General features: G+C 58.3%; 152 protein-coding genes, 2 tRNA genes, 4 pseudogenes and 1 riboswitch (1 of these 159 only partly in view). Of the genes and pseudogenes, 67 read left to right on the forward strand and 91 right to left on the reverse strand.

Annotated features, from left to right (window positions below; all coding sequences use genetic code 11):
- The 10 genes from BMZ91_RS02205 to BMZ91_RS02250 all read left to right on the forward strand — a co-directional run.
- Positions 1–981, forward strand: the 3' portion of a protein-coding gene (locus BMZ91_RS02205) for a site-specific DNA-methyltransferase (RefSeq protein WP_092833848.1). 135 nt of this gene lie to the left of the window's left edge; only the last 981 of its 1116 coding nucleotides appear in the window; its start codon lies off the left edge, out of view; its stop codon occupies positions 979–981.
- A 167-nt stretch (positions 982–1148) separates the two neighbouring features.
- Positions 1149–1251, forward strand: a riboswitch (TPP riboswitch).
- A 60-nt stretch (positions 1252–1311) separates the two neighbouring features.
- A complete protein-coding gene (gene thiD, locus BMZ91_RS02210) occupies positions 1312–2109 on the forward strand; it encodes a bifunctional hydroxymethylpyrimidine kinase/phosphomethylpyrimidine kinase (RefSeq protein WP_092834125.1) in 798 nt (265 codons plus the stop codon).
- The gene (locus tag BMZ91_RS02215) at positions 2106–3092 is read left to right on the forward strand and encodes an FAD-dependent oxidoreductase (RefSeq protein ID WP_092833850.1); all 987 of its coding nucleotides are present in this window, start codon (positions 2106–2108) and stop codon (positions 3090–3092) included. The genes thiD and BMZ91_RS02215 overlap by 4 nt, the downstream gene beginning before the upstream one ends.
- Positions 3076–3273: a sulfur carrier protein ThiS gene (gene thiS / locus BMZ91_RS02220; RefSeq protein WP_092833852.1), complete on the forward strand. Its 198-nt coding sequence runs from the start codon at positions 3076–3078 to the stop codon at positions 3271–3273. The genes BMZ91_RS02215 and thiS overlap by 17 nt, the downstream gene beginning before the upstream one ends.
- Before the next feature lies 1 nt (position 3274).
- Positions 3275–4048, forward strand: coding sequence for a thiazole synthase (locus tag BMZ91_RS02225; RefSeq protein WP_092833854.1), 774 nt, complete (start codon positions 3275–3277; stop codon positions 4046–4048).
- Positions 4045–4641 (forward strand): thiamine phosphate synthase, encoded by a 597-nt coding sequence (locus BMZ91_RS02230; RefSeq protein WP_092833856.1) that lies wholly within the window; start codon positions 4045–4047, stop codon positions 4639–4641. Before BMZ91_RS02225 ends, BMZ91_RS02230 begins: the two co-directional genes overlap by 4 nt.
- On the forward strand, positions 4638–5627 hold the full coding sequence (locus BMZ91_RS02235; protein WP_092833858.1) for a HesA/MoeB/ThiF family protein: 990 nt from the start codon (positions 4638–4640) through the stop codon (positions 5625–5627). The genes BMZ91_RS02230 and BMZ91_RS02235 overlap by 4 nt, the downstream gene beginning before the upstream one ends.
- Positions 5628–6563: an ABC transporter substrate-binding protein gene (locus BMZ91_RS02240; protein ID WP_092833860.1), complete on the forward strand. Its 936-nt coding sequence runs from the start codon at positions 5628–5630 to the stop codon at positions 6561–6563.
- Positions 6560–7246, forward strand: coding sequence for a thiaminase II (gene tenA, locus BMZ91_RS02245; RefSeq protein ID WP_092833862.1), 687 nt, complete (start codon positions 6560–6562; stop codon positions 7244–7246). Before BMZ91_RS02240 ends, tenA begins: the two co-directional genes overlap by 4 nt.
- A gap of 247 nt (positions 7247–7493) precedes the next feature.
- A complete protein-coding gene (locus BMZ91_RS02250) occupies positions 7494–8009 on the forward strand; it encodes a winged helix DNA-binding protein (RefSeq protein ID WP_092833864.1) in 516 nt (171 codons plus the stop codon).
- On the opposite strand, the gene BMZ91_RS02255 is transcribed toward BMZ91_RS02250, so the two are convergent.
- From BMZ91_RS02255 to BMZ91_RS02265, 3 genes and pseudogenes are all read right to left on the reverse strand, one after another.
- On the reverse strand, positions 8006–9307 hold the full coding sequence (locus BMZ91_RS02255; protein ID WP_092833866.1) for a TRAP transporter large permease: 1302 nt from the start codon (positions 9305–9307) through the stop codon (positions 8006–8008). The genes BMZ91_RS02250 and BMZ91_RS02255 overlap by 4 nt on opposite strands.
- A 3-nt stretch (positions 9308–9310) precedes the next feature.
- Positions 9311–9835 (reverse strand): TRAP transporter small permease, encoded by a 525-nt coding sequence (locus BMZ91_RS02260; RefSeq protein WP_092833868.1) that lies wholly within the window; start codon positions 9833–9835, stop codon positions 9311–9313.
- Positions 9836–9914: 79 nt separating this feature from the next.
- Positions 9915–10880, reverse strand: a pseudogene (locus BMZ91_RS02265) (TRAP transporter substrate-binding protein).
- Positions 10881–10995: 115 nt separating this feature from the next.
- Here BMZ91_RS02265 and BMZ91_RS02270 point away from each other — a divergent pair.
- The 3 genes from BMZ91_RS02270 to BMZ91_RS02280 are packed head-to-tail and all read left to right on the forward strand — an operon-like array spanning position 10996 to position 13545.
- On the forward strand, positions 10996–11754 hold the full coding sequence (locus tag BMZ91_RS02270; protein WP_092834127.1) for a 5-oxoprolinase subunit B family protein: 759 nt from the start codon (positions 10996–10998) through the stop codon (positions 11752–11754).
- Positions 11751–12773: a 5-oxoprolinase subunit C family protein gene (locus BMZ91_RS02275; protein WP_092833870.1), complete on the forward strand. Its 1023-nt coding sequence runs from the start codon at positions 11751–11753 to the stop codon at positions 12771–12773. The genes BMZ91_RS02270 and BMZ91_RS02275 overlap by 4 nt, the downstream gene beginning before the upstream one ends.
- Positions 12774–12777: 4 nt before the next feature.
- Positions 12778–13545: a LamB/YcsF family protein gene (locus tag BMZ91_RS02280; protein WP_092833872.1), complete on the forward strand. Its 768-nt coding sequence runs from the start codon at positions 12778–12780 to the stop codon at positions 13543–13545.
- A 69-nt stretch (positions 13546–13614) separates the two neighbouring features.
- Here the strand turns inward: BMZ91_RS02280 and BMZ91_RS02285 are convergent, their stop codons facing one another.
- Both BMZ91_RS02285 and BMZ91_RS02290 read right to left on the reverse strand, forming a co-directional pair.
- A complete protein-coding gene (locus tag BMZ91_RS02285; RefSeq protein WP_092833874.1) occupies positions 13615–14967 on the reverse strand; it encodes an ATP-binding protein in 1353 nt (450 codons plus the stop codon).
- On the reverse strand, positions 14964–15629 hold the full coding sequence (locus BMZ91_RS02290; protein ID WP_092833876.1) for a response regulator: 666 nt from the start codon (positions 15627–15629) through the stop codon (positions 14964–14966). Before BMZ91_RS02290 ends, BMZ91_RS02285 begins: the two co-directional genes overlap by 4 nt.
- Positions 15630–15934: 305 nt before the next feature.
- Here BMZ91_RS02290 and BMZ91_RS02295 point away from each other — a divergent pair, with 305 nt between their 5' ends.
- The 4 genes from BMZ91_RS02295 (at position 15935) to BMZ91_RS02310 (ending at position 24950) form a co-directional block, all read left to right on the forward strand.
- Positions 15935–16501 carry a L,D-transpeptidase gene (locus BMZ91_RS02295; protein WP_092834129.1) on the forward strand — a complete coding sequence of 189 codons (567 nt, stop codon included), beginning with the start codon at positions 15935–15937 and terminating at the stop codon, positions 16499–16501.
- Positions 16502–16748: 247 nt separating this feature from the next.
- Positions 16749–22175: an alpha-2-macroglobulin family protein gene (locus BMZ91_RS02300; RefSeq protein WP_092833878.1), complete on the forward strand. Its 5427-nt coding sequence runs from the start codon at positions 16749–16751 to the stop codon at positions 22173–22175.
- Entirely contained in the window at positions 22172–24220 is a 2049-nt protein-coding gene (gene pbpC / locus BMZ91_RS02305; RefSeq protein WP_092833880.1) for a penicillin-binding protein 1C, read from the forward strand. The genes BMZ91_RS02300 and pbpC overlap by 4 nt, the downstream gene beginning before the upstream one ends.
- A 136-nt stretch (positions 24221–24356) precedes the next feature.
- Positions 24357–24950: an HD domain-containing protein gene (locus tag BMZ91_RS02310; RefSeq protein ID WP_245736186.1), complete on the forward strand. Its 594-nt coding sequence runs from the start codon at positions 24357–24359 to the stop codon at positions 24948–24950.
- A 4-nt stretch (positions 24951–24954) separates the two neighbouring features.
- On the opposite strand, the gene BMZ91_RS02315 is transcribed toward BMZ91_RS02310, so the two are convergent.
- The 5 genes from BMZ91_RS02315 to cysQ all read right to left on the reverse strand — a co-directional run bounded on the left by BMZ91_RS02315 (position 24955) and on the right by cysQ (position 29672).
- Entirely contained in the window at positions 24955–25986 is a 1032-nt protein-coding gene (locus BMZ91_RS02315; RefSeq protein ID WP_092833884.1) for a glycosyltransferase family 2 protein, read from the reverse strand.
- 36 nt (positions 25987–26022) lie between these two features.
- Entirely contained in the window at positions 26023–27006 is a 984-nt protein-coding gene (gene galE, locus BMZ91_RS02320; protein ID WP_092833885.1) for a UDP-glucose 4-epimerase GalE, read from the reverse strand.
- A 20-nt stretch (positions 27007–27026) separates the two neighbouring features.
- Complete coding sequence (locus BMZ91_RS02325) at positions 27027–27920, reverse strand: UTP--glucose-1-phosphate uridylyltransferase (protein ID WP_092834131.1); 894 nt, start codon at positions 27918–27920, stop codon at positions 27027–27029.
- Between the two features lie 152 nt (positions 27921–28072).
- On the reverse strand, positions 28073–28873 hold the full coding sequence (locus tag BMZ91_RS02330) for a 3-deoxy-manno-octulosonate cytidylyltransferase (protein WP_092833887.1): 801 nt from the start codon (positions 28871–28873) through the stop codon (positions 28073–28075).
- A 1-nt stretch (position 28874) separates the two neighbouring features.
- Positions 28875–29672: a 3'(2'),5'-bisphosphate nucleotidase CysQ gene (cysQ, locus tag BMZ91_RS02335; RefSeq protein WP_092833889.1), complete on the reverse strand. Its 798-nt coding sequence runs from the start codon at positions 29670–29672 to the stop codon at positions 28875–28877.
- A gap of 136 nt (positions 29673–29808) precedes the next feature.
- On the opposite strand from cysQ, the gene BMZ91_RS02340 reads away from it, so the two are divergent.
- Positions 29809–30630 carry an ABC transporter permease gene (locus BMZ91_RS02340; protein WP_092833891.1) on the forward strand — a complete coding sequence of 274 codons (822 nt, stop codon included), beginning with the start codon at positions 29809–29811 and terminating at the stop codon, positions 30628–30630.
- Here BMZ91_RS02340 and BMZ91_RS02345 read toward each other — a convergent pair.
- Positions 30627–31235, reverse strand: a complete 609-nt coding sequence (locus BMZ91_RS02345) for an alpha-ketoglutarate-dependent dioxygenase AlkB family protein (RefSeq protein ID WP_092833893.1) — start codon at positions 31233–31235, stop codon at positions 30627–30629. The genes BMZ91_RS02340 and BMZ91_RS02345 overlap by 4 nt on opposite strands.
- Positions 31236–31447: 212 nt before the next feature.
- On the opposite strand from BMZ91_RS02345, the gene dnaK reads away from it, so the two are divergent.
- The 3 genes from dnaK to radC all read left to right on the forward strand — a co-directional run bounded on the left by dnaK (position 31448) and on the right by radC (position 35458).
- Positions 31448–33358, forward strand: coding sequence for a molecular chaperone DnaK (gene dnaK / locus BMZ91_RS02350; RefSeq protein WP_092834133.1), 1911 nt, complete (start codon positions 31448–31450; stop codon positions 33356–33358).
- A 78-nt stretch (positions 33359–33436) separates the two neighbouring features.
- Positions 33437–34591 carry a molecular chaperone DnaJ gene (dnaJ, locus tag BMZ91_RS02355; RefSeq protein WP_092833895.1) on the forward strand — a complete coding sequence of 385 codons (1155 nt, stop codon included), beginning with the start codon at positions 33437–33439 and terminating at the stop codon, positions 34589–34591.
- A 102-nt stretch (positions 34592–34693) separates the two neighbouring features.
- Positions 34694–35458, forward strand: coding sequence for a RadC family protein (gene radC, locus BMZ91_RS02360; RefSeq protein WP_092834135.1), 765 nt, complete (start codon positions 34694–34696; stop codon positions 35456–35458).
- 34 nt (positions 35459–35492) lie between these two features.
- On the opposite strand, the gene BMZ91_RS02365 is transcribed toward radC, so the two are convergent.
- From BMZ91_RS02365 to secA, 3 genes are all read right to left on the reverse strand, one after another.
- The gene (locus tag BMZ91_RS02365; protein ID WP_177193765.1) at positions 35493–37052 is read right to left on the reverse strand and encodes a substrate-binding domain-containing protein; all 1560 of its coding nucleotides are present in this window, start codon (positions 37050–37052) and stop codon (positions 35493–35495) included.
- A 25-nt stretch (positions 37053–37077) separates the two neighbouring features.
- Positions 37078–38055 (reverse strand): hypothetical protein, encoded by a 978-nt coding sequence (locus tag BMZ91_RS02370; RefSeq protein ID WP_092833899.1) that lies wholly within the window; start codon positions 38053–38055, stop codon positions 37078–37080.
- Positions 38056–38152: 97 nt separating this feature from the next.
- Positions 38153–40849, reverse strand: a complete 2697-nt coding sequence (gene secA / locus BMZ91_RS02375) for a preprotein translocase subunit SecA (RefSeq protein WP_092833901.1) — start codon at positions 40847–40849, stop codon at positions 38153–38155.
- Between the two features lie 190 nt (positions 40850–41039).
- Here secA and BMZ91_RS02380 point away from each other — a divergent pair, with 190 nt between their 5' ends.
- Genes BMZ91_RS02380 through mutT form a run of 3 tightly spaced genes read left to right on the forward strand, consistent with a single transcriptional unit; the run spans position 41040 to position 43525 of the window.
- Entirely contained in the window at positions 41040–41897 is an 858-nt protein-coding gene (locus BMZ91_RS02380) for a peptidylprolyl isomerase (protein ID WP_092833903.1), read from the forward strand.
- A 3-nt stretch (positions 41898–41900) separates the two neighbouring features.
- Positions 41901–43130, forward strand: coding sequence for a bifunctional glutamate N-acetyltransferase/amino-acid acetyltransferase ArgJ (gene argJ / locus BMZ91_RS02385; RefSeq protein ID WP_092833906.1), 1230 nt, complete (start codon positions 41901–41903; stop codon positions 43128–43130).
- The gene (gene mutT / locus BMZ91_RS02390) at positions 43127–43525 is read left to right on the forward strand and encodes an 8-oxo-dGTP diphosphatase MutT (protein ID WP_092833908.1); all 399 of its coding nucleotides are present in this window, start codon (positions 43127–43129) and stop codon (positions 43523–43525) included. The genes argJ and mutT overlap by 4 nt, the downstream gene beginning before the upstream one ends.
- Positions 43526–43555: 30 nt before the next feature.
- On the opposite strand, the gene BMZ91_RS02395 is transcribed toward mutT, so the two are convergent.
- Positions 43556–44875 (reverse strand): MFS transporter, encoded by a 1320-nt coding sequence (locus tag BMZ91_RS02395; RefSeq protein ID WP_092833910.1) that lies wholly within the window; start codon positions 44873–44875, stop codon positions 43556–43558.
- Positions 44876–44883: 8 nt separating this feature from the next.
- Positions 44884–45144, reverse strand: a complete 261-nt coding sequence (locus tag BMZ91_RS02400) for a metal-sensing transcriptional repressor (RefSeq protein WP_092833912.1) — start codon at positions 45142–45144, stop codon at positions 44884–44886.
- Between the two features lie 84 nt (positions 45145–45228).
- Between BMZ91_RS02400 and BMZ91_RS21345 the strand changes: the two genes are divergently transcribed.
- Genes BMZ91_RS21345 through BMZ91_RS02410 form a run of 3 tightly spaced genes read left to right on the forward strand, consistent with a single transcriptional unit; the run spans position 45229 to position 47004 of the window.
- Positions 45229–45582: a hypothetical protein gene (locus BMZ91_RS21345; protein WP_177193766.1), complete on the forward strand. Its 354-nt coding sequence runs from the start codon at positions 45229–45231 to the stop codon at positions 45580–45582.
- A gap of 58 nt (positions 45583–45640) precedes the next feature.
- On the forward strand, positions 45641–46369 hold the full coding sequence (locus BMZ91_RS02405) for a HupE/UreJ family protein (protein ID WP_092833914.1): 729 nt from the start codon (positions 45641–45643) through the stop codon (positions 46367–46369).
- A 14-nt stretch (positions 46370–46383) separates the two neighbouring features.
- A complete protein-coding gene (locus BMZ91_RS02410) occupies positions 46384–47004 on the forward strand; it encodes a transmembrane anchor protein (protein WP_092833916.1) in 621 nt (206 codons plus the stop codon).
- Positions 47005–47248: 244 nt separating this feature from the next.
- Here the strand turns inward: BMZ91_RS02410 and gyrB are convergent, their stop codons facing one another.
- From gyrB to BMZ91_RS02450, 7 genes are all read right to left on the reverse strand, one after another.
- Positions 47249–49666: a DNA topoisomerase (ATP-hydrolyzing) subunit B gene (gyrB, locus tag BMZ91_RS02415; protein ID WP_092833918.1), complete on the reverse strand. Its 2418-nt coding sequence runs from the start codon at positions 49664–49666 to the stop codon at positions 47249–47251.
- 240 nt (positions 49667–49906) lie between these two features.
- Entirely contained in the window at positions 49907–50338 is a 432-nt protein-coding gene (locus BMZ91_RS02425) for a VOC family protein (RefSeq protein ID WP_092833922.1), read from the reverse strand.
- Complete coding sequence (gene recF / locus BMZ91_RS02430; RefSeq protein WP_092833924.1) at positions 50335–51447, reverse strand: DNA replication/repair protein RecF; 1113 nt, start codon at positions 51445–51447, stop codon at positions 50335–50337. The genes BMZ91_RS02425 and recF overlap by 4 nt, the downstream gene beginning before the upstream one ends.
- A 52-nt stretch (positions 51448–51499) precedes the next feature.
- Complete coding sequence (gene dnaN / locus BMZ91_RS02435) at positions 51500–52618, reverse strand: DNA polymerase III subunit beta (protein ID WP_092833926.1); 1119 nt, start codon at positions 52616–52618, stop codon at positions 51500–51502.
- Between the two features lie 169 nt (positions 52619–52787).
- A complete protein-coding gene (gene dnaA, locus BMZ91_RS02440) occupies positions 52788–54155 on the reverse strand; it encodes a chromosomal replication initiator protein DnaA (protein ID WP_218145633.1) in 1368 nt (455 codons plus the stop codon).
- A gap of 500 nt (positions 54156–54655) precedes the next feature.
- Positions 54656–54919: a 30S ribosomal protein S20 gene (gene rpsT, locus BMZ91_RS02445; RefSeq protein WP_092833928.1), complete on the reverse strand. Its 264-nt coding sequence runs from the start codon at positions 54917–54919 to the stop codon at positions 54656–54658.
- A 181-nt stretch (positions 54920–55100) separates the two neighbouring features.
- The gene (locus BMZ91_RS02450; RefSeq protein ID WP_092833931.1) at positions 55101–55919 is read right to left on the reverse strand and encodes a sulfotransferase family protein; all 819 of its coding nucleotides are present in this window, start codon (positions 55917–55919) and stop codon (positions 55101–55103) included.
- A 150-nt stretch (positions 55920–56069) separates the two neighbouring features.
- Between BMZ91_RS02450 and BMZ91_RS02455 the strand changes: the two genes are divergently transcribed.
- The 3 genes from BMZ91_RS02455 to BMZ91_RS02465 all read left to right on the forward strand — a co-directional run bounded on the left by BMZ91_RS02455 (position 56070) and on the right by BMZ91_RS02465 (position 58914).
- Positions 56070–57647: a DUF5928 domain-containing protein gene (locus BMZ91_RS02455; protein ID WP_092833933.1), complete on the forward strand. Its 1578-nt coding sequence runs from the start codon at positions 56070–56072 to the stop codon at positions 57645–57647.
- A gap of 8 nt (positions 57648–57655) precedes the next feature.
- A complete protein-coding gene (locus BMZ91_RS02460) occupies positions 57656–58042 on the forward strand; it encodes an HIT domain-containing protein (protein ID WP_092833936.1) in 387 nt (128 codons plus the stop codon).
- A 77-nt stretch (positions 58043–58119) separates the two neighbouring features.
- Complete coding sequence (locus BMZ91_RS02465; RefSeq protein ID WP_092833939.1) at positions 58120–58914, forward strand: ion transporter; 795 nt, start codon at positions 58120–58122, stop codon at positions 58912–58914.
- A gap of 16 nt (positions 58915–58930) precedes the next feature.
- On the opposite strand, the gene BMZ91_RS21920 is transcribed toward BMZ91_RS02465, so the two are convergent.
- The gene (locus tag BMZ91_RS21920) at positions 58931–59896 is read right to left on the reverse strand and encodes a GlxA family transcriptional regulator (protein ID WP_092833941.1); all 966 of its coding nucleotides are present in this window, start codon (positions 59894–59896) and stop codon (positions 58931–58933) included.
- A gap of 90 nt (positions 59897–59986) precedes the next feature.
- Between BMZ91_RS21920 and BMZ91_RS02475 the strand changes: the two genes are divergently transcribed.
- The 12 genes from BMZ91_RS02475 to infB all read left to right on the forward strand — a co-directional run bounded on the left by BMZ91_RS02475 (position 59987) and on the right by infB (position 75469).
- The gene (locus tag BMZ91_RS02475; protein WP_092833943.1) at positions 59987–61237 is read left to right on the forward strand and encodes a sarcosine oxidase subunit beta family protein; all 1251 of its coding nucleotides are present in this window, start codon (positions 59987–59989) and stop codon (positions 61235–61237) included.
- Between the two features lie 70 nt (positions 61238–61307).
- Positions 61308–61595 (forward strand): sarcosine oxidase subunit delta, encoded by a 288-nt coding sequence (locus tag BMZ91_RS02480; protein ID WP_092833945.1) that lies wholly within the window; start codon positions 61308–61310, stop codon positions 61593–61595.
- A complete protein-coding gene (locus BMZ91_RS02485) occupies positions 61592–64540 on the forward strand; it encodes a sarcosine oxidase subunit alpha family protein (RefSeq protein WP_092833947.1) in 2949 nt (982 codons plus the stop codon). Before BMZ91_RS02480 ends, BMZ91_RS02485 begins: the two co-directional genes overlap by 4 nt.
- Positions 64533–65099: a sarcosine oxidase subunit gamma gene (locus tag BMZ91_RS02490; RefSeq protein ID WP_092833949.1), complete on the forward strand. Its 567-nt coding sequence runs from the start codon at positions 64533–64535 to the stop codon at positions 65097–65099. Before BMZ91_RS02485 ends, BMZ91_RS02490 begins: the two co-directional genes overlap by 8 nt.
- Before the next feature lie 46 nt (positions 65100–65145).
- A complete protein-coding gene (locus BMZ91_RS02495) occupies positions 65146–66138 on the forward strand; it encodes a helix-turn-helix domain-containing protein (protein ID WP_092833951.1) in 993 nt (330 codons plus the stop codon).
- 171 nt (positions 66139–66309) lie between these two features.
- Positions 66310–67197, forward strand: a complete 888-nt coding sequence (locus BMZ91_RS02500) for a fatty acid desaturase (protein ID WP_092833953.1) — start codon at positions 66310–66312, stop codon at positions 67195–67197.
- Positions 67198–67248: 51 nt separating this feature from the next.
- Positions 67249–68322, forward strand: coding sequence for a phenylalanine--tRNA ligase subunit alpha (gene pheS / locus BMZ91_RS02505; protein ID WP_092833955.1), 1074 nt, complete (start codon positions 67249–67251; stop codon positions 68320–68322).
- A 658-nt stretch (positions 68323–68980) separates the two neighbouring features.
- Entirely contained in the window at positions 68981–69970 is a 990-nt protein-coding gene (locus BMZ91_RS02515; protein ID WP_092834139.1) for a P1 family peptidase, read from the forward strand.
- 144 nt (positions 69971–70114) lie between these two features.
- Positions 70115–70690, forward strand: a complete 576-nt coding sequence (rimP, locus tag BMZ91_RS02520; protein WP_092834141.1) for a ribosome maturation factor RimP — start codon at positions 70115–70117, stop codon at positions 70688–70690.
- 4 nt (positions 70691–70694) lie between these two features.
- Positions 70695–72308, forward strand: coding sequence for a transcription termination factor NusA (gene nusA, locus BMZ91_RS02525; protein ID WP_092833959.1), 1614 nt, complete (start codon positions 70695–70697; stop codon positions 72306–72308).
- 23 nt (positions 72309–72331) lie between these two features.
- A complete protein-coding gene (locus tag BMZ91_RS02530) occupies positions 72332–72955 on the forward strand; it encodes an RNA-binding protein (RefSeq protein ID WP_092833961.1) in 624 nt (207 codons plus the stop codon).
- Between the two features lie 6 nt (positions 72956–72961).
- Positions 72962–75469 (forward strand): translation initiation factor IF-2, encoded by a 2508-nt coding sequence (gene infB, locus BMZ91_RS02535; RefSeq protein WP_092833963.1) that lies wholly within the window; start codon positions 72962–72964, stop codon positions 75467–75469.
- Between the two features lie 101 nt (positions 75470–75570).
- Here the strand turns inward: infB and ureG are convergent, their stop codons facing one another.
- The 7 genes from ureG to BMZ91_RS02570 are packed head-to-tail and all read right to left on the reverse strand — an operon-like array spanning position 75571 to position 80358.
- Positions 75571–76203 (reverse strand): urease accessory protein UreG, encoded by a 633-nt coding sequence (gene ureG / locus BMZ91_RS02540; protein ID WP_092833965.1) that lies wholly within the window; start codon positions 76201–76203, stop codon positions 75571–75573.
- Positions 76200–76835, reverse strand: coding sequence for an urease accessory protein UreF (locus tag BMZ91_RS02545; protein ID WP_092833967.1), 636 nt, complete (start codon positions 76833–76835; stop codon positions 76200–76202). The genes ureG and BMZ91_RS02545 overlap by 4 nt, the downstream gene beginning before the upstream one ends.
- Complete coding sequence (gene ureE, locus BMZ91_RS02550; RefSeq protein ID WP_092833969.1) at positions 76825–77310, reverse strand: urease accessory protein UreE; 486 nt, start codon at positions 77308–77310, stop codon at positions 76825–76827. The genes BMZ91_RS02545 and ureE overlap by 11 nt, the downstream gene beginning before the upstream one ends.
- 9 nt (positions 77311–77319) lie before the next feature.
- On the reverse strand, positions 77320–79080 hold the full coding sequence (gene ureC / locus BMZ91_RS02555; RefSeq protein ID WP_092833971.1) for an urease subunit alpha: 1761 nt from the start codon (positions 79078–79080) through the stop codon (positions 77320–77322).
- A complete protein-coding gene (locus BMZ91_RS02560; protein ID WP_092833973.1) occupies positions 79080–79385 on the reverse strand; it encodes an urease subunit beta in 306 nt (101 codons plus the stop codon). The genes ureC and BMZ91_RS02560 overlap by 1 nt, the downstream gene beginning before the upstream one ends.
- 9 nt (positions 79386–79394) lie before the next feature.
- Positions 79395–79697, reverse strand: coding sequence for an urease subunit gamma (locus BMZ91_RS02565; RefSeq protein ID WP_092833975.1), 303 nt, complete (start codon positions 79695–79697; stop codon positions 79395–79397).
- 1 nt (position 79698) lies between these two features.
- The gene (locus BMZ91_RS02570) at positions 79699–80358 is read right to left on the reverse strand and encodes an urease accessory protein UreD (protein ID WP_342741930.1); all 660 of its coding nucleotides are present in this window, start codon (positions 80356–80358) and stop codon (positions 79699–79701) included.
- 562 nt (positions 80359–80920) lie between these two features.
- Between BMZ91_RS02570 and urtA the strand changes: the two genes are divergently transcribed.
- From urtA to urtE, 5 genes are all read left to right on the forward strand, one after another.
- Positions 80921–82201, forward strand: coding sequence for an urea ABC transporter substrate-binding protein (gene urtA, locus BMZ91_RS02575; protein ID WP_092833977.1), 1281 nt, complete (start codon positions 80921–80923; stop codon positions 82199–82201).
- Positions 82202–82265: 64 nt separating this feature from the next.
- Entirely contained in the window at positions 82266–84218 is a 1953-nt protein-coding gene (gene urtB, locus BMZ91_RS02580; protein ID WP_092833979.1) for an urea ABC transporter permease subunit UrtB, read from the forward strand.
- Between the two features lie 4 nt (positions 84219–84222).
- Positions 84223–85455: an urea ABC transporter permease subunit UrtC gene (gene urtC / locus BMZ91_RS02585; protein WP_092833981.1), complete on the forward strand. Its 1233-nt coding sequence runs from the start codon at positions 84223–84225 to the stop codon at positions 85453–85455.
- The gene (urtD, locus tag BMZ91_RS02590) at positions 85452–86192 is read left to right on the forward strand and encodes an urea ABC transporter ATP-binding protein UrtD (RefSeq protein WP_092833983.1); all 741 of its coding nucleotides are present in this window, start codon (positions 85452–85454) and stop codon (positions 86190–86192) included. The genes urtC and urtD overlap by 4 nt, the downstream gene beginning before the upstream one ends.
- Positions 86193–86195: 3 nt before the next feature.
- Complete coding sequence (gene urtE / locus BMZ91_RS02595; protein ID WP_092833985.1) at positions 86196–86891, forward strand: urea ABC transporter ATP-binding subunit UrtE; 696 nt, start codon at positions 86196–86198, stop codon at positions 86889–86891.
- Positions 86892–87019: 128 nt separating this feature from the next.
- Here the strand turns inward: urtE and BMZ91_RS02600 are convergent, their stop codons facing one another.
- The 15 genes and pseudogenes from BMZ91_RS02600 to BMZ91_RS02665 all read right to left on the reverse strand — a co-directional run bounded on the left by BMZ91_RS02600 (position 87020) and on the right by BMZ91_RS02665 (position 104302).
- On the reverse strand, positions 87020–88495 hold the full coding sequence (locus BMZ91_RS02600; RefSeq protein ID WP_092833987.1) for a mannitol dehydrogenase family protein: 1476 nt from the start codon (positions 88493–88495) through the stop codon (positions 87020–87022).
- A pseudogene (locus BMZ91_RS21725) lies at positions 88483–88584 on the reverse strand (L-iditol 2-dehydrogenase); the annotation flags it as partial. The pseudogene BMZ91_RS21725 and the gene BMZ91_RS02600, both read right to left, overlap by 13 nt.
- An 8-nt stretch (positions 88585–88592) precedes the next feature.
- Positions 88593–89605 (reverse strand): annotated as a pseudogene (locus BMZ91_RS02605) (ABC transporter ATP-binding protein).
- Between the two features lie 15 nt (positions 89606–89620).
- On the reverse strand, positions 89621–90451 hold the full coding sequence (locus BMZ91_RS02610) for a carbohydrate ABC transporter permease (protein WP_092833989.1): 831 nt from the start codon (positions 90449–90451) through the stop codon (positions 89621–89623).
- A gap of 10 nt (positions 90452–90461) precedes the next feature.
- Complete coding sequence (locus BMZ91_RS02615) at positions 90462–91328, reverse strand: carbohydrate ABC transporter permease (protein ID WP_092833991.1); 867 nt, start codon at positions 91326–91328, stop codon at positions 90462–90464.
- Between the two features lie 125 nt (positions 91329–91453).
- Complete coding sequence (locus BMZ91_RS02620) at positions 91454–92719, reverse strand: ABC transporter substrate-binding protein (RefSeq protein ID WP_425441531.1); 1266 nt, start codon at positions 92717–92719, stop codon at positions 91454–91456.
- A gap of 159 nt (positions 92720–92878) precedes the next feature.
- Positions 92879–93910, reverse strand: coding sequence for a LacI family DNA-binding transcriptional regulator (locus tag BMZ91_RS02625; RefSeq protein WP_092833995.1), 1032 nt, complete (start codon positions 93908–93910; stop codon positions 92879–92881).
- Positions 93911–94252: 342 nt separating this feature from the next.
- On the reverse strand, positions 94253–95860 hold the full coding sequence (gene pgi, locus BMZ91_RS02630; RefSeq protein WP_092833997.1) for a glucose-6-phosphate isomerase: 1608 nt from the start codon (positions 95858–95860) through the stop codon (positions 94253–94255).
- Entirely contained in the window at positions 95857–96510 is a 654-nt protein-coding gene (eda, locus tag BMZ91_RS02635) for a bifunctional 4-hydroxy-2-oxoglutarate aldolase/2-dehydro-3-deoxy-phosphogluconate aldolase (RefSeq protein WP_092833999.1), read from the reverse strand. Before eda ends, pgi begins: the two co-directional genes overlap by 4 nt.
- A gap of 3 nt (positions 96511–96513) precedes the next feature.
- Positions 96514–98322 (reverse strand): phosphogluconate dehydratase, encoded by a 1809-nt coding sequence (edd, locus tag BMZ91_RS02640; RefSeq protein ID WP_092834001.1) that lies wholly within the window; start codon positions 98320–98322, stop codon positions 96514–96516.
- A gap of 15 nt (positions 98323–98337) precedes the next feature.
- Entirely contained in the window at positions 98338–99810 is a 1473-nt protein-coding gene (gene zwf / locus BMZ91_RS02645) for a glucose-6-phosphate dehydrogenase (RefSeq protein ID WP_092834003.1), read from the reverse strand.
- Between the two features lie 3 nt (positions 99811–99813).
- Positions 99814–100845 (reverse strand): type I glyceraldehyde-3-phosphate dehydrogenase, encoded by a 1032-nt coding sequence (gene gap / locus BMZ91_RS02650; RefSeq protein ID WP_092834005.1) that lies wholly within the window; start codon positions 100843–100845, stop codon positions 99814–99816.
- Between the two features lie 109 nt (positions 100846–100954).
- Positions 100955–101881: a carbohydrate kinase family protein gene (locus BMZ91_RS02655; RefSeq protein ID WP_092834007.1), complete on the reverse strand. Its 927-nt coding sequence runs from the start codon at positions 101879–101881 to the stop codon at positions 100955–100957.
- A gap of 3 nt (positions 101882–101884) precedes the next feature.
- Positions 101885–103135, reverse strand: coding sequence for an ROK family transcriptional regulator (locus tag BMZ91_RS02660; RefSeq protein ID WP_425441532.1), 1251 nt, complete (start codon positions 103133–103135; stop codon positions 101885–101887).
- A gap of 255 nt (positions 103136–103390) precedes the next feature.
- The gene (locus BMZ91_RS02665; RefSeq protein WP_092834009.1) at positions 103391–104302 is read right to left on the reverse strand and encodes an FkbM family methyltransferase; all 912 of its coding nucleotides are present in this window, start codon (positions 104300–104302) and stop codon (positions 103391–103393) included.
- Between the two features lie 157 nt (positions 104303–104459).
- Here BMZ91_RS02665 and BMZ91_RS02670 point away from each other — a divergent pair, with 157 nt between their 5' ends.
- The 3 genes from BMZ91_RS02670 to BMZ91_RS02680 all read left to right on the forward strand — a co-directional run bounded on the left by BMZ91_RS02670 (position 104460) and on the right by BMZ91_RS02680 (position 106775).
- Complete coding sequence (locus BMZ91_RS02670; protein WP_092834011.1) at positions 104460–104774, forward strand: hypothetical protein; 315 nt, start codon at positions 104460–104462, stop codon at positions 104772–104774.
- 72 nt (positions 104775–104846) lie between these two features.
- Positions 104847–106235 (forward strand): adenosylhomocysteinase, encoded by a 1389-nt coding sequence (gene ahcY, locus BMZ91_RS02675; protein WP_092834013.1) that lies wholly within the window; start codon positions 104847–104849, stop codon positions 106233–106235.
- Positions 106236–106433: 198 nt separating this feature from the next.
- Positions 106434–106775, forward strand: coding sequence for a DUF2853 family protein (locus BMZ91_RS02680; RefSeq protein ID WP_092834015.1), 342 nt, complete (start codon positions 106434–106436; stop codon positions 106773–106775).
- 272 nt (positions 106776–107047) lie between these two features.
- Here the strand turns inward: BMZ91_RS02680 and BMZ91_RS02685 are convergent, their stop codons facing one another.
- From BMZ91_RS02685 to tsaD, 4 genes are read right to left on the reverse strand one after another with little or no spacing between them, the layout of a single operon-like run.
- Positions 107048–107467, reverse strand: a complete 420-nt coding sequence (locus BMZ91_RS02685) for an EVE domain-containing protein (protein WP_092834017.1) — start codon at positions 107465–107467, stop codon at positions 107048–107050.
- Positions 107468–107470: 3 nt separating this feature from the next.
- Positions 107471–107740, reverse strand: coding sequence for a YciI family protein (locus tag BMZ91_RS02690; RefSeq protein WP_092834147.1), 270 nt, complete (start codon positions 107738–107740; stop codon positions 107471–107473).
- Positions 107740–108696 (reverse strand): NAD(P)H-dependent glycerol-3-phosphate dehydrogenase, encoded by a 957-nt coding sequence (locus BMZ91_RS02695; protein WP_092834019.1) that lies wholly within the window; start codon positions 108694–108696, stop codon positions 107740–107742. The genes BMZ91_RS02690 and BMZ91_RS02695 overlap by 1 nt, the downstream gene beginning before the upstream one ends.
- A complete protein-coding gene (tsaD, locus tag BMZ91_RS02700) occupies positions 108693–109790 on the reverse strand; it encodes a tRNA (adenosine(37)-N6)-threonylcarbamoyltransferase complex transferase subunit TsaD (protein WP_092834021.1) in 1098 nt (365 codons plus the stop codon). The genes BMZ91_RS02695 and tsaD overlap by 4 nt, the downstream gene beginning before the upstream one ends.
- Before the next feature lie 72 nt (positions 109791–109862).
- On the opposite strand from tsaD, the gene BMZ91_RS02705 reads away from it, so the two are divergent.
- The 3 genes from BMZ91_RS02705 to BMZ91_RS02715 are packed head-to-tail and all read left to right on the forward strand — an operon-like array spanning position 109863 to position 113376.
- Positions 109863–110588 (forward strand): uroporphyrinogen-III synthase, encoded by a 726-nt coding sequence (locus BMZ91_RS02705; protein WP_092834023.1) that lies wholly within the window; start codon positions 109863–109865, stop codon positions 110586–110588.
- Positions 110589–110636: 48 nt separating this feature from the next.
- Positions 110637–111884 (forward strand): COG4223 family protein, encoded by a 1248-nt coding sequence (locus BMZ91_RS02710; RefSeq protein WP_092834025.1) that lies wholly within the window; start codon positions 110637–110639, stop codon positions 111882–111884.
- 19 nt (positions 111885–111903) lie between these two features.
- Positions 111904–113376: a heme biosynthesis protein HemY gene (locus tag BMZ91_RS02715; protein ID WP_092834027.1), complete on the forward strand. Its 1473-nt coding sequence runs from the start codon at positions 111904–111906 to the stop codon at positions 113374–113376.
- An 831-nt stretch (positions 113377–114207) separates the two neighbouring features.
- Here the strand turns inward: BMZ91_RS02715 and BMZ91_RS02720 are convergent.
- From BMZ91_RS02720 to BMZ91_RS02730, 3 genes are all read right to left on the reverse strand, one after another.
- Positions 114208–115077, reverse strand: a complete 870-nt coding sequence (locus BMZ91_RS02720; protein WP_143076283.1) for a hypothetical protein — start codon at positions 115075–115077, stop codon at positions 114208–114210.
- A gap of 132 nt (positions 115078–115209) precedes the next feature.
- Positions 115210–115695: a ribonuclease H family protein gene (locus tag BMZ91_RS02725; RefSeq protein ID WP_177193767.1), complete on the reverse strand. Its 486-nt coding sequence runs from the start codon at positions 115693–115695 to the stop codon at positions 115210–115212.
- Between the two features lie 342 nt (positions 115696–116037).
- Positions 116038–116673 (reverse strand): recombinase family protein, encoded by a 636-nt coding sequence (locus BMZ91_RS02730; protein ID WP_092834032.1) that lies wholly within the window; start codon positions 116671–116673, stop codon positions 116038–116040.
- Positions 116674–117168: 495 nt separating this feature from the next.
- Between BMZ91_RS02730 and BMZ91_RS02735 the strand changes: the two genes are divergently transcribed.
- The 3 genes from BMZ91_RS02735 to BMZ91_RS02740 all read left to right on the forward strand — a co-directional run bounded on the left by BMZ91_RS02735 (position 117169) and on the right by BMZ91_RS02740 (position 121353).
- Complete coding sequence (locus tag BMZ91_RS02735; protein ID WP_092834034.1) at positions 117169–117684, forward strand: hypothetical protein; 516 nt, start codon at positions 117169–117171, stop codon at positions 117682–117684.
- Positions 117685–117829: 145 nt separating this feature from the next.
- Positions 117830–118114 carry a hypothetical protein gene (locus BMZ91_RS21020; RefSeq protein WP_143076284.1) on the forward strand — a complete coding sequence of 95 codons (285 nt, stop codon included), beginning with the start codon at positions 117830–117832 and terminating at the stop codon, positions 118112–118114.
- The gene (locus BMZ91_RS02740; protein ID WP_177193768.1) at positions 118072–121353 is read left to right on the forward strand and encodes an SIR2 family NAD-dependent protein deacylase; all 3282 of its coding nucleotides are present in this window, start codon (positions 118072–118074) and stop codon (positions 121351–121353) included. Before BMZ91_RS21020 ends, BMZ91_RS02740 begins: the two co-directional genes overlap by 43 nt.
- A gap of 294 nt (positions 121354–121647) precedes the next feature.
- Here the strand turns inward: BMZ91_RS02740 and BMZ91_RS02745 are convergent, their stop codons facing one another.
- The 6 genes from BMZ91_RS02745 to dgcN form a co-directional block, all read right to left on the reverse strand.
- The gene (locus BMZ91_RS02745) at positions 121648–123012 is read right to left on the reverse strand and encodes a site-specific integrase (protein ID WP_245736187.1); all 1365 of its coding nucleotides are present in this window, start codon (positions 123010–123012) and stop codon (positions 121648–121650) included.
- Positions 123013–123121: 109 nt separating this feature from the next.
- Positions 123122–123197 (reverse strand) — tRNA-Thr (locus BMZ91_RS02750).
- Between the two features lie 112 nt (positions 123198–123309).
- The gene (locus BMZ91_RS02755; RefSeq protein ID WP_092834038.1) at positions 123310–123801 is read right to left on the reverse strand and encodes a VOC family protein; all 492 of its coding nucleotides are present in this window, start codon (positions 123799–123801) and stop codon (positions 123310–123312) included.
- 100 nt (positions 123802–123901) lie between these two features.
- Complete coding sequence (locus BMZ91_RS02760) at positions 123902–124762, reverse strand: D-amino-acid transaminase (RefSeq protein ID WP_092834151.1); 861 nt, start codon at positions 124760–124762, stop codon at positions 123902–123904.
- Between the two features lie 4 nt (positions 124763–124766).
- Positions 124767–125732 carry an N-acetyl-D-Glu racemase DgcA gene (gene dgcA / locus BMZ91_RS02765; RefSeq protein WP_092834040.1) on the reverse strand — a complete coding sequence of 322 codons (966 nt, stop codon included), beginning with the start codon at positions 125730–125732 and terminating at the stop codon, positions 124767–124769.
- A gap of 65 nt (positions 125733–125797) precedes the next feature.
- Complete coding sequence (gene dgcN, locus BMZ91_RS02770) at positions 125798–126799, reverse strand: N-acetyltransferase DgcN (RefSeq protein WP_092834042.1); 1002 nt, start codon at positions 126797–126799, stop codon at positions 125798–125800.
- A 254-nt stretch (positions 126800–127053) separates the two neighbouring features.
- Here dgcN and BMZ91_RS02775 point away from each other — a divergent pair, with 254 nt between their 5' ends.
- Positions 127054–128013: an L-malyl-CoA/beta-methylmalyl-CoA lyase gene (locus BMZ91_RS02775; RefSeq protein ID WP_092834153.1), complete on the forward strand. Its 960-nt coding sequence runs from the start codon at positions 127054–127056 to the stop codon at positions 128011–128013.
- Between the two features lie 18 nt (positions 128014–128031).
- On the opposite strand, the gene BMZ91_RS02780 is transcribed toward BMZ91_RS02775, so the two are convergent.
- The 4 genes from BMZ91_RS02780 to ald form a co-directional block, all read right to left on the reverse strand.
- Positions 128032–130119, reverse strand: a complete 2088-nt coding sequence (locus BMZ91_RS02780) for a dipeptide ABC transporter ATP-binding protein (protein ID WP_092834155.1) — start codon at positions 130117–130119, stop codon at positions 128032–128034.
- Between the two features lie 99 nt (positions 130120–130218).
- Positions 130219–131403: an ABC transporter permease gene (locus BMZ91_RS02785; protein ID WP_092834044.1), complete on the reverse strand. Its 1185-nt coding sequence runs from the start codon at positions 131401–131403 to the stop codon at positions 130219–130221.
- Positions 131404–131417: 14 nt separating this feature from the next.
- Positions 131418–132464, reverse strand: a complete 1047-nt coding sequence (locus BMZ91_RS02790; RefSeq protein ID WP_092834046.1) for an ABC transporter permease — start codon at positions 132462–132464, stop codon at positions 131418–131420.
- A gap of 130 nt (positions 132465–132594) precedes the next feature.
- Positions 132595–133707: an alanine dehydrogenase gene (gene ald, locus BMZ91_RS02795; RefSeq protein ID WP_092834048.1), complete on the reverse strand. Its 1113-nt coding sequence runs from the start codon at positions 133705–133707 to the stop codon at positions 132595–132597.
- 138 nt (positions 133708–133845) lie between these two features.
- Between ald and BMZ91_RS02800 the strand changes: the two genes are divergently transcribed.
- The 3 genes from BMZ91_RS02800 to BMZ91_RS02810 all read left to right on the forward strand — a co-directional run bounded on the left by BMZ91_RS02800 (position 133846) and on the right by BMZ91_RS02810 (position 137028).
- Positions 133846–134304, forward strand: coding sequence for an Lrp/AsnC family transcriptional regulator (locus BMZ91_RS02800; RefSeq protein ID WP_092834157.1), 459 nt, complete (start codon positions 133846–133848; stop codon positions 134302–134304).
- Between the two features lie 86 nt (positions 134305–134390).
- The gene (locus BMZ91_RS02805) at positions 134391–135380 is read left to right on the forward strand and encodes a Hint domain-containing protein (RefSeq protein WP_092834051.1); all 990 of its coding nucleotides are present in this window, start codon (positions 134391–134393) and stop codon (positions 135378–135380) included.
- 58 nt (positions 135381–135438) lie between these two features.
- Positions 135439–137028, forward strand: coding sequence for a GMC family oxidoreductase (locus tag BMZ91_RS02810; RefSeq protein ID WP_092834053.1), 1590 nt, complete (start codon positions 135439–135441; stop codon positions 137026–137028).
- Positions 137029–137305: 277 nt separating this feature from the next.
- Here the strand turns inward: BMZ91_RS02810 and pnp are convergent, their stop codons facing one another.
- From pnp to BMZ91_RS02835, 5 genes are all read right to left on the reverse strand, one after another.
- The gene (pnp, locus tag BMZ91_RS02815; protein ID WP_092834055.1) at positions 137306–139447 is read right to left on the reverse strand and encodes a polyribonucleotide nucleotidyltransferase; all 2142 of its coding nucleotides are present in this window, start codon (positions 139445–139447) and stop codon (positions 137306–137308) included.
- Positions 139448–139613: 166 nt separating this feature from the next.
- Positions 139614–139883: a 30S ribosomal protein S15 gene (rpsO, locus tag BMZ91_RS02820; protein WP_073197640.1), complete on the reverse strand. Its 270-nt coding sequence runs from the start codon at positions 139881–139883 to the stop codon at positions 139614–139616.
- A 148-nt stretch (positions 139884–140031) separates the two neighbouring features.
- Positions 140032–141120 carry a calcium-binding protein gene (locus BMZ91_RS02825; protein WP_092834057.1) on the reverse strand — a complete coding sequence of 363 codons (1089 nt, stop codon included), beginning with the start codon at positions 141118–141120 and terminating at the stop codon, positions 140032–140034.
- Between the two features lie 97 nt (positions 141121–141217).
- Positions 141218–142186, reverse strand: coding sequence for an NAD(P)-dependent oxidoreductase (locus tag BMZ91_RS02830; protein WP_092834059.1), 969 nt, complete (start codon positions 142184–142186; stop codon positions 141218–141220).
- Positions 142187–142297: 111 nt separating this feature from the next.
- A complete protein-coding gene (locus tag BMZ91_RS02835; RefSeq protein WP_092834062.1) occupies positions 142298–143323 on the reverse strand; it encodes a LacI family DNA-binding transcriptional regulator in 1026 nt (341 codons plus the stop codon).
- A 138-nt stretch (positions 143324–143461) separates the two neighbouring features.
- Between BMZ91_RS02835 and BMZ91_RS02840 the strand changes: the two genes are divergently transcribed.
- A tRNA-Arg gene (locus BMZ91_RS02840) sits at positions 143462–143538 on the forward strand.
- A gap of 209 nt (positions 143539–143747) precedes the next feature.
- On the opposite strand, the gene BMZ91_RS02845 is transcribed toward BMZ91_RS02840, so the two are convergent.
- The 3 genes from BMZ91_RS02845 to BMZ91_RS02855 form a co-directional block, all read right to left on the reverse strand.
- A complete protein-coding gene (locus BMZ91_RS02845; RefSeq protein WP_092834064.1) occupies positions 143748–144458 on the reverse strand; it encodes a class I SAM-dependent methyltransferase in 711 nt (236 codons plus the stop codon).
- Between the two features lie 295 nt (positions 144459–144753).
- Complete coding sequence (locus tag BMZ91_RS02850) at positions 144754–145782, reverse strand: class I SAM-dependent methyltransferase (protein WP_143076285.1); 1029 nt, start codon at positions 145780–145782, stop codon at positions 144754–144756.
- 94 nt (positions 145783–145876) lie between these two features.
- Complete coding sequence (locus BMZ91_RS02855) at positions 145877–150868, reverse strand: peroxidase family protein (RefSeq protein WP_092834068.1); 4992 nt, start codon at positions 150866–150868, stop codon at positions 145877–145879.
- A 565-nt stretch (positions 150869–151433) separates the two neighbouring features.
- On the opposite strand from BMZ91_RS02855, the gene BMZ91_RS02860 reads away from it, so the two are divergent.
- Complete coding sequence (locus BMZ91_RS02860) at positions 151434–152174, forward strand: response regulator transcription factor (RefSeq protein ID WP_092834070.1); 741 nt, start codon at positions 151434–151436, stop codon at positions 152172–152174.
- Positions 152175–152296: 122 nt separating this feature from the next.
- Here the strand turns inward: BMZ91_RS02860 and BMZ91_RS02865 are convergent, their stop codons facing one another.
- The 15 genes from BMZ91_RS02865 to BMZ91_RS02925 form a co-directional block, all read right to left on the reverse strand.
- Positions 152297–153238, reverse strand: coding sequence for an FkbM family methyltransferase (locus BMZ91_RS02865; protein ID WP_177193769.1), 942 nt, complete (start codon positions 153236–153238; stop codon positions 152297–152299).
- A gap of 93 nt (positions 153239–153331) precedes the next feature.
- Positions 153332–155896, reverse strand: a complete 2565-nt coding sequence (locus tag BMZ91_RS02870) for a glycosyltransferase (protein ID WP_177193770.1) — start codon at positions 155894–155896, stop codon at positions 153332–153334.
- Between the two features lie 13 nt (positions 155897–155909).
- Positions 155910–156251, reverse strand: a complete 342-nt coding sequence (locus tag BMZ91_RS21350) for a hypothetical protein (protein ID WP_177193771.1) — start codon at positions 156249–156251, stop codon at positions 155910–155912.
- 403 nt (positions 156252–156654) lie between these two features.
- Positions 156655–157560 carry a hypothetical protein gene (locus BMZ91_RS02875; RefSeq protein ID WP_143076286.1) on the reverse strand — a complete coding sequence of 302 codons (906 nt, stop codon included), beginning with the start codon at positions 157558–157560 and terminating at the stop codon, positions 156655–156657.
- 58 nt (positions 157561–157618) lie between these two features.
- Positions 157619–158692: a hypothetical protein gene (locus tag BMZ91_RS02880; protein ID WP_092834078.1), complete on the reverse strand. Its 1074-nt coding sequence runs from the start codon at positions 158690–158692 to the stop codon at positions 157619–157621.
- The gene (locus BMZ91_RS02885) at positions 158689–160902 is read right to left on the reverse strand and encodes a glycosyltransferase family protein (RefSeq protein ID WP_092834079.1); all 2214 of its coding nucleotides are present in this window, start codon (positions 160900–160902) and stop codon (positions 158689–158691) included. The genes BMZ91_RS02880 and BMZ91_RS02885 overlap by 4 nt, the downstream gene beginning before the upstream one ends.
- A gap of 205 nt (positions 160903–161107) precedes the next feature.
- A complete protein-coding gene (locus BMZ91_RS02890) occupies positions 161108–161860 on the reverse strand; it encodes a sulfotransferase family 2 domain-containing protein (RefSeq protein ID WP_092834081.1) in 753 nt (250 codons plus the stop codon).
- Complete coding sequence (locus tag BMZ91_RS02895) at positions 161857–162639, reverse strand: CatB-related O-acetyltransferase (protein WP_281243329.1); 783 nt, start codon at positions 162637–162639, stop codon at positions 161857–161859. The genes BMZ91_RS02890 and BMZ91_RS02895 overlap by 4 nt, the downstream gene beginning before the upstream one ends.
- Positions 162640–162850: 211 nt before the next feature.
- A complete protein-coding gene (locus BMZ91_RS21925) occupies positions 162851–162979 on the reverse strand; it encodes a hypothetical protein (RefSeq protein WP_281243330.1) in 129 nt (42 codons plus the stop codon).
- A 244-nt stretch (positions 162980–163223) separates the two neighbouring features.
- Entirely contained in the window at positions 163224–164399 is a 1176-nt protein-coding gene (locus BMZ91_RS02900; protein WP_092834083.1) for a class I SAM-dependent methyltransferase, read from the reverse strand.
- Between the two features lie 454 nt (positions 164400–164853).
- Entirely contained in the window at positions 164854–165765 is a 912-nt protein-coding gene (ubiV, locus tag BMZ91_RS02905; protein ID WP_245736188.1) for a ubiquinone anaerobic biosynthesis protein UbiV, read from the reverse strand.
- 5 nt (positions 165766–165770) lie between these two features.
- Positions 165771–166769 (reverse strand): ubiquinone anaerobic biosynthesis protein UbiU, encoded by a 999-nt coding sequence (ubiU, locus tag BMZ91_RS02910; protein WP_092834087.1) that lies wholly within the window; start codon positions 166767–166769, stop codon positions 165771–165773.
- Positions 166766–167251, reverse strand: coding sequence for a ubiquinone anaerobic biosynthesis accessory factor UbiT (gene ubiT / locus BMZ91_RS02915; RefSeq protein ID WP_092834089.1), 486 nt, complete (start codon positions 167249–167251; stop codon positions 166766–166768). The genes ubiU and ubiT overlap by 4 nt, the downstream gene beginning before the upstream one ends.
- Positions 167248–167736, reverse strand: a complete 489-nt coding sequence (locus BMZ91_RS02920) for a hemerythrin domain-containing protein (protein WP_092834091.1) — start codon at positions 167734–167736, stop codon at positions 167248–167250. The genes ubiT and BMZ91_RS02920 overlap by 4 nt, the downstream gene beginning before the upstream one ends.
- 61 nt (positions 167737–167797) lie before the next feature.
- A complete protein-coding gene (locus BMZ91_RS02925) occupies positions 167798–168331 on the reverse strand; it encodes a DUF2478 domain-containing protein (protein ID WP_092834093.1) in 534 nt (177 codons plus the stop codon).
- A gap of 150 nt (positions 168332–168481) precedes the next feature.
- Between BMZ91_RS02925 and BMZ91_RS02930 the strand changes: the two genes are divergently transcribed.
- Positions 168482–168895: an RrF2 family transcriptional regulator gene (locus tag BMZ91_RS02930; RefSeq protein WP_092834161.1), complete on the forward strand. Its 414-nt coding sequence runs from the start codon at positions 168482–168484 to the stop codon at positions 168893–168895.
- A 134-nt stretch (positions 168896–169029) separates the two neighbouring features.
- Positions 169030–169254, forward strand: a complete 225-nt coding sequence (locus tag BMZ91_RS21025; protein WP_143076287.1) for a hypothetical protein — start codon at positions 169030–169032, stop codon at positions 169252–169254.
- Here the strand turns inward: BMZ91_RS21025 and BMZ91_RS02935 are convergent.
- From BMZ91_RS02935 to BMZ91_RS02950, 4 genes are all read right to left on the reverse strand, one after another.
- A complete protein-coding gene (locus BMZ91_RS02935; protein ID WP_092834095.1) occupies positions 169251–170849 on the reverse strand; it encodes a phosphoenolpyruvate carboxykinase in 1599 nt (532 codons plus the stop codon). The two genes, BMZ91_RS21025 and BMZ91_RS02935, sit on opposite strands and share 4 nt — an antisense overlap.
- Before the next feature lie 267 nt (positions 170850–171116).
- On the reverse strand, positions 171117–172112 hold the full coding sequence (locus BMZ91_RS02940; RefSeq protein ID WP_092834097.1) for an NAD(P)H-quinone oxidoreductase: 996 nt from the start codon (positions 172110–172112) through the stop codon (positions 171117–171119).
- Between the two features lie 15 nt (positions 172113–172127).
- Entirely contained in the window at positions 172128–173006 is an 879-nt protein-coding gene (gene sucD, locus BMZ91_RS02945) for a succinate--CoA ligase subunit alpha (RefSeq protein WP_092834099.1), read from the reverse strand.
- Positions 173006–174172: a succinate--CoA ligase subunit beta gene (locus tag BMZ91_RS02950; protein ID WP_092834101.1), complete on the reverse strand. Its 1167-nt coding sequence runs from the start codon at positions 174170–174172 to the stop codon at positions 173006–173008. Before BMZ91_RS02950 ends, sucD begins: the two co-directional genes overlap by 1 nt.
- 121 nt (positions 174173–174293) lie before the next feature.
- Here BMZ91_RS02950 and BMZ91_RS02955 point away from each other — a divergent pair, with 121 nt between their 5' ends.
- The 3 genes from BMZ91_RS02955 to fdhF all read left to right on the forward strand — a co-directional run bounded on the left by BMZ91_RS02955 (position 174294) and on the right by fdhF (position 179750).
- Positions 174294–175175 carry a LysR family transcriptional regulator gene (locus BMZ91_RS02955; protein WP_092834103.1) on the forward strand — a complete coding sequence of 294 codons (882 nt, stop codon included), beginning with the start codon at positions 174294–174296 and terminating at the stop codon, positions 175173–175175.
- A 94-nt stretch (positions 175176–175269) separates the two neighbouring features.
- Positions 175270–176967 carry an NAD(P)H-dependent oxidoreductase subunit E gene (locus tag BMZ91_RS02960; RefSeq protein ID WP_092834163.1) on the forward strand — a complete coding sequence of 566 codons (1698 nt, stop codon included), beginning with the start codon at positions 175270–175272 and terminating at the stop codon, positions 176965–176967.
- Between the two features lie 14 nt (positions 176968–176981).
- Positions 176982–179750: a formate dehydrogenase subunit alpha gene (gene fdhF / locus BMZ91_RS02965; protein ID WP_092834105.1), complete on the forward strand. Its 2769-nt coding sequence runs from the start codon at positions 176982–176984 to the stop codon at positions 179748–179750.
- Between the two features lie 94 nt (positions 179751–179844).
- Here fdhF and BMZ91_RS02970 read toward each other — a convergent pair.
- A pseudogene (locus BMZ91_RS02970) lies at positions 179845–180214 on the reverse strand (succinate--CoA ligase subunit alpha); the annotation flags it as partial.

Genomic DNA, 180214 nt, shown 5'->3' on the forward strand with positions numbered 1-180214 from the left:
CTTCAGCTCAAGGGCGACCTGCATCGCCCTGACAATAGCCAGGTGGACGCGGTTGACGACGCCTGGGATCAGTTTTCCTCATTCGCCGCCTACGACAGATTCACCCAAGACTGGCTCAAGGCGGCGCGCCGATTACTCAAACCCACGGGGGCAATTTGGGTAATCGGCTCTTATCACAACATCTTTCGGGTCGGGGCCGCCTTGCAAGACCAGGGGTTCTGGATCCTGAATGATGTGGTCTGGCGCAAATCCAACCCGATGCCGAACTTTCGTGGCAAGCGTCTGACCAATGCCCATGAAACGATGATCTGGGCCAGCAAAGAGGAAGGTGGCAAATACACCTTCAACTATGAAGCCCTTAAATCGCTGAATGACGGCATCCAGATGCGCAGCGACTGGGTTCTGCCGATCTGTACCGGGCATGAGCGTCTCAAGGACGAGCATGGCGACAAGGCCCATCCCACCCAGAAACCCGAAAGCCTCTTGCACCGCATTCTGGTTGGATCGACCAACCCTGGCGATGTCGTGCTTGACCCGTTCTTTGGCACCGGCACCACCGGTGCCGTGGCCAAGATGCTTGGCCGCGATTACATCGGCATCGAGCGCGAAGAGGCCTATCGCAAGGTCGCCGAAAAGCGGCTTGGCGACACCCGAAAGTTCGACCGAGAGGCGCTTCGGGTTTCGACCTCGAAACGTGCAGAGCCGCGCGTGCCCTTTGGTCAGCTGGTCGAACGCGGCATGCTGCGCCCCGGTGAAGAACTGCTAAGCATGAATGGCCGTCACAAGGCCAAGGTGCGTGCCGATGGTACGCTGATCGGGGATGATGTCAAAGGAAGCATCCATCAGGTTGGCGCCCATCTTGAAGGCGCGCCGTCCTGCAACGGCTGGACCTATTGGTGCTTTAAACGCGATGGCAAGACCGTGCCGATCGACCTTTTGCGCCAGCAAATCCGCGCCGAAATGACAGAGCGCCCGAACTAGGTTTTACAGAACACCGCCGGTGCCTGAGACCTGACTTATCAGGCACTTTCCACCTGCCCCGCCGCAATGGCGGGGCCTTTTTCGTTCCGTATTTCCGTCATGCGGTCGGCCCCGTCCTGCGGCGCAATCCTCGCTTGCCCGTGGGGTTTTCTGCTGCTAAACCTATCGCAAATCCGTTGGGGTGCCTGTGTGTCAGGCTGAGAGGCGATAAGCCAACCCATCGAACCTGATCCGGTTGATACCGGCGTAGGAAACGGAAATGCCATGGTTCGTCAAAGCCAGATCAGGCCGCTTTCCGTTTCTGACAAGACTGGAAAGAAAGGCCGCGCGATGACCACACCCACAGCTTTGACAATCGCCGGCTCCGATAGCGGCGGCGGCGCGGGTATTCAGGCCGACCTCAAGACTTTTTCCGCGCTTGGCGTCTTTGGAACCAGCGCGATCACCGCCGTCACGGCGCAAAATACCTGTGACGTCACCGATGTTTTTGCCATTCCCAATGCCATGGTCGCCGCCCAGATCGCGGCGGTTTTGGGCGATATCAGGGTCGATGCGATCAAGATCGGAATGCTGGGCGATGCCAGCCTGATCGAGACGGTCGCCAAGGCGCTGCGCGGGTTCGCCGGGCCGGTGGTGCTTGACCCGGTGATGGTCGCAAAATCCGGCGCGCGTCTGTTGCCTGATGCCGCCCGCAGCGCCCTGATCACGCATCTTTTGCCGCGCGCCGACCTTCTGACCCCGAACCTGCCCGAGGCGGCAAGCCTTTTGGGTCTGCCCGAGGCCGCCACGGACCAGGAGATGCAGGAGCAGGGCAACCGCTTGCGTGACATGGGGGCCAAGGCCATTTTGATGAAGGGCGGGCACGGCAAGGGCGATATCTGCACAGATTGGTTGTTGGCCACTGAGGTGGTGCAGCTTGACGCGCCCCGCATCGCGACGCGCAACACCCACGGCACTGGCTGTACGATGTCATCTGCCATCGCCGCCGGTCTGGCCAAAGGGATGCCTCTGGTGCAGGCGGTCGAGAGCGCGCACCATTGGCTTCACCGTGCGATTGTCGCCGCCGATAGGCTCGAGGTCGGGCATGGTCATGGGCCGGTGCATCATTTCCACGAGGTCTGGACATGACCACACCGGTGATCATTCGCGGCGCCGGGGTCGTCGGGCTTTGCGTTGCATCGGAACTGCGCGCACGCGGGGCGTTAGTGACCCTGCTTGACCCGGCCCCCGGTCCCGGCCCGCAGGCCTGTTCATGGTGGGCGGGTGGCATGCTGGCGCCATTTTGCGAAGGCTATACCGCCGAGGAACCGGTCGTGCGTTTGGGTCAGGAGGCCGCCACCTGGTGGCAGACCCACGGCGCAGAGGTGCATCGCAATGGATCGCTCGTTGTCACCCTTGCGCGGGATCGGGCCGAGCTCTCGCAATTCGCCCGTCGGACCAGCGGTCATGAAACGGTATCTGGCGCGAATTTGGGCGGGTTAGAGCCGCTTTTGGCCGATCAGTTTGATCGCGCGCTGTTTTTCAAGGACGAGGCGCATATCAATCCGCGCCAGTCGCTGACCACCCTACGCGCGCGCCTGATCAAGGATGGCGTGACCTTTGAACAGACCAATGCGGCGCCGACCGCCCCGAATGTGATCGACTGTCGCGGGCTTGCGGCGCGCGATGCGCTCAAGGACCTGCGCGGTGTCAAGGGCGAGATGGTGATCCTACGTGCGCCGGATCTTACTTTGTCGCGCCCGGTCCGGTTATTGCATCCGCGCTTTCCTCTTTACATCGTGCCGCGCGGCGATGGGGTGTTCATGCTGGGTGCGACCCAGATCGAAAGCGGCGAACGCGGGCGCGCCTCGGTGCGCTCGGTGATGGAACTGCTGTCGGCGGCCTATGCGCTTCACCCCGCCTTTGGCGAAGCCGAGCTTTTGGAAATTGGCACCGACGCGCGCCCGGCCTTTGCCGACAACCTGCCGCGCATTCGCAGGCGGGGCGGCACGATCTATGTGAACGGCTTGTTCCGGCACGGGTTTCTTCTGTCGCCTGCTTTGGCGCGAATGCTGGCGGATTTGGTGCTCGACGGTCAGATACCGGAGGTGATGGATGAAGATCATAGTTAACGGCGCGGCGCATGACACGGCGGCGACCACATTGGCCGGCCTGTTGGATGAATTGGGTCACGGGCAGGCCAAGATCGCCACGGCGGTGAACGAGGCCTTTGTGCCCGCTGCAATGCGTGAAAAACAGACCCTAACCATGGGCGATCGAATCGAAATCGTTGCCCCGCGGCAAGGAGGCTAGCATGCCTATCTTTTACGAGACAGAGGTCAATTCACGGCTCATGCTTGGCACGGCGCAATATCCCTCGCCTGCCATTCTGGCGCAGGCGTTCAAACGCTCGGGCGCGGGAATTGCCACGGTCTCCGTGCGCCGCGAGGCGGGCGGCGAGCGCGCCGGTCAGGATTTCTGGGATCTGATTGCCGATCTGGGAGTCAAGCTGCTGCCCAATACCGCCGGGTGTCATTCTGTCCGCGAGGCGGTGACCACCGCACAGATGGCGCGCGAGTTGTTTGACACACCATGGATCAAGCTTGAGGTGATCGGCCATGCCGACACCCTGCAACCCGATCCCTTCGGCCTTGTCGAGGCGGCGCGCATTCTTACCGATGACGGGTTTCAAGTGTTTCCCTATTGCACCGAGGATCTTGTGCTTTGCGATCGCCTGATCAAGGCAGGTTGTCGTGTGTTGATGCCTTGGGGCGCGCCGATTGGCACGGGTTTGGGTCTGAATAACGTCTACGGGCTGCGCTCGTTGCGGGCGCATTTCCCCGATGTGCCGCTGGTGGTGGATGCCGGTCTTGGCCTGCCCAGTCAGGCGGCGCAGGCGATGGAACTTGGCTATGACGCGGTTCTGCTCAATACAGCCGTCGCCAAGGCCGGTGATCCGGCAACAATGGCCGAAGGGTTTGCCCGCGCGCTTGACGCCGGGCGACTTGCGTTCGAGGCCGACCCGATGGAGCCGCGCGATATGGCGGCCCCGTCAACGCCGATCCTTGGCAAGGCGTTTTTGGCATGACCCTTCCCCGATTTTACCCGATTTTCGATGATTTTCGTTGGCTTGAGCGGCTGTTGCCGCTTGGTGTGAAACTGGTCCAGCTGCGCATCAAAGACACCCCCGAGGACATCGTGCGCGCCGCCGTGATCAAGGCACAGGCGCTGTGCCGTGCGCAGGGTGCTATTTTGGTGGTCAACGACTATTGGCAGATCGCGATTGACGCGGGCTGTGACTGGATTCACCTCGGGCAGGAAGATCTTGATGATTCCGATATCGCCGCGATCCGGCGGGCGGGGCTCAAGCTTGGCCTAAGCACCCATGACCGCGCCGAGCTTGATCGCGCCTTGTCGTTCGATCCCGGTTATGTTGCCCTCGGGCCGGTCTATCCGACGATCCTGAAAAAGATGAAATGGCAAGAACAGGGTCTGGAAAAGCTGACCGAATGGAAGGCGGTGATTGGCGATATCCCTCTTGTCGCGATTGGCGGCATGTCGGTGGAACGCGCCGCTGGAGCGTTTGAGGCAGGCGCGGATATTGTCGCGGCGGTTACCGATATCACGCTGAACGATGATCCCGAGGGGCGGGTGCGCCAATGGCTTGGGGCCACGGCATGACCCGATACGCGCGCCAGATCGCGGTGCCTGAATTTGGCCCAAAGGCACAGGCAAGGCTGCGGGCGGCGCGGGTTCTCGTGGTCGGTGCAGGTGGGCTTGCCGCGCCAGTGCTGCAATATCTTGTCGGGGCTGGTGTGGGGCACATCACGCTGGTGGATCACGACACCGTCGCGCTCAGCAATCTGCATCGCCAGACGCTGTTTCGCGAGGCCGATATCGGTCGGCCCAAGGCCGAGGTCGCCGCCGTGCATATGGCTGCGCTCAATCCCGAGTGTCGGGTCAGGCCGTTGGTTGAACGGCTTGACCCCCAAAACGCCAAAGCGCTTTGCATGGGGCAAAACGTGATCCTTGATTGCGCTGACAGTTTCGCGGCAAGCTATGTTCTGTCCGATATTTGCACCGCGCTAAACCTGCCACTGATCAGTGCCACTGTTGTGGGCACCTCGGGTTATTGCGGTGGATTCTGTGGTGGCGCACCCTCTTTGCGTGCGGTGTTTCCCGACCTGCCGGACCGCTTGGGAAGCTGCGACGCCGATGGCGTTCTGGGGCCAGCCGTGGGCGTGATGGGCGCAGTGCAGGCGCAGATGACATTGGCCGTTCTGGCCGGAATAGAGCCGGATCCACTTGGGCAATTGGTGAGTTTTGAGGCCCTCGGCCTCCGCTTTGGCGGATTCCGGTTTGAGGGCGCGCCAGAGCCGGACGGCGGGTTTGCCTTTATCGCCGCCAGCGAGATTTGCACCAATGACGCCCTGACCGATTTGCGCGCGGCTGATGAACCCGGCCCCGCCCTTGCGGGTGCCGCGCGGCGCATTGTTGCCGATTTCGATATCCCGCCGCTGCCCGACAAAGGGCAACGCGTCGTTCTGGCCTGTCGCTCGGGCCTGCGCGCGTGGCAGGCCGCCACCCGTCTGCGCCAACATTGGCCCGGAGAGATTGCACTGATCGCGCTTGGCGACAGCCCCAATGACACCCAAGGAGACGACTGAATGAAATATCTCGCGCTTATGGTTGCCCTGTTGGCGACCGCCCCCGCCATGGCACAGGATCGGATGACGCTGTTGCTTGACTGGTTCGTGAACCCCGATCATGGCCCCATCATTGTGGCGCAGGAACTTGGTTACTTCAAAGACGCCGGTCTTGAGGTTGAGATCGTCGCCCCCGCCGACCCAAGCGACCCGCCCAAGATGGTCGCCGCCGGCCAGGCCGATCTTGCCATTTCCTATCAGCCTCAGCTTCATATGCAGATCGAGGGCGGCCTGCCGCTGCGCCGGGTTGGCACGCTGGTGGCGACGCCGCTGAACTGTCTTTTGGTGCTCAAAGACGGGCCGATCAAATCAAGTGCAGACCTCAAGGGGCGCAAGGTTGGCTTTTCGGTCGCAGGTGTTGAAGAGGCCCTGTTGTCCGCCATTCTGGGGCAGCATGGCATGTCGCTTGACGATATCGAACTGGTCAGCGTGAACTGGTCGCTGTCGCCCTCGCTTATGTCGGGTCAGGTCGATGCGGTGATCGGCGCCTATCGCAATTTCGAGCTGAACCAGATGGAGATCGAAGGCGTGCCGGGGCACTGTTTCTTCATCGAAGAAGAGGGTATTCCCGCCTATGATGAGCTTATCTATGTGGCCAATCCCGCGACCATGAATGCCGATGTGATCCGCCGCTTTCTTTTCGCCACCGAGCGCGCGACGCAATATATCGTCAACCACCCCGAGGAAAGCTGGGAAATATTTGCCGGCACCTCGACCGAACTGCGTGACGAGCTGAACGCGAAAGCCTGGGTCGATACCGTGCCGCGGTTTGCGTTGCGCCCCTCGGCGCTTGATCATGCGCGCTATACCCGGTTTGAAGCCTTCCTAAAGGGCTCCGGCATGATCGAAGAGGTCACACCCGTTTCGGGTCTTGCTCTGGACCTGAGCGCAGAATGACCGGCGAGTATGGCACCACCTTTCCCCGCCTGCGCGATGCGGCGGGGCAGGTCTGGCAGGATTATACCCATCATGCCTTTGTCGAAGGCCTTGGCGATGGGTCGCTGCCGCGCAAGGCGTTTCTTGGCTATCTGGTTCAGGATTACATCTTTCTGATCCATTTCTCTCGGGCCTGGGCGCTTGCCGTTACCAAGGCCGACACGCTTGAGGAAATGCGCGCCTGTGCGTCATCGGTCGATGTTTTGGTCAATGGCGAAATCAGCCTGCATGTGAAAACCTGTGCCGCCGAGGGGTTAAGCGAGGAAGAGCTTTTCACCGCCGCCGAACACCCGGCCAACCTTGCCTATACGCGCTATGTGATGGATGCGGGGCATTCAGGTAGTTTCATTGACCTGATCGCGGCGCTTGTGCCCTGTGTGATGGGATACGGCGAGATTGGCGCACGGCTTGCGGCGGATAGCCATGCTGATCATCCCTATGCCGACTGGATCAACACCTATGCCGGTGACGAGTATCAACAGGCCTGTCGCAACGCGGGTGCGCTGTTTGACGGGGCGGTCCTGCGCCGTCTTGGCGAGAGCCCGGAAGTCACCCCCGGTTGGGAGCGGATGTCACAGCGCTTTACGACTGCGACCCGGCTTGAAGTTGCGTTCTGGGATATGGGCGTGTCGTTTGGCAAGTAACCCCTGCACAGTGGTGCAGGGTCTGGGGTGAGGGGCGCTGCCCCTCACACTCCCCGGGATATTTTCGGCCAGAAGATGCAGGGAAGGATCAATCAAGGTGGCCGGACATTGTGATGCTCAAAGGCAGGGTTGCTTTGAGGCGCGGAGCGGGGAGGATGTGAAATGCTTGGGAAGCGTTCAAGTCTCGACATTTTTGATATATACTGAATTTACAGACACTTTATAAACGATTTACAGGAAAACCTTGATGAGCGAACCCGACCGCCGACGTATTGTCTCCTCTCGTCATCTGGCCGAAGGCGAGGGTTGGGAAACCTCGGAATTCGAATATGGCCTGATCATTGCCTATAATGCGTTCAGCCGCTGGATGCAGAAATGCATGAATGCCGCAGGCATGCCCGAGCTGAGCTCGCTGGAGATTCTGGCGTTGCACAATGTCAATCACCGGGACCGAGAAAAGCGGCTGGCCGATATCGGGTTTATGCTGAATATCGAAGACAGCCACACCATCAATTATGCCCTGCGCAAATTGCTGAAACTTGGGCTTGTGACCTCGGAAAAGCGCGGCAAGGAAGTGTTTTACCGCACTTCAGAGACCGGGGCGGAGCTTTGCGATGTCTACCGCAAGGTGCGCAAGGAATGCTTTCTAAGCGGCATGCCCCGGACCGGGGTTTCCGGTGCCGAGCTTGCCGAGATTGCATCGACCCTGCGCACGATGTCGGGCCAGTATGATCAGGCAAGTCGGGCCGCCTCGTCGCTTTAATTTCCCATGGCGTTTGGCAAGACCGTTACGATTGACGGAAACACCGTGATCAAAAGCGCGCCCAGAAGCAGCAGAAAAAAGAACGGCATCGCGGCACTTGCGACCCGCAGGATATTGATCCCGGTCAGGCCCTGAATGACAAAGAGGTTAAAGCCGACGGGCGGTGTGATCTGACTCATTTCAACGACCAGCACAAGGTAGATGCCAAACCAGAGCGGGTCGATTCCGGCGGCCTCGACCATGGGCAGGATGATCGAAGTGGTCAGCACCACAACCGAAATCCCGTCCAGAAAGCAGCCCAGGATGACGAAGAACACCGTAAGCGCGGCCAGAAGCGCATAGGGTGACAGGTCAAACCCGCCGATCCAGGTGGCCAGGTTGCGCGGGATGCCGGTAAAGCCCATCGAGATCGACAAAAACGCCGCGCCCATCAGGATGAAGGCGATCATGCAGGAGGTCTTGGTCGCCGACAAAAGCGCATCCATGAAGTCGGCAAAGCCAAACCCACCGGTCGACATCGCCAGCACGATGGACAAGACAACGCCCAGGGCGGCGGCATCCGTGGGCGAGGCCACCCCGGAATAGATCGAACCGATAACGCCGCCGATCAACAACAGAACCAGGATAAGCCTGCGCGACGCACGCAGCTTTTCACCGAAGGAATAGGTGCCATCAAGCGCGGGAATGCTCGCCGGGTTCATAACCGCCCTGAGCGCCACATAGCCGATGAACAACCCGACCAGCATCAAACCGGGCAGAACCCCGGCCACGAACAACCGCGCGATGGATTGCTCTGTTGCCACGCCATAAACGATCAGGATGATCGAGGGCGGGATCAGCAGACCCAGTGTGGCAGAGCCGGCCAGCGTGCCAAGGATAAGTTTTTCCGGATAGCCGCGTTCGGTCAGTTCCGGCACCGACATGCGCCCGATCGTGGCGGCGGTGGCGGCGGACGAACCCGAAACAGCCGCGAAAATCGCGCAGCCGAGGATGTTGACATGCAACAATCGCCCCGGAATACGGCCAAGCCAGGGGGCGAGGCCTGAAAACATGTCCTGGCTCAGGCGGGATCGCAGCAATATCTCGCCCATCAGGATGAAAAGCGGCAAGGCGGCCAGCGGCCAGCTATGGCTATGCCCCCAGAGCGTGGTAGCCAGAACCTGACCGGCGGGCGGATTTGCAAAGAACACCAGCGCGACAAAGGCCATGATCGTCAGCGAGAGCGCCACCCACATCCCCATCGCCAACAGCACCAGCAGGATAGAGAGCAAAACGGTGAAAACCATCGGGTCTGACATGGGTTATTCCGATCCTGAATCGAGAAGCACAGGCGCGCGGGCGATCAGGGCTTCGATCAATGTGTCGATCAACGCGACGGTCAAAAGGCCAAGCCCCGCAACCATCGCCGTCTGTGGTATCCAGAGCGGGATGGCGATGATGCCGGTCGAGATATCGCCATATTCGATGCTTTCGGCCATCAGGGCCCCGGCACACCACGTGGCATAGCCGGTGATCGCGATGGTAAGCGCCAGAACGACAATTTCAAATGCCCATTTCGGGCCGTCGCTCAGTTTCTGAACGAAAAGATTAACGCGAATATGGTTTCCGCTGCGCAGGGTATAGGCAAGCGCCATGAACGACGCGGTCGAGAGCATATACCCGGCGAAATCGGCGTAAGAGGGAATGGTAAAGGACAACTCCGGTCCGCCAAGTCGCGCCAGAATATTCAGGACAACCTGCGCCGAGACCACAAGACAAATGCCAAGGATAGACAGTGCCGCAATAGCGCCCGCGATCTGATAGAGCCGATCAAGTAGTTGCCGCATTATGTGGGCTCCTCTTGGCGTTGGTCGGGGGGTAAGTGGGGCACAGCATCGCGCATTGGCCATGCTGTGCCGGGTGCGTCTATTTCTGGTAAGCGTCCAGAATGGCCATCGCGCTTTCGCTCGCGTTCGCCTTCCAGCTTTCAAGCATGGTTGCACCAATCGCCTGAAGGCCAGTTGTCAACTCATCGGATGGGGGCACGATGGCCACGCCGTTATCCGCCATCACCTTGGTTTTCTCGGCCGCCTCGGCGCGTGACATATCCCAGCCGCGGGTTTCTGCCGCCGCTGCGGCCTCGATGACGGCCGATTGCGTCTCTGGCGACAGCTTGTCAAAGACGCGCTTGTTCACAACCACGATGTTTTTCGGCAACCATGCGTCGATCGGGGAATAATGGCTCAGGAAATCCCAGGCCTTGGAATTGGCACCGGTCGAGGGCGAGGTGATCATCGCCTGAACCTGACCCGTGGCAAAGGCCTGCGGGATGTCAGGGGCTTCGACCTGAACCGGGGCCGCGTTGACGGCAGCGGCGAATTCTTCCAGCGTTGCATTGTAGGCGCGGAACCGCAGACCGGCCAGATCATCGACGGTCTTGATTTCACCATTGGTATAAAGCCCCTGCGCGGGCCAGGGCACCGAGAACAACGGCATCAGCCCCTCGGCGGCCATCAACTCGGCGATCACAGGTTTCTGAGCGGCCTAAAGCTTGGCGGCATCGTCATAATTGGTGGCCAGAAACGGCTGACTGTCGAGACCATAGGCGAGATCCTCGTTCGAGAGCCGCGACAGGAAAAATTCGCCGATCGGCACTTGACGCGAGCGCACAGCGTTCTTGATTTCCGGATGCGGATACAGCGACCCGGCGGAATGCACGGTGATGGTCAGATCGCCGTTGGTGGCCGCCTCTACATCCTTGGCAAACTGCTGAATGTTGACGGTGTGAAAGGTGCTGTCGCCATAGGGTGTGGGCATGTCCCAGCTTTCGGCGAGGACCGGTGCGGCCATGGCCATGCCTGCCGCAAAAAATGCTGCGTTAAGTACTTTCATTCTTTTGGTCTCCCGTTGGTTTGATACCTAAACGATATCTTTTTACACGTATTATGTTGACAATTTATCATCGTTTTGAGATTGTGACAAGTGATATCATCAAGGTTAGGTGACGGTGACAGATCAAGCCAAACAGTCAAAGACTTTTCCAAGGCTTCAAAACGTCGGCCTTGACGGGTTGTTGATCACCTTTGCCGAGCGCTTGTCAGACGGGGCCAATCGCGCGGCGCTCGCCTTTCGCGGACGGGTCGAAGCCGCCGATATTGAGGGCATCACCGAAACGACAACATCGCTCGCCTCGACCTTTGTCCTGTTCGACCCTTTGAAATCCGACCTGGATCATATCCGCGCGCAGCTTTTGGCGCTTTTGGATGGCACGGATTGGGCCGATGTGCCGCTGCCGCAGGGGCGGCGCCTGTGGCGTGTGCCCGCTGCCTTTGGCGGCACACGCGGGCCGCAACTTGATGAGGCCGCCAAGCTGGCAGGGATCGACCGGGATCGGGCGATCGAGGAAATGACAAGCACCCGCGTGCGTGTTCTCACCATCGGCTTTGCCCCCGGACAGCCCTATCTTGGCACCTTGCCACCGCATTGGAATATCCCACGCCAATCGGGGCTGACCAAACAGGTGCCGACGGGGGCCATCGCGGTGGCGATCCGGCAGTTGGTTCTATTTACGGCCTCAACGCCGACCGGTTGGCGGATGATCGGGCAGACCGCCTTTCGTGGTTTTCGCCCGGATCAGGACGCGCCGTTTACCCTTGGTGTCGGGGATGAAATCCTGTTCGCGCCAATCTCTGAGCAAGAGCTGACCGAGATCGAAAACACCGACCAGACCGGGCTTGGCGGCGCCACGTCCGAGGTGATCACATGACGGCCGCCTTGATCGTGCGGCGGGCCGGCCCCGCCATGACGGTTCAGGACCTGGGCCGCAAAGGACAGCTTGTTTACGGGCTGGCGGCGGGCGGTGCCGCAGATCGGGTTGCGCTTGCCGAAGGGGCCGCACTGCTTGGTCAGAGCCTTGGGCTTGCGGCGATTGAAATGGCCGGCATGGGCGGCGAGTTCGAGGCGACACAGGATATCCGCATCGCCCTTACCGGGGCCCCGATGAAGGCCGATCTTGATGGCGCGACAGTGGTCTGGAATGCCAGTTACCTCATGGCTGCGGGCCAGCACCTTACACTTGGCGCGGCCAGTTCAGGCAATTACGGGTATCTGCATGTGGGCGGTGGAATCGACACCAAACCGTTTCTCGCAAGCCGCGCCGCGCATCTGACCGCGGGCATCGGCAAGCTCATTCAAAGCGGCGATCACCTGCCTGTCGGCACCGATCCGCTGCTCGATCAAACCGGCAATGTCCTGATACCGCAGGACCGGTTTTCCGGTGGAACCGTCACCGTTTTACCAAGTGTTCACACCGCTCACTTCCCCGAGGATGTGCGCGCGCGATTCGAGGCCACCGCGTTTGAGCGTACCCCACGCGGCAATCGTCAGGGCGCCGAGCTTGCGTTTGAGGGCGCGCCGTTTTCGACCGGTGAACAGCTTACGATCCTGTCGGAATGCATGACCGTCGGCGATATTCAGATGACCGGCGATGGTCAGCCTTTCGTCTTGCTGCCCGAATGTCAGACCGTTGGCGGATATCCCCGTATCGGTACGGTCACGCCCGGCGACCTTGCCAAAGTGGCACAGGCGACGCCCGGTACGCCCTTGAGGTTCGAATTCGTGACCCATGAACAGGCGCTCGCAGCACATCGCCCCCTTGAAACCCTGCGCGCCGACATGGCACGTTCGGTGCAACCGCTGATCCGCGACCCGCACCGCATGCACGATTTGCTGAGCTATCAGTTGATCAGCGGGGCGATCACCGGATGGGACCACATAGAGGACTAGCGCAATGGCACGAACCGTCGATCTCAATGCCGATATGGGCGAATCCTTTGGTGACTGGACCATGGGCAACGACGCCGCCCTTTTGGATGTCGTCACCTCGGCCAATATCGCCTGTGGTTTTCATGCCGGTGATCCCGACGTGATGGCGCGCACCATGCGATTGGCCCAGGACAAGGGCGTCGGCATCGGCGCGCATCCGGGATTTGGCGACCTTCAGGGGTTTGGCCGCCGCCGGATGACCCTCTCACCCGACAGCCTGCGCAATATGATTCAGTATCAATTGGGCGCGTCGCTGGCGATGGCCCGTGCCGCGGGGTCGCAGGTCAGGCATTTCAAATTGCACGGTGCGCTCTCGAACATGGCCAGCGAGGACGGCGAGCTTGCCCGCACCTGTTACCGCGCCGCGCTGGAGATCGCGCCGGATATCACCATTCTCGTTCTGGCCGCCACCCCGATGCAGCAGGTTGCAGAGGAACTTGGGTGTAACTGGGCCGGTGAGATTTTCGCCGACCGCGCCTATAATGACGATGCCACCCTGGTTGACCGCAAGCGTCCCGGTGCGGTTATCCATGATGCTGGCATGGCGGCGGATCGCATCCTTGGGATGGTCACGGAAAACGCGATTATTGCGGAAAGCGGGAAACGGATCGCAACGCGGGTCGATACGATCTGTGTGCATGGCGACACCACAGAGGCGCTGGACATCGCCCGCGCCGTTCGTGAAAAGCTTGAAAGCAAGGGCGTCCGCCTGGCGCGGTTTGGCACAGCCTGAAGCGGCAGCGTTGATGGCACAGGCCTGTTTGCGCTTGATGTTCTTTGGATCAGACGGTGCGAAACCCACTCAACCTTGCGGAAACACCAGGGTGACAATTTCTCCGCCATCTGCACGCGAGTCGAAATCGACGGTGCCACCAAGACGTTGCAAAGCGGTGGCAACGATCGACAGTCCAAGTCCGCTGCCACCCTCTTTCGCACCGTTTCCGCGATAGAACCGATCCGTTATCCGCGCCCGATCCGGCCCCGAAATTCCTGGTCCGCGATCGAGCACGGCCACCAGACAGTGCTCGCCGTCCCTGGAGACGACGATTTCTACCGTGGCGCCGGGTGGCGAGGCGATGATTGCATTCTCAAGGACATTTCGCACGGCAACCGTCAGAAGGACTGCATTTGCCTGCGTCTTGCCATCGGTGCGGTCATCCATTTGGACCGACACGTGATTGTCGGTGGCGACACGTGTCAGATCCGATACGACCGCCTTGACCACTGAGATCACGTTGCAAGTGCCGTCGCTTGTGCCATCGCCCGTGTCCAGCGAAGCGAGAGCCAGCAGTTGCTTGACCATTCTGTCGGCGCGTTCGACGCCCAGTTGGATGCGATGCAATGCCTGCCCGCGCGTTTCGGAATCGGGCGCAATCGCCGCGACCTGCGCCTGAGTCTTTATTCCTGCCAGAGGTGTCTTGAGCTCATGAGCCGCAAACGAGGTAAAGCTTTTCTCGCGGTCGCGCATCGCATCTACTCGGGAAAAAAGACCGTTCAGCGCAACGCCCATAGGTTTGATTTCACGCGGCAGCGATGCCACCGCCATTGGGCTGAGATTGTCGGCGGGGCGTCGCGACAAAGCGGCGGCCATCTGTTCAAGCGGCACCAACCCACGCCGTACACTGAACAGTATCAGACCAGCGAGGATCGGGAACATCAGCAGCGCCGGAAGGACGAGCCCCTTGGTAACATCCCGGACGAGACGATCCCGGACAGTATAGCTGTCACCCACCATTATCCGCAGTCCCAGCGTCTCGTTGACCACGGAATAGACACGCCATCTCTCTCCATCAATGACATTGATGCTGAACCCGGTGTCGTCACTGGTCAACTGTGCGGTAGGCGCGCTTTTCGAGCTTCCAACCAATATCCCGTCGAGGGACCAGATCTGACAGGACAGTTTGTGTGAATAGCCGACCGGCGAAAACTCGCCATCGGTAGGGATCTCTGTCACTGTCGCTGGAGCACGAGCCACGTCGATACGCTGGTCCGAAATCAGTGAAGACACCATCTGACCGGCCTCGGCAAGACGGGCATCGAGCACGCGCTCGACCTTGGCGCGGGTGGATTGCTGAACCCATATAAAAGCTGAGAGCCACACGATACCCGTCGCGGCAAGCAAGATGGCGAACAACCTGATTCGGATTGAATTCATGATCTGTCCTTAGCCAAACGATAACCGGCGCCGCGCACCGTCTGGATGAAATCGGCACCAAGTTTGGCACGCAGCTTGTGGACGTGAACCTCAACGGCATTGCTTTCGACACCATCCTGCCATCCATACAAGCGGTCTTCGAGTAAGGATTTGGAAAGAATTGCGCCAGGTCGTTCCAGAAGTGCGCGCAGTATCGCGAACTCCCTGGGGGAGAATTCGATTGACTGACCTTGCATCCGCGCGCTCATCCGGGCCGGATCGACATCGAGACCGTTCCATTTGAGAGCGGCGTCGGCACGGCCCTCTGCGCGCCGCACGATTGCTCGCAAGCGGGCGAGCACTTCGTCAAGGTCGAACGGCTTGCCAAGATAGTCATCCGCCCCGGCATCCAGCCCCATGACCCGGTCCTGCACCTGATCCAACGCAGTGAGCAGCAGGACCGGCGTGGTATCGGCGCGTGACCGCAAATCCGACAGAAAATCTAACCCTGTGCCATCCGGCAGCATGATATCGAGCAAGATCGCGGCAAACCCACCCTGCGTCACGGCCTCGCGCGCGTCTGCGATTGTCGTCACCAATTCGGGCGTGAGGCCGGACAGTCGCAGGCCGACAGACAGACCGTCGGCCAGAGATTCATCATCCTCGACGATCAGAACGCGCATGAAGGGACCTCCTTTTCAACTATCCTGCGATGATCCGTAGACCTTAAGCCTCGCTTAAGGCCGCACGGCGACTTACGCAGCATGAAACACGTGGATATCTTCTTGGGGAGCGTACTGTCACCTGTTCAGATGCCTGCCGGATTGCGGGTTTTGCCGTGTTACCGGCGTCCCCACGTCTTGGGCGCCCCGCCGGATGTCCGCAAGGACGGGCCTACATTTGGTCCCGTCAAAACCTATCACGATACGGCGCAGATCGAAAGGATGGCGCCGTTCTTGACGCTGAGAGCATGAAAGAGGAGACCATAATGAAAAGCCAAATAACACGGCGCCATGCCCTGATGTCTGGCGTTGCCCTGGCAGGTAGTCTGGCGGCGCCCACCTTGTTGCGCGCGCAGCCTGCGGTGGAAACAAACAGGCGAAACCAGTCAAGTTTCATTACCCAGGACTGGCGCGATCATTTCGACGATCTGGGTGTCGCCACCATCGTCGCGGATACCGGATCACGCGCGCTGCATTATTGGAGCGGCGACGGCCAGGATTATCGCGTCTACCCCACGTCCGTTCCCGCCTCTGAGGAGCTGACCAAGCGCGGTTACACCAAAATCGTCCGCAAGAAAGTTGGTCCCGACTGGACACCGACCGCGTCGATGATGGAACGGTTTCCGGAATGGCATTACATGCCGCCCGGCCCTGACAACCCGCTTGGCACGCATGCAATGTATCTGAGCTGGCCTGCGTATATCATTCACGGCACGCACGATACCCGCAAGATCGGAAGACCCTCTTCGGACGGATGTATCGGTCTCTACAATGAGATGATTGCAGAGCTGTTTGATATCTCTCCGGTCGGCACCCAGGTGCGGATCATCTGACCTTGCCGCAGGTGGCTGGCAAAACCGTCACCGCAATCCTGATCCGGTAACGATCCTGGCGGGCCGCCTGGCCCGTCAGCATGGCAGGAATTGTGCCTATTCGTCTGGAAGCAGGGCCAATTCACGGTGTTGAACTTTGTATGAGCCATTCCATCAAAAAGGACTCAGACCCTGAATTGCGTGGGTGAATCGTTGTCAGATGGCAGACCACGTGACACGATTGCCGCACAGGCCAAGGAGGGTTCCCATGTTCCGCTTTTTCCTAATGTACGCTTTCGCTGCAAGTTTGGCTGTTCAGGCCGCCGCCCAATCGAGCGTTCCGGACCGGCATCAGGTTGTCACGCAAGACGTCGATTTTTACGGGGCCGATCTTGAACCGCTGTTTGATACCACGCGGCAAGCCTGTGCAAACGCCTGCTTGCGCAATTCATCATGCAAGGCTTACACCTTCAATTCCCGGTCAAACGCCTGTTTCCTTAAACGCGAGGTTTCAGAGAAGGTCCCTTATGAGGGGGCGATTTCGGCCGAGATTTTGCCTGCCGATCCACGTGTTCTGGCCATCGACGATCAGCGCCGCAGCGATCTGGGCTTTCTGTCGGATGCCGATTTGCGCAACGCGATGAAACAGGCGATTAACATCGGGCCGTCACATCCGGCAGGTCAATGGGATGTGGCGACCATGCTGGACGCCGCTCGGGTACGGATCGCCAACAGTGATTTTCTGAACGCTATGCGCTGGACGGGCGCGGCACTCTCGAAATCGGATACCAGCGATCTATGGGCCGAATATGCGCGCCTGTTGTTACGCCTCAAAACTGAAAAACCGTCTGACAAACGCAGCTATCGCGCGCGGGCGCTGAGCGCGTCAACCAATGCCTACCTGCGCGCCCTGACAGATCCGGCACGGGTCTCGGCCCTGTCGGTCATGGCCGAGGCGCTAGAGAAAACCGGGCGTGGGCGCGACATGGTCAGTGCCTTGCGGTTGGCCGAAAGCATTCAGCCGCGGCAGGATATCGTTGCAGCCCTGGAAAAGGCCGTCGCGAAGTATGGCTTTCGTATCACCGAGCATCGCGTTGATAATCAAAGTGCCGCCCCGCGCATCTGTGCCGAATTTTCCGAGAGGCTGATCAAGGCGGGCACGGATTACACGCCTTATGTTCGCCTGCCCGATCAGGGGCTGGTGGTGCAGGCCGACGACCGGCAGATCTGCATTGATGGCGTGCAGCACGGGCAACGCTACAGCGTGACGTTTCGCAAGGGCCTGCCCGCTGCCAGTGGTGAAAGCCTGATCAAAGATGTGGAGCTGTCGTTATATGTTCGCGATCGCGAGCCGAAGGTCAGCTTTCCGGGCCGGGCCTATATCCTGCCCAAGGCCGCCGATGCCGCGCTGCCGATTGAAACCGTTAATCTGGACAGGGTCGAGCTGCTTCTGCGCCGGGTCAGTGACCGCAACCTGTTGCGCGCTATACAGGATGATTATTTTGGTCGCCCGCTCAGTCAGTATCAGGCACAGAGCTTTTCCAACGATGTTGCCGAAGATGTCTGGACTGGTGTCGGCGAGGTGCAAAACCAGCTGAACCAGACTATGACAACCCGCCTGCCCATGGGCGAGGTTCTGGCTGATCAGGCGCCGGGGATTTATGCCCTGACTGCGCGCGTCAAAGGCGTTGACACCCATGAAGATCCGGGCGCGACCCAATGGTTTGTGCTGACGGATATGGGGCTGACCACGCTGAAAGGCACCGATGGGCTACATGTTTTTGTGCGTGGCTTGTCGGATGCGGCCGCGATGGACGGGGTTGAGCTGACCCTGCTGTCGCGCGCCAACCGGGAGTTGGCCCGCCTGCGCACCGATGCCCAGGGGCATGCATTGTTTGCACCGGGGTTGATCCGTGGCACTGGTGGCGCCTCTCCTGCCTTGGTCATGGCAACGATGGGGCAGGACGACATGGCGTTCCTGTCCTTGACCGACCCGGCCTTTGACCTCTCGGATCGCGGAGTTGAAGGTCGGGCCCCGGCGCCGCCGGTCGATGTATTCCTGACCACGGACCGTGGGGCTTACCGCGCAGGCGAAGTCATCCATGCCACAGCCCTTGCCCGTGATGGCGTGGCCTCGGCAATCACCGGCCTACCCCTGACCGCGATCCTGACCCGGCCTGATGGTGTGGAATACGCCCGCCAGGTATCGGCGGATGATGTCGCAGGCGGGCATGTTTTCAATATGCCCATCGGCAACTCCGCCCCGCGTGGCACATGGACGCTCGATATCAGGGCCGATGTGGATGCCCCGGCGCTGGCCCACCAATTGCTGCTGGTCGAAGATTTTCTACCCGAACGCATCGACTTTGACCTGACGCTGCCCAAGGGGCAAATCCGCCCCGGCGATACCCCGCCTCTGACGATTGAGGCGCGATATCTGTTTGGCGCCCCCGGTGCCGGGCTCAAAGCCAGCGGTATTGCAAGCCTGAAGGCAAAGCGAAGCTTTTCCGCGTTCCCTGGCTACAGTTTTGGCAGGCATGATGAACAGGTCTCTACCAACACCACCTATCTGGATGGCGGTGTAACAGATGCTGCCGGGCGGCTGGTGCTGCCGGTGGAATTGCCCAAGGCCGCTGAGGTTGACCGGCCTTATGAGGTGACGGTCAACATTCAGGTCAACGAAGGATCAGGCCGCCCGGTTGAGCGTCGCCTGACACGGATGCTGGCCCCTAGCGGCCCGATGATTGGGCTGAAGGCTGAATTTGACGGCGTTGTGCCCGAGGGCACCGAGGCCGGTTTCAGGATTATCGCTGTTGGCTCAGACCTCACCCCCGTTCCGATGCAGGTTCGCTGGACCATCAACCGGATCGAGACCCGTTATCAGTGGTATCGTGAATACGGCAACTGGAACTGGGAGCCGATCACCCGTCGCGAACGTGTAGCCACCAGTGATGCAATGCTGGGTGATACGCCTGTGGGCGTCGCGGCCCCGGTCGAATGGGGCAGTTATGAGCTGGTGGTCGAGCGTCTGGACGGCCCATATGTGGCCTCGTCGATGGAATTTTACGCGGGCTGGTATGCCCCCGCCGATGCCTCGCAAACGCCCGATACGCTAGAGCTATCACTGGACAAGCCGGACTACCGCAGTGGCGACACCGCGCAGTTGCGGATTGTGCCGCGTTACGCGGGCACAGCGCTGATCACGGTGATGTCCAACCGGGTGATCGACCGGCTGGCGGTTGAGGTGGCTGAAGGCGCGACCGTGATTCCGCTGACTGTGACCGATGACTGGGGGGCCGGCGCGTATGTGACCGCTCAGGTGATCCGGCCGATGAATGTGATCGCGGGGCAAAACCCGGCGCGGTCCCTTGGGCTGAGCTATGCCAAGATTGACCCCGGCAGCCGTCAGCTAAGCGTCAACATCGAGGCGCCCGACAGATTGGCCCCGCGCGGACCGCTGGAGGTGGCGGTCAATGTTGAGGGTCTGGCCGAGGGCGATACCGGTTATGTCACCCTTGCGGCGGTTGATCTGGGTATTCTGAACCTCACCGGGTTCGATAGCCCCGACCCGTCGGCGCATTACTTTGGCCAGCGTCGGCTTGGTGTCGAAATCCGTGATATCTATGGCCGCCTGATTGATGGCATGAACGGGGCCGCCGGACGGGTGCGCTCCGGCGGCGATGCGGGTAATAATATGCAACGCCAGTCACCGCCCCCGACCGAAGACCTGGTGGCCTATTTCTCTGGCCCCGTCACGATTGGCCCTGACGGTAAAGCCCGCGCAAGTTTCGACATGCCCGATTTCAACGGCACCGTGCGGCTGATGGCTGTGGCGTGGTCCGGTAAGGCTGTGGGGCAAGCGGAGCGTGATGTGCTGGTGCGTGACCCGGTTGTTGTTACGGCCTCTCTGCCGCAGTTTCTGGCGCCGGGTGATAGCAGCCGTATCCTGCTTGAAATTGTGCACACTGAGGGGCCAACAGGCCGGATGGGGCTGGATGTCAGCGCAGAGGGGGTGACGCTTGTCGGCTCCATTCCTTCGGGCTTTGATCTGGGCACAGATGAAAAGACAGTGCTGCGACTACCGGTTACGGCAAATGAAGAGGGCGACCACAAACTGCGTGTGGCCCTGACCACGCCGGATGGCAAGCAACTGACCAAAGAGCTGACACTGCCGGTGCGCTCCAACGATCCGGCGATTTCCACCACCCGGCGATTTTCGCTTGGGGCAGGGGATACCTTTACGCTGGACGATCAGGTGTTCGCCGCCTATCGCGCCGGATCGGGCCGCGCCATTGTTTCGGCTGGTCCCTTGGCGCGCATGAACGCACCCGCACTGCTATCTGCTCTTGACCGCTATCCTTATGGCTGCACCGAGCAGGTCACCTCGCAAGCCATGCCGCTCTTGTATTACAACCAGGTAGCGCAGGCGGTGGGGCTTGGTGATGCCGCCAAGGTGCAGATGCGGATTGAGCAGGCGATTGCCCGTGTCCTGACGCGCCAGTCAAGCAACGGGGCCTTTGGCCTTTGGCGTGCAGGGTCCGGGGATTTCTGGCTTGACGCCTATGTTGCCGACTTCCTGTCGCGTGCGCGTGCCGAGGGGCATGACGTGCCGGATCAAGCCTTTGCCATGGCGATGGATAATCTGCGCAACCGGGTGAATTATGCCCCCGACTTTGACAAAGGTGGCGAAGATATTGCCTATGCCCTGATGGTTCTGGCCCGTGAAGGGGCCGCCCGGATGGGTGACTTGCGCTACTATTCGGACGTCAAGGCCGATGCTTTTGCCACGCCACTGGCGGCGGCGCAATTGGGGGCGGCACTGGCGTCTTACGGCGATCAGACCCGCGCCGACCGGATGTTTGCCCAAGCAGTTCGTGTGTCGGCCGCGCCCAAAGGTGAGGAGGGTCAGCACTGGCGCGCCGACTATGGGACGCGCCTGCGTGACAAGGCCGGATTGTTGACGCTGGCAATCGAGGCCGGAAGCAAGGTTGTCGACCGGGGTACGCTGGCCAACGCGCTAAGCCAGGCCGGGCCAGAAATGTCGACGCAGGAACAGGTCTGGAGCCTGATGGCCGCCCGTGCGCTGATTGATGATCCAACCACCGCCGGGCTGACCCTGAATGGTGCATCTGTTTCCGGCCCGTTTGTGCGGATGATCGAGGCGGATACCCTGACGCCGCAAGCCATTCGCAATACCTCGGACAAAGAGACGGACATTACCCTGACGACGATTGGCATCCCCCAGGTGCCGGCAGACGCGGGCGGCTATGGCTATGCGATCGAACGACAGTATTTCGACATGGACGGCAATCCGGTCTCGCTTGACCGGGTGACCACGGGCATGCGGCTGGTTACAGTGCTGCGGATCGCTCCGTTTGAAAAAGGCGAGGCCCGGCTTATGGTCGATGATCCGTTGCCCGCAGGGCTGGAGATCGACAACCCCAACCTGCTTCGTTCGGGCGATATTGGTGCGTTGGACTGGCTTGAACCTGCGGAAGCCCAGCATTCCGAATTCCGCTCGGATCGGTTTTTGGCGGCTGTTGACTGGCGCAGCGACAAGCCTTTTCAACTGGCCTATATCGTGCGCGCTATATCGCCGGGAAGCTACCATCACCCCGCCGCCACGGTTGAGGATATGTATCGCCCCCGCTATCGCGCGCGCACTGCCACGGGCGATATGACGGTTGTTGAATGATGCGCTACGCGCTCTTTGTTTTGGCCGCCGTCCTATTACTTGCTGCCGTGGCGCGCGACGGTGTTGATCAATGGGTGGCGTCTACCGACCTGCCGCCTTTGGTCAGCGAAACTTCGGTTGAGGTGCGAGATCGTAATGGCACGATGCTGCGGATCTATACCGTGGCCGATGGCCGTTGGCGGCTGGCGGTGACCCCTGACCGCGTTGATCCGGGTTTTCTGAAAATGTTGATCGCCTATGAAGACAAACGGTTTTATAGCCACGCGGGTGTCGATCTGCGCGCCATGTTGCGCGCTGTCGGGCAGGCGGTGGTCAATGGCAGGGTTATCTCGGGCGGATCAACCCTGACAATGCAGGTCGCACGCCTGCTGGAGGAAAGCGGCACCGGGCGATGGCGTGGAAAGCTGCGGCAAATCAGGCTTGCGTTGGCGTTGGAGCGCAAGCTGAGCAAGGCGCAGATTCTGACGCTTTACCTGACACGCGCGCCTTATGGTGGCAATCTGGAAGGCATCCGCGCGGCAACTCTGGCGTGGTTCGGCAAAGAGCCCAAACGCTTGACCCCGGCTGAAGCCGCCTTGCTGGTTGCCCTTCCGCAATCACCCGAAGCCCGGCGGCCCGACCGGAACCATGCAGTGGCTGAGGTGGCGCGAGACCGCGTTCTGGCGCGCATGCAGAAGTCCGGCCAGTTAACTATCGGGGCAGCTCGCTCTGCATTGAGCGAGCCTGTTCCCTCCCGCCGTCGTGCGTTTCCTGCCTTGGCACCGCATCTGAGCGACAGGGCTTTGGGTGCCGCTCCCATGACAAACCGTCACCATTTGACATTGGATGCATCGCTTCAGCAAAGCCTTGAGAGTCTGGCGAACAAGGCTCTTTTCGGGTTGTCCGATGACGTGTCGGTTGCTTTGGTTGTTGCGGATCACCGCAGCGGCGAAATTCTCGCCTCGGTTGGGTCTGCCGGTTATGATGCAGGCCCTGCGCGACAGGGGTACGTCGATATGACCCGCGCCGTACGATCCCCCGGCTCCACGTTGAAACCGCTGGTCTATGCCATGGCCTTTGATCGTGGTTTGGCGCATCCGCAAACGTTGATAAATGACCGGCCTGTGGCTTTTGGCAGCTACGCACCGCAAAATTTTGACGGTCAGTTTCGAGGTGAGCTGCCGGTTGCCGAAGCCCTGCGCCAATCGCTCAATATTCCGGTTGTTTTGCTGATGGATCAAATCGGCCCGGCACATCTGATGGATGTGATACGCCGCTCTGGCGTTGACGCAAGACTACCCGGTGATCAGGCCGGATTGGCCGTTGCCTTGGGCGGTATTGGTGTGACGCTGAACGATCTGGTGCAACTTTACGCGATGCTGGCGCAAGGTGGAAAGGCGCGGCCGCTATATTGGAATGCCGATCGGCCGGCGGGTAATGCGCAACACCAGATCGTCAGCCGATCCGCCGCTTGGCAAGTGGCGGATATCCTTGCGGGAATAACCCCGGCAAACGGCGCACCTTCGGGCAGGATGGCCTATAAGACCGGCACCTCTTACGGCCATCGCGATGCATGGGCCGTTGGATTTGACGGGGCGCATGTGGCCGGGGTGTGGATTGGTCGCGCCGATGGTACACCGGTGCCCGGCGCCTTTGGCGGCGATCTGGCAGCGCCGGTCCTTTTTGCGGCCTTTCAACGGCTGAAGCCAAAGATTGATCCGCTGCCCGCCCCTCCGCCCGAGGCGCTGATCGTGTCCACAGCGGAACTGCCTCAACCCCTGCGTCGGTTTGCCGGACGCGACGCGGTTTTTCAGGCTGCTTCTGATGCGCCCAAGCTGATCTTTCCCCCGGATGGCGCGCGTCTTTCGGCCCGTGACGGCCTCCCGGTCAAGCTGCGTGACGGCAAACCGCCCTTTACGTGGCTGGCCAATGGGTCACCAATTCTGACTGGAGTGTATCGACGTGAAACGGCGCTCACTGGAATTTCCGAAGGCTTTTCAAAAATTTCCGTGATTGATGCCGCAGGTCTATCCGCCCGCGTTACCGTCTATGTCGACCGGGATTAAAGTCGCCGGTTCTGAGCTAAAGTTTTTACTTTTGTGGAGTTAAGCCCCCGCAATCGCAGGTCTTGATAAGCTGGTGGTTGATTATAGCAGTGATTGCTGCTTCATAAGACTCCAAACTTGATTGAGGACACCCCCCTTGGCCACACCCCGTGCATGGCAAAAAATGCTGTCTGGCCGCAGGCTTGATCTGCTCGACCCCACCCCAGTCGATATCGAGATTGAAGATATCGCCCACGGGCTTAGCTTTGTTGCCCGCTGGAACGGGCAGACGGTGGGCGATTTTGCCTATTCCGTGGCCGAGCATTCGCTTTTGGTCGAGCGCCTGTTTGCCCGCATGACCCCGCGCGCGCCCGCGAAATGGCGCCTTGCCGCGCTTTTGCATGACGCGCCGGAATATGTGATCGGCGACATGATTTCGCCGGTCAAGAATGCCGTCGGGCCGGGCTATGACGAGTTGGACAAGCGGCTTGTCGCTGCGATCCATATCCGCTTTGGCCTGCCCGCCACTCTGCCGCCTGCGATCAAGAAAAAGATCAAGAAGGCCGACAAGATAAGCGCCTGGATGGAAGCCACAGAAATCGCCGGTTTCAGCATCGCCGAGGCGGATCGTTTCTTTGGCAAACCCGACCCCGAGGTGATCGGTGATCTTGCGATTGACCTGCGCCCGCCCACCCTTGTGCGCGCCGATTACACCGCGCGCCATCACGCCCTCATTGCCGAAATTGGCTAGCAGGTCACACCCATCCGCCGCGCGACATCAGGCCCATTGATTCGAGTTGTCGCCAACCGGTGAGACGGGTCGACTGATCGCACCAAAGATCGGGATCCTGCGTAAGATCATCGTAATAGGCATCATAAAGCGCGCTATTGGCGAAATGTTCCCGGCGCTGTTTTTCCTCGGCAGAGCGCTCAACAACGGTGCTCAGAAATTTAGTGTGCAGCAGCACGCCAGAGGCCGACTCGCCGCCCAAGCCATCATAAACCCGGTTCAAACGGCGCGGCAAAAGCGAATGCGCCGAGCTTACATAGGCAAAGCGGCGGTTCCACTTGACCAGCGGCACCTTGCCCATCGTCGGCGCGCGCCTTGGCTCTGTTGCGAAAAAACGCCGGGCCCGCACGCCGCCCTGAATCCACAGGTTTTGCAGGTCAGGCTTGCGGCGGATCATGTAATTGCCGCCATCAAACCAACACAGGGTTTCAAACGGATCATCGCCTTCGCAATAGTCCTGCGCCGAAAGCTGACCCTTGGGGTACATATCCAGCATCAGCGCGCCAAACGACTGTCGTCCCTGTCGTTCAAGCCAATCCACCAGTGCGGGCAGGGGGCGGGTGTCGTGATAGGGGTAAATCAGGATTTCGTCCGCATCGAGCGTCAGACACCAATGACCATGGGCATGCTTGAGCTGTAGCCAGGTCAGCCAATCCACCCCAAAGCGCGACAGCTTGTAACTATGTGTGGTGGCCCAGAGCGACACGTCGGGTTGCTGCGCAAGATAGGCGGCGGTGCCATCATCGCTGCCGTTATCGACAAACAGGAAATGGCGCACCCCAAGCTTGCGATGGTGTTCAAGGAAGAACGGTAGGCGCATGCGTTCGTTGCGCACGGTGCTGGCGGCGAGAATATCATCCGCTGCGATGCTTGCGGTGCGGTCGATCACTGGGCTTAACTGTCGACGCTTGCGAAGGGCGCGCAACAACAGGCGGCGGCGCTTCCATCGCAACCGATAGGCCATTGCCACATCGTTCAGCCTGTCCATCCTGCCCATGTCCGTCCTTATCGCACACCTGCGGCAGCGTCGGCGCTATTTTTCGTAATGTCCAGTTTGATGCCAGCGCCAGGCATCGGCAATCATCTTGTCGAGGTTGGAACGCACCGGCCGCCAGCCAAGTTCGGTCTCGGCGCGGGTCGAGCCGGACACAAGCTTGGTGCAATCCCCGGGGCGGCGCGGCCCCTCGACAACCGGCACCGGACGATTGGTAATTGCGGCGGATTGATCAATCACCTCGCGCACCGAAAACCCGGCTCCGGTGCCAAGGTTGAAGACCCGGCTGCCTTTGGCATCCTCAAGCCATTTCAGACCAAGAATATGCGCATCCACGAGGTCGCAGACATGCACATAATCGCGAATGCAAGTGCCGTCGGGCGTGTCATAATCGGTGCCGAAAATTGTCAGCGCGTCACGCTTGCCCTCAATCGCGTCAAGCATGAGAGGGATCAGATGGGTTTCGGGTTGGTGAAATTCGCCCACCTCGGCGGCAGGGTCGCAACCGGCAACGTTGAAATAGCGGAAAATGACGTGGCGCAGGTCATAGGCCACCTCAAAATCACGCAACATATCTTCGATCGCGCGTTTGCTGGCGCCATAGGCGTTGATCGGATGCTGGGCGCTGGTCTCGTCAAGAATGACGTTATCCTGATCGCCATAGGTCGCGCAGGTCGAGGAAAAGACGAAATTCTTGCATCCGGCCTGTACCGCGGCCTGCAACAGGTTAAGCGATCCGGCCACGTTGTTATGCCAGTAAAGCCCCGGCTCGCGTATGCTTTCGCCGACCTGGCTCAGCGCGGCGAAATGCATGACGGCAACCGGTTGATAGGCGGCGAAAATCTGATCAAGCCGGGCGCGGTCGGTCAGATCGCCCTGCTCGAAGGGGCCGAATTTCACGGCGTCCTGCCAGCCGGTGCTAAGGTTATCGTAGGTCACCGGCGTATAGCCCGCCGCCTTCAATGCCTTACAAGCATGCGACCCGATATAGCCCGCACCACCTGTCACGAGAATATTTGTCACAACCGGCCCCTTTAACCGCGCTACTGGGCGGCTTTTTCGGAATGCACAACATCCGAAATATAATTCCAGAGATCATCACGTAGATCGGCACGCGCCAGGGCAAAGGCGACCGTTGCCTGCAAGAATCCGGCCTTTGATCCGCAATCAAACCGCTGTCCCTGAAAGCGATAGCCGTAAACCTCTTCGCCACTTTCGCGCGCGGCATCAATCGCATCGGTCAGTTGGATTTCACCACCTGCACCGGCCTCTTTGCGGTTCAGCTTTTGCAGAACCGTGGGCGTAAGAATGTAACGGCCGATCACCGCAAGGTTGGACGGTGCCAAGCCTGGCCCCGGCTTTTCGATCATGCCTTTGGTCGAAACGATCGTCCCCATATCGTCTTTCACATCAAGGATACCGTAAGCGCCTGTCATGTGGTCGGGCACTTCCATGGCGGCCACGATATTGCTTTGGGTTTCCTCAAAAGCTTCGACCATCTGCGCAAGGCAGGGTTTTTCAGCGGCGATCACGTCATCGGGCAGGATCACGGCAAAGGGCTCGTTCGCGATAAGGCGACGTGCGCACCAGACCGCGTGACCAAGGCCAAGTGGCTTGTGCTGGCGCATATAGGCGATTTCGCCGCTGTCCATATTGGTGGATTTCAGAATTTCCAGTAGCTCGGTCTTGCCCTTCTTGCGCAACTCGGCCTCAAGTTGTGGGGCATTGTCGAAGTAATCCTCAAGCGCGCCCTTGCCGCGCGAGGTGACGAAAATGAATTCCTTGATCCCCGCCGCGCGGGCCTCGTCAATCGCGTATTGAACCAGCGGCCGATCTACCAGTGTCATGATCTCTTTGGGGACCGATTTGGTCGCCGGAAGAAACCGTGTGCCCAGTCCTGCCACCGGAAAAATCGCCTTGGTTACTTTCGTACGCATGAGCCGTTCCTCATAAAACTTTTTTACTGCTGTCACAGTCATACACAAAAATCTCGAACGCTGCATAGGGTATAGCTGGGAAAATTGAGGTCGGTCGCGCAGACAGGTCAAACATTCTGCGCGCAGCGTTCATATTTTTGGGGTCGTGCCGCTCAGGCCATGCCCATTTCGGCCATCATTGCCTGAATGCGGGGCACATCTTCGGGGTTGTTCAACTCCCAGAATTGGCGGCCTCTTGCCTCGACCTCGACACAAAGCACCGGGCGACCGCGCTCAAGAAAGCGAAGCTGTTCAAGACCTTCAAGCGCCTCAAGCGGGCCCATGTCCCACCCGGTATAATCGGCAAGCGCAGCAGGGCGATAGGCATAGACCCCAACATGATGAAACACCGGCGTCGGTGCGTCGTCGGCGTAGCTTTGGCCGGTATAGGGGATTACCTCTTTCGAGAAATAAAGCGCGCGGCCCCCGGCGCCGAACACCGCTGTTGTGCCACCGACACGACCCGCCGCGCGATCCTCAAGAAACCCGGTAAGGGCGCGCCCCTCACAGCGCAGCACCGGGGTTGCCACCTCGGATTGCGGATCGGTGCGCAGACCTTTGACAAGCGCCTCGACAAACCAATGCGGGGTCAGCGGCGCATCGCCCTGAAGGTTGACGATGATGTCATACCCGCCACCAAGGGTGTTCAGCGCCTCGGCGCAGCGCTCGGTGCCATTGCCACAGCTTTCAGAGGTCATCACCACCTCGGCGCCGAACCCCTCGGCGGCCGATCTGATCCGCTCGTCATCGGTTGCCACCACGACACGGTCAACGCCCGTCACCTGTCGGGCGGCCTCCCAGGACCGCTGGATAAGGCTTTTGGTTTCGCCGGTGGCGCCGGTCAGCGTGGCAAGTGGTTTGCCTGGATAACGAGAGGACGCATAGCGCGCCGGGATGACAATCAGAACACTCACCTCAGGCGTCCTTCAGTTCAACCGCAGGGGAATAGGCGATGAAAAACGGGTTGGCATACCCGTCTTTGCCATAAACCAGCGGCTGGTGATCATCAAATCGCACCACGCGCCCACCAGCCCCCCGCAACACCGCATCACCGGCGGCGGTATCCCATTCCATGGTGCGCCCGACGCGCGGGTAAATATCAGCCTCGCCAGTCGCAATCAGACAGAATTTAAGCGAGGAGCCGGCGCTTTTCATGTCCTTGACCGCATATTTCCCGATATAGTCATCGGTGGCCTGATCGCGATGCGATTTGCTCGCCACGACCATAAGCGCGGCATTGTCCGGTTCGGACACGCGGATCGCGCGCAGGGTGCCAAGAGTGTCCTTGTGGAACGGGCCGTCTTCTTCAACCGCGCTGCCGTCGGCCAGAGTAAAGAACATCCGCTCTTTGGCGGGCGCATAGACCACACCGCGCGTTGGCACGCCGTTTTCGACATAGGCTATGTTGACCGTGAAATCGCCGCGCCGGTTGATGAATTCCTTGGTGCCATCCAGCGGGTCGACGATAAGGAAGGTCGCGGCCCGCTCGGCATGTGAGGCGGCCTGTTCTTCGGTGACAAGCGTCACATCGGGAAACGCCGCGCGCAACCCGGCGGAAATGATCGCATCGGCGGCCTCATCGGCCGCGGTCACGGGGCTATCGTCGGATTTGACCTTCACATCAAAATCGTCGGCTTCGTAAATCTCCATGATCCGATCCCCGGCCTCCAGCGCCAATCGCCGAAACACCGTGACAAGCTTGTCATAGTCCAAAACACCATTCCTTTTATGCGCGACGCAACCCGGCGCCGTTAATAGATAGATTACCTGCCCTCCCTTATGATACGCTCACTTCGGGACGACAAGAAACCCACGCAAGAAAACCACAGGCAACCGGGTACAATCGACCATGTTCAGAAGTGCCAGACCAAGATCAACCCTTCAGTCGGTCATTATCATCTCCGAACTGATTTATCATTCAGTGGTCCGAAACATCCGCAAAGGCCACAGCAATGCGGTCATGGCCCTGGTGATGAACATCCTGACCGCCGTGATCATGGTGATGTCCTTTTACCTGATGTTCACGGTGCTTGGCATTCGGGGCGCAAAAATGCGCGGCGATTTCCTGTTGTTCATGATGTCGGGCATTTTCATGTACATGACACATATCAAGGCCGTGAGTGCGGTCGTCGGGGCCGAGGGGCCCTCATCGCCGATGATGCAGCATGCGCCGATGAACACCATCATCTCGATAAGTGCCGCCGCCATCAGCGCGCTTTATATTCAGGTCTTGTCGATGTTCATCATCCTGTTCGTCTATCACGTCGGCTTTACGCCATTTGAAGTTGAACGCCCGATCGCGGCCTTTGGTATGGTGTTGCTGTCATGGTTTAGCGGCGTTGCGATCGGTCTTGTGCTGCTTGGCATAAAACCCTGGTTCCCGACCTTTGTGTCACTGTTCGTCACCATCTATCAACGCGCCAATATGATTGCCTCGGGCAAGATGTTCGTGGTCAACACCCTGCCCGCCTTTATGGTCAACATGTTTGACTGGAACCCGCTGTTTCATATCATTGATCAGGCACGCGGGTTTACCTTCATTAATTATATGCCGCACAAAACATCGCTGGACTATCCGATCTATGTTTCTATCACCTTTCTGGTGATCGGCCTTATGGGCGAATTCTACACCCGGCAATATGCCTCCAGTAGCTGGAATGCCCGGCGCTAATCCACCACCCGACAAGTCAGGTTTATCCGGCCTTCGCCCTGCAGCAGGGTGGAGGTGCCCGGCTTGATCCGATCAACGCCGTGATGGCAAAGTCGCGCTGCGCCGCCCATCACCACCACATCACCAGAGTTGAGCCAGACCGACGAGGTCGCGCCGCCTCTGGTGTCGGTGCCAATGCGAAACAAGGCATCATCGCCCAGGGACACGGACAAAACCGGCCAGGCAAAATCGGCCTCATCGCGATCCTGATGCAACCCCATCCGCGCGTCGGCTTTGTAATAGTTGATCAGACAGCAATCGGGCATCCTCTGCGGGCTGACCACCGCACGCCAGATATCAAGCACCGCAGGCGGGATCGCAGGCCACGGCCGCCCCGTTGGGTGCGCAGTCTCATAGCGATAGCCGCGCCGGTCCGAATACCAGCCATATTTGCCCGCAGATGTCATGCGCACACTCATCGGTTTTCCACGCGGCGTCCGGGGCGTGAAAAGCGGCGCCTGCGCCACCACAGCGCGCAAATCCTGCACCAGCCCGGCCTGTGCATCGCCGTCAAGCCAGCCTTTGTAAATCTCGCATCCGCGCACGACAAGCGTCGGTTCTGCCATCTTGATCGCCTCTTTTTCGCCGGGCTAAGTGCAAATTAACCCAATTTTGCGGAATCCACACCCATGCACCGCTTGCAGGGTTAGATAGGCCTGCCTATATACGCCCAGAAACGCGGGATAAGTCTTGACTTGCTCCGTGACTCAACCGGGAACTGATGCCGAAACGGGTCAGGTATCCGCCACATCGCCTAAGTATGAAGGGATCGAACAACATGGCCAAAGTTATTGGTATTGACCTTGGAACCACGAACAGCTGCGTCGCCATCATGGATGGCAGCCAGGCACGGGTAATTGAAAACGCTGAAGGCGCACGCACGACGCCGTCGATTGTCGCGTTCACCGAAAACGAGCGTCTTGTCGGCCAGCCTGCCAAACGCCAGGCCGTGACCAACCCCGAAAACACCGTCTTTGGTGTCAAGCGTCTGATCGGGCGTCGCGCCGATGATGCGGATCTGGCCAAGGACAAGAAGAACATGCCGTTCAACGTCATTGATGGCGGCAACGGCGATGCATGGGTCGAGGCCCGCGGTGAGAAATATTCGCCGAGCCAGATTTCGGCCTTCATTCTCGGAAAAATGAAAGAAACCGCCGAGAGCTATCTTGGTGAAGAGGTGACGCAGGCCGTCATCACCGTTCCGGCCTATTTCAACGACGCCCAGCGTCAGGCCACCAAGGACGCCGGCAAGATCGCCGGTCTTGAAGTGCTGCGCATCATCAACGAACCGACTGCTGCCGCGCTTGCCTATGGTCTGGACAAGGAAAACACCCACACCATCGCGGTCTATGACCTTGGCGGCGGTACATTCGACGTGACCATTCTGGAAATCGACGATGGCCTGTTTGAAGTCAAGGCGACCAACGGTGACACCTTCCTTGGCGGTGAAGACTTTGACATGCGCATCGTCAACTACCTCGCCGACGAGTTCAAGAAAGAGCACGGCGTTGACCTGACCAAGGACAAGATGGCGCTTCAGCGTCTGAAAGAGGCGGCCGAGAAAGCCAAGATCGAACTGTCCAGCAGCTCGCAAACCGAGATCAACCAGCCCTTTATCTCGATGGGCTCGGACGGCTCGCCGCTTCACATGGTTGTCAAATTGACCCGTGCCAAGCTTGAAAGCCTGGTTGGCGATCTGATCAAGGCCTCGATGAAGCCCTGCGCCGCCGCGTTGAAAGACGCCGGCATGAAAGCTAATGAGGTCGATGAAATCGTTCTTGTCGGTGGTATGACCCGGATGCCGAAAGTTGTCGAAGAAGTGACCAAATTCTTTGGCAAAGAGCCGCATAAAGGGGTGAACCCGGATGAGGTTGTCGCCCTTGGCGCCGCCATTCAGGCCGGCGTTCTGCAAGGTGATGTGAAAGATGTTGTTCTTCTCGATGTGACGCCTCTGTCGCTTGGGATTGAAACCCTGGGCGGTGTCTTTACCCGTCTGATTGATCGCAACACCACGATCCCGACGAACAAATCGCAAATTTTCTCGACCGCCGAAGACAATCAGTCGGCCGTGACGATCCGCGTGTTCCAGGGCGAACGTGAAATGGCCGCAGACAACAAGATGCTTGGCCAGTTCAACCTTGAAAACATTCCGCCTTCACCGCGCGGCATGCCGCAAATCGAAGTCGGCTTTGATATCGACGCCAACGGCATTGTCTCGGTTCAGGCCAAGGACAAGGGCACCGGCAAAGAGCAAAAGATCACGATCCAGGCCTCTGGCGGTCTCAGCGACGAGGACATCGAAAAAATGGTCCGCGACGCCGAGGAGAACGCCGAATCCGATAAGGCACGCCGTGAGTTGGTCGAAGCCAAAAATCAGGCCGAAAGTCTGATCGATTCGACCGAAAAGTCGATGGAAGAGCATGCCGACAAGGTAGACCCGACCACGATCGAGGCGATCGAGCTTGCGGTTGCGGCGCTCAAAGACGAACTGGAAGGCGAAGACGCGGGCAAGATCAAGTCCGGCATCCAGAACGTCACCGAGGCGGCGATGAAACTTGGCGAGGCGATCTATAAGGCAAGCCAGGAAGAAACCGATGGTGAGCCCGCAGCAGCGGATCGCCCCGGCGCCGACGACGATGAAATCCTCGACGCCGATTTCGAGGATCTCGATGACAACAAACGCGCCTGAAGCACGTTAAGGATTGATCGGGGGCGGTTTGGCAACTTTCCAGGCCGCCCCCGATGATCCGTCAAAAGGAGATCCCCGATGGCCAAACGTGACTATTACGAAGTGCTTGGGCTTTCCAAGGGCGCCTCGGCGGAAGAGATCAAAAAGGCCTATCGTACAAAGGCCAAAGAACTTCACCCCGATCGCAATTCCGACAACCCCGACTCGGAACGCCAGTTCAAAGAAGCGGGTGAAGCCTATGATGCCCTGAAAGACCCGGATAAAAAAGCGGCCTATGATCGGTTCGGTCATGCCGCCTTTGAAGGGGGTATGGGCGGTCCACGTCCCGGTGGCGGCATGGGCGGCGGTCAGGGTGACTTTGCCAGTGCCTTTTCCGACGTGTTCGATGACCTCTTTGGTGATTTCATGGGCGGCGGTGGGCGTGCCGGCGGTGGCCGCCAACGCGCCGCGCGCGGGTCTGACCTGCGTTATAACCTGCGCGTCACGCTGGAAGATGCCTATTCTGGCCTGCAAAAAACCATCAAGGTGCCTACCGCCGTTCCCTGTGACGAATGTAACGGCTCTGGGGCCGAAGGTGGTGGTGAGCCGACAACTTGCCCGACCTGTTCGGGCATGGGCAAGGTGCGGGCGCAACAAGGGTTTTTCACTGTTGAGCGCACCTGTCCCACCTGTGGTGGATTGGGTCAGATCATCAAGAATCCCTGCAAATCCTGTCAGGGGCAGGGCCGCACGCAAAAAGAGCGGGCTCTTAGCGTCAACATTCCCGCCGGCGTCGAAACCGGCACCCGCATCCGTCTTGCGGGCGAGGGTGAGGCCGGAATGCGCGGTGGCCCGTCGGGCGATTTGTACATCTTCATTGATGTCGCCAAGCATGACCTGTTCGAGCGCGAAGAGATGAACCTTTTCTGTCGCGTTCCCGTGTCGGTCACCAAGGCCGCGCTTGGCGGTGACATAGAGGTGCCCACCATCGACGGCGGTCGCAGTCGCGTGAAAATCCCGGCCGGAAGCCAATCCGGTCGTCAGATGCGTCTGCGCAGCAAGGGCATGCCCGCGCTTCGTGGCGGCGGCAATGGTGATATGTTCATCGAACTTGCCGTTGAAACGCCGGTGAACCTGACCAGCAAGCAAAAAGAGCTTTTGCGCGAATTCGAGGCCCTGTCGGAAGACAACAACCCTGAAAGCAAGACCTTCTTCTCGTCGGTCAAAACCTTTTGGGATGCGATGAAAAGCTAGGCCCGAAAATGACATAATAACCGTGAAAAGGTGCGCTTGACGGCGCGCCTTTTCTTTTGCGCGATTAACCATTCGCTAACCCTGATCGGGCAGGGTTTTGCCATGAGTGATCCGCGCGCCTTTTCCGAAATGCCCTTGCCGCTTTTTGACGGCGACGAGGCCATTGAGGCCGCGCCGTTGGTTCCCGGCAAACAGCCCTCATATATTCGCGATCATCGCCAGCGGCTGCGCGCGCGATTTCTGAGCGGTGGTGCACAGGCAATGCCCGATTACGAGTTGTTGGAATTGGTTCTGTTCCGCGCAATCCCGCGTCGGGATGTAAAACCCCTCGCGCATCAGCTTATCGAGACATTTGGCGATTTCAACGGCGTTCTCTCGGCGGCCCCGGATCAACTTGCCGCTCTGCCCGGCATCGCAGAGGCGGTGATCACCGAGCTCAAGATTATCGAGGCCGCCGCGCATCGCCTGTCGCGGGCCAAGGTGTTGCGACGTCAGGTGCTCTCGTCTTGGGATGCGCTTCTGGACTATTGCCACACCACCATGGCGCATCGCGAAACCGAACAGTTCCGGGTGTTCTTTCTCGACCGCAAGAACATCCTGATTGCCGATGAGGAACAGGCCCAGGGCACGGTTGATCATGTGCCTGTCTATCCGCGTGAGGTGGTGAAACGCGCGCTTCAGCTGAATGCCAGCGCGCTTATCCTGGTGCATAACCACCCCTCGGGCGATCCGACGCCATCGCAGGCCGATATCACAATGACCCGTCAGATCGAGGCCGCAGCGGCGACCATGGGCATCACTCTGCATGATCACATCATCATCGGGAAGTCCTGCGAAATCAGCTTTCGCTCGGACGGTCACCTGTGACACTCATCCGGCCCTTGCGCGCCGGTCTCGTGGATCAGCGCACCCAGACCTCAACCCGGCGGTTCACCTGTCGCCCCCATGCGGTATCGTCACAGGCCATCGGCATGGCTTCGCCAAAGGCATCTATTTCGACCGTGATCCGGTCAAAATTGGCGGTTTCGGCTGCCCGCTTGACCGCGCGCTCGACGGTTTCGGCACGGCGCCTGGCAATGTCACGGTTGGGCCCTGCCGCCCCGTCCCCGTCGCTGAACCCCACGAACACAAGTCGGCGCGCATCATAAAGCCCAAGTTCGAGCGCGCGCGCCAGTTGCTCGACGTTCGAACGCGATTGCGCGTCAAGCCGGACCGATGCCGGTTCAAACCGAAAAGTAGTGGTCAGCCGTTTCAGCGGCGCCAGCACCCGGACCATGCGTTGCAACTCCTGCAAGCCAACCTCGGGCCCGGCCTGTGCGATGGCATTGGCAAAGCGGTCGCCCTGGGCGTTTATGTCGATATCTTCAGGGGCCTGATCGACAAAACCGGCGCGCCGGATCACCAATTGTGCCGAAGGGTCGCGCAGATAGGCCAGAAACTCGCGGGCCAACTTGGGAAACCGGCGCGCCGGAAGGTAAAGAAACAGCGGCGCAGTCAGCGGGTAATCCTCGGTTTTGACCGCACGGCGGGTTGCCGTCAGGGCAAAGCCACAGTCCCCGGTCAGGGCAAGCTCCCAAGTATTGCCTTGCTCGGATCGCGTGGTAAGGCCAAGCGCAAAAGGATCATCCGCCACCGCCTCTGCAAAGTCTTCGCCGTTGGCATGGCGGCGCACCCGGTTGTTTTCCGGCAAGCCGCCGGGCCCCAGCAGGTGATCGACGCTGGCCTGACCGATACCGGTGCGTTCATCCCAAAGATGCACATCAATCGGCGCATCCGGGCCGCCAAGTGCTTTCCAGTTGGCAAGTCGCCCGGCCAGAACCTCGGCCAGTTGCGGCATGGTAATGCCCTGCACCGGGTTGCTGGGCGCCACGACCGGGATAAGCGCGTCAAGCGCAAGCACCCGCGCACGCCCCGGCGCCGACAGATCACCAAGCCCGGCGGCCTTGGCGCGGCTTACCTCATCTGTGCGCGCCTCGCGCAGGGTCATGGCGATATCGGCCTCATTAGCCAGAAGGTCGGCAAACCCCTCATCGGTATTGGTCAGGCGAAAGATGAACTCGCCAACAAGCTCGTCGTTTTTGCGGTCCCTGAGGGCATAGCCGATTTCATTACCGCCCTCATCCTGGCGGGTCACATCATAGTCGCCACGAATGGCAAAGGCCTCGATCAGCGCGGGCATCAGAACCTTGCCAATTGTCGGCGCGCCCGAAAACACGAGCCGTGCCACAAAATTTTCAAGGTTGGGGCAACCGGGGCCTTCACAGGCAACGCCCGACCCATCGACCGTCAGCTCGCCGTAGATCGTGTCGAGACGGTAAAACTCGCCGTCAAAGCCAAGCAGGTTGCCGGAAATTTCGACATCCCCGTCATACGAGCGCAGGGTCACATCCTGCGCCGCCACTGGCAATACCATGGTAAATACAAAAAGTGCGGCGGTAATCGCCGCACGCACCATTGTCATCAAATGATCCCCGACTGCTGCGCAACTAGTTTTGCGCAACTTTCAGGTCATTGAACAGATTATTCAACACCAGAAAGTCACCAATCCCATCGCAATCGGGCATCGCAAGCACAATATCCTGTACTTCCAGGCCGCTCACCCCATCGGTGGCAATGGTTTGGGCCTCGATATCGCGGCCGCAATTGGCAGCGGTCACTTCGGCCTCGACCCGCAGGCTTACGTCTCCGGCGCGCAGCGCGGTTTCGGTCGGGAAGGTATAAACCTCGGCAATCAGCGGATTGTCTAGATCGTCAGAGCCGTGGCGGGTCAAAAAGCCCCCCTCGCCACGTGCGGCCCGCCCCATGTCATAGGCGGCGTTGATCCAGACGTGGCCCTGATCTCCGAAATCAGAGCCGTATTCCAACGCATGAATCTTCATTCCGCTCGCGCCGCCCCATTGCACGACAAAGCGGTCGTAATCGGCAAATGTATCGACCGCTGCGGTTGCAATCGCACCCTCACCATTGCCAAAGGAAGCGATGAAAACCGCGTTCTCGGCAAGTGCGGGAACAATCAGGTCGCTATGGCCATTTTCATCGGTCGCCTCGGTGAACATCATGCCGTTCTGGTGCAGCGTGAATTTCTCATTGATCATACAGGGCGCATCAAGCGTGACCTGCACCATTGCAGCGGCCAGCGGTTTTGCCGTCATACTGTATTCGCAGGCAAAGCCCGGTGCGCTCTCTTCCGTGGGCAGATCATCGGCAAGCGGCGCATCCTGCGCCACGGCAAGTGTCACTGGCGTCGCGGGTAAGGGCGCGGGCTCTGCCATGGCAACCGGCGGCGTCGGCGCCGCAGAGGTCAGCGTGATCTGTGAAATATTGACCTTGGGTTCACCGGCATCCACCATGCCCGCCGAAACGACATTGGCAGGGCCAGGATGGCTCGCCTGCATGAAATATCCGATGCCGAGGGCACAGGCGAGCGTACCGCCAGCGGTGATATAACGTCTGTATTTGGACATAACACTCTCCCATCCCCATTAAGGGTCAATGGTAGAGGCTATTGGTTAAACAAGGCTGTCTTGTGGCAAAGAAACGGAGTCATTCGGGCGGGGCCAGTCAGGCCAGCCGCCCGTGACAATGCTTGAATTTCTTGCCCGATCCACAAGGGCAAGCCTCGTTTCGGCCCGGATTTCCCCATGTTGAGGGATCGGACTCTACAAACCCGGACGCGGCACCTTCGGGCGTCTCGGCGGGTGTTGCATCATGGGCCGGTGCTTCCATTTTTGCGCGTTGCGCCGCCATTTCCTGCATCATGGCCTCTTGCTCGGCCTCTGTCATCGGGCGAATCTGTGCCAGTTTCTGGGTTACATCCTCACGCAGACTGTTGAGCATGGTTTCAAACAGCTGGAACGCCTCGTTCTTGTATTCGTTCAGCGGATCGCGCTGTGCATAGCCGCGAAAGCCGACAACGCTGCGCAGGTGTTCGAGCGTCAGAAGATGTTCGCGCCATTTGGTGTCGATGGTTTGCAACAAGACCTGCTTTTCGATCATGCGCATGCTCTCGGGGCCAAAGGCGGCGGCCTTGGCGGCCATCATTTCATCGGCGGCCTTTTCAAGACGCTCGGTGATTTCCTCGTCATCCACGCCCTCTTCGGCGGCCCAGTCGATCACCGGCAGATCAAGGTTAAGCCGCTCGATCACTGCCGCATAAAGCCCTTCGGTGTTCCATTGATCGGCATAGGTCTTGGGCGGCATATACGTGTCGACCAGATCGTCGATCACCTCGCCGCGCATGTCCTCGATGATCTCGGACAGGTCGCTGGCGCGCATGATATCAAGGCGCTGCTTAAAGACCACCTTGCGCTGTTCGTTCATCACATCGTCGAACTTGAGCAATTGCTTGCGAATGTCAAAGTTACGCGCCTCGACCTTGGCCTGCGCGCGTTCAAGCGATTTGTTCACCCAGGGGTGAATGATCGCCTCGCCTTCTTTCATGCCCAGCGTCGACAGCACCTTTTCAAGCCGCTCACTGCCGAAAATGCGCATCAGATCGTCTTCGAGACTCAGGAAGAAGGCCGATTTGCCCGGATCCCCCTGACGACCGGAGCGACCGCGCAACTGATTGTCGATACGACGGCTTTCATGGCGCTCGGTGGCCAGAACAAAAAGCCCGCCTGCGGCTTTGACAGCCTCTTCATCGGCGGCGTGCTCGGCCTCGATCTTTTGGCGGATCTCTTCGGGGTCGCCCTCGGGATCGGCGGCAATCGCCTCCATGATCTTGAAATCGACATTGCCACCAAGTTTGATGTCGGTGCCGCGCCCGGCCATGTTGGTGGCGATGGTCACTGCGCCCAATTTACCGGCATCGGCCACGATCTGGGCCTCTTTCTCGTGCTGGCGGGCATTGAGAACGTTATGCGGTATCTTTGCCTCGGTCAGAAGCGTGCTCAGCAGCTCTGATTTCTCGATCGAGGTGGTGCCAACAAGGGTCGGCTGGCCTTTTTCATGCGCTTCGCGGATCGAGTCGGTGATCGCATTAAGCTTGTCGGTGGTCGTGCGATAAACCGCATCGTCCTTGTCGATCCGGGCGATCGGGCGGTTGGTTGGCACTTCGACCACACCCAGACCATAGATTTCCAGGAATTCCTCGGCCTCGGTGACGGCGGTGCCGGTCATGCCCGACAGGGTATCGTAGAGCCGGAAATAGTTCTGAAAGGTGACCTGCGCGAGGGTCACGTTCTCGGGTTGAATCTGACAGCCTTCCTTGGCCTCGATCGCCTGATGCAGCCCCTCGGACAACCGCCGCCCGGCCATCATCCGGCCAGTGAATTCGTCGATCAGAACGACATCGCCGTCGCGCACGATGTAATCCTTGTCCTTCTGGAAAAGCTTGTGCGCGCGCAGCCCCTGATTGACGTGATGCACGATCGTGGTGCTTTCGGGGTCATATAGCGATTGACCCTCTTCCAGAACGCCCCGCGTCAGCAAAAGCTGTTCAAGAAATTCGTTGCCCTCTTCGGTGAAGGTGACATTGCGGGTCTTTTCGTCAATTGTGAAATGCTCGTCCTGCAATTCGGGGATCAACGCGTCGATTGTCAGGTAAAGCTCGCTTCGGTCCTGGCTTGGGCCGGAAATGATCAGCGGTGTGCGCGCCTCGTCGATCAGGATGCTGTCGACCTCATCGACTACGGCAAAGTTATGGCCGCGCTGATTCATCTCTTCGAGCGAGGATTTCATGTTGTCGCGCAGATAGTCGAACCCAAGCTCGTTATTGGTGGCATAGGTCACATCGGCGGCGTAGGCGGCCTTTTTCTCGGCCTCAGGCTGTTGCGGATAGACAACGCCGGTGGTCATGCCAAGCGCGGCAAACACCTTGCCCATCCATTCGGCGTCACGCCGCGCAAGATAGTCATTGACCGTGACAACATGCACGCCGCGCCCCGACAGCGCATTGAGATAGCACGGAAATGTCGCGACCAGCGTTTTACCTTCGCCGGTCTTCATCTCGGAAATATTCCCCTGATGCAGGAAAATCCCGCCCATCAGCTGAACATCGAACGCCCGAAGACCAAGCGCGCGGCGCGCACCCTCGCGGCAATTGGCAAAGGCCTCTGGCAAAAGCGCATCAAGGCTTTCACCTTCGGCAATACGCTTGCGAAATTCTTCGGTCTTTTCAATCAGCCCGGCATCGCTGAGCGCTTCAAATTCGGGTTCGAGCGCAGTGATCTTGTCAACCAACGGCCTGGTCGCCTTGATCTTGCGGTCATTCGGCGTTCCGAAGATCTTTTTGGCGACCGTTCCTATACCCAGCATTTTTTATCCGTTCCGGTGTTTTGACTATCCGTGAAAGGCAATTGCTTGCCCCGCTTCCCCCGCCACCCTACAACGGGCCAAAGAGCGCGGCTTTGCCTTTATCATAAGGCGATGTAAGGGGCCGCCGGAAGAGTGTCAACGTTGCGCACCCGCGCAGCCGCCATTGCAGTATCGACAAGGGAATATCTTCATGTTCACACGCCTACGCCTTTTGTCCGCCACCGTCCTGATGACGGGCCTTGCCATCACCCCCCCCGTCCTGGCGCAGGACGCGCCGACGCTGGATACCGTCATGGCCTCTGTCGGCGAAAGCGACATCACCCTTGGGCACATCCTTGCCCTGCGAAATGGTCTGCCTGCGGAGTACGATCAGCTTCCGCCCGAGGTTCTGTACAAAGGTGTTCTTGATCAGCTGATTCAGCAAACCCTGTTGATGCAGGCGCATGAAGGCCCTCTCTCCGAGGCTGCCAAATGGCGCCTGGAGAATGAAACCCGCGCCGTCACCGCCGGGGATGTTATCGACGGCGTGCTCAAGACCGCCCTGAGCGATGAGGCCCTGCAAGCCGCCTATGAGGCGCAATACACAGGCGGCGATCAGGAAACGGAATACAAGGCCGCCCATATTCTGGTCGAGACCGAAGACGAGGCCAAGGCCCTCATTGCCGAACTGGAAGGCGGCGCGAATTTTGCCGCCCTTGCACAAGAGCATTCGACCGGCCCGTCGGGCCCCGGCGGCGGCGATCTTGGCTGGTTTAGTGCGGGTGTGATGGTACAGGAATTCTTTGATGCCGTGGCCAAGCTTGAAACCGGGCAGGTCTCACCTCCGGTCAAGACGCAATTCGGCTGGCATGTGATCAAGCTGAACGAGACCCGCATCAAGGAAGCCCCCAGCCTCGACGAGGTGCGCGATGAACTGGCCGATGATATCCGCCAGGAGGCCTTTAACGATTATGTCGCCAAACTTGAAAGCGGCACGGAAATCACCCGCACCGACACAAGCGCCTTTGATCCGGCGCTGATCAACAACACCGATCTTCTGGAGAAATAAGCCATGGGCGCCACCCCGCCGCTTTCCCCACTTGCCCCCGCCGCCTTTCCCGACCTGCCGGTGATTGGCGGCGTGCATTTCGCCACCACCTTGGCCGGCGTGCGCTATAAGGACCGCACCGATGTGATGCTTGTCACACTTGCGCCGGGCACGGCGATCGCCGGGGCGTTTACGCGCTCTGCCACACGCTCGGCGGCGGTGCTTGATTGTCAGGACAAGATCGGCGGCGACCCGAGCGACGGCGCGGCGATCATCGTGAATTCGGGCAATGCCAACGCCTTTACCGGGCGCCTCGGCACCGAATCGGTTAGCGCCGTGACCGGCGCCGTGGCGGAACGGCTTGGGGTGCCTGCAACGCGCGTGTTTTCATCCTCGACCGGCGTGATCGGCGAACCGCTGCCGCATCAGCGCATCGTCGAGAGTATCGACACCCTCAAGGGCGCCCTTGACCTCGATGGCATCGGCGGGGCTGCCCGCGCCATCATGACCACCGACACCTTCCCGAAAGGCGCCGCCGAGACGGTCATGATCGACGGGCAGGCGGTGCATATCGCCGGAATCGCCAAGGGCTCTGGCATGATTGCGCCGGATATGGCGACCATGCTGGTCTATATTTTCACCGATGCCGCGATTGATCAGGCGATCCTGCAAAACACGGTCAGCGCTCTCAATCGGACCACGTTCAATTGCATCACAGTCGATAGCGATACCTCGACCTCGGACACGCTTTTGGTGGCCGCAACCGGGGCCTCGGGCATTCGGGTGACCGAAAACAACATCGGCTTCATGGAAGGGCTGCGCCGTGTCATGCTTGATCTGGCGCATCAGGTCGTGCGCGACGGCGAGGGCGCGACCAAGTTTGTCGAAGTCTCCGTCACCGGCGCCGCCAGCGACGCCGAGGCGCATGTGCACGCCAAATCCATCGCCAATTCGCCGCTGATCAAGACCGCCATTGCCGGCGAAGATCCCAACTGGGGCCGGGTGGTGATGGCGGTGGGCAAATCCGGCGCGCGCGCGGATCGCGACGCCCTGTCGATCTGGTTTGGCGATATGCTTGTGGCCAAGGATGGCTGGGTCAGCCCCGAATATGACGAGGATCGCGCCGCCGCCTACATGAAGAATCAGGAGATCGAAATTCACGTCGACCTTGGTCTTGGCGGCGGCACCGCCACCGTCTGGACCTGCGATTTGACCCATGGCTATATCGACATCAACGCCGATTACCGGTCGTGAAAATCGTTCTTGTTTCTGCCGTCGCTCTGATCGACGTCGACGGGCGTGTCCTGTTGGCCCAACGGCCCGTCGGCAAATCCATGGCGGGGCTATGGGAATTTCCCGGCGGCAAGGTGGAGCCGGGTGAGACCCCCGAACACGCCCTGATCCGCGAGTTGCAGGAAGAGCTTGGCATCAACACCTGGTCAAGCTGTCTGGCACCGCTGACATTTGCGAGCCATTCCTATGATGATTTTCACCTTCTGATGCCGCTCTTTGCCTGCCGCAAATGGGAGGGCACAGCACAGGGGCGCGAAGGGCAGACCCTGAAATGGGTGCGCGCCGCGGATCTGAAATCATATCCGATGCCGCCTGCGGATATTCCTCTTATTCCCATCCTGCGCGACTGGCTTTAACCAGCCAATTGGCATCGCGCTTTCACGGCCTCAGAAATGCGTGGCCCAGCGGGGGTGGCTCTCGTCAATGACAAGGGCATGGCTGTGCGTTCGATATCCGTGCAGATGCGGGTGATCGAGCGGCAGGTTGTCATGGGTGTGCTCAATCTCCACAAGATCGTTCGCGGGCCAGAGCTTCAACGCAACGACCATTCCGCTGGCTGCGAGAAGAGCGAGCCCAATCAGCGCGGGAACGACACCATAGACCGTCAGCAGCCAACCCGACAGCGGATAAGTCAGCAGCCAGCAGGCATGCGACAGCGCGAATTGCGCCGCGAACAGCGCGGGGCGGTCCCCGGCATGGGCGGAGCGGCGCAACAATCGGCCCGAAGGGGTGAGGACGGCGGAATAACCCAGCCCAATCAGCAACCAGGCTGCCAAAAGCATGGACCAGCCGAGACCGGATGACAGAACCGTCAGCCCAAGCCCCAGCAATGTCGCCACCATCAGCAATGCGCCACCGAACATCACGGGCCGGTCCGGCAATGCGTCCAGCACGCGCGGTAAAACCAGCGCCGCCGTCATCGAACCTGCGCCGAAGGCGAACATCGCCCGGGCCAGCGCACTCTCCGGCAAGCCGAGCGATCCGCGCACCAGAACAACGGTATTTACCAATACCATCGCGCCCGCCGCCGCCGCCGTGAGGTTCAGTGCCAGCAGCCCGCGAAGGCGGGGCGTGGCCAGATAGATGCGGATACCGCGTGTGGTCCGATCATAGACGCCGCGCGGCTTGGATGGGCCGGGGTTGGGCAGCAGGACCGAGACGACCAGGAGGGCCGAGGCGATGAACCCTGCGACAGTGCCGAAGAAAAGCGTGCTGTAGGACATTACCGCCAGCAGGAGCGCGGCCAATGTCGGGCTGACGATGTTCTCCAGATCGTAGGCCAGCCGCGATAGTGAAAGCGCGCGCGTATAGCGCGCCTCCTCGGGCAAGACATCGGGAATCGTTGCTTGAAAGGCCGGTGTGAAGGCGGCGGAGGCAGATTGCAGCAGGAAGATCAGCACGTAGACCTGCCAGACCTCGGTCACGAACGGCAGCGCCACCGCCACACCGGCGCGCAAGAGGTCGAGCGTCACCAGCAGCGCCCGGCGCGGCACCCGGTCCGCAAAGGCCCCGGCAATAGGCGCGATACCCACATAGGCCACCATCTTGATTGTGAAAACCGTGCCCAGAACCAACGCCGCCCCATCCCCCGCGAGATCGAAGGCCAGGAGCCCGAGTGCTACCGTCGCGAGCCCGGTTCCCAGAAGGGCAACGACCTGAGCCAGAAACAGGTGGCGATAAGTGCGGTCGGCGAGGATGTCGAGCATCGCGAATCTCAGAGATACCGGGCGATCATGCGCAAATCTGCACGATCGGCCTCGGGATCATCGGTGTCCAGGCAGTGATCCATGTGATCATGGATCAGCGCCCGTTTGGCGTTTGTGATAGCCTTTTCGACCGCCTGCATCTGTTGGGCGATCTCCAGGCAGGGCTTGCCCGCTTCGATCATCGCGATCACGGCCCGCAGGTGGCCATCAGCGCGTTTCAGCCGGGCAATCAGGGCGGGGTGGCTTGCATGTACAGGCTGAGTTGTCATACTACCTGAATATCCTCCCCCAGAGGATATAACAAGATGATGTCACGACGCATCACACATGCGACGAGCAGACAGGCGAGATCAATGGAATCCTTGCGTAGATTGGCACAAATCGCGTTTACCGTGATCCTTTGCACGTCACTTTTCGCATGGACGGTCATGCCTGCTTCGTCGCATCTGCCCTCGACAGTCGAGACAGGTCAGGGCCATGCCGAGATGATCGAGACTCACGGCCATTCTCACGGATTTGAAGAAGACCTCTACTGGGCCCTTCATGGTCATTCCCATGATGCAGCCGACCACGACCACAGCGCAGCCGTGCTGGATCGCAGTCTTCCGGCGTCGGCGACGCCATTCGTTAGCGAGGGGTGGCGACTGAGCCGATCCCGAGGAGGGCCGGGGCCGGTCTCACGTCTGGAGCGGCCTCCGCGCGAGTGATCGACGCCGCTTTGCGCGGCTGTAACGATCCTTACGACCTTATTTGCGGAGATACTCCATGACGACAGTCCCAAGGGGCTTGAGAGGTCTGGCAGCGCGCCACACCTTTTTCCTGTCCTGTCTTTCATTCCTGGCGCTTACCCTAAGTGCGACGGTTGCTGCGGCCCATAATGTCACCCCCGGTGACGCGGGTTACATCCAGGAAATCTGGGGGGTGAAGCTTGCCCCCTTCATGTATCTGGGGGCCAAGCACATGGTCACCGGCTATGATCATTTGCTGTTCCTGTTCGGTGTCGTGTTCTTCCTCTACCGGATGCAGCATGTCGCCATCTACGTTAGCCTTTTCGCCATCGGGCATTCCACGACAATGCTCGCGGGCGTCTATTTTGGCTGGAGCGTGAACGCCTATGTCATCGACGCCATCATCGGTCTGTCGGTGGTCTACAAGGCGCTCGACAACCTCGGGGCCTATCAACGCTGGTTTGGCGTCCAGCCGAACACCAAGGCCGCGACGCTGATCTTCGGTTTTTTCCACGGGCTTGGCCTCGCAACGAAGATCCTTGATTACGACATCGCCTCGGAAGGGCTTTTGCCGAACCTTCTGGCGTTCAATGTCGGTGTCGAACTTGGCCAGATCATGGCGCTCGCCGTGATCCTCATCGTCATGAGCTGGTGGCGCAGGCAGCCGCGCTTCTGGCGTCACGCCTACACCGCCAATGTGGTGATGATGTCCCTGGGCTTTCTGCTCATGGGTTACCAGATCACCGGCCTTATCCTGACAGCCTGAAAACGGAGACCAACATGTACAATGCACACAAACCTGACCTCGACCAACTGCCCTCCTCGAAGCAGCTTCTGAAATCCACCGGCATTGCCGCCGGAGTCGCCGTCGCCCTTCTCGTGACGGTGGTGATGCCTGCCGAATATGGCGTCGATCCGACCGGCATTGGCCGCGTCATCGGCCTGACCGAAATGGGTGAGATCAAGAGCCAGCTCGCCGAAGACGCCGAGAAGGACCGGCAGATGCTGGAAACAGGCGGACAGTCGAGCCTGCTTGACGACCTCTTCGGCGTCTTCGTGGGCAGCGCCCACGCGCAGGCGACCGGGACATGGACGGATACGTTCAGCTTCACGCTGGAACCTGGCCAGGGCGTCGAGTGGAAGATCGTCATGGAAGAAGGGGCCACTGCCGAATACGCCTGGGCTGCCGAAGGCGGTGTCGTGAACTATGATCTGCACGGCGACGGAAGCGGTCAGTCCATCAGCTACGAGGATGGTCGCGGCCAGGCTGCGGATGACGGGGCCATCAGGGCCGCCTTCACCGGCAATCACGGCTGGTTCTGGCGTAATCGTGACAGGCAGGACGTGACTGTCACGGTCTACCTGCGCGGCGACTATAGCGAGCTAAAGCAGACCTACTGATACCTGTATTTCGGCCATTCGCTCGCGTGCGGGCGAGTGGCCGTTTTGTCTAGAGCATGTCGCGTTCATTCGAATTCGCGCGACATGCTCTGACCTATTGATTTCGCTGCCGTTCATGAGTGGGAAATTTTCTGCACAAAATACGCCAAATTATCGAAAGTAAATGAACTTGGTCTCTTAACATGTTCGCACGACGCGCAAAGCTATGCGCGCCGTGCAATTTTATGTGCTTTCCTGCAAAGGCCTAAAAGTCGAGGTTCTCGACGTTTAGCGCGTTGGCCTGGATGAATTCGCGGCGTGGTTCAACCACATCGCCCATCAGCTTGGTAAAGAGGTCGTCAGCCTCGGCCACGTCATCGACCTTGACCTGCAACAATGTGCGTGCCTCAGGGTCAAGCGTGGTTTCCCAAAGCTGACCGGGATTCATTTCGCCTAGACCTTTATAGCGTTGCAGGGTCAGGCCCTTTTCACCCTCTTTCAGGATCGCATCAAGCAGGTCGAGCGGGCCATAGATCGCTTGTGAGCGCTCTTTGCGCATCAGGGTCGCAGGGTCGCGGTAGACCTCGCGCAGGGTTTCGGTCATTGTACCAAGCTTTCGCGCCTCACCGCCGCGCAGGATGGGGCCGTCAAGCGTGCGCATTTCCTCGACACCGCGCACCGTGCGGGTCAGGCGAATGCCCTGATCCTGCGTCGGGCGGCCTTGCCAGCCGCGCTCGTATTCGTTGGAAATGAGATCAAGCCGCTCGGCAACCTTACTGGCGACGCCCTGCAAATCGGCATCGGCACGCCCGGCCAGAAAAGCCTCGGCAATCGCGGCCTGTTCAAGGATATGGCGCGGGTAGTGGGTTGCGAAGGCCTCCAGAATGCGCTTTGCCTGCCGCGCCTCTTCGACCACGCGCACAAGATCGGTGCCGGTGATTTCCTCGCCGGAGCCAAGCCGCAACACCGCATCTGCCGTGCCCTGTGAAATCAGGTAATCCTCAAGCGAGGCCTGATCCTTGAGGTAGACCTCGGATTTGCCGCGCATCACCTTATAAAGCGGCGGTTGCGCGATGTAGAGATAGCCACCTTCGATAAGTTCGGGCATCTGGCGATAAAAGAACGTCAGCAACAGTGTGCGGATATGCGCGCCGTCAACGTCGGCATCGGTCATGATCACGATCTTATGGTAGCGCAGCTTCGAGATATCAAACTCATCCCGTCCGATCCCGGTGCCAAGCGCCATCACAAGGTTGCCGATCTCCTGGCTTCCCAGCATCCGGTCAAACCGCGCGCGTTCGACGTTGAGGATCTTGCCGCGCAGGGGCAGAACCGCCTGCGTGCCGCGATCCCGGCCAGTTTGTGCAGAGCCGCCGGCGCTATCACCCTCGACCAGGAAGACTTCGGTTTTAGACGGGTCCTTGGACGAGCAATCCTTGAGCTTGCCGGCCAGAAAGTTCACATCCATCGGGTTCTTGCGCCGGGTCAGGTCGCGCGCCTTGCGGGCGGCCTCGCGGGCGTGGGCGGCTTCGATGATCTTGCCAACCACGACCTTGGCCACAGTCGGGTTTTCCTCAAACCATTCGGCAAGCTTTTCATTCACCAGACCTTCAACCGCCGGGCGCACCTCGGAGCTGACAAGTTTATCCTTGGTTTGGCTTGAAAATTTGGGGTCGGGCACTTTGACCGAGAGCACGCAGGTAAGGCCTTCGCGGGCGTCGTCGCCGGTAAAGCTTATCTTTTCCTTGCGCGCGATCCCGGTGCTTTGGGCATAGTTGTTGATCGTGCGGGTCAGCGCACCACGAAAGCCCGCCATATGCGTGCCGCCGTCGCGCTGCGGGATGTTGTTGGTAAACGGCAGGACCGTCTCGTGATAGCTGTCATTCCACCACATCGCCACCTCGACACCGATATCGTCACGCTCGCCGGTGATGAAAATCGGCTCTGGCATTGCCGGAGTCTTGTGACGGTCAAGGTACTTGACGAATTCCTTGACGCCGCCCTCGTAAAACAGGTTCGCTTCAAGCGGCTCGGCCGGGCGTTCATCACGCAGGATGATCCGCACCCCGGAGTTCAGAAAGGCCAGCTCGCGCAGGCGTTTTTCGAGGGTTTCAAAGCTGTAGTCGAGATTCGAGAAGGTCTCGATTGAGGCGAGAAAGCGCACCTCGGTGCCCTTGCGGCCGTTGGCATCACCAAGAACGCGCAGCGGCTCTGTGGTAAAGCCGCCGGCGAATTTGGCGAAATGTTCCTTGCCATTGCGCCAGACCCGAAGTTCAAGCCATTCCGACAGCGCGTTCACCACCGAAACACCAACCCCATGCAAACCGCCCGACACCTTGTAGGAATTGCTGTCGAACTTGCCGCCGGCGTGGAGCTGGGTCATGATCACCTCGGCCGCCGAAACGCCTTCGCCCTCGTGCATGTCGACCGGAATACCACGACCATTATCGCTTACCGAAACCGACGAATCCGCATGGATCGTGACGTTGACGGCATCGGCGTGACCGGCAAGCGCCTCGTCAATGCCGTTGTCCACGACCTCATACACCATGTGATGCAGGCCAGAGCCATCATCAGTGTCCCCGATATACATGCCAGGGCGTTTGCGGACAGCCTCTAACCCTTTGAGAACTTTGATGGAATCGGCGCCATATTCTGCGGGCACCGCTGCGGTTTCGGACATGCGAAAGTTCCTTCGTATTTTTCCTATTCTATACGAGGTATTGGGGCCAATGTCACGCCTTTACCCCATATTTTGCGGTGTCGGACTCTGGGATAAAGGGAATGATCAACGCCACCAGAACAAGTAGTTTGCCGACGGTGATACTGGTGCGTTTCGCGGCTCGTTCTGAGGTGATCAGGCGCGTGGTCCGGTCTGTCAACATCGTCGGTGCATAAAGCGCCAGACACCCCGCGATTAGCGTCATGATGCGGGCGGCAAGGTCAGGCTGCCATCGGCGCAGAGCGGCCAGAACGGGTTCATCGCCACCTCCCAGACATGCCCGTCAGGGTCGCCGAAATAGCCCGAATACCCGCCCCAGAACACCTCTTGTGGGGCTTTCAGGGGCGCTGCCCCAGCGGCAACCGCCGTTTGATAGGCGGCATCAACCTCTGCTTTGGTTGCAAAATTCTGGGCCAGCGTCATCGCTCCGGTCCCCAACTCTGTGCCCGCCCGCCCTTGATCCTTGGCAAGATCGGCCTTGCCAAACAGCCCAAGGACAAGCCCGTTCATCTGGTAAAACACCACGCCGGGCTGTTCTTCCGCCGGGGTCCAGCCAAGGGCGCCATAGAACGCCTTTGATTGGTCAAGGTCGGTTGCGCCAAGGGTGATCAGGGTCACGCGCTGTGGGGTCATTCGGTTTCCTTCGGGGTGATATGGCTGATGCCATCGGTCTCGGTGATCTCGATATGCTGGGCTCTGTCGCCAAGCTCTGCAAATAATTCGGGGCCCGTGCCTGTCATCCAGGCCTGTGCGCCAAGCGCACAGATCTCGTCATAAAGCGCGGCGCGCCGGGTGGCATCAAGATGGGCGGCGACCTCATCCAGCAACAACAGCGGCGGCGCGCCAAAGTCACGGGCCAGGGCGCGGGCATTGGCGAGGATCAGCGAGACCAAAAGCGCCTTTTGCTCGCCGGTTGAACAGTCGGCCGCAGGCACGCCCTTGGCCGCATAGACCCCGTAAAGATCGGCGCGATGTGGCCCGACAAGCGTGCGCCCGGCCATCAGATCGCGAAACCGGCTTTCGGCAAGCGCCTCGCGCAGGTCATCGGCGGTGTCGGGCATTTCGCCCTCGGTCTGCGTCAGGTCAAGCTCTGCCACCGGAAAGGCGGTCTGCGCCTCGGCCTGGGCCTCTGCAATCCGGGCAAGGGCAGCCTGTCGGTTGGCGTGCATCTGCGCCCCGGCCTCGGCCATCTGGCGTTCCAGCGCCAGATACCAATGGGCATCGCGCACCTGATCCTTGAGAAGACGATTACGCTCGCGCATCGCCTTGTCATAGGCCAGGGCCGCATCGCCATGGGCGGGGATAAAACTCATCGTCATGCGGTCCAGAAAGCGCCGCCGCCCCTCGGCCCCCTCGATCCAGAGCCGATCCATCGACGGCACAAGCCAGAGCACCCGCGCCACCCGGCCAAGTGCCATTTGCGTGGCGGCTTTCTCGTCAATGCGCACCTGTCGCGCGGCCCCGTCCTGCGCACTGATCTCGATTTCATGCACCTGATGCAACGAGTGCAAAAGCCCGCTCAGCTTCCAACCCAGGGCCTCTGGCCTGCGGGCCATATCCTGCGCCGCCGCCCGCCGCAGGCCGCGCCCCGGCGAAAAAAGCGAGACCGCCTCAAGGATATTGGTCTTTCCGGCCCCGTTCGGCCCATGAAGAACGACAGGCCGCGCATCAAGCGACAGCCGCGCCGACCTGTGCGAGCGGAAATGCGAGAGAGTCAAGTCTGACAGGTAGAGGCCGGGCATTCATTGCCCTTCTTCTTGGCAAAAATACTCCCGCCGGAGGCTCCGACAGGCGTTATACGCGCATCGGCATGACGACATAAACCGCCGTCGTGTCATTGCCTTCGCGCATCAGGGTCGGATCACCGGAGGAGTTGAACAGGAACACGGCGTTTTCCCGGTCAACCTGGCTTGCAATTTCAAGCAGGTATTTGGCGTTGAACCCGATTTCGAGCCGCTCATCACCGTAAGCCACGGCAAGCTCTTCCTCGGCGGCGCCGCTGTCGGGCGCATTGACCGACAGCACAAGGCGATCCTCGTCGAGCGACAGCTTGACGGCGCGCGAGCGCTCCGAGCTTACGGTGGCGACGCGATCAACGGCCTGGGCAAATTCGGCGGCATCCACTTCCATCCTGCGGGTGTTGCCCTGCGGGATGACACGGGTGTAGTCAGGAAAGGTGCCGTCGATCACCTTCGAGGTGAGGGTGATATCGGGGGTGGCAAAGCGGATCTTGGTTTCCGACACCGACACGGCAATCTTCATGTCGTCGTCTTCCAGCAACTTGCGCAGTTCGCCGACGGTCTTGCGCGGCACGATCACGCCGGGCATGTCTGCGGCGCCGTCGGGCAGATCGGCGTCGATGCGCGCCAGACGATGACCATCGGTGGCCACACAACGCAAAACCTTGCCGCCGTCGCTGTCAGAGACATGCATATAGACGCCGTTCAGGTAGTACCGGGTTTCCTCGGTCGAGATGGCAAATTTGGATTTGTCGAACAACCGCCGCAAAACCGGCGCCGGGGCGCTGAAATTGCTGGCATATTCCGAACTTGCCATGACCGGGAAATCTTCTTTCGGCAGAGTGGCAAGGTTGAAATTCGATCGCCCGGCCTGCACGGTCAACCGTCCGGCTGTCCCGTCATCGGCCAGCGTCACAAGCGCGCCATCGGGCAGCTTGCGCACGATCTCGTGCAGCATCACCGCCGATACGGTGGTGGATCCGGCACGCTCGACCATGGCCGGGGCCTTGTCGACGACTTCGATATCAAGGTCAGTGGCGCGGAACTGAACCGAGTTTCCTTCGGCTTCGATCAGCACATTGGCAAGGATCGGAATGGTATTGCGCCGCTCGACCACGGATTGTGCTTGTGACACGGCCTTGAGCAGTGCGCCGCGTTCGATGCTGAGTTTCATACCCTCGCTCCCTATCAGGTGCCGGTTTAGCGCCGGGAGGGGCACGGTATCAATTTTCCCCTGCGGCTCAAGTGCTTTATTGCGTTTTCGGCTGTATTTACGGCAGCGTCAAGGCCTGACCCCGCCCCAGGGGGCGAGGCTGCCCGTCAAGGGCGGACGAGCGGAAGGTTTAACCCTCAAGTGTGCGGCGCAAAAGCTCCAGGTCTTCGGCGATCTGGGCATCCTGAATCCGCAACTCTTCGATCCGCTTGACCCCGTGCATCACTGTGGTGTGGTCACGGCCACCAAAACGGCGACCGATCTCGGGCAAAGAGCGGCTTGTCATCTGTTTGCACAGATACATCGCCACCTGACGTGGCCGCGCAAAGTTACGCAGGCGCTTGGGCCCGATCATATCGCTCAGGCGGATGTTGTAGTGATCCGAGACCTTGCGCTGGATCTCTTCGACCGAAACCTTGCGCTCGGAGGCGCGCAGCACATCGGCGAGGCAATCCTGGGTCAGCTCAAGCGTGATCGGCTGGCCGACCAGCGAGGCAAAGGCAAACAGCCGGGTCAGAGCGCCTTCGAGAACGCGGACATTGGTGCTTATGCGGTGCGCCAGAAATTCCAGCACGCCATCGGCCATGCTCAGGTCGGGATATTGTTCGCGGTGCCGCTCGACCTTTGACTGAAGAATGCCAAGGCGCAGCTCGTAATCGGTCGGATGCAGATCAACCACAAGCCCGCATTGCAGGCGCGATTTGATCCGCTCTTCCAGATTGGCAATCTCGCCGGGGGCGCGGTCGGCGGAAATCACGATCTGCTTGTTCTGATCGACCAGCGCGTTGAAGGTGTGGAAAAACTCTTCCTGGGTGCTGTCCTTGCCGGCGATGAATTGCACGTCATCGACCATCAAAACATCAACCGAGCGGAACATTTCCTTGAAATCCATCATCTTGCGGTCGCGCAGGGCTTGCACAAAGCGGTACATGAACTGTTCCGCCGAAAGGTAGACGACATTCAAATCCGGGCGGTTTGTCTGAAGCTCCCAGGCGATGGCGTGCATCAGGTGGGTTTTGCCAAGGCCAACGCCGCCATAAAGGAACAGCGGGTTGAACGTGGTCGGCCCGCCCTCACCGACGCGGCGGGCGGCGGCATTAGCAAGCTCGTTCGGTTTGCCGACAACAAAGGTGTCAAAGGTAAAGCGTTCGTCCAGCGGTGCGGTGGGCAGCATGCTGTCGCCACCCGGCGTGACGACGTTGCCCCCACCCGTCTGGCGCGTGCTCGGCGCGGGGCGTGTCGGACGTTCGGTGGTGTTGGCAGGCACCTGAAAGTGAATGCGGCGCACATCGGACACCAGAGAATTCATCTGATACAGGATCAGATCGCCAAAGTGCTGCGATACGTAATTGCCCAGAAAGCTGGTCGGGACATGAAATGTCGCCACACCATCCGCAAGCTTGGAAAACTCCAGCGGCTCAATCCAGTTCTTGAAATTGCTTTGCCCGACCGATTGCTGAAGTTTCTGCTTCAACTGGCCCCATTGATCTTGTGTCATGCTTCCCCGATTCCGCGACTCTTCACTATCCAGACGTTGGCCTGACATGGCCAGACCGTGCTGGTCTGCGACTCTGGCTCGGGATTTGCAAAGAAAACGACCTCCATTGACCAGCGTCAGCGGTTGCCAGATCTTCCCAAAAGAGCGCATGAATTTCAAAAGGTCGTACCTGTGGTATCGCGATCTGTCCCAAAAATCGCGCACTTTCAGTACCTAATAAAATGCATACGCAATGAACATGGCCAGAGCAAAGTGCCCTGTCACAGCATCCCATCGCCCTTGTTTCCAAAAGCCCTGAGTCGCCGATCTAGCCTGTCCCCCCAAGCGTGAATCGCCTGTTGAAGCTAGCAAAGTCGCAAGCGCGCGGGCAACTGATCTTCGCGCTTGACAGGGGCTTTGTCGGAAAAGAATCTATCGGTCGTGGTTTATGCGTCAAAACAAAAAAGGCACCGGTTAGACCGGTGCCTTTTGCATTCAATAGCTTAGCGCTCAACGCGGGCTCAGGCGATCGCCTTGACCCGTGCGGCAAGGCGCGACACTTTGCGCGACGCGGTATTTTTGTGGAACACGCCTTTGGTGACGCCACGCATCAATTCGGGTTGAGCGGCGCGCAGAGCGGCGGTTGCCGCCTCTTTGTCGCCGGATGCGATTGCTTCTTCTACTTTGCGCAGAAAGGTGCGGATGCGCGAACGACGCGCCTTGTTGACGGCAAAACGGGTTTCGTTTTGACGGGCGCGTTTTTTGGATTGGGGCGTATTAGCCATGTGAATCAGACCCTTGCATTGGTTTGGTATATATTTCTCTCGCGCAACGATACCAGACCGGGCCCCCAGCTGCTGGGGAAATGATTCTTGCCTGAGCGGGCATCACGCGCATGTACCGGGCGGCGTATACGCCAGTTCGGCGCAAATGCAAAGCCCTTTAGTTGCCCCAAAGAAACGCGGGCTAAACGCCGAGTTTCGCGTGAACCTCCGCCAGGTCAATTTCTCCGATCGGCATTTTGTTGGCCGGATTCTCAAAGTCGTACTTGAACACTTCGAAATCGCGTTTGTAGATTTCATAGACCAGATGCATCGACAGATCGTCGAAATAATCCTCGACCGGATGCGCGCGCTTTGGCCCGTGACCTTCGGATTCGTTGAACCGTGGCATGTTCTTCAGGTCAACTTTGTGGGGGCTGTTGATCGTGTCCAGCACCTCTTGCATGCCGTCATTGAACGTTTCAGTCCAGAATATCTTGTCATAGGTGCCGCCGTTCACAATGAAGGTCGAGACATGACCCGACATGGCGGACCAGTGAATGTCAGGCTCCATCGGGCGTTTCCAGCGGATGGTGTCGCGCGCGAACAAAAGGAAGCGACGAAAGCTTGCGATCTGGTCAAAGTCCTGTTTGCCGTCATCGCCGCCGACCTCGATCCCGTATTTCTGAACAAGGGTTGGCACCAGCTTGCCACGATAGCGTTTGCCGTTGCGCTGAATGCCGCAAATCTTGTCGAAAAAGCTCGACAGAATGCGGGTATAGGGATTGCGTACACAGGTGAACGCATAAGAGGTGTGGGTTTTGACATTCGCATTGATCAGCTTCTGGCTGTCCTCTCGGGCCCATTTATGCAGGCCCTCGGTGGCGTCATGAATGTCACCATCAAAGAATTTGCCATGGTCCGAATAATACAGCGCCTGTCCGATTGTCGAACACGCACATTTCGGAACAACGCGGTAAACCACGCTTTCACTCTCGGTCATCCAGGTGCCTGGGAACCCCATATATACTGCCTCCGCACACTGCTGCCTGTTATTTGCAGCTTTAATTATGTCTATCTGGTTCAAAAAACCAAAGAAAGTCTGTTTATTCAGACAGTCTTCATCGCTATTGCTATAGACAATCTATGAACTTGGGGTTGAATCGTTTCTAATATGGCAAAAATCGCGTTTATTCTTTTATGCCATAAAGACCCTGAGGCGATTATTCGCCAGGCAGAAATGCTTACTGCGGTGGGCGATTACATTTCGATTCACTTTGACGCCCGTGCCAAGCCCGAACATTTCGAACGGATAAAAACCCAGCTTGCCAGCAATCCCAACGTTGCCTTTGCCAGGAAGCGAATCAAATGCGGCTGGGGTGAGTGGTCGCTTGTGCAGGCAACGCTTTATGCCGTCGAAGCCGCAGTAGACGCCTTTCCGCGGGCCACGCATTTCTACATGCTGTCGGGCGATTGCGCGCCGATCAAATCCGCCAGCTATGCGCATGAGTTTCTGGATTCCGCGGATGTCGATTACATCGAAAGCTTTGATTATTTCGAAAGCGACTGGATCAAGACCGGGATGAAGGAAGAGCGGCTGATTTACCGCCACTTCTTTAATGAGCGCACCCAGCCAAAACGATTTTATGCCTCTTACAACCTGCAAACCAAGCTTGGACTGACCCGCGAGATCCCGCGTGATATTCAGGTCCAGATCGGAAGCCAATGGTGGTGCCTGCGCCGACGCACGATTGAATGGATCATTGATTTCACCCGCAAGCGCCGCGACGTGATGCGATTCTTTCGCACCACCTGGATTCCCGATGAAACGTTTTTTCAGACTCTCGTGCGCCACCTTGTGCCGGAAAAAGAGATCAGCACCCGCACCCTGACCTTTCTTATGTTCACCGATTATGGAATGCCGGTGACCTTTTATAATGATCACTACGATCTTTTGCTGGGTCAGGATTACCTCTTTTCCCGCAAGATCAGCCCCGAAGCGCTAGAGCTTAAGCGACGCCTTGGTACGCTCTATGCCGATGATATGGCCGAGTTTCAGATTTCCAACGAAGGGCGCAGCCTGTTCAAGTTTCTGTCCGCCCGGGGCCGTGACGGGCGGCGGTTCGCAAGCCGGTTCTGGGAAACCGAAAGCAGCCTTGGGCGCGAGCGCGAACTGATGATTGTGGTTTGCAAGAAATGGCATGTGGCCAAGCGCCTTTTGGATCGCATTCGCATGGTCACCAACCTGCCCGCGATTGAGTACCTGTTTAACGAAGAGGGCACGGCCCTGCCGGATCTTGGCGGGATTCAGGGAACCCTGGCCAAGCGCACGCGCCACCGCCGCGCCCTGATGCGGATGCTGTTTGACTATTATGAAACCGACCGCCTTATCGTGTGCATGGATCCCGGAAGCATTGATTTGTTGCAGGATTTTTGCGGCGATCGCGCGACCACCAAGCTTTTGGAGGTGCAATGCGATTTCACCGATGACTATTTGATCGGGCATGCCATGCGCGTCGGATTGGCCGGTGAACAGACGCCCGAGGATACGCTGGACCGGCTATTGCCGACGATCCGGGGCGATATGACCTATGAAAGCGACTGCATCCGCGATTCCGAATTTGAAAACCATCTGATCCTGCGCGAATCCGACGAGGACGATCAGCATGCCGACCTTTTGATGCGCTTCCTTGATATCTCGCGTGAAAAAGCGCAGGAAATTACGCAACAAGATCATCTTTTTGCAGACTGAGGACCACTATGCCCTATGCCTATGACGACCAGAACATTTTCGCCAAGATTCTGCGCGGCGAGATTCCCAACAAAACCGTTCTGGAAACCGAGCACAGCCTTGCGTTTTACGACATCGAGCCACAGACGCCGGTGCATGTGCTGGTGATCCCGAAAGGGCCCTATGTCTGTTATGACCATTTTGCGCAGGCCGCGACCGACGCCGAGATTCTCGATTTCACCCGCGCCTCCGGCGAGGTATGTCGTCTGACCGGTGTGCAACCGGGTGAGGGCGGCGAGGGGTTTCGCGCCATCACCAACGCGGGCGAGCATGGTGTGCAGGAGGTGCCGCATTATCATCTGCATATTCTTGGCGGTCGGGCGCTGGGCCGCATGCTGGCGCGCGCCAAAGACTAAGTCTGGGTGCCTTGCAGGTCTGGCAATGCGCGCCCATATGACGGTCACAGATTTCAGACATATATACAGGCAGGCCCATGACTTTGCGCAGCCGCGTCGGCAGCTTTCTCGATAAATCCAGTGTTCAGAACGCTATTCTTGGCGTGATTCTGTTCAATGCGGTCATTCTTGGCATGGAGACCTCGGACCCGATCATGGATCAGGCCGGTGGGCTTATCACTCTGCTCGATCAACTCTGTCTTGCGGTGTTCGTGGCCGAACTCGGCGCAAAACTGTTTGCGCGCGGCGTTGGCGGATTTTTCTCGCGCGGCTGGAATATCTTTGATTTCGTGATTGTCGGCATCTCTCTGGTGCCTGCCACACAGGGTCTTTCGGTGCTGCGGGCGCTGCGTATCCTGCGGCTTTTGCGGGTGGTGTCGGTGGCGCCGTCGCTGCGCCGGGTGGTAGAGGGGCTGGTCAATGCGCTGCCGGGGATGGGGTCGGTGTTCCTGTTGATGGGGATGCTGTTTTACATCGGGTCAGTCATGGCAACCAAGCTGTTTGGCGCGGCCTTTCCCGCGTGGTTCGGCGATCTCGGGCGCTCTGCCTATTCGCTGTTTCAGATCATGACGCTTGAATCCTGGTCGATGGGCATCGTGCGCCCGGTGATGGAGGTGTTCCCCTATGCCTGGGGGTTTTTCGTCCCCTTCATCATGGTCACCACCTTTGCGGTGGTGAACCTTTTGGTCGGTCTGATCGTAAATTCGATGCAAGACGCGCACCACGCCGAGGATGTCGAAAGAACCGACACCTATCGAGACGAGGTCATGGGCCGACTCGCCAGAATCGAGTCGCTGCTTAAGGCGGATCAGGACAAAAGTCGGCCGGAATAGAGCCTCATTTGCCGGCTTACGTGTGGCGGTAACGCGACGGCGCCTCACCGAATTGCGCGGCATAGGCCCGCGAAAAATGTGAGGAGCTGGCAAAGCCGGTTGCAAGCGCAACCTCGGTCAGCGACAGCGCCGAGTTGCGCAACAGGTTCTGCGCCCGCTCAAGCCGCAATATGCGGTAATAGCCCATGGTCGTATGGCCAAGTTTGTCCTGAAAAAGCCGGTTGAGTTGCCGCTTCGAGAGCCGTGCCACCTGTGCCAGATGTTCAAGGTGCAGGGGATCGGCGATATTGCCTTCCATCGCCTCGACCGCATCGAGGATGGCCGAGACATGGGTGCCCACCCTCTCGACCAGCCCTGAACGTTGCGGCCCGGTGGGCGGGCGAATCTCGGTATGCATGAACCAGTCACTGACTTGTCGCGCAAAATCGGTGCCGTGATGCTGGGCAATCAGCGCATGCATAAGGTCCATCGGTGCGGTCCCCCCGGCGCATGTCATCCGGTCACGATCAATCACATAAAGCGTGCGTTCGATCATAAGCTGAGGCGAGATTTCGGCGAGAGCGGTGGCGTATTCCCAATGCACCGTCATCCGCCGCCCCGCCATTAGCCCGGCGCGCGCCAGAATGATCGGTCCGCCCGAGACGCCGCCCATGATCACCCCCGCCCGCGCCTGTCGCGTCAGCCACGCGGACAAGCTGCGCCCCGGATAGCGCGCCGGATCGCCCCCTGCGATGACAAAGAGATAATCAAGCCTCAGATCATCGCGTGGCCCCGCCTCTGGCCTGATCTCTGCGGCACCGGAGCTGGCCACCGGCAGATCAGAGCCGGCGATGTTGATCACCTCGTAAAGCGTGCGGCCCGCCAACAGGTTCGCGGCGCGCCAGGGCTCTGTTGTGGCGGCATAAGACATAAGCGCAAAGCCCTCGATCGGCAGAATGCCGATTCGGAGCGGTTTTGTTCGGATTCGCGGGGTCTTGACCATATTGGATATTTAAATGACCTTTTGAGGCAAGTCTATCCTCGGATAAACCGCGATGCTTGATCAAGAGACAGCAACAGGATTCTTTGGCTCATGCGCTATTCTGCCTTGAAAATTCTCCGCGAGGGGCTGACCGGGAACAAGGGATGGAAACCTGTCTGGCGTGAGCCTGATCCAAAACCGGAGTATGACATCGTGATCATCGGCGGCGGCGGTCATGGGCTTGCAACGGCCTATTATCTCGCCCGCGAATTCGGGATGCGCAACATTGCGGTTCTCGAAAAGGGCTGGATCGGGTCGGGCAATATCGGGCGTAACACCACGATCATCCGTTCGAACTACATGCTGCCGGGCAATGAGCCGTTTTATGAAATGTCGCTCAAGCTCTGGGAAGGCCTTGAGCAGGATTTCAACTATAACGCCATGGTCAGCCAACGCTCGATCCTGAACCTGTTTCACAGTGATGCGCAGCGAGATGCCTTTGTGCGCCGTGCCAATGCGATGTTCCTTGCCGGTGCCGATGCCGAGCTTGCGACCACCGATCAACTCCGCGCCGAACTTCCCTTTCTTGACTACGAAAATGCGCGCTTCCCGATCAAGGGCGGCTTGTTTCAGCGGCGCGGCGGCACGGTGCGTCATGATGCGGTGGCCTGGGGCTATGCGCGCGGCGCGGATGCGCGCGGCGTCGATATCATCCAGAACTGCGAGGTGACCGGCTTTGACATCGAGAACGGCAAATGCCGTGGTGTCCAGACGTCGCGCGGCGCCATTCGGGCGCGCAAGGTGGCGGTCTGCGTTGCCGGCTCTTCGGGTCGGGTGATGGCGCAGGCGGGCATGCGCCTGCCGATCGAAAGCCATGTTCTTCAGGCGTTTGTCACCGAGGGCCTGAAACCGGTCTTGCCCGGCGTGATCACCTTTGGTGCCGGCCATTTCTACGTCAGCCAGTCTGACAAAGGCGGTCTGGTGTTCGGCGGCGATATCGACGGCTATAATTCTTACGCGCAACGCGGCAACCTGCCGGTGGTCGAAGACGTCGCCGAAGGCGGCATGGCGATCATGCCGATGATCGGGCGCGCCCGCCTGCTGCGAAGCTGGGGCGGCATCATGGATATGTCGATGGACGGCTCTCCCTTCATCGACAAGACCGATATCGACGGGCTCTATTTCAACGGTGGCTGGTGCTATGGCGGGTTCAAGGCGACGCCCGCCAGCGGCATGTGCTACGCGCATCTTCTGGCCAGGGACACTCCGCATCCGGTCGCCACGCAAATGCGGCTTGATCGTTTCAAGCGCGGCAACCTGATCGACGAAAAAGGTCAGGGCAACCAGCCCAACCTGCATTGAGGGCTGCGCATATGACCTTTCATCTTTCCAAAAATACTCAAATCCGACCGCTGACAAAGGGCACGGACGCATGATTATCAATCACCCTCTTCTTGGCCCCCGTGATGCCGCTGAATTCGTCTATCTCGGCGATGCCGCCCTGATTGAGCGGCCCGACTGGCAGGCCAGCGATGCCGCCGAGGCCTTCCATGAATACGGATATCTGCGCGACAATCCGGCGGGCAAGCATGCCGAGCTTTGGTATCACGAACAGGGCGACCGCTCCTGGCTCGTGGTGACCCGCGATACAGTCACGCATGAGATTACGTCTGTCGAGATGGCCCGCGATGTGGCCCGGGCCAGGGGGCGCAGCAAATGAGCCAGGTCAACCGGATCAGCGGCGGCCAGATCGACCGTTCGCAAGAGTTCAAATTTACCTTCAACGGCAAAGAGATGCGCGGCCATCCCGGCGATACGCTGGCCTCGGCGCTTTTGGCCAATGCTCAGCGTCTTGTCGGGCGCTCGTTCAAATACCACCGCCCGCGCGGGATTTTTACCGCTGGGTCAGAAGAGCCCAACGCGCTGGTCGAGCTGCGCAGCGGCGCGCATCTCGAACCCAACACACGCGCCACGGTGACCGAGCTGTTTGACGGGCTGCACGCCAAGAGCCAGAACCATCGCGGCTCTCTGGACTACGATCTGATGGCGGTGACGGATCTTTTGTCGCCGTTTCTCTCGGCGGGGTTTTATTACAAGACCTTCATGTGGCCGCGTGCCTTCTGGGAAAAGCTCTACGAGCCGATCATCCGCAAATCGGCAGGTCTCGGAAGCCTGTCGATGCGCGAAGATCCCGACATCTATGACAAGGGCTATCTGCATTGCGATCTGCTTGTGATCGGGGCCGGGCCGACGGGCCTTATGGCGGCGCTCACGGCGGGGCGTGCGGGCGCGAGGGTCATTCTGGCGGATGAGGATTTCACTCTTGGCGGGCGGCTCAACTCTGAGACGCTTGAGGTGGGCGGCATGCCAGGTGCCGGTTGGGCCAAAGAGGCGCTGGTCGAACTGGCCGCGATGGACAATGTGCGCTTGATGTCGCGCACCACAGTTTACGGTGCCTATGATCATGGCGTTTATGGCGCGCTTGAGCGGTGCACTGATCATCTGGCAAGCTCGGGCGGCAAGCCGCGCCAGATCCTCTGGCGGGTGACGTCAAAGCGCGCGGTTCTGGCAGCGGGGGCGACCGAACGCCCGATTGCTTTTGGCAACAATGACCGCCCCGGCGTGATGCTGGCCGGCTCGGTGCGCTCTTACGCCAACCGTTATGGCGTGACACCCGGCCAGAAGGTTGCGGTGTTTACCAACAATGATGACGGCTGGCGCACGGCGGCCGATCTTGTGGCCAAGGGCGTGCATGTGCCCGCCATTATTGATGTGCGCGATGCGCCTGCGGTCTGTGACGTGCCCGGCGCGCGCCATATCCGCAAGGCTGGCGTGGTCGATACGGTCGGGCGCAAGGGGTTGAAATCCATCACCCTGACCGATGGTCAGATGATCCCGTTGGATTGTCTGGCGGTTTCTGGCGGCTGGAATCCGAATGTGCACCTGACCTGTCACCAACGCGGGCGGCCCGAGTGGCGCGATGAGATCTCGGCCTTTGTGCCGGGGCGTGATCTTCCACCGGGGATGGCGGTTGCGGGCGCCGCGAATGGCGCGATGACGCTGGCCGCCGCCCTGGCCGAGGGCCAAACCGTGGCAAATGCCCAGATCGAGGCGCTTGGGTATAAACCCGGCAAAGCCGATCTGCCCCGCGCCGAGGACGAGCCGCGCGATTGCGTGCCCTATTGGCACGTGCGCGAAAGCACCAAGCGCGGCTGGCTTGATCTTCAGAACGATGTGACGGTCAAGGACGTCAAGCAGTCGCACCGCGAAGGCTTTCGCTCGGTCGAGCATCTCAAGCGCTATACCACGCTTGGCATGGCAACCGATCAGGGCAAGACCGCGAATATCCCGGCGCTTGCAATCATGGCGGAATGCACCGGCAAGACGATCCCCGAAACCGGCACCACGATTTTCCGCCCGCCCTATACGCCGGTGCCGATTGGCGCGCTTGGCGGGCGCTCGCGCGGTCGGGATTTTCGGCCCTACCGTCTGACGCCAAGCCATAACTGGGCCAAGGAAAACGGTGCGACCTTTGTCGAGGTTGGCAATTGGCTTCGGGCGCAATGGTTTGCGCGGCCCGGTGAAAAGGGCTGGCGCGATTCAGTGGATCGCGAGGTTCTGGCGACCCGCAAGTCGGTCGGTATTTGCGATGTGACCACGCTTGGCAAGATTGATGTGCAGGGGCGCGATGCGGCGGCCTTTCTCAACAAGGTCTATGCCAATGGCTTTGCCAAGCTGGCCGTAGGCCGGGTGCGCTATGGGTTGATGCTGCGCGAGGATGGGATTGCCTATGACGATGGCACCACGGCGCGGATGTCGGAGAACCACTTTGTGATGACCACCACCACCGCCAATGCGGTTCTGGTGTTCCGGCGGCTTGAGTTTGCGCGCCAGTGTCTCTGGCCGGATATGGATGTGCATCTTATCTCGACCACCGATGGCTGGGCGCAGTTCGCCGTTGCCGGGCCCAATGCGCGCAATCTTTTGCGCAAGGTGGTGGACGAGGCGCATGACCTCTCGAACGAGGCGTTTCCCTTCATGGCCTGCGGCGAGGTGACGGTTTGCAATGGCACCCCGGCGCGGCTTTTCCGGATCTCGTTCTCGGGCGAGCTTGCCTATGAGGTGGCGGTGCCCGCGCGTTATGGCAATGCGATGATGGATGTGCTGATCGAGGCCGGGCGCGAGTTTGACGCTTGTCCTTATGGCACCGAGGCTCTTGGCGTGATGCGGATTGAAAAAGGTCACGCGGCGGGCAATGAGCTTAACGGTCAGACGACCGCGCATAATCTTGGCATGGGCCGGATGGTCAGCCAGACCAAAGAGTGCATCGGCAACGTGTTGTCGCAGCGCCCTGAAATGCTGCTTGAGGATGCCGTGAAACTGGTCGGGTTGCGCCCGGTTGATCGTGATCGCGGGCTGATTGCCGGGTCGCATTTCATCAACAAGGGCGATGCGGCGACCATGGACAACGATCAGGGCTGGATGTCTTCGGTGGCCTATTCGCCCAGCCTTGGCCATTCTGTCGGGCTTGGCTTTATCAAGCGCGGCGATGCCCGCATGGGCGAAATCCTGCGCGCCGTCAGCCCGGTCCACGGCACCGAAATGGAGGTCGAGATCGTCTCGGCACATTTCATTGATCCCGAAGGAGAGCGTCTGCGTGCCTGAATATAGCCTGACCCCCGCCGCCCCGCTTGCGGGCACCGATATCACCATCGTGGACACCCATCTTGCGGCGCCCGTCGATCTTGCGATTGTGTCGGTTGCCCTGCCGCTTGGGGCAGAGAAAGCCGCGCAAAAAGCGATCAAGACGGCCTATGGCGTGGCCCTGCCCGAGGTCGGCAAATCGAGCCTTGCTATGGATGGCGCCCGGATTGTGCGTCTGGGCAGTGATTTGGCCTTCGTGATCTTCACCCATCCCACGCCCGACGCGGAACCTGCGGTGGCCGCGCGCCTCAAGGGGGCGGTCTATACCACCGATCAGACCGATGTCTGGACCGCGCTTGACCTTTCGGGGCCGAACGCGCGCGCCGCGTTGGAGCGGATTTGCCCGATTGACCTGCATCCCGACGCCTTTGTGATCGGGGACGCGGCGCGCACCATGATGGAGCATCTCGGCACGCTTATCATCCGTACCGGCGATGATAGCTATCGCCTGATGTCGGGCAGTTCTTCGGCGGGCTCGTTCCTGCATGCGATTGAAACCTCGCTGAGCAATATTGCCTGACGGGGCGCAGGCCTAATGACAGGCAAGACGGAAGAGGACCATACCCATGTACCTTGAAACACTCGCACCTGATCGCCCCGGCGCGGCCGCGCCGACCCATGCACGGCGGAGCCTGTCGGGTGATTTTCTGTTTGTGTCCCAGGGCCGGGAGATGAGGTTTGCCGCCGAGGCCTGTATTGACGTGTTGCGCTCTGCCAACCGGCTTTTGGGGCGTGACAGTTATCGCTGGGATCATGTCTGCGGTGCGCGTGGCCTTGCCCAAATTGATGGCTGTGGGCCGGAGCAGACGCTTGTGCTTGTGGGCGGGATCGAGACGGCGTGGCGACCGGTCGCCAATGATCTTGCCGATTTGCGCCGCGCCATTCGCAATGCCGCGCGGCTTTGCCTTGTGGGTTCTGCCGTATTTGTACCGCTTGCCGCAGGCGTTCTGGGCGCGCGGCAATTGGCGGTGCATCCCGATTTTCACGCCGGGGTGCAGGAAACAAGCCGCCGGATCGAGTTCAGCGATCAGACCACCTGTCATCACAAGGCCCTGAGCAGCGCCGTCAGCCCGGCCGCCGCGGTGCGGATGATGGTAGAGCTTGTCGGTGCGCGCGATGGGGAGTTTATCCGCGCCAGCCTGTCGCGCTATCTGGGTCTGAGTGAGCCGGGGGGCGAGGCGGCGCCGGGCGAGCATCTGCGCTATCTTCGCCTTGCGCAGGGGGATGCCACGCTTAACGCCGCGCTTCAGATCATGCTTGAGCATCTTGAGGATACGCTGAGTGTGGGTCAGATCGCCGATCTGCTCGGGGTGAGTGCGCGCAAGCTTGAACGCGGGTTTCGCGACCATTTGCGCCAGACGCCGTTGAACGTTTACCGCGATCTGCGGCTTGATCGGGCGCGTCGGCTGCTGGGGCAAACGGCCCTGTCGATGAATGAAGTTTCGGTGGCCTGTGGCTTTTCCAATGTCACGTTGATGAAGAAGTGGTTTATCCTGAAATACGGCGAGGTCCCCGAAGACGTGCGCCAGCAGGCCTTTGGCGCGACACAATTCGCCTGAGCGTTCGGGGTGAAATGCCCCTTTGAGGGCGCTCCCACCCGCCCACCCCGCGCCCTCAAAGGGGCAGGATGGGTTGGGGTGGATGCGTGGTGATGAGTATTTGTTCCAAGAAGAAGCCAGGGGGATATCTATCGTCTGGTTTGCGGGCGGGGCTTGGCATAGGGTTGAGGCATGGATCACAAGGCTTTTGTCTCGGCTTTGCCGCGCGACACGCTGGCGGCGTTGAATGATACTGAAGATGCGGCCGGGCTCTGGCACCTTGCCGGGCATATGGCCGTGATTTTCGGGTTTGGTCTATGGATCGCGCAGGGCTGGATGTTGTGGCAGCTGGCGCTGGTGGGGCAGGGGATCGCGATCTGTTTTTTGTTCACGCTGGAACATGAGGCCACCCATAAGACGCCGTTTCGCTCCGCTTGGTTGAATGAATGGGTGGGGCGGATTGCGGGATTTTTGATCGTTCAGCCATTTGAGTGGTTCCGGTATTTTCATCTCGCGCATCATAGGTACACCAATATGCCCGGCAAGGACCCTGAGCTTGTGTCAGGGGCCAAGCCGGAAACGCGCCTGGCTTATGTGGTGCATGTTTCGGGGCTGCCGTTCTGGGCGGGGATGATCCGGCAGGTAATCGGCAATGCGATGGGGCGCAATCCGGGGGCGTATGTACCGCACCGGGCGCGGGTCCGTGTCAGGCGTGAGGCGCGTGTCATGCTGATGCTTTACGGGCTTGCGGGGCTTAGTCTTTTGATGACGCCGGTTTTGGTCTGGATCTGGCTGTTGCCCTGTCTTTTGGGGCAGCCGTTTTTGCGGCTTTATCTGTTGGCCGCACATGGCCGCTGTGCCTTTGTGGCCAATATGTTCGAGAACACGCGCAGCACCTATACCAACCGGATTGTGCGGTTTCTGGCCTGGAACATGCCCTATCATGTCGAGCATCACACCCTGCCGCAGGTGCCGTTTCACAAGTTGCCGATGCTGCATACGCATATGCGCGATCATCTTGAGATCACCGCCCGAGGCTATGGCGAATTCAGCGCGGACTATGCCAGTCACTTGCGCTAAAGGCCCAGCCGGGGTAACCCGCCTTTGACCCGCATTATCTGGACAAAACCGATGGACGATCTCAGAGACAAATATATCACCCTGATTGCCAATGCCGCCGACGAGGCCCGGCTAGAGGATCTGCGTGTGCAGGCCGTGGGCAAAAAGGGCGAGATCAGCCTTCAGATGCGAGAGCTTGGCAAGATGAGCGCGGAGGAACGGCAAGTGGCCGGGCCCAAGCTTAACGCGCTCAAGGATGAGATCAACAGCGCGCTGGCGGCGAAAAAGCAGGGGCTTGCCGATGCCGCGCTTGATGAACGTCTGCGCGCCGAATGGATGGATGTCACGCTTCCGGCGCGGCATCGCCGGGTTGGCACGATCCATCCGGTCAGTCAGGTCACCGAAGAGGTCACCGCGATTTTCGCCGATATGGGTTTTGCCGTGGCCGAGGGGCCGCAGATCGAAAGTGACTGGTTCAATTTCGATGCGCTGAATATTCCCGGCCATCATCCGGCGCGTGCCGAGATGGATACGTTTTACACCCATCGTGCGCCCGGCGAAGATCGCCCGCCGCATGTGTTGCGCACCCATACAAGCCCGGTTCAGATTCGTACCATGCAGGCGCAGGGCGCGCCCTTGCGGATCATCGCGCCGGGCCGTGTTTATCGCGCCGATTACGATCAGACCCATACGCCGATGTTTCATCAGATCGAGGGTCTGGCGATCGACAAAGACATTAGTATGGCCAACCTCAAGTGGGTGCTGGAAGAGTTCGTGAAGGCGTTCTTCGAGGTCGACGATGTCGAGCTGCGCTTTCGCGCCTCGCATTTTCCGTTCACCGAACCCTCGGCCGAGGTCGATATCCGTTGCTCGTGGGAGGGTGGCACGCTCAAGGTGGGCGAGGGCGATGATTGGCTTGAGATCTTGGGGAGCGGGATGGTGCATCCCAAGGTTCTTGAGGCCGGTAAAATCGACCCCAATGAATGGCAGGGCTTTGCCTTTGGCATGGGGATCGACCGGATCGCGATGCTGAAATACGGCATCCCGGATTTGCGGGCGTTCTTTGATTCAGATTTGCGGTGGTTGCGGCATTACGGGTTCGCGTCGCTGGACGTGCCGACGTTGCATGGTGGCCTTAGCCGGTAATGTGGTATCTGGGCGTCCAGATCGCGCGATACATAGACTGGTGCGATGATATGCAGCCTCGCCTGCCTCGGTGGGTGGGTTTCGCTGTTTTCGTTTTAGGCAGTCTGGCCCTAAATGTTTTAATTTTTGTATTACCTGAACCATTTGGCGCCATCCTCTTGATCTTATCAATTTTTACAATTGTGCCAGCTGTGTTGTTTTTCTTCAGATCACATAGCCGCTATTGGAAACGCAAAGACGAACAGAAACACGACGCCCTTGCGCGCACTATGAACGTAAAAAAGATGGTCAAGCGCGGAGTCAGGAAATAGGGCTTGTTATAAAGGCACCTACCCTACGGATTTGACCACCTGGATTGCACCGCTTACCATGGCCTGAAATCCCGGATCGACAGGGGCTTTGCCGCCGCCTAAGGTGACCGGGAAAAGGAGCAGTCCATGGCGCTTTTGCAAATGATCTATGCCTCGGAACCGCTTTGCTTTGGCGCGGCGGTGCGCGATCAAGCGGAGCGCTCAGGCGGGGGCCATCACCTTGGGCAATTCGTTATCGCCCTGAATCAAGTTCATAAACCAGATAAACCCCGCTAGGCTCGCCTTGAGAAAGGGAGGGTGAGGATGACCGGGTTGAATTGGGCGGTGACTTCGGCGCGCGCGTTGTGATGCGTCGCGGCGCGCTAAACCTTATCACCGATGTGCCGGGGCTTGTGGTTGGCAATGCCGAGGATGCGCAGGTCAGGACCGGAGTCACGGTGATGCTGGGCGATGCGCCCTTTACCGCCGGGGTGCATGTGATGGGTGGCGCGCCCGGCACAAGAGAAACCGATTTGCTGGCCCCCGACAAGACGGTGGAACAGGTCGATGCGCTGGTGCTGTCGGGCGGGTCGGCCTTTGGGCTTGATGCGGCGTCGGGCGTGGCGGACGGGTTGCGCGCCAAGGGGCGCGGCTTTGCGGTTGGGGATATTCGTGTGCCGATCGTGCCGGGGGCGATTCTGTTTGATCTGCTCAATGGCGGCGCCAAGGATTGGGTCGATAACCCCTATAAGGCGCTTGGCATGCAGGCCCTTGGCAATGCCGCCACGCGGTTCGAGATCGGGAGCTTTGGGGCCGGCACCGGTGCCACCACGGCGACGCTGAAAGGCGGGCTTGGCTCGGCCTCGGTTGTGTTGCCATCTGGGGCCACCGTGGGCGCGTTGGTGGCGGTCAATGCGCTTGGCTCGGCCACGGTTGGCGATGGGCCGCAGTTCTGGGCCGCGCCGTTCGAGATGGACGACGAGTTTGGCGGTCTTGGCGTGGCCCACTCCTATCCCGGTGCGGCGTTACCGCAAACCAAGCTGTCGCAACACGCCAATACCACCATCGGCATCGTGGCCACCGATGCCGCGCTGACACAGGCGCAATGCACCCGCCTTGCCACCGCCGCGCATGACGGGTTTGCGCGCGCCCTGGTGCCGTCGCACACGCCGATGGACGGTGACCTTATCTTTGCCGCCTCGACGGGTGCGCGGGCGATTGCCGATCCGATTGCCGAGACGCTGTTGCTGGGGCATGCGGCGGCCACCGCCATGGCGCGCGCGATTGCCCGCGCGATTTATGCCGCAAAGCCCGCGCCGGGCGATGTCTTGCCCTGTTGGCAGGCGCAATTCGGCTAGGGCGGGATTCTTTTAACGCGGGACTTGCAGACTCGGGACAAGGGGCGTATATGGCTTTCAACAGCGGCGCTCTCGGGTCCACTCCGAAAGCCCACCGGATTAATTTCGACGGGCCGCGCGCCCGTTTTTTTGTGCTTGGACGATATGACAAACGACCTGATTGCCAAAGCTGCGATTGACCGCCGGATGGCGGAGATCATCACCCCCGTGATCGAGGATCTGGGGTATGAGTTGGTGCGCGTCCGGTTGATGGGCGGCAAGACCCATACCCTTCAGATCATGGCAGAGCGCCCGGCGGGCGGCATTGAGGTGGATGATTGCGCCAAGATAAGCACCGCCGTCAGTGCGGTTCTGGATGTCGAAGATCCGATCACCGAACAATATACGCTTGAGGTCTCAAGCCCCGGTATCGACCGGCCGCTGACCCGGCTCAAGGATTTCGAGGCGTTTGAGGGCTATGAGGCCAAGATCGAGACATCCGAGATGATCGACGGGCGCAAGCGCTTCAAGGGCATGCTTGCCGGTGTCGAGAACAACGAGGTTCTGATCAACGTCGAAGAAGGCACCATCGGGCTTGAGTTCGATTGGCTGGCCGATGCCAAGCTTGTGCTGACCGACGAATTGATCAAGGAAATGCTGCGTCAACGCAAGGCGGCGGGCGTGATCAACGAAGACGAATTTGACGAGATCGAAACCGAAACCGGTTCTGAGGAGGACTAAGACCATGGCAATCACCTCTGCCAACCAGCTTGAGCTGTTGCAAACCGCCGAGGCCGTGGCCCGCGAAAAGATGATTGATCCCGAACTGGTGGTCGAAGCGATGGAAGAATCCCTGTCGCGCGCCGCCAAGAGCCGTTATGGCAGCGAGATGGACATTCGCGTTGCGATCGACCGCAAGACCGGTCGCGCGACCTTTACCCGCGTGCGCACCGTGGTCGAGGATGACGCGGTTGAAAACTATCAGGCGGAAATGACCGTCGAACAGGCCAAGCAATACATGGATGACCCGAAGGTTGGCGACACCTTTACCGAAGAGGTTCCGCCGGTCGAAATGGGCCGTATCGCCGCCCAAAGCGCCAAACAGGTGATCCTGCAAAAAGTACGTGAAGCCGAGCGTGATCGTCAGTTCGAAGAATTCCAGGATCGCATCGGCACGATCATCAATGGTCAGGTCAAGCGCGAGGAATACGGCAATGTCATCGTCGATGTCGGTCGTGGTGAGGCGATCCTGCGTCGCAACGAAAAGATCGGTCGCGAGGCCTATCGCCCGAATGATCGCATTCGGTGCTACATCAAGGATGTGCGCCGCGAACAGCGCGGGCCGCAGATTTTCCTGAGCCGAACCGATCCGCAGTTCATGGCCGAGCTGTTCAAGATGGAAGTGCCGGAAATCTATGACGGCATCATCGAGATCAAGGCCGTTGCCCGTGATCCGGGCAGCCGCGCCAAGATTGCCGTGATTTCCTATGACGGCTCGATTGACCCCGTCGGCGCCTGCGTCGGTATGCGCGGCAGCCGGGTTCAGGCCGTCGTCAACGAGCTTCAGGGCGAAAAGATCGACATCATCCCGTGGAATGAGGATCAGCCGACCTTCCTTGTGAACGCCCTTCAGCCCGCCGAAGTCACCAAGGTGGTTCTGGATGAAGAGGCCGAGAGGATCGAGGTTGTTGTGCCCGAAGAGCAGCTTTCGCTGGCGATTGGCCGTCGTGGCCAGAACGTGCGTCTGGCAAGCCAGCTGACCGGGCTTGATATCGACATCATGACCGAGGCCCAGGACAGCGAGCGCCGTCAGAAGGAATTCGAAGAGCGGACCGGCTTGTTCATGGAGAACCTTGATCTAGACGAATTCTTTGCCCAGCTTCTGGTCTCCGAGGGCTTTACCAACCTTGAAGAGGTCGCCTATGTCGATCTGGATGAGCTTCTGGTCATCGACGGCGTTGACGAAGACACCGCCGGCGAATTGCAGGCCCGGGCCCGCGATGTGATCGAAGGTCAGGCCAAGGCCGCCCTTGAAAAAGCCCGCGAGCTTGGCGTCGAGGACAGCCTTATTGAATTTGAGGGGCTGACACCCCAGATGGTTCAGGCATTGGCCGAGGATGATGTGAAATCGCTGGAAGATTTCGCAACCTGCGCCGATTGGGAGCTGGCCGGCGGCTGGACCACGGTCAATGGCGAGCGTGTCAAGGACGAAGGCGTTCTGGAGAAATTTGACGTCTCACTGGAAGAGGCGCAGAATATGGTGATGACTGCCCGGATCATGCTGGGCTGGGTTGACCCCGACGAACTCGAGCCTCAGACGGATGATTCCGACGCCGACGACGAGGAGGTCGAGGCCTGATTTTTCAGGCCTCGGGGGCAGACATGGGGCGCGCAGGGCAACCCAAAGACCGGACGGATGGTCCAGACCGCAAGTGCATCGTCACAGGCGAGGTGCAGCCAAAACACGGGCTGATCCGCTTTGCCGTTGGGCCAGAGGGCCAGATTGCCCCGGACCTGATGGAAAAGCTGCCGGGGCGCGGCATCTGGGTCTCTGCGGATCGCGCGGCGCTGGACAAGGCGGCGGCAAAGGGGCTTTTTGCCCGCGCCGCCAAGCAGCCGGTTCAGGTGCCCGAAGGCCTTAGTGATCTGGTTGAGGCACTTTTGGCAAAGCGGGTGGTCAACCTGATCAGCCTTGCCCGAAAGGGCGGTCGCGCCGTGTCGGGGTATGAGAAGGTCAAGATCATGCTGGGCAAGGAAGAGGCCCGCGTTCTCATTCAGGCCAGCGATGGGTCCGAACGGGGAAAATCAAAGCTGAGCACGCCGCAGGGCGGCTCATTCATAGGGTGGTTGACGGCGAATGAGCTGGGCCAGGCCTTTGGGCGACAAACCACAATCCATGCGGCACTGGGTGCTGGAGGTTTGTTGCAACCTGTTGTAGAGGAGGCGGCAAGACTGAAAGGTCTGCGCGTTTCGGACGGCGAGACAGCGCGCCGGAAAGGAAAGTAGAGCACTATGAGCGACAACGACGGAAAGAAACCTTTGGGTGTGCGTGGCGGCGGTTCCCGGCCGGGGAACGTGAAGCAGAGCTTCAGCCATGGCAGGACCAAGAACGTCGTGGTGGAAACCAAACGCAAGCGCGTCGTGGTGCCCAAGCCGGGCGCGGGAACGACGGCTGCGACTGGTGGTGCGGGACGGCCATCTGGTGCGGCAAGCTCTGCCAAGCGCCCGGCAGGGATTTCGGATGCCGAAATGGACCGCCGGATGAAGGCACTGGCCGCCGCCAAGGCGCGCGAGTCGCAAGAGGCCGCTGAACGCGAAGCCAAGGAAAAGGCCCGCGAAGAAGAGCGCATGCGCCGCCGCGAAGAAGCGGATGCCAAGGAACGCGAACAGCGCGAAGCCGAAGAAAAAGCCCGCGCCAAGGCCGAAGCAGACGAGCGCAAGAAGCGCGAATCAGAGCAGGCCGCGATCAAGGCCGCCGCTGCCGCGGCAGAGCCTGACGCTGTGCCCGATGCTGCTGTGCGGTCGACGCCGAACAAATCGGTACCCGCGCCGCGCAACAAGGAACCCGAGCGCGAACAGCCCGCCCGCCGCAACAAGGGCCGTGGCGGCGATGACAATCGTCGTTCAGGCAAGCTGACCCTCAATCAGGCGCTTTCGGGCGGTGAGGGCGGTCGCCAGAAATCCATGGCCGCGATGAAGCGCAAGCAGGAACGCGCGCGGCAAAAAGCGATGGGTGCCAATGTTGAGCGTGAAAAGATTGTGCGTGATGTCCAGCTTCCGGAAGCGATTGTCGTTTCCGAGCTTGCCAACCGCATGGCCGAACGCGTTGGCGATGTTGTCAAAGCTCTCATGCAAAACGATCTTATGGTGTCGCAGAATGAAACGATTGATGCCGATACCGCCGAGCTGATCATCGAAGAATTCGGCCACCGTGTGGTGCGGGTCTCGGATGCGGATGTGGAAGATGTCATCGCGCAGATCGAAGACGATCCCAAGGATCTTGAACCGCGCGCGCCGGTGATCACCATCATGGGCCACGTTGACCACGGCAAAACCTCGCTTCTGGATGCGATCCGCAACGCCAAGGTCGTTGCGGGCGAGGCCGGCGGCATTACCCAGCATATCGGCGCCTATCAGGTGACAACCGAAAGCGGTGCGTTGCTGACCTTCCTTGATACGCCCGGCCACGCGGCCTTTACCAGCATGCGTTCGCGCGGGGCTCAGGTGACCGATATCGTGGTTCTCGTGGTGGCGGCGGATGATGCCGTGATGCCCCAGACGATCGAGGCGATCAACCACGCCAAGGCGGCACAGGTGCCGATGATCGTGGCGATCAACAAGGTCGACAAGCCCGATGCAAACCCCGACAAGGTGCGCACCGATCTTCTGCAGCACGAAGTCATCGTCGAGGCGATGTCTGGTGACGTGCAGGATGTCGAAGTCTCTGCCGTAACAGGGCAGGGTCTTGATGAGTTGCTTGAGGCGATTGCGCTTCAGGCCGAGCTTCTGGAGCTTAAGGTGAACCCGAATCGGGCCGCCGAAGGCGCGGTGATCGAGGCACAGCTTGACGTGGGCCGTGGCCCTGTGGCGACCGTTCTTGTCAAGAAGGGCACCTTGCGCCTCGCCGATATCTTTGTTGTCGGCCAGCAATACGGCAAGGTCCGCGCGCTGATCAATGACCGGGGCGAGCGTGTCAAAGAGGCGGGGCCATCGACGCCGGTCGAGGTGCTTGGCCTGAATGGCACACCCGAGGCGGGCGATGTTCTGAACGTGGTCGATACCGAGGCGCAGGCGCGCGAAATTGCGGAATACCGCGAAAGCGCCGCCAAAGAGAAACGCGCCGCTGCCGGGGCCGGCACCTCGCTGGAACAGCTTCTGGCGAAGGCCAAGCAGGACGAGAACGTCAAGGAAATGCCGATTGTCGTGAAAACCGACGTTCAGGGCTCTGCCGAGGCAATCGTTCAGGCGATGGAAAAGATCGGCAACGACGAGGTCCGCGTGCGGGTGCTGCATTCGGGGGTTGGTGCGATCACCGAATCCGATATCGGCCTTGCCGAGGCATCGGGCGCGCCGGTCTTTGGCTTTAACGTGCGTGCCAATGCGCCCGCGCGTAACAGCGCCAACCAAAAGGGTGTCGAAATCCGCTATTACAGCGTGATTTACGATCTTGTCGATGACGTGAAAGCCGCGGCTTCGGGCCTTTTGGGTGCGGAAATTCGCGAGAAATTCATCGGCTATGCCAAGATCAAAGAGGTCTTCAAGGTCACCGGCGTTGGCAAGGTTGCCGGCTGTCTTGTCACCGAAGGCGTGGCGCGCCGCTCTGCCGGTGTGCGCCTTTTGCGCGACGATGTCGTGATCCACGAAGGCACGCTGAAAACCCTCAAGCGCTTCAAGGATGAAGTGCCCGAGGTTCAGTCGGGTCAGGAATGCGGGATGGCGTTCGAGAATTACGACGATATCCGCCCCAACGACGTGATCGAGATTTTCGAACGCGAAGAAGTTGTGCGCACGCTGGCCTGATCGCTTGCGCAAGATCAAAGTAAAAGGGCAGTCGAGAAGGCTGCCCTTTTTGTTTTCGTGCCCCGGCAAATGAGGGATAGGTCGAAATCTGCGCCACCGCCTCACGTGGGCGGAGCCAACCCGACAAGGCCGCTCGTGTCCCCCAGATGTTCCAGAACCTCTTGCAGCCCGCTGCCTGTGTTCAGCGCACAAAACACCGTGGGTCGTGTCGGACGCATTCTTGCGCTATCGCGTTGCATCACGTCAAGCGAGGCACCGACATGCGGTGCAAGGTCGGTTTTATTGACGATCAGGATGTCGGATTTCGTGATCGCAGGCCCCCCTTTGCGCGGGATTTCCTCGCCTGCGGCAACGTCGATGACGTAGAGCGTTATGTCGGCAAGTTCCGGGCTGAAGGTTGCCGAGAGGTTGTCGCCACCGCTTTCGATCAGTACGATTTCAACCTCGGGATGGCGCGCCACCATCTCGGCCACTGCGGCAAGGTTGATCGAGGCATCCTCGCGGATCGCCGTGTGGGGGCAGCCGCCGGTTTCGACGCCGATGATGCGATCATTTGGCAAAACCTGCATGCGCATCAGCGCTTCGGCGTCTTCTTGTGTGTAGATGTCGTTGGTGATCACGCCGAGCGAATAGCTGTCGCGCAGCGCCCGGCAGAGTGCCGCAGTCAACGTTGTTTTACCGGCGCCAACCGGGCCACCGATGCCCACGCGCAAAGGGCCGTTCGGGCTTTTCATGTGCGGAAGATCCTCGAATATTGTTGTTCGTGTTTCATGGATGAAATGTCGGACATAAACGCAGTTGAAGACAGGTCATCCAGCGTGCCATCAATCGCATCTGCGGCTATTGCACCGCAAAGCGGAGTCAGCGATCTTATCAACGCCTGTCCCTCGGTTTGCCCCAATGGAATAAGGCGCATGCCCGCAGCCACAAGGTTGGACATGAAGGCCTGAAGGTACATCTGCAGGGTCAGATCAAGCGGCAAGTCATGACATCGCGCACCATGGCCAAGGGCCACCGGATAAGTCAGCGCAGGCAGGGGTTTGGCCCAGACGGTGCCAGTGGTTCTTGCAAAGGCCGCCCCCTGCAAGGTGGTTTCTTTCAGCCGTTCGACAGAGGGCGCAAAGGCGCGGGCCGTGGCATCGACGGCTGTCGGGTCATCGGCGCGAAACGCTGCTACGAGGAATAACGCATCACACCACCCCGCCCCGTGACAGAGCACGTTCCTTAACCATGCCGAAAGGGTCTCGCCGTTGTGGACGTCTTGCGCCTCGACCGCCCATTCCAGCCCGTGGCTATAGGCGAATGCGCCAACCGGATAGGCGGGCGACAGCCATTGCACCAGCGTCAGGATCGCTTCATTCTGCATGGGCGTGCGCGGGGGTGTGAACATGACCATGATCGTGCCCGTGAGTGCGCCCATGACCATAAGCGCCGCCTTCGGGGATGAACGGCTCGATCACTTCGAAAACTTCGGCGCCGATCTTTTCCAGCATGTCGCGAATGACGCGATCGCGCTGGATCACCAAACGATCCGTGCCGATCTGACAAGGGGTATGGCGATTGCCGATATGCCAGGCGATGCGTGCAAGATCAGGTCCTGTGACTGCCAGCAATTCCTCTTTGGCGGCGACAATCCCGACAAGATGACCATCGTTCAATTCAAACGCATCCCCGTCGTTCAGCGAGGTCGTCTGCGCCAGATCAACCAGAAACCGTGTTCCCCCCGTGGTGGTCAACACCTTGCGACGCACAAAGCGGGCGTCATAGGTTAGGGTCACGGTATCATCCGGGCCCGACCAATGGCCCTGACGGTGAAAATTTCGGCTAAGGGGAAGGGTCATGATCGCCTCTCAGAACAGGAAATAGCGTTGCGCCATCGGCAAAACCTCGGCGGGTTCGCAAGTTAGTAACTCGCCGTCGGCGCGGACCTCGTAGGTTTCCGGGTTCACGTCGATTTTCGGCGTTGCGTCGTTCAGGATCAGATCCTTCTTGCCAATGGTGCGCGTGTTGGCCACCGCAACGGTCTGCTTTGCCAGACCCAGTGTTTCGCCTATCCCGTCGGCCTGTGCGGCAGCACTGACAAAAACCACGGCCGAATGTTCGACAGAGCGGCCAAACGCGCCAAACATCGGGCGGGAATAGACCGGTTGCGGGGTTGGAATGGATGCGTTGGGGTCGCCCATCTGTGCCATCACAATCGTGCCACCAAGCAGGACCATTTCGGGTTTTACGCCAAAAAATGCCGGGTTCCACAGCACAAGATCGGCGCGTTTGCCTTCCTGAATGCTGCCGATTTCGGATGACATGCCATGGGCAATGGCCGGGTTGATCGTGTATTTCGCGATATAACGGCGCACGCGGAAATTGTCGTTATCGCCGGTTTCCTCGGCCAGCCGCCCGCGTTGCTTTTTCATCTTGTCCGCAGTTTGCCAGGTGCGGATCAATACCTCGCCGACGCGCCCCATCGCCTGACTGTCTGACGCGATGATGCTGAATGCGCCCATGTCGTGCAGAATATCCTCTGCCGCGATGGTTTCGCGGCGAATGCGCGACTCGGCAAAGGCGACATCCTCGGGGATGGATTTATCAAGGTGATGACACACCATGAGCATATCAAGATGCTCTTCCAGCGTGTTGACCGTGAAAGGCCGAGTCGGGTTGGTTGAAGACGGCAAGACATGATCTTCGCCGCAAATCTTGATAATATCGGGCGCATGCCCGCCGCCCGCACCTTCGGTATGAAAGGCGTGGATGGTGCGGCCTTTCATGGCGCCCACGGTATGCTCGACAAAGCCGGATTCATTGAGCGTATCGGTATGAATCATCACCTGCACGTCCATCGCATCGGCAACCGACAGGCAGCAATCGATCGCCGCAGGTGTGGTGCCCCAGTCCTCGTGCAGTTTTAGCGCGCAGGCCCCGGCCTTGACCTGTTCTTCCAGTGCGGCAGGCAGCGAGGCGTTGCCTTTGCCCGCAAAGGCAAGGTTCATCGGAAAGGCATCCGCCGCCTGTAGCATCCGCCCGATATGCCAGCCCCCCGGCGTGCAGGTCGTGGCCAAAGTCCCGTGCGCGGGCCCGGTGCCACCGCCCAGCATCGTGGTCAGGCCGCTGTGCAACGCATCCTCGATCTGTTGCGGACAGATAAAGTGGATGTGGCTGTCAAAGCCACCGGCCGTCAGGATTTTCCCCTCGCCGGCAATGGCCTCGGTGCCGGGGCCGATGATGATGTTCACACCGGGTTGGGTGTCGGGATTGCCGGCTTTGCCGATCTTTGCGATGCGCCCGTCCTTAAGGCCGACATCGGCCTTGTAGATGCCCGAATGATCGACGATCAGCGCATTCGTGATCACCGTATCCACGGCGCCCCCGGCGCGGGTGGCCTGCGATTGGCCCATGCCGTCGCGGATCACCTTGCCGCCGCCAAATTTCACCTCTTCGCCGTAAGACACGGCATTGCTGCCGGTCCCGTCACAGAGCGCCGAACCCGCCAGTTCGGCGGTCAGGTCACGCTCGACCTCGATGATCAGGTCCGTGTCGGCAAGGCGCAAACGGTCACCGGTGGTGGGGCCAAACATGGCGGCATAGTCGGCGCGGTTGATTGGTGTGGGCATTAGAGATCCCCCATCACGGATTGATTGAAGCCAAACACACGACGCGCGCCCGAAAGCGGGATCAGATTGACCTTGCGCCTTTGGCCGGGCTCGAACCGCACAGCGGTGCCCGCCGCGATATCCAACCGGCACCCGCGCGCCGTTTCGCGGTCAAATTCCAGGGCGGGGTTGGTTTCGGCGAAATGATAGTGACTTCCGACCTGCACGGGCCGATCGCCGGTATTGGCAACCATCAGCGTGACGCTGTCACGTCCGGCATTTAACGTCAGGCTGCCTTCGGCGGGGAAAAGCTCTCCGGGGATCATGATGTCACCTTAGCGAATGGGGTTGTGGACGGTGACAAGCTTGGTCCCGTCGGGGAAGGTCGCCTCGACCTGCACGTCGTAGATCATCTCGGGCACCCCCTCCATACATTGGGCGCGGGTGATGACCTGCGCCCCGGCCTCCATCATATCCGCGACGCTGCGGCCATCGCGCGCGCCCTCTACAACCGCGTCGGTGATCAGGGCAATGGCCTCGGGATGGTTTAGCTTTACGCCCCGTGCCAGACGCTTGCGGGCAACCTCGGCGGCCATGGATATCAGTAGCTTGTCTTTTTCGCGCGGGGTGAGTTGCATGTCAGGTCATCCATGATCGTGGAAGGGCTTGGTTTGTGAGATGTCGCAGGATGGGAACAAGCGACTGGCGCAGCCCATAACCGTCAGCGGCAAGGATACGCAGCGCCAGAAGGTCGTCGCGGATCAAACTGGCCCCGGCGGTGTCGGGCAGCATGTCACGAACCGGCCCCAGCTGCGCGGCGGCATCGGGGGATACGTAAACCAATGACGCCATCGCACCGGCACCTGCGGCCGTATGAGGCGAGGCCAAATGTGCGGCGATATCGCCGCGAAGTGTCATCGCATCAAGAAACAGCGGCGTGCCCTGCCTGCGAATTTCGATCCTGTCTTTGAAGAAAGCATTGCCAAGAACCTCGCCCATGGCAGAGCGCCCGAAAATCAGGGGCTCGACCAGAAGCAGGCGGGCTTGATCCTCCATCTCGACACATAAGGACCGGTTCAGCGCAGAGCCATCATAGAGGATGGTTTCTTGTGGCACCCAATCGAGACGCGCATCGCGGCCAACAAACAAACGGTTGCGGATCTTGCCGGTCTGCCCCGGTTGCGCCCGATAGGCGCGTTCGGCGGCCTGTGTTGTCAGGCTCAGGCTTGAGTGTTCGCCCGCCCGCGCCGTCAACGTAAAGTCGTCACCACCAGTGATACCGCCGGCTGTGTTGATCACGACCGCTTGCAAGGCCGATGAATTGGGACGGGGAAACAACGCTTTCATAGCCCCCGATTGGCGCAGATCGGCCAAAGCCGTGCCTCGCGGGGTGGATTTGCACGACAGGGTCACCGCCCCAATCGCCCGGGGTTGATCGGGTGGGGCGCCTGCATCGGATATCGCTGTCGCTATGTTAATTGAAACTGGTCCATTCATTGATTTGCCGCCTGTGTTGTCATCACAGGCCCGGCCACGAGTCATTTACAAGCGAGGCCCGGGGCCACGGATATTTGTATTTGCCCAAATCTTATGCGCCGCTCCGTTCAAATGGTGAATAATTGGGCGAACGGATGTAGTTTCCAAAAGTTAACACCCGAGCGATTGCATTGAATTCTGCGCTGCAGAAACGCTGACGTGCCCGAGTCGGATATGTTGTCTGTTTTGGGGGGTGTGTGGCGATCAGTCGAATTGGACCTCGCGCCAATCGCCACACGAATTGCAACACTAGTTGCAGGGAAGAGGTATGAAACCGCGCGTTTGAGCGCAAGGTGTTCTGTCCATTCCCTGTGAGGAGAAAAAAATGAAATTTCTGGATTTTACTCTGGCGGGGACGATTGCATTTGCTGGTCTTGCGGCCCCGGCCTTTGCCGTTGATTGCCCGATCAAAGTCGGTGTTCTTCATTCCTTGTCGGGCACCATGGCGATTTCGGAAACCACGCTTAAAGACACCATGGTGATGCTGATCGAACAGCAGAATGCAAAAGGTGGTGTGCTGGGCTGTGAGCTTGAGGCCGTTGTCGTCGACCCCGCATCCGATTGGCCGCTGTTTGCGGAGAAGGCGCGCGAGCTTTTGAGCGTTCATGATGTCGACGTTATCTTTGGCAACTGGACCAGCGTGAGCCGCAAGTCGGTTCTGCCGGTGATCGAAGAGCTGAACGGCCTGCTGTTTTATCCGGTTCAATACGAAGGCGAGGAAAGCTCGAAAAACGTATTTTACACCGGGGCCGCGCCAAACCAGCAGGCCATCCCGGCCACGGATTACTTTATTGATGAGTTGGGTGTTGAGAAATTCGCGTTGTTGGGAACGGATTACGTCTATCCGCGCACAACCAACAACATCCTTGCGAGTTATCTGAAATCCAAAGGTGTTTCGGATGACGATATCTTTGTGAATTACACACCCTTCGGTCATTCGGACTGGTCCAAGATCGTGGCCGACGTGGTGGCGCTGGGTGCCGATGGCAAGAAGGTGGGCGTTATTTCAACCATCAATGGTGACGCGAATATCGGGTTCTATAAAGAGTTGGCGGCAGCCGGAATTTCCGCCGATGACATCCCTGTCGTTGCCTTCTCGGTTGGTGAGGAAGAGCTGTCAGGTCTGGATACCTCCAACCTGGTTGGTCACCTGGCCGCCTGGAACTATTTCCAATCGGCCGAATCCGAAGCCAATACGGCGTTCATCAAAGCGTGGAAAACCAAGATGGGCGAAGACCGTGTCACCAACGATCCAATGGAAGCGCATTATATCGGCTTTAACATGTGGGTGAATGCTGCGACGGCGGCGGGCTCGGCCGATGTTGATGCCGTGCGCACGGCAATGTACGGCCAGGAATTTCCGAACCTGACCGGCGGCACAGCTGTGATGCTTGCCAACCATCATCTGGCGAAACCGGTCCTGATCGGTGAAATCCAGGCGGATGGACAGTTTGACATCATCAGCCAGACCACCGAAGTGCCCGGCGATGCCTGGACAGATTTCCTGCCGGAAAGTGCTGTTCTGGTATCGGATTGGAAAGATCTTGGGTGCGGGATGTACAACACCGAAACCAAGACCTGCGTTCAGACACTTTCAAACTATTGATCGCATGAACCGATGACCGAAAGGGGTGGATTGCCCCTTTCGGATCTAATGGGGCGCATATTTCATGAAACGATTATTTTTGGCTGGTCTGGCTGTGTTGATGACCTGTACGGTGGCCCTCTCACAGGGCGCGCCGATGCAGGATATCCTGCAGGCACACAGTGCGCTGATCACGAAAAGTTCGCGCACGACGATCTCCCCGGCGATTGCCGCGATTTCGAATAGCGGGCTGACGCAGGCGCAGGATATATTGCAGGCCTGGCAGAGCAAAGACATCTGGCAGCGCAGGTCTGACGGGTTGTTCTTTCGCGCTGAAGAAACCGATAGCGGATCTTACCAATTGTTTGATCCTGATACCGGGAAGATCATTGGCGAGGCGGCAAAGAGCGACCTCAGGCAGCTCAAGCCAAATAGCGGTGTTCGCGCCCTGATCGGTACGGCGCTGGTACAGTTTCAACTCAAAGACAACGACCCGGCAAGGCGACTGGCCGCGTTGACGTCGATAGAGCGCAATCCGAGTTCTGACTCGCTTTTGCCGCTGCGCGCCTCAATCGACATGGAACCGGACGCGGATTTAAAGGCAAAGAAACGGCGCGCCGAGCGGTTGTTGACGATTGCCTATGATACCGATGAAGCCGCACGCGTGGCCGCGATAGCCGAAATGTCCGGGGATTTGGGGGTTGATGTCCGCGCCACTCTGAACCCGCTTTTGCAAACCAGAACGCAGGTTTTTGCCGGGGTTGCGCCCGATGGGCTGAACATTGCCCGCGTTCTGGTGCCCGGAAAGGATATCGCAAGTCAAGAAGCCTATAGGCTGTTGATTGCGTCCAACCTTGCCCCGGCCCGGATTGATCAGGCCGAGATCCTCGCGACGTTGAGCGATCATATATCTGACGGAAAGGTTGGTGGCATTGCGGTCGAGGACCTGAACCAACCCGAGGCGCGGGACCGCGCTTATGCGGCACTGGTCTCGCAGGGGCTGGCACGCGCGACTCCGACCGGCGCCGAGATTGAGGCACAGCTTGCCGCGCATCAGATTGTCGAGGTTTATAGCGAGCCATCCCCGGTCGTTACATCGGCGGCCTCCGAGGCGTTGGAGGCTATTTTGGTGAACGTCGGCGTGAATCAGACCCTGGATCTGATCCTTGACGGTCTATCGCTGGCGTCGATCTATTTTCTGGCTGCCATCGGCCTTGCCATCACCTTTGGTGTGATGGGCGTCATCAACATGGCCCACGGCGAATTCATCATGATGGGCGCCTATACAGGTTATGTGGTCCAACAGATCATTCCCAACCACACCGTCAGCATTCTGGTTGCGATCCCCCTGGCATTTGCGGTGACCTTTGCCGCAGGGGTGGCGATGGAACGGCTGGTCATCCGCTGGCTTTATAACCGTCCGCTGGAAACCCTGCTTGCCACCTTCGGCATTTCTATCGCGCTGCAACAATTGGCCAAGAACATCTTTGGCACCCAGGCACGGCCTTTGACATCGCCCGCCTGGCTTGATGGTGCATGGGTTCTCAACGATGTTGTCTCGATCAGTTATATTCGCATCGCGATCTTCATCCTCGCATTGATTTTTCTAGGCGTGTTCCTGTTCATCATGCGGCGCACCCGATTGGGGCTGGAAACCCGCGCGGTCACGCAAAACCCGCGCATGGCGGCCAGCATGGGGATCAACCCGAACCGGGTGAATATGCTGACCTTTGGATTGGGCTCAGGTATCGCCGGTGTTGCGGGTGTCGCCATTGGCCTGTTTGCCAAGGTCACCTCGGAATTGGGCAGCGATTACATCGTGCAAAGCTTCATGACCGTGGTTGTCGGCGGGGTTGGCAATATCTGGGGCACATTGGCCGGCGCCGCGATGATCGGGTTCCTGCAAAAAGGCATCGAATGGTTCAACCCGTCCAATACGCTTGCCGCACAGACCTTTATGATCATCTTCATCATCATTTTCATTCAGTTCCGGCCAAGGGGCATCATCGCCCTCAAAGGTCGGGCGGCAGGGGATTGAGCCCATGAAAAACAGCTTTCTCATGCGCAACCCGTCTACCCTGATTTTTCTGACGGCTCTGGCGGCGTTCACGATTGTCGTCACTCTCCTGTCAGAGGCATTCGGGCTTGGTCTGATCTCGACCAGTTTCGTGAAGACCCTCGGCAAGACCCTTTGTCTTGGGCTTGTCGCGGTCGCGATGGATCTTGTCTGGGGCTATGCCGGAATTCTGTCGCTTGGGCATTTCGCCTTTTTCGGGCTTGGCGGGTATATGATCGGCATGTGGCTTATGTATGAGCGGACGCGCGATATCGTCATCAGCTCAATGGCCGATGCCCCGATTCCGCCCACGACGGACGAGATCACCGATGCCATCGGTCACCAGATATTCGGTGTTGTCGGCAGTTCCGAGTTTCCGCTGATCTGGGCCTTTGCGGATAGTCTGACATTGCAACTGGTTTTGGTGGTTGTTGTACCCGGCGCCCTGGCGTTCGTCTTTGGCTGGCTTGCGTTTCGCAGCCGGGTGGCAGGGGTCTATCTGTCGATCCTGACACAGGCGATGACGCTGGCGCTATCGTTCTACCTGTTCCAGAACGACAGCGGATTGCGCGGCAACAACGGCCTGTCGGGCCTGCAAAACCTGCCCGGATTAGAGGCCGTTCCGCAGGAAGTGGTTTCAATCTGGTTCCTCTGGGCCTCGGCGCTTGCGCTCGGGTTGGGATATCTTTTGGCGGCCTGGATCGTGTCGGGCAAGTTTGGCTCGGTTATTCGCGGCATTCGCGATGACGAGGCGCGAGTGCGGTTTCTTGGCTATTCGGTTGAAGGCTATAAACTGGCGCTGTTTACGCTTACGGCCTGTATCGCGGGTATTGCCGGGGCGCTTTACTATCCGCAGGCGGGCATCATAAACCCCGCCGAGATCGCCCCCATTGCATCCATCTATCTGGCGGTCTGGGTTGCGATTGGCGGGCGTGGCCGACTTTATGGCGCCGTGGTTGGCGCCGGGTTTGTCAGCCTTGTTTCATCGTGGTTCACGGGCGGTCAGGCGCCGGATATTCCGCTTGGATTCTACACCATAAAATGGGTGGATTGGTGGCTGATCGTTCTGGGCCTGTCTTTCGTGCTTGTCACGCTTTTTGCGCCCAAGGGGATCGCCGGGTTGTTCGACCTTGTCAGCGACCGCAAGTGGCCCAACCGGCATGGTGCCGATCTGGGCCCTGATGCGGGTGCCTTGCGCGAGCGGGAGGCCAGTGAATGAGCACATTACTGGAAGTCTCGGGCGTCTCGGTCACTTTCGACGGATTCCGCGCAATCAATAACCTGTCGTTTCGGATCGGCACTGCGGAAATGCGCGCTATCATCGGGCCAAATGGGGCCGGCAAGACCACGTTTATGGATATTGTCACCGGCAAGACCAAACCCGACGAAGGGCGCATCCTCTGGGGCGAGAAAAGCCTTTCGTTGCGTGGCATGTCCGAGGCGCGCATCGCACGCGAAGGTGTGGGGCGAAAATTTCAGAAACCTACGGTTTTTGAGGACCAGACAGTCCATGAAAACCTGGTGATGGCGCTTCGCAACAAGCGCGGGCCGTTTGCCGTGCTGTTTTACAAACCCACGGCCAAAGATCTAGCGCGGGTCGAGGTGCTGGCCGCTGAAATCGGTCTTGAGGATGCCCTTTGGCGTAAATCGGGCGAGCTGAGCCATGGCCAGAAGCAATGGCTTGAGATCGGCATGCTACTGGCCCAAGAGCCGCGCCTGTTGCTGGTGGATGAACCCGCAGCGGGAATGACCCCGGCCGAGCGTGAACATACCACCAACATTCTGGTCGAAGCGGCCAAGACCCGCGCCGTGGTTGTGGTGGAACATGACATGGAGTTCGTCCGCCGTCTGAATTGCAAGGTGACGGTCCTGCACGAAGGCGCGGTACTGGCCGAAGGTCGTCTGGATCATGTAACCGCCAATCAAGACGTCATCGACGTTTATTTGGGACGATAACAGATGTTGAGCATTGAAAACCTGACGCTTCATTATGGCCATTCGCAAATTCTGAACGGCATTTCGATGCAGGCGGACCAGGGACAGGTCACCTGCATCATGGGCACCAATGGAGTGGGCAAGACCAGCCTGATCAAGGCCATCTCAGGCACACATCCGCGATCTGGCGGAAAAATGACACTGGATGGTGAGACGCTTGGCGTGCTGCCTGCGCATATTCTGGCGCAAAAGGGTATCGGGTATGTGCCACAGGGGCGTGACATCTTTCCCTTGCTGACGGTGCGGGAGAATCTGCAAACCGGGTTTGGCTGTCTCCCGGCCACAGATCATCACATACCCGAAGAGATGTTTGAGCTTTTTCCGGTGTTAAAGGAAATGCAAGGTCGTCGCGGTGGCGATTTGTCGGGCGGGCAACAACAACAGCTGGCGATTGCGCGGGCGCTGATTACGCGCCCCAAACTGCTTTTGCTGGACGAACCTACCGAGGGCATCCAGCCCAACATCATTCAACAGATCGGTAATGTGATCCGCCATCTTCGCGATCAAGGCGATATGGCGATCATTCTGGTCGAACAGTATTTTGACTTCGCCTATGATCTGGCGGATCAATTTATCGTTCTGCGCCGGGGTGAGGTAACCCTGTCAGGGGACAGGCAACAGACCTCGAGGTCGGACCTGCTGTCGCGCGTTTCTGTGTGAAGGCTGCGGACCCCTGCATTGTGAGCGCGGCATGTCCATCTCGCGCCGGAATCGTATCGAAATGGCCGTGATCGGCATGAAACCCGGGCATCGCCGCCGCCATTGCCGAAAGAAGCCCTTCAGCGGCCTTACGCTTTTCGTGTGTAGGCCTCCAATGCTGCGAGGCACCCATCCTTCCAGATCAGACGCAACCATGCATCAAAAGCGTCTGCGAAGGGTTGGGCGCGATGCAGCTCGCCGTACAACCGGTTTTGCTCCAGCCATGCAATAGGGCGGGTTCTGGTCATCTGGGCAACCTCGCACAGCTCCGGCCAGAACGGATCATTGGGCTCGATCCGGGTGCCGTCTTCACGCGGTCCTGCGCACATGCGCGCCCAGAGCGCCTCGACCAGGGCAAGGCCCTCGACCGACCTTTGCGCAGCCAGCTGATCGCGTAGGACCGGCAACACGAAACCGGTGTGGCGGGCAGAGCCATCAAAAGCCACCCGGCGGGTGGTGTCCACGATGCGCGGGTTCGAAAACCGCTCTTCAATGAGATCGACATAGCTCATGGGTGTCATGCCGGGAACCGGGGCGACGGTTTGCGCAATTTCTTCTGTCTGCACCTTTCGAAACAGTGCAGCAATGAGGGGATGCGCCATACATTCGGCGATGGTCCCGATCGCGAGGATTTCCCCGACATTCGCCAATACCTGGTGCCCGCCGTTAAGGATGCGGATTTTCATGGTTTCATAGGCATGCACATCGTCCGAGAAGGTCGCGCCAACCTGATCCCAATCCGGGCGCCCGGCGCAGAATGAATCTTCGATCACCCATTGACGGAAGGCTTCGTGGGTAACCGGGGCGGCGTCACGGATGCCGAAGTCACGGCTCAGGGCCAGTTCACCTGGTCCGGTTGCGGGGGCGATACAATCGACCATCGAGTTCGGAAATGTTGCCTTCTCCTCGATCCAGTCGGCAAGTTCCGGGTCGGACAGCCGCGCGAGGGATATCACGGTTTGGCGAAGAATGGCGCCATTGCCTTGCAGGTTGTCACAACTAAGGCCGGTGAACGGACCATGCCCGGCCTCACGGCGTTGGCGCAGGGCGGCCACCATGGCGCCAAAGGCCGTGCAGGGGGTGTCTGGATGGGTCGCATCATGCTGAATATCGGGATGGTTGGCGTCGAACCCTTTGCTGACCGGGTCGATATAATAGCCGCTTTCAGTGACGGTCATGGCAACGATACGGATCGCCGGATCAGCCATGGCCCGGATCAGGGGGGCATGGCCTTCCTCAATGGGAAGGTAGTCGATCATCGACCCTATCACTTCGGCCGAGGTTCTGGCCGGATCAAGCTCTATCAGGGTTGTCAGACAATCCTGCGCCAAAAGTTTTTCCCGCATTACCGCATCATAGGGCCGGACCCCGGCGCCGATGATGGCCCAGTCCTGTGCTTTTGCGTCCTGCATCAGGCGGTGCAGATACCAGGCCTGATGCGCGCGATGAAAATTGCCGACACCGATATGAACGATTCCGGGCGTGAGCGCGCTGCGGTCATACCCGGGGTGCTTGACGGTCAGCTGATCGAGCGTTGCGTTGGAAAGCGAGATCAGGTTATCCATTGGCCACTGTCCACGTTGTAGGTTTGCGCAACGATGCAATCAGCCTCGTCGCTTGCTGGAAACATCGCCATGCCGGTCAGGTCTTCGGACAAACAAATCATTCGATCCTGAGACCCCGAGTGTCGAAGCGATGAATCTGATCGTGACGCGGTGTCAGGTGGATCGTGTCACCGTGGCGAAAGCTCACTTCGCCCGGCGCACGCACCGTGATCGTTTCGGCCAGCCCGGTTTCGTGGATGTGAAAGAACGTGTCAGAACCAAGATGTTCCGCCACCGCGACTTTGCCTTGCCAGATGCCGTCTGTGGCGGTTACGTCAATATGTTCGGGCCGAATGCCAATCGTATGCGCGTCAAGCTTTGCGGCCTCTTCACCTTCGATCAGGTTCATCTTTGGCGACCCGATGAAACCAGCCACGAAAACGTTGCGCGGGGAATGATAAAGCTCAAGCGGGCTGCCGACCTGTTCAATCACGCCGGCCTGAAGCACGACGATCTTATCCGCCATGGTCATGGCTTCGACCTGATCGTGGGTGACGTAGATCATCGTAGTCTTGAGCCGCTCGTGCATTTCGCAGATTTCCAGCCGCATCCCGACACGCAATGCGGCGTCGAGATTGGATAGCGGTTCATCGAACAGGAACGCAGAAGGCTCTCGCACGATCGCACGATCGCACGACCGATGGCGACCCGCTGGCGCTGACCACCGGACAGTTGGCCGGGGCGGCGGTCTATGTAATCGGTGAGGTTCAATGCCTTGGCGGCGGCCTCGATCCGGCGGTTCTGTTCCTCGGGATCAATCCCTGCCATCTTCATGGGAAAGGCGATGTTCTTGCGCACCGACATATGCGGATAAAGCGCATAGGATTGAAACACCATCGCCAGGCCGCGTTTGGCTGGTGGGGTATTGGTGGCATCCGCCCCGTCGATCGCGACCTTGCCCGAGGTAAGATCCTCCAACCCTGCGATCATTCGCAGCAGGGTGGACTTGCCACAGCCCGAAGGACCGACAAAGACCGTGAATTCGCCGTCTTCGATGGTGAGATCCAAGGGCGGGATGACCTCAACATCGCCATATGCCTTGGTTACCTGATTGAGTTTGATCTGTCCCATAGGTCTGTTCCTTCCTTATTTGACGGCGCCAAAGGTCAGGCCGCTGACGAGTTGTTTCTGGCTGAACCAGCCAAGAATGAGGATCGGCGCGATCGCCATCGTCGAGGCTGCGCTAAGTTTGGCGTAGAAAAGCCCTTCGGGGCTGGAATAGCTGGCGATAAAGGCGGTGAGCGGAGCCGCCTTGGCCGCGGTCAGGTTCAGCGTCCAGAATGCCTCATTCCAGGCCAGAATGAAGTTCAACAGGAGTGTCGAGGCGATGCCGGGGATGGCCATTGGCGTGAGCACGTAAAGGATTTCTTCCTTCAGGCCTGCCCCGTCCATCCGCGCCGCTTCAAGGATCTCGCCCGGAATTTCGCGGAAATAGGTGTAGAGCATCCAGACGATGATCGGCAGGTTCATGAGCATCAGCACGATGACCAGACCGGTTCTGCTGTCGAGCAGCCCCATCTTGATGAAGATCAGGTAAATTGGGTAAAGAACCCCGACCGCCGGAAGCATTTTGGTCGAGAGCATCCACAGAAGGATATCCTTGGTCCGTTTGCCGGGCACAAAGGCCATCGACCAGGCGGCGGGCACGGCGATGATGATGCCGAGAATGGTAGAACCGCCGGCGATGATCACCGAGTTCCAGAGAAATCGCATATAGTTGGAGCGTTCCAGAACAACCGAGTAGTTTTCCAGCGTCCAGTCAAAAGCGAGGAAAACCGGCGGATCGGCGATCGCTGTCGCTTCGGTCTTGAAGCTGGTCAGGATGGTCCAGAGAATTGGAAAGAAGATCAGCAGACCGACGGTCCATGCCGCAGCGGTGTTGATGATCTTGCGGTTTTGCGTAACTGCACGTGCCATGGTGTTCTCCTCACGCGTCCAGGTTCTTGCCGACCGCGCGCATCAGGAAGATGGCGACGATATTGGCGAGAATGATTGCATAGACACCACCGGCGGACCCGAGGCCGACGTTCTGGCTTTCCAGTACACGCTGGTAGATGAGATATGTCAGTGTCCGGGTGCCAAAACTGCCTTGGGTGGTCACGAAAATTTCGGCGAAGATCCCTAAAAGAAAGATCGTCTGGATCAGGACCACGACGGTTATGGCGCGACCAAGGTGGGGCAGGGTGATGTAGCCAAAGCGTTTGAGCGGCGGGGCGCCATCCATTTCGGCGGCCTCCAGCTGTTCGCGGTCAAGCGACTGGATTGCTGTCAACAGGATCAGCGTCGCGAAGGGCAGCCACTGCCACGAGACGATCATGATGATTGATTGCAGCGATGCCTGGCTAAGCCATTCGATTGGCGTTGCTCCGAAGAACTTCCACAGGTGCGCGAAAAGCCCGTTGACCGGATCCATGAACATGTTCTTCCAGACCAGGGCAGACACCGTTGGCATGACGAAAAACGGTGCGATCACCAGGATACGCACGATGCCCTGGCCCCACATCGGCTGATTAAGAAGGACAGCCAGCAAAACGCCGAAGACGACGGTGATGAACAAAACACCCCCGACAATGGCCAGCGTTGCCAGAACAGACGGCCAAAAGGCGCTTGAGGTGACAAAACGGATGTAGTTGTCAAAGCCAACCCAGCCAAGATCACCGCCGCGCAGGGGCAAGTATTTCTTGAATGAAAACATGAGTGTCATGATCAGTGGAACCAGCATCCAGCCCAGAAGCAGAATAACTGCTGGTGCCATCATCAGACGCGCTGCTGATCGGGAGTGTTGGGTTGCCATTGGGGGCACCTCCTCTGTTAACCGCCATTCATAGGCTGGCTCATTCGCATTTTGGGAGTAGCGAAAAATATAGACCCGAGGAGCACGTGAGAGGGCCGCGCCCCCCGAGGCCAGAAAGCTGCCGGTTAGTAGCCCGCAGCTTCCATTTCGTCGGTCGTCAGGGCCTGTGCTTTTTCCAGAGCCTCTTCAACCGATTGCTGACCGGCAAGCGCTGCCGAGATTTCCTGGCCGACCTGTGTCCCGATTCCGGCCCATTCGGGAATGGCGACAAACTGGACGCCGGTATAGGGCACCGGTTCAACGGCCGGGTCGGTCGGGTCTGCCGCATTGATCGAGTTGAGCGTCATCGCGGCAAACGGAACCTTGGCATATTCTGTGTTCTGATAGAGCGAAGAGCGGGTTCCGGGCGGAACGTTGGCCCAGCCTTCTTTTGACGCGACCAGTGCAGTGTATTCCTTGCTGGTGGCCCATGTGATGAATTCCTTGGCTTCCTCGGTCGCATCAGAGCCGGCCGGGATTGCCAGCGACCAGGCCCAGAGCCAGTTACCGCGCTTGCCCAGACCATTATCAGGCGCCAGTGCAAAACCAACCTGGTCTGCGACAGTCGAGTCCTTGGGGTTGGTGACAAAGGATGCCGCGACGGTGGCGTCGATCCACATGCCGCATTTGCCCTGCTGGAACAGCGACAGGTTTTCGTTAAACCCGTTGGTTGACGCCCCCGGAGGGCCGTAGCCGTTCAGCAGGTCGACGTAAAAGTTGACGGTCGTGGCCCATTCTTCGCTGTCGTATTGCGCTGTCCAGCTTTCATCGAAAGTCCGGGCGCCGAACGAATTGCCCATGGCCGTCAGCAACGCCATGTTCTCGCCCCAGCCGGCCTTGCCGCGCAGGCAGATGCCATAGACTTCGTTGTCCTTGTCGGTCATCGCGGCGGCGGCGTCCTTGATCTGATCCCAGGTCGGGGCTTCGGGCATTTCAAGCCCGGCCTTTTCCATCAGGTCCTTGCGGTACATCACCATCGAGCTTTCGCCGTAAAACGGGGCGGCATAGAGCTCGCCCTCTACGGTCAGACCGTCACGGATCGCAGGCAGAATGTCATCCGCATCCCATGCGGCGGGAAGATCGTTGAGTGACACCAGCCAATCCTGCGCCCCCCAGATTGGAACTTCGTAGGTGCCGATGGTCATCACGTCGAACTGCCCGCCTTTGGCGGCGATGTCCTGCGTGACACGTTGGCGGAGAACGTTTTCCTCCAGTGTCACCCATTCAAGCTTGATATCGGGATGGCTGGCTGTGAACTCATCGGCAAGTCCCTGCATGCGGATCATGTCACCGTTGTTCACGGTCGCAATGGTGATGGTTGTTTCAGCAAAAGCGCTGGTGGCGGTGGCCATTGCCAACGCCGTTGCGGCACAAATTGAGTTCCTCAGAGACATCCTGGTTCCTCCCTGTCACTGGATGATACCCGAGAAGTGTAGAAGTTTAGATGACGCGAAGTCAATATTTTATTGACGCGCGTAAAGTATTTATATTAACAACAATATCCCAAGGGGTTAAGCCGAGTCGCGCATGACCAATCTGCCATCAAACAGCGTTTCCTCCCGTTCTGATGGGCGATCATCCGATTCCAGAATTCTGAACAAGGTGCTGACCGCCCGATTCGCGATCGCGGCATAATCTTGCGCGATTGTCGTCAGCGGCGGGCAGGTAAACCTGGCAAACGGATGATCGTCATGTCCGGCAATACGAAGGCTACACCCTTTGCCATGACCGACACGTATCCCCAACCCATAGGCCGCCGACAGCATCCCGATGGCCAGCCGGTCATTGCTGCACAACACGGTGTTGGTCTGGAACACATTCTCGGACAACATCCGCCCGCCTTCGGCGCGGCCAATTTCCTCGAAATTCCACGCCTCCCCCTCGGCCTGGAAAATATTGGCGTCTTGCCCGTGGCGTTGCATGCTCTCCAGGTAGGCGTGCCGACGCTTGTTGGCGTTCGGGTTGGTCGGTGATTTCATCTCAAAGAAGCAGGGGGGCTCTCCGCTGCGGCAAAGGTATTCCACCATTAAATCAATGCTTTGGAAATTGTCTGTCCCCACAAATGCCTTGCCGACGCCCTCGATGTTGGCATCGAACAGCACCACCGGAACATCCCGATCAAATTTTTGAATGTCTGCCCTGTCCGATGCGCGCCCAAACGGCGCTAGCAAAACCCCCGCCGGCTTTAAGGATCTCAGCGAATCCAGATTGTCCCGCTCCATGGATGGGTTGCCGTGAGAACTCAGCAATATGGGGCTATACCCCGTTTCGATACAGGCGAGCTCAACCAGGCGGCCAATCTCGGAAAAGAACGGATCGGCCAGATTGGGAACGACAATGCCGATGTTCTTGGTTTTGCGCCGGTTCTGATTCACGGCAAACACATTGGGACGATAGTCGTGCTGTTCCAGCGCCTTTTCGATCCTTTCTCGCGTCGTGTGGCGCACGCTGTCTGGATCATTGAAAAATTTTGAAAGCGTAGGGCGCGAAATGCCACTGATGGCTGCGAATTCTTCCATGTTTCGAATTTTGCCCTGAGCCATTTTTACCTCGGAAATTTCTGTATATGTCGCGCGTAAACTATCTGTGAAAATACATTTGATCCCGAGCAAACGTCAAGGCAACAGAGCCGGGCGCACGAAAATACGCAGGCAGTGCAATGGACAAGAGCCCAAGCGCGCCCGTTTTTAAGGCTTTTCGAACAGCTGACAGAGCTTACCAGATCACCGCAAAAGGCGCGCGGGACGGGTCATTGAGGCCGAAAAGGACCGCCACCAATGCGCCAGGATCGATCGCCGCGTTCCAGGTGACTCTGTCAGAGAGTCGCGGCCAACCTAGAAATTATCCTTATTCAAAAGAACGAACGGATATCGCGGCAAGACACCTCAGGATGACAGTTTCCTGAGCAAACCCGCAGTCGAGCCGTCCTTGCCCGTCGGATTTGCCCCCTGGACCATTGGCAAGAGCGTGTTGGAAAGCTCTTTTCCAAGCTCGACACCCCATTGGTCGAAGGAATTGATGCCCCAGATGACGCCTTCGACGAAAACGCGATGCTCGTAAAGCGCGATGATCTGACCGAACGTGAAGGGCGTCAACTTGGGATAGGCAAGGGTCATGGACGGGCGGTTACCCGGGAAAGTGCGATGCTCGGCCTGAATGCGTTGCTGTTCACCCTCAAAGCCAAGGTTTCCAGCGATTTCCATCGCCTGTTCAATAGAGCGCCCCAGCATCAGCGCTTCGGACTGGGCGAGACAGTTGGCCTTTAGCAGATCATGATGCACTTTCAGGTCGGGCTCGTGGCTCTCTCCTGCGATCAGGAATTCTGTCGGAATAACGTCTGTTCCCTGGTGCAGAAGCTGAAAAAAGGCGTGCTGCCCATTGGTGCCGGGTTCGCCCCAGACGACGGTGCCGGACTTGCGGGCGAGGGGTTTGCCATCGGCTGAAACACTCTTGCCGTTGCTTTCCATGTCGAGCTGTTGGAGATATGCGGGAAGACGCAATAGCCTCTGGTCATAAGGCAGCACGGCCCGTGTCGGGTAACCGCAGATGTTGCGATGCCACACGCCCACCAATCCCATCAGAATTGGCAGGTTGCGGTCAAGGGGCGCGGTTTGAAAATGCCCGTCCATAGCGTTTCCGCCGGCCAGAAAAGCGCGGAAATTGTCGGGCCCGACGGCCAGCAGGATCGGCAATCCGACCGGCCCCCAGAGGGAGTACCGTCCACCAACCCAGTCGGCAAAGCCAAAAACCCGATCAGGGACGATGCCCATCTCTGCGGTCAGTTCCCGCGCTGTCGAGACCGCCGCCAAGTGCTCTCGCACTTTGGGCCCGACGCCCGCCTCTAGCCAATCCAGGGCTGTTCTGGCGTTGGTCATGGTCTCAATCGTGGTAAAGGTTTTCGAGGCGACGATGATCAGCGTGGTGTGCGGGTCGAGATCGCGCAAAGTGTCCCTTACATGGGCGCCGTCCACGTTCGAGACAAAATGGCACCGTGGCCCGTCGTGGTAAGGCGCCAATGCAAGCGTTGCCATGGCCGGCCCCAGGTCGGACCCGCCGATCCCGATATTAACCACATCTGTGAACCGCGCGCCGCCTGCGGCAACGATCTCGCCGCAACGGACGCCGTTTGCAAAGCGCTCCATTTTGCCAAGCGTTTCGGCAATTTCGGGGCGCACATCCTTGCCATCAACCTCCAGCGGCTGGCTCTCTGTGGCTCGCAGGGCAGTGTGCAACACGGCCCTGTCTTCGGTCGTGTTAATCTTGTCGCCGCGAAACATGGCCTCGCGTTTTTCGGCGATACCCGCCGTTTCCGCGAGTTCGAGCAAAAGCGTCAATGCCGCCGCATCTAGATTGGTTTTGGAATAATCCAGCAACAGACCATCGGCTTCGGCCGAGAAGTCCTCAAACCTGTCGGGAGCATCAAACAGCGAAATAATCTTGCGATCACCCGCAGCGGCCAGGTTTTCTTCAAGCTTGCGCCAGACAGTCGTCATGATTTGCCCTCCAGTTTCGCCGCGTCTCGTGCGAGGGATTCGATGCCGGCCCAATCTTGGCTCGCAATCAGGTTTTGTGGGGCGATCCAGCTTCCGCCTGCGCAGATGACGTTGGGCAGGCTCAGGTAGGTTTTGGCGTTGTCGGGGCTGATGCCGCCGGTTGGGCAAAAGGATATTTGCGGGAGCGGGGCGCCGATGGCTTTCAGCGCCGGGGCACCGCCGGATGCTTCGGCGGGAAAGAATTTGAGCATGTCATAGCCTCGGGCCAGCAATCGCATCGCCTCGGTCGCTGTTGCGGCGCCGGGAAGAAGCGGCAGGTCTTCTGCCTCGCAGGCCGCCAGCAATTCATCTGTCGCGCCGGGAGAGACGCCAAAGCTCGCGCCCGCATCCTTGGCGGCGCGCACATCGTCGGGCGTGATCAATGTGCCGGCCCCGACATGGCCACCGGCCACCTGCGACATCGCCCGGATGGCATCAAGCGCTGCGGGGGTGCGCAGGGTCACCTCAAGGGCGGGCAACCCCCCGGCGACCAGGGCTTCGGCGAGCGGGCGGGCCTGGCTGGCATCCTGTATCACCAGCACCGGCACGATCGGCGCCAAACCGCAGATTTCCTTGGTCAGGTGACAGGCATCTTGGGCAGAAAGCACCATGGATTATCCTCCGAAAATGGTTGCGCCGGTATCGGCCGCGCCGACATTTTGCCGGAATGCGGCAAAAAGTTCACGCCCGGCGCCGAATTGGTTTGCGCTCAGATCCGCCGTTTCGGGGGGGCGGTCCGATACCCCCGGGGTCAGAATATCCAACACGCCCTGCTCGGCATCGACGCGTAGAATATCACCATCGCGCAGGCGGGCAATCGCGCCGCCGTTGACCGCTTCGGGGCAGACATGAATGGCGGCAGGCACCTTGCCGGATGCGCCCGACATGCGACCATCGGTGACCAGGGCCACCTTCTGGCCGCGACCTTGCAGGATCGAAAGCAAGGGGGTTAGACTGTGCAATTCGGGCATGCCATTGGCCTTGGGCCCCTGAAACCGCACCACAACCACAAGATCGCCGGTCAGCTCGCCGGCCTTGAAGGCCGCTTTCACGTCGTCTTGGTCGGCAAAGACCCGGACGGGTGCCTCGACCACACGATGTTCGGGCGCAACGGCAGAGACTTTCATTACTGCCGTTCCCAGGGAACCGGTAAGAAGGGACAGGCCGCCGGTGGGTTGAAATGGGTCAGAGGCCGGGCGCAGGATCTTGTCGTTCAGGCTTTGCCCTGCCCCATCCTGCCAGGTCAGGTCTTCGTTGATCAACCGGGGTTCGCGGGTGTAGGTTTCAAGGCCGCCCCCGGCCACGGTTTTGGTGTCGGGATGCAGCAAGCCGCTGTCCAGAAGTTCGCCAATCATATAGCCAAGCCCGCCCGCCGCGTGGAAATGGTTCACATCCGCCAGACCATTGGGATAGACCTTCGCCAGAAGCGGCGTTATTTCCGACAGGTCCGAAAAATCCTGCCAATCGAGAATGATCCCGCCCGCGCGGGCCATTGCCAAAAGATGGATAAGAAGGTTGGTCGAGCCGCCGGTGGCGTTCAGACCAACGATGCCGTTTACAAAGGCCTTCTCGTTCAGGATATCGCAAACCGGCGTATAGGCATTGCCAATATCGCTGAGGGCCAATGCGGTTTGCGCGCCATGCCGGGTCAGCGCGTCGCGCAAAGGCGTATTCGGGGTCACAAAACTGGTGCCGGGCAGGTGCAGCCCCATGAATTCCATCAACATCTGATTGGTGTTGGCGGTGCCGTAAAACGTACAGGTGCCGGGGCCATGATAGGCCGCCATCTCGGCCGCCATAAGGGCATCGCGACCGACCTCGCCGGTGGCGAATTTCTGACGCACGATAGCTTTTTCATCATTGGCCAGGCCGCTTGTCATTGGCCCGGCGGGCAGGAAGACCGCAGGCAGATGACCAAAGGCCTGCGCGGCAATCACCAGCCCTGGCACAATCTTGTCGCAGACCCCGAGGAACACGGCGGCATCAAAGGTGTTATGGCTGAGCGCGACAGAAGCCGCCAAGGCGATGACATCGCGGGAAAACAGGCTAAGCTCCATGCCCGCCTCGCCCTGGGTCACGCCATCGCACATCGCCGGAACCCCGCCCGCCACCTGGGCGGTGCCCCCCACCGCGCGCACCGCCTCGCGGATCAGGTCGGGGTAACGTTCAAACGGCTGATGCGCCGACAGCATGTCGTTATAGGTGGTGACAATCCCGAGGTTGCCCGCCGTCGCCTGGCTCAACTGGTCCTTGTCTTCGCCCGAGGCCGCATAGGCATGGGCCTGTCCGCTACACGACAGATGCGCCCGGGCGGGCCCTTTTGAGCGGGCCGCGGTCATGCGGTCCAGATAGGCCCTGCGGGTTGGTGCGCTGCGGGCGATGATGTTCTGCGTCACCCTGTTCAGTGTTGAATTCAAAGCCATGTCATCTTCCTCCTTTCAGGGGATATCTTTTCGATCCGCTCGGTCCATCTCGCGCCAGCGGCGCCCGTCTCGGTGCAGCAGCATCAGCGCATCCTCGGGGCCCGAGCCTCCGGCGTCATAGGGGTGAGGGCGCTGATGTGCCTCGGCCCAACCGGCGATCAGCGGGTCCGCCCATTCCCATGCGGCTTCTACCTCGTCGCCGCGCATGAACAGCGTCTGATCACCGCGGATCACGTCCATGATCAGCCGCTCATAGGCATCCTGCGCCTCGGCCCCATCGCTCAGGGCATCGGCAAACGTCATGTCCAGCGTGACCTCGGCCAGTCGCAGACCGCCGGGGCCGGGTTCCTTGATCGTTGTGCGCAGGGTAATGCCCTCATCCGGTTGTAGTCGGATGATCAGCGCATTACCACGCCGCCCTTCCAGTTTTGGAAAGATCATGTGGGGCGGGTCGCGAAACATCACGACAATTTCGGAACAGCGCGCCCGGAGCTTTTTGCCGGTGCGCAGATAAAACGGCGTGCCCGCCCACCGCCAGTTGCCGATATTGACCTTCATCGCAACAAAGCTTTCGGTTCGGCTGTCGGGATTGCCGACGTGATCGACATAGCTGTCGTTGCCTGCCGCTTGCCTGTATTGGCCGCGCACGATGTCATCCTGGGCCACCGGCTCTAGTGCCTCGATCACTTTGACCTTTTCGTCACGCACTGCGTTTGGCGAGAGCTTCGAGGGGGGCTCCATCGCGGTCAGGCACAAAAGCTGCATCAAGTGGTTCTGCACCATGTCGCGCATTGCGCCCGAGCGGTCATAATAGTCGCCGCGCCCGCCGACCCCGATGCTTTCGGCCACGGTGATCTGTACGTGATCAATATGGGTGGCGTTCCACAGGGGTTCCCAAAGAGAATTGGCAAAGCGCAACGCCATCAGGTTCTGAACGGTTTCTTTTCCGAGATAGTGATCAATCCGGTAAATCTGATGTTCGTCAAAGTTGCGGCGCAACTCCGCATTCAGCGATCGCGCCGTTTCCAGATCATGACCAAAAGGTTTTTCCACCACGATGCGGCTTTGTGGCGTCGCAATGCCATGCGTATTCAGGCTGGCGGCAATCGGGCCAAAGAGCGAGGGCGACACCGACAGATAGAACGCCCGGATCACATCAGGCCGCAGCAGTTTGGCCAGTTCGGACCAGCCCCCGCCGCCCGTGGCATCGACACGCACATAGCTGAGCTTGTCGAGAAAGGCGTTCAGCGCGTCTGTATCGGCCGCCGTCCCGGGGGCAAATTCCAACAGGCTGTTGCGCACCATGTCCTGAAACTCTGACTGCTCCATATCCGAGCGCGCCGAGCCGATCACACGTGCGCCCTCGGGCAATTGGCCGACAAGGGCGCGGTGAAACAGACCCGGCAGAATTTTGCGACGTGCAAGGTCACCGGTAATACCAAAGATCACCAGATCAAACGGGTCAACCGGAATGACGCGGGATACCATCGCTTAGCCCACACGTTTCTGAGGGTAGGGAAGGGCAAGCAATTCGCCGATGCGCCGCCCGGTTTCAATCATCCGGTTCGAAAACCCCCATTCGTTGTCATACCAGCTGACGACGCGCACCAGGCCACCCGCAGTCACGCTGGTCTGGGCTGCGGCAAAGCATGACGAATGCGGATCATGATTGAAATCGACCGACACCAGCGGATCTTCCTCATAGGCGAGAATACCTGCAAGCTCACCCGTTGATGCGGTTTCGAGTGCGGCGTTGATCGCGTCGCGGGTCGCCGGTTTTTCCGGCACAAAGCTAAGATCGACCAGCGACACATTGGGCGTCGGTACGCGGATGGCAGAGCCTTCGAGTCGGCCCTTGAGCTGTGGCAGCACCAGAGAAATCGCGCGCGCGGCGCCGGTCGAGGTGGGCACCATCGACAGGGATGCAGCCCTGGCACGGTAAAGATCGCGATGGCTGGTGTCATGGCTGGGCTGATCACCGGTGAAAGAATGAACCGTGGTCATGTAGCCGGTTTTGATGCCAAACTCCCGGTCCAGCACCATCGCCATCGGGGCAAGGCAATTTGTGGTGCAAGACGCGTTTGAGACAATCACATCGTGGTCGGTCAGCGTCAGATGATTGACCCCGTAGACAACCGTGCGGTCCACATCCTGACCCGGCGCCGATATCAGAACCCGCCGTGAGCCGTTGGCCAAATGCCGCGCCGCATCGGCGCGTGTAGTGAAAAGACCTGTGCATTCATAGGCGATATCAACATCCTGCCAGGGCAAGTCTTCGGGGGTGCGAATGGCCGTGAGGCGGATGCTGTGGTTGCCAACCTCAATCCGGTCTCCGATCAGCCGCACGCGCGCCTTGAGGCGGCCATGAACACTGTCATATCGAAGCAGATGTGCGATGGTTTCCGGCGCGGCCAGATCATTGATCGCCACAACCTTGATGTCATCCGCGCCACTTTCGATCAAGGCCCGCAGAACACCCCGCCCAATTCGCCCAAAGCCGTTGATTGCAATATTAACGGTCATCTTCTTTCCTCCGTTTGGTTTGGTCGGCAAGAACCAAATTTATGCTAGTATTGTTAGCGCTAACATATTTGCGCCAAAAAAAGAACCATGCCTTGCTCTCCGGAACATCTCATAACTCTCCTGCCCAGGGAGGATTGGCGCCGACACGAGAGACCGTGATCGCCGCAACCCGGGCACCATGCGACAGAACCTCTCTCACTATGTCCTCAGAGAGATGATTCAGGCCGGATTTACGCAACTGGCCAAGCTCTGACAGTTTGGCTAGAACGCCGGCATTGAACGTATCTCCAGCCCCTACCGTGTCACAGATTTGAGCCTGGACCGCGGGCACCTGAACCTCGGTGCCATTTGACAAAAACCCTGTCGCACCTTCACCGCCACGCGTCAGGATAACCAGGGACGGCCCTTTGTTCAGTATCGCCTCGACCTTTTCAAGCAACGACAAAGGAACCGGCAAGATCCAGTTCAGGTCTTCGTCAGACACCTTTACGATATCGGTCAACGTCAACATCCGCTCCAGTCTGGAGCGGTAACGATCAATGTCGCGAATGAAGCTGGGACGGATGTTGGGATCAAGCATGACCGCCCGCCCGTCACTCTCGCGCTCAAGCAAAGAGGCATAGGCGTCCGCGCCGGGCTCACACGCCAGGCTGATCCCGCCGAAATAGAGTGCGGAAACCTCGGCAGGCAAAACCGGCATGTCGTCAGGTTTCAACATACGCCCGGCTGAATTCTCGTCATAAAAATCATAGGTCGCATGACCGTTCAGAAGACGAACGAAGGCCAGGGTGGTGGGGCGGTCTGTGGTTATCACGTGGGAAATTCCGACATGGCTGGCCTTCAGCGCATCTGTAAGTTGTTGCCCGAACATGTCGTTCGACACTCCGGTCAGCATGCCAGTCTGCACCCCAAGCCTGCCCAGAGCGATCGCGGTATTGAACACCGCACCGCCGCAATGGGGCACGAAGCCGTCAAGCCCAGTTTTGGTCGGGGCCGGGATCATGTCGATCAGTGCTTCGCCGCAGCAGAGTATCATCTCTCAGCCTTTCAGGTATGCATTTCGGTCAACGAGGAACCTTTCGGACAACGGCAGACTTGCAGCACCCAGAGACCGGGCATCGCTGCCGATCGTGCCTTCGCGTATCTCCGGGGCTGTGATGCCTGCCAAGGACAACCTGCCAAGGCGACGGCTTGTGCGTTTGACCAGTTCGGCCCGCACCTCTGCTGGCATCCAGCCGTCGACGAGGACACAGTTGAAATCAATCAAACAGGTGGAAGACAGGATCGCCTGGGCGATCCCGTTGGCCGCCTCATCCATCCATGGGCCCAGTATATCTTCGGGAAGGTGCCAGCTGTCAGGCGAGCCCCAAATCATGTCACCATCGCCACCCTGGGCCACAAACTCGGTGTCCAGCGCCACAAGCGAGGCAACTTCCACCAACTGGCGCGCCTTGCCACCCGCAGCGGCAATCGGCAGCGAGCCAAGCGCCGCAGCGTTTCCGCTCTGTCCGGTATATAGCGCATTGTCCAGGACCAGCCCGCCGCCAATAAAGAACCCGACAAAAAAGTATAGAAAGTTCCGCGGCTTGGTCTGATCCCCAAAAACCAGTTCCGCGCCGCAGGCCGCAGAGGCATCATTGCAGATAAACACAGGGAAATCCCATCGTTCCCCGATCTCGGCCGCAATATCGCGATCGCGCCAGCCTGCCATCTCGGCGGGATCAATGCCCAACGGTTTGGCCCAGTCCCAAAGCTGAAACGGCAAGGCGATGCCCAGCCCCGCCACGCGCGCCCGATGCTCGACTGGCAACCTGTCAAGAAGTTGTTCGATTGCGTCATTTGCAAATTCTATTGCACCATCCGGGGTCGGGTAGCGGTGAGCAAGGCGCAAGCGGTGTTCCACATGTCCCAGGAAATCTGTCAGAACCAGATCCAAACTGCGCCGACCCACTTTGAGGCCAAGGAAGAATGCGCCATCCTTGTTCAGCCCCATCGGCACAGACGGCTGCCCGACCCTGCCTCTTACCGGCCCGCCTTTCTTGAGCAAACCATCTGCCTCAAGCGACCGCATTATTACCGATACGGTTTGCGCCGACAGCCCCGTCAATTGTGCAATCCTGGCTTTGGCCAGAGCGCCTGATCGCCGGATCAGAGACAGAACGAGGCGCTCATTATAGGCGCGCATTCCGCTTTGATTCGAACCACGGGCGGCCGCTTGCGCAGCACTTCCGCTTTCTACCCTGGCCAACGTGTTTTCCATCAGATTCTCGATAAACGGCAAATCCACCATTCGTCAAAACCTTACAGATTCGCCTTATCCTGTCAATAAATAAATAAGAGTGATTTATTTATCCGAAGAATATGGGAGCATTGGCTTTCTTACAGGCGAGAGCCAGAACAATTTTTCTGAACCGATTGGCACCGTTGAATGTGTGCTTGACTGGGTGCCGGGGCATTTTCCAACTGATCCGCATGGTCACGGCTGGCAGCTTTCAATACGCTGAATAGCCAGCTTTTGGGTCCAAGCCCCAGGCCGTGTCTGCATTTATACAGCCGTTACAAACCCTTCGATCATCGCGGCCAGGAGGGGCGAGCCTTCCTGCGCCGCGAGAAAGTTGTAGCCTTTGTAGGGATCGGTTTTAAAGGCGCGGATCGCGTCAACCGAGGGCATAGGTACAATTCCATCCTCAATCGCAAAGAGGCGCATATCGCCGAGACCCAGCAAATGCGCGCTTGGGGTGCAGGCGGGATCATTGCCGTGATCCTCGTAGATCAGAACGCTGCCGTCTTTGATTGCCTGCGTTGCGCCGTCTATCGCCGCAACCTCGGCGCCCTCAACGTCAAGTTTGATAAGCGCGGCGGTGCCCGCAGGCACCAGATCGTCAATCGCCAGCGTCGTGACGGTCTCGGTCTGATCGCCTTGCCCGGCCCCCGTAGCCCCCAAAAGCCGCGCCGAGGCATGGCTGAGGTGGGTATTGAGAAATGTCAGCGTTTCGCCCGACCGCGCATGAATAGCGGCGCGGTGCAGGGTGACATTGGGGAGATCGCCCGCGTTTCGCGCGAGCGCGGCATAGGTTTTAGCCGAGGCCTCGACCGCGATCACATGCTCGAACATCGCAGCACTTTGGATGGTCCAATAGCCCTTGTTCGCGCCAAGATCACAAAACAGCGGCACCTGTCCCTGCGCTGCATCAAGGGCGGCTGCGACCTCTGGTTCATACGGAAAGCGGTAGAGCGCGAAGCGTGTCCAATAACCGTCATTTAGCGATATGCGAAACGGCGCACCGCCATTGACGCGCAAGAACGCGGCATTTTCCGGGCTGAAGATCCGCCCAAGACCGCGCGCAAAGCGCCCATAAAGCCCACGGGTCACGGCCAGCCGAAACAGCCCCATCAGCAACAGATATTGCAGACGGGCGGCAGGGCTGGAGAATGTAATGCTGCGCTGGCGTGTCATGCGGGCACAGGTAGTCGCGCCGCCACGCAAGCGCAAACCCAAAACACAAAACCCACACGCGCTTGTGTGTCGAGTTTTAGTGCATGAGCGCCGTGAAACCCCCAGATTCGAGGTGTGAAAACCGGCGCTGATGCGCCCCGGATAAAGGAGATATCCCATGTTTAAACGTTTATGCTCCACCGCTCTTATCTTTGGCGCCGCAGCCCTTGCGCCGCCGCAACCGGCCGCTGCGCAGGGTCTGAGTTGCTTGCCGCGAGACGCACTTGTTGAGCGGCTGGAAGGTCGATATCGCGAACATCTCGCCGGGGGTGGGCTTCAGAATGCGCAACAATTGCTCGAGGTCTGGACCTCGGCTGAAACCGGGACATTCACGGTTTTCATCACCCGGCCCGATGGGGTGAGCTGTATTGTGGCGACCGGGCAGCATTGGAATGAGGCCACCCAAACCCGGCTTGATGGGGTGGCGGGGTAATCGCGCATTGCCCACAAGGGGGGTGAGTGGTATCTGGCCTGCAAATTAGTTATGCAAGGAGCCACCCCCCACATGGCACAGGATTATATCGTCAAGGACATCAACCTCGCGGCCTATGGGCGCAAGGAACTGAATATCGCTGAAACCGAAATGCCGGGCCTGATGGCGTTGCGTGCCGAATACGGCGAGGCCAAGCCGCTCAAGGGCGCGCGGATCGTGGGCAGCCTGCACATGACGATCCAGACGGCTGTTCTGATCGAGACGCTGGTTGATCTTGGCGCCGATGTACGCTGGGCCTCGTGCAATATCTTTTCCACGCAGGACCATGCGGCGGCGGCGATTGCTGAAGGTGGCACGCCGGTTTTCGCAATCAAGGGTCAGAGCCTCGAAGAGCACTGGGATTACCTTGACAAGTCGTTCATGTTCGAGGACGGCCCGAACCTGATCCTTGATGATGGTGGCGATGCCACGCTCTACGTTCTGCTCGGCGCGCGCGCCGAAGCCGGAGAGGACATCATCCCGGTGCCCACCTCGGAAGAGGAAGAGGCCATCAAGGCCCAGATCGCCAAGCGCATGGCCGCAAGCCCCGGCTGGTTCACCAAGACCCGAGACCAGATCGTAGGTGTCTCTGAGGAAACCACCACCGGCGTGCATCGTCTCTATGACCTGCACAAGAAAGGCCAGCTTCCGTTCCCGGCGATCAACGTGAACGACTCTGTGACCAAGTCGAAGTTTGACAACAAATACGGCTGCAAGGAATCGCTGGTTGACGGCATCCGCCGCGCCACCGACACGATGATGGCGGGCAAGGTTGCCGTGGTCATGGGGTACGGCGATGTTGGCAAAGGCTCGGCGGCGTCGCTGCGCGGTGCGGGGGCCCGTGTTAAGGTGACCGAGGTCGATCCGATCTGCGCGCTTCAGGCCGCGATGGACGGGTTTGAAGTTGTCTTGCTGGAAGATGTCGTATCCTCGGCGGATATCTTCATCACCACCACCGGCAACAAGGACGTGATCCGCATCGAGCATATGCGCGAGATGAAGGATATGGCGATTGTCGGCAACATCGGCCACTTTGATAACGAGATCCAGGTTGCGACCCTCAAGAACCACAAATGGACCAACATCAAAGAACAGGTCGACATGATCGAGATGCCGAATGGTCATCGTCTTATCCTGTTGTCCGAGGGGCGCTTGCTGAACCTTGGCAATGCCACGGGTCACCCGTCTTTTGTGATGTCGGCCTCGTTCACCAACCAGGTTCTGGCACAGATCGAGCTTTGGACCAAAGGCGACCAGTACAAGAACGACGTCTACATCCTGCCCAAGCATCTTGATGAAAAGGTTGCGCGCCTTCACCTCGACCGGATTGGCGTCAAGCTGACCAAGATGGATGCCGAGCAGGCGGCCTATATCGGCGTCTCGCCGGATGGCCCGTTCAAGCCCGAGCATTACCGTTATTGATCACGCAAATGCCTATGGTGAGCGCCCGTTGACCGGTTGGTTGGCGGGCGTTTTTCGTATGCATTGCGCCTAAGGGGAGAGTTCGGAAAATTTTCCCTTTGTGCGGATAAAGTCTGTCGTTATCGTGCCCAAAGCTTCGGTATCGGGGCATGGAGAAATGATAAGCGGCCAAAGCGCCGAAAATCTGGGAGAGATTTGATGGGAAAGCGTGACGATTTGATTGCTCAATATGCGGATGACCTGCGCAACAAGTGCGGGATGCAGCCGGATATGGGCCTGTTGACCAAGGTGACAATCGGCTGTGGGCCGGCGATCTATAACGCCGATGCCTCGACAGTGGCTGGTAGCCAGCCAGGAGAGATTGAAACGGTCAAGAACAATTTCCTGATCAAGAAACTGGGCCTTGCCGATGGTCCGCAGCTGGATGATGCGATTGCTCAGGTGATCGAGGTTTACGGCAAATCCGAGCGCAACAAATACCGTGCGGTCGTCTATTACATGCTGACCAAACATTTCGGCAAAGAGGCGGTCTACGGATAAGCAGGACCACATCCATGTGTTAAAGCGCCTGCCCGATGCGGCGGGCGTTTTTCATTTGTGCGCGGTACGCTGCTGCGGCGCTGTCAATTTGAACTAGTTTTGCGCTATTCGGTGTTTGGAAAATGGGCGAGGGTGGCGTAGAAAGAGAGTGTTCGCGCCAGTAAGGCCGATACCTAATTCAGTTACACGTGTGGTGCTTTGGGAGCACGTGGGGTGACGGAGGGTGTTGGCATTCTGGTCAACACCCTCCGTTTTATCTTCAGGGCTGTGATCTAGGGTGTAAGCCCTGCGAGATCGCAGATGATGCGCCATTCCTCTTCGGTCACCGGCTGAACCGACAGGCGCGAGTTTTTCACCAGAACCATATCGGCAAGGCGTGGATCGGCCTTGATCATGTCCAGAGTGACCGGCGTTTTCGCGCCCTCGATGGCCTTGATATCCACACAGTCCCACCGCGGATCGTCGGCCTTGCTATCGGGGTGAGAGGTGGCGATCACCTCGACACTGCCGACAACCGCCTTTTCCTTTTGGCTGTGGTAGAAAAAACCGCGATCACCAAGCGCCATTTCACGCATGAAGTTGCGCGCCTGATAGTTGCGCACGCCATCCCATTCCTCGCCTGCGTCGCCCTTGGCGATCTGGTCTTGCCAGCCCCAGGTCGAGGGCTCGGATTTGAACAGCCAATAGCGCATATTTTAGATGACTTTCTTCCACGGAATCAATTCAACGCCTGAAAACAGCCCGGCCTTGGCGTAGGGGTCATTTTCGGCCCAGTCCCTGGCGGCTTGCATGTCCTCGACGTCAAGAATGACCAGCGAGCCGATCATGCCGCCGTCATCATCCAGAAGCGGGCCGGCCTGACTTACCACACCGGTGGATTTGAGATAGGCGATATGCGTGTCGCGGTTATCAAGGCGGGTTTGCAGGGCACCGGGTTTGTCACGGGCAATCAGGGCAATCAGCATCATTCTTCCTTCAATGGTCTGGAGAGCAGCATATCCATAGCCTGATCGACGCGCAATTCACCATTGACCAAAGCGGTCACGGCATGGGTGATCGGCATATCAATCTTCATCGCTGTGGCGCGGGCAAGAACCGCGTGCGCGGTTGCGGCGCCTTCGACCGTGACGGCTGGGTCAAACCCGGTGCCCTCGCCGATACTCAGACCAAAGCGGTAATTACGCGACTGATCCGAGGTACAGGTAAGCGCGAGATCGCCAAACCCGGAAAGCCCGGCAAGGGTGTCTGGGTGAGCCCCAAGTGCCCGCGCAAAACGGTTCATTTCGGCAAACCCCCGCGTCATCAAGGCGGCGCGTGCGCTTTCACCAAGCCCGGCGCCGATGACCGCACCGCAAGCAATCGCGATCACGTTCTTGAGGGCGCCGCCCAGCTCTGCGCCGGTGGTGTCAGTGGTGCGATAAAGCCGCAGATTGGGGGTGGTCAGCGCCGATTGAAGCGCCTTGCCGGTGCCCTCATCCGCACAGGCCAGCGTTAGCGCGGTCGGCAGGCCAAGTGCGATATCGCGGGCAAAGCTTGGCCCGGTGAGAATGGCGGCATTTGATCCAGGGCAAGCCTGGGCAATAAGCGCGGTCGGCCCAAGCCCTGTTGCCAGATCGACCCCCTTGCAACAGGCCACCAGCGGACGATTATCAAGAGCCGCCGCAAAATCTTCCAGAAAGCCGCCCAGTTTTTGCATCGGAATGGCCAGCAGACAGGGTTGCCTGCCCGCCGCCAGCGGCCCGCTGGTCAGCGTGATGCGCTCTGGCAGATCTATGCCGGGCAGGCGTCGCGCATTCTCGCGGGTGGCGCGCATTTCGGCGGCGTGCCCCGCGTCGCGTGCCCAAAGCGTTACCGGCGCAATCTTGGCCAGCGAGACCGCCAATGCGGTGCCAAAGGCCCCTGCGCCACAAACGGTAATCATGCCTTGGCCCCCTTTTTGCCGCTGCCAAGCATCGCCGGGCTGGTGCGATCCAGCGGCCAGCGGGGCCGGGCGGCCAATGTCATGTCATCGTGGTGCCCGGTCATGAATAGCTCGGCCCCCGCATAGGCGATCATCGCCGCATTATCGGTGCAAAGCGCCAGCGGCGGCGCGATAAAGCGCGCGCTGACCTCTGCGGCGGTCCGTTCAAGACCGGCGCGAATACTTGCATTGGCGGCAACGCCCCCGGCCACGGCCAGGACTGGCGTGGCGGGATTTTCCGCGAGATAGGCGACAAGGGCGCGGGCGGTCTTTTGGGCCAGCACATCGCTTACCGCCGCCTGAAACCCGGCGCAAAGATCGGCGCGATCCTGCGGGGTTAGCCCCGATTTTTCGGCAATCACCTGATCGCGGGCGCGCAGAAGCGCGGTTTTAAGCCCCGAGAACGACAGATCACAACCAGGACGATCCAATAGCGGGCGGGGAAAGCGAAAGCGTTTGGCATCGCCTTTGCGCGCTTCGTGCTCAACCGCCGGGCCGCCGGGTTGCGGCAGACCCAAAAGCCGCGCTGTCTTGTCAAATGCCTCGCCGGGGGCGTCGTCGATGGTGCCGCCAAGCCGGGTAAAATCATCCGGGCCACGCACGATCAGAAACTGGCAATGCCCGCCCGAGACAAGCAACATCAGGTAAGGATAGGCAATTTGATCAGTAAGGCGCGGTGTCAGGGCGTGCCCGGCCAGATGGTTCACGCCGATCAGCGGCAGGTTCGCGCCCGCCGCGATCCCCTTGGCGCACATCACCCCCGCGATCACCCCGCCGATAAGGCCCGGCCCGGCGGTGACCGCCACCGCGTCAAGATCGCGCAGGGCGACACCGGATTGCGCAAGCGCGTCGCGCACGCACAAATCAAGCTTTTCGGTATGGGCACGGGCGGCAATTTCGGGCACCACGCCGCCAAAATCGGAATGCAGCGCGGTTTGACCGAACACAACAGAGGACAGGATTTCAGCCGCGCCCGTGGTTGGAATGCGTAAAATTGCGGCGGCGGTGTCGTCGCAGCTGCTTTCGAGGCCCAGAAGGATCAACGGCTGTGTCATAATCCTGCCCGTTGCGTGATGGTTGCGAGGCAGGTAACACCTTATCTCGCAGGCAACAACTCTGGACAGTGGATGACCGTGACGATCCTGATCACCCGGCCCGACCCCGCCGCGACACGCTTTGCCGATCAGGTCACGGCGTGTCTTGGGGATAAGGTTGCGACGCTCTGCGCGCCGCTGATGCGGATCGAATATGGCGGGGCGTTGCCGGATATTGGTGGTGATGAGGTGCTGATCTTTACCTCGCTCCATGGCGTGGCCGGGTTCTGTCGCCTGACCGCGCGGCGCGATTTTACCTGTTACGCTGTGGGCGATGCCACCGCCGAGGCGGCAAACCGTGCCGGGCTGCGCGCGATTTCGGCGGGCGGTGATGCAGGCGCTCTTTTGGCGCGGATCGCGGCGGATGGGGCCAGGGGCCCGTTTTTGCACCTGCGCGGCGAATATGTGGCGGCGGATATTGCCGCCGCCCTGCGGGATCAGGGCCATGAGGCGCGACAGGCCGTCGTCTATGAACAGGTCGATGCGAGCCTGAACGATCAGGCGCTGGCGCTTTTGGCCGGAGAGGCGCCGGTGATCGTGCCGCTGATGTCACCGCGCAGCGCGCAGGTGTTTTTTGCGGAGGCCCAGGGCGCGGTGGCGCCGATCCTTGTCGCGGCGATAAGTAGCAATGCTGCCGACGCGGTGCCCCCTGGCAAGACCAAAGTGGTTGAAATCGCGCAAACCCCTGACGCGAGGGGTGTTTTGAATGTGCTGTGCAATCTGGTCAAGCGGCTTGAGGGTGGAAACCCCGCGCAGTAAGGTCAGATTCAAAGATGTGGATCACAAGATTCGAAAAGGTGGTGTAACGTGGCTGAGAAAAAGAAAACATCAAAGGATCGGGCCGGTGCAGATGAGGCATCGCAAAGCACCGATACCACAGCAGATGTTCAGCCCACCTTCGCGCATGCAGCCTTGGATGAAGAGACCACGCCCGAGACCGCCGACAACAGCGCCGCCAAGCAAAGCGATGATGATGCTTCAGAGGACATGACCGCGACCGTCGCGGAAGATACCTCAGACGACATCCCCTCGGATGAGGGCACCGCCGCACATGACGACACAGACGACAGCGCCGAGGAAAGCCCGGCAATGCAACCATCGCCGATGGTCACCACCGAACAGGTCGTGGTGCGAGAGGGCGGGTTCTGGTCGATGGTTCTTGGCGGGATCGTCGCGGCGGGTGTCGGGGCTCTGGCTGCACCCTATGTGCTGCCACAGGCCTGGTTTGAAAACGGCGATAGCGCGCTTGAGACGCGAATTGAACAGGGGCTTGGCGCGCAGGATCAGCGGATCAACGCCCTCAATGCGCAAATTGACGGGCTGACCGTGCCGCCTGATCGCGCTGACGAAATCAACGGGCTTGGTGAAACGCTGACCGCGCTGACCGGCCAGATCTCGGGGCTTGAAGAGCGGATAAGCGCCCTTGAAAGCCGCCCGCTTGCCCCGTCTGGCGGTGGCGCCCCGGCCGCCGAGCTTGAGGAATTGCGCAGAGCGATTGAGGCGCAAAGTACAGAGATTGAAGCGCTGAGCGCCGAAGCGCTGGCGCGGGAATCTGCCGCGCAGCAAGGCGCAATCGCGACGCTGCGCCGGGCGGCAATGACGCGCATTCTGACCGCGCTTGATACCGGTAGCGATTTCGCCCCGGCACTGGCCGATCTGCGGGATACCGGCGCCGAAGTGCCCGACGCGCTTGCCGATGTGGCCGACACCGGCGTGCCGACACTGCCCGCCCTGATCGAGCGCTTTCCTGCGGCGGCGCGCTCCGCCCTGGCGGCGGCGCGGGTAGAAAGCGGTCAGGGCACAGCGGGCATCGGCAGTTTCTTTAAAAATCAACTTGGCGTGCGGTCTCTTTTGCCGCGCGAGGGGGATAACCCCGACGCGGTCCTGTCGCGGATCGAGGCGGCTGTTGGTGACGGGCGGCTAAGCGATGCCCTGGCCGAAATCGAACTCCTGCCCGATGTGGCACAAAACAAGCTGAGTGATTGGGCCGCACAAGTCACGCGCCGCAAAGAGGCCGTTGCCGCCGCCGAGGCGCTGGCCGATACATTGAATTAAGTTAGAAAAGGCGGGCGTCATGCTTTGGTCGATTATCAAGATTGTAGTTTTCATCGCGCTTGTCGCCGCCGCGACCCTTGGGGCAAGTTATCTTCTGGAGCTTGACGGCGGTGTGCGCATCGTGATGGCCGGGTTCGAGATCAACCTGACACCACTCAAGGCGGTGATGGCGCTGGTGATTCTGGTGCTGACGATCTGGCTTTTCATGAAGCTGGCGGGCATACTTGTTGCGGTTCTGAAATTCATCAACGGCGATGAAACCGCCTTGTCGCGACATTTTGACCGCAACCGCCAGGAAAAAGGCTATCGTGCGTTGTCCGAGGGGCTGCTTGCGCTTGCCTCGGGTGAGGGCGATGTCGCCATGAGCAAAGCCGCGCGCGCCGAGAAATACCTGAGAAAACCTGCGCTGACCAACCTGATAACCGCACAGGCCGCCGAAATGTCAGGCGATCGCCGCAAGGCCGAAGAAGTCTACAAGCGGTTGTTGCAAAATGACAAAACCCGCTTTGTCGGGGTGCGTGGCATCCTGCGCCAAAAGCTTGCCGAGGGCGACACCGAGACCGCCCTCAAGCTTGCACAGACCGCCTTTTCGCTTAAACCCCGCCACGCGGAGGTGCAGGATACGCTGCTGGAATTGCAGGCCCAGAAATCCGATTGGAAGGGCGCGCGCGAGACCCTGAATGCCAAGCTGAAATATGGCAGCCTGCCGCGCGATGTACATAAACGCCGGGACGCGGTTCTTGCCCTGTCCGAGGCGCGCGATGTGCTTGACGAGGGCAAGAGCATAGAGGCGCGCGAGGCCGCGATCGAGGCCAACAAGCTCTCGCCAGACCTTATCCCGGCGGCGGTTCTGGCGGCGCGTGGCTATATCGAGCAGGGCAACAAACGCCATGCGCTCCGTGTGCTGAACAAGGCCTGGGTTGTGCATCCGCATCCTGACCTTGCGGCGGCCTTTGCCGCGATCGAGCCTGATGAGACCCCGCAACAGCGGCTGAAGCGGTTTGGCAAGCTGCTCAAGGTGCATCCCGAAAATCGCGAAACCATGCTTCTCAAGGCAGAGCTTAACATCGCCGCCGAGGATTTCCCCGGTGCGCGTCGCGCGCTTGGCGATCTGGCCGAGGTTGAGCCCGATGCCCGCGCACTGACCATCATGGCGGCGATCGAGCGTGGCGAAGGCGCCCCGGATGCGGTTGTCAAAGGCTGGCTGGCGCGCGCCCTTTCGGCGCCACGCGGGCCGCAATGGGTTTGCGACAAATGCCATCACATCCACGCCGAATGGGTGCCTGCCTGTGAAAATTGTCACTCGTTTGACACCCTGAGCTGGACCGCGCCGCCCAATACCATGATGACAACGCCCACCGGGCTTGAAATGTTGCCGCTGATCGTGGGCGCCCTTGACGACCAAGAGCCCGATACGCCCGAAGAAGACGACGATACCGTGCTGGACGCCGAGATTGTCGAAGAGGGCGAAGAGGAAAAGCCCGAAAAATAGCTTCCCCGTTTTTCGCAGAGCGGTTGTAGGTCAGCTGGTAGAGCACGTGATGCGTAGTAAGTGCTCATTCAATTTCGAGAATTGCACGGGTTCATATCCGCGCGATCCATTGGGCCGTAGGACGGGATATGCCCATATGTGATCCAGTTTGCCGCGGCTTGCCACGAATACCCGAATTGGTGCAGCGCGACGCATAGTTCCCTGAACGATTTTTTCTATTCCCGCACACTCCTTGCTGACAAGCAAGATCTCGTGCCAAGTCGGGAGATCGCCATTTTTCTAGGGAATGTTGTGAGGTTCCGTACCAGCCTTGTGCGGAAAAAATGGTGCCTCAAGAGGGGGACGCCCGCGTTCATACCCCCTTGTTTTCAATGGGATATTACAGGTGCTATGTATAAATGTGTAGTGAAATGTGTATACAGAACTGATTATCAGATCACAGCCGTGAGGGGTTGGGGCCACACCATTGGCGTAGCCCCTACAGTATTTATACGGCTTGGCGCTTTCGCCGTTCAATGAACCATAGGAGGCCCAAGGTTCGCATCGTCCAGCCTTCAAAGTTGGCGGTGTCATCCCGCATGATGAACCACGACATTTCGCTAGCAAGGTGGGGAGAATACCGGATTGAGAGTTTATACATTGAATTTCCCTTCAAGGTTACTGTGAAGGGGCCTCTGGATCATCCCACAAATGGAAATATCGTTTGCCATCAACCTATTAGAAGGCCCCTTAGGCAGGGGAAAGGGCAAATCTCACCCTCCCCAATTGGGTGCCCAGAGCTTTGGGGGTAGCTGTGCAGGTTTCCGGCAAGGTCAGTGAGGGCATCATCAATCAGAAATCTATGATCTCATTCCCATCAAGCTCCTCAGACTGTTCCTTGTCGACTTCCTCCAAGAGTGCCCGTCCGCCGCCATCAAGGGCGTCCCAAAAGTACACCGTTTGGATCAAGCTTGAGGGCAGCGCGGGTGAAATGATCTCTAACGCCCTCGCAAGCGCCTCCGGACTTTCTACCATCCTCTGCCCGCCTATCGCACTCCCAAGTTTCTTTGCCCATTCCTGTGCTTGTGCTTCAATCATGTCGGAGTGAAACTCGCGTTCATCCTTGCCCTGATCCAGCATCCTCGCCCAGTCCCATCCTTGATCTATCAAGGTTTCCTGATGGATGGGCTTTGCCCTCAGGCGATCAAACACAGCCCGCATAATCGAGATTTGGCTTTTGCTAGCGCCCGTCCACGCCGCTTGATCCTTGATTGATCCGGTGCCACAGCACACCAGACGCCAAGCCGCGTTTCCCCGCTCTTCACGGGTAATTGTGACTTTCTCGCGGGCATTGAGGGGGGAGGCAGCGCCAAAGGCTTCTTCAAGCGGCATTGCGGGGTGGGCCTTCACGGCCACCTTGCGGGTTTCCCCGCCGCGCTCCTGTGCCAATTTGATGGCCTCAAGGCGGTGGTGCCCGTCTATCACAATCCAGCGCAGTCCGCTCCACCAAAGATGTATTGGCTCATCAAGACAGAGGGCCGAAAGGTCGCCCGCGATCTCCCCAACCCTATCCATATCCAGTCCCTCAGCCCTCACTTGAAACACCAGCGGTTCTGTTGAGATTTCTTTCAGATGGAGGCGTTCGGGCGTTCTCTCGGGTGGCTGGGGGTTGTCAGCCTTCTCCCGCCTGAGCCTGTCAAGTGTCGCGCTGGGCGTATCCATGGGGGCGTCTCCTGTTCTGTTGATGATCTCTATGGCTGCGATAAAGCTGGAGGGGGCGCAGTTGCCCACGCCCTCCCTTACCGGCCCTTGCAGGGCCTTCACGCGCTCTCAGTTTCGTGCCGCCGCGTCCCGTCATGCACGAAAGACCCTTTGAACGGCTTTGTCAGCGGCCTCCCCCGCCAAGGCGTCCACGCCATCATTGTCCGGGTCACCTGAGTGGGCTTTGATCTTGTGAAGCGTCACCTCTCGGGTCTCCGTCAGGGCGTTAATCTTTTCCCACAATTCACGATTGGCAACGTCTTTTCCGTTCGTCTTTCGCCAGCCACGCTTGATCCATCTTTCAAGGTGCTTCTCAAGGTTGTCCTTGATGTATCCGCTGTCTAGGCACACCAGCACGGATGCGCCCTCTGGGGTCGCCGTGAGGGCATCTATAACGGCCCACATTTCAGCGATGTTATTGGTGGTGTCCAGACTTTGGCGTGACTTTTCGATGATTTGCCCATCTGGCGAGTAAAGGCGAAAGGCGCATCCACCGGGTCCGGGGTTGCCCTTGCAGCTTCCATCTGTGTAAGCCACGTAAAATCCAGCGGCCTTGGCCGCTTCTGCAATAGTATCCATTCGGGTCGTTCCTGTCTTGTTGGTGGTTTCCATGATTGGGGGTTGGGACACAAGCAATCGCTCCCCCAGCGGAAACCGGGGGCCTCTTCGGTGCCTGACTGTTGTGTGTCTGGTGGGCACAGAAAAAATCGCGATGACTTATCTCTGATAGTACAACCTAATGGCTATCATCAGCACCACTCATCCGACCAAAACAGATAGGACGCACACAGGGGCGCTGGGAGGCCATCAGAGGGGCTCAAGGCCGATTGCCTGTGCTTTCCACCGGAGTCGCTCAAGTGCCCCTGAGGGGCCTTCTGTGGCCTGTCAGGCTGCTAGGTGGTTTCAACCTACGTTGACCATTCACAGCCCCCAACGCGCCAATGCAGTCTCAGCCGCCGCCGGGTCGCTCTTGATCCGCAGCACGGTTTGACGGGACACCCCAACCGCCTTGGCGATCTCAGAGGTGCCAGACCCGGTGGCCAGCATATCCCGCACCTTGTCTAGTCCGCCCCGGTCATAGGTGGGCTTTTTGCCTCGATACCGTTCCCGGTCGCCCTTGGCAGCCTCTATGCCTGCCTTCTGGGCCTCCTTGATGGCCTCTGCCTGTGCCTGTGCGGTTGCTGCCATGAAGGCGATCAGGGCGTCTCTCACGGCCTCCTGCATGGGGTCTCTGGTGGCCCCGTCGAAGGTCAGGTTGTTGATCACCGTCTTGATCACGACCCCTTGCCGCATGAAGTGGCGGATTGTGTCAGTCACATCCTGATAGTTCCGCCCCAGCCGGTCCACCCAGCGCACCACAAGAGTGTCCCCTTGCCGCAGCTTGTCGAACAGTCTGCGCCCGTTGGGACGCTCAGCCAAGGGGACAGAGATACCGGAAACCCCGTGATCCGACACCACATCATCAATGATAAAGCCAGCCGCCGTGGCTTGGGATAGCTGGTGATCAAGGTTCTGGTCTGCGGTCGAGACGCGGGCGTAAAGGATGGTTTGAGTCATAGTGGCCTCTCAGGGTGTCCGATTAGGTAGTGTCCCCTGATAAGCCTGTCCGTTGATGAATGTCAAGCCTTACGGACACCCTTTCGGTCACTTTCTGGGCGTCCCTTGGGGTACACCCTAACGGACAAAATAGAACGCACCCCTGCCCGACCTTGAAGGTGGCCCGGTGCATCATCACCCTTGATCAGACACCCCGTGGCGCTGGCCTTGGCCCCCGGTCCCGTCTCTGGCCTGTGTGGGTGGGGGTATGGGGGATAATACTGGCGCTCGGCTGGGGCGATATGGGGCTTCAGAAATGTGACCCGGAAAACAGCCGCAGTGGACTTGTAGCGACACAATCGGCCCTTTGCGGACACTCACAGTGTCGTCCGACGCTGCGCTGCAGCTTCCCGGAAGCAGGCATTAAGCATAGGCGCTTCAATCTGGTGGACAAAGAAATGGCCACGTGATTTCTTGGCTGTGAACAATGCCCATCTAACCTCGGAATAGACTGAAGTGCGGGATACTGACCAAACCATCACCTTCGACCAGATGAAAGGAACTATCGGCTCACTCGTGTTTCTTTGGTCGGGTATCGAACAGTCCCTTAATGAATCAATTGAAAATCTGCACACAGAGAAAAAATCCAAATCGGTTCATGGCATATCGAGGTCTATCGATGTGTGGTCGCTGGCGGTCAAACAAACGGATAATACCAGTACACTTCGGACGGACCTTTGCGATCGCTTGGTCAGAATGCTTAAGGAAGCGCTCGTGATCAGGAATCTCGTATGTCACGGATTGACTGGAATCTCCGTGCGACTTCACATCGATTACCCAGAAGCACATCTCAAAGTGCAGCTTGGGGAAGATACGCGTCTCCTGACTTGGAAACAACTTGATGAAATGTTTAGTTGGATGTCGAGGAGTAGGTGGCTCATCAGAGATTTGACCGAGGCCGCCATGGAAAATGACGCCCAGCGAGCCCATAACAGACTGATCCGTTGGGAGAAATTCCCCGAGCAACAGTAACGGCCCAAAGCCGACGTCCATTGAGGGGCTGGAATGCTGCACTGCGGTCCGTCAATTCGGACATTCGCTGAGTCCTCGCGATAGACGCGTAGCCCGTGGTTGCCTCCTCTGCTATTCTGCTAAAGCATCTAATTGAGGAAAGACATTGATTTCCATTTCAAACGGCAACTGGCCTGAAGGTTTCGATAAACTTCCAGATTTTCCAGCATTTGAAAGTTTCGCCAGGGCTCTCTGGGAAAATCAGGCGGCTGTTATGGTCGGCTCGGGTTTTAGTAGAGCCTGTCTACGTGAACCGACAGCACCCGCCCCACCCCTTTGGGGCGATTTCAAGGCGCGTATGGAGATCGCGCTGGGTTACAGTTCGGGTTATGACCTGATGCTTTGCGCTTGGCTCAGGAATATCAAACCCTTCATGGAGAGGATGGTTTAGATCGGTTGATCCGTGAGCTTGTGCCGGACGAGCGCTGGTCGCCCGGTCCCTTGCATAAACGGCTACTGGAATTTCCGTGGCAGGACGTGTTGACGACCAACTGGGATACACTGCTTGAACGAACGACGCCGGAAACACCTGATCGTGTTTATAGCTGCGTCAGGACTGTGCAGGATATAGCGCACCAAGCGGCTCCACGCATCATCAAGCTTCACGGGTCCTTGCCTTCACATAAGCCGTTTATCTTCACTGAGGACGAATTCCGTACGTATCCAGCAAATTTTGCTCCGTTCGTAAATCTTGCACAGCAGGTGATGCTTGAACATGAACTCTGCCTCATCGGCTTTTCAGGTGTTGACCCAAACTTTCTTGCTTGGAGCGGCTGGGCTCGCGATACCTTGGGAGCGTCGACACGTCGGATTAGGCTAGTTGGGTCATTGAACCTCACGCCACCAGCTAGAGCCCTTCTCGAAGCACGAAACGTGACACCTATTGATTTGGGGCCATTGGTCAAAGATGTCCACAGCAGCGAAAAGCACGAGCGAGCACTTGAGATTTTTTTCGAAGCTTTAAACTTTGCCAAACCGCCGTCCCCATTTGATTGGGTGAAGTCGCCGGATCGTTTTTCAGCGCCTCCGAACGCACCAGATCACGAGAAGGCGAGCAGAAAAGAAGTCGCGGAGACATGGGCCGGAGATCGCTTGTCTTACCCTGGTTGGATCGTAGGTCCAGTTCGACAAACGAATTCACTTACCTACAGCTTGCCGACGTTGAAAAAAGGTCCTGAAACGCCTGAAGCACACTTGAGATTTGCGGCGGAAAAAATTTGGCGACATCGAACGGCCTGTATCTGGATTTTCCAGAAAGACCTTGAAGAAGCAGACCAACATTACGATGCTGAACATTCAAATCTCTCATCACCTGAGCGCATCGCCTTATGCGTGGCCTGTGCGACGGAATGGCGTAGATTTCAGGATTGGGGTAAGTGGTCTGTGTGGATGGAACGTTTGCAGGCAATCTCCAGCGAAGAGGGTCGACTTGCGTATGCATACGAAGCTGGTCAGCGAGCCCTTCTGAAATGGGATGATGCTGCAATCCTGACATCCGCCACTAGCCTTAAATCCGAAGAACCAATTTGGATGATGCGACGCGCCGGTCTCTTGGCTACGCTGTATCACCACCGCGAGGCCGCCGAACTTTATCAGGCTGCGCTATTACGTATCAGACAAAAGCAAGTATCTGATCCAAAATCTGCGTGGCTTATTTCACTGGAGGGTTGGGCAGCGTTTTACCATCGTTGTTCTAAGTCGGCGCTGACTGACGATCCTTTCAGTTACCCTGAAGATGAGACTGACGAAACGCGCATGCGTTTCCTTGGTGCAAAAGCAGACCCATGGGACACGATTTCTCGCTATGACAATCTGACCACTAAGCGGATTGACCGTAACAGGAAGGACAGCGAACCGTGGTCGCTTTCATTCAAACCTGGCAGCTATCGGCATGGCGGTTCAACTCGCCTTGGTGGCGACGATGAATGTCCCTTTTATGGTTTACTTGAGCTTATCGAGCGCACAGGCGCACCTGAGACCATTTCGAACTTTGACGTGTTTTCTACCCGTGTCGAAACGGCTTATCGGGCTATCACAAATCCCGACGAAGATGACTTGATGGCATTTTTGGCTCGCTATCGTGGAGCGGACAAAAAGATACTCGATTGGGCGTTGCCGCGCACGAAGGTCGCGCAGCTAAGTACAGAAGCTGTCGAGCAGTTGCTTGAGGGTATTCAGAAACGTGTGGATCGTTTGCGAGCATTGAACGACACCCAAAACGGGAACAATCATCTCGCCTTCCTTTTGGAGGTAATGGCAAGGATTGTTATCCGAGCGCCATCTAAGAAGGCGTTGGAATTATTTCTTTGGGCCATCTCATTGTTTGAAAAACCGGCCATCTGGTGGGGTGGCTATGCTGCCAGCAACGCTGTTATGGAAGCGGCTGTTGAGGCGATGGCTTTAGCCGAAAAAAGCAGTGCTTTGCTAGCAGCAATTGGTCTTAAAACTCCAGGCGAGGGTGGTGCAGTAGCAACAGAACGTGACTGGCCAGAGCCAATCGATGCTTTCTCTGATCAAAATGCCAGTGATCTTGAAATATCAACTGCTACTTCGCTTCGCATAGACGAACTAATTTCACATGTAGAAAACGGGCAAAAGCTGGACCGTGGACGCGCAATTCGGCGTCTTCATTTATTGTTTAAGGCAGGAAAACTCTCTAATCTTCAGTCGCAAGCTCTTCAGGACGCAATTTGGAAGAGAAAGGGGGAGAGCGGATGGCCATCCGAGACTGATTTGCATCCATGGCTATTTCTTGAACTTCCCGGCCATGAACATGCATCAGAAGTGTTCCGCACGAATATCTTAAAAGCTGTTTCCGAAGGCAGCGTCAGCCATGATCTGTTGATGAACCTGAGAATTGGTCTCAAGGTTGGAGGTTATCTGTTAGACGAAGCAACGCTAGCGTCCTGTATCTCTGTATGTCTTGACTGGGTCCCGCCCAGCATGGAAGGGCGGTCCGATTTCGACATAGCAATGTCTGGCGATACAGGCCTCAATCGAATTACAGCGCGTGAGATCGGCGAAGTTCTGGCGCGGACGCTTCTGCCAATGTTTGACCCTCAAACAATCGCGGACAGAGACATTGAATCGCGTCTTACTGCGAATGAAAGCTACCAACGGTTGCCGCAACTGGTAGCGGTTGCGTACCAAATCGAGCGCCTTTTTCCTGAACATGCGAGTTTTGCACTATCGCTCGTGCGACTAGCGCTGGCCAGCCGAGACCCAGAACGCGTCTATCCAGCGTATGTCGCGATGATGCAATACACCCAAGATGAAGCTTTCGAGACCGAGAATAGCGGGGCAATTGTTGAGCTCTTGATGCACGCCATCGAACAGCGCACACAACCCGGTTTAAGCAGCGCACTCCATCTTATGTGCGATCTTGTTGCGACTGAACGCCTGAGCCCCGCCAACCAACAGCGAATTGTGGCTGCGCTTCCTGCCTTGATGGAGGAGTATCGTTACGATCAGGGACGCCTTGAAGTTCCTTCACTTGCCGATTTGCCCCTCGTTAGAAAACGTATCCACAGGTTAACATCGCTGCTGAGAAAGCAAGATTACCTGCTGGAGGAGATAGAAGCGCAGCTCAGCAATGATCCTTTGCCGGAAGTGCGCAACATCAACACTTAGTACGACGTCCCACGCTGTCGGGGGAAGAATTGGTCGGTTAAAACTTGCCTTTTTGAATGCTGCTAGCCAATCTTTGATCGAACTCAGCCTAGCATAAACGTTTGAATGACGGTTTTGGCCTGAACTTTCTGGATCTTCGCGCTTGCAACGAACTTCTGCTTTCCGCCTTGTTGATCACAGAAACGACGTGATCTTATGCATTTCCCACGCAAGTCCCGGCAGGCTGGCCTCGCTCTTGCCGTACATCGCCCCCTCATCCCTTTGACGGCTTTGAAGGACCGCCGCTGGCGCGGCCTATTCCCGACCCGCTTGGCGGCTTTCCCTATGCTCCCCCAGCGCCTTTACCAGTGCATCACGCTTCTGCTCCAGCGAAACGGGACCACCATAAGACGCATCTTCACCACGCCCTAGGGCATGACCTTGGATAGCCTTTTGGGTGTCCGGGAAAATTTCCGCAGCCCGCATTCTGTCCTTCATGTTGTGGCGCAGGCTATAGGGGACGTGGCGCTTGTTTTTGGTCAGCGCCCTAATGCGCCCCTTGAGGGCCTGTGACAGGCGATCCATTCCACCCTCCCCATAGAAACGGGGGAACGCGGGGGCCGCTTGATCATTGACACCCTTCACCGCTTGCACAGCCGCCTTTAGGGCCGCACCCACAAGGGGCACCTGTCGGTTAGACCATGAGGTTTTGAGTGTTCGGTCATTGCGTTCGTTTATCACAATGTGAGGTACAGGGTGATCGAGGATAATTTCACCGACCTGCAATTGCCTGATCTCGCTGGGCCTAGCCCCTGTGAAGTCTAACAAAGTCCAGATCGGCAAAAGGTCAGGACGCTTCTTGCTCAGGGCATCATAGACCCCTTCAATTACATGGGCTGGCAACGCCTCGCGCTCATCTTGGCGGCTCACGGTTGTTTTCTGGAATTTGAGCTTCAGGAATGGATTAACCCCGCCCGCGTCCAATTCACTCTGAGCCACCCCAATCACGGCGCTGATGTCATTCTTCTCCCGTTTAATTGTCGATACGGTAACGCCACCCGCCATCCGAATGCCCCGCCACTTTCGGGCGTCCTCACGGGTCAGTTTGGATATAAACTTGTCCGAACCTACGGCTGCTATCAGGTGGCGCTTCGCACGGTCTAACCGCTGCTCTTGCTTTTTGCGCTGCTCAGGCAAGCTCTTCACGTTTTCGGTCAGATAGAACTTAAAAGCGTCCGTGATGGTTGGCTCTGGGGTTTCCTTTGACACGCCCCCAAGGAGGGCTGAGGCCATCGCCGCTTCTTTCTCGGGGACACCTTCATATCTCCCGGTGTCTGGGTTTTGATAGCGATCAACCAGCTTTGCAGCCGCCTCTTCCCTCCAAGTCTGCTCATTTAGGTTGGGTCCGGGTCCGTGAGGGTCAGCGCCCCAACCTTCCAGCATTGCCTTCAGCCGCTCGCGTTGCTCGGTGGGCGATAGACCCGTCACGCCGTTCTTCGCCAGTGCCAGAATGTGTTCTATGCGCTCGTGGTAGGGGCCATAGGCAACAAGCGCCTCACCCTCGGTGCGACCAAGTGTCGAGACAAATTCCGTCTTACCTATCGACGCCAATAACGCCTTTGGGACGCGCCTGCGGTAAATGTAGTGACCATTTCGATTGTCAGTCTTGACGTGCTTCACGCTGAAACTCCGCATAACCCCACTCTCCATTGTGTATACGGGCGTGGATACAGGAGCACAATAAAGAAGAGTAAACGTCAGTAAAATCAAATACTTATGACGTTATTTTTGGTGCCTCAAGAGGGACTCGAACCCCCGACCTTGTCCTTACGAAGGACCTGCTCTACCAGCTGAGCTATTGAGGCGACGCAACCGCCCGTTTAAACGCAACGCGCTATCCGTTCAAGTCAGATTTAGAGCGCAATGGCGACGTCGCCGTCATGGTCTTCGGAGCTCTTCCTCTCAGCCGCAGCACTTTTAGGGGTCTGGCGGTGCGCAGGCCAAAAGCGCCTCAAGGTCGATGGGGTCGTTGACCATGGCAACGTCGCCGTTTGCGTCGCGCGGCCATTCTTCTTCGGGGCGATCGCGGTAAAGTTCGACACCGTTGCCGTCAGGGTCAGAGACATAAATCGCCTCACTCACCCCATGATCGGCGGCGCCCTCAATCGCGATACCTGCATGCACCACGCGACGCAGGGCATCGGCTAATTGCGCGCGGTCCGGGTAGAGAAACGCGGTATGGTATAGCCCGGTGTGACCCTTGGGCGCGGGTGTGCCGCCAAGGCTTTCCCAAGTGTTGAGGCCAAGGTGATGGTGATAGCCACCCGCCGACAAAAACGCCGCTCGTGTGCCGTATTTCTGCTGAAGCTCGAAACCAAGCACGCCCTGATAAAAGGCGATGGCGCGGTCAAGATCGGCCACCTTCAGGTGGACATGACCGATCCGGGTCTGGGGGTGAACGGGGGGCATGATCAGGGGCCTTTCTCTGGGTGCCCCAATCTAGCCATTGCGCGGCAAGTGCTCAATTCTCGTTCTTTGCCCATCTTCTGTGCGAAAATGCAAAGGTTGCCTAGATTGCCGCCTTCAGGCTTTCCTCAAGGTAGATCTCGCGCAAGCGTGGGGCGCGTTGCCCCGGTGTGCCATCGCCAATTGCTGCGCCGTCGATTTCCACCACCGGCATCACAAAGGCGCTTGCCGAGGTGACAAAGGCCTCATCCGCCGATTTTGCCTCTTCGATGGTAAAGTTGCGTTCCTCAACCTCCATTTGCGCCTCGCGGGCAAAGCGCAGCACGGCGGCGCGGGTGATGCCATGCAGGATATCGCTCGACAGGGCGCGGGTGATGATCTTGTTGCCCTTGACGATATAGGCGTTGTTGCTGGTGCCTTCGGTGACAAAGCCGTCCTCGACCATCCAGGCATCATCGCAGCCGGCCTTTTTCGCCATCATCTTGCCCATCGACGGATAAAGAAGTTGTACCGTCTTGATGTCGCGCCGACCCCAGCGGATATCCTCGATCGACACGATCCGAAGCCCGGTTTTGGCCACCGGAGTCTTGGCCATGCCGGGTTTGGACTGGGTGAACAGCACAAGCGTCGGTTCGGTGGTGTCGGGATCGGGAAAGACAAAGTCGCGGTCGCCATCGCTGCCGCGGGTGACCTGGAGATAGATCAACCCATCTTCGATCTCGTTGACGCGCACCAATTCGCGATGGATTTCAAGCAGGTCATCAAAGGCGACAGGTTTTTTCATGTCCAGCTCGGTCAGCGAGCGTTCAAGCCGTGCCTGATGGCCGCCAAAATCAATCAACTTGCCGCCCAGAACGCTGGTCACCTCATAAACCCCGTCCGCCATAAGAAAACCGCGATCAAAGATCGAAACACTCGCTTCGGTCTCAGGCAGGTATTGGCCGTTCACATAAACAGTGCGCATGGTGTTATCCCCAAAGCTCGGGCCCGGGCGGGTGCACCCCGGCGGCATCAAATGTCAAAGCGTTCTCACGGTCTTCGGCCAGAAGGAGCGGGCCGTCAAGGTCTGTCACCAACGCGCCTTGCGCGACAAGCGTCGCAGGCGCCATGGCAAGGCTTGATCCGACCATACAGCCAACCATCACCTGATACCCTTGCGCAAGCGCTGCGTCGCGCAGGGCAAGCGCCTCGGTCAGGCCGCCGGTTTTGTCGAGCTTGATGTTCACTACATCGTATTTGCCCTTCAAACCGGCAAGGCTGGCGCGATCATGACAGGATTCGTCGGCGCAGACCGGCACCGGGCGCTCCATCCCGATTAGCACGTCGTCCTCGCCCGAGGGCAGGGGCTGTTCCACCAATGCCACCCCAAGGCGCAGAAGATGGGGCGCAAGATCCGCATAGACTTCGGCGCTCCAGCCCTCATTGGCGTCGATGATGATCTTCGCCTCTGGCGCGCCACGGCGCACGGCCTCAAGGCGGGGCATGTCGTCGGGTGTGCCAAGTTTGATTTTCAGGATCGGACGATGGGCATTTTGTTCGGCCTGCGCCTGCATTTTTTCGGGGGCATCAAGCGACAGGGTATAGGCCGTGATTTCCGGCCCTGGTTGCGCCACGCCTGCCAGTTGCCAGACGCGTTGCCCGCTTTGCTTGGCCTCAAGATCCCAAAGCGCGCAATCGACCGCGTTGCGGGCCGCCCCGGCGGGCAACAGATCATAAAGCGCCGCGCGTGTCAGCTGATCGGGCAGGCCCGTGATCTCGGCGGTGACGCTGTCAAGAGTTTCGCCGTAACGCGCATAGGGCACACATTCGCCCCAACCGGTCACGCCGCCCTCGGTGACGCGCACGGTCAAAACCTGCGCCTCGGTCCGCGATCCCCGGCTGATGGTAAAAACCTGCGCAAGTTTGAACACGTCGCGGGTCACGTCAATCTGCATGGCTCAGCCCTTTCACCATTCCAAAAATACTCAAAATCCTCGACCTGCAATCAGGCCTAGACCTATCAGAGACCCGCCAGCGCATCCACAAGCTTGCCCGCGCCAAAGCGATAGGGGTCTGTGGCCGGAAGGCCCATTTCAGTCTCTACCTTGGCCAGATAGGCAAGCGCGGCTTCTTCACTCATATGCTGGGTGTTGACCGATATGCCAACCACCTCACAGGCAGGATTGGCCACGCGTGCAATCGGCAACGCCATGTCGCGCAGCGCCTCAAGCGAGGGCAAGGCGTAATCCGGCAGGCCGCGCATATGGGTGCGGGTGGGTTCATGGCACAGAATAAGGGCGTCGGGTTGTCCGCCATGAATAAGCGCCATGGTCACCCCCGAGAACGAGACGTGAAACAGGCTACCTTGCCCCTCGATCAGATCCCAGTGATCATCGTCATTGTCCGGCGTTAGCCATTCCACCGAGCCGGCCATGAAATCGGCAACCACGGCATCAAGAGGCACGCCGTCGCCGGTGATCAGAATGCCGGTTTGCCCGGTCGGGCGAAACGTGGCCTTCAGACCGCGCGCGATCATGTCACGCTCCATGGCCATGGCGGTGTACATCTTGCCGACTGAGCAATCGGTGCCGACGGGAAGACAGCGTTTGCCGCGGCGTTTCTTGCCATCGGCAATTGGATAGCTGAGCGATGGCACCCGCACGTCATGCAGCGCGCGGCCGGTCGCCTCGGCGACGGCGCGCAGGTCGGGCTCGTCCCGCAGCAGGTTGTGCAGTCCGGAGGCCAGATCAAACCCCTCTTCGAGGGCAGCGACCAGCACCTTTTTCCATTCCTTGCTGATGACCCCGCCCCGGTTGGCGACGCCAATCACCAGGGTTTGTGCGCCCGCCGCCCTGGCCTCGGCCAGGGTCATGTCGGCCAGCCCAAGATCGGCACCACAGCCCGGCAGGCGAAATTGTCCCACGGCGTTTTCGGGCCGCCAGTCACGAATGCCGATGGCCACCTTGGCGGCAAGCATGTCAGGCACATCGCCGAGGAACAAAAGATAGGGGGTGTTGATCATGGCGCGTCCTTTCGAGAGCAAGTGGTGGTGGCAACTTCCTATGAAACGGGCACGATTATCTAGCGAAATTTCTGCTAAAGCGAGAATTTGCACATGTTTCTTCGATAAAAAGGAAATTACAGCGAATTTTCTACGCATACCGATTGGCCAACCGGTTTTTATGGCAAGTGAAAAGCAGCTTGCGACCGGGCGCGCAATTTCATACCCAATGGCGCGAGAAATACGCAACTTCCTTAATCACGGAGCCGCCCGACATGAGCTTTCGCTTGCAACCCCCCGCCCCCGCCCGCCCCAATCGCTGTCAGCTGTTCGGCCCCGGTTCCAATACCAGGTTGTTCGAAAAGATGGCGGCCAGTGCGGCGGATGTGATCAATATCGACCTTGAAGACTCTGTTGCCCCCAGTGACAAGGATGTCGCGCGCCAGAATACCATCGAGGCGATCAACACGGTGGATTGGGGCAAAAAGTACCTGAGCGTGCGGATCAACGGGCTGGATTCGCCATTCTGGTATCGCGATGTGGTCGATCTTCTGGAACAGGCGAGCGACCGGCTTGATCAGATCATGATTCCCAAGGTGGGCTGTGCGGCGGATATCTATGCTGTTGATGCGCTTGTGACCTCGATCGAGGCCGCCAAAGGCCGCAAAAAGCCGATCAGCTTTGAGGTGATCATCGAATCCGCTGCCGGCATTTCCCATGTCGAGGAAATTGCCGCCGCGAGCCCCCGCCTTCAGGCGATAAGCCTTGGTGCCGCTGATTTCGCGGCGTCGATGGGCATGTCGACCACCGGCATTGGCGGCACGCAGGAAAACTATTACATGCTGCACGAGGGCCAGCGGCACTGGTCAGATCCCTGGCATTGGGCGCAGACGGCAATCGTCGCGGCCTGTCGCACCCACGGAATTTTGCCGGTAGACGGGCCGTTTGGCGACTTTAGTGATGACGAAGGGTTCCGGGCGCAGGCGCGCCGGTCGGCCACCCTTGGGATGGTCGGAAAATGGGCGATCCACCCCAAGCAAATCGCGCTGTCCAATGAGGTTTTCACACCCTCGGATGAGGCCGTGAACGAGGCACGTGAGATCCTTCAGGCGATGGAAGAGGCAAAGGCGCGCGGCGAGGGGGCCACGACCTATAAGGGCCGCCTTGTGGACATCGCCAGTATCAAGCAGGCCGAGGTGATTGTGAAACAGGCAGAGATGATCGCCTCGCAATAAGTCGGGCGCGGTCATGGCCTATTCGGCGGCGACCTTGATCACGGCTTCCATCTGCTCAAGCTTCTCTTGCGCGAGATGGCACTTGATCTGATGGCCCGGCGCGAGATCGCGCAGGGGCGGCACCTGTTTTTCGCAAAGCCCGTCGGGAACCTCGGATTTCCAGCGGCAGCGGGTCTGAAACGGACAGCCGGGCGGCGGGTTCATAGCCGAGGGCACGTCGCCCTCAAGCACGATATGCTTTTTCTCGATGCTGGTATCGGCGATGGGCACAGCAGACAAAAGCGCCTCGGTATAGGGGTGGTAGGGGGGCGCAAAAACCTGATCTGTCGTGCCGAGTTCCACCACATGGCCCAAGTACATCACCATCACGCGGTCGCTGAGATAGCGCACGATGCTAAGGTCATGGCTAATGAACAAAAGCGTGGTTTTCTGCTTGCGCTGGATTTCCATCAACAGGTCGGTCACTGCGGCCTGCACGCTCACATCAAGTGCCGAAACCGGTTCGTCGGCCACCACAATCCGCGCGCCGCCGGCAAAGGCGCGGGCGATGCCGACGCGCTGTTTCTGCCCGCCCGAAAGCTGGCGCGGCATGCGGTCGCCAAATTCACGCGGGAGCTTGACCAGATCAAGCAGGCGCATCATTTCATCGCGCCGTTCCTGCTCGGTTTTTCCAACCCCGAAGATCTCCAGCGCGCGCATGATCTGGCGCCCCACCGTCATCGACGGGTTGAGGGTGTCAAACGGGTTCTGGAACACCATCTGCACATCGGCCACGGTCTGAGTGCCGCGTCTCTCTATCGAGGTCTGCTCGATGTTGTGGCCGTCCAGAAGGATCGCGCCTTCGGTCGCGGTCTCAAGCCCCATCAAAACCTTGGCAAAGGTTGATTTGCCACAGCCCGATTCCCCGACGATGGCCAGTGTTTCGGATTCCCGCGCCTCAAAGCTCAGGGTTTCGTTGGCCTTGACCACGCGCGTTCCGGCGCTTCCGCCAAACAGGGCGTTGGCGGCCACCTCATAGTATTTCTTGAGGGCGTCAACCTTGAGAATCACCTTGCCGGGATTGGTCGCCGCAGTCTCGGCGCTGGCCGCAATCGGTGCATGCCAGTCGATATCGCGGTAGCGCAGGCAGCGGGTGAAATGCCGATCATCGCCGTCAATCGGTGCCATCGGAATGCTCGTGCCATCGCATTGACCGGCCTGAAAGTAATCACAACGTGGCCCGAAATTACAGCCATCCGGCCGTTCATGCGGGAGGGGAAAGTTGCCGGGAATGGCCTTGAGGGGGCGGTTGTTCTTGTTGGCGCCGGGCAAGGGAATCGACCGGAAAAGCGCCTGCGTATAAGGGTGCTGCATCTTGTCGAACACGTCCTTGATGCTTCCGGTTTCGACCGCCTCGCCGGAATACATCACGCAAATCCGGTCACAGGTTTCAAGGACAAGCCCAAGGTTATGGCTGATGAACAGCATCGAGGTGCCGTATTTCTTGCCCAGATCCTTGACCAGATCGACAACCGCCGCCTCGACGGTCACATCAAGGGCGGTGGTCGGTTCGTCGAGAATCAAGAGCGATGGCTTGGACATAAGCGCCATAGCGATCACGATGCGCTGTTGTTGCCCGCCCGACAACTGATGGGGATAGGATTTAAGAATGCGCTCGGGGTCGGGCAACTTGACGTCATTCACCACATCCAGCGCGCGCGCCCAGGCGTCGCTTTCTGAAATCCCCTCGTGGATCATCGGCACTTCGATAAGTTGTTTGCCGATCCGCATGGCCGGGTTCAGGCTTGCCATCGGCTCCTGATAGATCATCGCGATTTCATTGCCGCGGATATCGCGCAGATCTTCGGCGCTCATCTCGGCAAGGTCGCGCCCCTTGAAGCGGACAGAGCCGCTGACAACCCTGCCATTGACGCCCAGATCCTGCATTACGCCAAGCGCTACGGTGGACTTGCCACAGCCGGATTCCCCGACAAGGCCGACCGCCTCGCCGGGCTGAACGCTCACGGAAAAATCCATCACGGCCGGGATTTCGCGCAGCCGCGTGAAAAAGGAAATCGACAGGTTGCTGATCTCAAGGATCGGTCCGTCATATGCGTCCTTTGCCATTCTGATCTCCCATTTCAGCGGGGCGATTTTGCCCTCTTTCATCTTTCCCGAAATACTCCGGGGTCCGGGGGCCGGCCCCCGGTGGTGATCCCTCACCGCTCAGTCTCGCAGGCTTTCCTCGCGCAAGCCATCCGCCAAGAGGTTCAACCCCAGAACCAGGCTCAGCAGTGCAAAGGCGGGGGGCAGGGCCGGGTGCAGATACATCGTGAGAAGCTTGCGCCCCTCGTTGATCGTGCTGCCCCAATCGGGGCTTTCGGGGCTGAGGCCGAGACCGAAAAAACCCAAGGTGCCCAAAAGGATCGTGGTATAGCCGATGCGCAGGCAGAAATCGACAAGAAGCGGCCCGCGCGCATTAGGCAGAATTTCCCAGAGCATGATGTACCACGGCCCTTCGCCACGGGTCTGGGCGGCGGCGACATAGTCGCGGGTCTTGATATCCATGGTGAGGCCGCGCACGATGCGAAACACCGTCGGAGAATTGACAAACACCACCGCCACGAACACCACCAAAAGGTTGGGTGGAAACCCGATGATCCCAAGCGGATCGGCATTCCAGGCAATCCCGAGATAAAGCCAGAGACCGATCACGAGCGTCACGCCGACATAAAGGTTGCGGCGCGTCGGCTGGGTGTGAAACCGCGAATTCCACAGGATGACCAGAAACACGATCGGAAAAACGAACAGCACGGCGGCCATATAGACTGGGATACCGGTCAGCACGATTTCCGGCGTGACCAGCAGGTAAAACAGCAGGATCACCGGAAAGGCCAGAATGAGGTTGGCCAGAAACGACAGCACCGTATCAAGCTTGCCACCGTAATACCCCGCCGGCAGGCCAAGGGTGATCCCGACCATAAAGGCGAACAGGCTGGCGAAGGGGGCGATCTTGATCACCTCCCAGGCGCCTACGATCATCCGGCTGAACACATCCCGGCCAAGGTGGTCGCCGCCAAACAGGTAATAGGGATAGGCGTTCGGGTCGGGCGCACCGATCAGCTTGCTGAATGGCGTGCCCGGCGGTTTGTTCTTCATCGAGGCCGATTGTTCCAGCACCCCATGGGTGGTGATCAGATCAAACGCGCCGCCAAAAACGCCGGTAAAGACCCAGAACATCACCATGGCAAAACCGATCATGCCGATCGGGCTGTCGAACAGCTTGCCATAAAGGCCCAGTCGGCGCTTGCAGGTGACCGATAGGGCGAAGGTCACCACGAGGGCGATCCAGACCGGCGTGAACTGCCCCAGCATGCGCAGGATAATCTCGCCCCAGCTCAGGGATTCCATGGCTTCTGCCTCCGTTAGCTGACGCTGATGCGCGGGTTGAGATAGATATAGCCGATATCGGAAATCAGCTGGGTCACCAGCACGACAATCACCGATATCACCGACACACCCAGCAAAAGCTCGATATCGTTGTTCCCGGCCGCCTGAACCAGGGTCCAGCCAAAGCCCTTGTAGTTGAACAATGTCTCGACGATCACCACCCCGTTCAAAAGCCAGGGAAATTGCAGCATGATCACTGTAAAGGGCGCGATAAGCGCGTTGCGCAGCGCATGTTTGACCACGATGTTGTAGAAATTCACGCCCTTGAGGCGCGCAGTGCGGATATATTGTGCGGTCATGACCTCGGCCATGCTGGCGCGGGTCATGCGGGCGATATAGCCCATGCCGTAAAGTGCAATGGTGAGAACCGGCAAAAAGAAATTCTCGAAAGTGGCGTCATTCATCGCACTGGTGGCGGTGCCTTTGAACCACTTCAGCCCGACCGCCGTGCTTGCGAAAACGGCGATGAACAACACGCCCGACACATATTCCGGCGTGGCCGTGGTGGTGATCGCGACCGTCGACAGCGCGCGGTCGGTGCGAGAGCCTTCGCGCATCCCCGCCAGCACCCCGAGGATAAGCGCCGAGGGCACCATCAACAGCATCACCCAGAACATGAGCTTGCCGGTCAGCGCCAGCTTGTCACCGATGATTTCGAACACGTCTTTCTTGAAAACCGTGGAATAACCCCAGTCGCCCTGCAAGACCCCACAACGGCGCGGCGCATCCTGCGGGCTTATGTCGGGGCCGATACAGCGCCCGCGCGTTACCCCTGCGCTATCCTCGATCACATAACCCGGCAAAACCCCGAGCCATTGGCCGTATTTCACGCCGACAGGTTGCAGATAGCCGTTCTTGGCAAGATAGCTTTCGACCTCGCCGTCCGACATCCGAAAGTTGCCTTGGGTTTTGGCCAGCTTTTCAAGGTTGGGATAAAGGTTGGTCAGAAAGAAAACGATGAACGTCAGGCAGAGCGCCGTCAGGATCATGACCGCGATCCTGCGCAGGATAAACAGTGCCATTTGCGTCCCCCTGGATGACGTTTTTATACAAGTGCTAAAGCATAGCAGGGGGTCGGTCCAGCATCTCTTGCGACAACGCGTTGCCTGTCAGCGCCCCCAGCCCGTGAAAAGGCCGGGGACGGTGTCGGGCTCAGATCAGGGATTTCGGGTCAACCGTGTCCATCCCAAGGGCGGTGCCGACCGCCTCGTATGTAAGCTTGCCGTCATGCACGTTCAGTCCGTTCAGAAGGTGCGGATCATCGGCGCAGGCCTGTTTCCAACCCTTTTTGGCCAGTGCCAGCATGAACGGCATGGTCGCATTGCCAAGCGCCAGCGTCGAAGTGCGGGCAACCGCGCCGGGCATGTTGGCGACGCAGTAATGCATGATGCCGTCGACCTCATAGATCGGGTCCTGATGGGTGGTCGCGCGCGAGGTTTCAAAACAGCCGCCCTGGTCGATCGCCACATCGACAAGAACCGCGCCGGGTTTCATGATCGCAAATTGATCGCGGCGCACAAGCTTGGGCGCGGCGGCACCGGGGATAAGCACCGCACCGACCACCATATCGGCCTGTGGTAGCAGTTCCTCCAATAGGCCAGCCGACGAATAACCGGTTTTGAGGCGGCCCATGAACAGATCGTCAAGCAGGCTGAGGCGTGGCAACGACCGATCGAGTACGGTCACGTCCGCGCCCATGCCTGCGGCGACGCGCGCTGCATTGATGCCGACAACACCACCTCCGATGACGATCACGCGGGCCGGGCCAACGCCGGGTACGCCGCCCATAAGAACGCCGCGCCCGCCATTGGCCTTTTGCAGGGTCCAGGCGCCAACCTGGGGCGCAAGACGGCCCGCAACCTCGGACATCGGCGCCAAGAGCGGCAGGCCACCGGCACGGTCGGTCACGGTTTCATAGGCAATCGCGGTACAGCCCGAGGCCAACAGATCCTTGGTCTGTTCGGGGTCGGGGGCAAGGTGAAGATAGGTGAACAAAAGCTGGCCCTGGCGTAGCATCTTGCGCTCGACCGCCTGGGGTTCCTTGACCTTGACGATCATGTCAGCACTGGCAAAGATGTCCTCGGCGGTGGCGATGATCTTGGCGCCTGCGGCCTCATAGGCGGCATCGTCAAATCCGGCGCCAAGCCCTGCCCCGGATTGAATAAGCACCTCGTGGCCCTGGCTCACAGCCTCTAATGCGGCATTGGGGGTGATACCGACACGGTATTCCTGCGGCTTGATTTCAGTAGGGCAACCGATTTGCATTGAGTCTCCTTTTCGTTGACTATTGCTATCAGCCTGTCAAAGGTTCAGAGCAAGGCGCTTGAAATTTTACTCGTCTTTCGGGTTTTTTTGTGAATATTATTCGCAATAGTGCCAATTGTTTCGGAAGGTCTTGCGCTGGTGTCCCTTGATTTGAATGATCGTCGTCTTTTGGCGATTCTACAAAAGCGCGGGCGCATTTCCAATGCCGAGCTGGCCGATGAAATCAACCTGTCGGCAAGCGCCTGTCACCGGCGTGTTCAGCGGCTGGAAACCGAGGGCTATATCAAGGGTTATGTCGCCCTTTTGGACGCGCGCAAGATGGGGGTGCCGGCGACGGTTTTCGTTGAAATTACCCTCAACACGCAGGCCGATGAGGTGCTTGAATCCTTTGAAAAGGCGGTGGCGCGCATTCCTGACGTGCTTGAATGTCATCTGACCGCCGGAAGCGCCGATTACATCCTCAAGATTGTTGCCGAGGATACCGAAGATTTTGCCCGCATTCACCGGCAATATCTGACCCGCTTGCCCGGTGTCGCCAAAATGCAGTCAAGCTTTGCCCTGCGCACGGTGTTCAAGACCACAGCCTTGCCGGTTTGAACCAAATTTTACGAAGTTTTCAGAACCTTGATTAAGTGAGCCTTTAGAGAACTCTGCAACTTTATACCCCAACAAGGGATTGGGGTATGACCAGGACATTCAAAGGCATCGACAGTGAGTTCGGCGTGTCCACGGGCACGCACGTCAACAGCGGCCCGGGCCAGTCGAGATTCGATTATCCGCCATCGGGTTCAACCGACCTTGTTGTCACGTCACAGGACGGCGACACCGATCCCAATCTTTTTGAGGTTGGCGAAACCTATACCCTAAGCTGGACCGGCGCGGGCAACCTGATCATTCAGGATGCAACGGTCATTCGAAGCGATGATGCCCCGAGTGGTGCGGGCGGCGTTATCGTGTTTGAGGGGTTGGATCAGAACGGCGCACTGGCACAGGTCGTCTGGACGCCCGGTTTCGATCTTGAATCCTGGTATGACGATAATTCCAACTGGGGACCGCCCAATTTTTATACTTCGGATCAAAACGCCACCTATACCCACGGTTATGTTTGTTTTGCCATGGGGGTGACCATTCAGACGCCAAGCGGCCCCAAACCGGTCGAAAGCCTGAGTGTCGGCATGTTTGTGTCCACACGTGATCATGGGCCCCGGAAAATTCTCTGGGCCGGGCGAAAAACCGTGGTCGGGACGGGGCGCAATGCCCCGGTCTGTTTCGACCCCGGCGCGATAGGCAACCGCCGTCGGATGCGCCTCTCGCAACAGCATCGGGTGATGATCGCCTCGCCCATGGCAGAGCTGTTTTTTGGCCATCAAGAGGTTCTTGTGCCGGCCAAGGCGCTGATCAATGGCCGTGATATCCGGTTAGAGCCGTGTCGCGAGATCACTTATCTGCATCTTTTGCTGGAGCAGCACGAGATCCTGAATGCCGGGGGCGGCGCGTCCTGTGAAAGCCTCTTGCCGGGGGATATGGCAGATACTCTGTTGTCGAAAGACCTGCCCGAGATCAGGGGCCTTGGGCCGGTCGGCGAACGGGCGGCACGCCCCATTCTCACCTATCGCGAGGCGCGCTGTATCGTAGGGGCGCGTTTTCCGCCCCAGAGTGCCAAAGCGCTCTGAGGCGCTTGTCTGTTCCGCGACTTTGCATCACTCTAAGGCCCTGAAAAGAGGGTATGCCATGGAATGGGATTACATCATCGTCGGCGCCGGTAGTGCGGGCTGTGTTCTGGCCAACCGCCTGAGCAAGGCCGGGCAAAAGGTGCTGTTGCTAGAGGCCGGCGGGCGCGACAACTATCATTGGGTGCATATCCCGATGGGCTATCTCTATTGCATCGGCAATCCGCGCACCGACTGGTGTTTCAAGACCGCGCCAGAGCCGGGGCTGAACGGGCGCAGCCTTTTATATCCGCGCGGCAAGGTTCTGGGTGGGTGCAGTTCGATCAACGGCATGCTCTATCTGCGCGGGCAGGCCGCCGATTACGATGGCTGGCGGCAAATGGGCAATACCGGCTGGGGCTGGGATGACATTCTGCCCTATTTCAAGCGCTCCGAGGATTATGTCGATGGCGCGTCCGAGTCGCATGGCGCGGGGGGCGAATGGCGAGTCGATAATCAGCGCCTTCATTGGGATGTTCTGGATCACTGGCGTGATGCGGCGATGGCGGCGGGCCTGCCGCTTAGTCACGATTTCAACACTGGCGACAATGAGGGTGTCGGCTATTTCAAGGTAAACCAGCGTGGCGGCTGGCGGATGAATACCGCCAAGGCGTTTTTGCGGGCTGAAAGCGGCCCGGGGCTAAAGGTGGAAACCCAGGCACATACGCAGCGTATTCTGTTGAGGGATGGCCGCGCCGTCGGGGTGGAATATCGGCAAGGCGATGAGGTGAAAACCGCGCACGCCAAGGGCGAGGTGATCCTGAGCGCCGGGGCGGTCGGTAGCCCGCAGATCCTGCACCTGTCGGGGATCGGTCCGGGCGATGAATTGCGCCAGCACGGGATTGAGGTTTACCACAATGCCCCGGTCATTGGCGGCAATCTTCAGGACCATTTGCAACTGCGGTGCGCCTGGCGGCTGAGCTGGGCGAAAACTCTGAATACCATGGCCAATTCGATGCTTGGCAAGATGGCGATCGGATTGGAATACATGCTCAAGCGCTCTGGCCCGATGTCGATGGCCCCAAGCCAGCTTGGCGCTTTTGCGAAATCCCGGCCCGATCTTGCGACGCCTGACCTTGAGTTTCACGTTCAGCCGCTGTCGCTTGAGGCGTTCGGTCAGGGCTTGCATGATTTTCCGGGGATGACCGCCAGCGTTTGCAATCTGCGACCGGAAAGCCGGGGCAGGATTTCGCTTGCCTCACCCAATCCGCAGGATGCGCCGGTGATTGCGCCCAATTACCTGTCGACCGAGGGTGATCGTCAGGTTGCGGCCGCCTCGATCCGGGTGGCGCGCAAGATCATGGATCAGGCCCCGATGCAGCGCTATGCGCCCGAAGAGATCAAGCCCGGCCTGACAGCGCAAACCGAAGCAGAGCTTATGACAGCGGCGGGCGATATTGGCACCACGATTTTTCACCCGGTCGGCACCGTGCATATGGGCGCAACTGACAGCGCGCCGCTTGATCCGCGTCTTCGGATGCGCGGGATTGGCGGGTTGCGGGTGGTCGACGCAAGCGTGATGCCGACAATTACCAGCGGCAATACCAATTCACCCACGATCATGATTGCCGAAAAGGCGGCAGACATGATTTTGGCCGATGCGCGCGCCTGACAAAATCAAAGGCCCCGGTGTTTCCACCGAGGCCCCGACTGGTACGCAATATCGTGAGTGATGGCGCACAGCAGTCAATCAAAAAGAAAATTCTGTAACTGGTCACTGAACGACTTTTGTCACAGGGTACGCCGTTGTTCATGGGGAAAAAACACGCGTTTGTCCCGTAAGGAAAACCTTACCTTTCGATCAAATTTTGCATGACGTCGCGTAAGGCGCAGGCACAAAAAAGGCCCCGGCGAAAACGTCGGGGCCTTGATTCAGAATAAGACAGCGATCAATCGGCGTCTTTTTCAGCTTTCTCGGGTGTGACCTCTGCGCCGGTTTCCTGATCGACGACCTTCATTGACAGGCGGACCTTGCCGCGATCATCAAAGCCAAGCAGCTTGACCTTGACGTCCTGACCTTCTTTCAGCACATCGCTGGGATGGTTCAGGCGGCGGTTTTCGATCTGGCTAACGTGGACCAGACCGTCGCGCTTGCCAAAGAAGTTCACGAAGGCACCGAAATCGACGATCTTGACGACCTTACCATCGTAAACCTGACCAACCTCGGGCTCGGCCACGATCGAATAGATCATGTCATAGGCTTTCTTGATCGAATCCGCGTTCGGCGATGCGATCTTGATGATGCCTTCGTCGTTGATATCGACCTTGGCGCCCGACACTTCGACGATCTCGCGGATCACTTTACCGCCCGAGCCGATCACTTCACGGATCTTGTCGGTCGGGACCTGCATGGTTTCGATCCGGGGGGCGTGGATGCTGAAGTCAGCGGCGCCGGAAAGCGCCTTGTCCATTTCACCCAGGATATGCATGCGGCCGGATTTCGCCTGCTCAAGCGCCTGTTTCATGATCTCGGGGGTGATGCCCGCGACCTTGATATCCATCTGCAACGAGGTGATGCCCTCGGAGGTGCCGGCCACTTTGAAATCCATGTCGCCAAGGTGATCTTCGTCACCAAGGATGTCCGACAGGATCGCAAAAGACCCGTCATCTTCAAGCACAAGGCCCATCGCCACACCGGCAACAGATGTCTTGAGCGGAACGCCCGCATCCATCATCGACAAAGAGCCACCACAGACAGACGCCATCGAGCTTGAGCCGTTGGATTCTGTGATCTCCGACACAAGGCGGATGGTGTAGGGAAAATCGGTTGCGGCAGGCAGAACAGCCTGAAGCGCGCGCCATGCAAGTTTACCATGGCCGATTTCACGACGCCCCGGAGGGCCAACGCGCCCGGCTTCGCCCACCGAATAGGGGGGGAAGTTATAGTGCAGCAGGAAATTCGATTTGAAATTTCCGTGCAGCGCGTCGATGAATTGTTCGTCGTCGCCGGTGCCAAGGGTGGTCACGACAAGCCCCTGAGTTTCCCCACGGGTGAACAGAGCCGAGCCGTGGGTGCGCGGCAAAAGGCCGGTTTCACAGACAATATCGCGGATTTCATCCAGACGACGCCCGTCGATCCGGTTGCCGTTCTTCACGACATCGCCGCGCAGAACGGTCGATTCCAGCTTCTTGAACGCCGACCCTAGGTTGCCATCCTCAAGCTGCTCTTCGGTCAGCTTGGCTTTGATCGCGTCGCGTGCGGCAGAAATCGCATGAGTGCGCTCCTGCTTGTCGCGAATGGCGAATGCGGCGCGCATGTCGTCTTCGCCGGCGGCTTTGACGGCCGCGTAAAGGTCAGAGTAATCCGGCGGAGTAAAGTTGAACGGCTCTTTCGCGCACTCTTCGGCGAGCGAGATGATCAGGTCACAAACCGGTTGGATTTGCTCATGCGCGAAGGTCACGGCGCCAAGCATTTCTTCTTCGGTAAGCTCATAGGCCTCGGATTCGACCATCATCACGGCGTCTTTTGTGCCTGCGACGACCAGATCAAGGCGTTGCTCGGGGTTGTTGCGCAGGTTGTGCATATCGTCGATCTCGGGGTTGAGGATATATTCCCCATCCGAGAAACCAACGCGACAACCGGCAATCGGGCCACGGAACGGTGCGCCCGAAATGGTCAGGGCGGCCGAGGTTGCGATCATCGCAACGATATCGGGATCATTGACCAGATCGTGGCTCAGAACGGTACACATCACGAGGGTTTCGTTTTTGAACCCCGGTACAAACAGCGGGCGGATCGGACGGTCGATCAGGCGCGCGGTCAGTGTTTCTTTTTCCGAAGGACGTGCTTCGCGTTTGAAAAAGCCGCCGGGCACTTTGCCGGCCGCATAGTATTTCTCTTGGTAGTGAACCGTCAGCGGGAAGAAATCCATTCCCGGTTTTTGCTCTTTGGCAAAGGTCACGTTCGCCATGACGCTGGTTTCACCAAGCGTGGCAATAACAGACCCATCGGCCTGCCGGGCGATCTTGCCGGTTTCCAGTGTGAGGGTTTCTTCCCCCCACTGCATTGATTTTTTCGTCTCTTTAAACATCACGTTTCCTATGTTGGCCGTATCGGGCGTATCCCGTCGGGCCCATTTGCATCCGGGGCCACATTGCCCCGCGGCTTTTCTTCATCCTGTTACCCCCGCAAAGCCAGTCGGGTGCAACAATCGGATCATGTAAAAACCGCGCCCGTTGAGGGGCGCGGCATTTGTCTTAGCGGCGGATACCGAGGCGTTGGATCAGGTCGCGATAGCGACCTTCATCCTTGGATTTCACGTAATCCAAAAGCTTGCGGCGCAGCGCGACCATTTTCAAAAGGCCACGACGACCGTGGTTGTCTTTTTTGTGGGTTTTGAAATGCTCGGTCAGCGTGGTGATCCGCGACGTCAGGATTGCAACCTGTACTTCGGGCGAGCCGGTGTCGCCTTCTTTGGTTGCGAATTCTTTGATGACGCGTTCTTTTTCTTCTACGGTAATCGACATCGGGGTCTCCTTTTTAAGTCGATGTTGCGGGCACAAGCCGGGATGTCGTCCAGCCAGGTCCATGAGAGATCACCTCGGGACAGGCCCGAAGGATACGCGCGTATAGGGGAAATTCAGTGAAAAAGAAAGCGCGAATCGCGCTACCCGATCATAGGCCGGTTGTCGCACCGAAACTGCTTTGCGGCAGCAGGGTAATGTGATCAAGCGACAGCCCCTCGGCATTGGCAATCATGGCGATGCGCACGCCGTTCAGCACAAGATGCTGGTTGGAGCCGTTTTCCTCATCGACCTCAAGGTTGACCTCTGGGTCGGCGTCTTGGGTATCATCGAAAAACACCATCAGTGAATCGTCAGCCGCTGAGAAATCAAGCACTTCGGCCTGATGATCCTGCGAGAGCCAATCGCCAAGCACGATCGAATCCGCGCCCGCGCCAGCGGTCACGATATCATCGCGCCCGGCAATGATAAGGTCATCGCCGCCGCCGCCGTTCAGGTAGTCGCGCCCGTCGATATCATCGGCCTGTTCGGTCGCCTCATCATCGGTTACGCCATTCACCACATCGTCGCCCCAGCCACCAAAGAGCGTGTCTTGCCCGAAGCCACCATCCAACGTGTCATCATCAAGGTCGCCATGCAGGGCATCATCGCCATCACCGCCGTGAAGGATGTCGTTGCCCGCGCTGCCGACAAGGCTATCGTCCCCGGTGCCGCCCTCAAGATTGTCCTGTCCGTTATGGCCAAAAAGCGCGTCATCCCCGGCGTCGCCATGAAGATCATCGTCGTCATCGCCGCCATGAAGCGTATCGTCGCCTTCCTCGCCGTGAATGTGGTCGCGGCCCAGTGCCCCAAGCAGGTGATCATCGCCTTCGCCGCCGACAATGCTGTCGTCGCCGCCATAGCCGTTGATCTGATCGTTGCCGACGGTGCCCGTGATATCGTTTTGATCATCATCGCCGGATATGATGTCGCCACTATGGATGTAGTCGTTCAGTGACAGCTCTGTTCCGGGCAGAACAGGGGCAGAAAGGCCAGCAATCGCATCGCCAGGAGCGGCGGAATCATCCAACGCTTGCTGTACAAGATCCGGCATTGCGGCTTGGGGATCCTCGTCGCCCGAATTGGCCTCGGGCTCGGTATCTGGATTGCGGTCTTCGGCTTCGTCTTCGCCGGGCTCCAACCCGACAAAGGTAGCGGCCCCGACCGCCATCGCCCCGATTATACTAGCAAGAAACAGCATTTTACAGACTCACCACAACCAAGGTTTAATTCAACCATGTGATGAGGATCCGGACAACAACTTGTTCATGCAATGGTTAACGACACGGCATCGCGTATTACGTCGCCGTCAAGCGCCCCCTTGGAACCACCTCGTATCCCGGCTCTTCGGGTTCGTCATCGGTCAGTTCCGCCGGAAACCCGTCCGCGAGAATATCTAGGCCTGTCGCCTCTTCCAGCCGCTTGATGATGTTGGGCGACAACTCTCTTTCGCCGAACCGTTCAATGCCATCGTTGAAGATGCTGACCATCAAGGGGCTGATTTCAAGCGGTACACCGGCGCGGTCGGCGACCTGTTGAAACAGACCGATATCCTTTTTGACAAGATCCATCGTGAAGGAAATATCACGACTGCCATTCAGAATGATCTGACCTTCGGTCTCGGCGGAAAAAGACGTGCCGGAAGAGATCACGATCGCCTCATAGGTCGTCGCCATATCCATACCGGCCGCTTTCATCGTCACCATCGCCTCGCATAGCGACAACAGATTGGCGGTGGCGAGATAGTTGGTCATGACCTTGAGAACCGAGGCGCTTCCGATCGGGCCAGTGTGCAACACGCGGCGGCCAAGGGTGGTGAGCATCGGCAGCATCCGATCAAACGTGTCACGATCACAGCCTGCGAAAATCGAGATATTGCCGGTGGCGGCCCTATGGCACCCACCCGAAACCGGGCATTCAATGGCCGAAGCCCCTTTGGCGCTAACCAATGCAGCAAGGCGTTTGACCTCTGTCTCATCGGTGGTCGACATCTCGGCCCAGATCTTGCCGGGGCTGATCCCGGCCAGAATGCCATCTTCGGCCTCCATCACGGCCGAGCAGGCGGCGGGCGAGGGCAGACAGGTGATGACAATATCGCAGATCTCGGCCAGTTCCCTGGGGCTGTCGGCACTATTGGCGCCGCGCGCCACGAAATCCTGGACCAGGGTGTCGTTCAGGTCGCGCACCGTAAGATCAAACCCGTTGCGCAGAATTGAACCGGCAAGTTTGCCGCCGACATTGCCCAGCCCGATAAACCCGATTTTCATTTCTGTCGCCCCTGTTCACCCGCCCTCATCGGGGCCATTTCGCCAAGCCTTTTGCGATTCGTACGGCAAATGCAAAAGAGAAATGCAGGGTGCGGCCAAAAACCCCGATGCTCAGGCGCGGCGCAGGGTATCGCCAAAGCTTATCGTTGGCTCAAGCGTGACGTGCACCGGGTCGGTCGAGCCTGTGGCGTCGGCGTGAGCGGCGATGATCTCGGCCGCCTTGCGCCCGATCTCAAGGCGACAGGCATCCATCGTGGCCAATTCACGCGGCAGCCCTTTGAGAAGATCAACCCCGTTGAACCCGGCAAGCCCGATCTGACCGGGAATATCGACACCCTTTTCCAGCAGATAAAGCAACCCGCCAGCCCCAATCATATCATTGGAATAATAGAGGAAATCAATGTCGGGGGTGCGCCGGAGAATTTCTTCGGTCATTTCGCGCCCCTTCAAAAGGGCCGAGCCGCCGGAATAGAATTCCTGATCGGCGATCTCGACACCTGCCTTGGCAAGCGCCTCGGTGAAGCCCTCGAAACGCTTTCGCGCCCGGTGATCAAGCGGCATCTTGGTGCCGAGGAACCCGATGCGCCTGTACCCCGCCTTGATGATTGCCTGCGCCATCTGCTGACCGGCGCGGCGATGGGAAATGCCAACGACTGAATCGACCGGGGTGCCGTCAACATCCATGATCTCGACCACCGGAATACCGCTTGCGCGCAACATCGCGCGGCTTGCATCGGAATGTTCCAGTCCGGCGATAATTACCCCGGAGGGTCGCCAGGATAGCATTTCATAGAGGACTTTCTCTTCCTTCTCGGGGCGATACCCTGTCAAGCCGACAACCGGTTGAAGGCTGGTTTCCTCAAGGATCTGGCTGATGCCGGTCATGACCTCTGGAAAGACCATGTTCGACATCGACGGGATGATCACTGCCACAAGATTGACCCTATTCGAGGCCAAAGCCCCGGCGATCTTGTTGGGCACATAGCCAAGCCGTTTCGCGGCCTCCAGAACCCGCTTGCGGGTGCCGTCCGACACATCGCCCTTGTTGCGCAAAACCCGGCTGACGGTCATCTCGGATACGCCCGCAGCCTCGGAAACATCGCGCAGGGTCAGCGGGTGGTGGTTATTCTGGGTCAAGAGCGTTTTCCTGAAAGGTCTTTGTCCAGTGTTACCGCGAACAGGCCACCCTGATCAAGCGGCCAGCCAGACGACAGGCGTCTGAGGGCAAATAGGGCGATGACAAATCTCTTTGAGGCGAGTAAGGAAAACCTGCGTGGCCCCGTGGCTCAACTGGATAGAGCAGCCCCCTCCTAAGGGGCAGGTTGCAGGTTCGAATCCTGCCGGGGTCGCCATCTTCAGGGTTTTCTGGATATACAAAGATACTTTTTCCGTCCGTCGCGCTCAAAAATCCCTTGTCTATCACTCCAATAACCCCCGACAAATCCTGTCAGGGTCAAGGTTGCACATGGGTCAATTCTCACTGACAATTCTGACCTCTACCGGGTCAGTTTTGAGTGACGTTCAACAAGTCCTACAGCCTCAGGCTGAAATTTGAAGCGCCTTAGGTTGGGCCTTTTCCGCGTTCGGCAAAAACGAGATTGAAGTCCGAACCGATCACGCCGTTGTCGAACAATGTCTTTTCGAACAGACAGAGCAAATTGAGAACGAAACAGTCCGTTTCATTCGATTCATCAAAATTGTGAACGCGGCCACGCATTAGTTCGTACAGCAGTGTCTGGCAAATAGGCGTTGTCTTCACAATGTGAAGATATTGACCCATCACTTCAAAAATATCGGACGCCCGAACACCCTCGCTTGGGTCAACTTTTTGGAATATTTCCAACGGGATACGCGTAATCTCTTTAACGACTTTATTATCTTTGTGAAGAACCTGATTGTAATGATCCGGGAAGCAGGCGAGCAATGCGTTCATCAGACTGATCTGATTTTCCGTCCATTGCATATGGCTTGGCCCCATATAGTCATTCGCAAAGAACAAGCCGCCCGGAGTCAGCGAGAGGTTTATCTGCTCAAAAAGGTGTTCCAGGTTTTCAATGTGATGAAGCGCACCATTGGCGACGATCAGATCGTAGTGGTTCTCTGGAAGGGCTTCTCGGTTTAAATCCATGACGCGAAACGATATGTCAAGGCCATCTCGATGGGCGTTAGCATTACCGGTCTTGACTGCGAAATCGGAAATGTCGATGACATCGAAACATTCGGTCCCAAGAAGGGAGTGCAGCGCCCGCGCCTGATGCCCCAGCCCCCCCAATTTCCAGGCCGCGTTTAATTTTTCGGTCGCAGAGGAAGGTTTTCAGGTATTCGTTCACTGAAACGCCACCTAGGTAATTCTCGCGCATGAACCGGTTTATTGTCGGGCTCTGCCAGACAAATTTCCGCTCTGGATGCGTTCCATTTGTCACGCACAATGACGGATTTTTCCAAAGCATCGATCCTATCAACTTACCTGCCGACCAAGCATTGTTAGAATATTAGCCGGCAAATTTCAATTGGCGCACTCTCGTTTCATACAAGCAATCGGGGGCTGTTAGAGTTGTTATCACACGTTATTTCGAAAAAACAAAATATGAAAACGGCGTGATATCATTCATCTTCATTGGCTCGCCATAGTTCACGGTCAGCTTTTCAAACAAGAATGCGTAGTCGGATAGAAAGTCGGCGTTGGTTTTGATCTGATTGAATACGTGCTTGATCAGGCGCAGTGTATGTTCTCCAAGCGAGAGCTGGCTGTCAAAGCTGGTGCAGTCGAAGCTTTTGAAGCCAATGGATGATGAGAGCTCTCTCATATAGTTTATAGGGAATATAAACTTGTCTTCGATTTCGCGCAGATCTGTTCGGTCGCTTTCAAGGTGGTCTCTCTTTATTTGTGGCCGATTTGCTAGGGCCGTTAGCGCCATACGCCTAGGGCGGTCTAGGGTGCCCCTGGCCTGCTCCATATGCAGGATGATTGATGCGATTAGCCCAGAAAAGACATGGACATCTAAAACTGGCTCTCCAAATACACAAAATCCACCGGGCTTGGTTACTCTAAAGCTCTCTTCCAACGTAGTTTCGAATTGCTCAAGATGGTGCAGTATCGAATGTCCTAACACTAAATCAAAACTGGCTGTTCTAAATGGATTGTTGTTTGCGTTGAGCAAATAGCAGGAGAGTTTGTCGGGACTGTGCGCCCCCACCCGTTTTTTCAACAACTTCATGAAATTGAGGGAAATATCTGAGGTATGAATCTCGCAAAAAAAGGGTGAATTGAGTAATCCGTGAGTTAGGTTGCCAGAGCCCGCACCAATCTCAAATACATTTGCTACACTTGCACAGCCCTTTTCGCGCAAAATGCGTTCATAAACATTCGCAAGAGCGGCAGTTTGTGCTTGAATATTATGGGCTTCGTCATACGCGTTCACGTCGAGTAAGGTATCAAACGTTTTATCTTCGCGCAGGTCTACAATCCCATCTATTATTTCAGGTGACCAGCTGCAAGCGCGACAGGCCATACCTTCCGAGGCTGATGTCACGGCGCTGGAACATTTAGGGCACACAAGTAGGGATGAGGAAAATGGTTTCATGCTTTTAGCCATTTCACAAACTGCTGATGTGATCCATCCTATTTGGAAGGATGGATCACAAGCAGCACAGGTGGGAACCCCCAACTTAGAAACTTACCTGATCACTCTATACGAATGTAAATTCGGTACCATCACCCAAGTAGTTCGTTAGCGTGATTTCACCAGCCCCCCATGCCACCGCCGTAAGGATCGTATCTGGCCCGTCTACAGTCAGTGTCAGGTCACCCAAGGCGGTAACGCCGGAACTGGCCGCGAAGGTCAGCACGTCACCATCGACCGCGTTCGAGTAGTCGCCAATAACGTCCGTCCCCATGTTGGCGTCGGTGAAGAAAAAGGTGTCTGCATCCACACCGCCGAGGTAAAAATCGTTACCGGCGCCGCCTTCCAAAGTGTCGGCTCCTGCTGCACCTATCAGGACATCATCGCCACCGGCACCGGTCAGGATGTCGTCGCCGACGCCCCCATAGAATGTGTCATTGCCGGAACCGCCGGTCAGGATGTCGTTGTCACCCCCACCAGCCATGGTGATGCCTGTCACCATACCGGTTGCATCGATAGTATCGACCCCGGTAAAGCCGTTGATGCGCTCCACCCCTGTCCAGGCGCCGATATTCAGCGTCAGGCCAGCGGCATTGGTGATCACGACCTTGTCGAAGCCGATGCCACCGTCTGTAACGACATCAAGGTTGGCATCGATGTAGAAGACATCGTTGCCGTCACCGCCGGAAAGCAGGTCATCGCCGACACCGCCGATGATTGTGTCATTGCCTCCGCCGCCAGACAGATCGTCATTACCGTCGCCACCGAGGATCGTGTCGTTCCCCGAACTGCCGGTGATCGTGTCATCTCCGTCGCTACCGAACAGAACCAGCCCCACGCTCAGTGCCGAGGCGTCGATCACGTCGTTGCCGATGTTGCCGTTGACCCGCTCGACACCGCTCCACCCGGCAAGGTTGATCGAATCGCCCGCCGTGTCGAGGATTGTCGCCCTGTCAAAGCCCACGGTGCCGGTGTCGGTCACGATATCGTCGCTGTCCACGAAGTGGTCGTCGGTATTCTCACCGCCATCGAGGGTATCGGCGCCGAGACCGCCGAACAGCGAATCCTGATTATCGCCGCCATTCAGAACGTCGTCACCTTCCTGGCCAAACAGACCGTCGTTGCCTGCCAAGCCATTGATGATGTCGGCAAACGCAGTACCCGTCAGCGGAACGTCGGGGCCGGGTGTGCCGTTGATGATATTTGCCGGCACTGGCCCGGACGTCACGCGGATCTGCACGTCTTCGGTAACTGTGCCAGTACTGCCATCCGTGGCCTCGACCGTCACGTCGTAAATGTTGTCACCGCCGACGTCGCCCGGAGTGTCGAAGGAAGGCGTGCTTGCGAACCGGAGTTCACCATCGACGAAGGTGAATGCGGCCGCGTCGACCCCGCTGAGCGAGTAGGCGATCAACTCACCAGTGGTGTCGATGTCCTCGCTTGCGGCACGATAGATGATCGTGTCAGTCGATACATTGTCTTGCACATTCACATGGTTACCCGATGTAATCACCGGGGCGTTGTCGTTGATGTCGGTGACGTTCAGCTTGACGTTGATAGCAGATCCGCCGATCCCGTCCGCGACATCGATCGCCACGTTGTAGAATTGTTTTGCCTCGAAGTTCACAGAGCTGTTTGGTCCGCCGCCGGTCAGGAACAGCTTGTTGATGCCGCCGATGTTACGGATCGTAAAGGATGCCGCGTCATCGCCCAGAAGCGTCAATACCTGTGGCCCGCCATTGGCGCCGTCGGGATCAAGGATCTCAATGTCGCCAACCTCAAAGCCATTTCCGGCAAGCGACTGACCGTCCACCAGATTTACCGTGGACTCGAGTTCCCCGATAATGTCGACGCCGTTCTGCACACGTTCGGCCGTGTTGGTCAACCCGATCAGCGGCGCATACTGCCCAGTCTGCAGGTTGACCAGGGCGTCATCGAATGTCAGCCAGGTTATATCGTTCGAAATGAAGTCGGTACCTTCGTTCGTGCCGAAGACAATTTCATTGTCGGTCAGGTTGAAGCCGCCGACGGCCCCCGCGATCGAGAACTCGCTTTCGAGGCCACGTACGAGGACCGTATCAATCCCGCCACCGCCGACAAGCCGGTCGTTGCCCTCGCTGCCGACCACCACGTCGTCGCCAAGCCCGCCGTTAATGGTATCGTTACCGACCCCACCGATTATCATGTTGGCCAGGTCATCGCCGGTAATCACGTCGGCAAAATTGGTGCCGATGAGCGCTTCGATATCGAGATAGGAGTCGTCGCGGGCGTCACCGGTCGAAAGGACGGTGTTGGCCATGTTGATGGTCAGGCCTGACGCGGTGCCTGGCTGTACGTTTTCGAGCCACGTTGCATAGGACGCGATGTCGAAACCTCCGACACCGCCATCCAGCGCATCACCGCCGGCGCCGCCGATCAGCATATCGTTGCCCAGGCCGCCCGCCAGCAGGTCGTCGCCCCGACCGCCCGACAAGACGTCGTCGCCATCCTCGCCGTCGATGCCGTCATCGCCGTCATCGCCGAACATGACGTCGTCGCCTTCGCCACCCAGCATTTCGTCATCTTGGGCGCCACCATGCATGGTGTCGTTGCCGTTGTTGCCCATCAGCGCGTCGAAACCGTTGTCGCCGAACAGCAGGTCGTTGCCCTTGCCGCCAGAGATGGCGTCATCATCGGCACCACCACGGACGGTGTCGTCGCCGTTGCCGCCGCGCAGGAAGTCAAATCCCACAGCACCCTCGATGCTGTCGTTGCCTTCGCCGCCATAGATATGATCGTCATTCGCGCCGCCATCGAGGGTATCGTTGCCGCCTTCACCATAGATGGCGTCGTTCCCGGCACCGCCGCGAATGTTGTTGGCTGCATTGGTGCCGCCGATGACCTCAGAGATATACGCGGTCAGTTCCGCCGGCGTGCGCATGAAATCCTGAAGCCCAAGGGCGCCAAGTTCAATCAGCGCATCCGGTGTCCCGAACGCGTCGCCGTGCATGTGTGTCGTACCGTTTCCGCGCATCAAAATATCAGAGAATGTCTGGCCCTCGATCTGGTCGAGGAAATTGCCACCAAGACGCGCAAGGTAGTAGAACCTGTCGCCGTCCTGCAGCGCGATCATCTGCTGGGCAAAGATAAAGTCAAAGGTTGACCCCAGCAGCCCAAGCGGCACTTTCTGTTCCGCGAGGCCACCCATCCACAGGTCGATCAGTTCGTACCCGTTGTCACCCCCGTTCATGAAGGCGTTATCAGCCATCATAAGCGCCGCCGCGTCACGCACATCGTCGATTGCGGTCGGCAGTCCGCTGTCACGGGCTGCAACGATCGAAGCCTCGTTGGAATAGGCCGCGATAAAGTTGACCAGCGAATCCGGGTTCAGCAGGTTCGCCCCAAACTCAGCCCAGCTTTCGTAGGGCTTGAGCGACGCTTCGCCGGTCTGCGCAAAGAGGTCGGCGCGCAGCTGATTCAGACTCGGTAGGCCGACGTCGCGGGCCCGCGCAATGTTCAGTGCTGCCAGGTCGAGCGGCAGGCCGACGAGGAAATTACGTAATGCATCGACCACGAATTCATCGATCTGCATGCCCTGTTCGAACTGGCTACCCTTGATAAAGTCGGCGCCGCCGACGTCAGAGTACAGTTCGGGGTCGAGGAACGCGTCGATCAGCGAAAAGTCAGTGGCCACACCGGAAGTGTCGATTGCTTTGACATTGTCGGAAAGCTGCGAATGTCCGAGGCGGTACACAGCCTGAGAGAACTCCAGCATGATGTTGGGGTTGATGTCGACCTTATAGCTCGCGAATGCGTCGATGTTCGGGCTCATCCGGCGTCCGAATTCTTCGAACACAAGATGCTGATACTGCATCTCGTTAACCATCTTGGCGGCCTGGAAATACATCTCGCCGGTCCATTGCGCGGCGAACGTCGGGTCGATCTCGTTTTGCTGCTGTACCCAGTCCTTGATCTGATTCAGGATTCGAGTGTGTTCGTTGTGGAACGCGTCGTGGATCGACGTCAACGCGGTGTTCTCATTCACCCGCGGATCACCCGAGATATAGTGCAGATCAAGCAATTCATTGTCGAACTCGCCTGCCGCAGGCGGTGGAGCGCCAACGCCATGCGGATTGACGATGCTGTCTCCATCGGCGACCAGCCCACCCGATGGATTGGCGTTATGGGCGATGTCGGCTAAAAACGACTGGCCCGATTCCGCGCCAGCGAGGAAGCCGCCCAACCCACCGTTCGCGGCGGGGTTCCACATCGTCGGATCGGGGGCGTTAAGAACATTGGCGTCGGTCAGCATTTCCGTCGCCGGGTCGGCGCCGACTTGGGCACGCGCCCAGACGTTGGCGTTCGCCTTGATGTCGGCCCAATTGGCGAGGCCGCCGTTTGCGCCATGCACCAAATCACCCGTCGCGTTACCGTTGACGTCGTATTCCCTTAGGTAAAAGCTGATCGCGGCATTCGATCCATAGGTCTGGCTCTGTTCGATCAGCGGCGCGGTGGTGTTTATCGTCTCGCCGTTAGCGTTCTCGTCAGCGCGCGAGAGGAACATCATGTTCGGACCGCTAGGGTCGAACAACTGATCGCCCGGTAGCAGCGGGATCATTACCGTGCCGCCTTGCTTGCTGATAAAGTCAAGCCCATGATCGAAGAACTGCCCGAAGAACGTGAACAGGCTGTTCTCCGGCAGACGGTCGACCGAGATGTCCCCTTGCGACATCAGCTGGGCCGTGTTGGCTGCAGGGTTGCTGGAGGTAATGTCGGCGATCAAGTTGCTGACCACCCGCGGCGATGCGTCAACTTCATTGTTCGCGAACGCCCCGTAGGCAAGCGGGCTGGTCGAACTGGAGATGCTGACAAAACCCTGGTTGAGGTTGGCGAAGGTGCCCGTATCAACAAGCTGTCCGTACTGGTCGATCAAGGTTAAGTTGCTGATATTGTTGTTCGTTCCGTCGATCGTCCTGATGCCCACGGGCGCGAGCGGGTCAGCCCCGGGCGCAGGCGAATCGCCAGCAAGGACATTATCTAGTATGAATAGGATGTCGGCAGGCGTGAGTTGCTGTGTCATAATATCTTTCCCCCTAAATTTATGCAGATATTTCAACGCGTTCGACGCTTTACAGCAGCCGACGATTGCGCAATATCACCGCAGTTACCCTAGGACGGATTTTGGAACTTCGAAAATTAAGATTTTTGTAATATTGCACGAGGCGTCGGGTATCTGGGGGATACTCAGCCGACTTTCAACAACTCATGATTGTGGAGCTAGTTCCCGGCACTAAGCAATGTTCAGATTTCTTAATTGTTTGTCAACCACGTAGGCCGGCAATTTTCCGCCCAAGGTTGAGCGCCCAAAACGCCGCGAAGAAATCCTTGTGCAACAATGCTGTAACAATAATTTACCATATTTTTTGCTAAATTTGCCCAAAAACATGTGTTATTATCGTTAGGCAACCAATTTGATATGCTTTCTGAGATTCTGTGATTTTGGCCATTCCAATTAAGGCTGTTTTCCTTGGGAAGGCAGCGAAGCAAGTCAAGCAAATTTAGTGCGAGTTGTATGCGGTATTTCGCAATTGATTTCAAGGTAGCATTCGACGGTTGGTTGGTAAATTTTTAGTGATGGGGTTTAGATGGATCCTAGAATATTGAATAACCTCGACGGAGTGGTCGCCATTCAACGACTAACATCCAGTCGGCACGAGGGTCAGCATGACCAAGCTGAATTGTTGCGTGGGACGATAATCGAACAGGGGTTTCGACCGCACAATAATGACGTGAAGTCGGCCCACCCAGAGGTGAATAGCCTTGTCGGCATTGTCGCCTATGACTTCAACTGTTCCTCTCCGGCACAGGCTAAGCTCGCTGGCCTAAGAATTGCACACCCGCAGCTTCCCATTCTTGTCGTGGGGCGGTCGGGTGACGACGACGTGAGGGTGGCCGCCTTCGAGGCGGGCGCTGACAATTTCCTGCCTGCAAATTGCAACCGTTTGGAACTGGCGATAAAAATCCGCAGGCTTGGGTTGATGCGCAATTCGCATCCGCCAGCGATAACCATCGACGACTTGCAGATATGGCCTTCGACCCGTTTCGTTGCGCGTGGAGGGGTTCCGATCAAGCTCAGCGACAAGGAGATGGGCATACTATCGTGCCTAGCAGCCGCCGCACCGAATGTTGTGGACCGCGCGACGCTGCTCAAGGAGGTGTTCAAGCTCAACTTCGACCCAGGCACCAACAACGTCGAGGTACATGTACACCGCTTGCGACAGAAAATCGACAAGGGCTATGCCGTGCGCCTGATCAACACAGCAAGAAACGTCGGCTATTTTCTGGGATTGGCATTGACCGGCCCCCCGCTGGCCCCTCGTTCATAATGAGAGTCTGCAGGCTTTTGATCAGCCCCCGAACCATCTACCGCCCCTAGGAGAGAGTTTTCCGGCTTTGGTCAGGGTGACAGGCTGGTGGTGATGACCAGAATATCGACAACGCGCATGACTCAGGGTGACAATGGACCGGAAAGGAAATCGACAAGGGTCTGTCCCGCATCGGCCCGCGTCAGGCGCGCGATCAGTTCGGCGCGCCCCAGATTCAGCCAGTCTTCCCTGCTCCAGCGCGGTGTATCAAAAAGTGCCCGACGCAAGTCGTTATGGCTGGTGACGGGGCGGGCGATTATCTCTTCGCCTTCAACCTGCCAGTCTACATCGTCCAGCACTCCGGGCCTCGCCCCCACCAGCGCCGCCTCGTAAGCCATCGAATGGGTAAGGTCTGGTTCTCGACGAAAGCTCCTTCTCCGAAATGCTGGGAAGGCGATGTAGAATGGCGCATAGCCGAAAGACCGCATGGCCGATAGCAGCAGCAGGCTCTGCGGTGTTTCATTGCATTCGACCCACAGAACTGGCTGATTTTCTTTGATATAATTGTAATCGCTCTTAAGCGCGTCGATCTCTGCCCCCTCAATATCGAGTTTCAACGCGTCGTAATTGCCATGGTCATGACGCAACTGCCTGAGCGGGAAACAGGGCACGGCCTCGTTGGGCGCATTGTCCGGTGCGTCGTGAAAGACGTATTCCTGCGCGCCATGATTATTCACAATCTCTTTTGCGGGCGTCGGTATCATCCACCCCCGGTGAAGGCCCACCCCCGCATTGATAACCTGTGTAGGACAGCTCATACCTTGAGATAGATTTCGGGGTAGATGCGGTGCGAGATGCCGATTGGCTTCGATGGCGACAACTGCACTCGGCGTAACGAAACGTGACACGCCCAGAGAAAACGTTCCGAGGAAGGCTCCAACATCCCACAAGCGGCAGCCGTCCCGTAACACCCGCGCGGCGAGCTCAGTCTCGACCGCACCCCATTCGCCGCGTTCGCGTAAGGCGCGAACGATAAGGTCATCGGGCCAAGCAGGCGTGGATATGGGGCCGTACAACGTATCCAATATAGTCTCATTCAGTCTTGCGCGTGTGTGGTTTCGAAGCGCGGGGGGCTAGTAAGAGAAAGAGGAGGTGCATGCGGCTGATCTATGAAATAATCAGCCTACCCAGTTGGGCTGTTCTGTTGTTTTTGGCACAGATCGAGCGACTCCTTTCACAAGCCGACCCGAGGTCTCCTTTGCCAAAACTGAGCGAACGGCTGTCATGACGGCCTTGGGCGTCTGGTCTACAATCAGGCCGTTGGGTGCGGCCCTAACGGTATCGCCCTGGGCACCCAGATCGAATGCAAGCACAGGCAATCCTGTGGCGATCATCTCGTGGGTCGTGTACGAAAAGGTTTCTGGCCAGATCGAAGGCATTAACCAGACGCCGACCCGGTACTGGTGAATGAGATTTTCCAAATTGTCTAAATTGTAACTGCCCGTGACATTCACGGGATCAGGTAGAGAAAACCGAGAGTCAAATTCACCAATGATGACAAGCCCTGGCGCTTCGGGCTCCTTTTGGAGCCACCAAGCAAAATCACTAAGGAACTGTGCGCCCTTCACATCACCAATCGCGCCTAGAACGCCAATGCGGGCTTCGGTTGCCGATTTTAGTGGGCGACAAGCGACACGGGGCACCGTATTCGTAATGGTGTGAGGATGAACGACAATACGGCACTCGACATGTGGCCAGACCTCCATCAAGATCCGCTTACTGTTGTCGGAGAACACAATAATAGTGTTCGCCCTCTCTATCAACTTCGTCCAGCACTCACGCCATTCCGCGAGAGATACCTGCGTGCCGTCCGGCCGTGTGAAGATATGGGCTGGATCGTCGGTGTCAGTCGCAGGAACGCCGCGGTATTTCAAAGTACTGTCTACTAGGTTGTATGACGGGCTAAGTGGAAAATAATCGTGGAAAAGAACCTCTAGGTTTGTATCAGACCCCGAAGCGATGGCGATCAAGATGTCGGGTAGCTGAATCGGGTCTGGGTCGCCAACACCGCAGGAGTATACCACATGCTTTCTTGGAAGGTGGCGGAGCACTTCAATCAGCACATCTTCGCTTTCTGTAACGGCTTGATGAACATCTCCTGCGACATGCAGCTCAATCTTGAAGCGATTATCACCTCCAATTCTAATTATTATAGTGGGCATGCCGTCGTTTTCTCGGCTGGCGATCCTTTCCTCCATGCATTTCTGCGCACCGCCCTTCATAGAATGGGCCAGATAAATGTGGATGGGACTATGATGAACGGTTGCAGCATAGGCGAGTGCCAAAGTGAAGCGGGCGGTATGGAGCGGATCGTCTTTTAGAAACCTCTGGACCTCTGCATCGTAGGTTGGATAGCGGGACGTAATGCGCTTTCTTGAGGCTTCTGTCGCTATGTTTTTTCTTCCAACTCCAAACGATGCGCCCCCGAAGTGCTCAACAAATAGATTGCCGATCCCAACATGTCGCATCCCAAGCGCTCGCGTTTTTTGGCACCAGTCGACTTCTTCGCCGTAGCCGTGACCAAACGCGACATCAAGGTATGGTACATGTTTTAGGGCTTGGCGGTTGATCCCCATACAAAACCCGACTCCGGTAGGAGCCGATACTGCTAACGGAGCCACTGTAGCGCGTGCCACCGCGTCGATTTCATCAACCGCGCCTGCGTTGATCTTGACAGATCTAGCGATCGAAGGAACAGAAAAAATCGTTGCATCATTTGACATTGGAGTGACGCTGGCGATTGATGGATCCTCAAGTAGCGGATTTATCAGGCGTGAGGCCCAACCGGCAGGAACGAAGGCATCGCTATTGAGAAGAACAACATTCCGCTCAAGTTCTGCCGCCTGCTTTAGCCCGCGATTCACACTATTAATAAAACCCTGATTGGTTTCATTCTTGATAAGCGACACCTTGCCGGGAAACATTTCAGCCCAACTTCGCAGCCATGGTAGTACGCGTTCATCCGAAGACGCGTCTTCGATCAGGATCAGGTTCCAAGGAAGGTCGGTGTATTGTTCAATTCTCGAGAGTGAATTTTCCAGTAATTCAAAAGCGTTGTAGACTGGCATGATAATGGAAATAGGTGTGTTCGTGTTAGTACTTAACTTAGAGGGAAAAAGTGCCTTTGCCGAAAGTTGATCGACATTTCGGTTTATCACATTGTCAACTCCGAAGCGTCGGCGCAGCGCTAGGAGCGTTTGTTTCGGTTTGCCTTTCGCGAAATAGCATGTGATCAGAGCTGCATTTCTGAGTGCCAGGCCCGCAAACACGACCATCGCTTTCCGCCGCGCGGCTGTTTTGTCACGACTGCTAGGCACGGGAATAGGCCAGTGAACTTTTTTGCTATCACTCCTGCTACACAGCGTGATCGCATCGCCATGCCAATCAAGCTCGGTTGAAAATCCGACACGTCCGTCGCGGTTTCTGGTCTCGACCATGCGCAACGGACCCATTGCCGTCGCAACGTCGCCGCGATGCAATCTCCGTCTGATCCGTTTTGGACCTGCTTCTGATAATAAAACAAGATTATCCAGGAGAGACCAGCCAAATAGGTGAACGCGGTCACCGCAGAACTCGACGCGTTCAATATATCCGACGATAGAACCGTCGACATCATGTAACGGGCGAAGCGCGACAGTAAAAATTACTGTAGAATTCTGAAACCTAGTAAAAATAGTCTTCATTTGAGATATCATTTTAGACCTCAAGTTGAAAATAATAACCCTCACCATTGAAGTGAATAAGAATAAAAGCAGTGTCAGGCGTGGTATCCAAGGTTGCCTCGAATCCCACCTCATTCCCGCGCTCTAAAGTATTTAATTCTGGACACACAATCGATACGTCAGGCCTGACAATGTTCGGAACAACCTTGTTCTGATCGGCCCCTGAGACTAACGTCACGTCGTCGCAAATCGTCCAGCCTACAACTTTCAATGTAATCATATCATAATCAACTGATTCGACATAACCAATCAACTGACCTGACGATGCTAACAGCGGAAATCCATGAATGCATTTGTTCAATTTCAAAGGTTTCATCCGAACCTCCCATGTAGGTGCGAGAACCCTCACAAGCTTGAGTTAATGGGATGAACAGCTTCCCCGGCAAGCATTTTGTTGATATTCCTTCAATTTACTACTTCTGGTTGTCTGGCCTTTCTACGGGTTGTGTGCTGTCATTCTTGGCTTTGTTTGATACGCATTTGGGGAGGTTATGCGGTCATATACATTAATGTCGGGCGTGATGCGCCTGTGTAAGGTGCGGTTACCCGTCGCCTTCGAACGGAAAGTGGCCTAAGCGAGCACTTGGGGCGGCACAAAAGCAGGGCAGGTCCATCCACCCTCGCTTACGCACTTTGGGCAGCAACCACAGACGTTTCAGCATTTGGTCAGCCCGCAGAGATCCTAAATTTATCCGATTTTTGGGCGTGCGGTCAGGTGTTTAGACAGGTTGCTCTGAGCCGTAATAGAAAGTTTTGGAATATTTCGTGTAAGAGTAAAGTTTGCTTAGTTTATCGCCCGAAACAGATGAGAACACATCAGCAACTTCCTTTGAAAACTGTTTTGCACCGCTGATGTTTTCACGCTTGAAATCGGCAATCTCGCAAACATGATTTTTATTCAACCATTGCGCTAGAGAGTTAGGCATTTCTTCGTATCGTACGATGACATAATCGGCATTTGGACTTGTTGTAGTCCAAACCCCGCGGTCCTCTTTCATATCTTTGATATAAATACCCAAGGCTGTTTCGAAATGCTTTTCGAACCAATTGGCAGGTCGCAAAAACAGCCTTAACAAGCGTGTCGTCCCAGGGTTGTCCTCAAATATAGTGTCCTTAAAGACTGCGGGGTCGTTTTCGACTTCTGCCAGATATGCATCTATCCCGCCCGCTTTTTCAAGAAGACTACAAGATTCGTCCAAAACGCATTTCAGGCCATTCGTCACAATCTCTGCATCGGTCTGACACGGTAACGATTTCGTTTTGCATAGGCTTTTAAAACTCGGCAAATACCCTTCGACATCCTGAACTACGCCTGAGCGCGCCCATTCTACCGGATTACGTGCAAGGGATATCACCACTAGCCGTTCATCGCCAAAAAGTTTCGCACGGATGAGGTTGACGCGACGGGTGATCCTTATATTTTCTATAAATTGTCCGAGTTGGTGCTTAAAGAAATATAGCGGAACATTCGCCCCGGTTATTGTCGGGACGATCGCCGCCAGCGCCTTTTCTCCCAGAAAGTGGCACTGCACAGCACTAATATCTTGAAGTTCGTTAAGGGTTGAAACAATTGACGTGCTCGCAACCTTTCCCATTTGATAGACTACGATATATCTGCGTGTCATAATTTTGATCATCCTCTTCGCACTGTCTCGATGCCCTCTGGGTCGCATATCATCGGCTTTACACTGGCTCAAATCCCTCTTTCTGCGGGTATTTCATCAGGTCAGTATTTTTTTGAACCCAGTCCAATAGGCTGTCGGGGCCGGTTGTGTACGGGGCGGGAAACGCTATGCGCAGGTCCTTACGGTCGCGATAGAGTTCCCGTACGGATTTCGGTATGGTTTCGCCGCTGTCGAAGGTGCCGTAGTGCCACCACCCTGTTGGGATGGCGGGGTCGGTGGCCGCGATGACCTGCTGGCGATACCACCACCAGAGTTCATAGATCTCGATGTTGCCGCGGGCATAACGCGCGGTCATGCAGTCGCCCACCGGACCGAGCTTTGTAAAGTGGTAGAATCTGAGCGGCACGCCGTTGATAAGCGCAGAACCCACGTTATTATAGCACATAGTACGGTTGCTAAGGTTCCAGCTTGCCACGTTGTAGCCCGGATCGCGCAGCGTCTTGACGCCATCAAAAAAGCAAGGCACCAGATTGCACCATTTTTGATCGACAAAGAGGCCGATATCGAGCCGATCATAGCACCAGTCGGTCAACCGGTCGTCCCACCACTGTGCAAAGCGTCGACCTTCAGTATCGTTTGAGATGGCTGCGAAGCCCAGGTTGTAGATGCCATAATCGAGTGACGTGATTTCGTTGTCACGGATCGCGTGCGGTTGGTCCTTGGGATCGGGATCGATTTGGTGCGGTGTTAGCACGATGGAATTGCTATCGAGCATATCGCTCACCGGCGTCATCGGGTTAAACACCGCAATGTCGGGGTCAAAATAAAACAACTTCTCGCAATCTGGCTCTTGAAGGATACGGACACAGGCGCGACCCTTGACCGCGGTGCAGGCCTCGACGACATCATGGCTGAACAGCCAGCGACCGGTCTCTGTGCCATAGAGGTCTTCGACGTTGAGGATGCGGTCGTAGTTCTCCTGCGTCAGATCGAATCGGAAACCCTCGGGGGCCTTGTCAGTCATCACTAACCAGATTACCCAGCCGGGATGCTGGGCTCGCAGGGTGCTCGCGAGAACACGAGCACGGTTCAGGTAGCTGTAGGAACAGCTGGTGAACGCATGAACAGTCATTGCTCATCTCCAGGTTCGGCGTCGATCGCATCATGCACCATACGACTGAGGTGATGCTTCACACGGCTCTGACGACGTTCGGTACGTAACTTTCGGACTATCTGATCGTTTCTACCATCGGTGAAGAAAGTCTCGAGGTCGTCGACGTCGCGGAGCACCACTCCGCGACCGAATGATACAACGGAGGCTGCCACATTACCCGAAACCTCGTTTGTAATCACGTAAGCGCCGCCAGCGTATGCTTCATACGTCGAAAGTGAGAAGGTTTCCGGCCAAGACGCCCAATGTAGCACCAGATCTACACGGTTGCGTACAACAGCGTCGATCATGGCGTCTGGTGCTTCTGCTGTGACATGTACCCGTTCGTGCTCGATTCCCGGCGTTTGGATATCTGCTGCGCCAAGGAACAGAAAACGGAAGCGCTCGGTATGCCGTAGCGCGCGGAAAAGATTCTCGAAGACGTTCCAACCTTTATGTGGGAGGGGTGTGCCAAGGAAGGCGATCGTGACAATGTGATCCTCTCTTGGCAGTCGGACAACCCGCTTGCGCCATTCCAGTTTCATATGCGGGCGGATCTCCACAGAGGCAGCTCTGAGCCCAGAGCGCGCCACCCACGTTTCGGCGGTCCCTCGCGAGGGCGACAGCAATCGGACCTGCACCCGCTTGAAGAACGTGGCCATTCGATCCGTATGGGTGCGCCTTTCCTCACCAAACCGGCAAAGTCGGCAGGCGTTGGACACAATCGGTGGTGCGCCACAAAATGACACGCCATTGCGTTGCAAGGTGTAGCTCGGGCAGAGTGTGAAGAAATCGTGGAGCCAAAGCCAGCATTCGTTACGACCAGTTGCCAGAATGAGATCGGCCAGCCGCTCTGGCAGGTGACCCAGCATGTGGTGAATAACCACATGCACATCGTTATACTCTGTGGCAACGGTGCCGACAGTTCCAATCAGATCAGAGATATGGCACTCACCGATTGACCGCCCATCGAGCAACAGGGACATTACTGGGTCACTTTCCTCAGTCTCATGAGCCAGACGGGGCAGGGTCTGCCAAGGGTGTAGGTTTAGATACAGGCAGCCGTTGGCCGCCGAAAGTGTCTCTTCACGATGCTCGCACAGCTGAACTCCGCCGCTGACCTTGCGGTAGTTGTCATGTCCAACCGACAAGATCAGTGTGTGCCTGTCTGCGTACTGCACATCAGAGAGTATATCGATCAGATCCGCAGTGTTGAGTAACCTTTGAGGGAGGCGGTTTGATCGCCATCTCTTAACCTCTTCCTCAAGCGGTACCGTATTGCGGAGACGCTCAGCCTGGTATCCACCAGGATGTCTTGCAAGCCGCCCTTCCGCCCGTCCGGTCGTCACATAATGCAAGAAAGGGTTAATTTTCAGACTTGCGATATCCGGGTTCAAGTCCAGATAAAATTGCGTCGAGAATTCTGGACACGGGTCACGCCGCTCTTTCCAGCCAACGGCGCAGTAGTGCGCGACAGGGTCGATCTCGGCTTGCGCCAGATCTGGATTGTGTGAAACATAGAATTCCGTATCGAAATATGGTCTTATCTCTGCTACCGCATCCAATCCGGTCGTATCGTCACTCGCTTCTTCCACGTTGCCCGAAGGCCTCGTAATCCGGCCCTCCTGCCGTCCGGCAACGATGTAGTGCCAGAACGGGTTAACACCGGATTGCGAGATGTCCGCATGGTCCCTAAGGTATTGAATGGTCGAGAAATACGGTGAGGGATCGCGCCCTTCCCGCCATCCGTAATGCATGAAATGGTGGAGTGGATCCACACCTGCCTCGGCAATGTCTCCATATGTCTTTAGATAAAACTCCGCGTCGAAATGCGGCTCTACATCATCAGCCTCTCTCGCTATGCGCTCTGCAATGGCTATATCGAGCGAACTCTCGGCTACCTCGGGCTTGACTGCTTGGCTTTCTTCTTCCTCTCGAAAACTCACGAAGTGGACTAAAGGATTTACTTCACGCTCGCGGATTTCAGGGTGTTCGTCCAAGTAAGAGCTTATCGAGAATTCAGAGCTCGGATCACGCAGCTCACGCCAACCATATTCGCAAAAATGAAGCAGTGCATCAACTCCAGCCTCTCGCACATCTTCGTTGCATTCCAGGTAGTATTCAGCATCAAAGTAATCACGAATCTTTTCGGCCTCAGCCTCTAGGCTCGCCGTCTTTCCTTCCAGAGTCATGGCAACACTCCTTCTGAAGTCATCGTAACAGTCGCGGGTTTTGCCTCATCAAAAAAGGAAAGTTGAAAAAGCTTGTTCCGTTCCATCCTAACCTCCTGGAAAGCGCATTAATCAAATGCTTGGCGACGACGCGATCGGCTTCAAAGATGCCTTCAAAAACGCGCGTATCGTCTTTATTGGAGACTGTTTCGCTGCAAAGCAGCCCCTAATCCGGAAACACCTCGGCCATCAATTCTATATCTTTTGCGACAAAATTCTTTAATTTTCCAGCAGTTTCATCGCACTCTAGCCGTGCCAGCAGCTTGGGCCAGCGCGCCTCACCCACAGCATGATCACCAGTATTGTGAAAGACTTGCGCCACTTTTATTCGCTTGCCCAGACGCGCTGCGATATCGACCTCTAGTGCCGTGAGACCGGTACTGGCATAAATTCGGTCCAATTTTGCTACACCAGCGCGTGCCTGCATCAATACCTCTGCCAGAGTAAGTCCAGCCAGTTCCTGATGACCGCGCATCTTGCGGGTGGCAAAATAGGAACAATAGAAATTGTCATAGTGATCGCATATGAATCTCTTCCAGTTGGCATCACCACCAAAGAAATACTCATCCGCCGACACTTCAAGGATCCGCCGCTTGCCAAAATTCTCAGGAAGCTGCAATTGTTTCTGGCTTAGCCCTTGAGCCTCGTTAAATAGATAAAGGTAAAAGGAGGCAATTCGTTCACGCGGGTCGCGTAGCACCGAAAAGACAAAGCGGTCTTGTGGCAGTTTTTCCAGTTCAACCCAGTCAATATGCCCTGAATAGAGTCTGAACCCGCCTGGCATCTGCGACCCGTTCGGAGCTTGAGTATGGGTGCGCACTGGGCTGACATGTTCAGGCCCGCCCACCGCACCAACCAGAGCTTGATGGATGGTCTGCCCAGCAGTCTTGGGGATGTGTAGAAAGACGACTTTTGTCATATGCCGCCCTCAGAAAGATTCACGACGGTGGGTTGGAAGTTTGGCTCCTGTTCATGCATGGCCAGAACACCCATAATGAATTGATGGGGTTTCGATGGTTGCAAATGCTCCAGTTGCCAAGGTGCATAGCGCCACCATTCACACCGCAACATCGGCGAGATTAGAGTCGGCGGAAGTCGGAATTTCTTTATAACTGCCGGGTTCCCTGCCACCATCGCATAGGGAGGCACATCGTGAGCAACTACCGCATGCGCGGCCACAATCGCCCCGTCACCAATCGTTACACCCGCTTTGATCAACGCCCCATGGCCAACCCAGACGTCATTGCCGATCTTGGTGATATTCACTTTCGTGGGCGGCCCCTCATTGGAGAAGCGGTACCTGTGATACTGCTCGGCTCCCTCGAACCCGTCGTCTAGGTCGAACAGGCGGTCATGTAGATAAAACGCCGGGCTGGTTGAGGCCCAAGTCAGAGGGTGATCCTGCCGTCCAATCTGTACATTCTCACCGAAAGAGCAATAGCGTCCAATGCGTGCCGCAAAACAATATCCTGACACTTGATATGAGAATGCTCCTAGATGGATCGAATGCTCGTACTCGGTCCACTTTAGGCTTGAGGGGGCCTCAAGCCGTGTATCGGCAGGAAGGCTGACAGACCGAGATCCGCTGCGGTTCAGCACCTCAATACCCTTACTGCGCAATTGACTTATTGAAACCACAATTTTACTCATCGCCAGCCTTTTGCGTATTTCTGGGATGGGTTCTTGGTACTTTGCCATACTTCGTCGCACTAATGCCAACGGTATTGTCAAATAATTGCCGCCTGCAACCGCAACGGTTCAATCCCCTACGCATCCCCTTGAATAACTTGTGGGCCTGTGGCCTCATTTTCACTTTAACATCGATTCTCTCAAAAACTCTCTAGGTTACAATAGAACTTGATCTGATCCCCGTAAACTGGACCAGTTTAGCTTAGAGTCCGATTCGAAACTATGTGCGATATTTCATGAGCTTGCGAGGATAGCCGACGATGAAGCTGTCGTGGACGCAAGGGACCGGTCGATTTTCATCGACCGCCGCCGTCAGCATATTTTTCGCGATCCGAGCGTCCACATTCATCAACCGAATTCCTTGGTGGTTGAGTAGCGTTCCCCGCAACTGGCGTGTCTTAACCGCCCGGGTTTTACCGTAGACTGCCTGGTTCTTCTCAAGCGACTTTATCGAATACGTTCATGTTCGCAAAAAATGCCTCCTCTGCCTCCGTTGGGGGGGATTGCCTGAGAACATACTCCAGTAGTCCCGGTGTTGTGGGTATGGTCGTTAATACAGAACTGAAGGATTCCGCGCCTCGCCCGAGCGACGCTTAGCTGGCCGTATGGAGCAAGTCGGCCGGAGGCGCATAGTATTCGATCGATGCGCCCGTATCGCATTTGACACGAAATTTCACGATGCTTTCCGGGCGCAACAGATCGGCTGGCAGGCGAACCGACCACGATTTAGGCTCATTTTCGAAACCGGGGAAATGCTTTGCAAAATCCGTATTGCGATAGGGATGAAATTCAGCCTGCCCAAACCTCACATTGTCGATGTAAACGTCAACCGCCACGATTTCGTGACCGACGTTCATGTCCACGACCCATCCGAAAATTTGGAACTCCCGGCCCGAATTCACCGAAATCCATTGGGGTGCCCGCCCCCCAGTGGGAGGTCGTTTCAGGTCGAGCGGTGTGAACGCCACCGGATCACGCAATGAAATCGCATACACATCCTGATTCAAATATAATCCGCGCCTGAAAACATGTATATTCGCCTTCGGGGAAATGAATTCGGCAATCATCCTCCGCATGAATTCGTCGGTCACCGTCGTCAGCCCGTATATGTCGGTCGACAGCGAACTGCTTTCCGAGCGGAGTTCATATACAATACCGCGTTCCTCAATGCCATCAATGTTTCGCGTGCCTGTAACCGTCTCCGCCTCGCGGGCAGTAACGACAAGAACGCCATCCTTCTCGAGCAATGAGCCGAGCTTTGCCAACCATTTTCCGAAAATATCCTCGGGCAGATGGGTGAACAGCGACATCGCGGTTATCAGATCGAACTTTCTGTCGCATTCGAACTTGTCCGGATGTTCGACAGACTGAATGGTGTTGACCTTGAGATAGGATTCCTGGAACGACATCGCGTCAGAATAGATGTCAGACACCCAGACCCGGTCTGCCGGAATGGACTGGATCATGAATCTTGTCGCGCGCCCGTGCCCGCTGGCGAACTCGAGAACAGATCCAATCTGGTGTGGGCCGCCAAAGTAATGCTGATAGAACTGTTCCATTACGTCATGCGTGCGACGACCGGATTCTATATACTTGAAATAGGCGAAGTCGACCGGATGCTTCACTGCTATCGCCTTGTGGAACATCTCATCTTGGTCTGCGATTTTTCCATGAAAGTTTTCAGGAGAAATTCCGAGGGATGTCAGGTAATCCTCGACGCATCGTCTAGAGTGTGTCGAAATTTGAAGGTTTGTTATCAGTCCGTTCATGTAGCAACCTCGCTCACCAAATACGGGAAGGTAAAACTACCATAGCGAAAAATCTGCCTAGAAAAATTTTTTCTACCTCAGCCTTGCATCTCCGCAATTATGTACAAAAGGTTTAGCTGTCAAAGTCTTTTTCTCTTATAAAATTCTGAATTATGAGTCGGCTCCGAGATTCGGATGCCGACGTAAGCTGCGATTTGCAGTGGTAAATCCCCATTTTCAACGGGGTCCAGCCGTAGAATTCGTGCGGCTGTTTTCAGTTTCTTGGCGGGGGGCATTTCGCCGATGGCCTGTTGGGGCGTTCGTTGTTGTAAGTCCATAGCCATTTGGTGCGTCAACCCAAAGGGCTCCGGTTTCGGCTGGGTGAAAGGTCAGGGGCAAGTCAGAGCCTCTGGAAACCCGGAACGGTTCATAGAGGCAGAACCGTTTATCGCTTCGGACGGATGACAATATGCGATCAGCCGGACGCGGCCATAGCGATGCGTCGATAGCCAGCCTGTCCGTAATAGAACCCATTACTGAACGCCACATCGCCGCAAATGTCGTGGAGTGCCTGCTCAGCGTCCGTAATGTTCGAAGTGCAGTCCAGCGCATCACGAAAAGTGCGTGCGACAGCCACCATATCGACGGCTTGCGGCATCAGGCGCAGATGCGTCACGCCAACGGATGCAAGCTTGGGCATTTCTGGCAACAGATCGACATAGCTTTGCGATTGGGTCTGAATACCGTTGACCCGCAGAATTGGCCGCTCATCTGTTGTGCAAAGAGGCATGCCATCGGCGTCGTCTTCGCACACGAACTGGCAGTTATCCTTGGTACGCCCGTGCGCGCGCGCGTGGTAACAACGTGCCGAGACAGCCAATGACGCCCGCCCGAAGACCTGCACCTCCACACCAAGCCCCAGATCGCGGGCGGCCTTGGTGGCCACGGCAATCGCCTCGGCAGGTAATTCGGTGGGCAGGCAGATGTGACTGGCCCCTTGGCGGGCCATCCATGCAATCGTTGCCTCGTTATAGGCGTTCATGAATGGCCCAATGCGGTGGGGACGGTCACCTCGGACATAAAGACCCGCAGCGTTGTTAATTTCAATCTCGGGCGCGTCCATCGCGGCCAGATCAGCAGTCGCCTTGCGCTCGCGTTTCAGCATCACTTCGGCCAGCGATGACAGGATCACCGTCTTGCCAGCCCTTTCCAGCCGCGCAATCGTGTCTGGCAGGTCAGCCTCGTGAAACGGCGCGCGCTTGGAACAGATGACTTCGCCCAGATAAACCTCATCCACAGGGGTTTCATCCGCGATACGCGCGTAGAAATCGCGCCGCTTTTCAGCAGACCAGTGATAGGCAATCGGGCCTAGTGTGAGTTTTGTCATCTCTGTTACCGCCATTTCTTGGTCTCGAACGCGCCTTGGGTCTGCTTTTGCCCCTCGGTCAGTGCCACGAGGTCTGCCATATCCGCAGATCGGCCCGCGCGAATATCATCGACCGCGCGGCGAAAGGCGGAAACCACGCCCCGTACATAGGATTTTGACCGCTGCCGCCCCTCGATTTTGAACGCATGGACACCGGCATCGATCAGCTCCGGCAGCAGCCGTGACAGGTTCAGGCTGACGGGTTCTTCAAAGGCGTAATAGGCGTCTGACCGGTGCGGCGCGGTGTAACGCCCCTTGCAGATGGTGGGGTAGCCCGCCTTTTCATCGGGTCCAAAGCAATCAATGGTGAAGCCGGCCAGTTGCGACGACATTGTACCATCGGCATCGCGTTTGTATTCAACATCCGAGGCGGGTGAACAGACGCCATCCATATTGGTTGATTGGCCTGTCAGATAATTGGTCAGGCTGCATCGCCCTTCTACCATCAGACCGTGATTGCCGAAAATGAAGGTCTCGATTTCGCAAGGGATTTCCTTGCGGACCTGCTTGATTTCCGGGATTGTCAGGATGCGCGGCAGCACCACGCGTTTAACGCCAAAATTTTCGCAATAGTACCTGATGGCCTCCGGGCTTGAGGCCGCGGCCTGTACCGACAGATGCAAACGGACCTGCGGATGGGTCTGGGCAATATAATCGGCCACGCCCATATCGGCGACGATGAACGCATCAATCCCCAATCTGGCACCCGTATCCGCCGCCTGCCGCCACAGATCAACCTTGCCCGCAGGCGGGTAGGTGTTCAGCGCCAAAAGCACCTTTGTACCCTTTGCATGAGCATAAATCACCGCCTCTGCCAGTTCATCGGGAGTGAAGTTAAGCCCCGGGAAGTTCCTGGCGTTGGTGGCATCCTGAAACCCGCAATAGACAGCATCGGCACCAGCATCGACCGCTGTGCGCAATGCTGCGGGCGTACCGGCGGGGCAAATCAGTTCGGCGAGGCTCATGGTGCGACGGCTCCGTTCTCTTGGGTGGGATAGTTGCGCCGCAACCGGGCGAGGATCACGCGACCGGGGGCGCCAAACATATCCGCCGTCTCTTCGGCAATAGAGCCGTCCACGTCGTCCAGCGCATTGCGCAATCGCACGACCGCTTCGGTGTCACCCGACACCTCTAGATCGCGCGAGAAAAAGGCAGCGTCGCCGTCCTCTTCTGCATCCATCAGTTCCAGGAGCAGCATGAACTTACCACGGATCAATGCACCGGGGTGCGGCGCGGCATCGCGTGGAACGGCACGGAAGATCAGTGCCTCGGGGTCCGGCCGCAAGTGCAGGGCAAAGGGAAGCTCGATCGGGTCAATCAGGAAATCTGTTGACTGGTGCGGTCCCAACCGTGCAAAAAGCGATGGATGCCGTGCCGCAATACGCCGGACGACGTGCGTTAAGAGTGGTTGGATCAAGGCGCAGGGCAGGCGGGACAGATCGGTCATGCGGCATCCTCAAGGCGCGGGAACAACACCGTGTCTTCAAGGAACATATGCTCGTCCATATCCTCAACCAGTTTGCCAAGCCCTGCGTAAAGCCTGGTCCAGGATCCGCAGGCATATGATGGCAAGCGGAACCCATGCGTAATCGCGGCGATCTTGTTCAGCGTCGCCTCTTGCCCCGAATGATCGTGACGCAACGCGGCGATGGGCCCATCTGCCTTTTCAGGGCGTCCAAAATCCACCGCTGCAAAGACATTCTCTTCTTCTTCGCGCATGTGGACCTCGAGGTTGACGATCAGCGCTTCAAGTGCATGTGTCAGCCCATGCGGCGCATTCGGGTCGTCGGCGTGGACCGTCTCGACCTTGCGGCCCAATGCAATCAATTCCGGCAACTCGCGCCGATGTGTTGCGTGATAGCGCTCTAGTATATGCGCGATCAGCGCGGGTGTCGGCGCATCTTTGCCGGGAAACTCAATGGGTCTGACCATTTGGATGTTCTCCTTTGTCTCAGCCTTTTGGTGATGCGCGCGTTTGTTCTATACGCTCGTGTCAGCCGGTAGCGATGTTGGGCCGTCGCGCGATCGCCGTTTTACACCATGTCAAAATTGCTTTCTCATCTGATGACAGGTTGGTGGCCATGCCATCTGCGAAACGCTCAAAGGCTGCGCGATGCGTGTCAGAGACGCCAAGCAAGACGGGTATCTCGCTGGCCAGTGCATCTCCGATCAGCTGGCGAAAGCCATGGCCTTCGGCTTCGCGCAGACCGAATTTGTTCAGCACGATCAGATCAGCGCCTTCGGCTGCCAGACGCGCAACGGCGATCCCGACGGCGTCTTCCAACGCGCCGGCATCCATCTTGCAAGCAGAAGAGCCGGGACCCAGATCCTGAGTAATGCGCACAATCGGGCCATTCGGCAAAAGCCGAAGCGTATTTTCGCACTGTTTTGATGCATCACTTTGCTCAAAATCGCGCAGAGCACCCAGTACTCTTATCCCCTCACTGCTGAGCCGGGTCACCGCATCGGCCAGCAAACGATCCGCCACGCCGCGCTCTGTCGGGGTAATGCACGCCAGCGGCGTCATGTGTGGCCACCTGCGTTGATATTGGCTTCGCTGATGCCTTTCATAGCAGACACTTTCAGATAGTATTGACCGTGAGTGATGATCCGGTATTTGAAATACCGATTACACCTTTTGAATACGCAATGTAAATACCAAATCAGGACACAGATCTTGCGCCTTACCACTTTCACCGATTTTGGCCTGCGTGTGCTCATGCGCATGGCAGGCGAACCCGACCGCCCCTTCACCACCGCAGAGCTGGCAGAGGAGTTCTGCATCTCGCGCAATCACCTGGCCAAAGTTATCTCGGCACTATCTGCCGGAGGATATCTGAAGACGCGTCGTGGAGGGGGTGGTGGCGCGGAATTGGCACAAAAACCCGACAAGATAAGGCTGGGCGATGTCGTATCCCTGCTTGAGGCAGATCAGGCGTTGGTGGAGTGCTTCTTGGCCAACGGCAACGCTTGCACCCTGACATCTCGCTGCCAGCTTAAGGCGAAGCTGCTGCAGGCCGAAGCTGCCTTCATTGCCGATTTGAACCGCAGTACGTTGGCCGACTGCATCTATTACCCGATCAAGTTTTGACTTTGGACTGTGGCACTCAAGGCGCTGCCTTAGTTCAACGCGGGGCCGCCGACATGATTTTGCATGCCATTGGCCGCTCGATTCTGGTGAATCTGACCGAGGGTCAGGCCTAGGAAGGACGTTCGGCGGCGGGCATGTTCGCCAGCGTAACGGCCGACACGACATTTCTGGCAGACCGCGCCGATGACAACGACACATTGCGCAATGTCTTGAAACCTTGCGGAGCCATCGCCAACATTCGTCCAATTTGCGTCGTTACGGATCTCGTTGCGGACTTATGGGCCGGTGAGCAAACCAAGCAGAACAAACCTGCAAAAGGTCCTGACCGTATTTGGTCAGGACCGATGTCGCGTACCTAGCCGATGATGACCGCCTTCAGATCGTCATCAATGTAGGGCAGGTACTGTTCGAAGTTCTTCGCGAACATATCCACCAGCTTGGCCGCCTGAATGTCATAGTCATCCTGGTTTTCCCAGGTGCGGCGCGGGTCCAGCAGGACCTCGGCAACGCCGGGGGCCTCGACGGGGACGTCGAACCCGAAATTCGGGTCCTTTCGGAATTCGACCTCTGAAAGCGACCCATCCAGAGCCGCCGTCAGCAAGCTGCGCGTGGCCTTGATTGGCATCCGCGAGCCCTTTCCATAAGCGCCGCCGGTCCACCCTGAATTCACCAGCCAGCAGGTCGAGCCATAGCGTGCGATCTTGTCGCGAAGCAGGTTGCCATAGACCTCGGGGCGGCGCGGCATGAACGGCGCACCAAAGCAGGTTGAAAAGACCGTCTGCGGTTCGGTCAGGCCGCGTTCTGTCCCCGCCATCTTGGCCGTGAAGCCGGAAAGGAAGTGATACATCGCCTGTGTCGGTGTCAACCGCGCGATCGGGGGCAGTACGCCAAACGCATCACAGGTCAGCATCACGATATTCTTGGGGTGCCCGGCCATTCCCGTTTCCGAGGCGTTGGGAATGTAATCAAGAGGATAGGCACACCGCATGTTTTGGGTGAGGCTTGAATCTTCGAAATCAAGTTCCCGTGTCTCATCGTCGTAAACCATGTTTTCGATGACCGTGCCAAACATCGAGCAGGTCGCGAAAATCTCGGGTTCCGCCTCGGCACTCAGGTTGATTGTCTTGGCATAGCAACCACCTTCAAAGTTGAAGGTGCCACGATCCGACCAGCCATGTTCGTCATCGCCCAAAAGCGTTCGGTCGGGGTCTGCCGAGAGGGTCGTCTTGCCGGTGCCCGAGAGGCCAAAGAAAATGGCCGCGTCCGTCGGGTTGTCATTTGCGTGGTTGGCCGAGCAGTGCATCGGCATGACGCCTTTTTCGGGCAACAGGTAATTCAGCAGGCCAAAGACCGATTTCTTGTTCTCGCCCGCGTATTCCGTGTTGCCGATCAGGATCAGCTTTTCGTCGAGATTGAGCGCGATCACAGTTTCCGAGTTACAGCCGTGGCGGGATGGGTCAGCCTTGAAGTTGGTGCAGTTGATGATCGTGTATTCAGCAACGAAACTGTTCAGATCCTCGCGCTCGGGCCGACGCAGCATGTGGCGAATGAACAGGCTGTGCCAGGCCAGATCGTTGATTATGCGAACGTTGATGCTGTGCTCCGGGTCGGCGCCTGCGACCAAATCCTGAACGAAATAATCGCCACCAGCCATATGCGCCAGCATGTCCTGGTGCAGCCTGTCAAAGGCCTCTGGGTCCATCGGTGCGTTGTTTTCCCACCAGATTTCATTTTCCGTGCTTTCCGTGCGGACGATAAACTTGTCCGTCGGGGACCGGCCGGTGAATTCGCCGGTTGAAACAAGCAGAGTTCCGCCATTTCCCTGGGCGCCTTCGTTTCTTTTAAGCGCGGCTTCGACGAGGGCGGCTTCTATGAGGTTGTAATAAACATTGCCCAACCCTTTGATCCCCTGGTCTTCAAGTCGGAATCCTGGGTTTACCCGTCCAGTTGTCATGTAGGTCTCCTTTGGTGTCGTACTCTACAACGTCGCAACCGGGTGCAGAGCGTAAATCGTGGCTGCTGTATTTACGATAGGTGTTAGCATGGGCCTTTAGATGCTGAAAGCTAAGATAGGCGTCGTTAGCGCCATCAAATCAACGTTTAGCGTCATCATTGCGAATTTCGGGATTTGCGTTTCGCCCGCCAATGCACACGGTCGGTCATGTCGTGCGTTTCGCATCGCGGCCCAATCGCGCGGCGCGCAAATCGCCTTGGACAGGTTTTAAGGCTGGAGCAGGATTTTTCCATGATGCTTACCGGCTTCCATGATGCGGTGCGCCTCGGCCGCCTGGCCCAGCGGAAGAACCGCGTGGGTTACGCTGCGAAGCGAGCCGCTGGCAAAGATCGGCCATACCTTTTCGCGAAGGTCCTGGGCGACCTCGGCCTTGAAACCGTCCGAGCGTGATCGCAGGGTCGACCCGGTGTAACTGATCCGTTTGAGCATCACCGGCATCAGGTCAATTTCAACCTTGGAACCAAGGTTGAATGCCAGTTGGATGATGCGTGCGTCGTGGCGCGCGGCCTTGATATTGCGGGCAACATAATCGCCGCCGATAATATCGAGGATGATATCGGCGCCGCCCGCCTCGCGACAGATCGGAACGAAATCCTCTTCGTTGAAATTGATGGTTCGTATCGCCCCAAGTGACGTGGCAAACGTCGCGGCCGCGTCTGACTCGACCGTGGTGTAGACGTTGAGGCCCATCGCGGTGCCAAGTTGAATCGCGGTGGAGCCAATCCCGCCAGACCCTCCGTGAACAAGGAAGTTGCCATTTTCAGGAATAGCCTGGCCGAAAAAGACGTTGCTCCAGACGGTGAAAAAAGTCTCAGGCAGGCCGGCGGCATCCATCTCTTCGACACCCTTGGGGATCGGCAGACAATGAGTGGCGGCAACGGCCACATATTCGGCATATCCGCCGCCATTGGTCAGGGCGCAGACCCGGTCGCCGGGCGTCCACTTTGTCTGGTCTGGCCCTGCGGCAACCACTTCGCCCGACACTTCGAGCCCAAGCAGGTCCGACGCGCCCTTGGGAGGCGGGTAATGGCCCCTGCGCTGAACCAGATCAGGGCCATTGACGCCGACAGCCGTGACCTTGATGAGAATTTCGTCGGCCGCAGGTGTTGGCAGGGGGCGGACCCCCTCAACCAGAACCTCGGGCCCGCCGGTGCCATTGGCCTCGATTACTTTCATGGTGTCGGGAAGGTGCGGGAAAGTCATGGTGGAAAAACCCTGTCAGCCAGCGGCCTGTGTGCGCTTCACGGCGGCAACGACGTCATCTGCGTTCTCGGCAATGACTGCACCGGCATCACGCAGGCATGATATCTTATCCTGTGCCGTCCCGCCGCCAAGCACCGAGAGGGTTCCGGCATGGCCCATCTGACGCCCGCGCGGTGCGAACCGCCCGACCACCAGTGCGATGACCGGCTTGCCATAGTCGAGCGATGCAAGATAGGCGGCGGCCTCTTCTTCGTCGCGCCCGCCAATCTCGCCGATCAGCACGACCGCCTCTGTTTCATCGTCGTCGCGGAAGTGTTTGAGGCAATCCACGAAATTGACGCCATGCAAGGTGTCGCCGCCAATGCCGACTGTTGTTGACTGGCCCATTCCGGCCTTGCTGAACTGGGCGACAATCTCGGATGTCAGAGACGCCGAGCGCGACGCGATGCCGATATTGCCGGGCATCGTAAGCCGGGTCGGCATCACGCCGATCTTGCATTGGCCCGGCGTCAGGATGCCTTGCGAATTCGGGCCGATCAAAACGGTTTTTGAAGACTGCAACGCCTTTTTGACGCGGCTCATGTCATGTTGTGGAATACGTTCGGTCACGCAGACAACGACGCCGATACCGGCCTCGATCGCCTCGATCATGGCATCGCCCGCATAGGGGGCCGGAACAATCACCATGCTGGCGTTAGCACCTGTTTCGGCCATCGCCTCCTTGACGGAATTGAACATCGGCAAATCCAGATGCTGGCTGCCGCCTTTTCCCGGCCGGACGCCGCCAACATAGCAGGGGGCGTAACGCGCCGATTGATCGGTGTAGAATGTGCCGGACCGGCCTGTCATGCCCTGAACGATCACACGTGTGTCGGAGTTGACAAATATGGCCATCAGCCTGTCCTCCCGCTGCTTGCAATTTCAACGACGCGGTTGATCGCCCCGGACATTGTGTCGAAGATTTCAACGGGGACTTGCCGGTCGCGAAGGATGTTGATCCCCCATTCGGCATTATGGCCCGAGATATGGGCGACGACCGGTAATTTTCGCGCGGCGCGGGAATAGGCAAAGTTGACACCTTCCGCCACCGTATCGGCCGCCGTCATGCCGCCGCCGTGAATGTTAAGCAGGATGACCTTCACCGTCGGATCGGACAGGAGCAGTTCAACCCCCCTGGCCACGTCAAAGCTGCGCGCCGTTGTTCTGATATCCATGAAATTGGCAGGTTTCCCACCGGCGTCGGTGATCATGTCGTTGGTCGCAAGCCCAAGACCGGCGCCATTGGCAACCACGCCGATATCGCCGGTAAGTTTGACCAGATTGATGTTGCTCTTCTGCGCTTCCGTTTCGCTGGACGACATGCCGAGATCCTCGACCATAGAGTCGAACTCGGGGCGCCTGAAAGAGGCGTTCCTGTCGAGTGCGATCTTGGCGTCAATCGCCATCCATTTGCCATCTGCCGTGCGCACAAAGGGGTTGATTTCAACCAGGGTCAGATCGTTTTCACAAAATGCCTCATGGGCGTTGCAAATGGTTTCAACCGCCTCCGGACCTTCAATGCCGACGCCCTTGAGGAACGCGATCAGCTCATCGCGGGTCTCGGGTTTATCGTCAAACAGATAGGTTTTGACCGCATTTTCATCCATGCGCGCAAGCTGTTCAAACTCAACCCCGCCGGCCGCAGAGGCCAGAAGGATAGGCTGCCCGCTATTGGGGTCAAAGGAAATCGCGATATAATAGTTCTTTGCGATGTCGATTGCGGCCTCGACATAAACCGAATGCACGGTTTCGCCCGCGGCCGCGGTCTGTTCGGTGACCAGTTTTGAATTGAGAAGCGTCCGGGCCTCGTTGGCGACGGCGGAGGGCGTGGCGGCGAATTTGATTCCACCTGCAAGCCCTCGGCCCCCGGCGGCAATCTGTGCCTTGACCACGTATTTGCGCGCCTTGATGTCCTTGCAGAGCTTTTCGGCTTGTTCCGGCGTATGCGCCAAGCGACCCTCGGGAATCAAAACACCGTACTGGCATAGCAGTTCTTTAGACTGGTTCTCTGAGAGCATCATCGCGCCGCTCCTTCCTGGCTGGTTGGTTCTTGGTATACCACAACTATGATTCTGTCAACGCACTGGTCCCTTGTTCGGACGCGGGGTAGGCAGGTAGAAAGCCGGTGAAACGGAGGCCACCTTGATCAGTTTGCGCGACCTTGAGTTTATCGCTTCGCTTGCACGGCGAAAGCATTTTGCGCGGGCCGCAGAAGATTGCGGCGTGTCGCAACCAGCGTTTTCAATGCGGATCAGGAAGTTGGAGGAAAAGCTTGATACGCCAATCGTGAAGCGCGGGAACCGGTTTCAGGGTTTCACAACCGAGGGCGAGGCCCTGGTGCGCCATGCGCGAACGATCGTCGAAGACGTCAAAATTCTGGAGCAGGAGTTTCGGTCGGCGAAGGGCGAGATCACCGGCAAACTCGTGCTTGGGGTCGTGCCGACGGCTGTGATCTTCGTGGCCCGCACGGTCAAAACCCTCAGAACAAAGCACCCCGGTATTAAGGTGAGGCTTCAGACGGCCACCTCCCTCGCCATTCAGCAGGGATTGGAAAACGGGCTTTACGAGGCCGGAATCACCTATGGAGAAGGGGTGTCGCGTGATCTTTTGCGCGTAGAGGACGTATATAAGGAAACCTACCTTTTGCTGGTCCCGACACATCTGGCGCCGCGCCTGAGTGGCGAGGTGACCTGGGCAGAGGCGGCGCAACTGCCGTTGACCTTGCTGGAACCCGGAATGCAGAACCGCCGTACTCTGGACAAGGTGTTTGATGACCTTGGCCTGTTCCCCGAGGTGAGTGTCGAAACCAGCGGGTTTATTGCTGCGATGGTGCTCGCCGCCGAAGGCATGTCGGCCACGGTTGTTCCAAAGCATCTGATCGAAGCCCTTGGCGCGCCCGAGGGAACGGTGGCATTACCCCTGGCTGCACCGGTGCTTGAAAAGAGTGTGAGCATCGTTACGCCGCTGCGCGATCCAAGCTTGCCAACGGTCGAGGCATTGCGGCGCGCCCTGAGGGTCAAGTAGATAAGCTTTGGTTATCGCAATATCAGATTAAAGCGATTGACCTTCAGCCTTGTTGATGTGGTATACCAAGAGCCACGAGGTTGAGGAGAACACCATGTCACCGCTGGACGATCGCATTGGTATCTGGAAGAAAAAGGGAACCGGCAAAAGCCGGAAAACGCCCAAGGGCCGTCAGGTAGACGATTTTGCGGTTCAGGATGTACAATCCCTGCTGGGTGACAGGCCGCGCCGACGTGATCTTCTGATTGAATTTCTCCATTTGATTCAGGATCATTACGGCCATTTGTCCGCCGATCATATCGCGGCACTTGCCGACGAAATGCGCCTTGCCCAGACCGAGGTATACGAGGTCGCGACCTTCTATGCGCATTTCGATGTGGTGCGCGAGGATGAGGTGCCGCCACCGGCTCTGACGATCCGGGTTTGTGATTCGCTCAGCTGTGAAATGGCCGGGGCCGAGCAGCTGCGCAATGCTTTGCAGGACGGTCTTGATCCGTCACAGGTGCGCGTCCTTCGGGCGCCTTGCATGGGGCGCTGCGACACGGCGCCGGTTCTGGAGATCGGCCACAACCACATCGACCATGCGACCCCCGAAAAGGTGCAGACGGCCATCGCCGCCGATGACACCCACGCCCATATCCCCGACTATGAAACCTTCGCGGCCTACCGTGAAAACGGCGGGTACGCCACGCTTGCGTCGCTCCGCGACAGTGGCAACTGGGAAGAGGTGCAGGATAAAATCCTGTCCTCGGGCCTTCGGGGGTTGGGCGGTGCTGGCTTTCCGTCGGGCAAGAAATGGGGCTTTGTTCGCATGAACGGCGGGCCGCGGTATCTGGCGGTCAATGGCGATGAGGGCGAGCCGGGCACCTTCAAGGACCGGTATTATCTTGAACGCACGCCGCATGATTTCCTTGAGGGCATGCTGATAGCGGCCTGGGCTGTCGAGGCCGAGACCTGTTTTATCTACATGCGCGACGAATATCCTGCGGTGCTCCACATTCTGGCAACCGAGATTGCGGAATTGGAAGCGGCCGGCATCGTGGCGTCGGGGTATATCGACCTGCGGCGCGGCGCCGGGGCCTATATCTGCGGTGAGGAATCCGCGATGATCGAATCCATCGAAGGCAAGCGCGGGATGCCACGACATCGCCCGCCCTTTGTGGCCCAGGTCGGCGTCTTCAACCGACCGACGCTGGTGCATAATGTCGAAACACTGCACTGGGTTGCCAAGGTCTGTCGCGATGGCCCCGAGGTTCTCAATTCCGTGGAAAAGAATGGCCGCAAAGGCCTGCGCAGCTATTCGGTCTCGGGGCGAGTCGCCAACCCCGGTGTCTATCTGCTTCCGGCGGGGTCAACCATTCTGGATATCATCGAGGCATCTGGCGGAATGGCTGAGGGCCATGTTTTCAAGGCCTATCAGCCGGGCGGGCCGTCGTCGGGTCTTCTCCCTGCTCATATTGACGACGTCCCGCTCGATTTTGACACACTACAGCCGTTGGGCACCTTCATCGGGTCCGCGGCTGTGGTTGTTCTTTCGGATCAGGACAAGGCCAGGGATGCCGCCCTTAACATGCTGCGGTTCTTTGAGGATGAAAGCTGTGGCCAATGTACGCCGTGCCGCACCGGCTGTGAAAAGGCCGTCAAACTGATGCAGCAAGAGAGTTGGGATACCGACCTTCTTGAGGATTTGTGCCAGGTGATGGGCGATGCCTCGATCTGTGGTCTGGGGCAGGCAGCCCCAAATCCGATCCGGCTGGTGATGAAACATTTTGCCGATGAGATCAAAGGCTGAGAAAGGACAAGGACATGCTTGACGCAAGTGAGGCCAAAACCGTCACCTTCCGCCTGAATGGCAAGGATGTGACCGTGCCCGAAGGCTTGACCATCTGGGAGGCCGCAAACGGGCAAGGTCTGGTTATTCCGCATCTGTGCCACAAGCCGGCAAAAGGCTACCAACCGGATGGAAACTGTCGCGCCTGCATGGTCGAGGTTGAAGGCGAGCGCACGCTGGTGGCCTCGTGCATCCGCCCTGTCGCCGAGGGTATGGCCGTCACGACCGATAGCGAGCGCGCCAGGAAATCGCGTGAATTGGTGATCGAGCTTTTGGCTGCGGATCAGCCCGAGGTAAAGCATGACGCCTCATCGCATTTCTGGGACATGGCCGCGCTGAACGGTGTCTCAGAAAGCCGCTTTCCCAAAGTTGAACCTGATCATGTGCCGCTTCTGGATGCCAGCCATGTGGCGATGCGGGTCAATCTGGATGCCTGTATTCATTGCAACCTTTGTGTCCGGGCCTGCCGCGAGGTGCAGGTCAACGACGTCATTGGCATGGCGGGGCGGGGGCGTGACGCAAAAATCGTGTTCGATCAGGACGACCCGATGGGCGACAGCAGCTGCGTTGCCTGTGGCGAATGCGTTCAGGCCTGTCCGACAGGGGCATTGATGCCGGCGACCGTGCTGGATGAAAACGAGGCCGGCGACAGCAAGGATTACGACCGCGAGGTCGCAAGCGTCTGCCCCTATTGCGGCGTCGGCTGTCAGATCTCGTTCAAGGTCAAGGACGACAAGATCAAATATGTCGAAGGGATCGACGGCCCGGCAAATGAAAACCGTCTCTGCGTCAAGGGGCGGTTCGGGTTTGATTATATCAACCATCCGCATCGTCTGACCAAGCCGTTGATCCGGCGCGAGGATGCGCCCGCCAAGGGGCTGAATGTGGATCCCGGCAATCTGCTGTCGCATTTCCGCGAAGCAAGTTGGGACGAGGCGCTTGATTTTGCCGCGAATGGCATGAAGGGGCGCGGGCGTGAAGTGGCGGGATTTGGCTCTGCGAAATGCTCGAACGAAGAGGCCTATCTTTTCCAAAAGCTGATCCGCCAGGGGTTTGGCCACAACAACGTCGATCACTGCACGCGGCTGTGCCATGCCTCATCTGTTGCCGCACTGATTGAAAACGTCGGCTCGGGCGCTGTGACCGCCACCTTCAACGAGATCGAAAACGCCGATGTGGCCATCGCCATCGGATGTAACCCGATTGAAAACCACCCGGTTGCAGCGACCTATTTCAAACAGTTCACCAAGCGCGGCGGCAAGTTGATCGTGATGGACCCACGCGGCACCGGGCTCAAGCGGTTTGCCAGCCATATGCTTCAGTTCAAGGCAGGCGCCGATGTGTCGATGCTGAATGCGATCATGAATGTGATCGTCGAGGAGGGTCTGTACGACACGCAGTATATCGAGGCCTTTACAGAAAACTGGCCTGCGATGAAGGCGCATCTTAAAGGCTTTGAGCCCGAGAAAATGGCCAAAGTCTGCGGCATTGAGGCCGAGGTTCTGCGCGATGTCGCGCGTACCTTTGCAGGGGCCAAGGCCGGCATGATTTTCTGGGGCATGGGAATTTCCCAGCACATTCACGGCACCGACAATTCGCGCTGCCTGATCTCGCTGGCCCTGATGACCGGACAGGTCGGCCGCCCCGGCGCCGGTTTGCACCCGTTGCGCGGGCAGAACAACGTTCAGGGGGCCTCCGATGCGGGGCTGATTCCGATGTTCCTGCCGGATTATCAGAGCGTGACAGATGACGGCGTGCGCTCGGCCTTTACCGACGTCTGGAAATCGGGCGATTTCTCAAGCGAAAAGGGTCTGACCGTGGTCGAGATCATGGATGCGATCCATGCCGACAAGATCAAAAGCATGTATATTCTGGGGGAAAATCCGGCAATGTCCGACCCGGATGTGGATCATGCAAGGGACGCTCTGGCCAAGCTTGACCATCTGGTTGTGCAGGACATTTTCCTCACAGAAACGGCGAATTATGCCGACGTGATTTTGCCGTCCTCTGCCTGGTATGAAAAGACCGGCACAGTGACCAACACCAACCGTCAGGTGCAGATGGGGCGCGCCGTTGCCCCCCCTCCGGGGGACGCACGGGAGGATTGGTGGATCGAGGTGGAGCTTGCCAAACGGCTGGGGCTTGGCTGGACCTACACCCACCCATCGCAGGTCTTTGCCGAAATGAAGTTGAACATGCACTCGCTGGACAACATCACCTGGGAGCGTCTGCAAGGTGGCGCGGTGACATACCCGTCGCTCAGCCCCGAGGACCCGGGTCAGTCGATTGTCTTTGGTGACGGCTTTCCGCGCCCCGAGGGTCGCGCGCGCTTTACCCCTGCCAATGTGATCCCGCCAGACGAGGTGCCGGATGGCGAATATCCTTTCGTCCTGATCACCGGGCGACAGCTTGAGCATTGGCACACCGGATCAATGACCCGGCGCAGCAAGGTGCTGGATGCGGTCGAGCCAGAGGCGAATTGCTCGCTGCATCCAAAAACCCTGCGCGAGCTGGGCGTTGCTCCGGGCGAGTATCTGCGCCTGAGCACCCGCAGGGGATCGGTGACCGTCATGGCACGGGCCGACCGGGCGGTGGCCGAGAACAATGTGTTCCTGCCGTTTGCCTATGTCGAGGCGGCGGCGAACATTCTGACCAACGCGGCGCTCGACCCCTATGGCAAGATCCCCGAGTTCAAGTTCTCGGCGGTCCGGGTTGAAAAGGCCGAGGCGGCAGCCGCCGAGTAAAGATGGCAATCCGGTAACGAAGCGAGGCCCGGCAAGAGTGTTTGCCGGGACTCGCGTGTTGGTTGTATTTGATATTCAGACGCGCCGAAGGGTCTTACCCGATGGCTTCGAGGACGGCTTCACCGAGGCCTGCGGGGCTTTCGGCGACGATGATGCCGGCGGCTTTCATGGCTTCGATCTTGTCGTCGGCGCCGCCTTTGCCGCCGGCCACGATGGCCCCGGCATGGCCCATGCGGCGGCCCGGCGGGGCGGTGCGCCCGGCGATGAAGCCTGCGGTGGGTTTCCAGCGGCCGCGCTTTTTCTCGTCGGCGAGGAACTGCGCGGCGTCTTCTTCGGCACAGCCGCCGATTTCACCGATCATGATGATGCTCTCGGTCTCGTCATCGGCGAGGAACCATTCCAGCACGTCGATATGCTCGGTGCCCTTGATCGGGTCGCCGCCGATACCAACACAGGTCGATTGG

Origin of the sequence: Roseovarius lutimaris (assembly GCF_900115165.1) — a bacterium.
Classification (GTDB): domain Bacteria; phylum Pseudomonadota; class Alphaproteobacteria; order Rhodobacterales; family Rhodobacteraceae; genus Roseovarius; species Roseovarius lutimaris.

Coding starts and splice junctions, on each gene's coding strand:
- thiD (WP_092834125.1), top strand. CDS start 1,312: ATGACCACACCCACAGCTTTGACAATCGCCGGCTCCGATAGCGGCGGC.
- BMZ91_RS02215 (WP_092833850.1), top strand. CDS start 2,106: ATGACCACACCGGTGATCATTCGCGGCGCCGGGGTCGTCGGGCTTTGC.
- thiS (WP_092833852.1), top strand. CDS start 3,076: ATGAAGATCATAGTTAACGGCGCGGCGCATGACACGGCGGCGACCACA.
- BMZ91_RS02225 (WP_092833854.1), top strand. CDS start 3,275: ATGCCTATCTTTTACGAGACAGAGGTCAATTCACGGCTCATGCTTGGC.
- BMZ91_RS02230 (WP_092833856.1), top strand. CDS start 4,045: ATGACCCTTCCCCGATTTTACCCGATTTTCGATGATTTTCGTTGGCTT.
- BMZ91_RS02235 (WP_092833858.1), top strand. CDS start 4,638: ATGACCCGATACGCGCGCCAGATCGCGGTGCCTGAATTTGGCCCAAAG.
- BMZ91_RS02240 (WP_092833860.1), top strand. CDS start 5,628: ATGAAATATCTCGCGCTTATGGTTGCCCTGTTGGCGACCGCCCCCGCC.
- tenA (WP_092833862.1), top strand. CDS start 6,560: ATGACCGGCGAGTATGGCACCACCTTTCCCCGCCTGCGCGATGCGGCG.
- BMZ91_RS02250 (WP_092833864.1), top strand. CDS start 7,494: ATGAGCGAACCCGACCGCCGACGTATTGTCTCCTCTCGTCATCTGGCC.
- BMZ91_RS02255 (WP_092833866.1), bottom strand. CDS start 9,307: ATGTCAGACCCGATGGTTTTCACCGTTTTGCTCTCTATCCTGCTGGTG.
- BMZ91_RS02260 (WP_092833868.1), bottom strand. CDS start 9,835: ATGCGGCAACTACTTGATCGGCTCTATCAGATCGCGGGCGCTATTGCG.
- BMZ91_RS02275 (WP_092833870.1), top strand. CDS start 11,751: ATGACGGCCGCCTTGATCGTGCGGCGGGCCGGCCCCGCCATGACGGTT.
- BMZ91_RS02280 (WP_092833872.1), top strand. CDS start 12,778: ATGGCACGAACCGTCGATCTCAATGCCGATATGGGCGAATCCTTTGGT.
- BMZ91_RS02285 (WP_092833874.1), bottom strand. CDS start 14,967: ATGAATTCAATCCGAATCAGGTTGTTCGCCATCTTGCTTGCCGCGACG.
- BMZ91_RS02290 (WP_092833876.1), bottom strand. CDS start 15,629: ATGCGCGTTCTGATCGTCGAGGATGATGAATCTCTGGCCGACGGTCTG.
- BMZ91_RS02295 (WP_092834129.1), top strand. CDS start 15,935: ATGAAAAGCCAAATAACACGGCGCCATGCCCTGATGTCTGGCGTTGCC.
- BMZ91_RS02300 (WP_092833878.1), top strand. CDS start 16,749: ATGTTCCGCTTTTTCCTAATGTACGCTTTCGCTGCAAGTTTGGCTGTT.
- pbpC (WP_092833880.1), top strand. CDS start 22,172: ATGATGCGCTACGCGCTCTTTGTTTTGGCCGCCGTCCTATTACTTGCT.
- BMZ91_RS02315 (WP_092833884.1), bottom strand. CDS start 25,986: ATGGGCAGGATGGACAGGCTGAACGATGTGGCAATGGCCTATCGGTTG.
- BMZ91_RS02325 (WP_092834131.1), bottom strand. CDS start 27,920: ATGCGTACGAAAGTAACCAAGGCGATTTTTCCGGTGGCAGGACTGGGC.
- BMZ91_RS02340 (WP_092833891.1), top strand. CDS start 29,809: ATGTTCAGAAGTGCCAGACCAAGATCAACCCTTCAGTCGGTCATTATC.
- BMZ91_RS02345 (WP_092833893.1), bottom strand. CDS start 31,235: ATGGCAGAACCGACGCTTGTCGTGCGCGGATGCGAGATTTACAAAGGC.
- dnaK (WP_092834133.1), top strand. CDS start 31,448: ATGGCCAAAGTTATTGGTATTGACCTTGGAACCACGAACAGCTGCGTC.
- dnaJ (WP_092833895.1), top strand. CDS start 33,437: ATGGCCAAACGTGACTATTACGAAGTGCTTGGGCTTTCCAAGGGCGCC.
- radC (WP_092834135.1), top strand. CDS start 34,694: ATGAGTGATCCGCGCGCCTTTTCCGAAATGCCCTTGCCGCTTTTTGAC.
- BMZ91_RS02365 (WP_177193765.1), bottom strand. CDS start 37,052: ATGACAATGGTGCGTGCGGCGATTACCGCCGCACTTTTTGTATTTACC.
- BMZ91_RS02370 (WP_092833899.1), bottom strand. CDS start 38,055: ATGTCCAAATACAGACGTTATATCACCGCTGGCGGTACGCTCGCCTGT.
- secA (WP_092833901.1), bottom strand. CDS start 40,849: ATGCTGGGTATAGGAACGGTCGCCAAAAAGATCTTCGGAACGCCGAAT.
- BMZ91_RS02380 (WP_092833903.1), top strand. CDS start 41,040: ATGTTCACACGCCTACGCCTTTTGTCCGCCACCGTCCTGATGACGGGC.
- argJ (WP_092833906.1), top strand. CDS start 41,901: ATGGGCGCCACCCCGCCGCTTTCCCCACTTGCCCCCGCCGCCTTTCCC.
- BMZ91_RS02395 (WP_092833910.1), bottom strand. CDS start 44,875: ATGCTCGACATCCTCGCCGACCGCACTTATCGCCACCTGTTTCTGGCT.
- BMZ91_RS02400 (WP_092833912.1), bottom strand. CDS start 45,144: ATGACAACTCAGCCTGTACATGCAAGCCACCCCGCCCTGATTGCCCGG.
- BMZ91_RS21345 (WP_177193766.1), top strand. CDS start 45,229: ATGGAATCCTTGCGTAGATTGGCACAAATCGCGTTTACCGTGATCCTT.
- BMZ91_RS02405 (WP_092833914.1), top strand. CDS start 45,641: ATGACGACAGTCCCAAGGGGCTTGAGAGGTCTGGCAGCGCGCCACACC.
- BMZ91_RS02410 (WP_092833916.1), top strand. CDS start 46,384: ATGTACAATGCACACAAACCTGACCTCGACCAACTGCCCTCCTCGAAG.
- gyrB (WP_092833918.1), bottom strand. CDS start 49,666: ATGTCCGAAACCGCAGCGGTGCCCGCAGAATATGGCGCCGATTCCATC.
- BMZ91_RS02425 (WP_092833922.1), bottom strand. CDS start 50,338: ATGACCCCACAGCGCGTGACCCTGATCACCCTTGGCGCAACCGACCTT.
- recF (WP_092833924.1), bottom strand. CDS start 51,447: ATGCCCGGCCTCTACCTGTCAGACTTGACTCTCTCGCATTTCCGCTCG.
- dnaN (WP_092833926.1), bottom strand. CDS start 52,618: ATGAAACTCAGCATCGAACGCGGCGCACTGCTCAAGGCCGTGTCACAA.
- dnaA (WP_218145633.1), bottom strand. CDS start 54,155: ATGACACAAGATCAATGGGGCCAGTTGAAGCAGAAACTTCAGCAATCG.
- rpsT (WP_092833928.1), bottom strand. CDS start 54,919: ATGGCTAATACGCCCCAATCCAAAAAACGCGCCCGTCAAAACGAAACC.
- BMZ91_RS02450 (WP_092833931.1), bottom strand. CDS start 55,919: ATGGGGTTCCCAGGCACCTGGATGACCGAGAGTGAAAGCGTGGTTTAC.
- BMZ91_RS02455 (WP_092833933.1), top strand. CDS start 56,070: ATGGCAAAAATCGCGTTTATTCTTTTATGCCATAAAGACCCTGAGGCG.
- BMZ91_RS02460 (WP_092833936.1), top strand. CDS start 57,656: ATGCCCTATGCCTATGACGACCAGAACATTTTCGCCAAGATTCTGCGC.
- BMZ91_RS02465 (WP_092833939.1), top strand. CDS start 58,120: ATGACTTTGCGCAGCCGCGTCGGCAGCTTTCTCGATAAATCCAGTGTT.
- BMZ91_RS21920 (WP_092833941.1), bottom strand. CDS start 59,896: ATGGTCAAGACCCCGCGAATCCGAACAAAACCGCTCCGAATCGGCATT.
- BMZ91_RS02475 (WP_092833943.1), top strand. CDS start 59,987: ATGCGCTATTCTGCCTTGAAAATTCTCCGCGAGGGGCTGACCGGGAAC.
- BMZ91_RS02480 (WP_092833945.1), top strand. CDS start 61,308: ATGATTATCAATCACCCTCTTCTTGGCCCCCGTGATGCCGCTGAATTC.
- BMZ91_RS02485 (WP_092833947.1), top strand. CDS start 61,592: ATGAGCCAGGTCAACCGGATCAGCGGCGGCCAGATCGACCGTTCGCAA.
- BMZ91_RS02495 (WP_092833951.1), top strand. CDS start 65,146: ATGTACCTTGAAACACTCGCACCTGATCGCCCCGGCGCGGCCGCGCCG.
- BMZ91_RS02500 (WP_092833953.1), top strand. CDS start 66,310: ATGGATCACAAGGCTTTTGTCTCGGCTTTGCCGCGCGACACGCTGGCG.
- pheS (WP_092833955.1), top strand. CDS start 67,249: ATGGACGATCTCAGAGACAAATATATCACCCTGATTGCCAATGCCGCC.
- BMZ91_RS02515 (WP_092834139.1), top strand. CDS start 68,981: ATGCGTCGCGGCGCGCTAAACCTTATCACCGATGTGCCGGGGCTTGTG.
- rimP (WP_092834141.1), top strand. CDS start 70,115: ATGACAAACGACCTGATTGCCAAAGCTGCGATTGACCGCCGGATGGCG.
- nusA (WP_092833959.1), top strand. CDS start 70,695: ATGGCAATCACCTCTGCCAACCAGCTTGAGCTGTTGCAAACCGCCGAG.
- BMZ91_RS02530 (WP_092833961.1), top strand. CDS start 72,332: ATGGGGCGCGCAGGGCAACCCAAAGACCGGACGGATGGTCCAGACCGC.
- infB (WP_092833963.1), top strand. CDS start 72,962: ATGAGCGACAACGACGGAAAGAAACCTTTGGGTGTGCGTGGCGGCGGT.
- ureG (WP_092833965.1), bottom strand. CDS start 76,203: ATGAAAAGCCCGAACGGCCCTTTGCGCGTGGGCATCGGTGGCCCGGTT.
- BMZ91_RS02545 (WP_092833967.1), bottom strand. CDS start 76,835: ATGCAGAATGAAGCGATCCTGACGCTGGTGCAATGGCTGTCGCCCGCC.
- ureE (WP_092833969.1), bottom strand. CDS start 77,310: ATGACCCTTCCCCTTAGCCGAAATTTTCACCGTCAGGGCCATTGGTCG.
- ureC (WP_092833971.1), bottom strand. CDS start 79,080: ATGCCCACACCAATCAACCGCGCCGACTATGCCGCCATGTTTGGCCCC.
- BMZ91_RS02560 (WP_092833973.1), bottom strand. CDS start 79,385: ATGATCCCCGGAGAGCTTTTCCCCGCCGAAGGCAGCCTGACGTTAAAT.
- BMZ91_RS02565 (WP_092833975.1), bottom strand. CDS start 79,697: ATGCAACTCACCCCGCGCGAAAAAGACAAGCTACTGATATCCATGGCC.
- urtA (WP_092833977.1), top strand. CDS start 80,921: ATGAAATTTCTGGATTTTACTCTGGCGGGGACGATTGCATTTGCTGGT.
- urtB (WP_092833979.1), top strand. CDS start 82,266: ATGAAACGATTATTTTTGGCTGGTCTGGCTGTGTTGATGACCTGTACG.
- urtC (WP_092833981.1), top strand. CDS start 84,223: ATGAAAAACAGCTTTCTCATGCGCAACCCGTCTACCCTGATTTTTCTG.
- urtD (WP_092833983.1), top strand. CDS start 85,452: ATGAGCACATTACTGGAAGTCTCGGGCGTCTCGGTCACTTTCGACGGA.
- urtE (WP_092833985.1), top strand. CDS start 86,196: ATGTTGAGCATTGAAAACCTGACGCTTCATTATGGCCATTCGCAAATT.
- BMZ91_RS02600 (WP_092833987.1), bottom strand. CDS start 88,495: ATGGATAACCTGATCTCGCTTTCCAACGCAACGCTCGATCAGCTGACC.
- BMZ91_RS02610 (WP_092833989.1), bottom strand. CDS start 90,451: ATGGCACGTGCAGTTACGCAAAACCGCAAGATCATCAACACCGCTGCG.
- BMZ91_RS02615 (WP_092833991.1), bottom strand. CDS start 91,328: ATGGCAACCCAACACTCCCGATCAGCAGCGCGTCTGATGATGGCACCA.
- BMZ91_RS02620 (WP_425441531.1), bottom strand. CDS start 92,719: ATGGCCACCGCCACCAGCGCTTTTGCTGAAACAACCATCACCATTGCG.
- BMZ91_RS02625 (WP_092833995.1), bottom strand. CDS start 93,910: ATGGCTCAGGGCAAAATTCGAAACATGGAAGAATTCGCAGCCATCAGT.
- pgi (WP_092833997.1), bottom strand. CDS start 95,860: ATGACGACTGTCTGGCGCAAGCTTGAAGAAAACCTGGCCGCTGCGGGT.
- eda (WP_092833999.1), bottom strand. CDS start 96,510: ATGGTGCTTTCTGCCCAAGATGCCTGTCACCTGACCAAGGAAATCTGC.
- edd (WP_092834001.1), bottom strand. CDS start 98,322: ATGGCTTTGAATTCAACACTGAACAGGGTGACGCAGAACATCATCGCC.
- zwf (WP_092834003.1), bottom strand. CDS start 99,810: ATGGTATCCCGCGTCATTCCGGTTGACCCGTTTGATCTGGTGATCTTT.
- gap (WP_092834005.1), bottom strand. CDS start 100,845: ATGACCGTTAATATTGCAATCAACGGCTTTGGGCGAATTGGGCGGGGT.
- BMZ91_RS02655 (WP_092834007.1), bottom strand. CDS start 101,881: ATGATACTCTGCTGCGGCGAAGCACTGATCGACATGATCCCGGCCCCG.
- BMZ91_RS02660 (WP_425441532.1), bottom strand. CDS start 103,135: ATGGTGGATTTGCCGTTTATCGAGAATCTGATGGAAAACACGTTGGCC.
- BMZ91_RS02665 (WP_092834009.1), bottom strand. CDS start 104,302: ATGACACGCCAGCGCAGCATTACATTCTCCAGCCCTGCCGCCCGTCTG.
- BMZ91_RS02670 (WP_092834011.1), top strand. CDS start 104,460: ATGTTTAAACGTTTATGCTCCACCGCTCTTATCTTTGGCGCCGCAGCC.
- ahcY (WP_092834013.1), top strand. CDS start 104,847: ATGGCACAGGATTATATCGTCAAGGACATCAACCTCGCGGCCTATGGG.
- BMZ91_RS02680 (WP_092834015.1), top strand. CDS start 106,434: ATGGGAAAGCGTGACGATTTGATTGCTCAATATGCGGATGACCTGCGC.
- BMZ91_RS02685 (WP_092834017.1), bottom strand. CDS start 107,467: ATGCGCTATTGGCTGTTCAAATCCGAGCCCTCGACCTGGGGCTGGCAA.
- BMZ91_RS02690 (WP_092834147.1), bottom strand. CDS start 107,740: ATGCTGATTGCCCTGATTGCCCGTGACAAACCCGGTGCCCTGCAAACC.
- BMZ91_RS02695 (WP_092834019.1), bottom strand. CDS start 108,696: ATGATTACCGTTTGTGGCGCAGGGGCCTTTGGCACCGCATTGGCGGTC.
- tsaD (WP_092834021.1), bottom strand. CDS start 109,790: ATGACACAGCCGTTGATCCTTCTGGGCCTCGAAAGCAGCTGCGACGAC.
- BMZ91_RS02705 (WP_092834023.1), top strand. CDS start 109,863: ATGACCGTGACGATCCTGATCACCCGGCCCGACCCCGCCGCGACACGC.
- BMZ91_RS02715 (WP_092834027.1), top strand. CDS start 111,904: ATGCTTTGGTCGATTATCAAGATTGTAGTTTTCATCGCGCTTGTCGCC.
- BMZ91_RS02720 (WP_143076283.1), bottom strand. CDS start 115,077: ATGGATACGCCCAGCGCGACACTTGACAGGCTCAGGCGGGAGAAGGCT.
- BMZ91_RS02725 (WP_177193767.1), bottom strand. CDS start 115,695: ATGGATACTATTGCAGAAGCGGCCAAGGCCGCTGGATTTTACGTGGCT.
- BMZ91_RS02730 (WP_092834032.1), bottom strand. CDS start 116,673: ATGACTCAAACCATCCTTTACGCCCGCGTCTCGACCGCAGACCAGAAC.
- BMZ91_RS02755 (WP_092834038.1), bottom strand. CDS start 123,801: ATGCCCCCCGTTCACCCCCAGACCCGGATCGGTCATGTCCACCTGAAG.
- BMZ91_RS02760 (WP_092834151.1), bottom strand. CDS start 124,762: ATGCGCACTGTTTATGTGAACGGCCAATACCTGCCTGAGACCGAAGCG.
- dgcA (WP_092834040.1), bottom strand. CDS start 125,732: ATGCAGATTGACGTGACCCGCGACGTGTTCAAACTTGCGCAGGTTTTT.
- dgcN (WP_092834042.1), bottom strand. CDS start 126,799: ATGATCAACACCCCCTATCTTTTGTTCCTCGGCGATGTGCCTGACATG.
- BMZ91_RS02775 (WP_092834153.1), top strand. CDS start 127,054: ATGAGCTTTCGCTTGCAACCCCCCGCCCCCGCCCGCCCCAATCGCTGT.
- BMZ91_RS02780 (WP_092834155.1), bottom strand. CDS start 130,119: ATGGCAAAGGACGCATATGACGGACCGATCCTTGAGATCAGCAACCTG.
- BMZ91_RS02785 (WP_092834044.1), bottom strand. CDS start 131,403: ATGGAATCCCTGAGCTGGGGCGAGATTATCCTGCGCATGCTGGGGCAG.
- BMZ91_RS02790 (WP_092834046.1), bottom strand. CDS start 132,464: ATGGCACTGTTTATCCTGCGCAGGATCGCGGTCATGATCCTGACGGCG.
- ald (WP_092834048.1), bottom strand. CDS start 133,707: ATGCAAATCGGTTGCCCTACTGAAATCAAGCCGCAGGAATACCGTGTC.
- BMZ91_RS02805 (WP_092834051.1), top strand. CDS start 134,391: ATGACCAGGACATTCAAAGGCATCGACAGTGAGTTCGGCGTGTCCACG.
- BMZ91_RS02810 (WP_092834053.1), top strand. CDS start 135,439: ATGGAATGGGATTACATCATCGTCGGCGCCGGTAGTGCGGGCTGTGTT.
- pnp (WP_092834055.1), bottom strand. CDS start 139,447: ATGTTTAAAGAGACGAAAAAATCAATGCAGTGGGGGGAAGAAACCCTC.
- rpsO (WP_073197640.1), bottom strand. CDS start 139,883: ATGTCGATTACCGTAGAAGAAAAAGAACGCGTCATCAAAGAATTCGCA.
- BMZ91_RS02825 (WP_092834057.1), bottom strand. CDS start 141,120: ATGCTGTTTCTTGCTAGTATAATCGGGGCGATGGCGGTCGGGGCCGCT.
- BMZ91_RS02830 (WP_092834059.1), bottom strand. CDS start 142,186: ATGAAAATCGGGTTTATCGGGCTGGGCAATGTCGGCGGCAAACTTGCC.
- BMZ91_RS02850 (WP_143076285.1), bottom strand. CDS start 145,782: ATGGCTAAAAGCATGAAACCATTTTCCTCATCCCTACTTGTGTGCCCT.
- BMZ91_RS02855 (WP_092834068.1), bottom strand. CDS start 150,868: ATGACACAGCAACTCACGCCTGCCGACATCCTATTCATACTAGATAAT.
- BMZ91_RS02860 (WP_092834070.1), top strand. CDS start 151,434: ATGGATCCTAGAATATTGAATAACCTCGACGGAGTGGTCGCCATTCAA.
- BMZ91_RS02870 (WP_177193770.1), bottom strand. CDS start 155,896: ATGAAGACTATTTTTACTAGGTTTCAGAATTCTACAGTAATTTTTACT.
- BMZ91_RS21350 (WP_177193771.1), bottom strand. CDS start 156,251: ATGAAACCTTTGAAATTGAACAAATGCATTCATGGATTTCCGCTGTTA.
- BMZ91_RS02875 (WP_143076286.1), bottom strand. CDS start 157,560: ATGACACGCAGATATATCGTAGTCTATCAAATGGGAAAGGTTGCGAGC.
- BMZ91_RS02880 (WP_092834078.1), bottom strand. CDS start 158,692: ATGACTGTTCATGCGTTCACCAGCTGTTCCTACAGCTACCTGAACCGT.
- BMZ91_RS02885 (WP_092834079.1), bottom strand. CDS start 160,902: ATGACTCTGGAAGGAAAGACGGCGAGCCTAGAGGCTGAGGCCGAAAAG.
- BMZ91_RS02890 (WP_092834081.1), bottom strand. CDS start 161,860: ATGACAAAAGTCGTCTTTCTACACATCCCCAAGACTGCTGGGCAGACC.
- BMZ91_RS02895 (WP_281243329.1), bottom strand. CDS start 162,639: ATGGCAAAGTACCAAGAACCCATCCCAGAAATACGCAAAAGGCTGGCG.
- BMZ91_RS21925 (WP_281243330.1), bottom strand. CDS start 162,979: ATGAATGTGGACGCTCGGATCGCGAAAAATATGCTGACGGCGGCGGTC.
- BMZ91_RS02900 (WP_092834083.1), bottom strand. CDS start 164,399: ATGAACGGACTGATAACAAACCTTCAAATTTCGACACACTCTAGACGA.
- ubiV (WP_245736188.1), bottom strand. CDS start 165,765: ATGACAAAACTCACACTAGGCCCGATTGCCTATCACTGGTCTGCTGAA.
- ubiU (WP_092834087.1), bottom strand. CDS start 166,769: ATGAGCCTCGCCGAACTGATTTGCCCCGCCGGTACGCCCGCAGCATTG.
- ubiT (WP_092834089.1), bottom strand. CDS start 167,251: ATGACCGATCTGTCCCGCCTGCCCTGCGCCTTGATCCAACCACTCTTA.
- BMZ91_RS02920 (WP_092834091.1), bottom strand. CDS start 167,736: ATGGTCAGACCCATTGAGTTTCCCGGCAAAGATGCGCCGACACCCGCG.
- BMZ91_RS02925 (WP_092834093.1), bottom strand. CDS start 168,331: ATGACGCCGCTGGCGTGCATTACCCCGACAGAGCGCGGCGTGGCGGAT.
- BMZ91_RS21025 (WP_143076287.1), top strand. CDS start 169,030: ATGTTCGCCAGCGTAACGGCCGACACGACATTTCTGGCAGACCGCGCC.
- BMZ91_RS02935 (WP_092834095.1), bottom strand. CDS start 170,849: ATGACAACTGGACGGGTAAACCCAGGATTCCGACTTGAAGACCAGGGG.
- BMZ91_RS02940 (WP_092834097.1), bottom strand. CDS start 172,112: ATGACTTTCCCGCACCTTCCCGACACCATGAAAGTAATCGAGGCCAAT.
- sucD (WP_092834099.1), bottom strand. CDS start 173,006: ATGGCCATATTTGTCAACTCCGACACACGTGTGATCGTTCAGGGCATG.
- BMZ91_RS02950 (WP_092834101.1), bottom strand. CDS start 174,172: ATGATGCTCTCAGAGAACCAGTCTAAAGAACTGCTATGCCAGTACGGT.
- BMZ91_RS02960 (WP_092834163.1), top strand. CDS start 175,270: ATGTCACCGCTGGACGATCGCATTGGTATCTGGAAGAAAAAGGGAACC.
- fdhF (WP_092834105.1), top strand. CDS start 176,982: ATGCTTGACGCAAGTGAGGCCAAAACCGTCACCTTCCGCCTGAATGGC.